The organism is Luteococcus japonicus (assembly GCF_003752415.1).
Classification (GTDB): domain Bacteria; phylum Actinomycetota; class Actinomycetes; order Propionibacteriales; family Propionibacteriaceae; genus Luteococcus; species Luteococcus japonicus.
Genome location: NZ_RKHG01000001.1, coordinates 2,718,196 through 2,939,796 on the forward strand (window position 1 = coordinate 2,718,196; position 221,601 = coordinate 2,939,796).

Genomic DNA, 221,601 nt, shown 5'->3' on the forward strand with positions numbered 1-221,601 from the left:
CCTCCTTGCCGCTGGCCAGGGTGACCTTGCCGTGCACGACGGCCAGGTTCTTGACGTGCTCGATGAGCTCTTCGCGATCGGTCATGACTTCACAGTAGTGGCGCGGTGGGTGCCCGTACGCGCTCGGCGTAGGCCAATCCGGCCGCGCGCCCCTGCCCACCCGTTAGTGTTGCCACATCAGTTCTCGAGACTCGGAGTGACCCATGTGGACCATCCTGTTCATCCTGCTGGGCCTGTTGGTGCTTGCGGGCATCCTGTTCATCGCGCCCTACAACGGCTTCGTCCGCCAGCGCAATGTGATCCAGGAGTCCTGGCGCCAGGTCGACGTGGAGCTGAACCGGCGTTATGAGTTGCTGCCCAACCTCGTCGAGACGGTGCGCGCCTATGCCGGACACGAGCGCAACACCCTGGAGGAGATCACCAAGCTCCGCAGCCAGGCGATGGCCCTGTCCCAGGGCGGCGCCGCGGAGGCCGATCCGGAGCGGGCCAATGTCGAGGCCCAGCTGTCCGGTGCGGTGCGCAACATGATGGTCAGCGTCGAGGCCTACCCAGAGCTGCGCAGCAACCAGAACTTCCTCGAGCTGCAGCGCCAGCTGGCCGAGACCGAGGACCGGATCGCCGCCGGTCGTCGCTTCTACAACGCCAACGTGCGCGCCTACAACACCAAGGTGGAGTCGGTGCCCAGCAACATCGTGGCCAACATGTTCCACTTCGAGAAGGCCACCTACTTCGAGGTGAACGACGCCGCCGTGCGCCAGGCGCCCGACGTGAACTTCGGGGAGATCAGCTACCGCGGCGACGCCCCGCAGCAGCATGCCCCGGGCGTCAACCAGGCCGCCTCGGCCACCAGCAATGAGCTGCCCAACCCACAGGCTCCCCAGGCTCAGCAGGCCTGGCAGCCCGAGCAGCAGGCCCAGCCGCGGCCGCGCGACGGTCAGTGACCCCTCGCCCCTGAAGCATCCGGCGGCCCCGTCCCTCCTCGTGAGCGGCGGGGCCGCCGTCATGCCGACCGCTGGCATCCAGTTCGTCGTGCGGGACTCCCATGGACATGGTCTGGCCAGTCTGGACTTCGCGTGGGAGGACCAGATGGTCTACGTGGATCTACGGGGAGAAGCAGCGTGACAACGACCTGGCGGACCTTGGATGGCGGCAGGTGCGCTGGATGGACCGGGACCTCCAGAAGCCCACCATCCTGACCCGGCGCATCCGAAGAGCCCTGGGGGCCTGACATGCAGCAACCGTTCCCGACGGGTGCAACCGCTACGACGGTTGCAGGTGTCAGGAACGGTTGCAGGATGCAGCCAGCCGGCGGAACCCAGGCTCAGGCGGCCTCTTCCTTCTTGGCCTTGCGCTTCTCGTTGAGGTACTCGACGATCATCGGCACGACGGAGATGAAGACGATCAGCAGCAGCACCAGGTCGATGTTGTCGCCGATGAACTTCACATTGCCGAGCAGGTAGCCCAGGAGGGTGACGCCCCAGACCCAGATGACGCCACCGACGGCGGTCCAGGTGATGAAGTGGCGGAAGTTCATGTGCGAGGCGCCGGCCACCATCGTGACGAAGGTGCGCACGAAGGGCACGAAGCGGCCGAGCACCAGCGCCTTGGAGCCATAGCGCTCGAAGAAGTCGTGTGACTGCTGGAGGTGCTTCTCGCTGAATATCTTGCCGAAGAAGTTGTCCCGCGGCTTGAACAGCCAGGGACTGACGAACTTGCCGACGTAGTAACCGGCGACATTCCCGACGATCGCGAAGACGGTCATGATCAGGCAGGCGACGACGTAGACCATCGGCTTGCTCATGCTGCCGAAGGTGATTGACGGGGGGGTCATCGCGATGAACATGCCGACGGTGAACAGCAGCGAGTCACCGGGCAGCACCGGGAAGATGGCGCACTCGAGGAAGAGGATCAGGGCCACGCCCCACAGTGCCCAGTTGCCCAGGTTGTGGATCAGGGTTGCCGGGTCCAGCCAGTCGGGCATCAGCATCGGGGTCAGCAGCATGCTGCTCATCAGGTCGGTCACGCTCGACAGGCTAACGTGGGGGACTGTGACCAACCTGAGCCATGACCCTGCTGCGGCTGTCGAACAGGCGCCCGATCCGACGGCCCCGACGGCCGGCGTCGGCCCCCATCCGCAGCCGTGGCCCGATGATCCCAGGCTGGACCCGGAGCTGCTGGCCGTCGGGGATCGCCGCAATGTTCTCGACGAGTTCCGCTACTGGCGGCTGGAGGCCATCGTGGAGGAGCTCGACACGCGGCGCCATGGCCTGCACGTCGCCATCCAGAACTGGGAGCACGACTTCAACATCGGTTCGATGGTTCGCACCGCCAATGCCTTCAACGTCGCCGGCGTGCACATCGTCGGGCGGAGACGGTGGAATCGTCGTGGCGCCATGGTCACCGACCGCTACCTGCACGTGCACCACCATCCGGATGTCGCCTCCCTCGTCACCTGGCTCGACGAGCACGGCGTGAGCCCGGTGGGCGTGGACAACCTGCCCGGCAGCGTGCCCCTGGAGCAAGAGCCGCTCCCGGAGAAGTGCTGTCTGGTCTTCGGTTCCGAGGGGCCCGGCCTGACCGAGGAGATGGTGGCCGCCTGCTCGAAGTTGGTCGCGATCACCCAGTACGGGTCAACCCGGTCCATCAACGCCGGTGCAGCCGCGGCCATCGCGGTGTACTCCTGGGCGCTCCAGCACGCCCGGTGAGCGACGCCCGCGTGCCAGGGGCATGAGCCCAGCTGGTATGGTTGGCAGACCACGCGTTCGGGTGGTCGCATCTTCCGGGAGGGTTCTTCGATGGAGGTCGTCGACGACGACAGGGTGATCACCACCAAGAGGGCGCAGGTGCGCCAGATCCTCGAGCGTCGCATCCGTGAGGAACTGCACGCTGGTGACGCCCTGGAATCGGAGCGGGAGCTGGTGGGTCAGCTCGGTGTCAGCCGGGTGACCATCCGTCAGGCCATCGCGGACCTCGTGGAGGCCGGCCTGCTGGAGAAGACCCAGGGCAAGGGCACCTTCGTCACCGGCCCCCGGATCAATTCACGCCTGCACCTGATGAGTTTCAGTCGCGAGATGCGGGCCCGTGGCCTCAAGCCGCGCACCCAGGTCCTGTCCGCGGCGGAGGAACCGGCCAGTGAGGAAGTGGCCGAACGCCTCCGGATTGCCCCGGGGGACCAGGTGGTCCGGTTGGAGCGGCTGCGGACGGCGGACGGCACTCCGATGGCCCACGAGGTGGGTTGGTACCCCTCGGCCCTCTTCCCTGGTCTCTTGCAGCACAACCTGGCGGCCGTCTACGACCTGATGGTGGAGCGCTACGGGCTCGACGCCACCCACGGCGAGCAGAGCGTGAGCGCCGAGGCCGCGGACATGGACAGTGCGCGGATCCTGGGGATCGCCCGTCGGGCGCCCCTCCTGGTCCAGGAGCGGCTCACCTTCGCCGACCAGACGCCGGTGGAGTTCTCCTTGAGCCGTTACCGTGCGGACCGCTACCGCATCCACTCCACCCTGCTGCCACGCGCCCAGGCCCGCGCCGAGGACGCGGCCGAGCACCCTACGATGGGGTCATGAGCCAAGACTCCCAGGGAGCGTCACGGTCCGAAGCTGCACGCGAAGGATTCGTGGTGGGATTCAATCCCGTGCCAATGGCCAATTCCGTGGCGACGCTGGCCTCCACGTTGAGGGGCTCGATCCTGTGGACCCTGCTCGGTGCAGCCATCTGGACGGGCGTCTGGTGGACCCAGCGCGAGCGGTGGGGCAGCCCGTGGTTGCTGGTGGCGGGCTATGGCATCAGCATCGTCTTGATCATCGTGACGGCGCTGAGACTGGTCAACGCGCGGCGCAACCTGTCCCGGATCGGTCGCGGCGCCGCCCTCGAGGCCACCCGGCAGGGCCTTCGCCTGCACACGCTGGAGGGTGCGGTGCTGGACCTCGACTGGTCACAGGTTCGTGCCCTGAAGGCTGCCGGTCTGCGGGTGGGCGCTGGTCCCGAGCTGGTGGTGGAGGCCGTGCAGGGCAAGGTCTGGTCCATGCCCCTGAGCTTCCTGGACGCGCTTCCCGGCACCATCGACGGGGGAGTGCGCGCCATGTCCGGCGGCCGCCACGGCCTCGACCTCTCGGGGCTGGACGCGATCTTCTGACCCGGTGCTGCGCTGGGCGACGTTCTTTGGAAGAATGGGGACCGAGCAACACCGTTCCCAAAAGAAAGAGGCAGACATGCCCATCGCATCTCCCGAGGTCTACGCCGAAATGTACGAGAAGGCGAAGGCAGGCAAGTTCGCCTACCCCGCCATCAACATCACCTCGTCGCAGACCATCAATGCGGCCCTCAAGGGCTTCGCGGATGCGGGTTCGGACGGCATCCTCCAGGTTTCCACCGGTGGCGCCGAGTACGGCTCCGGCCCGAGCATCAAGAACATGGTGACCGGCGCCGTCGCGCTGGCTGACTACGCCCGCGAGGTGGCCAAGAACTACCCCATCAACGTCGGCCTGCACACCGACCACTGCCCCGAGCCCAAGCTCGATGGCTACGTCCGCCCGCTGCTGAAGCTCTCGGCCGAGCGCGTCGCCCAGGGCCAGGACCCGATCTTCAACTCCCACATGTGGGACGGCTCCGCCCTCGACGACGTCGAGAAGAACCTGCAGATCGCCGAGGAGCTGCTGGCCCAGACCAAGGCCAACCACCAGATCCTCGAGATCGAGATCGGCGCCGTCGGCGGCGAGGAGGACGGTGTCGTCGGCGAGATCAACGACAAGCTGTACACCTCCGTCGAGGACGCCCTGCGCACCGCCGAGGTCCTCGGCCTGGGCGAGAAGGGTTCCTACCTGACTGCCTTCACCTTCGGCAACGTGCACGGCGTGTACAAGCCCGGCAACGTGAAGCTCCGCCCGGAGATCCTCAAGGACCTGCAGGCGGCTGTCGCGAAGAAGTACGGCACCGACGAGAAGCCCTTCTTCCTGGTCTTCCACGGCGGTTCCGGCTCCACCGAGCAGGAGATCTCCGACGCCGTCGACTTCGGCGTCGTCAAGATGAACGTCGACACCGACACCCAGTACGCCTTCACCCGCCCCGTCGTGGATCACATGATGAAGAACTACGACGGCGTGCTCAAGATCGACGGCGAGATCGGCAACAAGAAGCAGTACGACCCCCGCGCCTGGGGCAAGAGCGCCGAGGCCGGCATGTCGCAGCGCATCGTCGAGGCCTGCCAGCAGCTGCGTTCGGCCGGTACCCACACCGCCTGATCGCCCAGCGCCTGACTGACGACGGCCGGTTCCCCGTAGGGGGAACCGGCCGTCTTCCTTGTGTCGAGTTCCTTGTGTCGAGTTCCTTGTGTCGAGTTCCTTGTGTCGAGGCTGCGAGGGGCTACCAGGAGCCGATGCCGCCCCCGCCATTGCCCTCGCGCACCTGCGTCTGGGTGTCGACGGCGGTACGGGCCTGGAGCGAGGCCTTGGCTGCGGCCACCTCCAGGCTGACCTCGCCATCCGCATTGCGCGGGGTCCAGCCCAGATCGGGCGTCCACTCGCTGCCGCAGCCTTCGCACGCGAAGACCCGTCCGGCATCGACGACCTCGTCGGTGGGGTGCCAGTTGCACTTGCCAGTGCACTCGTGGGACTCAAGTTCTCGTGTCATGGCAAAGAGTCTGTCATGGCAGGTGGCTGGCGTGGTGTGAGCCTTGTCACGCAGCATCATGGCTTGTGGTCCGACCAGCTGGGAGAACTTGTCGAGGGCACCTTGTGCGGTCGTGCACAAATGCGACCCCGGGGTTCAAAGTGCCCAGCCAGCGTGGAAGTATGGAGCCATGAGTCCGCGACAAATTGGCGTTACCGAGGTCGCTCTCCGCGACGCACACCAGAGCCTGATGGCAACCCGTATGGCCATGGAGGACATGGTCGAAGCCTGTGCTGACATCGATGCAGCCGGCTACTGGTCTGTGGAGTGTTGGGGCGGTGCCACCTTCGATTCCTGCATCCGATTCCTGAACGAAGACCCGTGGGAGCGTCTGCGCACGTTCCGCAAGCTGCTGCCCAACAGCAAGCTGCAGATGCTGCTGCGTGGCCAGAACCTGCTGGGTTACCGTCACTACGAAGACATGGTCGTCGAGAAGTTCGTCGAGAAGTCGGCAGAGAACGGCATGGACGTCTTCCGCGTCTTCGACGCCCTGAACGATCCCCGCAACATGGCCCAGGCCATGCAGGCCGTGAAGAAGACGGGCAAGCACGCCCAGGGCACCATCTGCTACACCATCTCCCCGCTGCACACCACCGAGGGCTACGTGAAGCTCGCCGGCCAGCTGCTGGACATGGGTGCCGATTCCATCGCCTTCAAGGACATGGCGGCCCTGCTCAAGCCGCAGCCCGCCTACGACATCATCCGTGGCATCAAGGAGACCTACGGCGAGGACACCCAGATCAACGTCCACTGCCACTCCACCACCGGCGTGACCATGGTCACCCTGATGAAGGCCATCGAGGCCGGCGCCGACGTCGTCGACACCGCCATCAGCTCGATGTCGCTCGGCCCGGGCCACAACCCCACCGAGTCCCTCGTCGAGATGCTCGAGGGCACCGAATACAGCACCGGGCTGGACATGGACCGGCTTATCAGCATCCGCGACCACTTCGCGACGATCCGCCCGAAGTACAAGGCCTTCGAGTCCGCCACTCTGGTGGACACCGACATCTTCCGCAGCCAGATCCCCGGCGGCATGCTCTCCAACATGGAGAGCCAGCTCAAGGCCCAGGGCGCTGGCGACCGGATCAAGGAGGTCATGGAGGAGGTGCCCGTCGTCAAGAAGGACGCCGGTTTCCCGCCGCTGGTGACCCCGTCCAGCCAGATCGTCGGCACTCAGGCCGTCTTCAACGTCCTGATGGGCCGTTACAAGGTGATGACCGGCGAATTCGCCGACCTGATGCTGGGCTACTACGGCGAGTGCATCGGCGAGCGCAACCCCGAGGTTGTCGAGCTGGCCAAGGCGCAGCAGAAGAAGGACGTCATCACCGGCCGTCCGGCCGATCTGCTCGAGCCCGAGTGGGAGAAGCTGGAGACCGATGCCGCGGCTCTGCCCGGCTTCAACGGCACCGAAGAGGATGTCCTCACCAACGCGATGTTCCCGGGTGTCGCCCCGAAGTTCTTCGCCTCCCGTCAGGATGGCCCGAAGAATGTCGGCAAGACCGCCGAGCAGCTCCAGCGCGAGCAGGACGTTGCCGCGGGCAAGGCGCAGGCCCTCAGCTCGCCGATCACCTACAGCGTCAGCTTCGACGGGCGCCAGCACAGCGTCAAGGTCGAGCCGGCCTGATCGACTACCACCCACGAGCTGAATCGACTAAGGAAAACAATGGCAAAGCACACCATGGCAGAGCGCCTCGAGCATCTGGCCAGTGAGCGGGCCCGAGTCCATGCAGGTGGCGGCGAGAAGCGCATCGAGAAGCAGCACGAGAAGGGCAAGATGACTGCCCGGGAACGTGTGGATGCCCTGCTCGATCCCGGCACCATGCTGGAGGACGGCGCCTTCCGCAAGAACCGCACCACCTTCTTCGGGATGGACAAGGCGGACATGCCCGCCGATGGCGTCATCACCGGAGCTGGTGCGGTGCTCGGACGTCCCATCCACTTCGCCTCGCAGGACTTCACCGTCTCCGGTGGCTCCGCGGGCGAGACGCACAACATCAAGGTGGCCGAAGCGCTGCACGCCTCGCTCGAGACGGGCACGCCCTTCGTCTTCATCAATGACTCGGGCGGCGCCCGTGTCCAGGAGGGCATCGACTCGCTGTCCGGTTACGGCAAGGTCTTCTACGAGAATGTCCTGCTGTCCGGCGTCGTGCCGCAGATCTCGATCATCGCCGGCCCCTGCGCCGGTGGCGCGGTCTACAGCCCGGCCCTGACCGATTTCATCATCCAGACCCGCAAGGCCCACATGTTCATCACGGGCCCCGGCGTCATCAAGCAGGTCACAGGTGAGGACGTCACGCAGGACGAGCTCGGCGGCGCCGACGCCCAGATGTCCTCCGGTGTGGTCAGCTTCGTCGCCGACGACGACGAGCAGGCCCTGCTGATCGCGAAGAAGCTGCTCAGCTTCCTGCCGCAGAACAATGCGGAGGATGCGCCGATCGTCGCTCCCGACGAGAATGTGGCGTCCAACGAGAAGCTGCGCGGGATCATCCCCGAGGAGAGCAACAAGGGCTACGACGTGCGCGAGGTGATTCGCGAGATCGTGGACCGGGGCGACTTCCTCGAGGTGCGCGCGGGCTGGGCGAAGAACCTCGTGGTCGGCTTCGGCCGCGTCGTGGGCCGCACCGTCGGCTTCATCGCCAACAACCCGTCGGTGATGTCGGGCGTGCTGGACATCGACTCCTCTGACAAGGGTTCGACCTTCATCCGCTTCTGCAATGCCTTCAACATCCCGATCGTGAACCTCGTCGACGTGCCCGGCTTCCTGCCGGGTGTCGCCCAGGAACGCGGCGGCATCATCCGCCACGGCGCGAAGATGCTGTTCGCCTACTCGGCGGCCACCGTCCCGAAGATCACCATCGTGATGCGCAAGGCCTACGGCGGTTCGTACCTGGCGATGTGCTCGAAGGACCTGGGCGCTGACAAGGTCTTCGCCTGGCCGAGCGCCGAGATTGCCGTGATGGGTGCCGAGGGTGCCGCGGCCGTGGTCTTCCGTCGGGAGATCGCCGCTGCCGAGGATCCCGAGGCCCGCAAGAAGGAACTCGTCGAGGAGTACCGCGAGACCTTCTCCACGCCCTACATGGCTGCCGCTCGTGGCCAGGTCGACGACATCATCGATCCTGCCGACACTCGTCGTCAGATCGCCTTGACGCTGGAGATCCTGCAGAGCAAGCGCCAGCTTCGTCCCGCCAAGAAGCACGGCCTCGAGCCGGCCTGATCGGAGCAACAATGACTGAAGCAAGCACTGCTCAGCTGCAGGAGCTGGTGGCCGAGCTCTCCAAGCGCCTCACCGCGCTGGAGTCCCAGGTCGCAGGTCTCAAGGCCAACCAGCAGATTCCCGAGGACGTCATGGTGGCCATCTCGGCCGCCGTGTCCGCCTACCTGGGCCACAACGCCGAGGTGAAGGCTGTGCACCTGCGCAACCGGAACAACTGGGCGACGGAGTCCCGCGGGCGTGCCCACTTCCGGGCCGTCTGACCACTACTGAACCTGAGACGAGAGAAGTGACATGAAACTGAAGGTGACCGTCAACGGTCAGGAATATGTGATCGACGTCGAGGTGGAGGAGGAGCAGCAGACGCTGGCTCCCATCGTGATCGGTGGCGGCGGCCCGATGGCCGCTCCGGCGCCGGGCACTGCCTCCATGCCCGCTGGCTCCTCGAATGCCGTCGTCGCGCCGCTCGCCGGCTCGGTGGCCCGCATCCTGGTCAAGGAGGGCGACGAGGTGACCGCCGGCCAGGTGCTGGTGGTGCTCGAGGCCATGAAGATGGAGACCGAGATCACCGCCCCGGCGGCTGGCAAGGTCGGCTCCATCCTGGTTGAGGCGGGGACGCCCGTGCAGGGTGGCCAGGCCCTCATCGAGCTGGCCTGATCCACGGACAGCAAGGCGGCGGGACCCCTCGGTGTTCCGCCGCCTTGCCATGCTCCCCGGCCCCGTGTTCCCGAGGTGTGTCAGGGACGTTCCCTGAGCCCGTCTGGGGCGCCCTTCCTGAAGGAAGTCTGATCCGGGGGCGGAGCAGTTGTCCGGAACCCACATATGACGTACGTTCTACTTAACCAACACCGGTAGCGGAGGTTGGGGTTCTACATCCAAGTGGGGGATGTGCGAGAGGTCGCAAGACCTGTCGCGAGAACGCAAAGCAGTGGCGAGGCCTTCGGGCCTCGCCACTGTGACGTTTCCGGGTGGTCAGCCCTCGCGGTGGACCTTGAACTGCGAGGCCTGGGCCCGCGGGCGGATGGTCATCCGGTCGATGTTCACGTGCCGCGGGCGAGTGGCCATCCAGGTGATGGCATCGGCGACGTCGTCGGCCACCAGGGGCTCGTCCACCCCGGCATAGACCTTGTCCGCCTTGGTCTGGTCCCCGTGGAAGCGGGTCAGGCTGAACTCGTCGGTGTGCACCATGCCGGGGGCGATCTCGGTCACCCGGACGGGCCTGTCGAAGAGCTCGAGCCGGCAGGCCTCGACGATCGCGCGCTCGGCCGACTTTGCGCCGCAGTAGCCGGCCGCGCCCTCGTAGGCACCGTCGGCGGCGGTCGAGGTGACGAAGACGATGGTGCCCTCCGCCTGTTCCAGGGCCGGGAGCAGGGCCTTGGTCACCCGAGCGGTTCCGAAGACATTGACCTCGAACATGGTGCGCCAGGCCTCCAGATCGGCTTCCGAGACCGGCTCCAGGCCGACGGCGCCACCGGCATTGTTCACCAGCAGGTCCAGCCGGTCACCAACCTCGCGGGCAAGGGTGTCCACCTGCTCGGCGTCGGTCACGTCGCAGGCAAGGGCACGTCCACCGATCTCGTCGGCCACGGCCTGGATCCGGTCAATGCGCCGGGCGGCGCAGATCACGTGGTAGCCCTCACCGGCCAGATGGCGGGCGGTGGCCGCCCCGATGCCGGAGGAGGCACCCGTCACGAGGGCAATCTTTCGCTTGCTGTTGGCGTCGCTGCTCATGCCTTGATTCTTCCATTCCGACGCAGAAGGGCAAGCCCTGCGCCGGTGCGGACGTGCCGCGATCGGTAGGGTGGGGGCATGACCTACAAGCTCATCCTGCTCCGCCACGGCGAGAGTGAGTGGAACCAGAAGAACCTGTTCACCGGCTGGGTGGACGTCGACATCAATGAGAAGGGCGTCGGCGAGGCCAAGAAGGCCGCCGAGCTGCTCCAGGCCGAGGGCCTGCTGCCGGAGAAGCTGCACACCTCCCTGCTGCGCCGCGCCATCCACACCGCCTACCTGGCCCTTGACGGTTGCGACCGTCACTGGATCCCCGTCGAGCGCAGCTGGCGCCTCAACGAGCGTCACTACGGCGGTCTGCAGGGCCTGGACAAGGCCGAGACCCTGTCCAAGTACGGCGAGGAGCAGTTCATGGCGTGGCGCCGCAGCTACGACACCCCGCCGCCCGTGCTGGACAAGGACGCCGAGTACTCGCAGTTCCATGACGCCCGCTACGCCGACATCCCCGAGGCCGAGCGTCCCCAGACCGAGTGCCTGAAGGACGTCGTGGCGCGCATGCTGCCCTACTGGGAGAGCAACATCAAGCCCGATCTGGCCGCCGGCAAGACCGTCCTGGTCACCGCCCACGGCAACTCGCTGCGCGCCCTGGTCAAGCACCTGGACGGCATCAGCGACTCGGACATCGCCGGCCTGAACATCCCCACCGGCATCCCGCTGTACTACGAGCTGGACGACAACTTCAAGCCCGTCACCAAGGGTGGCAAGTACCTGGACCCGGAGGCCGCCAAGGCGTCCATCGAGGCCGTCAAGAACCAGGGCAAGAAGTGACCCTGCGGGACTGACACCTGCCCAGCAATGCACGAGGCCCGGACCATCAGGTCTGGGCCTCGTGTCGTGAGGATGGGTTGATCAGGCGTTCGGCCAGTTCTCGCCGTCGGGGGCCTCGCCGGTGATCACGTAGATGATGCGGCGGCCCATGGCGACGGCGTGGTCCGCGATGCGCTCGTAGTAGCGGCCCAGCAGGGCGGCATCGACGGCCATCTCCACGCCGTGCTCCCAGTCATCGGCCAGCAGCACCTTGAACTGCTCGGCGCGCAGCTCGTCCATCTCCTCGTCGTTCTCGGCCAGCTTGCTGGCCTCCTCGACGTCCCGGTCGTCCAGGGTGCGGCCGGCGGCGGCGATCATGGCGTCGGCCAGCTGGGCCATCCGGGTGAAGTTGGCCTCCAGGGGTGCCGGCACGGCGTGCTCGGGGTAGCGCAGGCGAGCGATCTTGGCGACGTGGGCCGCGAGGTCACCCATGCGGGCGAGCTCGAAGACCATGCGCAGGGCAGCGACGATGGTGCGCAGCTCCCCGGCGACGGGGGCCTGGCGGGCCAGGAGCTGGAAGCACTGCTTCTCGATCTGCTCGTGCATGGCGTCGAGACGGGCGTCATCGGCAATGACGCGCTCGGCGATGCGCAGGTCGGCCTCCAGCAGCGCCCGGGTGGCGTCATGCACCTGGGTGCGCACATTGCTGCTCATGCTCACCAGCTGGTTGACGACGTCGTTGAGTTCTTCGTGATAGGTCTCGCGCATGGCAGGGGTGCCTTCCTCGGTGGTGCGACTGGTCGCGTCATGACATCCTGCCACCCTTGGGCGCAGGCATCGTCAACGAGATTAGGGTCAGGCGGGGGACGAGATGCTGACTTCGGGTTTCCAGCAGGTGAACAGTCGGGAAATCGTTTCTGTGGCGCTCGGTGCGAGGGTCTGCATCGCGGCACATGGGCACTGACCGGGCCATATGCTGGGGCAGTGATGACTGCCCTCTGGATACTGCTCGGCCTCGCGCTGGGTCTGGTGCTGGGGATCGGTGTCACCTGGTGGTGGATGCGTTCACTGTCCCGTTACGAGCAGGTGGCCCAACCTGAGCCGACGAAGCCGTCCGTCGTGGAGCCCCAGGTCGTGGAGGTGGTGAACCTGCTGCGTTCCGCCGCCCTGGTGATCGGCCCGCATGACGAGGTGCTGCACAGCAATCCACAGGCCCGCACGCTCGGCATCTGCCGCGGGGACCGCGTGGTCATCGCCGAGGTGCTCGAGCAGATCCGCGCCGTGCGCCGCCAGCAGGAACCGGTCGTCTTCGACACCGAGGTGGGTCGCGGCATCGGGGCCCCGTCGCTGCACCTCAACGTGCGGGTCTCCCCGTTGGGGGACCGGCAGGTCCTGGTGCTGGCCGATGACCGCACGCCACTGCTGCGCGTCGACGAGACCCGCCGTGACTTCGTGGCCAATGTCGGCCACGAGCTCAAGACCCCGATCGGGGCGGTCCGGCTGTTGGCGGAGGCCGTGGAGACCGCCGCCGATGATCCCGAAGCCGTGCGTCACTTCGCCGCCCGGATGCAGCGCGAGTCCGCGCGCCTGGGCGAGCTGGTCACCCAGATCATTGACCTGTCGCGCCTCCAGGCGGACGACCCGATGTTGCGTGCAGAGTTCGTCCAGGTGGGCGACATCCTCGACGATGCCCTGGCCCGCAGCCGGGAGCTGGCCACCAAGCGCGCGGTGAATCTCGTCCGCACGGGCGACGAGGAGTTCACAGTGCTGGGGGACCGCACCCAGCTCACCGACGCGCTGGCCAACCTGGTGACCAATGCCATCGTCTACTCCGATGAGAAGGCACGTGTGGCCATCACCACGTCGCTCGTCGACGAGGACGGCGACAATTTCGTCGAGGTCAGCGTTGCCGACAACGGCATCGGGATCAGCGACGAGAACCAGCAGCGCATCTTCGAACGCTTCTACCGTGTGGACTACGGACGGAGCCGGGACAATGGCGGCACCGGACTGGGGCTGTCCATCGTGAAGCACATCGCCGCCGTGCACGGCGGCACGGTCAATGTCTGGAGCAAGCTCGGACAGGGCTCCACCTTCACCATCCGGCTGCCCCTGCAGCCCTCAACGTTGGAATCGGAAAGGTTGTCATGACTCGCGTTTTGATCGTCGAGGACGAGGAGTCCTACCGCGAGGCCACCGGCTACATGCTCCGCAAGGAGGGCTTCGAGGTCAGCGAGGCGCCCGACGGTGCCAAGGGCCTGGCCGAGTTCGAGAGGGTCGGTGCAGACCTGGTGCTGCTGGACCTGATGATGCCGGGCATGCCCGGTACCGAGGTATGCCGCCAGCTGAGGACGAGCAGCAATGTGCCGATCATCATGGTCACGGCTCGCGACGCGGAGATCGACAAGGTGGTCGGCCTGGAACTGGGCGCCGACGACTATGTCACCAAGCCTTTCAGCCATCGGGAGCTGGTGGCGCGGATCCGGGCAGTGCTGCGTCGTGGTCAGGACCAGGAACTCGTTCCTGAGCTGATCGAGGCCGGGGGCGTGCGGATGGACGTGGAGCGCCACGAGGTCACCGTTGACGGGGAGCCGATCCGGCTGGCCCTCAAGGAGTTCGAGCTGCTGGAACTCTTGCTGCGCAATTCCGGGCGCGTGATGACCCGCGGACAACTGATCGACCGGATCTGGGGAGCCGACTACGTGGGCGACACCAAGACCCTGGACGTGCACGTGAAGCGCCTGCGGGCCAAGATCGAGCGCGACCCGTCCAGTCCGACGCTGCTCGTCACGGTGCGCGGGCTCGGATACAAGTTCGAGGGCTGATCCCCGCTGGACCCGGCATGACGAAACCCCGACACCTCGCGGTGTCGGGGTTTCGTCTACCTGCGGCTTCCGGAGTGGCCGCGTGGTGGCCGAGCCCTTGCTCAGGCCGACGGAGTGGCGCTCGGAGTGTTGATCTGGTGGGCCTTGGCGTCGACGACCGGAACGGTCATGGTCAGCGGGCTGGCCTTGCCGAACTGCAGGGAGATCTGGGTCATGCCGCCCGGCTTGACGTCACCCTTGACGGTCATCTTGGAGTCCGCCAGCTTGACGCCCTTGTCGGCCGGGAGCTTGATACTGGTGGCCGGGCTGATGGTGAGCCCGCCGGCGGGATCACCGGATTCCGTCAGCGCGGTGCCGGAGATCTTGGTCAGCGTGTCGTCGGCATTGGCGATCACGGTTCCGGCGAGGTGCATGGAACCTCCGTCGCTGACCACCATCAGGTTGCGCACCTTGACACCGGCGGCATCGGTCTGGACGCCGGCGGCGGGCTGGTACGGGTCGAGCGTGTCGTAGTTGGCACAGCCGGTCATGCCGAGACCAATCACCGCGACGGCGACGAGGGCAACGGGGCGGAGCCGGGAGGTGGGAGCAGGCAGGGTCATCGTCAGGTTTTCCTTTTCGGTGTCCGGATGCGATCAGACTAGCCATTTTCCTCATCCCGCGCCTACCACGCGCTCGGGTTGTGCCGCTGCGCGGGCGCGAAGAATGCTCATCACCCGCACACGAGGTCGAATTTGTCAACCCTTTCGCCAGATCCCAATACCGCTTGACAAGGCAAGATGCAAGTCAGGTCAACCTTTGTCCGTGCTAGAATGGACCCCGGGAAAGGGGTTGCGAACAATATGACGTTTACGGTCGGTGAGACGGTGGTGTACCCCAATCATGGGGCTGCAGTCATCGAGGACATTGAAACCCGCAAGATCAAGGGCGAGGACCGCCTGTACCTGGTTCTGAGGATCATTGGGCAGACCGATCTGGTCGTGAGGGTGCCGGCGTGCAACCTTGACCTGGTGGGCGTGCGCGATGTCGTGGACCAGGCCGGACTGGAGAAGGTCTTCGCAGTGCTGCGTGCGCCGCACACCGAGGAGCCGACGAACTGGTCCCGTCGCTACAAGGCCAACCTGGAGAAGCTGCACAGCGGCAATGTCCTCAAGGTTGCCGAGGTGGTGCGAGACCTGTGGCGTCGCGAGAAGGAACGCGGTCTGTCCGCCGGCGAGAAGCGAATGCTCGCCAAGGCCCGTCAGATCCTGGTCTCCGAGCTCGCCCTGGCCGAGAAGGTTGAAGAGGACCGCGCCGAGGTCATGCTCGACGAGGTGCTGGCCTCTTGATCTGAGGCCATCCCGAGTTCTCCAGGAACCGCCCCCATCATTGCGATGGGGGCGGTTCTTCGCGTTGCGGGCTGGGTACTGACGGGTCCATCGTCGACGACGGACTGGCATACTGGCGAGCATGTCGGAGCCCGTCGTCGCCATCATCGTTGCTGCAGGTCTTGGTACCCGATTCGGGGGACAGACGCCGAAGCAGTTCCTCCGGCTCACCGGCCGTGCCGTGGTGACGGTGGCGGTGGAGGCCATGGCCGCGGGCGGATGCACCCACGTGGTCGTGGTGATCAACGAGAAGGCGAGCGAGCACTGGAGTGACTCCGGATCACCGATCCCCGTCTTCACCACCTTCGGCGGGTCCAGCCGGCAGGAATCCGTGAGGAAGGGGATCGAGTTCGTCCACGACCACCCGGAACTGCGCGGCGCGCGTGTGGTGCTGATCCACGACGCGGTACGCCCGATGGTCCCCGCCCACGTCGTGCACAGTGTGGTCAAGGCCGTCGACGAGGGTGCGGCGGCCGTGGCACCCTACGTTCCGGTCACCGACACCATTCGTCGCGTCCGGGAGGATGGGCACGGCTCCGAGGTCCTCGACCGGAGCCAGCTGCGCTCCATCCAGACGCCACAGGGCTTCCCCCTGGACGTGATCGTTCGGGCCCACCGTGAGATGGCGGACCGCGACGTCCCCTTCACCGATGATGTGAGCTGTGTTGAGGCACTGGGCCACGAGGTGGTGCTGGTGGAGGGCTCTCGCCTGGCCATGAAGATCACCGAGCCAACCGACCTGACGGTTGCCAAGGCCTTGTGGAAGGTACGCCGCACGATCGGACACCACTCCGGCCGCCGTGTCTTCAGGCTGGGCCGACGATGAGCATCCCCTTCCGCATCGGCATCGGCACGGACGTGCACCAGCTCGTCGAGGGCGAACAGATGCACTGCGCCGGCCTGTACTTCCCCGACGAGAGCATCGGCCTGTCGGGGCACTCCGACGGGGACGTCGCCTGCCATGCCGCCTGTGACGCGCTGCTCAGCGCCGCCGGGCTGGGAGACCTGGGCAGCAACTACGGCACCGCGGAACCGGAGTGGGCGGGGGCCAGTGGCACCGCCTTCCTCCAGGAGACCGCCCGCCGGGTCCGGGCCGCGGGCTACGAGATCGGCAATGTGGCGGTGCAGGTGATCGGGAACCGCCCCCGGATGGCGGCGCGCCGGGCCGAGGCGGAAGGCGTGATGTCCGGGGCTCTGGGCGCGCCGGTGAGCGTGTCGGCCACCACCACCGACGCCCTGGGGCTCACCGGCCGAGGTGAGGGCGTCGCGGCCATCGCCACGGCCCTGGTCGTGGCCTCCTGACTCAGCGAACCTTCTGTGCCGGGGCACTGAAGCTGTTGCACGCACCCACAGAGGTGCTCTCCAGACCAGTGCCGGTCCACGCCATCCGGCTGGCGCCGGAACCGTGGTTGCCCTCGTAGTTCTTGCGGCCGGTCAACACGTCGTCGCCGATCGAGTAGAAGAGCTTGCCCACATTGGCCAGTTCCTCGTCGCTCATCTGTGTCGACTGCTGGATGGAGCCCAGGAACTGCCCGGCGAAGCAGTCCGCCTGCACCTCCAGGCGACGGCTCAGCTGCAGACCCGTGGACTTGCTGGACTTCTCCTCCCACGCGAGTTCGGAGATGAGGATGGCACTGCGTGCCTGCACGGCGTGCCCGAACTCGTGGGCCACGACGGCCTCGGTGATGAAGCGGGAACCGCGCAGTGAGCGGGGCACGACCGTCGGGAGGTCCTCCGCGTAGTAGACCTGCTGGTCCGCCCCGCAGTAGACGGCATTGGCGGCCGGCAACTTCCCACACTTGGTGGTCACGCTGCCCGAATAGACGGTCACGCTGGGGCGGACCGGTTTGAAGCCGGCATCGGTCAGGGGCTGCTCCCAGACGCGCATCAGGCAGCCCATCATGTCGTTCAGGTGCGTGGTCAGCTCTGGCTTGGAGGCATTGTCCACGTCGATCTCCCGCATGTCGCAGCGCACCGGGCGCGGCACCGCGGTGGCATACAGCGGGTTCGCCTTCAGCAGGCTGGTGGCCTCCTCGTAGGTCTCGGGCTCCGGGAGGCCGGGCGGGCGAGTGTCGGCAGGGGGCACGGCATAGTCGTCATTCTGGTAACCGCCCGGGGGCGCGGAGGCCGCTGATGTCGGTTGCACCGACGGTTGGTTCGACGGCAGTTGGCTGGCCTCTGAGGCGGGCGGCTGTGCCATCGTCGCAACCTCGGTGGGGGCGGGCACCGGCATGGTCTCGACCACCTTGGTCAACACCCAGCCCAACAGAAGCAGGCCAAGGAAGCCCATCACGGCCAGCACCAGCAGTGCCTTGAGCAGTGTCACCAGCGGGTTGCGACGACGACGCGGAGGACGCCCGTAGGTCTGGCCCGGGTATGGCGGCCTGCCCACCGGGTACTGGTAGGGGGGACGCTGTTGGTACCCCTGCTGCCCGAAGACCTGCCCGGGATGCCCCAACTGTGCCTGCTGCCCGCCGGACGGCCGCTGGCGCGCGCCACCAGTGCCCCACGGGCTTCCCTGGGGCGGTCCCCACGGGTTGTCCTGCCGGCCGGGCCACTGCTGCTGCGTCACAGTGCGAGGATATCCGGCCCCCCTGTCAGAACCGGTCATGCCGGGCGTTCCCGCTTGTCGGAGTAGTCAAGGCCGAGCGCAAGCCCGCTCAGTCCGCGGCGTGACAGGAGGATGGACAGCACAGCCAGGGCTGCCCAGGCCAGGCCCACGAGCCGTCCGGTCCCCGTCGGCTGACCGAAGACCAGGACCGCCACCGGAACCATCGTCACGAAGGGGCGCAGCAGCCGTCGCCGGCCCGACGGTGCCCGCTTGCTGCCCCGAACGACCGGCCGCAGGAAGGTGGTGCGCTGGCCCAACGACGAACCGTCACCGGTGAAGGAGAGCACCGCGAAGACCAGCGCCAGCAGGTCGGCGGCCACCATCACGACGGTCCACAGCCGCGACGGGTCCTGTCGCGTGGCCAGTCCGGCGGCGGACATCACCAGCGCCAGACCAAAGCCCGCCGCCGCCAGCGCGATGACGAAGTAGGCGGCATCCAGGACCTGCCCCAGCCAACGTCGACCACGGTCCACCTCGCGCGCACGGTCCGCATCGGCCTCCAACTGGTCCGAGGTGGGGAAGAGCCGGGGAAAGAGCATGGCGAGGGCAATGCCCACCACAGTGCCGGTCGTGTTCGTGACCAGGTCCACCACGTCGGCCAGTCGGTAGGCGCAGGGGAAGATCCCGTAGATGCCGGTGTACTGGGTCAGCTCGATCAGCAGGCAGACGCCCACGCCCACGGCCAGCGTCGTCAAGACCTTCCACTCGAGGATCCGGCGGCCGAACCAGCCCAGTGGGACGAAGAGCACGACGTTGAAGACGAGTTCCAGCACGGTGTGGTCCAGCAGCGTCTGTCGGTGTGGCAGCCCCTGCGTCGCGCGCGCCACCCGTCGTACACCGTCCATCGGGTCGGGGTTGAAGCTGACGCGCCGGGCACACCAGGCGTCGGTCAAGGTGGACGGATCCGGCAGCGGGAACATCGTGTAGGCCACCAGCGCCGAGCAGTAGACCAGCAGTGCCCCGATCAGCCCCAGACGCACCTCGGCGATCTCGCCATAGCGTCGGTACTGCCACACCACCACGGGGATGAGGAGCACGACGGACAACAGGGCGCCCGCGGCGAGCGAGTTAAGGGCATTGGTGAGCACTGCACCACCCTGCCCGGACACGGGTCAAGGCTTCCAGCCGAGACGCCGGTGTTCGCTGCAGGCTGTGCAAAGCTGGTGTCGGTCACCGGTCCGCAAGGGGCCATGGCAGAAAGGTCAGCGCGTGTCACGTCTGTTCACCCGCCCCTCGCGACTGCTCGCAGCGGGACTGCTGGGCGCCACCCTCGGCCTGGGCGGCCTCGCGGCTCCTGCGCATGCGGAGACCGGCGGCAACACGATGCAGGTCGACGGACGGGTCCTTCCCGATGGTCGCCTCGAGGTCACCGAGACGATCACCTTCGCCGGTGACCTCCCACGCCAGTTCGAACAACGCTTCGCGCTCACCGAGGACACGCTGGACAGGGCGCACTACAGCTTCGACGTCGACTCCGTGACGGCCAAGGCCGGCGGCAAGGACCTCGGCCTCACCATCACCACCCAGGACGAGGCCAAGACGGTGGCGGTGAACACCTCCGGCGCCAAGGGGCCGGTGACGATCAGCTATGTCGTGACCGGGGCCGCGCGTGAGGCCGCACCGGTCGCGGGCGAGCCCGCCCGCACCGAGGTCACGTGGAATGTTCTGCAGGGCTTGGACGTCCCGCTGTCCCAGGTCAGCGGCGGCATCGACACTCCCGGCGCCATCAGCTTCGTCAACTGCGAGTCCGGACCCGTCCAGCGGCTCAGCCCCTGCACCACCTTCGGTGGTGGCACCCACGGATCGCCGCAACCGAGCTTCACCGACGGGCCCCGCGCCGCGGGCGAGGTGATCACCCTGGACTTCGCCGTGCCCGGGAGCGTCGTCGCACCCAACGCGCGGATCGAGCACAAGTGGTCCCTGGACCGCGCCTTCAGCGTGAACCGCAACACCCTGCTCGCCTCCCTGCTGCCGCTGTTGCTGGGTGGTGCCCTGCTCTTCTGGCTGCACCGGCGCGCCGGCCGTGACCTCGAGGAACACCAGATCACCCCTGTGGCCGAGTTCACCCCCGTAGGACCGGGGGAGAGCAGCTTCACGGTCCTGCATGACGTGCGGCCCGGCCATGTCGGCACCGTCGCCGACGAGCGCGTCGACCCGATCGACGTCACCGCCACCCTGCTGGACCTCGCCGTGCGCGGCTGGCTGCGGATCGTCGAGCTACCCCGTGATGGCGCCCACAAGGCACTGGACTGGACCTTTGAGCGCACCGCCGGGGGAGAGGGCGACCTGAGGCCCTTCGAGCTCCACCTGCTCGATGCCGTCGCGCCGGCCGAGGGTCCCGCGGCCGTGGTGTCCACCATCTCGGAGGCCGTCACCCCCGTCGTCGAACGCGTCCAGCACGAGCTCTACGCCGACGTGGTGCGGCGCGGCTGGTTCGACCGGAGCCCAGAACAGACCCGCAGCCGCTGGACGATGCTCGGCTGGGCGACGCTGGTCCTGGCGATCATCGCCACGATCGGCCTGGTGACCTTCACCACCTTCGGCCTGGTGGGCTTCGCGCTGACCGCCCTCGCCCTGGGGGCACTGCTCATCGCCCAGGAGATGCCGCGCCGCACCACCCACGGCTCGGCACTACTGGCCGGTCTGTCCGCGCTCGCCTCGCAGTTGCGCACCCAGCCCACCGCCCAGCTGCCGACCGGACGCGAACTGGCCGAGCTGTCCCGGATCCTGCCCTATGCAGTGGTGCTCGGCGGGCGGGAACGTTGGGTCGACGCCCTGGTGGCCGCCGATGACGATGACACCCCGGACGGCGACGACCTCGACTGGTACCGGGCGCCCGGTGACTGGCACCTGAGAGACCTGCCCGACTCGCTCAATGCCTTCATTGTCAGCGTCCAGGGGCAGCTATTCGGCCGCTGAACGCGAGAACGGGCCCCGTCGTCATGACGGGGCCCGTTCTGGTCTTCCTGGCTCAGAGCTCCAGGCCGGGGTACAGCGGGAACTTGCCCAGCAGCTCGGCCGAGGCGTCCTTGGTGCGCTGTGCGACACCGTCGGCCACGGCGTACTTGGCCTTGCCCGGCTTGCCGGTGCTGGCGGTGACGGGCGTGGTGTTCTTCAGCACGTCGACGATCAGCTCGGCGACGGTGTCGAACTCGTCGGCACCGAAGCCGCGCGAGGTCAGGGCCGGGGTGCCGATCCGCACGCCGGAGGTGTACCAGGCACCGTTCGGGTCGTTCGGGATCGAGTTGCGGTTGGTCACGACGCCCGAGTCGAGGAGGGCGCTCTCGGCCTGGCGACCGGTCAGCCCGAAGCTGCTGGTGACGTCGAGCAGGTTCAGGTGGTTGTCGGTGCCACCGGTGACCAGCTTCACGCCGCGCCTCATCAGGCCCTCGGCCAGACTCTGCGCGTTGTCGGCGACGTTCTGGGCGTAGGCCTGGAAGCTCTCCTGGCGCGCCTCGGCGAAGGCGACGGCCTTGGCGGCCATCACGTGGCTCAGCGGGCCACCCAGCACCATCGGGCAGCCCTTGTCGATCGACGGGGCGTATTCGGCGGTGCTCAGCACGAAACCACCGCGGGGGCCGCGCAGCGACTTGTGGGTGGTGGAGGCGACCACGTCGGCGTAGGCGATGGGGTTCTCCTCGCCGGTGAAGACCTTGCCGGCCACCAGACCCGCGAAGTGAGCCATGTCGACGAACAGGGTGGCGCCCACCTCGTCGGCGATCTCGCGCATCTTGGCGAAGTTCACGCGACGCGGGTAGGCGGAGTAGCCGGCAATCAGGATCAGCGGCTTGAACTCCTTGGCATCGGCCCGCAGCTTGTCGTAGTCGATCAGTTGGGACTCGGGGTCGGTGCCGTAGGAGCGCTGGTGGAACATCTTGCCGGAGATGTTGTGGCGGAAGCCGTGGGTCAGGTGGCCGCCGGCGTCCAGGCTCATGCCCATCACGCGCTGGGAGTTGAAGGTCTTGCGCAGCGTCTCCCAGTCCTCCTCGGACAGGTCGTTGACGGTCTTGGCGCCCAGGCGCTCCAGCTCGGGGCTCTCGATCCGCTTGTTGAGGATCGCCCAGTAGGCCACCAGGTTGGCGTCGATGCCGGAGTGGGGCTGCACATAGGCGTACTCGGCGCCGAAGAGCTCGCGGGCGTGCTCGGCGGCGACGGACTCGACGGTGTCGACGTTCTGGCAACCGGCGTAGAAGCGGTGACCGACGGTGCCCTCGGCGTACTTGTCACTGAACCACGTACCCATGGTCATCAGCGTTGGCAGGCTGGCGTAGTTCTCGCTGGCGATCAGCTTGAGGCTCTCGCGCTGGTCGGTCAGCTCCTGACGGGTGGCGTCCGCGATACGCGGCTCCACTCCGCCGATGATGTCGAGCATGGTGCGGTAGGCGCTGGCGGCAGTGCTGTTGGTGGACGCGACGTCGGTCACTAGGACTCCTGAGGCAGGAAGGCGGCTGGGGACCATCCCAATCTATCGCCTCGGGTGTCTCGGTCCACGGACCTGCCCAAAGTCCCCTGGAGTCCCTGCCCCACGGGCGGGGATCCACAACAGACGCGGGGCGGGCCTCCGACGCTGGAAGTGCGTCGGAGGCCCGCCCCGGCCCTGTCACATGGCGTCAGCGGCAGCGGCTGATCTCGTAGAGCGCGATCGAGGTGGCGACGCTCGCGTTGAGCGATTCAACCGTCGAGGTGATCGGGATGCTGACCAGGTGGTCGCACTTGTCCCGGGTCAGGCGGGCCAGGCCGTCGCCCTCGGAGCCGACCACGACCACAAGCGGGCCGTCGACACCGGGGATCCCGCCGATCTCCACATCGCCCTCACCGGCCAGACCGACGACGGTGAAGCCGGCCTTCTGGTAGCTCTCGATGGCTCGGTTCAGGTTGGTGGCCATCGCGACGGGGATGCGGGCGGCCGCACCGGCCGAGCTCTTCCACGCCACCGCGGTCATCGACGCGCTGCGACGCTCGGGGATCAACACCCCGTTGGCACCGAAGGCAGCTGCGGAACGGATGATGGCGCCCAGATTGTGCGGGTCCGTGATGCCGTCGCAGAAGACCACCAGGGGGGCAGTCTCGCCCTCAAGCGAGTCCGCCATCAGGTCGTCGGGGTGGGCGTAGTCATAGCTGGGCAGCTGCAGGGCCAGGCCCTGGTGGACGGCACCGCCGGTCATCCGGTCCAGCTCACCCCGGGTGATCTGCAGCAAGGGCAGGGAGTTCTCCGCCGCCAGCTTCAGCACGTCGGCCAGCCGGGAGTCACGCTCGGCGCCCTCGGCGACGTAGATGCCCTTGACCGGCATGCCCGCCTGCAGCGACTCATAGACGGGATTGCGGCCCACGACCCACTCGGCGCCGACCTTGCCTGCAGGCCTGGACGCGGTCCGGCTGCCGCCCTGGCGACGGGCCAGCTGCTCCTTGGTGGTGCCGGGCTTCACCTGCTTGGCCTTGTAGGCCTTGTGGTAGGTGCGTTCCTCGGCCTTGGGTGTCGGGCCGCGGCCCTCAAGGCCCTTGCGGACCCGTCCGCCCGATCCGGCGGTCTTGCCCTTGCCCTTGGTGGTGGCGCCTCGACGAGAAGAGTTTCCGGCCATGTCAGTTCTCCAGTTCCCAGCGAGCACCCTCGGGGGTGTCGGTGATCTTCAGGCCGGTGGTGGCCAGGGTGTCGCGGATCGCGTCGGCAGCGGCCCAGTCCTTGTGGGCGCGGGCCTCGGCCCGCTGGGCCAGCAGCTTCTGCACCAGCGCGTCGACGACGGGCTCCAGGTCGGAGCCCTTGTCAGAGGACAGGTGCGCCCACTCGTCCGCCTCGGGGTCCAGCCCGAAGACGTCCAGCATGTCGCGGACCGCCATCAGGTGCCGGCCCACCGCGGTCAGATCCTTGGCGGCCAGCGCCTTGTTGCCCTGGCTGATCTCCTCGAAGAGCACGGCGACGGCCTTGGGGGTGCCCAGGTCCTCATTCATCGCGTCGGCAAAGGCCTGCGGCAGAGCCCGCTCGGCAAACCACTCGTGGGTGGCACCCAATTCCTCGGCGTGTGCCTGGTTGAAGGCGACGGCCCGCTCCAGGAAGGAGTCGATCCGCTCGATCGCCTTCTCCGCCTCCACCAGGGAGCCGCGCGACTCCTCGTCGGCGGGGGAGAACTCGATCATGCTGCGGTAGTGCGGCGCCAGCAGGAAGAAGCGCACGGCGCGCGGGTTGTAGGTCTTGGTCACCTCGGTCACCAGCGCCGTGTTGCCCAGCGACTTGCTCATCTTCTCGCCCGCCATGGTGACCCAGGCGTTGTGCATCCAGTACTTCGCGAAGGGGCGTCCGGCCGCGGTCGACTGAGCCAGCTCGTTCTCGTGGTGCGGGAAGCGCAGGTCAAGGCCACCACCGTGGATGTCGAAGGCGTCGCCGAGGTACTTGCCGGCCATCGCGGAGCACTCGATGTGCCAGCCCGGACGGCCGCGTCCCCAGGGCGAGGGCCAGGAGGCGGTGGTCGGTTCGCCCTGCTTCCAGCCCTTCCACAGCGCGAAGTCGCGGGGATCCCGCTTGCCGCGCGGATCGGAGTCCGCGGCGGCCTCCATGTCGTCGGCCTTCTGGTGGCTCAGGCTGCCATAGGCGGGCCAGCTCTTCACGTCGAAGTAGACGTCACCGGACTCGTCGGGGGCAGGGTAGGCGTGGCCCTTCTCGATGAGCTCACCGATCAGCTCGACCATCTCCGGGATGTGACCGGTGGCGCGCGGCTCGTAGGTGGGCGGCAGGCATCCCAAGGACCGGTAGGCGGCGTGCAGCTCGTTCTCGAAGCGGTAGGCGTGGGCCCACCACTCGACGCCGGCCTCGGCAGACTTGGCGAGGATCTTGTCATCGATGTCGGTGACATTCGCGACGATCGTCACGTCGTAGCCGGAGAAGGCCAGCCAGCGACGCAGGACGTCGAAGACGACCTCCTTGCGGATGTGGCCCAGGTGAGGGGCGCTCTGCACGGTCAGGCCACAGTGGTAGATCGACACCTTGCCCTCTTCGAGGGGCTCGAAGTCGGTCAGCTGGCGGGTGGCGCTGTCATACAGACGGAAGTTCACCGCTCCAGTCTAGGGGACGTGACCGTCGCGCCCCGGACGCCGTCAGCGGCGGCCCCGACGGTCCTGGCGTTGGGCCGACCAGATGATCAGGGCCGCGAGCCAGCAGATGATCGCAAACAACCATGCCCCGGCGGGGATGGAGGCCTGGCAGAGCCGGTCAGGGGTGGGTGTCCCATTCTCCAGGGAGAGGCACTCGGTGCGTCGGGCTAGTGGCAGGGGCACGAGGCCGGTGACGAAGAGCATCGCGGGAACGACCCAGATCGGCATCTGGCCCTCGGGGTGACGAAGTGCCATGGCTCAGCCCTTCGCCTTCGCGCGCAGGGCCGCGATGTCGAAGCCGCCGAAGGGTGCTGGGGGCAGGTCGTCGTCGACGCCGTCCTCCCAGGGGTCATAGGGCTTCTCCGCGGTGTCGTCGGCATAGCCCTGCGAGGGGTCGAAGGGGTTGGCCAGGATCCGGTTGCCATCGGCGATCTGGTCCATGGCGCTGTCCGCGATGGCCTCGTCGGGGAGATTGCGCAGCACGTCCTGCACATAGCCGTGGGCGGCGTCGATGGTGGAGACCTCGTGGCCGCGGTGCTGGCTGGCGTACCAGCGGTAGTCCAGCACCTCGTGGAAGAACTGTGCAGATTCACGTTTGCCCGCCAGGTCTGGAGGGATCACGGCGACGGTGGGCTCGAAGACCTGGGTGAGCCACTGGTGCGCCACCTGCGCCTCGTCCACATGCTGCTGGTTGGTGCGGGCCCGGAAGGTGTCCAGGTCATTGAGCAGCCGTCTGGCCTGGTTCTCCTCGGTGTCCAGACCGGTGAGCCGCATCAGCCGACGGGAGTGGTGGCCGGCGTCGACCACCTTGGGCTGGATCCGCACCGTCTCGCCATTGGGGGAGGTGGTGATGTCCAGCTCTGCCACGTCGAAGCCCAGGGCATTGAGTCGACGCACCCGGGACTCGATGCGGTGCAGCTCATTGCCGCCGAACTCCTCGACGCCGGTCAGCTCGGCCCACAACTCGCGGTAGCGGTTCTCGATGGTCTCGACGAGGTTCAGCGGGTCCAGCGCCTCGTCCAGCAGACCGCCGGCCTCCAGGTCCAGGAATTCGCCGAACAGGTTGGTGCGAGCAATCTGCAGGTCGTGCTCACGCTGTCCGTCGGTGAGCTCGTCGTGCAGCTCGCCGGTCTCCGCATCAACAAGGTAGGCCGCGAAGGCGCCGGCATCGCGACGGAAGAGCACATTGGACAGCGAGACGTCGCCCCACAGGAAGCCGAGCAGGTGCAGGCGGGCCAGCAGCACCACCAGCGCGTCGATCAGCCGCAGCACCGTGTCCTGGCGCACGCCGGAGGTGAACAAGCTGCGGTAGGGAAGGCTGAACTGCAGGTGCTTGGTGATGAGCACCGGGTCGAGCGGCTGGCCGTCGGGTCCGATCCTGCCGGTCACCACGCCCAGCGGCTCGACTGCGGGCGTGTTGAGCCGCATCAGGTCGTGCAGCATGCGGTACTCGTGGATCGCCGCATGCTCGATGACCTCCTTGGCCGCATAGACCTGGTCCCCGACGGTGATGAAGCGCACCACGTGGCGGGAGATGCCGCGGGGCAGCGCGACGAGCTGCTCGGTGGGCCACTCGGCCAAGGGGGTTCCCCAGGGCAGGGGGATCAGCCGGGCATCGGGTTTTGCGGACAGGAATCGAGGCACACTCCCATGGTGCCACCTGACGTGGGGCGATGCCCGGCTCGGGGGCGGTTCAGGCCCGTCCAGCGGCGTCCAGACCGTGCCGCAGATCGGCCACGAGGTCGTCGACCCCCTCGATCCCGACGCTCATCCGGACCAGTGAGTTCGTGATGCCCGCGGCCTGCTGCACCTCGGGGGGCATGCTGGCATGGGTCATCGTGGCCGGATGACAGACCAGGCTCTCCACGCCGCCGAGGCTCTCGGCGAGCAGGGCCACCTGGAGATTCGCGACGAAGGCATGGACGGCAGGCATGCCACCGGCCAGTTCGAAGCTGAGCAGGGAGCCGAATCCGCCCACCTGCTGGCGGACGGCGAGCTCGTGGCCGGGGTGCTCGGGCAGCGACGGGTGGTGCACCCTGGTGACGGCGGGGTGGCCGGCCAGCAGGTCCACCACGGCTCGTGTGTTCGCCTCGTGCACGCGGATCCGTGCATCGAGTGTGCGCAGGCCGCGCAGGACCAGGTAGGAGTCGAAGGCCCCGGCCGTCAGGCCCAGGCAATTGGCCCAGCCCGCGAGCCGTTGTGCGTGGTCCGGGTCACGGGAGATGACGGCACCGCCGATCACGTCGGAGTGCCCGTTGATGAACTTGGTGGTGGAGTGCAGCACGATGTCGGCACCCAGCTCCAGGGGCCGCTGCAGGAGGGGTGAGCAGAAGGTATTGTCGGCCACCACCACGGCCCCCGCCGCGTGGGAGAGCTCGGCGACGGTCTCGATGTCTGTGAGCCGCAGCAGGGGGTTCGACGGGGTCTCCAGAAGTACCAGGTCCGCCGGGGCGGACAGTGCCGCACGCGCGGCCTCGGGGTCGGTCAGGTCGACGAAGTCGACGCTCAGCTGGCCCTTTTCGGCCAGCCAGTGGAGTTGGCGCCAGGTGCCGCCGTAGCAGTCGTGGGGTGCCACGACGCGGCCCGCGGTGGGCACGAAGCTGTTGATGCACAGGGTGACGGCGGCCATCCCGGAGGTGGTGACCACCGTGTCGGTGCCATGTTCCAGCGTCGCCAGCGCCTCTCCCAGCAGGTCCCGCGTCGGGTTGCCGCTGCGGGAGTAGTCGTACTCGCCGCGTCCGTCGAGCCCGCGGAAGGCGTAGTTGGTGGACATGTGGATGGGTGGGACCACCGACTGCTTGGCGGGGTCGCTGTCGAGACCGGTACGCAGGCCGCGCGTCTGGCGGCTGGGGGTGGGAGAGGGCTGGGATGGGGCGGTCATGACGTCGAGACTAGGCACAACGCGGCGTCGGCTGGTGAATTGTCCAGATTCTCGGACGCTCGACGCGGGCCGGAGACTCACAGCGAAGTCATAAATTATGTGAATTCCTCAGTATTCGTTGGGTCCTCAGGAAAGCCTGGTTTCGACGACACGGCTGGAGAGTCCAGCCGGGAAGATCCCCAGTCCGGAGCGATCCGGCGCCAGGAGCAACCATGTCCACCATCTCCACCCCCCCCGTCGGATCGCGGCCTCGTTGGCCACCACGGCCGTACTCGCCACCGGTGCCGCCTGCGCGGCCCAGGCCGCGACTGCCGCCGGCGACGCACGGTGCGGTGACTCTGCCGCCACCCGCAAGGCACCCGCCAGGCCAGCAGGCCCCGTCCGGAAGGCCACCGTCACGAAGCCGACGACCCAGCACAGGAAGTCAGTGGCCAGGAAGTCAGTGGCCCTCAGGTCCTCCCGGGTGACGGCCTCGCCGGCGGCCGGCACCACCCCGGCGAGGACCGTGGTCTCCACGGCCAGCACCAGCGCCGTCACCTACGCCGCATCCACCACCGTGAGCGCCTCCGGCCTGTCCGGCAATGCGGTGAAGGTGGCCAAGGCCGTCAACGCCAATTTCCCGCAGATCACCAGCATTGGCGGCCTGCGCTCCGGCGCCAGCGCGCAGGACCACGGCACCGGACACGCGGTGGACCTGATGACGGCCAACAAGGCGACCGGGGGCCAGATCGCCGCGTACATGAAGGAGCACGCCAGTGAGCTGGGCATCAAGTACGTCATCTGGCGCCAGCACATCTGGAGCGTGCAGCGGGCCGACGAGGACTGGCGCCCGATGGCCGACCGCGGCTCCGCCACCGCGAACCACTTCGACCACGTGCACGTCAGTGTGAACTGATCCGGCCGGGCTCGGCGCGAAGCTCCTTGCGCCGGGCCCATCGGACCCCGCAGACTGCGGGCATGCCCCATGAACCCGTCCTGCGCCCGTGGCGCGTGACCGATGCGCCCACCCTCTTGCGGCACCTGCGCGGCACGGCGGACCTCGCCACGCAGCTGCCCAGTTTCCAGGACACCGCCGAGGCGCGAGCCTGGATCGAGGAGCGGGCTGGCCTGTGGTACTTCGCCCTGGCCATCAACGGGGTGGCCATGGGCAATGTCAGCGTGGGGAATGTGGACCGGACCCACTCCACCGGCCGGATGGGCTACTGGCTTGCCCCGGCCGTTCGCGGCAAGGGATGGGCGAAGCGGGCCGCTTGCACCGTCGCCGACCACGTCCTGTTCACGGTGACGGAGCCGGTCTTTCGCCTCGAGCTGGGGCATCGCGTCGACAATCCCGTCTGCGGACGCATAGCCTTGGCCGCCGGCTTCGTGCACGAGGGCACGGAGCGCCAGAAACTGCAGTACGGCCGCCTGCGTGTGGACACCCACACCTACGGGCGGCTGCAGACTGATCCGCGGCCGGCTCACGAGCCCCTGGCCCTGGAGCCCTGACGGCGGCCGGGCGGAGACAGGAGGGCAGCAAAGACGAATGACCCCCGCCCGTGATGGGCGGGGGTCATTCGCTGGGTGAGGGAAAGGTCAGGCGCGCCAAGTGTTGGTGCCGCCGGAGATGCGCAGCTGCGACTCATTGCTGAAGACGTGCACATTGTCCGGGGACACGGCCAGACGCACGGTCTCGCCACGCTTGGGCTGGACGCGGCCGCTGACGCGGGCAACGATCTGAGGCGCGGTGAGCTTCTCGTCATCGGGCAGGCCGGCCAGGGTGCCGTAGATGTAGCCGTCGGCGCCCAGTTCCTCCACCACGGCCACGTCGACCGGGATGCCGTTGTTGTCGGGAGCCACGCTGAAGACCTCGGGGCGGATGCCGATGGTGAGGTTGGTCTCCTTGGCGGCCTTGGCGAGGGTCTCGCGGGGGACCGGCACGACGTAGTCACCGACCTGCACGCCACCGTCGACGACCTTGCCGACGTTCAGATTCATGGCCGGAGAGCCGATGAAGCCTGCGACGAACAGGTTGGCGGGGGTGTCGTACAGGGCCAGCGGGGTGTCGCACTGCTGCAGCACGCCATCCTTCATCACCGCGACGCGGTCACCCATCGTCATGGCCTCGACCTGGTCGTGGGTCACGTAGACGGTGGTGACGCCCAGGCGGGACTGCAGGGCGGCGATCTGGGTACGGGTCTGCACGCGCAGCTTGGCGTCCAGGTTGGACAGCGGCTCGTCCATCAGGAAGACCTGCGGGTTGCGGACGATCGCGCGGCCCATGGCGACGCGCTGGCGCTGACCGCCGGACAGTGCCTTCGGCTTGCGGGACAGGAAGTCCTCCAGGCCCAGCAGCTTGGCTGCCTCGAGGACGCGCTGCTGGCGCTCCTCCTTGGGGACGTTCTGCATCTTGAGCGCGAAGCCCATGTTGTCCGCGACGGTCATGTGCGGGTACAGGGCGTAGTTCTGGAAGACCATGGCGATGTCACGGTCCTTGGGCGGCAGGTCGGTGACGTCGCGGTCACCGATGTGGATGCTGCCCGCATTGACCTCTTCGAGGCCGGCCAGCATGCGCAGGCTGGTGGACTTGCCACAGCCCGACGGGCCGACCAGCACCATGAACTCGCCGTCGCCGATCTCGAGGTTCAGCTTGTTGACGGCGGGGCGGTCCGCCCCCGGGTAGACGCGTGAGGCGTCATTGAAACTGACGGTGGCCATTGCCACACTTCCTTTCCACGGGCAGGTACGTGCCCGACGATCCGTAGTGGAATCGTGGACCAACTCTGTCCACCCGGAAAGACTCGCACATCGGTGGTGCACAGTGAAGGGCGCCCCCCGGTGTTTGCCATCGTCATCCGCTGTGGCTAGGGACGATGCTTCGCATTGTTACGAAATCGTGAACTATTCGGCCCCGGATGGCCGGATGGCATGCTTGGAGCGGGTGGCATCGGGCCACTCGCCGGGAGGAGAAGAGATGTTGATCGTCCACTGCAATGTGCACACCACGCCGGATGGCGTCGGAGCCTTCAAGGCCGCGTCGTTGGCCAATGCCGAGGCGAGCCGGCTGGAGCCCGGGGTCGAGGTCTTCGAGCTGATCCAGTCCGATGAGGACCCGACGGTCTTCTGCTTGGTCGAGCACTACACGGATCCGGCGGACCTGGAATTCCACAAGACCCAGAAGCACTACCTTGTCTGGCGGGAGGCCGTGGCGGACCTGATGGCGGAGCCGCGTCGCACCGTCAAGTACCACCGCGTCTGACCTCTCGACAGGCTCGTGGACCGGTGCCCGAGCCCGTCGAGGCTCAGCACTCGACGATGTTGACCGCCAGGCCGCCGCGGGCCGTCTCCTTGTACTTGGTCTTCATGTCCGCGCCGGTCTGCATCATCGTCTTGATCACCTGGTCCAGGCTCACGATCTGCTGGCCGTCGCCCTGCAGCGCCAACCGGGCTGCGGTGATCGCCTGCACGCTGGCGACGGCATTGCGCTCGATGCAGGGGATCTGCACCAGCCCGCCGACGGGGTCACAGGTGAGGCCCAGATGGTGTTCCAGCCCGATCTCGGCGGCATTGGCCACCTGCTGAGGGCTGCCGCCCAGCACCTGGCACAGGCCGGCCGAGGCCATGGATCCGGCCACCCCGACCTCGCCCTGGCAGCCCACCTCGGCACCCGAGATCGACGCACTCTGCTGGTAGATCCCGCCGATGGCACCGGCCGTGAGCAAGAAGTCCACCACGGTGTGGTCACAGGCTCCCGGCATGTAGGTGACGGCGTACTTGAGCACCGACGGGATGATCCCGGCCGCCCCGTTGGTGGGGGCAGTGACGACCCGTCCCCCGGAGGCATTCTCCTCGTTGACGGCCAGTGCCCACAGGTGCAGCCAGTCCATCGCCGCCAGCGGGTCGACCGGTCCCCGGGGCTGCTGCTCGCGAGCGGTCAGGTCCAGGTGCAGGCGGTGGGCGCGTCGTCGCACCTTCAGGCCACCGGGCAGGATGCCCGAGGTGGCGCAGCCCTCGGCGATGCAGGCATCCATCACGGACCAGAGCCGCAGCAGCCCGTCGCGAACCTCCTGCTCGGACCTGCCCAGGGCCAGCTCGTTGGCCATCTGCACCTCGGGAATGCTGAGCCGGTGGTCGCGGCAGTGCGCCAGCAGCTCCGCGCCGGTGCGGAAGTCGAAGGGCACCGGGGTCGAGTCGAGGGTGATCGACGGGCGGCCCGAGCCGTCGTCCTCCAGCACGAAGCCGCCGCCGATCGAGTAGAAGGTTCGACGGGCGAGCACCTCGCCGCCGCCGAAGGCCGTGAAGACCATGCCGTTGGTGTGGAAGTCCAGCCGGCGGGTGCGGTGCAGCACCAGGTCCTCGGCGACGTCGAAGTCGATCTCGGGGCCATCCACCGAGCCGAGGTGGATGCGCCGGCACTCCTCGATCTCGGCGGTGCGCACCGGGGCCTGTTTGGTGTCGACGGTCTCCGGGCTGGCGCCCTCCAGGCCGAGCAGGACGGCCGGACGCGAGCCGTGTCCGTGCCCCGTGGCACCCAGTGATCCGAAGAGCTCCGCCTTGACCCGCGTCACGCGCGAGATGACGTCGCTGGCGGCCAGGTCCCGCGAGAATTCGGCGGCGGCGCGCATCGGCCCGACGGTGTGCGAGCTGGACGGGCCGATACCGATCTTGAACATGTCAAACGATGAGATCGCCACGAGCCCAAGTGTGCATCCCCGGGAATGTTTTGGCCAGCGGTGAGCTTGCGTTGATCCAGTCTGTCCACACGAGTATTTTCGGCTCATCGGTGTCGTGAGGAGAGAATCGTGAAGGCACTAGTCAAGAGGGCTCCAGAGCCGGGGCTCCAGTTGGTGGACCTCCCGGAGCCCGAGCCGGGTCCCAACGAGGTGCTGATCAAGGTCATGCGCACCGGTATCTGCGGTACGGACCTGCACATCGACAACTGGGATGCGTGGGCGCAGCGCGTCGTCCCCACCCCCTTGACCATCGGCCATGAGTTCTGCGGCGAGATCGTCGCACTCGGCTCCGCCGTCGAGGACCTGACGGTGGGTCAGTTCGTCAGCGGCGAGGGCCACTATGTCTGCGGACGCTGCCGCGCCTGCCTGGCGGGCAAGAGGCACCTGTGTCGCAACACCCAGGGCATCGGCTACATGGTGCCGGGTTGCTTCAGCGAGTACTTCGCCATGCCGGCAGGAAATGTCTGGGTGCACCACCGCCCGATCGACCCTGATGTCGCCGCGATCTTCGACCCCTTCGGCAATGCCGTGCACACCGCCCTGCAGTTCCCCAGCCTCGGGGAGGACGTCCTGGTCAGCGGTGCCGGACCGATCGGGATCATGGCTGCGCTGGTGGCCCAGCACGCGGGTGCTCGCCACGTCGTCGTGAGTGACCTGTCCGACGAGCGGCTCGAGCTGGCGCGCCAGCTGGGCCTGACCGACACGATCAATGTCGGCCGGGAGAGCCTGGATGCCGTCTTCGAGCGGGCACGGATGAAGGAGGGCTTCGACATCGGGCTGGAGATGTCGGGCTCGGGCGCGGCACTGTCCAGCATGATCGACCACATGACCCATGGCGGCAGGATCGCGCTGCTCGGCACGCCCAGCCGTCCCACGGAGATCGACTTCTCCAAGATCATCTTCAACATGCTGACCCTGCAGGGCGTCACGGGCCGCCAGATCTTCGAGACCTGGTATGCCATGAGCGTCCTGCTGGAATCCGGGCTCGACATCTCGGGAGTGATCACCGACCGCTTCCACCACACCGACCACGTGGAGGCCTTCGCCACCGCCGGCAACGGCAAGGGCGGCAAGGTCGTCATGGACTGGAGCAACTGACATGTACACCAAGATCAAGGACACCCTCCTCGCGGAACTGGCCGAGCTCAAGGAGCAGGGCCTGTACAAGGTGGAGGTTCCGCTCAGCTCCGCGCAGAGCGCCCACATCGACGTCGAGGGCAAGCGTGTGGTGAACCTGTGCGCCAACAACTACCTCGGGCTGGCCGACGATCCCCGCCTGGTCGAGGCCGCCAAGAAGGCACTCGACGAGTGGGGCTTCGGGATGGCCTCGGTGCGCTTCATCTGCGGCACCCAGGACCTGCACAAGACCCTGGAGAGCAAGATCACTTCGTTCCTGCATCCTGTCGTCCAGGACGAGGGGGGACGACCCCCCTTCGAACCCCCCGCGCTCGCAGGCTCGCAGGTCCAGGACGAGGGGGGCCAGTGGGACACCATCCTGTACAGCTCCTGCTTCGATGCCAACGGGGGTCTGTTCGAGGTGCTCTGCGGGCCCGACGACGCCATCATCTCCGACGAGCTGAACCACGCCTCGATCATCGACGGCGTGCGCCTGAGCAAGGCGAAGCGGCTGCGCTACCGCAACCGCGACATGGCCGACCTCGAGGCCAGGCTGATCGAGGCCAAGGACTGCCGCTACCGGCTGATCGCCACCGACGGCGTCTTCTCCATGGACGGCTACCTGGCTCCGCTCGACGAGATCTGTGACCTGGCCGAGAAGTACGACGCCCTGGTGATGGTGGACGACTCGCATGCCGTCGGCTTCGTCGGACAGAACGGTGCCGGAACCCCGGAACGCTACGGGGTCCAGGACCGGGTGGACATCATCACCGGAACGCTCGGCAAGGCGCTGGGTGGCGCCTCCGGCGGCTACACCTGCGCCCGCGCTGAGATCGTCGAGATGCTGCGGCAGAAGAGCCGCCCCTACCTGTTCAGCAATTCATTGGCCCCCTCCATCGCTGGTGCGGCCCTCGCCACGATCGAGCTGCTGGAACAGTCCGGTGACCTGCGGGAGAAGCTCCATGCCAACACGGCCTGGTTCCGTGCGGAGATGGGTCGGCAGGGCTTCGAGATCCCCGAAAGCGACCACGCCATCGTGCCCGTCATGATTGGGGATGCCGTGAAGGCCGCGAAGATGGCCGACATCATCTTGGCAGAGGGCATCTATGTCCGCGCCTTCAGCTATCCCGTCGTGCCGCAGGGCAAGGCCCGGATCCGCACCCAGATGTCCGCGACCCTGACGCAGGCCGACCTGGAGGCCGCCGTCGCCGCCTTCGCGAAGGCCCGCGAGCAGGTGGGGTGACTCGCGCGCGCAGGTAGCATCGGGGCCATGACCAACAGCCCCGGTGAGCCGCCGGCCGAGGCCAGTTCCTGGCAGGCCCACAGCACGATGCCCCCGCCCGTGGGTGCCCCCTCCGCAACGGTGGAGGAGGAGAAGCCGTGGTGGGACCAGCCGGGGATGCCGTGGCGGCACGAGCCGAGCAAGGCGGACAAGCAGTGTCTGGGCTGGATCATGTTCATGGGCGTCTTCGGGCTGGCCATGCTGCCGCTGCGCGGATGGTTGCTGGGCCGGAGCCCGGAGTTGCTGGTGGCGCTGATGGGATCCCGCTCGGGCACCGCCGCACTCGGGGCGCTGGCCTCACAGGGGCTCTCGCACTGGTGGCCGCTGTGCATGGTGGCCGGATCCCTCATGTCAATCAAGTTCGACTGGGTCTTCTGGTGGGCCGGCAAACTCTGGGGCCGCGGCATGATCGAGGTCTGGGCGGGCCAGTCCGCGCGGGCGACGAGGAACTACGCCCGGGCCGAGCGCTGGGCGCACAAGATGGGCTGGCTGGGCATGTTCGTCGCCTATGTGCCCATCCCGCTGCCGCTGATGCAGGTGATCTTCGTCCTGGCCGGTGCCACGGGCATGGGGTGGAAGAAGTTCATGGCCCTGGACTTCCTGGCCAGCACGCTGTGGCTGGGCCTCTACTTCGGCCTGGGCTGGTGGATGGGCGAGCCCGCCGTGCACGCCCTGAAGGTCTACGCCAGGTACGCGAACTACGTCGCGATTGGCCTGGTGGTCTTCATCATCGGCTCGACGGTGGTCAACTCCAACAAGAAGCAGGGCTGACCGCTCAGCCGAGGGCAGCCCGGTAGCCCTGTTCCGCGGCCTCGTTGAAGGCCACCAGCAGCACCCGCTCGGCCTGCGTCGGGGTGGCCCGCACCGTTTCGACGGCAACCCTGGTGGCGTCTGCCATCGGCCATCCGTAGATTCCCGCGGAGATCGTCGGGAAGGCCACCGACGCGGCACCCAGCTCGTCACAGACGCGGAGGCACTCCCGGTAGCAGGAGACCAGCGTCTCGGACTTGTCGATGGTCTTCGCCCAGACGGGCCCGACGGTGTGCACCACCCAGTCCGCGTCCAGCCCGCCGGCCGTCGTCGCCACCGCGCTGCCTGCCGGCAGACCGTCCGGAAGGGTGGTGCGGCGCAGCTCACGGCAGGCCGCCAGGATCTCGGGCCCACCACGTCGGTGGATCGCGCCGTCGACACCTCCACCGCCCAGCAGTCCGGAGTTGGCGGCGTTCACGATGACGTCGACGTGTTCCCCGAGGGCCGTGATGTCAGCCCGGATGACCTCGATGCTGGGACTCATGGGCTCCAGACTAGGTGTTGGTGGCAGGGACGTTCATGACAGTTTGCGGGTTGACGTGAAGGGAGGACCCCCGTTGGGTTGTGGCTTGTCGAAGGTCACAGATGAACAACGGAGGTCCTCATGGCCCACTCTAAAGCCCGTCTGAACGTCAACGGTCGGCGTCTGCTGGTCCAGCGCGTCCACGAGCAAGGCTGGAAGGTCGCCCACGCCGCCAAGGCGATGGGAATCTCACGCCAGTGCGCACACCACTGGCTCAAGCGCTACGACCAGCACGGCGAACCAGGTCTGCATGACCGCTCCAGCCGACCCCGAACCATGCCCCGGCGCACCAACCACCAGGTCGAGGTCCGGGTCCTGGCGCACCGCGCGCTGCACCGGCAGGGCCCAACCCACACCAGCGCCGCGACCGGTGTTCCCGCGCGCACCGTCTCGGCGATCTGGAAGCGTCATCACATGCCCCCGTTGGCCCACCTCGATCCGATCACCGCAGCAGTGATCCGCGGCAGCCAGGCCACCACCCGCCGCTACGAACGCGAACACCCCGGTGAGTTGATCCACCTCGATGTCAAGAAGATCGGCAAGATCCCCCACGGTGGAGGCTGGCGAAGCCGCGGACGGGCCGCGACCAGCGCCGAGAGGAACAAGCGGGCAAAGATCGGCTACGACTACGTCCACGCAGCGGTCGACGACCACACCCGGCTGGCCTACATCGAGATCCACGACGACGAGAAGGGACCCACCTGCGCTGGTTTCCTCACCCGCGCCGCGGCCTTCTTCGCAGACCACGGCATCACCCGTATCGAGCGGGTGATCACCGACAATGCCTTCGCCTACCGCAACAGCAGCGACTTCATCGCCGCGGTCGAAGCCCTCGACGCGAAACAGAAGTTCATCAAGCCCCACTGCCCCTGGCAAAACGGCAAGGTCGAGCGCCTCAACCGGACCCTGGCAACCGAATGGGCCTACCGACAGCCCTTCACCAGCAACCAAGCACGCCGCGACGCCCTTGCCGACTGGCTCACGTTCTACAACACTGAACGAGGCCACAGCGCCCTCGGCGGGAAAGCTCCCATCACCCGAGTGTCATGAACCTGTCTGCCACCAACAACTAGGCGCGGGAGAAGATGGCCACCAGGAAGTTGGAGTCCTCGCGGAAGGGCTTGAGGTCCCAGGTGGACAGGCCGAGCTCGAGCACCAGACCGCTGGCCTGGGCGTCGGTGATGAAGTCGTTGAACTCGTAGCCCCGGCCCTGGCCGAAGCCGAAGACCGCCCGTCCTTCGGGGGCCAGTGCCTTGGCCAGGTTCGTCAGGATCCGTCGGCGGCTGGAGGCTGCGGGGAAGGCGATCGCATTTCCGGCGCACAGGATGGCGTCGAATCCGGCCTCGACGCCGTGGCCGGCAAGATCAAGCAGTGTCAGGTCCTGGGCGAAGTAGACCGGTCCTGGGTGCTCGACCTTGGCGATCTCGATCAAGGTCTCGTCAAGATCAACTCCCACCACGTCGTGGCCACGAGCGGACAGGTAGCCGGCGTGCCGGCCGGGGCCGCAGCCGGCGTCAAGGATGCGTGCATTGCGCTGCACCATTGCGTCGACGAAGCGGGCCTCACCGAGCAGGTCGGCGCCCTCGGCCTCCATCCGCCGGAAGCGCTCGGCGTAGTTCTGGGCGTGCTGGGGATTGGCCTCGACGACCTTCTCCCAGGTGCCGGGCTCGACGGGTTCGTTGGGTGCAGTGGTGTCGGTCACGCCCGCCAGTCTTCCATGTCCGGAAAAGTGTGGATGGTGGCCACCGAGCTCGGTGGCCACCATCCACACTTTTCGTCGAGCCCCTGACCTTGGTCAGATGAACAGCGTGGTCTGGGAGTCACCCGCCTCGTCGAGGAAGGTGGCCACGCCGCCGAAGTCCACGCCCGGCATCAGGTCTGCCTTGTCGATGCCCAGCAGGTCCATCGTCATGGTGCAGGCGATCAGCCGGGCACCGCCGTCGATGGCCGACTGGATCAGCTCCGGCACGCTGGGCACATTGTGCTGCTTCATGACGTTCTTGATCATGGCCGTTCCGGCGCCACCCATGTTCATCTGGGACAGGGTCAGGGCGTCGGCGCCAGAGGGCATCATCGCCTTGAACATCTTGTCCATCGGCTTCATGTCCCGCTTGGGTGCCTTCGGGTCGCGCAACGCGTTGAGACCCCAGAAGGTGAAGAACATGCTGACGTCATTGCCCAGCGCCAGCGCCCCATTGGCGATGATGAAGGCCGCGATCATCTTGTCCATGTCTCCCGAGAAGACGACGAAGGAGTTCTTGGCCTTCGCGCTGGGGGCAGGGGCGGCGCTGGCTGCGGCTGCCTGGGCGACGACAGCACCCGAGTGCCGGAAGACCGCCCTCACCCCCGCGCCGGACTGCTCGAGGCTGACCAGCTCGTGGCCATTGCGCCGGGCCCAGGCCGGTCCGTCCGCGGCGAAGCCCATGTCGGAGACGGTGGCGACGATCTCGTCGCCGGGGCGCAGGCCCTTCATGGTCTCCGACAGCCGCATGATCGGGCCGGGGCAGGCCAGACCGGTGCAGTCGAGGTCGACGGTCTGGGTCTCGGTCGGGGCAGCGGTGAAGGGGGCGATGAGGGGCTCCTGGGAGATGATGGCGCTGAGGTCCACCACGTCCGGCTGGTCTCCGGTCCACGCGCGGTAGGTGGCCGAACCGCCGGACAGGAAGGCGATGTCGGTGAAGCCGCGTTGCACCAGGATCCGGTGTGCCAGGTAGCTGCGGAAGCCGACGGCGCACAGCAGCCGGACGGGCTGCTCGCGGTCCCAGTCGGTCAGCGCCTCACGCAGCGTGCCGAGCGGGACGTTCTCGGAGCCGTCGAGGTGCCAGACGTCGAACTCGGTGGGTTCGCGCACGTCGATGACGCGGCAGCCCTCCAGCGAATCGCCGGGGTACCAGAGCCGCGCGTCGCCCAGGATCGTGTTACTGGCCAGGAATCCGGCCATGTTCACCGGGTCCTTGGCGGAACCGTAGGGCGGGGCATAGGACAGTTCCAGCTTCTCCAGGTCGAAGACGCTTCCACCCATGCGCAGTGCGGTGGCGATCACGTCGATGCGCTTCTCGACGCCGTCGAAGCCGGCGCACTGGGCGCCCAGCAGCCGTCCGTCATCCGGGGAGAAGAGGACCTTGAGGTGCATCGGGGAGGTGCCGGGGTAGTAGCCGGCGTGGCCGGTGGGGTGGACGTGCACCATCGAGAAGTCGATCCCCGCCGCTTGCAGCTGGCGGCTGTTGGCGCCGGTGGCCGCCACGGTCATGGTGAAGAGCTTGACCACAGAGGTTCCCTGTGTGGAGTCATAGCTGGTCTCGCGTCCGCAGATGTTCTCGGCGGCGACGCGTCCCTGTCGGTTGGCGGGGCCGGCCAGCGGCACCAGGTGGTGTCCGGGCAGCACGGTGTGTGGGCTCTCCACCACGTCCCCGGCGGCCCAGATGTGCTCGATGGTGGTGCGCTGATGGTTGTCGACCTTCACGCCACCGCGTGCCCCGAGCTCGACGCCGGCCGCAACGGCCAGCTCGGTCAGCGGGCGTACCCCGATGGCCAGCACCACGAGGTCCGCGGTGATCCGGCTGCCGTCGTCCAGGGTGGCGGTGATGGCGGGCCCGTCGGCATCGAAGGCGGTGGCGGCTGTGCCCAGGTGGAGCTTGATGCCGTGGCTGCGCATGGTGCGCTCGGCGTCGGCGGCGATCTCGCGGTCGACGGGCGGCAGGATCTGCGGTGCCATCTCCACCACGTGCACGTCGGATCCGCGCTCGCGCAGGTTCTCCGCGGCCTCAAGTCCGATGAAGCCGGCTCCCACGACCAGGGCCCGCAACCCGTGGGGGGAGGTCAGGGCCTTGTCGGCGCGCTGCTTGATCTGGTCCATGTCGCTGAGGCTGCGCAGTACGTGAATGCCGGGCAGGTCCACCCCGGGGATCGGCGGGATGATGGCGCTGGCCCCCACGCACAGTGCCAGTTCGTCGTAGTGCTCGATGAATTCGCGGCCGGAGTCCAGGTCACGCACGGTGACATTGCGGGAGCCGGCATCCACGTCGATCACTTCGTGGCGCAGCCGCACGTCGAGGTTGAGGCTCTGCGCCAGGCTCTGGGGGGTCTGCAGCACCAGCCGGTCCCGGTCCTTGATCACCTCGCCGACGTGGTAGGGCAGGCCACAGTTGGCGAAGGAGACGTGGTGTCCACGTTCCAGGACGAGGATCTCGGCATCCTCGTCGAGCCTGCGGACTCGGGCGGCCAGGGACATTCCGGCGGCGACGCCACCGACGACGACCAGTTTCATGGGTTTTCCTTCCGGGGTGGGGACGCCACCAATATACCCCAAGGGGTATTGAGTGAGTCGAGTGGAAGGTGTGCAGAATAGGCACATGAGCGATGAGTTGCCGACGATCGGCCGCGACGAGCTGTCCGACGATGCCGTCATCCTGGACGTCCGTGCGGATGACCAGTGGTCCGCGGGTCATGCTCCGGGGGCGGTGCACATTCCCTTCGAACGGCTGCAGGCCCGACTGATCGACCTGCCGACGACACCGGGGCCGCTGCCGGTCACCTGTGGAGGGGGAACCAAGGCCGGCCGCGCGGTCGCGATCCTGCGCGAGAACGGCGTCGATGCCGTCGAGATCAAGGGCGGGATGCGCGGATGGAAGGCCGACGGGCGCCCGCTGGTCTCCTGACCCGGGCGGGAAGTCTGGAGCCTCTGACAGGATTCGAACCCGCGACATCCTCTTTACAAGAGAGGCGCTCTACCGACTGAGCTACAGAGGCACTGTCGGCGCCCGGGCAACGGGCGGGCCGACTGGTCAATTGTGCCGGGGGAGGGTGGCTTCGACAAGCTCAGCCGGCCGAGCGGTCACATCCGGTCCGGCGGAGCGGTCGAAACCGTCTCTCTCCAGTACGTCACACGCCCGGGGCAGCCAGGAAGGCAATCCCGTCGCCGGACAGGGTGACCTGCTCCCCTGCGACGAGGAAAGCGGACTGGCCCTTGGTCAGCTCCGTTCCCTCCGTGTCGCGCACGGTGCCCTCGATCACCAGCAGGATGCGGCCGCTCTGGGTGGAGGGCAGCTCGACCTCGACGCCGTCACCGGGACTCACCTGCCACAGCGCGAATTCCGGCGCCGGGGTGGGGAAGCGCAGCAGGCCGGGAGCAATTTCCACACCCCGCACCAGCTCGACGGGGGCGGCATCGAAGTCCACGACGCGCACCAGCTCGTCGACGTCGATGTGCTTGGGGGTCAGGCCGCCGCGCAGCACATTGTCCGAATTGGCCATGATCTCGATGCCAGCGCCCTTGAGGTAGGCGTGCAGGTTCCCGGCGGGCAGGAAGACGCCCTCGCCCGGCTGCATGGTGAAGCGGTTCATCATCAGGGCGGCCAGGATGGAAGGGTCGCCCGGGTAGTACTCGTCGAGCATCACGGCGGTACGGCAGAAGTCGCCGACGGGGCCCTCCGCGTCGGCATGGGGGACGCAGGTGGCGACGGTCTGGTTGACCAGGTCACGACGTTCATCACTCTGGCCCAGGGCGTCCAGGAAGACCTCCGCCAGACCGGCCGAGCCCTCGCGCAGGCGCAGTGGGGCAACCATCTGGTCCAGTGCCGGGATCTCCAAGGCCTCGAAGAGCTCGGCGGTCTGCTTCGGGTCGCGGAAGCCGCACAGGGCGTCGAAGGGAGTCAGGGCGAGCATCAGCTCGGGCTTGGGCCAGGAGTCCTTGTAGGTGCGCTTGGGATCGTCGAGGGGGATCCCGGCGGCATTCTCGCGTGCGAATCCGGCCTCGGCCTGCTCCCGTGACGGATGGGCCTGCAGTGATAGCGGCCGGTTGGCTGCCAGCACCTTCAACAGGTAGGGCAGCTGGTTGCCGAAGCGCTCGATGCTCGCTCCGCCGATGATGCCGGGTTCGCGTTCGAGGCGCACAACGAGGCTCTCGCCGTCTACGACGGAGGGGGCGCTGGCATGCGCTCCCAGCCAGTACTCGGCCTGTGGCTGGTCGGTCTGCTCGACCCCCAGGATGCGAGGGATGTCGGTGGTTGACCCCCACGCGTAGTTCTGGATGGCTCCCGACATCGGCTGCATCGTGTCGCCCTTCGTAGTTGTGTGCGTGCTCTGCCAAGTCTGGCAGGTGGGGGCTCACCCGTGCGACGCGAGGCCTGAAGTCATGCTGAGTACGGCCTAGAATCGAGGCCATGTCCGATGCCACACAACCACTGCGCCCGCTGGACCTCGACGAGCGGAGTCTTGAGATCCTCGACTTCGAGCGTGGCTGGAAGGGATCCCGCGCAGCGAGGGAGCAGGAGATTCGTGAGCGCTTCGGGATGTCCACCCCGCGGTACCACCAGGTCCTGAACCAGCTCCTGGACGATCCCGCGGCACTCGCCCACGATCCGCTGTTGGTGAAGCGTCTCCGGCGTCTGCGGGAGCGTCGCCAAGAGGCCCGATCCGCCACGCGGCTGCCGCGTTGAGCCGCGTTACGCTCCCCGCGGATTTCGTTGTGGTGATGGATCGGCGCGGCTAGCGTCATGCGCATCACTCCGGGGTCAGCCCGGTGCAGACGAATGGGAGACCACATGGGTATCGCAGACAAGTTCGAGAACGCCAAGGACCAGGTCGTCGGCAAGGTGAAGGAAGCCGCTGGCGACGCCACCAACGACGAGAAGCTCCAGACCGAGGGCGCTGCCCAGAAGTTCGACGGTCAGGTTGGCGAGAAGGTTGAGCAGGGCAAGGACAAGCTCAATGACGTCGTCGACGACCTCAAGAACTGAGTCGTCTGACAGCTCTCCGGGCCCGTTCCGCATCACTGCGGAGCGGGCCCTGGTGCATTCCGGGGCTGGCGCTCCGGGTGGTATCCGCCATCAGCGAGGTCTGCCTGGCATTCGAAGAAGTTCGCGCTGGCCGGGTTCCCGTGCCTCACTGCCGACCATGCCGCACACGCGGCGTAGAGCGGAAGGAAGGGCAGGCCGGCGCACAGGGTCCACTGCCAGGAATGGCTCTCCTCGTCCGCGCGGCCCCCGACGGATGCGCGCCCATCCTGCCGCCTCCTCGGCTCTGCGTTTGCTGTTTGCACTCGCTTGGGGAGAGTGCTAAACATGATGTTGGCACTCGGCTTGCTCGAGTGCCAGCGAGTTGGACGATGAGGGGCCGGTCCCCGTCCGTCGCGGGCATCGCACCAGCCGCACCCCTATGACACTGACAACCGTGGGGCGAGAGCCCCTGACGCGGGAGGACTCCCGAAAGACCATGGCAAAGCTGATTGAGTTCAACATCGAGGCCCGCCGCGGGCTCGAGCGGGGCATGAACACCCTCGCCGACGCGGTCAAGGTCACCCTCGGCCCGAAGGGCCGTAATGTCGTCCTGGAGAAGAAGTGGGGCGCCCCCACCATCACCAACGACGGTGTCTCCATCGCCAAGGAGATCGAGCTCGAGGATCCCTTCGAGAAGATCGGCGCGGAGCTCGTCAAGGAGGTCGCCAAGAAGACCGACGACGTCGCTGGCGACGGCACCACCACCGCCACCGTGCTGGCCCAGGCGATGGTCCGTGAGGGCCTGCGCAATGTCACTGCCGGTGCCAACCCGATGAGCCTGAAGAAGGGCATCGAGGCAGCCGTCAAGGCCATCAGCGAAGAGCTCGGCACGATGGCCATCGACATCGAGACCAAGGAGCAGATCGCCGCCACCGCATCGATCTCCGCCGCTGATCCGATCGTCGGCGAGATCATCGCCGAGGCGATGGACAAGGTCGGCAAGGAAGGTGTCATCACCGTCGAGGAGTCGAACACCTTCGGGCTCGACCTCGAGCTGACCGAGGGCATGCGCTTCGACAAGGGCTACATCAGCCCCTACTTCGTCACCGACACCGAGGCGATGGTTGCGGAGCTGGAGAATCCCTACATCCTCCTGGTCGACGGAAAGGTCTCCTCGCTGAAGGAGCTGCTGCCGGTCCTGGAGAAGGTCATGCAGTCCAGCCGTCCGCTGCTGGTCATCGCCGAGGACACCGACGGCGAGGCCCTCGCCGGCCTGATCGTCAACAAGATCCGCGGCACCTTCAAGTCCGTGGCCGTCAAGGCCCCCGGCTTCGGTGACCGCCGCAAGGCCATGCTGGCCGACATCGCCATCCTCACCGGTGGCACCGTCATCAGCCAGGAGGTCGGCCTCTCGCTGGAGACCGCCACCCTGGAGCTGCTGGGCCAGGCGCGCAGCGTCCGCATCACCAAGGACGAGACCATCATCGTCGACGGTGCCGGCGATGCCGACCAGATCGCCGGTCGCGTCTCGCAGATCCGCAAGGAGATCGAGAACTCGGACTCCGACTACGACCGCGAGAAGCTGCAGGAGCGCCTCGCCAAGCTGGCCGGCGGCGTTGCCGTCATCAAGGTCGGCGCGGCCACCGAGGTGGAGCTCAAGGAGCGCAAGCACCGCATCGAGGACGCCGTCCGCAATGCCAAGGCTGCGGTCGAGGAGGGCATCGTCCCCGGCGGTGGCGTGGCGCTGATCCAGGCCGCCAAGAATGTGGACCTCTCCGCCCTCGAGGGCGACGAGGCCACCGGCGCCCAGATCGTGCTGCAGGCAGCCCAGGCCCCGCTGCGCCAGATCGCCCTCAATGCAGGTCTGGAGGGTGGCGTCATCGCGGAGAAGGTTGCCAACCTCCCCGTCGGTGAGGGCCTGAACGCCGCCACCGGTGAGTACGTGAAGATGGTCGAGTCGGGCATCATCGACCCGGCCAAGGTGACCCGCTCTGCCCTGCAGAACGCGTCCAGCATCGCGGCCCTCTTCCTGACCACGGAGGCCGTCATCGCCGACAAGCCGGAGAAGGCTCCCGCCATGCCCGGCGGCGCCGACGGCGGCATGGGTGGCATGGACTTCTGATCCACGCACCACAACCCCTGGCTCGGCCTGATCACGATCGCTGAGCCCCTCGAAGGGACACGAGGGCGGTTCCCCACTCGGGGAGCCGCCCTCGTGGCATTCCCGCGCGACGCCGGCATGGCACGATGAATCCATGCCCGGACTGTTGGAGATCATCTGCCTGCACGACGCCGACGCGCGGCGCGCCGAGGAGGGCGGTGCCGATCGCGTCGAACTGCTCGGCACGCTCGACGACGGCGGCATGTCCCCCGAACCGGCCATGGTGGAGAAGGTCCGTACGGCCACCAGCCTGGCCGTGCGGCCCATGGTGCGGTTGCGGGCTGGCTTCGGCACCGACGGAGGAGAGTTCGTCCGGCTCCAGGGCCTGGTGAATGCCTACCGCGACGCGGGGGCTGACGGTGTCGTCTTCGGCTTCCTCAACGGATACGACGAGGTCGACGCCGAGGTGTGTGCCGCCCTGGCCGCCACCGCGGACTGCCCGTGGACCTTCCATCGCGCCATCGACCAGGTGCTGGACCTGGACAAGGCATGGCGCCTGGTGCCCCGCCTTCCCCGTGTCGACCAGGTGCTCACGGCCGGGAGCGCCCGCGGGGTCGAGTTCGGCCTGGATGACCTGGTGGCTCGCTGCCGGGCCGACGCACAGGTCGCTGCACTGGTGATGGCCGGCGGCGGGCTACACGCCGAGCACGTGCCGTGGCTGGCCCGCGCCGGCGTGCGCGCCTTCCACATCGGCCGAGCGGCGCGCCCACTGGGCCAGTACAAGGCCTATGTGGACGCGCCGCTGGTGCGCACCTGGCGCGAACTCATCGACGACGAGGTCAGCCGAGCAGCCTGAATCCCGCCAGCGAGGTCCCGGACAGCCGAGCCGCCAAGGGGCGCCCACCACGCGAGATGGGGTAGGTCACCAGCCGGGTGCCGGACTGGTAGCAGACATCCTCGATCCCGTCGCCGGTGGTGTCTCCGCAGCCGCTCATCAGAGACGGGCTCCAGTTGCCGGCAACCTGGGTGCCACGGTTCAGGGTCGCTCCCGCCGATGTGTAGGCGTACAGCCTGCCGTCCCCTCGCAGGGCGAGGACATCGGCCTTCAGGTCAGTGTTGACCCCCAGGGCGCCCATGATCCTCGACATCCCGCCCCAACCCGTGCCCAGGCTTGCGGCTTTCACCGGGTTCCCGGTGGCGGGCAGTGCATAGCGGACCAGGCTCCCGTCGGCGCGGCGTGCCAGCAGATCCGGCGTCCCATTGGCATCGAAGTCCCCGACGGCCGTCACGGAGGTCAGTCCTGCCCATCCGGTTCCCAGATGGCGCGAATAGCTCAGGGTGCCGTCGCCATTTCCCCGCCACAGGTGCAGGCTGCCATCGGTTCGACGGGCAACAAGGTCTTGACGGCCGTCCTTGGTGACATCGCCGACCACCCCGATCCAGTTGGTCTGTCCCCAGCCGCGGCCCAATGGCTGGGGGGCCGCCATCCGGCCCTCGCCCAGACCCTGCACGAGGTAGAGGGTCTCCTGCTTGATCGCGATCAGGTCGGTGCGGCCGTCACCTGTGAAGTCGCCACGGCGCGGTGACCTCACGTCGGGAGCCGGCTGGGTGGTCGCGCGCTTGTTCCAGATGATCCGGGAGGCGCCCTCGATGGTGGCAATCTGGGTGCTCATGCCCGCCGACGAGGAGTGGGTCAGGGCCGCGACGCTGTAGGGCACCGGCGTCTTGTGGCTGTACCCGATGCTGTTGACGTGCCAGCCGTCGCTGCGCGGAAGCCAACCGTTCTTGACGGCGATGTCGTCGCCGGGCCCCGAGGTCACGCCCCAGTCCTGGTCCGAGGCGACGCTGCGCATCAGGGACAGGCCATAGGCGCGATTGGTGTTGTTGATCACCGGGTTGGCACGGGAGAAGTGGTCCATCAGCACCACCTGGTCCGGGGCGCTGGTGACGGTCAGCCCCCAGTAGCCCGCGTAACCCGGCGTGGTCTGGCGCAGCCCCATCTTGCCGAGGACGGCTCCGACGGCCGGTCCGCGGCCCACATGGTTCCACAGCCTGGTCGTCGCGGCATTGTCGCTGTAGCGGATCATCGGCACCATCTGGGACTTCTCCCAGCTGCTCAGTGCCCGTCCCTCGCGCTGCGCCTTGTCCATCACGGTGGCCATCACCGCCACCTTGACGATGCTGGCCGTCACATTGGTGGCGGAGCCCTTGACGTGGCTGTAGATCGTGCTACTGCCCATTGAACGGTAGGCGAGCGCGACCGAACCGGACCGGCTCGCCGTGTAGGAGGACAGCTGGCTGGCGTAGGGGAAGGCCTCGACCTTGCCGTAGCCAGCCGGGTCATTGGCGGCAGCGGCCGCGGTGACCACATTGTCGGCGGCGGCGCGCACGACGGCATCGGTGTCGAAGGTCACGTCGACCTGCAGCGTCGCGTCGACCGACTGTGCCGCGGTCATCCCGGCGGCTGCGACCTTGGTTCCGTCGCCCAGCTGGCCGGCGGTGGTGCGCACGGTCACCGGCTCGCAGCGCAGGCCCTTGGTCTTCACGGCGCGCTTCTCCAGCGCCGCGGCGCGGCGGGCGGCGCCCGAGCGGGCCACCACGCGGATGGCGGAGGCATTGCTCACGGTGACGGGACCCTTGCCGGCCACCCGGACCCCACCGGGGCCGTCCAGGCGTCCGGTGACCTCGAGGGGAACCTCGCCGAGCTGGTCACAGACCACCGTCGTGGTCCTGGGAGTGGCCGGGTCCGGCGCGGCCTGTGTGGGTGCCGCGACGCCTCCGGCGAGGCCGAGCGCCCCGGCCGTGACGAGCACGGTGATCTGTCGAACGGGATGGGAGGGAGAGGGCATCATTGCTCCTGAGATGACGGGGTCGATGGCCGATGGACTCTTTTCGCATCCTAACCAGCGTCGTTCAGTCGAGTTCCGCAGGGAGTGAGTGCTCGTGCAGCACGACCATCGACGTGACGGCACGGGTGAGGCAGACGTAGAGCCGACGCAGGCCGGTGACCCGGTCTGCCTCCTGCGCCACCAGGGCAGCCGGTTCCAGCAGCAGGACGTGGTCGAACTCCAGACCCTTGGCCAGGCCAGCAGGCACCAGGTCCAGCCGGGTGCCGTCGGTCTGGGCACCCATCCGGTTGGCGGGGATGCCGGCGGACTCCAGGGCGAGGGCGACCTCCTCCACGTCGGCATCCGCGACGATGAGGCCCACGGTGCCCTCTCGTTCCAGCAGGCGCTTCGCCTCGTCAGCGGTGCGGGTCAGCAGGGCGTCGACGGCCGTGATGCGCAACTCGCCGCGATTGTGGCGGATCGAGGTGGGGGTGGCCAGCTGGGGTGCGATCGAGGGCAGCAGACGCGCGGCGTAGTCGATCACCTCACCCGGCACCCGGAAGCCCTCGGTCAGCTCTCGCACCTCGGCCTCGGGATGCCCGATGTGGGCCAGCGAGTCACTCCAGGAGCGTGAGGCCCACGGTGTGGTGGCCTGTGCCAGATCCCCCAGCAGGGTTACCGAACCAGTGGTGGCGCGACGCCCGGCGGCACGCAACTGCATGGCCGACAGGTCCTGTGCCTCGTCGATGATCACGTGCCCGAGGCTGGGGGTGCGGGTCAGCAGGTCAGCCACCTCGTCGGCCAGCACGATCTCGGCCGCCGTCCACCGGTGGGAACCGGGGGACTTCGTCGGCTTCGGTGCCAGCACCAGGCCCTGCTCCTCCTCGCTGAGGACTCCGTCCGCGCAGGAGGTCAGGAAGTCGGCGTCGGTGAGCAGCCGGTGCAGGAGCTTCGGCGTGGTCAGGGCGGGCCAGCACTCGTTCGTCATGGCCTTGACGTCCTTGCTGCGGGCCACCTCGTTCTGCACCCGGTCATCGGTCGTGGCGCCGGAGACCTCCATTCGCAGCAGCACCCGGTGGGCCAGCCGCTGCGGCACCATCTCGCGGCCGGCCAGGTAGCGCACGCCACGGCCACGCAGGCTGGTGACGGCGTCGCCGAGGCAGTGGGCGCTGATCCGCCACACCCGGGTGCCCATCGGCACCTCCAGCACGCGGCCCGGCACGCTGACGTGCCCCCAGACGGCGCGGGACAGGACCTCCGCCATCCGGGCATCGCCCAGCAGCACGGCCCGGGCAGGCTCGTCAACGGCCTTGGGGGTCAGCCCGGTGGCGGCGCGGGTCAGGCTCTCGATGGTCTCCTGCGTCGCGTCGATCTCGCCCAGCGCCGGCAGCACGTCACCGATGTAGCCCAGGAAGTTGTCATTCGGTCCGATCACCAGCACGCCCTGGCGGCTCAACGTCTCCCGGAAGGCGTACAGCAGATAGGCGGCGCGGTGCAGGCCCACCGCGGTCTTCCCGGTGCCCGGAGCCCCCTGGATGGCCAAGGAGGTGGCCAGGTCCGCACGGACCAGGACATCCTGGTCGGGCTGGATGGTGGCGACGATGTCCCGCATCGGGCCGGTGCGGGGGCGTTCGATCTCGGCCTCCAGCAATGCGGACACGCCCTCGGAGAGCTCCGTCGGATCGGCCAGTTGCTCGTCCTCGTAGGCCGTCATCTCCCCGTGCTGGAAACCGAAGCGACGCCGCAGGGAACACATCATCGGCTGACCGGCCCGCGCCCGGTAGAAGGGCAGGCTCATCGGGGCGCGCCAGTCGATCACCAGGGGATCGCCGCCCACCTCGCCGCTGACATGTCGACGTCCGATGTGGGCCACCTCGTCGAACTCGGCACCCAGCGACGTGGCGTAGTCGAGCCGCCCGAAGAACAGCGGGGTCTCGGGGTCCTTCTCCAGGCTCTCCATGCGGCGGTAGAGCATCTGGCGCAGGTAGGCGGTGCTGACGGAATCCCCACCGATACCCTGGGTCCAGTCGGCCGACTGTTCCCGCATGCGCTCCAGTGCTTCGTGGGCGGCGGCCAGGTGCGCGCGTTCGGCGTCGAGGACGTCACGGGTGGGTTCGGGCATTGCAAGGCTCCTGCGAAGGCGGTGCTGCCGGCCCGACGGCTTGGTCCCGGCGGGCGGTCCGCGGCATCCGGGTGGACGGCGAACGCTGGAAGGGGCAGACGGGTGAGACTACCGCACCCCTAGGCTGGACGCATGACCATCACACGACGGCGAGCGCTGGGACTAGGTGCGGCAGGCGCCGCGGTCGGCGGCGCCGGCGTGGCGACGGGGGTCTGGACGCGGAAACTGCCGGGGCGCACGCGTGTCGGCTACTGGCTCGGGTTGGGTGGTGATCCCGAGCCGATGCCCACGGATCCGGCCGGGGCGGTGCGACAGGCCACCTTCAGCAGCGACGCGCGCCCCGGCGTCTTGGAGAAGTGGGCACTGGCGCTGCCACCCGGCGTGGAGGCGGAGGGCTTGCCCGTGGTGATCGTGCTGCACGGTTGGGGCGACGACCACCGCTTCTGCTTTGACGAGCTGGGCCTGCACCACTACCAGGCCCGGCTGGTGGCCGAGGGCTGCCAGCCCTTCGCCCTGGTCAGCCTGGATGGGGATCATTCCTACTGGCACAGGCGTGCCGACGGGGTGGACTGGGCACGTCTGGTCTCCGAGGGACTGGTGCAGGAGTTGGCCAAGCTGGGTCTGGACATCTCCAGACTGGGGTTGATCGGATGGTCCATGGGCGGCTATGGGGCCCTGCGGCTGGCCGCGGAGGAACTGCACGGCAAGGTGCGGGCGGTCGCGTCCATGTCGACTGCCATCTATCCGGACTGGGAGCACTGTCCGCAGGGCGACGCCTTCGACAGCCCGGCCGACTTCGAGGCCAATGGCCTGGTCAACCGTCTCGACCGTCTCGACGGCCTGCCGATCCACCTGTCATGTGGGGTGAACGACTTCTACATCGACATGTCGAAGAGGATGGCCGAGGAGCTGTCTCCGGCTCCCCAGACCATGTGGCGGCGGGGCGACCACTCCGCCAACTTCTGGCGGCGCAGCGCGCCCGTCCAGCTCCGCTTCCTGGCCGACCACCTCTGAGCCTCCCTCCTCGTTCCCCGAGCCTGTCGAGGGGACCCGCGCGCTCCGTAGAGTGGGGCACATGGCCATGACTCGCAGGCAACTGTTCGGACTCACCGCCGGCGCCGCTGCCTTCGGGGGAGCTGGGGTGGGCGTCGGCGTCTGGGCCCGGGTGCTGCCGGGCCGACAGCGCATCGGGGAGACGATCGGGCTGGATGGTGTGCCGGTGCCGATGCCCACCGACGAGCCCAGCGCGGTCACCTACGGCAATTTCCGCTCACCGCACCGGCCGGGTGTCGACGAGGCGTGGGCGCTGAGCGTGCCGGCGGGCATCCCGGCGAAGGGCCTGCCAGTGATCATCGTGCTGCACGGCTACGGGGACAGTCACGCCGTGCCCTTCACCCGCGTCGGCTACCAGAACTTCCAGACCCGCTGCGTCGCAGAGGGTGCCCAGCCCTTCGCCCTGGCCAGCCTCGATGGCGAGCACTCCTACTGGCACAAGCGTGCCGACGGGGTGGACTGGGCCCGGCTGGTCTCCGACGGCCTGGTGGGGGAGCTGGACAAGCTGGGACTGGACACCTCCAGCCTGGGGTTGATGGGCTGGTCGATGGGTGGCTATGGCTGTCTGCGGCTGGCGGCAGACGAACTGCACGGCCGGGTGAAGGCCGTGGCCTCCGTCGCCACCGCCACCTACGAGAAGTACGAGGACTGTCCGCACCCGGATGCCTTCGACTCGAAGGCAGACCACGACGCCAACACCCTCAACACCCGGATCGGCCAGCTGCAGGGGCTGCCATTGCACCTGGCCTGCGGCGTCAATGACTTCTACTACGAACGCAACCAGTGGTTGGCCGAGCAACTGCACCCCGAGCAGACACTGTTCGTGAAGGGAGCGCACGACTTCGACTTCTGGCGGCGTGCGGCCTCGGTCCAGATGCGTTTCGTGGCCGACCGCCTCTGAGTCAGGTGGCCCGGTAGCCGATCTCCACCCGACGGTTGCGCGCCCGGCTCGCCTCGTCACGGTTCTCCACCAGCGGCTGGTCCTCGCCCCGGCCCGCCACGCGGACGTCGTGCCGGTCCAGGGCCGTGCCGAGCGCGGTGCGCACGGCTTCCGCTCGCTGGCGTGACAGGACTGTGCCGTGTTCGGCGCTGCCCAGGTCATCGGTGTGGCCGGTGATGGTGATCTTGCCCGGTGATGCGCTCGCCAGGGCGCGGGCGATCTCGGACAGCCGGGTGTGGGCCTGCGGGCGGATCTTTGCCGAGTCCTTCGCGAAAGCGACATTGGCATCGATCCGCACGTCGATCCGACTTGGGGCGACGGCGCTCCTGGCCACCCCGGCCAGGTCCTGGGTGACGGGCGTCATCGGGAAGGATCGCTCGGCCAGAGGAACGGTGCGGTACTCATCGGGCGCCGGCAGGGGCGTTGGGGCGATGGTCTCGGCGTGTGCGATGGCGGGCCAGGTCACCGCCAGACCCAGGGCAACGGCCAGAACGCGTACGAGGTCACTGCAGCGGGACATTGCCGAACCCTCCGAACTGCTGGGCCTGCACCATCAAGTGGTCGCGGTCCCCGGCTGGGACGGCGAACAGGCAACTGATCCATCGCACGTCGCCCCGCTTCCAGACGTGGTCATTGGACCGGGTGCAGGCGTCGACGCCGTCGATCCGGGCGGGGAGGTGCACCACCTGGGCGGCGGGGTCCACCAGCTTGAACCCGCTGTCGAACGCGAAGTTGGGGTCGGTGGTGTCGTTGACGGTGTTCAGCAGGTTCCACCCATCGCCGATCTGTGCGCCGCCAGCCGGAACCTCGACGGCGGTCAGGCGGGCGGTGAGCAGCACCGCCTTGCCCTCCCTGCGCAGTGGGTACATGTCCAGGGTGAAGGTGATCCCGTCGTGGGCCGCCTTGCGGGTGGCGACGGGGGCCTCGGTGGGCAGTGGCAGCGATGACGGCGTCTTCTGTGCGGCGGCAGTGGCAGCCGCCTCGGATGCCGGCGTGGGCAGGGACCCAGGTGTGGGCGGGGTGGTCCCGGAACAGGCGGCGAGCAGGAAGGTGGCGGTGGCCACGAGGATGACAGGAGGTCTCATGGCACGAGCCAAGCCGCACGACGACTCCTGGACGAGCGTCCAAGGGGCAAAGGGTGTTGTCCTGGTGTTGTCCGAGTGTTGTCCGCGCATGATTGGATCTCGTCATGGTCAAAGACCCGCTCCCCGAACCCGCCCACCGGGGCCGCAAGAACCGCCGCGGCGCCCGCGTGCTGGTGCGCTGCCACGGCCGAGTCCTGCTGATGAGCGATTCGGACCCGGGGGTCCCCGGATCCTCCTGGTGGGTGCTTCCCGGAGGCGGGATCGACGAGGGGGAGAGCCCGCGCGAGGCCGCAGCCAGGGAACTCGCGGAGGAGACCGGCCACCATGTGGTGCCGCAGGCTCTGACCGGGCCCATCGCCCACCGCGTCGTGACCCACGGCTATTCGGATCGGATCCTCGTCCAGGACGAGGACTTCTTCCTGCTCGACGTCGAGCAGGAATTCGACGTGGACACCTCCGCCTTCACCGCCACCGAGCGGACGCGGATGGGGCGCTGGGGATGGTTCTCGCAGCAGCAGATGTCCTCGATGGAGCTCTGGCCCCTCCAGGCCCGCGAACTCGCGGCCTGGAGGGGCCAGCCGTGCCGGGAACTGGGCACCATGGAGGAGTCCACGGTCCCGGTGACGGCTACTCCATGGTGACGTGGAGTTCCACGTGTCGGCCCCTGCCGGGAACATGACGATGCCTCGTTCCACTGGGCGGGAACGAGGCATCTACGGGGTGATGCGGAGGGGTCTCAGCCCTCCATGCGGCCCTCTGCGGCCTCGCTCAGGGAGACGCCCTCGTCGGTCAGGGTGTGGTGGAGCGCGCCGGCGATGACGGCGCCGATGATCGGCGCAACCCAGAACATCCAGACCTGGCTCAGGGCCCAGCCACCCTGGAAGACGGCGGCGGCCAGCGAACGGGCCGGGTTCACCGAGGTGTTGGTGACGGGGATGGAGATCAGGTGGATCAGGGTCAGGCCCAGGCCGATGGCGATCGGGGCGAAGCCCTGCGGGGCGCGGTCATCGATGGAGCCCAGGATGATGAACAGGAAGATCGCGGTCAGGACGACCTCGATCAGGAAGCAGGCCAGCAGCGAGTACCCGGCGGGGCTGTGCGTACCGAAGCCATTGGAGGCGAAGCCCGACGCCCTGGCGTCGAAGCCGTCCTTGCCGGAGGCGACGGCGAACAGGATGCCAGCGCCCACGATGCCACCGATCACCTGGGTGATGATGTAGGGCAGCACGGCCTTGGCCTCGACGCGCCTGGCGACGAACAGGCCCAGGGTGACGGCCGGGTTGAAGTGGCCACCGGACAGGTGACCGAAGGCGTAGGCCGCGGTCATCACGGTGAGGCCGAAGGCCAGCGCGACACCGACGAAACCGATGCCCATGTTGACGGGGGTGGGATCGGTGCTCAGGACTTGGCGGCCAGCACGGCCGAGCCGCAGCCACCGAGGACGAGCCACAGGGTGCCGAGGAATTCGGCGACGAGACGGGACTTCATGGAAACGTGCATTACTACTACTCCTTGATGGTCCACCAAGCGGTGGGCCGGACGGAACTGGTTGCCCGCGGAGCATCATTGACCCGAAATTCTTGATGGCAAGAAATCGAGCAGTCAACAATCGACCAGTCCTTCTCTGGTGAGCAGCAGAGAACAAGCGGCGCGTGGCCAAACACCGGGTGAATCCTCGCTCGAGGCCGCAGCCGTGGGTGCCCGTCAGCCCAGATCGTCGAGGTCCTCGGCGTCGACAATCCGGTAGGCGTAACCCTGTTCTGCCAGGAAGCGCTGGCGGTGCTGGGCGAAGTCCGCGTCGGGTGTGTCTCGCGCGACGACGGCATAGAAGCGGGCCGTCACGCCGTCCTTCGGGCGCAGCAGGCGGCCCAGGCGCTGTGCCTCCTCCTGCCGGGAACCGAAGGCGCCGGAGACCTGGATCGCCACCTGTGCGGTCGGCAGGTCGATGGAGAAGTTGGCCACCTTGCTCACGACGATCAGGTCGACCTCCCCGGACCGGAATCGGTCGCAGATCTCGCCGCGCCGCTTGTTCGTCGTGGAACCCGTGATCAGCTCCGCGTCCAGTTCCCGGGCAATCTCCTCCAGCTGGTCCACGTACTGCCCGATCACCAGCGTCGGCTGGCCCCGGTGTCGCGAGACGAGGTCCAGCACGGTCCGGGTCTTGCTCTCGCTGGTGGCGGCCAGCCGGTAGCGCACGTCGGGTTCCGCGGTGGCGACGGCCATGCGCTCGGAATCGTCCAGCGTGACCCGCACCTCCACGCAGTCGGCGGGCGCGATCCAGCCCTGCGCCTCGATGTCCTTCCATGGTGCGTCGTAACGCTTGGGCCCGATCAGGCTGAAGACGTCTCCCTCCCTCCCGTCCTCGCGGACGAGGGTGGCGGTCAGCCCGAGCCTGCGTCGGGCCTGCAGGTGGGCCGTCATCCGAAAGACCGGCGCGGGCAACAGGTGCACCTCGTCGTAGATCACCAGGCCCCAGTCGCGGGCGTCGAAGAGCTCGAGGTGGGGATGCACCCCGCCACGCTTGGTCGTGATCACCTGATAGGTGGCGATCGTCACCGGCCGGATCTCCTTGCGGCTGCCGGAGTACTCGCCGATTTCGTCGGGGGTCAGCGTGGTGCGGCGCAGCAGCTCGTCGCGCCACTGCCGCGCACTGACGGTGTTGGTCACCAAGATCAGGGTGGTGGCCTGCGCGAGGGCCATCGCATCGGCTCCGACGATGGTCTTGCCCGCACCGCAGGGGAGCACGACCACCCCGGAGCCGCCGTTCCAGAAGCTCTCGGCCGCCTGCCGCTGGTAGGGGCGCAGTTCCCACCCGTCCTCGACGAGGTCGATGGCGTGCTTCTCTCCGTCGACGTAGCCGGCCAGGTCCTCGGCCGGCCAGCCCAGCTTGAGCAGCACCTGCTTCAGGTTCCCGCGCTCCGACGGGTGCACGATGACGCTCTCGTCGTCGATCCGGGCCCCGACCAGGCCCTTGACCTTAGCCGAGCGCAGCACCTCCACCAGCACAGCATTGTCCGTGCTGATCATCACCAGGCCGTGGGTGGGGTGCTTCTCCAGTCGCAGCCGCCCGTAGCGGCCCATCGTCTCCGTGATGTCCACCAGAAGGGAGCTCGCGACGGGGTAGCGGGAGAAACGCATCAGGACGTCGACGACCTGCTCCGCGTCGTGTCCGGCGGCGCGCGCATTCCACAGGCCAAGGGGCGTGAGCCGATAGGTGTGCACATGCTCCGGGGCGCGCTCCAGCTCCGCGAAGGGGGCGATCTCGACGCGGCACGCATCCGCGTCGGGGTGGTCCACCTCCAGCAGCAGGGTGCGGTCGGACTGGACGATCAGGGGGCCGGGGTTGTTCATCGCCTGCCAGTATCCCCCACTTCCCAAACCGGGGAAGACCCTGCCGGCCGGTACTCCCATGATGTTGGAAAACCCCTTGTGGGGGCGGGGAATCTGGTGAGAATCCAGGACTGACGCGCAGCGGTGAGGATGACGCAAAGGCACTGTGCCACTGGCGAGAGCGGGGAAGGCGCCCGAGCGGAGGAGTCCGAGTCCGAAAACCTGCCAACGCGAGGTACGGCAAGGACCCGAAGGAGCTGTTGGGCAAGGATGGATGGTTCACGACGGTGGTGGCCCCCGCCACCCAGCACGGCGCAGTTGATCACCGAGGTTTCGGAGTAGGTCACGGCACAGGCCGGGCCCGCTGCTTTGTGTGCAGTGGGCCCGGTGCCCTATCCTTGGCTTGTTGCCTGGCGAGGGAACCGGAGTATTCCGGGGCCGTGATCGACGTGGTGCTGAGCGAGAGCTCGTCTCCTCCCTCGTGGGCGTTTACGTGATCTGGACGTCCCAGAGACGAAGGTTGAGGAAGACCGCAATGGCCACCAATGAGCTGAAGATTTTCGCCGAGAAGCGCACCGAGTTCGGCAAGGGCGCTGCCCGTCGCATCCGTCGCGCTGACAAGGTGCCCGCCGTGCTGTACGGCCACGGCATGGAGCCCGAGCATCTGACGCTGCCCGGCCACGACATCCTGCTGGCCCTGCGCACCGCCAACGTGCTGCTGAGCCTGGACATCGCTGGCGAGAAGGAGCAGCTGTGCCTGCCCAAGCAGGTCCAGCGCGACCCGATCAAGGGCTTCATCGAGCACGTCGACCTGCTGCTGGTCAAGCGCGGCGAGAAGATCACCGTCGAGGTGCCCATCGTCCTGACCGGCGAGGCCGCCTCCGAGACCACCGTCAACCAGGACCTCACCGCACTGGCCCTCGAGGTTTCCGCCATGAACATCCCCACCGAGATCGAGGTCTCCATCGAGGGCCTGGAGGCCGGTGCGCAGATCAGCGTGGCCGACATCACCCTGCCCGAGGGCGCCACCTTCCACGGTGAGGCCGCCGAGACCCTGATCGTCGGCATCAATGCCGCCGAAGAGCTCGACGAGGGCGCCACCGAGGGCGACGAGACCGCGGGTGCCGAGGTTGCCGCCGCTGAGGGCGAGTCCGAGGGCGAGTGACCAGCTGGCTCGTGGTGGGGCTGGGAAATCCCGGCCCCACCTACTCCAACACCCGGCACAATGTCGGGTTCATGGTCGTCGACGAACTGGCCCGCCGTGCGCGGGCCAGTTGGTCGGCTCCTCGGCTGATGCGCGCCGAGGTCGTCGAGACACGGATCAGCTCCGCCGGGGTGGGCGCTCCGGGGCTGGATGCCCACAAGGTCGTGCTGGTCAAGCCGCGCACCTTCATGAACGAGTCCGGACAGGCCGTCGGCAAGCTCGCGGGATTCCACAAGGTGGCTCCCTCGAATGTCATCGCCATCCACGACGAACTTGATCTTGACTTCGGCCAGCTCCGGCTCAAGATCGGTGGTGGCGACAACGGTCACAACGGGCTGAAGAGCCTGCGCAAGCACCTGTCCACCGGGGACTTCCACCGGGTGCGTTTCGGCATCGGGCGTCCCCCGGGACGGCAGGCGGCCGCCGACTATGTGCTGGCCCCCATCCCCTCCAGCCTCAAGCTTGATCTTGAGATCGAGGTCGGCCGGGCCGCTGATGCCGTGGAGAAGCTGGTCCTGGACGGCCTCGAGGCCGCTCAGAACCGTTACAACTCCTGAGCCCGGACCGTCGGTCAGGCGGCGACGAGGCGGGCAATGACCCGCGGCGGGGGAGTGCGCAGACTGCCCAGCGTGGGCAGCACGGTGCAGGCCGTCGTCGCGACCCAGATCACCACGCCCACCCAGACCATGGTCTGCGCAGGGGCCGCTCCCAGGCTCTCGTCGAGTGCCAGTTCCGCGACCGCTGCCGGGCCATCATCAGCAGGGCGGACAGACCACCCGCCACCGAGATCGCCAGAGGGGCACCGAGCAGGAGCAGCAGGCCGGGCAGGTCATTGCCGGCGAGCTCCCGCCCTCCTCCATGGCCTCCAGCGTCGCCTGGAAGGACTGGCCCAGACACATCATCGAGAACAGCAGAGACATCGTGACCATCACGGGGGCCACCGTGCGTTCGAGACGGTCCATCTTGCCCAGCACCGTGTTGCGCGCCAGGTGCCATGTTCCGCTGCGGCCGGGCACCAGCTTGGTCCAGCCGCGCGTCAGTAGCCCCGTCGTGACCGGAGAGTCCTTGGCCATGAAGGTTGCCAACAGGGGATCAGGAAGAAGGTGGCCTGCATGACGCTCTGCAGGGCGAACTTCTCAGCGTCCATCGTGCGCACCGTGGGGGGTGGCCCAGAAGATCAGTCCCACCAGGGCAGCGATGACCAGGCACCAGATGACGCGTCCCACCATTCCCTTGCGCCTGCCCCTCTCTGCGGTGGACTGGCGCCGGCCAGACGCATGAACGCGACGCGGTCGCACCGGCGGGCCACCACCGGGTCGTGGGTGACCATCAGCACGCAATGGCCCGGGTCGCGGGCGACGCGCTGCTGTTCACCACCGGACAGGGTGATGGGCAGCTTGCTGGCTAGATCAGCGATGCCCATGGACTCCATCCGGTCCATGATCAGCTCTCGGTCCGGGCGCTTTCGGTCCAGCCGCCACGGCAGGGCGATGGTCTCGTAGGCGGACAGGGTGGCACCAGGTTGTACTGCTGGAAGACGAAGCCACTGACAAGCGGCGGTGCGATGTTGGGCGTGACGGCCATGGTCTTCTCCTCGTGCAGGGGTTGACCACGGCGCTACGCAGGCGGCTGGCGGGTCACATCCCGCCTGCGTCACCCATTGCGTCGGCCCTACCCGTGACCGCAGTCATGGGTGGGGCCGGAGGGGGAGCTGAGCGGGCAGGCTCACATCCAGTTCGCGGGGCCGGAGGAGCCGGCCCGGTACTCGTCCATCGGGACCTTGTTGTCCTGCCAGGCCTGCAGCACGGGGCTGATGATCCGCCAGCACTGCTCGGCAATGTCGCCTCGCACGCTGAGCAGCGGGTCACCGTCAAGGATGCCCTCCAGAATTTCGCCATAGGGCCGCACCGCGCTGCTGCCGAGTTCGGTGAACAGCACCGAGTCCTCAAGATCAAGGACGTCACCCTCGGCATTGGTGGTGATGCCCACGGCAATGTTCTCCGGCTTCATGCCGATGCTGATCACATTCGGGGCGGGCGTGTTCTTGAAGCCCTCCGGCAGGTGACCGACGGGCTTGAGGATCACGGTGATGCCATTGCGGGCATCACCCAGCGCCTTGCCGGAACGCAGGGTGATCGGGACATCGGCCCAACGGGAGGTCTTGACCCGCACCTTCAGTTCGGCGAGCGTCTCGGTCTTGTTCTCGGGGGTGACGCCCTCCTCATCGACGTAGTTGGGCACGTCACGCTGCCCGATCCGGCCAGCCGTGTAGCGGGCGCGCCGGGAATCGGCCACCGGATCGCCGCTCCACAGCTCGGTGGCGCGCAGCACATGCGCCATCAGGTCACGCAATTCCAGCTCGTCGACGCGGGCGGGCTCCTCCATCGCGAACATCGCCAGCACCAGCAGCAGGTGGCTCTGGATCATGTCCTTCATGGCGCCGGCCTTGTCGTAGTAGCCGGCCCGGCCCTCCAGGGCGAGGGTCTCGTCGGTCACGATCACCACGTGGTCGATGTTCTGCGCATTCCAGATGGGTTCGAACAGGCGGTTCGCGAAGCGCAGGCCCAGCAGGTTCAGGACGGTCGACTTGCCCAGGAAGTGGTCGACGCGGAAGATCTGCCGCTCCGGGACGATCCGGGTCAGCAGCTGGTTGAGCTCGTGGGCGGTCTCGGCGTCGGCGCCGAAGGGCTTCTCCAGGCCAAGGCGCAGCGTGGGCGGCACCTCCATCGTCGCCAGTGCCTCGCAGGCTCTCATGGTGATGGCTGGCGGCAGCGCGAAGTAGAGCACCGGATCACTGGGGCAGGAGTCCAGCAGGGCCCTCAGCTCGTCCGGATTGGTGACGTCGATCTTGATGTAGCGGGTGGTGGCCAGGATCTGGTCGATCCTGCCCTGGGGGCAGCCGCTCTCGGACAGCGCGGACTGCACCACCTCCTTCCACTTCTCGTCGCCCATCTCATCGAAGGCGGCGCCGACCAGGGTCAGGTCTGGCCGGGAATGCTGCTTCAGCAGGGTCCCGAGGCCGGGAAGCAGGAGGCGGTGGGTCAGGTCGCCCGAGGCGCCGAGAATGACAAGGCTTGCTGGATTGCTCACCCTCGAAACTGTAGGTCAGCCCGTCGGGCCCTGTCAGCGCACGCCCGATTCTCGCGCTGAGGGCCGAATCGGGCAGCGGCTTGGGTGGGCGGCTAGATTTGTCCGGTGACTCTGACCGGCCTGACCGACCTGCTTGCCTCCGATCCCGTCGTGGCACGGGCCATCGAACAGTCGACGGCCACGACCACTCTGGACCTGACCGCGCCTACTGCTGCGCGGGCTGCGCTGACCGCCACCCTCTCGCGTGGGCTCGGCCGGCCCGTCCTGCTGGTCACCTCCACCTACCGCGAGGCGGAGCAGCTGGTCGCGGAGCTGGGCAGCTGGACGGGCGCCGACGAGGTGGCCTACTACCCGGCCTGGGAGACCCTGCCGCACGAACGGCTCAGCCCCCGTTCCGACACCGTCGGCCGGCGTCTGGCGGTGCTGCGTCGGCTGGCCGGCAATGATCCGGCCGGTGTGCCGCGGATCGTGGTCGCTCCCGTGCGCTCTGTGCTCCAGCCGCAGGTCAAGGGCCTGGCCGAGCTCACCCCGGTGCGGATCGCAGTGGGGGAGGAGGTTGACATTGCGGAGCTGTCCGCCGCCTTGGTGGGCGCCGCATACCACCGAGTTGATCTTGTGGAGCGCCGCGGCGAGTTCGCGGTGCGTGGTGGCATCGTGGACATCTTCCCGCCGACCGAGGAACACCCGGTGCGGGTGGACTTCTTCGGTGACCAGGTGGAGGAGATCCGCCACTTCACCGTCGCGGACCAGCGCTCCATGCCCAGCACCCGCGATGAGGTGATCGCCTCCCCTTGCCGGGAACTGCTGCTCGACGAGACCGTGCGTTCCCGGGCGCGTGCCCTGGTTCCGGACCACCCGGAGCTGGTGGAGATGCTGGACAAGATTGCCGAGGGACATGCCGTCGAGGGCATGGAGGCGCTGACCCCGGCCCTGGTGGACGGACTGGAGCTGCTGTTGGACGTCCTGCCGACGGACACGGTGGTGCTGGTGAGTGATCCGGAGCTGGTGCGCACCCGCGCGCATGACCTGGTGCAGACCAGCCAGGAATTCCTGCACGCCTCCTGGGCGGCCGCGGCGGCGGGCGGCAAGGCGCCGATTGATCTTGGTGCGACGGCCTACTGGAGTCTGGCGGACGTGCGTGCCCATGCCTTGGAACGTGGCCAGTCCTGGTGGAGCCTGTCGAGCTTCAGCGCCGCCCCTGTCGACCAGGGGCCGGTCTTCGCCGACGACGGCCAGCGGGTTGATCTTGCCGGGCTGACGGTGACGGGTGTGGACAGTCGCAACCTGTCCTGGAAGGCCGCCGAGAATTGGAAGGGCGACACGGAGGGGGCAGTTGCCGAGATCGGGCAGGCCGTGGCATCGGGTGAGGCCGTCGTGCTCAGCGTCGAGGGCAAGGGGCTGGCCAGCCGGATGGCGGAGGTCCTGACGGACCACGAGATCGGCTCACACGTCGCCGATGCCCTCGTCGAGGCGCCCGAGAAGGGCACCGTGACGATCATCCCCACCAGCCAGCGGCACGGATTCCGGGTGCCCGGACTGGGCCTGAGCCTGTTCACGACGGGGGATCTGGCCGGCAACAAGCCCGCCGACAAGTCCGAACGCCGGATGCCGAGCCGTCGCAAGAACCAGATCAGTCCCTTGGAGCTCAAGGCGGGTGATCCCGTGGTGCACGAACAGCACGGCGTGGGGCGGTATGTGGAGATGATGCAGCGCACCGTTGCCGGCTCCACTCGCGAGTACCTCGTGATCGAGTATGCGGCCAGCAAGAAGGGTCAACCGGGTGACCGGCTCTTCGTCCCGATGGACCAGCTCGACCAGGTCACCCGATACGTCGGTGGTGAGTCTCCGACCCTGGACAAGATGGGTGGCGCGGACTGGAACAAGCGCAAGTCCCGTGCCCGCAAGGCCGTCAAGCAGATTGCCGCGGAGCTGATCAAGCTCTACGCGGCGCGTCAGGCAACCCGTGGACACGCCTTCGGCCCAGACACCGCCTGGCAGCGCGAGCTGGAGGACGCCTTCAACTACGTCGAGACCCCGGACCAGCTGGTCTGCATCCAGGAGGTCAAGCACGACATGGAGCAGGTGGTCCCGATGGACCGGCTGATCTGTGGCGACGTGGGCTACGGCAAGACCGAGATCGCCGTGCGGGCCGCATTCAAGGCGGTGCAGGACGGCAAGCAGGTTGCGGTGCTGGTGCCCACCACGCTGTTGGTCACCCAGCACCACGCCACCTTCAGTGAGCGCTATGCAGGATTCCCGGTCAACGTCGCGCAATTGTCGCGTTTCCAGACCGACACCGAGGCAAAGGCGGTCATCGAGGGCGTCGCCTCCGGCAAGGTCGACGTCGTGGTGGGCACGCACCGGCTCTTCGGCGGGGAGGTGCAGTTCAAGGACCTCGGTCTGGTGATCATCGACGAGGAACAGCGTTTCGGCGTCGAGCACAAGGAGTCGTTGAAGAAGCTGCGGCTCAATGTCGACGTGCTGGCAATGTCCGCCACCCCCATCCCGCGCACCCTGGAGATGGCCATAACCGGAATCCGGGAGATGAGCGTCATCGCCACGCCGCCAGAGGAACGTCACCCGGTGCTCACCTTCGCAGGCCCTTATGACGAGGCGCAGGTGGTTGCCGCCGTCCGCCGTGAGCTGGCGCGTGAGGGCCAGGTCTTCTACGTCCACAACCGGGTGCAGTCCATTGAGAAGACCGCTGCCCGGCTGCGGGAACTGGTGCCCGAGGCGCGCGTGGTCACGGCGCACGGCCAGATGAACGAGCACCAGCTCGAAGACGTGATGCAGCAGTTCCTGGACCGGCAGGCCGACGTGCTGGTCTCCACCACCATCGTCGAGGCCGGCATCGACATCTCCACGGCCAATACCTTGCTGATCGAGCGGGCAGACCTGATGGGCCTGTCCCAGCTGCACCAGCTGCGCGGGCGCGTGGGCCGTGGCCGGGAGCGAGGCTATGCCTACTTCCTGTACCCGCCGGACAAGCCGCTGACCGAGACGGCCCATGACCGGCTGGCGACGATGGCCGCCCACACGGACCTGGGGGCCGGCATGCAGATCGCCATGAAGGACCTGGAGATCCGCGGCGCCGGAAACCTGCTGGGCGGCGAGCAGTCCGGCCACATCGCCGACGTCGGTTTCGACCTCTACATCCGGCTGGTGGGGGAGGCGGTCGCGGACTTCCGGGGTGGCCCCGAGGCCGAGCCCGAGCCGGAGATGCGGATCGAACTGCCGGTGGACGCCAATCTGCCGAATGACTACGTGGAGTCCGAGCGGCTGCGGTTGGAGATGTACAAGCGGCTGGCGGAGGTGCGCAGCGAGGAGGACATTGCCGAGGTGCGCGCGGAGCTGGAGGACCGTTACGGCCCGCTGCCGGGGCCCACCCGGGTTCTGCTGGAGGTGGCGCGCTTCCGTCTGCTGTGCCGCAGCGTGGGCGTCACGGAGGTGGTGGGGCAGGGCAACAACATCCGGTTCAGCCCCGCGAATCTTCCCGATTCCCGCCAGCTGCGGCTTGGGCGCCTGCACCCGGGCAGTGTGATCAAGCACCAGGCCGGGTTCGTGCTGATTCCGCGGCCCACGACCGCGCCCGTCCTGGGCCAGCCCCTGACCGGGCATGACCTGCTGGAGTGGGCGACGCGGGTGCTCGTGGACATCTTCGATGCGAAGCCGCCGGCAGCGGGCGAGCCGGTCACGGCCGCCCGCTAGACTCCCCCTGACAGCCCATGGCCTGCGGCAGGGCCTCCCGGAAGGAAATCAGATGAAGTCGTCTCGCGTGGCAGTTTCGGTGGCAGCGCTCGCCCTGGTCGCCGGGTGCAGCACCCCGTCGGGTGGCACCGCCTTCGAGGTCAACGGCAGCGATGTCTTGATGCAGCAGGTCGACGATTCCGCGGCGGCCTGCGCCACGCTCATCGAGCAGCAGCCCGCCGTCATCCGTGGCGAGATCGGCCGCATGCTGCTGGCCGGTGAGCTCTCGGACGAGCTGGCCAGGACCACCGGTGTCGAGGTGACGCCCGCCATGCAGGGCGCCTCCCTGGACAAGCTGCAGGGACGTCCGCTGCTGGCCGACGCGGAGTGCGGCAAGGCCATCACCGGCTTCGCCAATTACGCCGCCATCTCGGAGAAGCTCGGTGCCAAGAAGCTGGCCGACGGCCTTGGCAGGCTGGACGTGCAGGTCAACCCCGCCTTCGGCGCATGGGACGCCTCCCGCGGCACCTTCACCGGCGGTTCGGGTTCGCTGTCCATGCAGGACCTGAGTCAGGGCAAGGTGCTGGGTACCGGGGCCTGAGCATGATCCCCGTCCCCACCCCGGACCCCGAGCAGCACCCCACGGTGGCCGAGCCTGTCGAAGGGCCCGTCGAGGCCCTCGTACGCCTGCTCGACGTGATGCGCCAGCTGCGGGTCGGGTGTCCGTGGGATGCAGAGCAGACCCACCGGAGTCTTGCCACCTATCTGGTGGAGGAGACCGGAGAGGTGCTGGATGCCATCGAGACGGGGGATGACACGGACCTCGTGGAAGAGCTGGGGGATCTGCTCCTCCAAGTGGTCTTCCACGCGGAGATTGCTCGCCAGGAGGGCCGCTTCGGCATCGCCGAGGTTGCCGGTGGCATCACCGAGAAGTTGGTGCGTCGCCATCCCTATGTCTTCACCGATGCCGACATCCCGCAGGACCTGATGACCTCGTGGGAGGCGCGCAAACGGGCCGAGAAGGGCCGCACCTCATCCCTGCAGGGGATCCCGGAGCACCTGTCCGCTCTCGCGCGTGCCACCAAGGTCACTTCCCGGGTGCGCAGCCATGGTGTCGAGGTGCCGATGGCTGACGAGCCGATCACGGCCGACGAGCTGGGGCGTCAGGTCCTCGCGCTGGTCCAGCGGGCGCAGGCCAGCGGCGTCGACGCAGACCAGGCCACCCGCGATGCCGTGCGGGCCTTCGAGGAAGCGGTCCGTGCCGCGGAGTGAATGGGTGTCCAACGGGTGACCAACATCCGAACTGGGTGGGGCAATTCGGGGCCGCGGCCTTTGTGGGCTGGGCGGCCCGCTAGGCTGACAGTGGAACATTTCCATCTTGCGAAAGGCACATCAGATGGCAACCATCGAATTCATTGACGCCCGGGAAATCCTGGACTCCCGCGGTAACCCCACGGTCGAGGTGCAGGTCATCCTGGACGACGGCGCTGAGGGTCGCGCCGCCGTGCCCTCGGGTGCCTCCACCGGCGCCTTCGAGGCCGTCGAGCTGCGTGACGGCGACAAGGGCCGCTACGACGGCAAGGGCGTGCTGAAGGCCGTCGAGAACGTCGTCGAGAGCATCGGCGAAGAGGTCCTGGGCTTCGAGGCCTCGGAGCAGCGCCTGCTGGACCAGGCCATGCTCGAGCTGGACGGCACGGACAACAAGGCCAAGCTGGGCGCCAACGCGATCCTGGGTGTCTCCCTGGCCGTCGCGCACGCCGCTGCCGAGTCGGCCGGCCTGCCCCTGTACCGCTACCTGGGCGGCCCCACCGCCAACATCCTGCCCGTCCCGATGATGAACATCCTCAACGGTGGCTCGCACGCCGACAGCAATGTCGACATCCAGGAGTTCATGATCGCCCCCATCGGCGCCACGAGCTTCAAGGAGGCCCTGCAGCAGGGTGCGCAGGTCTACCACGCCCTGAAGGGCGTCCTGAAGGAGAAGGGCCTGGCCACCGGCCTGGGTGACGAGGGCGGTTTCGCCCCCAACCTGGAGAGCAACCGCGCCGCGCTGGAGCTGATCGTCGAGGCCATCAAGAAGGCAGGCTTCGAGCCCGGCAAGGAGATCGCCCTGGCCCTGGACGTCGCCGCCAGTGAGTTCTACAACGAGGACGGCACCTACAACTTCGAGGGCGGCAAGAAGTCGGCCGACGAGATGGTTGCCTACTACGCCGAGCTGGTCGAGGCCTTCCCGCTGGTGTCCATCGAGGACCCGCTGAACGAGGAGGACTGGGAAGGCTGGAAGAAGATGACCGAGCAGATGGGCGACAAGGTGCAGCTGGTCGGCGACGACCTGTTCGTCACCAATGTCGAGCGCCTGCAGCGTGGCATCGACGAGAACGCCGCCAACGCCCTGCTGGTCAAGGTGAACCAGATCGGCTCGCTGACCGAGACGATCGACGCCGTCACCATGGCACACCGCGCCGGCTTCCGTTCGATGATGTCGCACCGTTCCGGCGAGACCGAGGACGTCACGATCGCGGACCTGGCCGTTGCCCTGGGCTGTGGCCAGATCAAGTCGGGCGCCCCGGCTCGCTCCGAGCGCGTGGCCAAGTACAACCAGCTGCTGCGCATCGAGGAGGACCTGGACGACGCCGCGGTGTACGCCGGCGCCTCCGCCTTCCCGCGTTTCAAGGCCTGAGCACTGGTTCGGACCTGTAACACTGGGTAGATGGTCAACAAGCCCACACACAACGGTCCGGGTCGCGGTACGCCGCGTACCCGGGCCGTTGCGTCTGCCCGGAACCGTTCCGCCGACTCGCCCAGGGCCAGGACCGCGGCCCGGGCGGCCGAACGAGGCGGGCGCAGTACGCAGCGTCTGGTGCGCCCGGAGAATGTCGAGGCCGCCACGGCGGCCGTGGCCTCGGTACCCCGTCTGATCCGTGGGGTGGGTTTCACCCGTCGGGCCATCGTGCTGCTGGTGGTGTGCGCAATCCTGCTGCTGAGTTTCGCCTCCAGCCTGCGGGTCTACCTGCGCCAGGAACGTGATCTGGCCCTGGCCCAGCAGCAGATCGCGGAGCGCACCGTGGCCAATGCGGAGCTGGCCGACGAGATCGACCGGTGGCGGAACCCGGAATTCATCAAGGCGCAGGCGCGCGAGCGTCTCGGCTGGGTGGTGCCGGGAGAGGTCGGCTACCGCGTCGTCGACGCGAACGGCAAGCCCCTGGGCGGGGGAGTGAGCATCACCTCCACCAGTACCGTTCCCGAGGGAGAGCACGCGACGGCCTGGTGGGATCGCCTGAACGGATCCGTCGCCACCGCCGACGAGCCACTGGTGGCCGACGAGAAGACCGATCCCGTGATCACGGTGGAGGGCTCCGAGAGTCCGTCTCCCACACCCACCCCCAAGCCCACCCCGACGAAGAAGCGATAGAAGAAGCGAACTGATGGCAATCCTTGAACCGATGAGCACCTCCGACGAGCAGGCCATCCATGAACAGCTCGGCCGGATGCCTCGCGGCGTCGCCGGGGTCGCCTGGCGCTGTCCTTGTGGCAAGCCCGGTGTCGTGGCCACCGAGCCTCGGCTGCCCGACGGCACTCCCTTCCCCACCACCTATTACCTGACCTGCCCTCGCGCGACCTCGGCCTGCTCGACGCTGGAGGCCTCGGGTCTGATGGCGGAGATGAGCCAGCGCCTGCTGGACGACGAGGAGCTGGCCGCCGCCTACCGGGGTGCCCACGAGGCCTACCTGGCCGATCGGGCCCGGTTGGGCGAGGTGCCCGAGATCGACGGGATCAGCGCCGGCGGCATGCCCACCCGCGTCAAGTGCCTGCACGTGCTGGTGGGGCATTCGCTGGCGGCCGGTCCGGGAGTCAACCCGCTGGGCGACGAGGCCGTGGCCAAGCTGGGCGATTTCTGGACCCGCCCCTGCCTGCAGGACTCCCCGTCGCCCGACGCGTCCTCCACGTCGCCCGAGCTCTCCACGTCGCCCGAGCCTGTCGAGGGCCACTGATGCGCGTCGCCGCCATCGACTGCGGCACCAATTCCATCCGTCTGCTGGTGGCTGAGTCCGGTCCGGACGGCCGGATGGTGGAGCTGGACCGTCGCTTGGAGCTGGTCCGGCTGGGGCAGGGCGTGGACGCGACGGGGGAGTTCCACCCGGAGGCCCTACAGCGCACCTTCACCGCCGTGGACTCCTTCGCCGAGGTCATCCGCGGCTTTGGCTGCGAGCGGATTCGATTCGTGGCCACCTCCGCCGCACGTGACGCCCACAACCGGGAACTCTTCTTCGCCGGCATCCGCGAGAGGCTGGGCATCGACCCTGAGGTGATTCCCGGCGATGAGGAGGCCCGGCTGAGCTTCAGCGGCGCCCTGTCGGGAGTCGCCCCGGATGCGGAGCCCGTGCTGGTGATCGACATCGGCGGCGGTTCCACGGAACTCATCGTCGGTGGTCGCGGGGGAGAGATCGCCGATGCCATCAGCCTGGACGTCGGCTCGGTGCGCCTGCGGGAACGCTTCCTGCACTCCGACCCGCCCTCGGCCGAAGAGGTGGCTGGCGCGACGTCCTTCATCGACGGACTGCTGGAGTCCAGTGAGGTCGAATTCGGCTCGGTGCGCCGCTTCATCGGTGTTGCCGGAACCGCGACGAGCCTGTCCGCCATCCACCAGGGGCTGGCCGAGTACCAGCGAGAGAGGGTGCACGGCTCGACCCTGCAGCCCGACGAGATGAGGCAGCTGGCACAGGACCTGCTGGCCACGCCGGTGGCGCGGATCGAGGCCACGACCTGCCTGCCGGTCAAGCGCGCCGAGGTGATCTGCGGTGGCGCGCTGGTGCTGGCCCGGATCGCCGAACGCGTGGGCGAGCCGATGGTGGTCAGTGAGTCCGACATCCTCGACGCCCTCGCGCAAGTGCTCCTGTCCTAGACTCGGAGATCGGGCCCCCGTAGCCCAACCGGCAGAGGCAGGCGGCTTAAACCCGCCACAGTGTGGGTTCGAATCCCATCGGGGGTGCTCTCGCCATCCGGCAAGGGGGACGACCCCCTTGAACCCCCGCGGCACTCGTGCGCACCGCTGCTCGCTGGCTCGCAGCTGCGCTCGTGTCAGGAGAGGGGGACGACCCCCTTGAACCCCCGCGGCACTCGCGCGCACCGCTGCTCGCTGGCTCGCAACTGCGCTCGTGTCAGGAAGCAGGTGACAACCCCTTGGACGTGTGACCCAGGGTTGGGTCAGGGGCAACCGTGGAATGCGGGGGAGTGGTGGCGTCGTTGCATACACTGAAGGCACGCCCCTGACCAGGAGGAACCAGCCACCATGGCAAACCCGATCCTTTCCCGCCCCGACGCGTTCACCCCGCGCGCCCAGCAGGGCCACGCGCAGCTCCAGTACGGCCAGCAGCAGTGGGGCCAGCAGGGCTACGCCCCCTACGGACAGGCTCCGCAGCAGTTCCAGGCTCCGCAGGGCACCATCGAGCCCCCGATGACGCTGGATGACGTGATCGGCAAGACCGGGGTCACCATGCTGACCCTGGTGGCCGCCGCGGCCGCCACCTTCTTGTACCTGGGCACGCTGGCCTGGCCACAGGTGCAGACCACCACCTACGGCGCACTGGTGCTCAGCGGCCTGGTGGGCTTCGTGACGGTGCTGCTGGTCAGCTTTCGCAAGAAGGTCAGCCCGGCGATGGTCTTGGCCTACTCCGTGATCGAGGGCATCTTCATCGGCGCCTTCAGCTTCATGTTCGAGGCCTCCTATCCCGGCATCGTCACGCAGGCCGTGATGGGTACCTTCGCCGCCGCCGGCTGTGTGCTGGCCGCCTACAAGTTCTTCAACATCCGGGTCAGCAACAAGATGCGCCGGATGGTCTTCATCACCACCGCGGCCTTCGCCGGCGTGATGCTGGTGAACTTCCTGCTCTCCCTGGCCGGCATCAACATGGGCTTCCGCTCTGGTGCCATCGGTCTGGTTGCCGCCCTCCTGGGCGCCGGTCTGGCGGTCTTCAACCTGCTGATCGACTTCGACGACATCGAGCGCGGCATCGCGATGAATGCCCCGAAGTCCGAGGCCTGGCGCGCCGCCTTCGGCATCACGGTCACCATGGTGTGGCTATACACCGAGATCCTGCGTCTGCTCAGCTACTTCCGTCGCTGACCTGACGAAGCGATGGCCCGCGCCCCCACCGGGGTGCGGGCCATCATCGTTCCCGTCGGGAGCCTGCTCCGGCTCGGATCCCACGTAGCTTGGTATTGCAGTACCCAGCGTGTCGGACATCCCAAGCTGGGTACTCCAAGGTCAAGCTACGTGGGGATCGGGCCCCCGGGAACCGCCGGACGGCGTGACGAACGCAGCGCCGATGTGGAAGCGTCGGCCTCTCACCATGTGGGGACGGAGTCCAGGTGCTTGTCCAGCAGGGACCTCGCGCCCGAGGTCCAGGGCAGCGAGCGCCAGCTGCGAAGCGGAACCCAGGCGGCACGCGAGGTGGTGCCGTCGATGTCGATCACGCTGGGGGTGGTGGGCTCCAGACAGGTGGCGGTGTAGATGATCCGCAGCGCGTGGAAGTCCTCCAGCACGCCATTGGGGGCGCGTCCCACCCAGTGGTCGCTCTGCAGGTCGATCAGGCGGTTGATCCGGACCTCCTGGCCAGTCTCTTCGGCGACCTCGCGGATCAGGGCCTCCGACGGGGACTCACCGGGGTTGAGTCCGCCGCCAGGCAGCTGCCACAGGCCGGGCACGGCGGTCTTGTCACTGCACTCTGTGCCCAGGACGCCACGGCTGGAGCGGACGACAGCATAGGCGGCCAGCCGCTGGTTGGGGACGGGCTGCTCGCCGGGGGCGATCACCAGGTCGGGGTCAACGCCGCGGTGCTTGATCCGTGGCGGACGCGAGGACGGGGTGCGCGGCTGGACACGGGCCGTCAGCACCACCTCGCACTCCTCCAGGCGAGCGCTGAGCAGGTCCGTGATCACCAGACCTCGGCGCCACAACTGCTGGTGGGGATGCTGTCCGTGGTCGACATGGAGGCGCACCAGCTCCCCGGTTCCCGGTGAACCGATCCCAATGATGCGCATTGATCCATTGTGGCATCTGCCACGCGTGGACCCCAGTTGCCACCCCGCCCCGACTGCTCCCGAGGACGGCTGGCCAAGCCGTGAGCGATGCCCCGGGCGTCCGCGCACCCGGGCAGTGCCGGTTCGGTACTCTGGTGGGGTCGTGACGGACGGGTGCCGTCGTGCCGGCAGAGCCTAGGGAAGGGCAACGATGCAGTTCAATGAGAATGCGACGCTGGACAGCTCGCAGATGTCCCCGTCGGGCAGCGGTGGCGGCGGTGGCGTGGCCATCGGTGGTGGCCTGGGCCTGATCATCATGATCCTGGGCCTGATCTTCGGCTTCAATCCCAGCGACGTTCTGGGAGGAGCAACCACCGACAGCACGAACCAGTCGGCCTCGGGTAGCAACCAGTACGCCGAGTGCAAGACCGGCGCGGACGTCCAGACCAATCGCGAGTGCCGCTGGGTGGCCTATGTGAACTCCATCAACAGTTACTGGGCCACGCAGTTCCAGCAGGGCCAGTACAAGATGGCCCAGACGGTTCCTTTCAGTGGTCGCGTGAACACCGCCTGCGGTGCGGCCTCCTCGCAGGTGGGGCCCTTCTACTGCCCGGCGGACCAGCAGGTCTACATCGACACGGCCTTCGCGGACCAGCTGTTGCAGCAGCTCGGCGCCCAGGGCGGCGACGCGGCGGAAGCCTACATCCTGGCCCACGAGTACGGCCACCACATCTCCAACATCACCGGCCAGCTGCAGAAGGCCCAGTCGGCGGGCAACCAGACCGGCCCCACGTCGATGGCCGTTCGCTCTGAGCTCCAGGCCGACTGCTACGCCGGTGTGTGGTTCAAGAATGCCGCCTCCGGGCAGGACGCCATCGTCTCCGGCGTCACCCAGGATGACCTGAACCGGATCGTCGACGCCGCCGCCGCGGTGGGCGATGACCGCATCCAGGAAAGCACCTCCGGCCAGGTGAACCCGGAGAGCTGGACCCACGGTTCGGCCACGATGCGCCAGAACTGGGTGGGCAAGGGCTTCACCTCGGGCAACCCGCAGATCTGTTCCACCGCCTTCACCGCGCAGGACCTGGAGGCCTGAGAACCCAGGACAGGTCACGACGGCCGGGTCACCCGCCGACGGAGTCGGTGATCTGGGTCCCGGAGAGCGTGGTCACCACCTTCTGGCCGCCTACGTCGAAGGTGATGACCGGCAGCGCCATCTGGTGCTTGCGCGCGATCTCGAAGCTGACGTCCGCACCGGGACGACCGGTGCTTTCGGGCAGGGTGCGGACCAGTTGGGCCAGCACATCGGCGTCGACCATCGCCGGGGGGAAGGTGGGGCCGTGGGAGTTGGCCTTGCGGTCGGACTGCCAGGCCGGGACCCGTGCCTGGCGCGTGCGGCGGGTGATGACACCGTCCTCCTTGCCCGGGGTGTCCGCCCAGAAGCCGCTCTCGGTCTCCCAGCCCATCGCCAGCACGCGTTGGCTGCCGGAGGTCGCATCGGCGATCGCCTCGGTGAAGCCACGAGCGGTGCCGAAGTCGAGCCTGTTGATGGGGGTGCCGTCGGCGCGGAAGAAGGCGGGCATGGACTCGGGCCGGGTGGTGACCGTCATCACGACCTCGCCGTGGTCGTACTCGACGATCTGCAATTGCTGGTTGTGCGCCGAGCCGGAGATCCGTGCCGCCTCCTCGAAGGTCTCGCCCAGGTCGTCCAAGTCGTAGTCGACCGGCTTGAAGGTGGCCTGTTCGATGTAGGCGATGTCGCTCTCGACGGGCGTCACGACACCGTCCTGCCAGTGCCAGGCCAGCACCTTGTCGTCCTTCAGGGCGCTGAGGGTGGCCTGGGTGGCACTGAGGTCCACCTTGATCACGGGGAGGCCGTCAGCGGCCTTGACGAGCTGGTTGACGGCCTTGCGGGCAGCACCGGGGCGGGTCAGGTCTGCATTGGGGGAGGCGCTTGTGCTGGTGCTCGGCGACGGGCTGGGGGAGGGGCTCGGAGTGGCCGGGGAACAGGCCACGACGGTGCCCGTCAGCGCCGCAGCCACCATGCCGGCCGCGCCTCGGAGAAGCCTGTCCTGACGAGTCACCGGGCAAGACTACCCGGAGCCCGTACCACCAGTCAGGCGCACACCATTTGACCTTGTGAATCCAATTTCAAGGAGGTCCGGTGACATTGTTCACGGCCTCTCGCATTTCCCTTCCTTCCCTGCATGGACGGGGCTAGGCTCTCGATACACCGGCTCCCAAGACCGGGGGCGGTGGATTCTCGACGTTGCTGCGACAGCAAGAAAGAGGTCCCGACATGTCTGACCAGATCCCCAGCGAGGCGCCCGAGGCGACAATGGACACCGCCGTCCGTGTGAGCCGGCAGGTGTCCCATCCGATCGATGACGTGTGGAAGGTACTGCTCACAGACGAGGGCACCGAAGCCCTCCTCGGCCCTGGTGGCAAGCTCGGCACCAAGGGTCAGGGGTGGCAGGCCGATGACGGAACGCACGGGGTGACCCGTAGCTTCCATGCCAAGGAACAGATCCGCTTCAGCTGGCACCGTGACCAGGACGCCCCCGCCACCATCGTGGATCTCGAACTCGCTCCCGTGGATGACAACACGACCAAGCTGGAGATCGTCCACGACAAGCTGCCCGTAGATGCGGATCGCGAGTGGCTCTCTGACCGCTGGACCAAGGCTCTGGACCGCATCGCCGACGACGCGCTCTGAACCAATCACTCTCGGCCGGGAGTCACCCTCGTGGCGGCTCCCGGCCTTTGTCGGTTCATGGACCGCCGACAGCGGCCGCACAGGCCACGGACAGGATCGGCTCCTAGTTTTCCCCGGTGTACAACCTCAACAGCTGCTGCGGCAGCACACAGGATCGGGAACTTCCATGAGCAACTCACGCTATTCGCAGGTTTCGCGCCGCGCCTTCCTCGGAGGGGTCTCCCTGGCGGCGCTGACGGGCCTGGCGGCCTGTGCCAATGACTCCACCGCCGCGACGCCGACCGCCTCGGCCAGTGCCGGCAACACCACCTCCGGCAGCCTGCCCAGCACCGCGACGGCCACCGTGAGCTTCACCTACGCCTCAAGCGGCGGTGGGATGGTCAAGAACCCGTACTAAGCGATCTGGGTGGAGGACTCCGACGGAAACCTGGTCAAGACGCTGATGCTGTGTCACCTGGCCGGAGGCCAGGACCGGTGGCTGAACTCGTTGACCGCCTGGTACGCGGCCGGCGGTGGCAGCGACACCACGACGGAGGGCACCAAGCCGGCCGGCAGCTATGACTGCACCTGGGACTGCACGGACACCTCCGGCAAGCGCGTCGAGGCGGGCACCTACAACTCCTGCGTCGAGGCGGCAGTCGAACACGGCAACGAGGTGGTGGTGGCCGGCAAGCAGACGCTGGGCAGCGCCGCCATCGACGCCGACCTGGGAATTTCCGGGGAGCTCAGCACGGTGCACGTGAAGTACACCGCCTGAGCGGGCCTCACCACCCCCGCGTGTCGCCCTCACCTGCCCCGCGTGACGCCCCTACGTTCCCGAGCTCGTCGAGGGTCAGGGTGGCCCATCCCGACGAGGGATGCTGGCCGCCCGTGGCGTCGACCAGCAGGCACTCGCACCCTTCCCTTCCCTCGATGAGGGCCAGCGACTCCTCGATGGCGAGCACCCCACAGATGGTGGCCAGAGCATCTGCGCTCCCGGCGTCCGGGGTCACGATGCTCACCTGCGCCAGGTGCTGCACCGGCCAGCCCGTGCGCGGGTCGATCACATGTCCGAACCACCGCTCACCCACCCGGAAGCCCCGACGGGCGAAGCCGCTGGTGGCCATGGCGGCATTGGACAGGCCGACCATGCAGAGCCGGTTCGCGCGGTTGTCCGACGGGTGCAGGGGGTCCTCGACCCCCACCCGCCATGTGCCGCTCCCGTGGTGGCGCAGGTCTCCGCCGGCATTCACCCCCACTCGCTCCGCCTCGTGCGGGGGATTGATGGCCACCTCCACCGCGCGGTCGACGATCCAGCCCTTCACGAAGGCATTGAGGTCGGCACTGCTGCAGTCACCCACCTGTTCCTCGCTCCCAGTGAGGGGGTCCTTTCGCCACGGCAGTTCCTGCAGCCGGTCGGCCATCCCCTGCATCTCGGCACGGTCCGGCAGGACGCCTTCCGAGGCGGCGCGCCGCCACCGCTCCTGCAGGGGCCTGGAAGCAGGATGGAAGGTGCCGTCGCCCTCCACGAACCATTGACGGGCCTCGCGCAGCGCCGCCAGCAGGTCCTCGCTGGCGTGCTGGATCTCGCCACGTCGCCACCGGCTGAGTTCCGAGGTGGGCTCGAAGATGGAGAAGATGTCCTGCAGCCGGACCATCTCGGCCAGCGCCGCCTGCTCTGCGGCTTGGGCGGTTGCCTGGTCGTCGGCCCAGACCTGGATCCTCACGTCGGTACCCAGCAGGGGGTGGTAGCGCCCCTCCGCGAAGGGAGGCAGCTCAGGCAGGTCGAGGTCGTCCATGGCAGACAGTGTTCCTGACGCTGTGGGCGAACCCGTGCCCGGACTGTGCCTGGTGGGCAGCGGACCCATCCCGCTGCCGATACGCTCGTGCCATGAAGTTTCTGAAATGGCTGTTCATCCTGCTGGGCCTCGCTGCCCTCATTGCTGGCGGTGCCATGCTCGTCAATGTCGTGTGGGACATGGGCAAGCTGATGGCTGCGGTCCGTGGTTACAACACGGGCGTCAAGGATCCGACGATGCGGATCTACTACACCGCAGGTTTTGCGGCCCTGGGCGGCCTTCTGCTGGGCTGGGGGCCTCGGCCTGCCGAGCCGTACCGGACGCGCCGTGCGCAACCAGTACCGCACTGATCTGGAGTCCAAGGGCCTGATCGTCGACCGCGACGGCGACGGCAAGGCCGATCGCGCCTGATCCACCCTCGATCTTCCGAGACCACAAGGAGCAGCATGGGAATCTTCGACATTCTGCGCGGCCAGAAGGCCGACGTCAGCACGACCCGTAGCGCGCTGGACCAGGCCCAGGACCCTGCGGCCGACGACAGTGCCATCACCAAGCTGATCGAGAACATCCTGCACATCGGGATCGACGGGCGCAAGCCCTTTGACTCCGCTGCGTCGGTGGCCGACGACGCGCTGTCCTCCGCTGGTGGCGACGTGGAGAAGGCCGTCAACAAGGTGGTCCGCAGCCACGTCACCTCCGGTGCTGCGGGCGGCCTGCTGACCAGCTTGGGCGGCTTCATCACCATGCCTGTGGCCATCCCGGCGAACCTGCTGGAGTTCTACGTGCAGGCCACGCGGATGACCGCCGCCGTCGCCAAGCTGCGCGGCTATGACATCCACCAGCCCCACATCCGCACCGCCGTGCTGCTCACCTTGGTGGGCTCCAATGCGGAGGACGTGATGGCCAAGGCTGGCGTCGTCACGGGAACGGGCCGGCTGACCACGATGGCGCTGCGCAACCTGCCTCGCCCGGCGATGATGATGGTCAACAAGGCCGTCGGATTCCGGCTGCTGAAGAGCGTCGGCCAGGGAACCTTGGCCAAGCTGGGCAAGGGAGTTCCGATCGTGGGCGGCGCCGTCGGTGGCGTCCTCGATGGTTACATGATGAACAAGATCGCCGAGCAGGCGCTCAAGGAGTTCCCCACCTACGCGGCGCCCGCCGCGAACGAGGGACCCATTTCCAGCCTCTGAGGCACCAACGTACGAGAGCGGCCCCGCAGAAGTTTGATCCTGCGGGGCCGCTCTCACATTCTGGGGCCTGTTGGCCCTGCGCTCCCCGAGCCTGTCGAGGGGGCCTCAGAGCCTGTTCGCGCCCTTGGCCCAGTCCATCTGGGGGACCTGTGCCGCGAAGTCGCGCAGGAAGTCGGCGGTGGCCTCCATGGCGCTGGTGCGGCCATGGCGCACGTCGTCCTCGAGCCGTGTGTTGAGCTCGCGCAGGTATTCGCTGGAGCGCATGGAGTCCAGCAGGGTCGCCTCGATCTGCGAGTGCATCCACACCACCTGCTGCTCCGCTCGGTGATGGGCCAGCCCTACATTGGCCTCCAGCCAGGCGCGGTGGTCCAGCACCGCCTGCCAGACCTCGTCGAGACTGATCCGCTGCAGTGCCGAGCAGGTCAGCACCGGGACCCGGCGGTCGCCGCCCTGCTGCACCAGCTTCATGGCGATCGACAGCTCGCGGGCGGTGACTCGCGCCTCCCCGGCATTGTCCCCGTCCGCCTTGTTGACGGCGATCACGTCGGTGATCTCCAGGATGCCGCGCTTGATGCCCTGCAGCTGGTCGCCCGAACGCGCCAGGGCGAGCATCAGGAAGGTGTCCACCATTCCGGCCACGGCCACCTCGGACTGGCCGACGCCGACGGTCTCGACGATCACGACGTCATAGCCGGCGGCCTCGACCACGAGCATGGCCTCGCGGGTGGCCCTGGCGACGCCGCCCAGGTGGTTGCCACTGGGGGAGGGGCGCACGAAGGCATCGGTGCTCTGGGTGAGTTCCCCCATCCGGGTGCGGTCGCCCAGTACGGAGCCGCCGGTGCGGGTGCTGGAGGGGTCGACGGCGAGCACCGCGACCTTGTGCCCCTGCTCGATCAGCCGCTGCCCCATGGAATTGATGAATGTGGACTTGCCGGCGCCCGGCACGCCCGAGATGCCGACGCGGACCGCGTCGGTGGGGACGCTGGTCAGTTCGGTGAGCAGCTGACGGGCCATGGGGCGGTGGGCGGGCAGCCGGGACTCGACGAGCGTGATCGCCTGGGCGACCGCGGCTCGCTGTCCCTTGCGGACGCCTTCCACGAGGACCGGAACGTCGAACTTGCGGGGCATCGTGCGACCTTTCTCAGGAGCATTCTTGGTAAGGGGAGCGGATATGGCGCCGGGCGGCCCGAGCTTGCTCGGACCGCCCGGCGGGGATGCAGCGTGGGTGGATCAGGCGTCCATCGCAGCGCGCATCTTGTCGATCAGGCTGACAGCACACTCCGGGATGTTGGTGCCCGGGGGGTAGATGTCAACGGCACCGGCCTGGCGCAGCTCCTCGAAGTCCTGCTCGGGGATCACGCCGCCGACGACGATCAGGATGTCCTGACGGCCGAGCTTGTCGAGCTCGGCGCGCAGCGCGGGCACCAGCGTCAGGTGCCCGGCTGCCAGCGAGGAGACACCGACCACGTGCACATCGGCCTCGACGGCCTGGGCAGCAGCCTCCTCGGGGGTCTGGAAGAGCGGGCCCACGTCGACGTCGAAACCGAGGTCGGCGAAGGCCGTGGCAATCACCTTCTGGCCACGGTCGTGACCGTCCTGGCCCATCTTTGCGATCATGATGCGCGGACGACGGCCCTCGGCCTCTTCGAAGGCCTCGACGGCCTTGCGGGCCTCGGCCAGCGACTCGGATCCCTGAGCTTCCTTGGAGTACACACCACTGATGGTACGGATCTGTGCCGTGTAGCGCCCGAAAACCTTCTCCAGCGCGTCGGACAGTTCTCCGAGGCTGGCCTGCGCACGCATGGCGTCGATGGACACCTTCAGCAGGTTGCGCTCCGGATCGGTCGGGTCGGGGTTGGCGGCGGCCCAGGTGACCTTCTCGAGCGCTGCCTGGCAGGCAGCCTCGTCACGCTCGGCGCGCAGCTTCTCCAACTTCGCGATCTGCTCGGCGCGCACCTTGGCGTTGTCAACCTTGAGGACCTCGAGGGGCTCGGGGTTGTCCAGCAGGTACTTGTTCACGCCGATCACCGGCTGGCGGCCGGAGTCGATGCGAGCCTGGGTACGTGCCGCGGCCTCCTCGATGCGCATCTTCGGGATGCCCTGCTCGATGGCCTTGGCCATGCCACCGGCCTCCTCGACCTCCTGGATGAGGTCCCATGCCTTCTCCGCGAGGTCCTGGGTCAGCTTCTCGACGTAGGTCGAGCCAGCCCAGGGATCGATGACCCGGCAGTTGCCCGACTCCTGCTGGATGAACAGCTGGGTGTTGCGCGCGATGCGGGCGCTGAAGTCCGTCGGCAGGGCGATGGCCTCGTCGAGCGCATTGGTGTGCAGGGACTGGGTCTGGCCCTGGGTGGCGCCCATGGCCTCGATGCAGGTACGCACCACGTTGTTGTAGACGTCCTGGGCGGTCAGCGACCAGCCAGAGGTCTGCGAGTGGGTGCGCAGGCTCATCGACTTCGGGTTCTTGGGACCGAACTGGTTCACGAGGCGTGCCCACAGCATGCGCGCGGCGCGCATCTTGGCAACCTCCATGAAGAAGTTGGTGCCAATGGCCCAGAAGAAGCTCAGGCGCGGTGCGAACTGGTCGACGTCCAGGCCCACGGACTCGCCGGCGCGGATGTACTCCACGCCGTCGGCCAGGGTGTAGGCCATCTCGATGTCGGCCGTCGCTCCGGCCTCCTGCATGTGGTAGCCGGAGATGGAGATCGAGTTGAACTTCGGCATGTTCGCGCTGGTGAACGCGAAGATGTCGGCAATGATCTGCATCGACGGCAGCGGCGGGTAGATGTAGGTGTTACGAACCATGAACTCCTTGAGGATGTCGTTCTGGATCGTTCCGGCCAGCTGCTCCGGCTTCACACCCTGTTCCTCGGCCGCCACCACGTAGAGAGCGAGCACGGGCAGCACGGCCCCGTTCATGGTCATCGAGACGCTCATCCGGTCCAGCGGGATGCCGTCGAAGAGCTGACGCATGTCCAGGATCGAGTCCACGGCCACGCCGGCCATGCCGACGTCACCGGACACCCGCGGGTGGTCCGAGTCGTAGCCACGGTGGGTCGCCAGGTCGAAGGCGATCGACAGGCCCTTCTGGCCGGCCGCGAGGTTGCGACGATAGAAGGCATTGGACTCGGCAGCCGTCGAGAATCCCGCGTACTGGCGGATGGTCCACGGCTGGTTCGTGTACATGGTGGCGTAGGGGCCACGCAGGAAGGGCGGAATGCCCGGCATGGTCTCCAGGAAGTCCATGCCCTCGTACACGTCCTTGCCGTAGATGTGCTCCACGGGGATCTGCTCGGGAGTCACCCACTGCTCGACGGCGGGTGCCTGGGAGAGCAGCTGCTCGAACTGCGCCTGGGCATCGGCCGGAACGGCCTGCTCACCCAGGGGGACGGAATCAAAACGGATCTCGGTCACTTGGACACTCCCAACGTGTCGAGGGTCTGGTCGAGCAGCGCGACGATGTCCATGCCCATGGCAACGGTTCCATCGATGACGCCTTCGGCCTCGGATGCGCTCTCGCCCAGTTCCTTCAGGTTTCCGGCCAGCAGCACGGTCTTGGCGCCGGCCTCCTTCAGGGCCTTGGCGACGGGCAGTGCCTGGTCTGCGTAGACCTTGGCGCTTGAGCACAGGCAGGCGACGGGGGTACCGGCAGCCTTGAAGGCCGCGACGATCTCCTCGACGCTTCCGCCCTCCACCTCGGGGGTCGCGAGACCGGCGACGTGGAAGGCATTGGACGCGAAGCTCTCGCGGCCACCGAAGTCACGACGTGCGCCCAGGCAGGCCAGGAAGACCTTGGCCTCACCCGATGCCTTGACGGCATCGCGCAGGCCCTCGAAGACCTCGGAGTCACGGTGCCACTGAAGGCCCTTGTACTCGGGGGCTGCGGGGCGCGGCTTGGCGGTGGTCACGTCGGCTTCGCCGGCATTCGGGAACTCGGAGACGCCGGTGATCGGCTTCTTGCGGGTTGCCAGACGCTTGGCGCGCTCTGCGATGACGGGCTCCAGCTCGCGCACCGGCAGACCGTCGACGACGGCCTTGGCCATGCCACCGGCGGCGTCGATCTTGCCCAGCACGGCCCATGCGGCCTCGGCCAGCTTGCTGGTCAGGCTCTCGACATACCAGGAGCCACCGGCCGGGTCGTTGACGCGCACGATGTTCGACTCCTCGGCCAGGACCACCTGCGTGTTGCGGGCGATCCGTCGGCTGAAGTCGCCCGGGAGGCCCCAGACGGTGTCGAAGGGCAGCGTGGTGATTGCCTCGGCGCCACCGATACCGGCGGCGAAGGTGCTGATCGTTCCGCGCAGCATGTTGACGTAGGCGTCATCACGCGTGATCTCGCGCCACGAGGTGACCGCATGCTGGCGGGCACCGCGCTTGGTGGCGCTGACGCCGAAGGTCTCGCCGACCTTGTTCCAGGCGGTGCGTAGGGCGCGCAGCTTGGCGATGGTGGCGAACTGGTCGACGGTGGCGGTGACACGGAAGTCAATGGCATCGAAGGCTTGGTCGGCGGTGAGCCCCTGGGCCATCAGCGCACGCACGTACTCGACGCCCGTGGCCAGGGCGAAGCCCAGCTCATGCACGTCGCCCGCACCGGCGTTGTGCCAGATGGTGGCGTCGACCACGATCGCGCGGGAGTTGCGCATCCCGTCGAGGCGCTTGACCCACTGACCGAGCTTGCCCAGTTCGGGGGCGGTGCCGTTCAGGGCGGCGCAGCCGATCGGGTCAAGGCCGAGCACGACGCTCTTGTGGTTGGCCGGCTTGGGATCGGCCTCGACGACCTTCAGCAGCGCCTCTGCGGCTGCCTCCTGGTCGGTGCGGCTGGAGACCTCGACGGTGATCAGTTCCAGGAGGGCATCGGCCAGGACCTCGCCCAGCTGCTCGCCCTGCACGGCATCGGGATCGATGCGGAACCAGAGGCTGGTGGCACCACGCTCGAGGTCGGTCAGCACGGCCTGCTTGGTGAACGCTGCGTCGGGATCCTCGTGCAGTGCACGCACGTCCCAGGCGTCCGCTTCACCGTTGTGCACCGTGGTGCCACGGGTGAAGGGTGCGACGCCCGGCACGCCGAGTTCGGCGGGGGCATCCTCCAGCGTGTAGATCGGCGCAATCTCGATGCCGTCCACGGTGGTGGTGACCAGGCGGGAGACCGCCTGCTCCCCTGTGAGTTGCTTGTCTTCTGGGCGCCCGCGGTTGAGGACCTTGGCGGCAGCTGCACGCCACTGGTCCATCCCCGGCTTCGCGAAGTCGCTGGCGAGCTTCAGCTCAACAGCACCCTCGCGGGCGACCGGCTCGGTCGTTGTCATGGGACTCCTGCTCCGATGAGGTTGTCGTCGACGTTCGTCGTCGACCTGACGTAGTTGCTCCTCGACGCCATCCTGGTGTGGGCCGCATCCGGGAACACCCTGCAGGTCTGTTCCCGTCGCTCGACGCCACGCGCGAGTGCACCTGGCTGGTGCAACGCTGCTGGCAGGTCTTCGGACTCATGGGCACTTCGCCTCTCGGCGCCTTCCTCGACCACCGCTTCCCAGGCCCAGGCCCAGTGCTTCTCGTCCGGTGGGGCAGTAATGCTCCACGTGTGGCGTGCGATCCCTCGCATGCCGGACGGGTGATGTCGTTCCCATATACCGCTGCGGGACAGTTCCGGATTCACACCGGATTCCCTCTTGCGACGGCCCACTTCCGCGGGTCGAACCAGCGCTCACCAGCCTACCGGGCGCCTTCTCCGGGCGGGCAAGAGGGGTGCAACTTCCTGAGCTGTGGTCATACCGACGGGAGTGTGACAAATCTCCTAGTCACAGCCATGGAGTCCTGTCTCGAGGCGACCGGCTCGCGGTCCGCCCAACGGGATGGTCCGCTGGCGCGGGCCGACCGCGCCAGCTCGATTGGACGTACGGCCGCGCACTGTGTAATGTCCTCTCTCGCGCCTCGTTGGAGGAACCGGTGGTTCCCCCGCATGGCGCCGATCCAGAACCTCGGATCGGATTTGCAACAGAAGGTTCGATGAACTAATGTTGAACAAGTTGCCGCAAGGCAGCAAACAGTGAGGGAAGCCTCGAACAATGAGGTGTAGCTCACGGCTCGCAGGAAGTCGGATTTGAAAGTCCGAATGAAAGCGAGTAAGGTTGATCGAGTTGCCCCAAGCGGATGGTTGTTAGGCCTGAAGCGCGGATCGTGCCCGAATCTTGAGAACTCAACAGCGTGTCTAAAGTCAATGCCAAGTTTTACCCGTGGCCATTGCTTTCGGATCTCTTCTTTGTGGGGGGTTTGTGGTGGTGGTTATGGTTTCTTTGAGTATGATTATTGATTGGAATGCCAGTTTTGGTGTTTCTTTGTCAGTGGTTGGATTCATTGTTGATTGACGACGTTGCCATCCTTGTGGTGGTTGTCGATATTTTTCAACGGAGAGTTTGATCCTGGCTCAGGACGAACGCTGGCGGCGTGCTTAACACATGCAAGTCGAACGGTAAGGCCCTTCGGGGTACACGAGTGGCGAACGGGTGAGTAACACGTGAGTAACCTGCCCCAGTCTCTGGGATAACCGCCGGAAACGGCGGCTAATACTGGATATTCAGCGTCTGCCGCATGGTGGGTGTTGGAAAGCTCCGGCGGATTGGGATGGGCTCGCGGCCTATCAGCTTGTTGGTGAGGTAGTGGCTCACCAAGGCTTCGACGGGTAGCCGGCCTGAGAGGGCGACCGGCCACATTGGGACTGAGATACGGCCCAAACTCCTACGGGAGGCAGCAGTGGGGAATATTGCACAATGGGCGGAAGCCTGATGCAGCAACGCCGCGTGCGGGATGACGGCCTTCGGGTTGTAAACCGCTTTCAACGCAGACGAAGCGAAAGTGACGGTATGCGTAGAAGAAGCACCGGCCAACTACGTGCCAGCAGCCGCGGTGATACGTAGGGTGCGAGCGTTGTCCGGAATTATTGGGCGTAAAGAGCTTGTAGGCGGTTTGTTGCGTCAGAAGTGAAATCTCAGTGCTTAACACTGAGCGTGCTTCTGATACGGGCAGACTAGAGGAAGTTAGGGGAGAACGGAATTCCTGGTGGAGCGGTGGAATGCGCAGATATCAGGAGGAACACCGGTGGCGAAGGCGGTTCTCTGGGACTTTCCTGACGCTGAGAAGCGAAAGCGTGGGGAGCAAACAGGCTTAGATACCCTGGTAGTCCACGCCGTAAACGGTGGGTACTAGGTGTGGGTCACATTCCACGTGATCCGTGCCGCAGCTAACGCATTAAGTACCCCGCCTGGGGAGTACGGCCGCAAGGCTAAAACTCAAAGGAATTGACGGGGCCCCGCACAAGCGGCGGAGCATGCGGATTAATTCGATGCAACGCGAAGAACCTTACCTGGGTTTGACATATGCCGGAAACATTCAGAGATGGATGCCCCTTTTTGGTCGGTATACAGGTGGTGCATGGCTGTCGTCAGCTCGTGTCGTGAGATGTTGGGTTAAGTCCCGCAACGAGCGCAACCCTCGTCCAATGTTGCCAGCACGTAATGGTGGGGACTCATTGGAGACCGCCGGGGTCAACTCGGAGGAAGGTGGGGATGACGTCAAGTCATCATGCCCCTTATGTCCAGGGCTTCACGCATGCTACAATGGCCGGTACAAAGGGCTGCGAACCTGCAAGGGTGAGCGAATCCCAAAAAGCCGGTCTCAGTTCGGATTGGGGTCTGCAACTCGACCCCATGAAGTCGGAGTCGCTAGTAATCGCAGATCAGCAACGCTGCGGTGAATACGTTCCCGGGGCTTGTACACACCGCCCGTCAAGTCATGAAAGTCGGTAACACCCGAAGCCAGTGGCCCAACCGTGAGGAGGGAGCTGTCGAAGGTGGGACTGGTGATTAGGACTAAGTCGTAACAAGGTAGCCGTACCGGAAGGTGCGGCTGGATCACCTCCTTTCTAAGGAGCTTTGAACAGCTGCTTTTGTGGTTGTCATTCACCTGGTTCCGTGGCGTTCGTTCACGGCCAGTGTGGCTCTGGATTGTGGAACATTGACTGAGGCATCATCGGATGCTGGTTTTCGTGAGTACAGCCCCTGTTGTGGGGGAGTGGAAAGTGGGGATTGGTGGATGGTGGTGTGACACGCTGTTGGGTCCTGAAGGGTCGGTCATGTTGGTGACGCCTTCTTGTCGAGCCATGGATTGAGATCGGGTTTTGCCTGGTTGATGTTGTGGTGTCGCCCGTATTTTGAGAACTACACAGTGGACGCGAGCATCTTTGTAGAATTTTACAAGCTACTAAGTGCGATCGGTGGATGCCTAGGCACCAAGAGCCGATGAAGGACGTTGTAACCTGCGATAAGCCATGGGGAGCTGGTAAACGAGCTGTGATCCGTGGATTTCCGAATAGGGAAACCTTGAAATTACCGGAGTCATGTCCGGCAACCTCTACCTGAATGTATAGGGTAGTTGGAGGGAACGTGGGGAAGTGAAACATCTCAGTACCCACAGGAAGAGAAAACAACCGTGATTCCGTGAGTAGTGGCGAGCGAAAGCGGAAGAGGCCAAACCGTGTGTGTGTGATAGCTGACAGGCGTTGCACATGCGGTGTTGTGGGGCCACTCTGACAGTACTGTCATTCTGTCGACAAGTAAAAAATGATCAATGAAGGCGAACCAGTTGGGAAGCTGGACCAGAGCGGGTGATAGTCCCGTAGTCGTAAGTTGTTCACTTGTGAGTGTCACCCCAAGTAGTGCGGAACCCCTGAAATTCCGCATGAATCTGGCGGGACCACCCGCTAAGCCTAAATACTCCTTGGTGACCGATAGCGGACAAGTACCGTGAGGGAAAGGTGAAAAGTACCCCGGGAGGGGAGTGAAATAGTACCTGAAACCGATCGCATACAATCCGTCGGAGCCCTTTGGGGTGACGGCGTGCCTTTTGAAGAATGAGCCTGCGAGTTAGTGGTGTGTGGCGAGGTTAACCCGTGTGGGGAAGCCGTAGCGAAAGCGAGTCCGAACAGGGCGTTTGAGTCGCACGCTCTAGACCCGAAGCGTAGTGATCTATCCATGGCCAGGTTGAAGCGACGGTAAGACGTCGTGGAGGACCGAACCCACTTGGGTTGAAAACCGAGGGGATGAGCTGTGGATAGGGGTGAAAGGCCAATCAAACTACGTGATAGCTGGTTCTCCCCGAAATGCATTTAGGTGCAGCGTCGCGTGTTTCTTTCCGGAGGTAGAGCACTGGATGGTCTAGGGGGCCCACAAGCTTACCGAAATCAGCCAAACTCCGAATGCCGGAAAGTGAGAGCGCGGCAGTGAGACTGCGGGCGATAAGGTTCGTAGTCGAGAGGGAAACAGCCCAGATCATCAGCTAAGGTCCCTAAGCGATAACTAAGTGGAAAAGGATGTGGAGTTGCGCAGACAACCAGGAGGTTGGCTTGGAAGCAGCCATCCTTGAAAGAGTGCGTAATAGCTCACTGGTCAAGTGATTCCGCGCCGACAATTTAGCGGGGCTCAAGTTATCCACCGAAGCTATGGCATTCACATATTAACCTCCTTACGGCAGGTGTGTGGATGGGTAGGGGAGCGTCGTGTGCACGGTGAAGCGGCGGGGTGACCCAGCCGTGGAGAGCACACGAGTGAGAATGCAGGCATGAGTAGCGAATGACGGGTGAGAAACCCGTCCGCCGAATATCCAAGGGTTCCAGGGTCAAGCTAATCTGCCCTGGGTAAGTCGGGACCTAAGGCGAGGCCGACAGGCGTAGTCGATGGACAACCAGTTGATATTCTGGTACCGGCGAAACAACGTCCATGCTGAATCATTTGATGCTAAGCACGCGAGTGTGTCTGGATCCTTCGGGTGATGGTCACATGAGTCTGTGAACCAATGATGTAGTAGGCAAGCTGCGGAGGGACGCAAGAAGGTAGCTCATCCCGGGCGATGGTTGTCCCGGGTCAAGTGTGTAGGGCGAGACGTAGGCAAATCCGCGTTTCATCAAGCCTGAGACATGATGGGGAGACCAACTTTGGTTGGTTGAGTGAGTGATCCTATGTTGCCTAGAAAAGCTTCGTGAGCGAGTTGTGAGCCGCCCGTACCCTAAACCGACACAGGTGGATAGGTAGAGAATACCAAGGCGATCGAGAGAATCATGGTGAAGGAACTCGGCAAAATACCCCCGTAACTTCGGGATAAGGGGGACCTGACACGTCCAGGCACTTGCTGCTGACGGCGTTGAGGGTCGCAGAGACCAGGCCCAAGCGACTGTTTACTAAAAACACAGGTCCGTGCCAACTTGAAAGAGGACGTATACGGACTGACTCCTGCCCGGTGCTGGAAGGTTAAGGGGAACTGTTAGACGTAAGTCGAAGCGGTGAACTTAAGCCCCAGTAAACGGCGGTGGTAACTATAACCATCCTAAGGTAGCGAAATTCCTTGTCGGGTAAGTTCCGACCTGCACGAATGGAGTAACGACTTGGGCGCTGTCTCCACCATGAACTCGGCGAAATTGCATTACGAGTAAAGATGCTCGTTACGCGCAGTAGGACGGAAAGACCCCGGGACCTTTACTATAGTTTGGTATTGGTGTTCGGTACAGCTTGTGTAGGATAGGTGGGAGACTTTGAAGCGGCCACGCCAGTGGTTGTGGAGTCAACGTTGAAATACCACTCTGGCTGTTCTGGATATCTAACCTAGGACCATGATCTGGTTCAGGGACAGTGCCTGATGGGTAGTTTGACTGGGGCGGTCGCCTCCCAAAAGGTAACGGAGGCGCCCAAAGGTTCCCTCAGCCTGGTTGGCAATCAGGTTTTGAGTGTAAGTGCACAAGGGAGCTTGACTGTGAGACCGACAGGTCGAGCAGGGACGAAAGTCGGGACTAGTGATCTGACGGTGGCATGTGGACGCGCCGTCACTCAACGGATAAAAGGTACCCCGGGGATAACAGGCTGATCTTGCCCGAGCGCTCACAGCGACGGCATGGTTTGGCACCTCGATGTCGGCTCGTCGCATCCTGGGGCTGGAGTCGGTCCCAAGGGTTGGGCTGTTCGCCCATTAAAGCGGCACGCGAGCTGGGTTTAGAACGTCGTGAGACAGTTCGGTCCCTATCCACTGCGCGCGTAGGAATCTTGAGAAGAGCTGTCCTTAGTACGAGAGGACCGGGACGGACTAACCTCTGGTGTGCCAGTTGTTCTGCCAAGAGCACGGCTGGTTGGCTACGTTGGGAAGTGATAACCGCTGAAAGCATCTAAGCGGGAAGCACGCTTCAAGATGAGGGTTCCCACAGAATAATCTGGTAAGGCCCCCTGTAGACCACGGGGTGATAGGTCGGATGTGGAAGCACAGCAATGTGTGGAGCTGACCGATACTAATAGGCCGAGGGCTTGTATTTCTACAAAGGTGTTACGCGTCCACTGTGTGGTTCCCGAAATATGGTCGGGAATCGACTGATATTTCCATAGTGTTTCGGTGGTCATGTCAAAAGGGAAACACCCGGTCCCATTCCGAACCCGGAAGTTAAGCCTTTTAGAGCCGATGGTACTGCAGGGGGGACTCTGTGGGAGACTAGGACACCGCCGGACTTACAAACACCCCCTGGGTGATCAGCAATGATCAACCCAGGGGGTGTTTTCACATGCCCGGGCACGGGTAGGTGATGCAGAACACAAAAGCGGCTCTTCGGACTTGAGGGTGGATCAGGTGGTGTAGTCGGGTGACCCGGTCCGGGTAGGGGTCGAGGTCCCGGGCATGATCAGAGGACTCTTACCTCTCCTGATCGCCAAGGACCTCGACGTTGTCCCAGACTACCCAGCCCTGCCCCTGTTGTGATGCCTGGCTCGACCTGCCCGGGCTCCACGTGATCGCGGTGGACCACGACGACCATGCTGTGGTGGTGACTGTGGCCAGCGACCACGCTGAGCGGGGGTGCCCGTCCTGCGGGGTCCTCGCCAGGGTTCATGACCGCAGAACCGTGACGCTGATCGACGCGTCCGCGATGGGCCGGCCGGTGCGGCTGCACTGGGTCAAGCACCGCTACGTGTGCAGGGAACATCTGTGTGACCAGCACACCTTCACCGAGACCGACGAGCGCATCGCCCCCGCCGGACACCGGTTGACCACGCGCGCCACCAGGTGGGCGATCGAGCAACTGCGCCGCGAGCACGCTGCAGTCAGTGGACTGGCCCGCCAACTCGGCATCTCATGGAAGACGTTGTGGCGCGCCATCAAGCCAGTTCTGCAAGCCGCTGACGCTGACCCGACGCGTTTCGAGGGCGTGAAGCGCTTGGGGGATGATGAGCACGTGTGGCACCACTGCAACCCGAGGACTCGTGGGCCGAAGATGCTCACCGGCATGGTCGACTTCACCCCCAGCAACGACGGCACTGCCCGGACTCGCTTGCTCGACCTAGTGCCGGGACGTTCCGGGAGGGTGTACGCCGACTGGCTCCAAGACCGCGACACAAACTGGCTCGCCCACATCGAGGTCGCGGCGCTGGATCCGTTTCGTGGTTACAAGAACGCGATCGACGACCACCTCGACGACGCCACCGCCGTGTTGGACGCCTTCCACGTCGTCAAGCTCGCGACCCAAGCAGTCGATGAGGTCCGCCGTCGGGTCCAGCAGGCCACCCTCGCTCACCGGGGCCGCAAGGGCGAGCCCCTGTTCGGGATCCAGACGATCCTGCGCTGCTCGGCCGCGAACCTGTCCGACAAGCAGAAACACCGCCTCCAGACAGCGATCGAGGCCCACGAAGCCCATGAGGAAGTGTTCATCGCCTGGCAAGCCGCTCAACGCGTCCGGGCCATCTACCACGCCGACACCCCAGCCGCGGGCCGGGCCGCAGCCCAGCAGTTGCTGGACACGTTGCCGACCTGCCCGATCCCGCAGATCGCACGACTGGGTCGCACCCTCAAACAATGGCGCGAGGCGTTCCTGGCCTACTTCGACACCGACGGCGCATCCAACGGCCCCACCGAGGCGATCAACGGACTGATCGAACTCCACCGCCGCATCGCCAGAGGCTTCCGCAACCGCGACAACTACCGACTACGCTGCCTACTCATCGCCGGCGGCCTGGACACCTGATCCACCCTCAAGTCCGAAGAGCCACGAAAGCGCTCGGCCCCTGTTGGGGCCGAGCGCTTTCGTCGTTTCGGATCAGATCAGGACACGAAGGGGGTGATGGCACCCGCCAGACGGGGCAGCGCCTCCTCGACATAGCCCTTGGCCTTGCCACGGATCGGCTTGTACAACTTCGCGATGGCCGCATTGTCCGGCGACTCCGCCTTCGCATCGGCCACGGCCAGCAGCGCGTCGGCCACCTCAGCGGAGCGGCTCGAGAGGAAGGCGCCGAAGTCCTGGTCACCCTTGGCATTCCAGAAGGGCTCCAGGGCGCTGGCGATGTCCGGCAGCATGGCGTCGGTTCCCTTGGGGACGATGCCGTCCTTCATCTTCTTCGCGCTGGCATAGGCCCCCTTGATGGCCATTCCGCCCAGACCGCCCTTGGAGTTGACCTCCTCGTCGATGACGGTGGCGATCGCGGTGACGACCTGCGGACGCTTGGCGGGGTCCAGCAGGGATTCGCTGAAGCTCATGATTGTGCCTTTCGGTGTGGTTGGTACGGGCACGTGCCCGGCTGGGGGAGCCTTGTCCATTGTGGCGCGCCGCGGCCGGAGCTGCCAGCCGTTGGTCACACTGGGCGCGAGGTCTCCACGAAACGCACGTCGGCCGTCAACAGGTCCACAATGGCCAGTCGATCGATCAAGGGGCTGCCCACCCCGGTCAACAGCTTCACGACCTCGGCGGCCTGCCATGCTCCCGCCATCGAGGGTGCAGCTCCGAGGATGTCTGGCGGGCTGGGGGCCTCCGTCGGATGCGGGACGACGTCCTCCCACGCGGTGTGACCCGGTACAAAGACGCTGATCACCGCAGACCAGGCGTCAATTGCTGCCCATACCCAGGGAATCTGGGCGGCGCGGCAGGCCGCGGAGATGGCGGCCCGTGAGGCGGCTCGGTCCGTGCAGTCCACGACGACGTCGAACTGGGAGACCAGATCCACATCGTCTGGAGTCAGGCGGTGCTCACGGCCGGTGATGATGGCCGTGGGGGAGAGGGCCTGCATGCGTCGCGTGGCCAGTTCCACCTTGGAGCGGCCGATGTCCTGCGCCTTGAACAGGGTCTGACGGTTCAGATTGGACGGGGCGACCACGTCGTCGTCCAGCAGGGTGATCGTGCCGATCCCGGCGGCGACCAGCGGTGGAATGGCGCCGGCGCCAAGCCCTCCACAACCCACCACCAGCACCCGGGCGTCGGCGAGGCGACGCTGGCCGTCCTCTCCCAGGATGGTGCGTTGACGCAGCCAGGTCTCGTCGTGCGGGTCAGCAGTCACCAAGACCCACCCACTCAGTGGAACCGTCATCGAAGACCTGGTTCTTCCAGACCGGGACACGAACCTTGATCCGGTCGACGAGTTCACCGCAGGCACGGAAGGCCTCTGCCCGATGGGCGCTGGCACACGCTGCCAGCAGAGCGACGTCGCCGACGCGTAGGTCCCCGACACGGTGCTCGGCGAAGGCGGTGACGCCGAACTCACGCTCCACCTCCTCCACCACGGAGGTAAGAATGCCCACGGCATCGGGATGGGCACTGTAGGACAGGGCCGTCACCCCCCGTCCGTGGTCATGGTTGCGGACCACCCCCTCGAAGAGCACACACGCGCCATCGGCATCGCCCAGAACGGCATTGCGGGCACGGACGGGATCCAGGGGAACATCGCTCACGTCGGCATGGGGCATGCCGGCAAGCCTACGCTCACTTCGTGCTTTGCACGGTGCCGGCCGTACAATGTCGCTCATGACTCATCGGCAGCTTGTGGACCGTTTCGGGCGCACGGCGACGGACCTGCGGCTGTCCGTCACCGACGTCTGCAACCTGCGGTGCAGCTACTGCCTGCCGGCCACGCCAGACCATCCTGACCGGCGCGGAGCTTGTGCGTCTGGCAAGCATCGGGATCCGCCAGCTGGGCGTCAGCAAGATCAGACTCACCGGCGGTGAGCCGCTCACCCGTCCCGATCTTGAACAGATCATCAACGGCATCGCCAGAGCGCACCCCGGCATCGAGATTGCCCTGACGACCAATGGGATCGGCCTGGCCGAACGAGCAGATGATCTTGCTCGTGCTGGGTTGACAAGGGTGAACATCTCCCTGGACACGGTTCACGAGGAGACCTTCGTCACCCTGACCCGGCGTTCAGGACTCGACCGGGTCCTGGCGGGAGTGCGCGCGAGCGTGGCCGCGGGACTCGGTCCGGTCAAGATCAACTCGGTCCTTCTCAAGGGACTCAACGACCACGAGATGGTCGACCTGCTGGACTACTGTCTGGCCGAGGGGACCGAGCTGCGCTTCATTGAGCAGATGCCGATCGGCGCCACGCGCGACTGGGCGCGGGAGAACCTGATCAGCGCCGCAGACATCCGGGCCATGATCGAGGAGCGCTACGAGCTGAAGGGGCTTCCGGGACGGGGCCCCGCGCCGGCCGAACGCTGGGAGGTTCTTGACGGGGGCCGGGTGCTGGGCACCGTAGGGATCGTCGCGTCCGTCACCGAACCCTTCTGCGGAGCCTGCGACCGCACCCGGATCAGCGCCGACGGGCAACTGCGCTCGTGCCTGTTCTCCCAGACCGAGACGGACCTGCGCACGCCACTGCGCGAGGGTGTCAGCGATGAGCAACTGGCCGACCTGTGGGCGGAGGCGATGTATGCCAAACCACGTGCCCACGGCAGCGACGCCGGAGGCTTCGGCACGCACTTCATCCAACCCGATCGACCCATGAATGCCATTGGAGGCTGAGATGCAGATTCGCTGGTTCGCCGGCGCCGCCCATGCGGCGGGTGTCACGCAGGAGGACGTCGAGCAGCAGCAGGAGGGCACCGTGCGGGAGGTGCTGGGCCGCTTGCGCCCCGGTGCCGTGACTGTGCTCGAGCGCTGCTCCTTCCTGGCGGACGGCCGGGGAGTGGACGCGGATGCCGCGTGGCCGTCACAGGCCGCCGTCGTGGACGTGCTTCCGCCCTTCACCGGGGGCTGAGGAGCAGGATGTCAGGCATGAGCACCGCACAGATCATCGTCGTCTCCGACCGCGCCCTCGACGACCCGTCGGAGAACCGGGCCGGCCCCATCCTCGAGACCTGTCTGCGGGACCTCGGGCTGGACGTGGCGACGAGCGTCGTGGCGGCGAGCGCGGAGTCGGTCGACGAGGCGCTGGCCGCGGCAGTGGCGGTTGCCGACGTGGTGGTCACCGCCGGAGGCACCGGGATCCGCCCGGGCGACGTCGTCGTGGACCGCACCGTGGCGCTGGGGCTGGTGGAGCTGCCCGGCATCGCGGAGGAGATCCGTCGCAGGGGAGCAGAGAAGACCAGCGTCTCCCTGCTCTCGCGCGCCACCGCAGGAGTGGTGGACCGCGACGGGCGACGGGTCGTCGTGGTCAATGCGCCCAGTTCGCGGGGCGGCGCCAAGGACGTGGTCGCGGTGCTGAACGACGTTCTCCCGCATCTGCTGCGGGACCTGGCGGGCGAATCGAGGGACTGAGCGGGCCACAGGTTGGCTCAGCGGGTCAACAACACCTGGATCTGGTCTCCCCGGGCGACGGGCGCGGTGATGATGGCCAGCCCATCGCACTGGTGCAGGGTGCCGATCCGGTGGGAGCCATGGCCACCGGGTGCCGGGAGCGCCGAGGTGCCGTCCAGGACCACATCCACCAGTCGAGTGGTGCCCGGGCGGGCCGAGAAGTCCGCGGCGGCAACACAGGACAGGAGGCGGCGGGAGTCCGGAAGCCCGGACAGCTCGTCGAGCGCTGCGCGGACGAACAGGTGGACGCCGACATGCACCGCCACGGGATTTCCGGGCAGACAGATGATCGGGACCCGCATCCCCGCAATGTCGACATGTCCCCAGCCCTGGGGGCTGCCGGGTTGCATCGCGACGTGCCCCAGCTCCACATGGGCCGAGGGGCTGGTGGCAGCCCAGGCCTGCACCACGTCGTGGGAACCCACCGACACGCCACCGGTGGTGACCACCAGGTCCGGGGTGGGGGACAGCGCCGCCAACTGGGCCTCGAGGATGGCTGCCTCGTCGCCAGCATGGTGGACACCACTCACCTCGGCGCCCAGTTCCTGGAGCAGACCGGCCACGAGCACGGAGTTGGAGTCCGGGATCTGCGCACTTCCCAGCTGCACCCCCGGAGCAGAGAGTTCATCACCCGTGGTGACCAGGGCCACCAGAGGCCGTCGCCGAACCGGCAACCGGACCAGCCCGGTGGCCGCCGCGGCCGCCAGGTGCGTGGCGGACAGCCGGGTGCCGGCCTTCAGGACCGTGTCGCCGATACGGACGTCCTCCCCGGCAGTCCGGATGTGGCTACGCCCGTCGAAGCCGGTGATCGTGACCTGTTGGGGCACCGGCCCGGCTCCGGGCCGGGCGTCGGTCTGCTCTACGGGGACCACCACGTCGCACCCGTCGGGGACCCGGGCCCCGGTCATGATCCGCACCGCATGACCCGGTGCGGGGGAGACGGGCGCGGCCCCGGCAGGAACCTCGCCGTCGACGGGGAGCGTGCACGGCACCTCGGCAAGATCAGCCCGTCGGACCGCGAAGCCGTCCATGGCCGAACAGTCGAAGGCTGGCACCGGGACCCGTGCCACGACGTCCCGCTCCAGGAGCAGGCCCAGGCAGTCCATCAGGGGTAGCTCCACGGGGGCCGGAGGATGCGCCAGCCTCCGGATCCGGCGACAGTGGTCTTCGACACCGGTCGGTTGGGTGTGCTGGGTGTTCATTGAATGCCTCCTGGACATGAGGATTTCATGCGCGGCCCGAGCGAAGAGGAACGCCCCGCCACTCACGACGGAGCAGCGGGGCGCCCTGTGGGCCCGAATGGCAAAGGTCAGCTGGGCTTGGGGGCACCGGGGCGTGCGTACCGCATCCAGGTGATCACCACGCACAGCACGGCGAAGGCCAGGCCGATCCCGTAGAAGGTGGAGGCCGGCATGATGGTCAGGGCGATGCCGAACAGGAAGGGACCGAAGGCCGCGATCGCAGCGGTCCAGCCGATCACGCCGCCTGCCTGACGGGGCTCGAAGATCATCGGCATCTGCTTGAAGGTGGAGGCATTGCCGATGCCCGAGAACAGGAAGATGGCGAGCATGCCCCACAGGAAGGTCTTGAAGTCCGCCTGCATGGTGGCCGCCGAGGTGTGGTCCGGGTTCAGCGCCGTCATGGTCCAGGCGATGGAGGCGATCAGGCCGATGCCGGAGACCAGCGTCCAGATGGCACCGCCCATCTTGTCGGTCAGCGGCGAGAAGAGCACCCGGGCGCCGGCACCGACCAGCGGGCCGAGGAAGACGTACTTCACGGCGTCGACGGGGACATAGCCCGCCACCTCGGCCGCACTCCCGGTTGCGCCGTAGAGCTGGTTCATCAACAGGCCGAACTGGGCCGACAGGCCGGCGAAGGTGCCGAAGGTCATGATGTAGAGCAGCGTCATCCACCAGGTGTCCTGGTTGGAGAATATGTCGAACTGCTGCTTGATGTTGGCCTTGATCGGCACCGACTTCAGCAGGAACCAGGCAGCCACAGCCCCGACGATGATGAAGGGGATCCAGGTGAAGGCCGCATTCTGGTACCAGACCTCGGTGGGAACCCCCGTCTTGGTCTTGAGCTGCTGTGACTCACCGACCACGGCGAGCGCGCCCATGCCCACCAGGGCCGGGGTGAGCAGCTGCACCAGCGAGACGCCGAAGTTGCCGATACCGGCCTGCAGGCCCAGTGCGGTGCCCGCCATCCGCTTCGGGAAGAAGTACGACGTGGAGGGCATGAAGCCGCTGAAGGCGCCACCGCCGATGCCAGCCAGGAAGGCCAGCAGCAGGAGCACCGGGTAGGAGGTGTTTGCATTCTGCACCGCGAAGCCCCAGCCCAGGACCGGCACGGCCAGCAGGGCAGTGGTCAGGGCAACCATGCGACGGGTGCCCAGGATCGGCGGGAGGATCATCCACATCAGGCGGGTGATGCCCGCCGACAGGCCGGGCATGGCCGCCAGCCAGTAGAGCTGGCTCTTGGAAAAGGCGAAGCCAATGGAGTTCAGCTTGGGGATCAGGGCGCTGGGCAGGAACCATGCGACGAAGCACAGCGTCAGGGCGAAGGTGGTGATCCACAGGGTGCGCCATGCCAAGGGCTTGTCCCAGCTGGCCTCGTCCTCGGGATTCCAGTTCTGCAGCCATTCCCCGCCGGAGCGGGGATCAGTGGTGGAACTCATCGGTTCTCCTCGATCTCGGAGGCCGGAGCCTCGAAGTGGTCGGACAGGTGCAATGCCTGCTTTTGCAGCATCGCGTGGATGGTCAGGTGCATCCAGACCAGACAGACCAGCGTGAGCACCAGGAGCACCATGAAGGTGCTGGTCGGTGCCCCGCTCCACTGCTTGGCGTAGGCGAACAGCGGAGGCAGGAAGAACCCGCCCAGACCGCCGAGCATTCCCACCAGACCGCCGACGGACCCGACATTGGTGGGGAAGTAGTCAGGGATGTGCTTGTAGACGGCGGCCTTGCCGATGCCCATCGAACATCCCAGCAGGAAGATGACCACCACGAAGGCCCACAGCCCCAGGAGCCTGGGGACACTCAGCAGGGCGGAGGTGACCACCATCAGGCCGAAGGTGAAGTACATGGCGCGGCGCGGGCCGAACTTGTCGCTGAACCATCCGCCGAAGGGGCGCAGCAGGGAGGCCGGGAAGATGAACAGGGCGGTCAACAGCCCGGCCTTGGTCAGCGAGACGTCGTAGACGTCCATGTAGTACTTCGGCAGCCAGGCCGACAGCGCCACGTAGGCCCCGAAGACCGCCACGTAGTAAAGGCTGAAGCGCCACACGCGCATCTCCTTGAGCGGCTCCAGCATCTCCGACAAGGGCTTGGATGCCCCGGGCATCCGGTCCTCACGCGGCGTGCCCACCAGGATGAGGACGAGCAGGACGAGCAGCAGCACCGTGTAGATCACCGGCAGCAGGCGCCAGCCGCCCTTGACGAATCCCAGGTAGGTGCTGCCCGCGGTGGCCAGGATCAGGGGCGGTCCGATGAACTTGGTGACCGAGGCACCGACATTGCCGGCGCCGAACAGACCGAGGGCGAAACCCTGCCGGTGTTTGGTGAACCAGGCGGAGTTCCAGGCGATGCCGACGCTGAACGAGTTTCCGGCGAAGCCGACCAGGAAGGCCAGGAGCAGCAGCATGTGGTAACTGTTCGCGAAGGCGACCGCGAAGGAGGCAACTGCCGAGAAGGCCAGGATGAAGCTCATCACCTTGCGGCCGCCAATGCGGTCGGTGATCATGCCGGCGGGCAGCCGCCACATGGATCCATTGAGGATGGCCACGGCGCTGATCCAGGAGAGCTGGACGTCGGTCAGTCCGAACTCCTTCTGGATCGGCTTGCCGAGGATGCCGAACATGAGCCACACGGCAAACATGACCGTGAACGCGATGGTGGACAGGGTGAGGACCGCGGTCGAGCCGTGGGCTTCCTTCTCCTGGACGGCTGGGACTTGTTGATTCATCAGGTGGACAGCTTTCGACAAATGGGTGCGGCCCCCGATGCTGGGGGCCGCATGGTGTCTGGGAGTGCCGGAGTCAACGAGGACGCTGGTTCCGGTCGAGGGTGCCAATGGGGTCCCAGCCTCGGCGCGAACCAGAACCCTGGCTCGACGGCGTCGGGACGCCGTCGCGGGTGCGGTAGACGATGTAGGGACGGAAGAGGTACTTCAGGGGTGCGCTGAAGGCGTGCACCAGCCGGGTGAAGGGCCAGATGGCGAAGAGCAGCAGCGCGATGATGACGTGGGCCTTGAAGACCGGGGTCGCGGCCGCCATCGCCTGCACGTCGGGCTGGAAGGTGAACAGCGAACGGAACCAGATGGAGACCGTCTCGCGGTAGTTGTGTTCGGTGCCACCCGCGCCGCGGGTGCCGAAGAGCGTGGCGGCAGTGCCCAGCAGCACGGCCCCGGTGAGGAAGATGTACATCACCTTGTCGTTGACGGTGGTGGCATTGAAGACCTCCCCGGTGGTGCGGCGACGAAGGATCAGCATGAACAGGCCGACGATGATCATCGCCGCGGCCACCAGGCCGCCACCCAGCGCGAGCAGGTGGTACTGGTGCTGGTGGAAGCCGATCGCATCGGTCCAGCGTTTGGGAATGACCAGGCCCATGAAGTGGCCCGCGATGGCCATGATCAGACCGAAGTGGAACAGGGGAGAGGCGATCTTGAGCAGCTTGCTCTCGTACAGCTGGGAACTGCGGGTGGTCCAGCCGAACTGGTCGTACTTGTAGCGCCAGATGGTGCCGCCGACGAGCAGCGTCACGCAGGCATAGGGCAGCATGCCCCACAGGAAGGTGTTCATCGGTGGTCTCCCCTGGTTGGCTGGAAGTCTGTCGGCTGGGGGTGGGACGGCTGGATTCCGAGGGCCGCGCCCCGGCTCTGGATCTCGACGTACTGGGCCTGCTCCGAGCCATAGCTCGGCAGGCCGACGGTCTCCTGCGGCATCGCGGCATCCACCATGGCCTGCACCTCGGCGCGGGTGCTGGGGGCCTTGCCGGGGAGCGTCGCGCACACGGCACGAACGATGCCCGCCTGCGGCAGGTCATCCTTCTCCAACTGCATCCGCAGGAGCTCCAGGCTGGGCCGGTAGCGGGTCAGCAGCTCGAAACCGCGCTGCGGATCGCCCAGGGCCGCGAACTCCAGCACGAGCGGCAGATGGTCCGGCAGCTCACCACCAAGATCAACGAGCAGGCCGGAGTCGCGGTAGACCTGCTTGATTCCCGCCAGCACCTCACCGCGGCGACGGGTGTCCCCGTCGGTCCAGTACGACAGGTGCAGCGCGTGGCGACGCGAGGTGTCGAACTCCGCCACGTGGAAGGCCTGCGACTCCACCAGCGGCTGCTGGGACAGGTGGGACAGCGTCGGCTCGAAGGCCTGCAGCACCCCGGCCTCGGCCAGCGCGCCGCGCAGCACCTCCAGACGCTCCAGCAGCTGCTCGTCGGGGTAGCTGAGCAGCAGCGAGGCGGCCTGGTAGACCACCTGCTGCGTCGTCAGCGTCACGTCGGTACTCACACCCGACCCTCGTCGTCCAGGGCATCGCGGTCCAGCGAGGAGGTGTCGACGCCCCGCAGACCGTCAGCGGCGGGCATCAGCGGCGGGGGAGCGACATCGGCCTCGGCGGCCGCCTGACGGGCCTTGATCGACTGGTAGGTCTCGATGGCCACCGGTACCGGGCCGCTGCCCGAACCGGAGCCCCACGGGCCCTCCTCCATGCCCGGCCCACCCTCGAAGTCCAGGCTGCAGCCCATCTCCTCGAGATTGTGGGCCTGCTCGATATGGGCCTTCGGAATGACGTAACGGTCGTCGTACTTGGCGATGGCCAGCAGGCGGTACATCTGCTCCATGGCCTGCGGCGTCATCCCGACCGCCTCGGTCAGGTCGGCGTCGCGCTCATTGTGCAGGGTCACGCCACGCATGTAGGAGCGCATCGCGGCCAGCTTCTGCAGTACGTCCGTGACCACCTGGGTGTCACCCGCGGTGAACAGCTCCGCCAGGTACTCCACCGGGATGCGCAGCGCGTCGATGGCGCCGAACAGGTTCCCGGCGGCCTCCGCGTCGTGGCCCTGCTCGCGCAGCGTGTCGACGACGGGGGACAGCGGCGGGATGTACCAGACCATCGGCATGGTGCGGTACTCCGGGTGCAGTGGCAGCGCGACCTTGAAGTGCTTGATCAGCGCGTAGACCGGGGACTTCTGTGCGGCGTCGATCCAGTCCGACGGGATGCCGGACTTGCGGGCCTCGGCCAGCACCTTCGGGTCGTGCGGGTCCAGCATGACGTCGAGCTGGGCCTGGTAGAGGTCCTGGTCATTCTTGACTGACGCGGCCTTGGTGACGGCATCCGCGTCGTACAGGATGATGCCGATGTAGCGCAGCCGACCCACGCAGGTCTCCGAGCAGACCGTCGGGATGCCCGCCTCCAGCCTCGGGTAGCAGAAGGTGCACTTCTCCGCCTTGCCGGAACGGTGGTTGAAGTAGATCTTCTTGTACGGGCAGCCGGTGATGCACTGGCGCCAGCCACGGCACTGGTTCTGGTCCACCAGCACGATGCCGTCCTCGGCGCGCTTGTAGATCGCGCCCGAGGGGCACGAGGCCATGCACGAGGGGTTCAGGCAGTGCTCACAGATCCGCGGCAGGAAGAACATGAAGCTCTTCTCGTACTCGAACTTGATCTTGTCCGAGACCTCCTGGCGCAGCTTCTCCACGATCGGGTCCTGCTCCTGCGCGGTACCGCCCAGCGAGTCGTCCCAGTTCGCGGAGTACTCGATCTTGGTGTCCTTGCCCGTGATCAGGCTCTTCGGCCGGGCCACCGGGAAGTCATCGCCCAGCGGCGCATTGGTCAGCGTCTCGTAGTCATAGGTCCACGGCTCGTAGTAGTCCTCGAGCCCCGGCTGCACCGGGGAGGCGAAGATGCTGAGCAGCTTCTTGAACCGGCCACCGGACTTGAGCTTGATGCCGCCGGTGGCGGTGCGGACCCAGCCGCCCTGCCACTTGTCCTGGTCCTCGTAGCGACGCGGGTAGCCCTGACCGGGGCGCGTCTCCACATTGTTGAACCAGACGTACTCGGTGCCGGCCCGGTTGGTCCATGCCTGCTTGCAGGTGACCGAACAGGTGTGGCAGCCGATGCACTTGTCGAGGTTCATCACCATCGCAACCTGTGCCATGACTCGCATCAGTACTGGACCTCCTGGGAGCGCTTGCGGATGGTGGAGATGATGTCTCGGTTGACCCCGGTGGGGCCGATGTAGTTGAAGGCGTAGGCCTGGTGGGCGTAGCCACCGATCAGGTGGGTCGGCTTCAGCAGGATGCGGGTGACGGAGTTGTGGATGCCGCCGCGGCGTCCGGTGGCCTCAGACTTGGGCACGTCGATGGTGCGTTCCTGGGCGTGCTGCACGTAGGCGATGCCCACCGGCAGCTTGTGGGTGACCACCGCGCGGGCGACGAAGACGCCGTTCGCATTGGTGCACTCCACCCACTCGTTGTCCTTGACGTCGATCGCCTTGGCGTCCTCGACGCTCAGCCAGGCCTGGGGGCCGCCGCGTCCCAGCGACAGCATGAACAGGTTGTCCTGGTATTCGGAGTGGATGGACCACTTGTTGTGGACGGTCAGGTAGCGCAGCGTGATGGAACGTTCGCCGCGTGCGCCGACGTCGGGTTCGCCGTACATCCGGCCCATGTCCAGCGGGGGACGGTAGATGGGCAGTTGCTCACCGGCGTCGATCATCCAGTCGTGGTCCAGGAAGAAGTGCATCCGGCCACTCAGCGTGTGCCACGGCTTCATTCGCTCGGTGTTGATGGTGAAGGCCGCATAGCGCCGGCCGCCGGTCTCCGAACCCGACCACTCCGGGGAGGTGATCACCGGCTGCGGGGCCTGCTGGGTCTGGGCGAAGGTGACGATCTTCTCCTCCGAACCCTCCGACAGGTCCGCCAGCTTCACGCCGGTGCGCTTCTCCAGGGTGCGGAAGCCCTGCGTGGCGAGCTCACCATTGGTGGTGCCGGAGAAGGTGAGGATGGCCTCGGCCATCCGCGCGTCGGTGTCGATTGCGGGGCGTCCCTCGGCCGGGCCGGAGTCGAAGACTCCGTGCAGCTGGGCCAGCCGGTCCACCGCGTGGGAGACGTCGAAGGTGACGTTCTTGGTGGTGAAGCCCAGCCGGTCCGCGAGCGGGCCGACGCTGGTCAGCTTGTCGACGATGGCCGTGTAGTCGCGCTCGACGATCATCAGGTTCGGCAGGTTCTTGCCCGGGACGGCCGGCAGGTCCGTGCCCTTCCAGTCCGGCACGTGGCCGCCCGGCTGCGCGAGTTCGCCGGGGGTGTCGTGCTGCATCGGGACGGCGACGAGGTCCTTGCGGGTGTCCAGGCGGCCCTTGGCCATCCGGCCGATCACGGCCGAGAGGGCCTTGAAGGTCTCGAAGTCGCTCCGGGCCTCCCACGGGGGGTCGATCGCCGGGGTGAAGGCGTGCACATAGGGGTGCATGTCCGTGGAGGAGATGTCGTACTTCTCGTACCAGGTGGCGGCCGGGAAGACAATGTCACTGAGCAGCGTGGAGCTGGTCATCCGGAAGTCACTGGTGATCAGCAGGTCCAGCTTCCCCTTGGGCGCCTCGTCGTGCCAGACGATGTCCTTGGGGCGGTGCTCGGCGCCGTGGCCGTTCTCCATCACATTGTTGTGGGTGCCCAGCAGGTGCTTGAGGAAGTACTCCTCGCCCTTGGCGGAGCTGCCGAACAGGTTGGAGCGCCACAGGATCAGGTTGCGTGGCCAGTTCTCCGGGGCATCGACGTCCTCGATGGCGCTCTTGAGGCGGCCCTCCTTGAGCTCACGGGCCACCCATTCCTGCACCGTGGCGGCCTCGCCGCGGTCCACGGCGGCCTGCGCCTCATCGGCCAGGTCCAGCGGGTTGCGGTTGAACTGCGGGTAGAAGGGCATCCAGCCCAGCCGGTTGGCGGTGGCCATCGCATCGGCGGCGTGCAGGCCGTCGAGGTGACCGGTGCTCAGCGGGGAGGTGATGGCGTCGGCACTGAATCCGTCGGTGCGCCACTGGTCCGTGTGCATGTACCAGTAACCGGTGCCGATCATGGTGCGCGGCGGGCGGCTCCAGTCCAGGGCATTGGCCATGTTGAACCAGCCCGTCATCGGGCGGCACTTCTCCTGGCCGACGTAGTGCGCCCAGCCACCGCCATTGCGGCCGATGCAGCCGGTGAGCATCAGCAGGCTCATGATGGCGCGGTAGGTGGCATCGGCGTGGTACCAGTGGCAGATGCCGGCGCCGATGATGATCATGGTGCGGCCCTCGGACTCCTCGGAGTTCTTGGCGAACTCGCGGGCGATCCGGATGCACTGGTCTGCGGGGACGCTGGTGATCTCCGCCTGCCAAGCCGGGGTGTAGGGGGTGCTGACGTCGTCATAGCCGGTGGCCCACTGGCCGGGCAGGCCTTCGCGGCCGACGCCGTACTGCGCCAGCATCAGGTCCAGCACGGTGCAGTAGCGCTGGCCCTCGATCTCGATGGCGGGCACACCCCGACGAATGATCGAGCCGGCACCCCGCGGGTCCTCGAAGCAGGGCAGGGCGATCTCGACGCCCTGCGCGCCCTCGACATCCTTGACCGACAGGGCCGGGTCGATGCCGTCGAGGTTGAGGTTCCACTTGCCTTCGTCCTCGGCATTGTGGCGAAAGCCCATGGAACCCTTCGGGACCACGGGGCGGCCGCTGGCGGCATCCCACATGACGGTCTTGAAGGCGGCGTCGGACTGGCTCGCGTGCTCGGGGAGGTCCGAGGCCACGAGGAACTTGGAGGCGGTCAGGCCGTGGCCCTCCGGGTGTTCCTCGAGGCGGACCAGCATCGACAGGTCCGTGTACTTCTTCACGTAGTCGGTGAAGAAGGGCACCTGACGGTCGACGAAGTTCTCCTTGAGGATGACGTGGCCCATGGACATGGCCAGGGCGGCATCGGTGCCGGCCTGGGCAGGCATCCACTCGTCGGCGAACTTCACGTTGTCCGCGTAGTCCGGGGCGACGGTGATCACCTTCGTGCCGCGGTAGCGGACCTCGGCCATCCAGTGGGCGTCGGGGGTGCGGGTCAGCGGGACATTCGAACCCCACATCATCAGGTAGGTGGAGTCCCACCAGTCGCCGGACTCGGGCACGTCGGTCTGGTCCCCGAAGACCTGCGGGCTCGCGACGGGAAGATCGGCATACCAGTCGTAGAAGGAGGTCATGGCGCCACCCAGCAGGTGGGTGAAGCGGGTGCCGATGGCGTGGCTGACCTGGCTCATCGCCGGGATCGGGCTGAAGGAGACCAGGCGGTCCGGGCCGTAGTTCTTGATGGTGTTGACATAGCTGGCGGCCGAGATCTCCAGGGCCTCTTCCCAACCGACACGCACCAAGCCGCCCTTGCCGCGACCGCTCTGGTAGCGGGCGCGCTTGGCGGGGTCGGTGGACACGTCACGGAAGGCCTCGACGGGGTCACCGAGCCGGGCCTTGGACTCGCGGTACATCTCCAGCAGCGAGGCGCGGATGTAGGGATAGCGCACACGGGTGGGGGAGTAGGTGTACCAACTGAAGGCCGCGCCGCGGGGACAGCCGCGAGGCTCGTACTCCGGGCGGTCGGCGCCAGTGGTCGGGTAGTCCGTCTGCTGGGACTCCCAGGTGATGATCCCGTCCTTGACGTAGACCTTCCACGAGCAGGAGCCGGTGCAGTTCACGCCATGGGTGGAGCGAACCACTTTGTCGTGGCTCCAGCGGTCTCGGTAGAAGACATCGCCCTGGCGGCCACCCTCGTGGAAGACCGCGCGGCCGTCGTCGGTCTCGTCCCACTTGGTGAAGAAGCGGCCGAACTTCAGCAGGGCATTCGAGGCTGCTCCGTCGGTGCGCGCAGTGTCTGTCATGGGGGCATCAAATCATGACTTCAGCGACGTTGTGTAGTTGAACCGGAGGATTTCGGATAAATCGATATCTGCGAGATCTCCATTGCGTAATTCCTAGTGAGGGACACATTGCTCAAGACTTCAATCAATCCGGTGGGGTAGGTTTGCCGCATGACAGGACACGCGGCACTCGTGATCGCGGGAGGCCTGTCCCGGCGGATGGGTGCTGACAAGGCCACCCTCCTGCTGGACGGCCGTCCGTTGCTGTGGCACGCCGTGCGCGCCTGCGCCGGAAGTCACGCGGTCGTCGTCGTGGGCCCCGCTCGCTTCGCTGCCTTGGTGGAGGGCTTCGACGCCCATTTCGCCCGGGAGGACCCTCCCGGTGGTGGACCGGCCGCCGGGATCGCGGCCGGCGTCGCCGCACTGGGGGAGGACACCGAGACCGTGCAGCTCCTGCCCTGCGACCTGGTGGATCCCGCGGGACTGGTGCGCCGGCTCGACGAGACGGCCTGGAGCGAGGCGCAGGCGCTGGTTCCCGTCGACGAGCAGGGCTGGCCGCAGTTCCTGTACGGCCGCTACCGGCTGGCCGCGCTGCGCGACGCGGTTGCCGGCCCGGTGCGTGATGTCTCCGTGCGACGCCTGCTGCGCGACCTCCCTCGACGTGAGGTAGAGGTGCCCACCGGCCTGCTGCGCGACGTCGACGACCCTGGTCAGGCGGCCGAGGCCGGGATCACTCTGCCTTGACCGCGGTGGACAACCCATCCAAGGGGGTGGGGACTGCCCTACGCTCTGCGCCCATGAGTGCCCCCCAACGCCGGAAACTCGGCCTCCTGCCCAAGATCCTCGTCGCCATCGTGCTCGGCATCGTCTTCGGCCAGTTCACCCCGAACTCGATCGTGCGTGCCTTCGTCACCTTCAACGGCCTGTTCGGCAACTACCTGGGCTTCGTGATCCCGCTGATCATCCTGGGCCTGATTGCCCCGGCCATCAGCGAGTTGGGGGCGGGTGCCGGCAAGTGGCTGGCGGTCACGGCCTCCATCGCCTACGGCTCCACGCTGTTCGCGGGCTTCCTGGGCTTCGGGGTCTCCATGGCGCTCCTGCCACGCATCCTGCGGGGCAAGAAGGTCATCAACCTGACCAATCCCGAGGACTCGCTGCTGGCTCCCTACTTCAAGGTGGAGATGCCGCCCGTGATGGGCGTGATGAGCGCCCTGGTTCTCGCCTTCGTGGTGGGCGTCGCGCTCACGGCCATCAAGGGTGACGTGATTCGTCACGGCCTGGTGGAGTTCCGCGAGATCGTCGAGATGGTCATCGTGAAGACGATCATCCCGCTGCTGCCCCTGTACATCTTCGGTATCTTCCTCAACATGACCGCCGCCGGCGAGGTGTGGCGCGTCATCACCACATTCATCGGCGTCATCGCCATGGTCTTTGCGCTGACCGTGATCCTGCTGCTGATCCAGTACGCGGTGGCCGGTGTCATCGCACACCGCAACCCGCTGGTGATGCTCAAGACGATGCTGCCCGCCTATGCCACCGCGCTGGGCACCTCGTCGTCGGCCGCGACCATCCCCGTCACGCTGCGCCAGGCCATCAAGTCCGGTGTCTCCGAGCCCGTTGCCTCCTTCGTCATCCCGCTGTGCGCCACCATCCACCTGGCCGGCTCCACGATCAAGATCACCTGCTTCAGCCTCGCCGTGATGATCCTCTACGGGATGCCGATCAAGACCAGCGTGATCGTCGGCTTCATCATGCTGCTGGGCATCATGATGGTGGCCGCGCCCGGCGTTCCCGGCGGTGCCATCATGACCGCCACCGCGCTGCTCACCAGCCAGCTGGGCTTCAACGAGGCACAGGTGGGTCTGATGATCGCCACCTACATCGCCATCGACTCCTTCGGCACCGCGACGAATGTCACCGGCGACGCCGCGATCGCCCACGTCGTCGACACTCTGTCGGGCAACCGCAGGCGCGGCAACGAGGGCGACACCACCCTGTTGGCCGAGGTCAACTGACCACTCGTCGTGACGAGCCGCGTGAGCGCGTCGTGCACCGCCGATGGTGCCCGACGCGCTCACCTGTTCTGGGGAGTGGCATGGTGGGGAACACGATGAACACCGATGCAGCCAGCGCCCACGAGGTCCTGGACTTCCTGCGCGCCCGGCAGGTGCGACGCCGATGGGATGCCACCGACTGGTACATGGCGCTCTTCGGGCCGCTGATGCTGGGAGCGGCGCTGTGGACCTCGCTCGCCGGGGTGCGCCTGCCGATCCTGTCAGTGTCGTGGGGGGCCGTCTGGGTCCTTGGCCTCGGACTGCTGGCGCTGGGCGTCGCGCGTTGGAACGGCCCGCTGGCGGCAAGCGCAGCCACGACGTTCTGGCTGTTGCAGGCCCCGCTGGACCGTGACGAAATCTTCACCGGTTCGCGACGTCGGGCGCTGGGTTGGGGCGCTGGGTCCGCTGTGCTGGGCGGAGTCATGCTGGGCCTGGCGACGATGTCCTGGCCGGTGGGAGTACTCGCCGGGTTCGTGATGGTGGCGGCGGTGATCGTGGCGCTGCGCCGCCAGGAACTGCTGGTTCGCCCGCTGCGACGTGCGCAGTCCCGCCGAGACCTGGTTCGTGGCACCCTCACCAGCGGCGACAGCGGGCTGGCCGTCGACCTGTTGGTGCGCCACCGTCTCGACGGGACCACACCCACTCGTCGCCTGCGCCCGAGCGGCGCCGGGCTCACGAGCCTGCTGACCTTGGAGTCCCGACGGATGCGCTCCCGGCTGCGGCTGTGGCCGGCGTGGGCTGCGGTGCTGCTGGCCGGGCTGGCGACGCTCGCTGTCTCCGGGGTGCATGTGGCGGTGCTGGGGGTGGCCTGTTTCGCACTCTGGCTGTCCAGTCTGGGAAGTGTGAGGATGCTCGCCTCGGCGCCCGGGTTGGCGCGGCTGTTCCCGCAGCGCGGCTGGCGGCTCCGGCTGGCGCTGGTGACGCCACACCTCCTGATGGCACTTCTCCTTGGAGGGCTGCTGGCGGTGGGTGTGCTCGTCGTGTCGGGCGCGCGGGTGTCTGCGCTGGCGCCCCTGGCCGTGGTCCTGGTGGCGCTGGCCGCGGCGATCCGATGGACCTCGATCCAGACGCCGGACCACTCCACCGGGATCGTGATGACCGAGTCCGGCCCGGTCCCGCTGGGCGCCATGCTGACGGCCGCGCGCGGGGCAGACCTGCTGGTGATCGGACTGGCCGTCGTCGCCTCGTTGCCGCCCGTCGTCGGGCTGTGCGCGGCCATGGGCGGCTTGGCATGGAGCGCCGCCTAGGGCTGAGCCAAAAAGTGTGGATGGTAGCCAACAAGCTCGGTGGCTACCATCCACGGTTTTCCCTCGAGAGGCTCGGGGATTGGGAGCGTCAGCGCTTCTTGATCACGCCCTTCCAGTTCAGGCCGTAGCCGAAGGTATAGACGTGACCCTGTGAATCCCGGTAGGGGGTCATGTCCTCACCGACGTCCTCCAGCTGCGCCTCCACGGCGTCCATGTTCTTCGGGCTGGCGATCGGCAGACGGCCGGACGGGTTGTGCTGGCCCAGTGCCGTCTCGATCAGCGCCCGGTCGTTGACCGAGTAGCCCACCAGGATGGCGTCGGCCTTCTTCTCGAATTCCGCCGGGATGAAGCTGGTCTTGGCCTTGACTGCCACCACCAGCGGAATCTGGCGGCCCGTGCGCTTCTCGACCTTCTTGATCGCCTTGGCCGCATTGGTGACGGCCATCAGGTCGTACTCATTGCCGATCTTGCTGGTGGCGCCGTAGTAGGAGCGGTTCTCGCGGCTCCCGTCGGGGCGGATGTCACCGGCGATGGAGGTCTTGCGGACGTGCTTGCCGGTGGCCAGGTAGGGCTTCCACTGCAGAGACAGCGGGTAGAAGGTGCCGTCGGCATTCATGCCGGCACCGGTGAAGTTGTCACCATTGTCCGGGGAACGCATTCCGGCCAACACGATGTCCGCCTTGGAGATGTCGGGCTGGCGGTAGTCCACCACCTTGCCCTTGTCGTCGTAGAGCGGGGTGTCGGTCAGCACCGTCTTGAAGTACTTCTTCGCCACCTCGACGTCCAGCGTGGGGCCGACGCGATCGGGGATGTTCTGGTTGAAGACACTGGGGAAGCCGTGCCCGATGGAGCTGGGGATGTAGACGGTCTTGTTCTTCCACTTCGCTAGCGGCGACTTCTTGATGGTCCTGTCCTGGTTCTTCAACATCACGATGCTGTCCAGCTGTGCCGCGATGCCGCGCTCCACCTTGTCCTGGCTGGCCACGACGGACCTGGAGCGCGAGAGGTCCAGGTAGGGGTTCTCGAACAGGCCGGGCGCGAAGAGCATCCGCAGGATCCGTTCGCCCGACTGGCGGAAGCGGGCGTCGGCGCTGATCGGGTTCTTGCCGGCCTCGAAGTCCTTCTGCCACATGGCGTGGGCGGCCAGCACCGGCACCTTGTTGTTGTTTCCGCCGAACATGTCCAGACCGGCCTTCAGCACCGCGTAGTGGCGCTCCTCGACGGTGGCATCCTCCATGCCCCAGGCCATGCCGAAGCGGGAGTTCGGGTCGGTGTAACCCGTGGTCACACCCCAGTCGGTGCAGATCACGCCGTCGTATCCGGCATCACGGGCCAGGTCGATCCTGGTCTTGTCGTAGGCGGAGCCGACACGGTTTCCGGTGAGCGGCGAGCCGTCCTTGGCGATGGCGATGGAGTACGACGACATCATCGACATCGAATTGCTGGCGGCCTTGAAGGGAATCAGGTGCTCGGCCAGGTTGTCGCCGGGGTAGACGGCGTACTTGCCGGAATTGCGGTGCGCCTCGCGCCCGCCCTCGCCGGCACCGTCCCCGGGGAAGTGCTTGATCATCGTGTTGATCGAGTCCTTGCCCCAGCCGGTGGGATGGCCGTAGGAGTCGTAGGTGTTCTGTGAGCCGTCCACATAGGCCTTGGCCATCACCGAGGCCAGCTGGGCATTCTCACCGAAGGTGCCGTCCACGCGCAGCCACCGCGGTTCGGTGGCCAGGTCGATCTGCGGGCCCAGGGCGGTGGTGATGCCCATCGCCCGGTACTCGGCCGAGGAGGTCCTGGCGAAGTCCAGCATGGTCTTGCGGCTGAAGGTGGCGGCCAGACCGATGTTGCTGGGCCAACGCGAGATGTCGTCGCCCGCCGCGTTGTAGGCGGAGTCATTGGCGGCCGTCGAGCGCGGGTCGGAGGAGAAGTTCACCGGGATGTAGGGCGTGCCGGGCCTGGCCTGGCTCTCGGCGTAGGCCTGAACCTGGTTCACCCAGGTGACATTGGCGGTGACGTCATTGGGTGCGGCGTTGAGCACATTGCGCAGGTGGTCCTCGCCGAGGTACTTGCGTTGGGCATCGGTCAGGCCGGCCGCGGCATCTCGCTCATGGGAGCTGAACAGCATCAAGCCGGCGATCTGCTCCATGGACAGCTCCGGGGCCAGGGCCTTGGCGCGCTCGTCGGGGGACTTGCGCCAGTCCTCCCAGGCGTCGAGCTTGTTGTTGGCATTCATGTCCTTGAAGGCGAGGGTGGCGCCGGGGGTCTTGACCTCCAGCAGGTGCACCGCGCCGCCCGGGACATAGCTGAGGACGGCGCCGCCGTCGGGATTGGTGACCTCGGTGTAGGTCGTCTTCCCGTCGGTGACGGTGCGGGTGGTGAAACTGGCATCGGCCGCACTCGACGGCGCGATGGTTCCACTGCCCATCACGAGACAGGTCGCCGTGGCAAGACCCAGGGCGACGCGGGTTGGGGATACTCGGGGCATGGCTGCTCCTCGGGGACTGGCCGGGGGACGCTCCGTTGCATCCACAGGGGCCGGCCGGTCAGTGGGGTGACACCAGCGTTCCATCAACAAATCCTGTGATGCAAGGGATCCGACGAAATTACCTACCAATTGGTAATGGATGGTGGTGTGGATGTCGTGGTCCAGCTGAGGGCCAGCTGGGTCCGGTGCGGGATCCTGACTACCGATCGGTAAAGTTGGTCGGCCGACACACAGACCCTCGGAAGGCGGCAATGGCCAAGAACCTCACCACCGGATCACCCCTCAAGCTGATCGTCCTCTTCACCCTGCCACTGCTGGTGGGAAACGTCTTCCAGCAGGCCTATGCGGTGGCGGACACCATCGTGGTGGGGCGGATGATCGGCGTGCAGGCACTGGCCGCGGTCGGCGCCTCCGCAAGCTTGCAGTTCCTGCTCTTCGGCTTCGCGATGGGCTGCTCCGCGGGCCTGGCGATCCCCGTCTCCCGTTTCTACGGCGCCGGTGACCTGGCCGGGATGCGTCGCGCGGTCGCCATGGGGGCACTGGTCAGTGCCAGCGTCGCCGTCTTCATCACCGTCGTGGGCGTGCTCGGAGCGCCGCTGCTGCTGCACCTGCTGGGGACCCCGGCGGAACTGGTGCCCTCTGCCACCGTCTTCCTGCGCGTCTTCTTCGCCGGCTCCATTGCCACCACCGCCTTCAACTACCTCAGCTCCGTGATCCGTGCGCTGGGCGACAGCACCACGCCGCTGCTCTTCCTGGTGCTGGCCAGCGTGCTCAATGTCGCCTTGGTGGTGCTCTTCGTCGGCCCGATGGACACGGGCGTCGGTGGCGCCGCCCTCGCGACGGTCCTTGCCCAGCTGATGTCCGCACTGCTCTGCCTGGTGCTGGTCTGGCGGCGGATGCCCGAACTGCACGTGCGCCGCTCGGACTTCGTCCTGGACGTGCGGCAGCTGCGCGAGTCCGCCCGACTGGGCTTCACCCTGGGCTTCCAGATGTCGATCATCGCGATGGGTGCCGCGCTGCTGCAGTTCGGCATCAACGGGCTGGGTTCCACGGCCGTGGCCGCCTTCACCACCGCCATGCGGGTGGACCAGATGGCCGTCATCCCGCTGGCCAGCGTCGGCGTCGCCATGGCCACCTTCGTCGCCCAGAATGCCGGGGCGGGGCAGTGGGACCGCATCCTGGTCGGGGTGCGCAAGGCCATGATGATGGCGATCGGCATGTCCATACTGCTGGGGCTGCTGATCTTCCTGTTCGGCACCCAGCTGGTGGAGGTCTTCGTCGGCCCCGGCGAGCCCGAAGTGGTCTCCATGGCCCACCAGTACCTGGTGGTGAACTCCGCCCTGTACGCCGTGCTCGCGGTGCTGTTCATCTGCCGCCACACCATCCAGGGGCTGGGCTCCACGCTGGCCCCGACCTTGGCGGGCGTGCTGGAGCTCGTGGCCCGCGGCATCGTCGGCATCTTCCTGGTCAAGCACCTGGGCTTCCTCGGCGTCATCATCGCCGCCCCTGCCGCCTGGGTGCTGGCGCTGGTGCCGCTGGTGATCGCCTGGCGGGGACACCGCCGGGTGCTCCAGGGGCGGGTGTTGCAGAGCAGTAAGCCCACCCCCGTCGTCCCCGACGTGGTGCCCGTCGCCTGAGCGAGGCCGGGACGTCAGGACCGCTCAGCCGCAGGTGACACCCGTCGCGTGCACCGGGCAGTAGCCGTGGGGGACCCTGAATAGTCATGGAACTGCTGGTGGTTGAGCGCTTCCCATGGGCCAGACTTAGACCATGGAATGGTTCGACGTAAACGACAAGGGTTCTGAGCTAGGACTTCCGCCCATCCAGGAGTTCAAGGTGCATCAGGCGGAGGCCCTTCGGCACGAACCATTGCTTGACGTTGCGGACGAAGAAGCCGCCGGAACACTTCTTCGGGTGGTTCACAGCGACTTGATTGGGCTGGGCACGAACGGGCCCGTCAAGCTCTGGCGCGGCGGTGAACTTGCGACAGCGCAGAAGGCTCTCGTGGCCGTTCTTTGGCGTTTGGGGTTTGAACTCAACATCCCATGGCGGGATGCGGATGGGTTCCGTGACTACTGGGCGGCGCAGGGCTGTTCGGGCTCTTGGCAGGCAAGGCGGCTGCTGGTGCGCCAAGTGCTCGACCCCGCATTCGACTTCCTGGATGGTCTGGAGGAGTCGCGCATTCGAGACGAGTTGACCACAGGAGTCACGTCTCGCCAGTCCTTGGGCTGGCCCGCTGTGGATGCCGAGATTGCGGGTTTGCGCCAACGATTCCAGACCGCGCGCAGTGCCCAGGACTACCGAGATGTTGGCAACCGGTGCGTGGCGGTAGTGGAGGCATTGAGCGCAGCCGTCTATGACCCAAGCAAGCACCTCCGTGACGGCGAGACTGAGCCTCCCGTAGCCAAGAGCAAGCAGCGCTTGGAGCGTTACGTCGAGGGCTCGCTGGCAGGCAAGGAGAACCTCGAAGTGCGGGGACTGGCCACAAAAGTCATCAACCTCGCTCAGGCTGTGAAGCACGCGAGTACGCCCAGCCGTCGTGATGCAGGCATCGCCGCCGACTCAGTCATCCTGCTGGTCAACATCTTGCGCCGCGTGGACCAGGACCAGTGATGGATGGCTTCGACCTGTTGTTGGTAGCTGATGCGCTGCGGGAGTCCCTGACCGAGCGTGGCTTCACCCATGCGCGCGTGGCCGGTCTGGTGGCCTCGGGTGGCACCCTGCCAGTCGGCTTGACGCTCTTCCAGTGGCTTGGCTGGCGCGCTCGTACGTCGCAGCTTTGCCTCGTACCACCAGGCGATAGCAACTGCGCCGGCGACACCCCAGCCCCAGAGCGGTTCGGACCGGGCAAAGTGCAGCGCGAACCGAAGCACAGGAGCAGCTCCGGCGACGTTTGCCACCGTGCCAACCACCAGTATAACGAAGGTGGCGAGGGCCGTAGTCGGGGCCCATAGATTCTTCCACGTGCGGTGGTGCGTCTCGGCGGTTTGCATGTCCAGTATCTTGACCGTTCGGGAGGTTCGGTCTCGGTATCCTCATCGCATGGATGCAGTCATTGCTGGTCTCGTCGGCACAGCTGTTGGTGGCGTTATCTCGCTGGTGAACACCATGTGGAACTCCAAGGTCCAAGCCAGCACGGCTGAACGCCAGTTGGAGGCCCAGGGGCGGCATGCGGCCCAAGCGGCGACTCGGGAGCACCTGTTCCAACGGCATAGCGAGTTCTTGGAGGCTGTCGAGCGGAAGATGCGGGCAGCCAACGATGAGGAAGGCCCGGACTATGTCGAGCTGGCCTCGTGGGAGACCGAGAACTACCTCTTCAATGAAGTGGCGAAGTTGCGTCTGCTGGCGAGTCCCACGACCGTTGATGCTGCGAGCGGCTACGTCGCTGCTGTGATGCAGCAGTTCAACGTTGAAGGGGCCATCTACCAGTTGCAACGCGAGCGAGGTTTCTTCATCCCGAATTGGGCTCGCGCAAGTCAGCAGGAACAGACAGACGTGGACAAGCGACGGGGCCTCTATGTTGAGTGCGCTCAAGCCGACCTTGGTCTGGCTGCCCTCAGCGACGCGCTGAGGACCCAGGTGCGAAACCTCCCCGCACTACACCCTGACTGGTGCGACTGGCGCGACCGCGATGCTTACTACACCAAGCTGGCCGAGACGAGATTGGCAAAGCTATTGCCTGCCTCCGGTGAACAAGATGACAAGGAATGACCTTGCCTAGGAGCTATCGTTTCAAGACTGCTTCGGGAAGGGTGAACTGCGCTCGATGAACAACTCCATCGCACGTCGTTGCATGCCCACGGAGGCGTACATCGCCCCCATCAGGCTGTCGTCGTTGGGGCTGAGAAGAACATGCTGCCCGCCGGGAATCTCGAACGACTGCTGCCTGTCGGACAGGCCCACAATCGCGCCCTGGTCCCCGTGCGTGGCCGCTGACAGTTCCCGCCAGACGAGCGTCATCCACTTCGGAACCCAGGGGTCGGTGATGTCCCCGAATGACATTTTCGGCAGCTCATCGACGATGTTCACCTTGGCGCCCGCTTTCTGGTAGGTCAGGCCCAGAGCATTGGCCTCGGCGGTGTACAAGGCCTCGTGTTCCCGGTTGATTTCCGCGACCCGTACGAGGTCTGGATGGTCGGCAGGTACGTCGCCCCACGCCAGTGCAATCTCCTTCTGCAACTTGCGCCGTTGTGCATGCGACTTGTGCTCGTTGATGGCGATGCAGAGGCCGCGCTTCATGCGTGAGTGGCCGAGGTCAGGTTCGAGCATCCAGGCGGCGTAGAAGGCACACTCGAAGGCCGGGCGGATGGCCGACCAAGTGGCGAAGGGTCTGATGCCATCCATCTGGAGCATCTTGACGAGCGCGCGGTTGGAGTCGCGGGCTGCGGCCATGAAGCTGCGGGCCGTGATGTACGTCCGGCGGCCGGTCGCCGTGGCCTCATCGAATCGCCGCTCGGATAGGAGGTTCCCCCGTCGGTGGGCGCTGTTCGCTTCATCAACCTGGCGGTACAGCAGGTCCAGCGACTTCCAAACCATTGGGAGGTTTCCGAGGTTGGTTTCTCCGACGCGAACCTCTTCAGACGACATGACCCCCGCCTCCTTGCTGCCTCGTCCGTCGAGCGTCGGCGGAGCTGGAAACAGGCTACTGATTCCAGCACCGACTGAACGCGCCAGCCAGTCAGTGGGTTCCCTCCGTCAGCGATAGCTGAGCCCTGGATAGTGCCGGTGCTGGGCAGCAAAGGCTCAACTAAGAGAGGCTCCTTCGTCGCCTCTGGCGTTTCAGTCCGGCACGGTCGGGACGTGCCGTCCTGCACCCTCGGAACGCTCTCTGCACGACCACCTCTGGGAGGACTTTGCACTCCCCATCTTCTCGTCTTCTGCGTTCTCGCTCTGCCTTGCTTGGCACGTCCCGCGTCTTCGTCCATCCGTTCTTGGGTATCTCGTTTTCGCACCCGCCCGGCTGCTCGGTGGCACCCCACGTCATCGCGTTCGACCTCAAACTGCGTTGCGCGCCCTGGCGTGCTTCATCACCTGACTGCCTACACCTCCGGACACCGCCAATTGGCCCTGTCCCTATCGCGTCCGCGTGGTCCCTCCAGCCATCGCACGGCGACTGCACCCACGCCCTCGGCCATACGGTCCCGGAGCTGTACTCGGCCATCGGCGGCCACGAGCGACATCCAGCGCCAGCGGACCATCACGCCGTGCCTCTGCGGCACCGGAGCAGCTCAACCCTGTCCTGCCCTTCTTGCTCCTTGTCGTCCTGTTCCCGTTGTGCTCCATGGAGGGGTTGAGCTGCACAGCCCTGAGGTCGCCCACTGCTTGGGCATTTTCGGAGATTCGCCAGCACTCTGGATGGCTGGCGATAACCAGTTCCTGATGCTCGGATGCGCGCATCAGACCACGACACTGTAGGGGCATGACGAACGCGCGCTCGCTGACCGATGCCACCGACCTCATGCTGCTAGGAGTCGGTCGCCAGGCGGTCGAAGATTTCATCGAGTTGGAGCGTCGGGAACCGGCCACCGCGCGCGCCTCCTGGCGCAGCCTGCTGGGTGAAGACGCAGACTTGTCGGTGCCAGACCGCGTCGGTCTGGTGATGCGGGATGGTGACTTGCTGCGCCGCGCCATGGAGCTGACTGACCACCTGCCTGACGGTTTCGACGCTGCCATTGAGTCCTGGTACTACGGCGACCTCGATGCCGCGCGTCCGGCCCTGCTGGCGTTCCAGAAGGCTTCCCCCGAGCGCGCCTCGCACACCTTCGCTGTTGTCGTCCAGCAGGTCTCGCTGGCCACCGTGGGTGACATCGTGGAGGAGCGCGGATGGACCTTCGATGATGCTGTCGCGGAGTGCGCCAGGCTCTGCGGTCTGCTCGGCGCTGGCACCATTGCGGACGCCGTCGGCTTCCCCGCCATCGAGCGTGCTGCACACCGTCTGGACACGGAGCTGGTCGCCGGTCAAGGCATCACCGAGCGGACACGGGAACTGCTCGCGTGGGCGGAGAAGGCAGACCCCCAAAGGCTCGCCGTGGTCTGGGGTTCGCTGCTCACCGTGACCTACCTCGCGCGCGCTGACCTCGATGTTGAGGTGCCCGTCCTGGAGCACCCGCGACGCCTTCCTGAGGTTGTCGATTGGGTGCAGGAACAGACGCTCGATGAGCGTCTGGCGAAGCTTGCATCGTGGTTCGATGCACGGCGTCTGGATGACCTTGTCTGTACACGCACCGTCGAGCTGGTGCGCCTGTGATGGCCTGGTCCGGCGCACCCCGACCGAGTGCGCGCGATGCCATGGTGACGGTGGCCCAGTCGCTCTGTGAACCGCTGCTGTCGCGACATCAACTGGGGTGCGCGATGTCGCGTCTGGGCGGTCTTCCCGACCCCGTGTTCGCGCGGGTGCTGGGCACTTTCTCCTGGGGACTGGTGGCAGCCGGCATCACCGAACCTGGCGTCGCCGTTGCGCTACCCAGTGGCGCGGTTATGAGCACCTACGGTCTGTCTGACCCCCAGCTTGGAGTCGGCGCGTGGATAGCCAAGACCGATGGTGGAGGGGGCGACTGGCAGTGGTATCGCTACGGCCTGGAACGCACCGATTTTGGCGGCGAGGATGCTGATGACGCTGACCTGGACATCCAACTATGCGCACTGCCGGTGGGCCTGAGCACGCGCGATGCCATCCTGGCTGCCGCGCCCTTCTGCGGCCTCGAACAGGCGATGTTCGCCGTCGAGGAATGCCGTCACATGCGCGACTACTGGACCAAGACCAGCGGGGTGAACGCGTGGTACTGGAGCGTTCAGTTGCTGGCCTGGCAGTTGCGCCAACAGCGTGGCTTGGACTGGCCCACGTTGTACCGAGCTGCTTTGGTGGCGACGGAGTTGGAGCTTGGGATGGACGAGGCCAAGGCGATGCTGTTGGCGGACATCGACGCCATTGAGACGAGCTAGACCAGCACCACGAACGGCCGATGAACCGCACGATGAACGAGCGAAGCGAGCTGAGGGAGTGTGGGTGAGTCAGGGGAGTGAGTATGAATTCCGAATAGACCCCCGGCTTGCTCGACTCGCCCCGTGAACCGCTCTCCTGACCGACGCCGCATGGGATGCCCACCACTCATGCCCTCTGGCCTGTCACCACTGATGCACATGGCCAGCCACCCTCTGTGGTCTTCGCTGCACTCGACGCAGGTGTTCGCCCAGCATCGGCGTTGCTCGCTCGGGGTGCACCAGGCGTCACGAATGCACCGCAATCCATGAAACAACGCCCTATACACCATAGATTAGAATACGTCACTCTATGGTGTATAGTAGGTGTTATGGAAACGTTGGCATCGTACGCGCAGGGCACCCCGGTTGAGGCTGCCTATGCTGTGGCGACCGCTGCCTGCGTGCAGGGAAAGACCTCTCGGATGGCATGGAACATCCTCTGCGCTGCTCGTCCCGAGTGCTCGTCGCTGGAACCCCAGTGGCCCCGTATCTGGAGCCGTTCTCGGGGTTCTCTCGCCACCGGTCCCGCCCCTGAGCGCCGTCTGCAAACCGCACGCCGCGCGGTGGCCCACGCGCTCGATGACCGTCCCCAAGGTCGGGGTGTTGCGCAGGCCCGACGGCTCCAGGCCGTCGTGTGTGCTCGCATGCTCGACCGCCCCGACGGCGCTGACTGGCGCAGTCTGATGGCGTCCGAACCCACGCTGGCGCTGCTCACCGGCGTCAGGTCCGCACGCCCCTCCATGGCGCGCGCCGAGGAGCTGGGCTGGCTCACCATCGACCGTCGCGGCAAGGCCCGTCCGCCGGCCATCAAGCCCGGTAGGTGCCACGGTTCCATGCGCTGGACACCCTGGGCCATCGACGCCGTGGACGCACTGGTGGAGCGCCGTCCAGACAACATCGTGGCCCAGCTCATCATGCTGGCCGAACACCCCGTCTGGGATAGCTGGAGTCCCACTGTCTGGGTCTGCGCGCTCGAAGTGGCCACCCACACAACGCTCCAATCCCGCGCGGCCTACAGCAAGGCGAAGGCGGTCCTGGAGGAGTGGGATTGGCCCATGCTTCACCCCGAGACCATGCGCGACTGGGCCGACCGCGTGGCCCAGGAGACTGGTGCCGCTGCGGCCCGGGCTGATGCCGAGAAGGCCCGAGAAGAACGCAAGCGGGCACGCCTTGCGGAGGCTGACGAGGTCGGCCGTCTGCGCGCCCTGGTGCCTGCCGCGCCGAAGCGCAAGCGCGCCTTGGATGCATGGTTCTCCGGCGTCCTCGCGGCAATGCGGGCGGAGCCGGATGGCGCTGCTGAAGTCCGACGCTCGATGCTCCGCAAGCTTGCGAAGGTCGAGACTGCACCCGAGCGTGCGTGGGTCCAATGGCTCGCCACTGCATGGGCCGAGAAGTCGCCTGTGACCGGCGTCGAGGATGCCGAGAAGGAGCGCGCTCGGCGCTTGGCTGTTGTCCCCTTGGTCGTCGTCACCGTGCTCGGTGATGCACCCCAGGTGGACCCCCGGATGGTCGCCCATGTGGAGGCTGGCGTCGCATGGATTGCTCGGAAGGATGCCCACTGATGTGCGGGTCCCATGAAGCGTGCCAGCACTCCTGCTGCACCAGCGCAGGGCGCTCTGCACGACGACGTGCAGCCCGGTTGGCGGCTGCTGGTGTGAGCACCGAGCGCGTCCCAGCGACCTATCTCCTGGGCGGCGTCGAGCACCGTCTTCGGCTCGTGGAGGACGGCGAGGTTGAGCCCGAGGTCGCCACCGAGGATGCCAGTCCTGCCGTGCGCGCTGCCGCCCAACTCCGCGCGGCCATGCTGAGCGCCGAGTGGCCGCATGGCACTCCGCGCGAGGTCCTGCTGCATGCGCAGCACAACGGGAACCCCGAGGTGCTCCGCGATGCTTTCGATGAACTGATGCGCCGTGGGGATGAACTGGCCGCTGCCCGCATGCTGACTGAGGATGCCCCCGTGGATGTGCTCCAGCGTGCCTCCGTATCGGGCCTGTCGGGCGTGAGTGCTGGTGCGCGCATCCAACTCTGGGAACGCGGCCATCTGACCGGGGAGGAACTGATGACCAAGGGCACGGTGAACGAGCGCGTGGCCACCGTGCGACGCATCCAGAAGGCAGCGCCGGAGCTGCTGACCATCGCTGCACAGGACCCCTCGCCAAGGGTCCGACGCATTGCTGCGAGTGCACCCCAGCTCCCCGCGAGTGCGGCACTGGTGCTGGCCCGCGACGCCGACCGCGAGGTCAGGTTGCGGCTGGTGCAGCGACCCCAGTCCGCTACCCGCGAGGTCATCGAGACCGTCGCAGGTCAGGCCAGTATTGAGCGAGATGCTGAGATGCTTTGGGCCTGCCGCGTGTGTGACCCCAGCCTGTTCGAGGGGTTGTTCGGGTCCCTGTTCGATGACCTGCTGGACTCGCTGCTGGGGGATGGCGCGGCATGACCGAGCTGCTCCAGGATGCGGCCCAGCTGCCCGAGGTCGCCCGCTGGCATGAAGTCGGCCACGTCCTGGCAGGTGCATCGCGGGGAGCCACCTTCCATGGATTCCGTGGCCGGGTGCCCGGCGTGCAAAGCGCCAGCACGGTGATGGCGCTGCCGGATGGTTGGACGCTGGAGGACCAGGTCACACTCCTCTTGGGCGGGTACTGGGGCGAGGTTAGAAGCAAGGGCCAGATGGATGCTGATGCGGTCGGGGATGCCCTCGCTCGGGAGTGGGCCATCACCACGGACCCCCACGCGGATGCCCGGCAACTTGCAGCCCTGATGGCCCGAGGCGTTCGGGTCCGGCCCCTCATCGACCGACTCGATAGGGAGTGCCTGGCTGGCCTCAGTTCGATGGTTCTGGATGGAGTGGGGCTCGAAGGCGCACTCATGGCCGCTGCGTGAGGGCGGACATTTCTGCTGATTTGGAAGGGTGGTCCTGCGGGGCCCCTATGTGCGCTGCCGGTCTTGGGCAGCTGCGGCCGACTCGATGGCCTTGGGCTGGTCTGACGCGAGGACGCCGTCGGGCGAACTCAACATGTGGTTCGCTGCCACAAGGAAGCGGTCCCGCTCGTGCTCCCACTCGTCGGGGTTCTTCTTGCCGACGAACAGCGCCTGCGTTGCTGAGGTCAACGCACGGGCGGCCTGGGCCACATCGGCGGTTGCCAACAGTTCGACTCTGCCCATGGCTCGCACGAGGTCGGTGAAGCGGTAGTCCTCATGGATGTCCCCGGGGTCAAGTGCATCGTCGTGGTCGTACCAGAACTTGTAGACGGCATCCACTTCCTTGTCTGCGGCATCCAAGAATTGGCTGACTGCGTCTCGTCGGTCTTCGTATCTATGTTCTGCTGCCGCGATGCGTGCCCGTGCCTGCTCCGACTCCAATGCGCTCTGGGCAGCCTGCTGTGCCATGTGGAGTGAGTGGCGATTGCTGAACAGCAGCGTGAGCAGCGAGAAGACGCAGCCAACTATCCCGGCTTGCAGCAGGAGCCTGCCTGCTTCGGCTAGACCATGACCCATGGTGCCTATCCAAGCACCTGTGGTTGCACAGTAGTGAAGAGTGGTTGCGCCTCTCGGATGAATCGCTCGCGCGCGCCGTCCCATGCGTCTGGCACCGTGCCAGTTGCCAGTGCATCCACGAGTGACGAGGTGAATGTTCGCGCGGCTGTCCCGACCGAGGGTGGGCATATGAGTTCTACAGCACTGGACGCGGCGAACAGGTCTCCCATGGCACCCCAGGGGTCCTTTGTCGCCGAGAGCTTGGACAGCGTGCGGTCTGCCTCCTGGATGAACGCCAGCGCTACCTGCTGCTGTGCTGCCTGATGCTGCTGGCGGACCTGACAGCGCTGGTTGATGAGGGACAGCAGATACACCAGCACACGCTTTGCGGTGTTGAGTAGGAGAGTTTTCATAGCCTCCATGGTCAGGCTCGCGGTGTGCTGGAGTCAGCACTAACCAACCGAGAAAATGTGATAAATCTCACACCTGAATTTGAGGGATTGAGGTCTATTCAGGACTCCGCCTGTACGTTCTAATGGTACAAGGCGAGAACCTGAGACCACCGCCAGCGGTCAGGGCAATCACCAAGCAGTAGCGGGCCCGCCGAATCACGAGGGCCTGGGAGCTCCGGCTAATCCCAGAGGCACCGGAGAACGCGATGAGCAGGGCGGCCAGACGGCAGGCGAGAGCCCGACAGCGAAATTGAGCCCCCGAGGCATTGATGCCAGGGGGAGCAGGCACCAGGCGAACCAGCCGCGAGGAGCCAGGACACACGTAGGCCGGGGTGGAACCCGGCGGCGCGATTGCCGAGCGGAAAAGACCTCTCCCGCAAGCCCCCGTGATGGGGGCGTCGGCATACCAGCGGAGTCATCGCCCGCCTGGTGTCCACGGTGCTCCTCGCACACGACAACTCTCAGAACGACAGCAGCGCCCTGTGGGGCGCACTCATCCTGGACCGAGCCCGCAAGGCTGTGGCCAAGCGCTATGGCTGGTCCGAAGACTTCGATGACCTAGTGGCCGAGTGCGCTGCACAGGTCTGGTCAGACCTCCAGTCCAAGATGGCCCGTGGGCTCATCCAGTGCGGGCCTGATGATGATGACGCTGGCGCGCTCATCTGGGGCATGTGCAAGACCTCCTCAGGCGCTGGCGCTGGCCAGTTCGAGGGCCGCGTGAACTCGCACGAGATGGCCCAGCTCAACCGCACCCGGGGGATGCTCGATGACCTCCTGGCTACGGGGCTCTCGGAGGCGAGCGCATGGCTGGCCATCGACGCCCATCGCGTGGAGCACTGGAAGCAGAATGACAAGCAGTCTGTGCTGGACCGCGCGCGGTTCACCGAGCTGAGCGCGTCGCAGGTCAGCTATGACCCACAGATGGATACCCGGGCGGTGGAGTCCGAGGCCGACGGCTGGGTCGAGCGGATGGGGCAGCGTGCCATCATCCACGAAGTTTTGGACGGTCTGGACCCTCAGGGGGTGAGCCTCTACTGCATGGTGGCTCAGGGTTGGAAGCTCGTGGATGCTGCCCAGGAGCTGGGGTTGGGCATCAAGACCGCCGAGCGCCGCATTGCCGTCGTTCGGCGTGCCGTGGCCGCTCGGGTGGCGGCCTGACCCAGTGCCATGCGCGAGGGACTCCTGCGCGAGATGCAGCGAGTCCTGGCATGACCAAGATGAAGATGTTCACAGATGCCGAGTATCTCGCTCAGGGCATCGAGTTCTGCCAGACCTTCTACTCCGACTGGGCAGTGCTGGTGCCCAGCTCGGCTGTCGTGAACATTGCCACCGCCGACATCTCTGGAGGTGGCCGGTTCCGTTCTGCTGGCTTTGCACCAGTCTCGGATGCCCGCGCCATCGCGCGGGCTGCCATTGAGGCCACATCCCCAACCGTCACCGGATGGGTCAGCTCCCAAATCCTGGGCGACCGGCCAGCTATTGGCCGTGGCAAGGCCAGTGACTTCACCGGCTGGACAGCGCTGGTGGTCGATATCGACCACCTCCCCAAGGATGGCGGGGCTGCTGCCGGCCACAAGTCGGCTGGGCTTCCGACTGTTGCCCAGGTGGCCATCATGGTCTCCAAGGCCGAGGAATTCCTGGGCAAGCCGACCGCGATGGTCCGCACCAGCAGCGAAGGCATCCAGATGTGGTGGAAGCTCGACCGCGTCCTCCCCATTGACAACCCCATCCCCCAGCGGTTCAAGGCGATGTGGGCAACCATCGCCACCGAGGTCGGTTGCGCATTCGACTTGGGTGTCATGGGCGATGCAGCGCGCATGCTGCGCTGCCCAGGCCAGTACCGGGTCAAGAAGTCCGTGGATGGTTCTGGACTCACCAAGCCCGAGCGTGCCTACCTCGTCGGTGGGCACGTGAATGCTGGCTCCATCCTGACCGTGGAGCAGCTGGACGGCGTCCTGCCAGCTCTGCCCGATGGAGGCAAGCCTCGCACCCGCAAGACCACTACCAACACACCCAGCGGAGACGCGGTGGCATGTGACCGCGAGGTGCCAGCCACTGAGGCCGAACTGCACCTCGCACGCCAGCTGCCAGCTCTGGCAGTACTGGATGCGGTGGTTGACGGCCACTTCCTGAGCGTGGACGCGGATGGATGGGAGAAGGACGGTGAGCCCGAGTGGCACATGGCCGGAGCAGGCAGCGATAAGTCCGCCCATGGCACATGGGACGAAGCCAACGGCTACCGCGTGAGCATCTTCTCCCAGACGGCCCAGGCCGCACTCGGTCTCATTCAGCAGCCCAATGCCCGGCGCACCAGCGCTGACCTCCTGCGCGAGGTGGTCATGGCCACCTCCTACGCCAAGGCACAGCCGGTATGGGAATGGCTTGCTGCCATGGAACCCATGGCAGCTCTGGAGACCATCCAGCGAGCAGTGGTGCCGCTGATGGATGATGATGACCTCCCAACTTGGCAGCAGGAGAACTGGCAGTGCCTCTCCGCACTGGCAGCAACAGCCCACGCTGTCGAGCATGACGTGGTTCCTGCGGCATCCGAGGCCGAGGCCCAGCTGGTCACCAGCGAGAACAAGAAGCCATCGCTGCTGGAGGACATCCAGCCGCATGCCGTCACTCGCCACCACGTTCTGGACCGGCAGTATCGCGTGGTCACTGGCGGAGATGCCCATGGCATCTACATCCGCAAGGTGGTGCGCTCCGAGGAGGACTCGGAGCCGAAGGTCACCTGGCGCAAGCTCACCAACGCCGTGCTGGTCCGTACCCGCGAGATGGTCGTGCGCCGGCCCACTGGTGGCACCCCGGTCGATGCCGCTTACAGCGTCTTCATCAGCGTCCCCGCTGGTTCGGGGTTCCGCACCAAGACTCTTACGGGAATGAGCCCGGCTGACAGTCTGAATGTCCGCAAGCTGTTGACGCTGGCAAACATCGGAGGCATCCTGCCTGCTGGTGTTCCCGACCAGCAGGCGCTGGAGTCGTTCATGCTGAACGCCGGGCTGGACGAGCAGTCCCAGCGTGTCCGCTACGGCGTGGTGGGATGGGACTGGGACCCGGAGCGCGGGCAGCTTCGGTATGTCACGCCCAATGGCTCCATTACCACCGACGGCATCGACTTCGAGTGCCGTGCTGCTGATGAGCATGGCATTCCAGCCCATCGTAGCGGGCTGAAGCGGTTGGCCAACGAGCAGGACTTTGCCCGCGTGGACCAGATGCTGCGCGAGGCATTCGAGGTCCATCCCAGCCGTCCAGAAATCATTGGCGGCTTCCTGTCCATGGTTTGGGCTGCTCCGCTGAGGCCCGAGACTGGGACCGTCGCCTACCTGCGCGGTCGCAAGGACAGCGGGAAGTCTCGGCTGATGGCCTTGGCCCAGCCGTGGACCACGGGCACCACCCGCCCGGACCACGACCTGAAGGACGCCAGCCCAACGGCCATCGCCAACCACGCCAAGAACTATCAAGACACCTGCTGGTCGATGGACGACTTCAAGCGCTCGGATGGCATCTCAGCGAGGAAGTTGGAGGAGCGCACCCAGGCTCTGTATACGGCCATCGGCGCTCTTCATGGTGGCACTGAGGCATCACGAGCTAATGCCCACGGCGGCCTGCGTGCCCGCGTTGGTGAAATTCATGGCTGTGCCGTGGCCACTGGTGAGCTTGCCATTGTGGATGGCTCCATGGCGTCCAAGTGCTTCCAGCTGGGAACATTGGAGCGCGGTGAGGTGGACTGGACACCCGTGCCAGTGGTTGGGCTGGACGAGCAGCCACTGAGCGTTGACGGTAAGTCACAAGCAACCCGCGCGGACGCATGGCCCGCGCGATGGAGCGAGACTGCCGCTGCTGTCCAGGCCTCATACATTCAGTGGCTTGCCCAGCGAATCATGAGCGAGTGCGGCGGTGACTTGGCGCGCTGGACGGCAAGCACCAAGGCACGGGTGGATGGTGTCATTACTGGGCCAGTCTCCCGAGCCAGCGGCCCAGTGGCACTGGCCATCCTCGGCATCCGGACATTCAAGCAATTCCTGAGCGAGCACGGCGTCTACACTGCCGCTCTGGACATCGAGGACGCCATGCTGGGGTTGGTGCAGCAGGCCGAGGCTGACCAGGAAGGTAGCAGCCTGGAAAGCCAGTTCCGCGAGATGGTGATGGCTGCGCTGGTGAAGAACGCCCACTTCATCTGCTCGCCGGACCTCGGCACCCAGATGATGGAGCAGGCCGGATGGAAGTGGCGAACCAGCCGCGATAGCCAGGAGTGGACGGCCAGCGGCAGTGCCATCGGAAGCCTCTCGGAGGATGGTCGGTGGGTCCGCATGACCATGGCGCAAGCGCGGGTTGCCTGTGAGAAGTTCCTGACCCAGGAGCAGCTGCGCGAGGTGCTGCGCAACCTGACGCCGGAAGACATCCGCGCCCGGTACGGTGGCACTGGAAGCCAGTGGTGCCCCAAGCCGTACCTCCCGGAAATCTGGGGCGGACGCATGGCGGGCTACACGCTGCCTGCCAGCGTGTTCGGCATCGAGCTGCCGGAGGTGGCGGCATGAGGAACCAGCCGGGCGAGTTCGCTGCATGGCATGCCCGTGTGGCCCAGCTCCAGCTGCTGACTCCAGATGAGAACGCCCAGAAGAACCGCCAGTTCCAACGCGCATGACCAGCGTGGACTCACAGACAGTCCGGTAGTCACATCGACTACCGGACTGTTGCTGCTGTAGTCACCATGGCCATACTTGGTCTCCCGGAGAGTTTGTCCCACTTCCTTGTCCCACTTTTGACCCAGTTTGTCCCACTTTTTGTCCTAGTTGAAATCGCGCTGACTAGGACTTTTGCCCGTTTTGTCCCATTTGTCCCACTTTGGGGAACCATGCATACACACACCATGGGAACGTGCGCGCTGGCTAGTGCATGACAGCCAGCTCCATGCGCGCGTATGGAGGTGTGCATGGTTCCCCAAAGTGGGACGAATGGGACAAAACATACATATTTACTACTTGTAACTGTATGTATGTATGTATGTATATGGCTCTGACTGCGTGTTTTACCGTAGTGGGTTGACAGTTCAACTTTGTCCCACTTTGCTCTCCAAACTGGGACAAAACTGGGACAAGCTGGGACAAAGCTCATCTGAGCCTTGTCGTTCAGCTGACCTCCGCCAGAAGCACGCTGTCGCTGCTCGGCGACCCCGAAGCTGCGGCGGGAGATGTGGAACGGGCAGGTCAGTGGTTACACCACCCAGCGCCACCGCGCATCCGAGGTATATGCCGGGATGAGGGTCTCTCCCCCAGGATGCAGCGACCCGTTGCATGAGCGAATACCTTCTGACCCAGGCGCTGGCCGAGGCCTTCCGCCACCAGCCTCGTAGCACCTACGGCACCAGTGCCGAGGGTTTCCGCCGCTGGCTGCGGGAGCGCGGCCTGACCGTGCCCGCCGAGTCAGCCGAAGCCATGCTGGAGCGCCGCCCCAAGCCACAAGGCTTGGGGCCCCGAACCTTGGAGCGCGTGCTGGTGGCCGCCTATGTCCGCGACGCCATGATGCTCAATGGCGGGAGCCAGAACGCACGGCAGAACCGCAATCGGCACCATGCAAGGACTTTCCAGGGGTGGCTCGAATTCCGGGGATACCAGACCACTCTCGACCAAGCGGAGCAGATGCTCCAGGGGGCGTTCTGGGAGTTCCCCGGTGGCCTGCGGCAGGCTCCCCTGTTCGAGGACTCCGAACCCCCAGCGGGGACGGTCCAGCTGCGGTGAGGGACTCTCGGGAGGGATGCAGCGACCCGCTGCATGACCAAGACGCAAACCCGCAAGACCCTCGATTCATACCGCCTGACCCAGGGCGTCGGTCCTGTGACCGACCCCCACGTGTTCGAGCTGTTCCAGCCATGGCTCCAGCTCCACGTTCCCCGACTGGCCGGGCGTCCGCTCCACGTCGTCTGGAAGCCCGGCGACGCCGCACGCGGTCGTCGTGGCAGCCTCTGCTACGCCGCCGAGCTGCCCGACGGCAGGCTCCAGCCGTTCTCCACGTCCGCGATTCTCAGGCCGCCCACCGAGGTCGAGGTGCGGACCAAGAGGATGCGCGAGGCCATCGCCGGCCAGATGGCCGGGTTCAAGGCCTCGGCCTTCCGCGATGCCGAGCCCGAGCTGCCCCTGAGTGCCCTGAGCGGTCAACCCCTGACCTGGGACGACGCTGAGGTGGACCACCTGGTGCCGTTCCACCGCCTGCGCGATACCTGGCTGACCAGCGCCGAGGACCCCGACGACATGGATTCTTGGGCCATCTGGCACCTCACCCACGCCCGCGTGCGTCTGCTGAGCCGTGCCGAGAACTCTGCCCGTGGTGGTGCCGAGGGTGATGAGGGGTTTCCGCCGGGGATGCAGCGACTCTTTGCATGAACACCAACAGCATCCGCATCGCCGCCGCCCTCGCCATCCTGGGGACCGCCGCCTGCACAGCCCCCAGTCCACCCTCTAAGCCCAGTCCGAGTGTCTCCGTGGCTCTGCCAGCCCGCATTGACCTCGGGCATAAGGGCGCTCGCGCCTACTGCGAACCCGGTGGCCGTAGCGTCACCGTCTTCCCAGGGGCCGTTGCCATCACCAACGGCCGCGTCCTCGATGAGCACCGCAATGCTGCAACACCAGTGGTCTTCGCCCCCGAGGCCGTCGTGGTCTTCGAGGACGGCACCCGTGTCACCCTGCCCGAGTGCCAGGAGGTGGCCCGATGACTGACGCGGGCACGACCATGATTCTCGTCTCTCTCGCCGGCGCTGGTCTCGCCTCCCGTGCATGGCTCTCGCTGGACCGCGCGAGCGACGGCATGCGCTCGCCGCTGACCGGGCTCGGCCTCCTCGCCGGGCTGGGCATCAACGCCGCCGCCTGGCTGGCCTTTGCTGACAGCCAGAGCCCGCTGGCCGGGATGCTGGCGCTGACCATTGGCTACATGCTGGCGTCCCAAGTGGGTCGCTGGCTGGTCGATGCCCCTGTGGTCAGGCTGGCGGGGATGCCCATGTGGGCATGGGCCGTCGTGGTGCTGGGCATGCTCGCGGGTGTCTTGCTCGATGTGCCGGTGGCTGTCGGCTATGCCCTTGGCCTCGGTGTCACTGCCGTCGTGGCCGTCCAGAACATGGGCGCACTGCGGGCCATGGAGCGCGACATCGCCTCCCTCGCCAACCCGTTGGCGGCCATCTTGGGCATCTCGGCCCAGACCGTCTGGGAGCTGGGTCCCCGTCGCACTGCCGACGGCGGTCTCGTGGTGCGGATGCCTGCCCCTGCCATCGCCCGTATCCCCCAGATGGACGCGCTGGTTGCCCAGGCCCTGCCCGCCATGGAGGTCGCACACGTGGACTCCACGGTCCTCCAGCTGGCTCCCGTCTCGCCCGAGACCCTGCACGCCCGTCAGACCATGACCGACTCCGGCGGCCTGGTCGTCGGAATCGAGGACTGACCCATGTTTCGACGCAAGCCCACGTTCACCCCCGACGCCGCCATCCAGCATGCCTTCGGGCTGCTGGAGCAGGGAGGCCACCCAGCCACCGTGCTCCGCTGGCTGGAGCGGCAGAAGGTGCCGACCGAGATGCTGGCCGCTGCTTGCCATGAGCGAGGGACCACCGCCGCCCAGGTGTTTGGGCTGGACGTGCCCGAACCTCAAGCTCCGCAGACTGGTGATGTGGCCCCCTCACCGGAGCAGGGCTTCTTCCTGGTGGACGAGCCCGGCGAGGAGTGGACTCCCGCCGAGATTGGCACCCACTGGACGACGTTGGTCAGGAATGCTCAGGCTGAGGGCATCACTCCCGGCGTCGTGGAATGGTCCACGGTCCACGGCTGCTGGGTTATCCGCCCGCAGCGCACCAAGGTGCTCCAGCTCGCGGCCAACGTCCGCCCAACCGATGGCGAACGCGTCGCGGCGTTGTATCCCGACCACGAGCTGGTGGAGTTCCGCCCCTACGAGCGGCGGGCGGTCATCGGGGAGCTGGCGCCCGCCGAACGACAGGCCCGCCAGGTCGTCGCTGGATTGCTGGGATGCCGTCCATGGGAGCTCCAGGTGCAGGTATGCATGGCCAAGCCCGGCGTCGGCCACCCCGTCGAATGGGTGATGCTGGAGGGCCAGCCTCTACTGACGCTGGCCCGAGACAAGATGGCCAAGATTCTCGAAACCGCCATGCTGCACCTGCCCGGCGGGTCCGAAGGATGGCGCACCGCATGGCAGGAACACCTGGGGCGCGCCGTCCTCATCTATGGCGAGCCAGAACGTCTGCCTGCGCTGGCCGAGCTGCTGCCCACCCTGGAAATGGGCGGTTCGTGGAGTCAGCTCCCCATGGGCCTCGACCCCCGTCAGCGGACGGTTGCCCTGGACCTGAAGCTCGGGCCCCATGCCGGCATCTGGGCACCCACGGGCGCAGGAAAGACCGTGCTGCTGTTGGGGCTTGTGGCGCAGGCGCTCACGCGCGGTCACCAAGTGGTCATCATCGACCCCTCGAAAATGGGTGCGGACTTTGTGCCGGTCAAGGCATGGGCCGCCGCATGGGGAGACACCATCCCGCGCGCTGCTGCCATCCTCCGGGCGGTCTATGGCGAGGTGGAACGACGCCGCCAGCTCTGCGCCTCCTATGGCGTCGGATTCTGGGAGGACTTGCCAGCCGACCTGCGCGCTGAGAAGGGCATCCAACCCATGCTCGTGGTGGTGGACGAATTCGTTTCGCTGGCACTGCCTCGCACGGTCAACAAGGCTCTGGACAAGGACCATCCGCTTCGCCTGGAGGCCGAGGAGGTCAACGGCTACAAGGCAGAAATCAGCGAGTACGTCGGCCGGATTGCCCGTGAGGCGAGGTTTGTCGGCGTCCACCTGGCGCTCGCTGCCCAGCGGCCAGATGCTGCCATCATCTCGGGCGAGATGCGCTCCAACCTGACCTCAGTGGTGCAGCTCACGCGTCCGGGAGCCGTCCCCAGCCGTGAGGCCTTGGGGATGGCGTTCACTGCGGATGCGGTGCCTGCTGCTGCCGAGACCCTCGCAACTCTGGACGACGGCAAGAGCCGAGGCTTGGCCGTCATCGCTGCCGACGGTGGTGGGGTCAGCGGATTCCGGGTGGCCTACGCCCCCAGCCAGGCGATTGCGGAGCGGCTGGAGGAACTCGGGGTGCCTTCCCCACGTAAGCTGGAGGTCGCCATGCAGCAGGATGAGCCGCAAGTGAGGCACATCCCCAGCCAGGAGGACCTGTTCGCGGAGGCCGTGACCGTCGACGCGTTCGACCCCGTGGGCGATGCCCCCGGTGGCGATGTGGACCTCTCAGCCTTGGTCACAGGTGCCAGCGAGGGCCTCTGGGACTGACGGAACAACACCCCCGCCACGGCGAACCGTGGCGGGGGTGTTGTGTGTTCTCCGGAGGTCAGGGCCAGCTCTTGTGGATGCGCTCGACCTCAGTCATCAACTGGGTCATCGCCTGCCCCTTGTCGTCCATGAAGGCGTCGCCCGTTCCCGAGATGGAGACGTGCTTGCCACCCTCCGCCCATTCGACGGCAACCAGCTTGTCAGTGGTGTTCTTGGCCAACCACGCATTCGGCCCAAGCTGCGGCAGCGGGGTCACGGTGCCGTGTTCGCGGTCGTAGGCCTGCATCTTCTGCATGGCCGAAGGTGACCCGTCGGCCAACAGCCGCACGTTGACACAGTTGCCTCCCGCGCACCACGCCTTTCCCTCCTGGATGGCCTTGGATTGAACGCTGGTGCCGAGGATGCGCTGGGCTGCGGTGCCGAGCAGAACTCCGCTGGCTCCCTTGCCCGGTTCGACCGGTTCAGGTGTTGCCGGAGTTGCCGACCCAGGCGCGGGTGCGCTGGCAGGTGTTCCCTTGACGGCCTTGGCGATGCGGTCGGCCCAAGACTGGAGTGCATAGCCATCCATCGTGAGCGGGTTCAACATGGTCTCGACATAGAGGTCAGGGTTGCCGCCGGTCGATGCGGGCTTCTCGGCAGTTGCCCGTCCAATGGTGAACTCCAGACGAGCGCGGTCATCCCCACTGCCCTCGCCTTGGTAGGTGCAGCTCAGAGCACCGTTCTCCTTCAGAGAAGAACTCAGCTCGGGAACACCGGGCCACGAGAGCAGGCCAGCCACCGACGAGGGCTCGCCCACCAGAGAAAGGCACGTCTTGGTGAGTTCGTCGTCGGAGGCATCCTTGTCGGGGAATGCCGTCTCACCCTTGGGCGACAGCTCGGCATCGCCCAGTGCCGGGGCAGGCGGCACGTCGGTTGCGCCAGAAGCCTTCGCGTGGGAGGCCACTTGTTCCTTCCACGAGAGCGCTTCGGACGTGTTCGGCGGGGTGGAGTCATCGGCATCAATGGTGAACGTGACGCACAGGTCACCATCCGCCTTGACCATCTCGGTGCCGGAGTTCTTCGCGGCTTGGCACTCGGCGTTCTTCGTGATGCTGAAATTCACACCGTGGAATCGGTCGTCCCCCTCGGTGAACTCGCAGGTCAGACCAGCCTTCGAGTCGACCTTGCTGGCGGCCACCGTAAAGGGGAGTCCGAACAAGCGTGTCACCTCGGCCTTGCCTCCCGAGAGTTTGGCGCACGCGTTTGTCAGCTTCCAGCTGTTGGACTCTGCCGGGCCTAGGCTCAGCAGCTCGGCCACGTTCACGTCTGCAAAGGACGCCCCCGGTTGCGCCTGCGAGGTGTCCTTTTCGCTGGGTGCCCCGGACTGTGCGGGGGTCTCTGCTGGCACCTCGGCTGCACCTGCGCTGCATCCGGCGGCTAGGGCGAGCATGACCAGCCCCGTCGCGATTCGGCCTCGGTTCTTCATTCCTGCTCCTTCACGTTGGGGTCTTTGATGAGCACGTACCAGCGCCGACCAACCTGTTGAAAGCCCAAACTCCCGGCCTTCCCTGCCTTGGCCGCCCGCTGGCATCTGGCGCGCAGAGCCTCGGGGGATGGGGCACCCACGAGCCGGTAGGCCTCCGACAGCGGGACCAACGTCTCACCCGGCCCCAGTTCGACGGGGGTGGTGTCCCTGGTCATGCTCGATTTCCTCCCAATGGACTGCTGACCCTGTCTAGCGAGGAATGGAGGCCACGTCACCACACGACGAAACAGGGTGTTGCGCGGTGATACGAGATGGAACGCGACGCTTCACGACGGATATGCACCCTTGGGAGTTGCAGATTCGCTGGCCAATCCTCAGGAATGTGAGTGTCGGGCAGTCCGAGAAACGAAGGTTTCCGGGACCGACACTGACTCGTCATGACCACGCGTCCAGATATCGTCCGAGAACCCGAGAATGTCCCAGAACTCCCTGACACCGATTCCGGGACGCCGGTGGTGGCCTATCTCCGAGTGAGCACATCCGGGCAGTCGGTCGATAGCCAGCGGCTGGCCATCGAGCGGTCGGGCTTCACCATCCAGCGCGAGTTCGTGGATTCGGCCTCGGGCGCTCGTGCTGACCGCCAAGGACTGGGGGACCTCCTTGTCTGGGTCCGGGAGGGTGATGTGGTCGTCACCTACTCGCTCAGCCGTCTCTCCAGGTCCACCCGTGACCTCCTGGGCATCATTGAGCAACTGGAGGCCAAGGGGGCCCAGCTCGTCTCCGTCACCGAGGCCATCGACACGGCGACTCCTGCTGGCCGACTGCTCATCACGGTGCTGTCTAGCATCGCCGCGTTCGAGCGGGAGACGCTGGTAGACAGGACCAAGGCCGGTCTTGACGTGGCCCGTGCCAAGGGCCGAAGGCTGGGCCGTCCCCCGACTGATGCCGCGCTGGTCCGGGAGGTCGAGCGGTTGCGCGCCCAGGGCATGAGCGCTGCGGCTGCCTGCCGCGAGGTGGGCATCGGTCGTGCGACCTACTACGCCCACGCCGCCGCCGAGAAATCTCATATGTGAGATGAACGGGGTGAGAGCTTAGGCCTCGCCGCTGCCGATATCCGCAACCTGCGCCATATCGAGGTCGCCATCCGATGTTCGTGGCAAGGGCTCCACACCGATTGCATATGGGGCGACCGCCCGCCAGACGGCTTGGCGCACTGAGGGGGAGAGCGCAGGAGCATCATTGAGCTGGTCGAGCAGCCAGTCGGGTGCATCGGGCAGCGGCCAGGTCAGCCCTGACCAGTCGGGGCGGTGGTGGGAAGAATGCCAACTGTCGAAGGAGGGCTCGTCCAGCCACTCCACCGTGATGGAGCCCTCCCGCAGGCCCACACGTTGCCCCTTCTTGCGCACGCCCGTGGGCGGCGGCAGTGGCGGCAGGGTCACCACCATCGTGGCCGCGAGGACCTGACGCAGTGCATGCAAGGGGAGCGCAAGGATGGTCTGGCTCACGTTGTAGGCGCGGGGCTTGGGTCCTTCCCAGCCCATGGTGGCCAGCTCGCGCCCCATGGCCTCAATTTCGCTCCTGAGGCGTTCGATGGCGGGCAACGCGGTGCTTCGGGGCAGGAGGTCGGCCACGTAATCTTCCGTCACCTCAGCCAGCTTCCTTTCAGCCTCCGTGAGCCGTTCGGACAGCCGTGCGGCGGGGTCGGGGGCATCATTGCGAGGCAGGAGTGCCGCCTTCGCGCTGGCTATTTCCAGCCGCCAGAGCAGCAGAGCCATGACGGCCCTGTCGATGTCCTCCCGGTCGCGGTTGAGGTGGGCGTTGGTCCGGCACCGGTAGGCCTGTCGCTTGCCCCCGGCGGTGTTCATCACGCCGCCGGCAATCATGGACTCACCGCACTTGCCGCAGATGAACAGGCCCGTTCCGAGCCCTTGGACGACGCCGCGCTCATGGCCGGTGTAGCGGCGGTTGGGAGAGTTGAGGATGACCTCGGCGCGGCGGAAGACCTCGCGGGGGATGAGCGGCTCCCATTGAGGCTCGACATCGAAGACTTCGCCTCGAAAGGTCGAAATCCCCGCGTACACGGGTTGAGTCAGTCGGCTGCGAATGACCGTTCGGCTTGATGGTGCATCTGGCGCTATCTGGATGAAGGCGTCGCGGGCTGCCTCCAGGTTGTGGGTGCGGATGAAGGTCTCGAACAGGGTCGGGATGGCCAGGCAGGCTTCCTCCGTGGCTGTCCCATCTGCGTTGTATCCCCAGATACGCCCCGAGGTGAGTAGGCCTTTCTGAGCCTTCGCCCTGGCAGCCGCGATGACGCGCTCGGACTTGTGCTGGGACTCGAACCGGCTGACCACCGTCAGGATGCTGCCGCTCATCACCGCCGAGGCATCACTGGTGTCAACGATGGTGCCGGTGACGGGATGGATTAGCAGACCATTGATGCGCAGCAGTCGTTGCAGGTCGTCCAGCGAGCGGGTTACCCGGTCGAGATGCCAGCACAGGAGCACGTCTGCCCGACCGGATGTGAGTAGCTCCACCGTCCGCTCGAAGGCCGGACGACGAACACCGCTGTACGCACTGACGGAGTTGTCCACGCACACCTCGATGACCTCGTACCCCTCGCGTCGGGCCAGCGCCCGGCACTCCAGCTCCTGGCGCTCCACGCCAGCTCCGTCTCGCTGGTCCAGCGAGATGCGGCAGTAGATGACGGCGGCACGAGGCATACGCGTCAGCCTAGAACAGGGGTCTGACAATCATCGACAGACACCAGTGCCATGACTGGGGCAATAACCTCCGGGGTTCCTACATGGTCATTGAAGCAGTCATAGACAGACGCCCGTGCCATGACTGGGACAATAACCACCGGGCACACGGTCCAGGTACTGCTGGTGGAATTCCTCGGCCAGCCAGAACTGCCCGGCCGCCTCGATCGTCGTGGTGATGGAGCCGTAGCCCGCGGCGGACAGGCTGGTCTGGAAGGTGGCCCGCATCCGCGCAGCCGTTTCGGCCTGCTCGTCGTCGACCGTGAACAGCGCCGAGCGGTACTGGCTGCCGACGTCATTGCCCTGCCGGTCACCCTGCGTTGGGTCGTGGTTCTCGAAGAAGACCCGCAGCAGCTCCTCGTAGCCCACCACCGACGGGTCGAAGACCACGCGCACCGTCTCCGCGTGCCCGGTTCGTCCGGTGCAGGTCTGCTCATAGCTGGGGTTGGCCAGCTGCCCGCCCATGTAGCCCACGGCCGTCGACAACACCCCGTCGTGCTGCCAGAAGAGCTTCTCCGCGCCCCAGAAACAGCCCATGGCGAAGTAGGCCGTCCGGCTGCCGGGGAAGTCACGGTCCAGGGGATCACCAAAGATGCGATGGAAGAGCATGCCTGCACACTAGCTCGCGCCTACGCTGGGGTCATGACGAGCAATCCCGTGGAAGCCCTGCAGCCCCTGATCGGCACCTGGCGGGGTGAGGGTCACGGCAACTATCCGACCATCGAGGCCTTCGACTACACCGAGGAGATCACCTTCGCCGACGTGGGCAAGCCCTTCCTCGTCTACCACCAGCGCACCTGGGCACCCGACGGGCGCCCCCTGCACGTGGAGATGGGCTACCTGCGCACGCCCAGCCCCGGCGTGGTGGAGATCACGATGGCCCTGCCCACAGGCCAGGCCGAGACCGGCGTCGGCACCGTGGCTGCGGATCCCTTCCAGATCACCCTGGACTGTGTGGTGGCAAGCACTCCGTCTGCCAAGCCGGTCACGGGCAGCCGCCGTGCCCTGGGCCTGGACGGTGACGTGCTGCAGACCAGCTACGCCATGGCTGCGATGGGGCTGGAGTTGCAACCGCACCTGACCAGCCGCCTGGTGCGTCAGGCCGCTGGGTAGAGCGTGCCGGCCTTCGTCGCGCCCAACAGCTGGGTGACGGTGACCAGCGTGTAACCCTGCTTCTGCAGGGCGTCGATGGTGGGGGCCGCCGCATCCACCGTCCAGGGGTGGATGTCGTGCATCAGCAGGATGGAATTGCGGCTGGCGCGCTGGAGGGTGAGTTTCGTGATGATGGCGGCCGTGTCGTGGCCGGCGACCCAGTCCTCCGGGGAGTTGTTCCAGACCACGACGGCCAGCCCGTGGGCCCCGGCGATCTGGTCCGTGCGGCTGGTACGGGCCGCGTAGGGAGGGCGCACCAGCGTCGGCTTGCTGCCCGTCAGCTTCTGCAGGACCGCATTGGTGCGGCTCAGCTCCCAAGCCACCTTCGCGTCGGGCAGGTCGCTGATGGCCTTGTGGTCATAGGTGTGGCTGGCGATCTCGAAGCCCTGGGTCTGCGCCTGCTTGACGATCTGCGGGTAGGTCTCGGCCGCATTGCCCAGCATGAACAGGGTGGCGGTGGCCTTGCGATCGGTGAAGGCCTTCAGCAGCTTCGGGGTGAGCGGGCTGGGGCCGTCGTCGTAGGTGAGCGCAATGCACTTCTCCTTCGCGCAGTCCACCTCCGGCCGGGGAGCGTCGGCCGCGGGCCGGGGCATCGACGACGGGACGGGCGGTGTGGATGAGGCGGCGGGGCCGGCGCCCGTCACGGGAGGGGCGCTGTGGTGCCCTTCAGCCGCGCAGCCGACCGAACCGAGGGCAAGCAGCAGGACCAGTGGGACAGGCAGATGCCACCGAGGATTCTTCACGCACTGACTCTACGGGTGGGCAGGGTCTGGCAGACGCCAGTCGATGGGGCCGGCACCCTGCTCGGCCAGCAACTGGTTGGCGCGGCTGAAGGGCCGTGAGCCGAAGAAGCCCGAACGGGCCGACAGGGGCGACGGATGCGGGCTGGCGATCATGGGGACCTGACCCAACATCGGCCGCAGGGACTGGGCGTCGCGGCCCCACAGGATGGCCACCAGCGGGCCCTCCCGCTCCACCAGGGCCTCGATGGCGCGCTGTGTGACGGCCTCCCACCCCTTGCCCCGATGGGACCCGGCGGCACCCGGCCGGACGGTGAGCACCCGGTTGAGCAGCAGGACACCCTGGTCGAACCAGGCCGACAGGTCACCGTGGGCGGCGGGTTCGATCCCCAGGTCCTCACGCAGCTCGGTGTAGATGTTCTGCAGGCTTCGCGGGACGGGCCGGACGTCGGGCTCGACGGAGAAGCTGAGTCCCACCGGATGCCCGGGGGTGGGGTAGGGGTCCTGCCCGACGACCAGAACCCGCACGTCGGCCAGCGGCCGGGTGAAGGCCCGCAGTACCCGGTCACCGGCAGGCAGATAGCCCCGACCCTCCGCGATCTCGGTGCGCAGGAAGTCACCCATCCGGTGCACCTGCTCCTCGACGGGTGCCAGGGCGGCCGCCCAGTCTGGCGCGATGATCTGGTCCAGAGGGCGAGGGGCGTTCATGCGGTCTCCAAGGTGTTGGGCCGGGGTGCGGAATACCGCGGCATGGTCCAGGACAGGGCGGCGCCGGCCAGCAGGAGCAGGCCGCCGGTGGCGAAGGCAATGCCCATCCCGAAGGCGTCGGCCAGGGCGCCTGCGGCCAGCGGGCCGATGATCGCGCCCAGGTCACTCATCATCGAGAAGGTGGCGACGGGTGCACCCCCACGTCCACCGGTGACGTCGCCCAGCACCGCCGTCGGGGCAGTGGAGTGGGCGGCCGACCCGATGCCGTAGACGCACAGCACCGCGGTCAGCACCCAGATGGTGGGCGACCACGGCATCGCCAGGGCGGCCAGTCCGGTGGCCAGCCCGGCCAGGATCATCAGGGGCCGACGGCCGATGGTGTCCACGGCGCGGCCCACCGGGCCCAGCGCGATGGTCTGTGCGACGGCGGCGATGGCGAAGGCGATGCCCGTCCACGACGTCGACTTGTGCAGGACCTCGGTGACCAGCACCGGCACCAGCGAGCTGCGCACCCCGAAGGACTGCCAGCCCTGGGCGAAATTGCTGAGGCAGGCCGCCCGGTAACGCACATCCCGCACCGCCTCGGACAAGGCCATCTCCGGCTTCTCGGACTTCTCGACCTGACCCTGCGGGCGGCTCAGCAGACACAGGCCCACGATGCCGGCCACGCTCAACGTCGCCGCGTAGACGAAGAAGGGGGCGGTCAGCGAGATGGCCGCGAACAGGCCACCGACGGCCGGGCCCGCCATGCCCCCGATCAGGAAACCGCCCGAGTACAGGGCCGACGCCCGCCCACGCAGCTGCGGCTCGACGGTACGCAGCAGCAGCGTCATCGCGGCGACCGTGAACATCGCGGAGCCGATGCCGCCCAGTGCCCGCATCCCCAGCAGCGCCCAGAAGCTCGTCGCCAAACCGGCCGCCGCAGAGGATGCTGCGACGATGAACATGCCCACGCCCAGCACCGAGCGTTCGCCCAGCCGGGAGATGAGCGGGGTGCAGGCCGGGCTGGTCAACAGCCGCATGGCGGCGAAGGCGCTGATCACCATCCCCACCATCAGGTTGCTGACCTCGAAGCTGCGCGCGAAGACGGGCAGGACGGGGACCATGACGCCGAAGCCCACGGACACACAGAAGGCGATGATGGACAGCACCCACACGTCGCGGGGCAGGCCTCGGCTGTCGCGGGAGATCACGGCAAGGGGGTTGAGCACGGTGCACAGGTTAGCCTTGGTGACGAACACCGATTCGAAAGGTCCCGACGCATGGCACTTCGCCCCCTGTCCCGCGAGGCCCACCAAGACTCCGGCCCGAAGGCCGTCGCAGTGGAAGACCAGTCCGGCCAGGTGATCACCCGCGAGATGCTCGCCGAGGAGGCCGCCACGCCCGGCGTCGTCCCGCACGGCATCCAGCTGGCTGCCGGCTGGTTCTGGCGTCTGCTGGTGATCGGGGCCGGCCTGTACGGCATCTGGTTCGTGCTCTCCGGCCTGTCCGAGGTGGTCATCCCCCTCTTCGTCGCGCTGCTCTTCACGGCCGCACTGTGGCCCATGAAGACCTGGCTGCAGGGCAGGGGTCTCCCGCGGGGAGCGGCCGCCGGGCTCAGCCTGCTGGCGCTCGTCGCCCTCGTGGCCGCCATCTTCTCGCTGGTGGGTGCGCAGATCGCGTCCCAGAGTTCCAGCCTGGCCGACGCCTCGGTGAAGAGCTACGAGCAGTTCATGAACTGGCTGGCCAGCGGGCCGCTGCAATTGCACGAGACGCAGATCGACGGATGGACCCAGAAGGGCATTGTCTGGGCCAAGAGCCAGCAGTCGGTCTTCACCGGTTACGCCGCCGCGGCCGGTGCCCAGCTGGGGCACTTCTTCGCCGGCATCGCCCTTGCGTTGTTCGCGCTGTTCTACTTTCTCTATGAGGGGCGGACCTTCGCCCGCGCCGGCTTCTCGCTGGTGCCGAAGGGATCTCGCAGCCGGATCGCCGATGCATGCGGCAAGGGTTGGACCTCGTTGGTCTCCTATGTGCGGGCCGCCGTGATCGTCGCCGCCGTCGACGGCCTGGGTGCCGGCATCGGCGCCGCACTGGTTGGCTCCGACCTCTTCCTGGCCATTGGCGCGCTGACCTTCATCACGGCCTTCGTGCCGCTGCTCGGGGCCTTCGTCGCGGGCCTGGTCTCCACCAGTGTCGTGCTGCTCACCCTGGGATGGGTCAAGGCCCTGATCATGTTGGGCATCTTCGTCGCGGTGATGGAGCTGGAGGCCCATGTGCTGCAGCCCTTCCTGCTGGGCAAGGCGGTCTCCATCCATCCGCTGGCCGTGCTCTACGGTCTGGCAGTGGGCACCATCCTGGCGGGAGTGGTCGGTGCGCTGTTCGCCGTCCCGATGCTGGCCTTCGCCAATGCCTTCATCCGGGCGATGCGTTCCCACGGCAGCCACGACGAGCTCCCCGCCGACGAGGAGAGCGGTCACGAACCGGCCGCGGTGGCCCTGAGCGAAGATCCGTCAACCCAGCCGTGACACCCTGAAGGAACCCTCACAATGCAAGCCGCCCCTTCTGGAATGGAAGGAGCGGTTTTACATTTGTTGCATGACCAATGACTTGACCGCGATCCTCGAGGACCTTGCCTCGGGGCGGATCGACGCCGCCGAGGCCGGGCGTCGGATCGATGCCACGAAGGAACCGCAGGAACCGAAGGAACCGCAGGAAACACGAGCGCAGGCGGGCGAGGAAGCGCAGGCGAGCGTGGAACCCACGTGGGGGGCCATCGCCCGCGACCTCTTCGGTGCGGCCAGCGGCTTCGCCCAGGAGGCGGCGCGGGGCGCCGCGCATAGCGTCGACGGGGTGTGGCAGCACAGCAGCACTGTGCGGCAGCAGCCCGGCAAGCCCGAGCAGGACGGCGCCCCCTCCGGCCAGGGGCCCGTGGGCAGCCACGGGGTGGGTCGGGTACAGGTGCGCGCCACCGGGCGTCGCGTCCGGATCATCGGGGACGCCAGCATCGCGACCCTGGCTGCCGACGGGCCGCATGTGCTGCGCCGCAGTGGTGACGTGCTGGAGGTCACCTCCGACGGGGAACTGGGCGACGGGCTCGGCGGTTTCAGCTTGCTGCGCAGCCCGCTGACGGGCAGCGTGCTCAACCAAGGGCTCGGCGGCCTGCGCAATCTGGGCCTGGACGACCTGCGCGGCATCGGCCTGGGCAAGGAACTGCTGCTGCGGGTCAACCCGGCCATCGCCGTTGACGTGGAACTGACCGCCGGCAGCCTCGCCACCATCAACCTCCCGCTGCTCGGCCGGGTGCGGGTCACGGCCGGGGGTGCCCAGCTGGGTGACGTGCGGCAGGTCACCGATGCCCTGGTGCAGGCGGGCAGCCTGACCGCCCGAGGCCGCTTCGACCGAGGGCGCTCCCGGGTGCGCGTGGAGTCCGGCAACCTCGTCGTCGGCCTCGCCGGGGATGCCGATGTCGCCGTCCACGCGGATGCCCAGCTGGGGCGTGTCGTCTGGCCCGGTGGAGGAGTGGCCCTGCACGAGTACACGGCAGGGGACGGTGCGGGCCGGCTGGACCTGGCGGTCGTGATGGGTGCCGCCAGCGTCCGGCACGACGGACACGACGAGACCCCAAACGAGGATTCCGCAGACGAACAGTCTTCGGAGCAGGAGGAACGGGCATGACCACGGACCAGGCAACCCACGACCACAGCCCCTATCGGGCCCCAGCGGACTGTCCGGTCTGCGCCGGGGAACTGCTCACCACCCGACTGGGCTGCCCAGGGTGCGGCTCGGAGGTGGGTGGCCGCTTCCAGCGCTGCCGCTTCTGTGCGCTGGACACCACACAGCTGGAGCTGCTGACCGTCTTCCTGGCCAGCCGTGGCAATCTGCGCGAGGTGGCCAAGCAACAGCAGGTCAGCTATCCGACCGCCCGCGCCCGGATCAGCGGGCTGCTGGCTGCGCTGGGGATCGAGGAGATCGGCGGTTCTGAGAGCGAGCCGGAGCCCGAGCCCGTGGGGGAACCCAGGGCGCTGACCCGCGACGAGCTGCTGGCCGCGGTCGCCGAGGGCAGGTTGGAGCCCTCCGAAGCGGCTCGGCTGATCGCCGGTCTCTGAACGGACACATGACGAGCGGCTCCGCACCCCAGAGGGGGTGCGGAGCCGCTCGTCGCGTCGTCTGGCGTCGTGTCAGGCCTGGAAGTTCTCCACCTTCACGACGGTGATCTCGATGGTCTTGCCATTGGGGGCCTCGTAGCTGGAGCTCTCGCCCACCTTCTTGCCCAGCACCGCGGCGCCCAGCGGGGACTGCGGGCTGAAGACCTGGATGTCGACGGACTCGTCGAGACCCATCACCTCGCGGGAGCCCAGCAGGAAGGTGTCGGTGTCGTCCTCATCGCCGAAGTAGGCGACGGTGACCTGGGTACCCGGGGCGGCCTCGCCCGTCTTGGGGGCCTCGCCGACCTTGGCGCGACGCAGGATGTCCTCCAGCTGGAGGATGCGGGCCTCCATCTGGCCCTGCTCCTCGCGCGCGGCGTGGTAGCCGCCGTTCTCGGACAGGTCGCCCTCATCGCGGGCCTGGGCGATCTTGGTGGTGACCTCGGTACGGCCGTCGCCCTTGAGGTACTCCAGCTCGCCGGTCAGCTTGTCGTAGGCATCCTGGGTGAGCCAGACGACGTCGGTTGCGTTTTCAGACATCCCGAAAACCTACCATCGGAGGGAGCGGGGGCCAAGGACCCTGTGCCCTTCTTCAGGCTCGGCCTCAGGCCGGCCGGCAGTTCTGGACGGTGACGGAGACCGCGCGGTTGACGGTCTTGACCGGCACGGAGATCCGCGTGATCCGGCCGGTGCCGGGCGGGATGGTGGCCTCCAGTTCCCCGACGCGCACGAAATTCTCCGCGGTCGCCTCGAGCGTGCACACCGCGGGCCGTGCCGGATCCTTGCGCTGCACCCTGAGGTCCGCCGTGATCTGGTGCTCGCCGCCGTCGTGGAAGCTGTGCACATCGGCCACCACATCGGGCGTCGCCCCGCGGCCACCGGCCCAGGCCAGCCACCCGGCGAGCAGCACCGCCAGAACCGTCGCCAGCACCAGGTAGAGACGATGTCGTGCCGGGGTCGCGGGGTAGCGGGCGGCGATGCGGGCGCGGTCGGCCTCGGTCAATGAACTCACGCGGACCATTGTGCCAAGTGCGGGCACAATGGTCGCCATGTCCTCGACAGTCTCTGCCCAGACCCCTCCCGCTCTGCGCCTGATGCACGTGCACGCGCACCCCGACGACGAGTCGAGCAAGGGTGCCGCCACCACCGCGAAATACGTCGCCGAAGGCGTCCAGGTGATGGTGGCCACCTGCACCGGTGGTGAGCGCGGCAGCGTGCTGAACCCCAAGATGGATCGTCCCGAGGTGTGGAAGGACATCGCCGCCATCCGGCATCTGGAGATGGACAAGGCCCGGGAGATCCTGGGCGTCGAGCAGCGCTGGCTGGGCTACATCGACTCGGGATTCCCGGAGGGGGATCCGCTGCCGCCGCTGCCGGAGGGTTGCTTCGGTCTGGTGGATCCCGACGTGGCGGCCCAGCCGCTGGTGCGCCTGATCCGTGAGTTCAAGCCGCAGGTGGTGACCACCTACGATGAGAAGGGCGGTTACCCGCATGCCGACCACATCATGTGCCACCGCATCACCTTGGCCGCCGTCCAGCAGGCCGCGGATCCCAACATGCATTCGGACCTGGGCCCGGCCTGGCAGGTCAGCAAGCTCTATTACCAGATGGGTTTTCACCGGCTCCGGCTGGCGGCCCTGGATGCCGCGATGCACGAGAAGGGCCTGGAGTCCCCCTATGTGGAGCGCCTCGCCAAGTGGGAGGACTTCGAGTACGAGAAGCGGATCACGACGCGCATCCCGTGCGCGGACTGGTTCCCGGTGCGGGACGCGGCGCTGCTGGCGCACGCCACCCAGATCGACCCGGACGGGCCCTGGTTCGCGGTGCCCACAGAGGTGCAACAGAAGGTCTGGCCCACCGAGGACTTCGAGCTGGTCTTCAGCACGGTCCCGACGACCCTGCCGGAGGACGACCTGTTCGCCGGGCTGCGCCAGCAGGTGGCCGAGGACCCCAGCGAGGACTGGACGATCTAGTTCTCGTCGGTGTTGTTGCGCTCGAACTAGTTCTCGTCGGTGTTGTTGCGCTCGAAGGCCTGGGCGGCGCGACCCTCTTCGGTCATCTCCGACTCCCAGGGGATGTTGGAGGCGATGTGCTTGGTGTGACGGCGCAGGCTCAGCGAGCCGAGGATGATGAAGGCGGCGATGACGCAGAAGGTCACGAAGGTGAGCATGCCGCTGCTCATCAGGGGGGTCAGCTGGTTCATGGGGCCCACGATAGACCCGCCCGGCTAGGCTGTGCGCGTGCCGAACCGTCTTGCCGAGTCCACCAGCCCCTACCTGCAGCAGCACGCCCACCAGGAGGTCGACTGGTACCCGTGGGGTGCCGAGGCCTTCGAGGCGGCCCGTGAACGTGACCTGCCCCTGCTGGTCAGCACCGGATATGCCGCCTGCCACTGGTGCCACGTGATGGCCCACGAGAGCTTCGACGACCACGAGACGGCCGTCTACATGAACGAGCACTTCGTCAGTGTGAAGGTGGACCGCGAGGAGAACCCGGACGTCGACTCCGTGCTGATGAATGCCACTCAGGCACTCACCGGGCAGGGGGGATGGCCGATGACGGTCTTCCTGACTCCGGACGGCGAGCCCTTCTTCGCCGGCACCTACTTCCCGCCGCAGCCCGCCAACGGCCAGCCCAGCTTCCGCCAGGTGCTCGAAGCGCTGGCCGGGGCCTGGGACGAGCGTCGAGACGAGGTGCTGGGCTCCGCGTCGAGCATCGCATCGCAGCTTCGTGAGCTGAACCCGGTCGCCAGTTCCACGACCGTGCCCGGGGCCCGGGAGACCTTGGAGCTGCTGGGCAAGGACTACGACATGATCCACGGCGGTTTCGGCACGGCGCCGAAGTTCCCGCCGGCGATGGTGCTCGACGCCCTCTTGGTCAAGGGCGACCCGACCAGCCTCGACATGGCGCAACTGACCTGCGAGATGATGGCCCGCGGCGGCCTCTTCGACCGTGTCGGAGGCGGTTTCCACCGCTATGCCGTCGACCCCGGCTGGGTGGTGCCGCACTTCGAGAAGATGCTCTATGACAACGCCCTGCTGCTGGGAACCTACCTGCGCTGCTGGCGGCGCACCGCCGACCACGACGGCTACAAGCGTGAGGTCTACGAGAACGTCATCTACTCGACCGTCGAATGGTTGGAGCGCGAGATGCGCACCGAGCCCGTCGAGGGCCTTGGGGGCGGCGCCTTCGCCGCCAGCCTCGACGCCGACAGCGTCGACATCCGCGGCATGGTGGCCGAGGGTATCTACTACCTGTGGAATCCGGACCTGCTGGTCGACGCGTTGGGGGAGGCCGACGGCGGCTGGGCACGCCAGGTCTTCCACGTGCACGAGGGCGGCACCTTCGAGATGGGGTTGTCCACCCTGCAGCTGCACGGTTCCCCGGACCAGGCGCGGCTGACCGCGGTGCTGGACAAGCTGCGGGCCGAGCGGGCGAACCGTTTCCCGCCGAGCCGTGACGACAAGGTGGTGGCCGCCTGGAATGGCCTGGTCATCGAGAGCCTGGTCAATGCCGCGATGACCTTCGGGGAGGCCGGCTGGTTGGAGCTGGCCCGCGATGCCGCCCAGGCCGTCTGGGATGTGCACATCGACCAAGCTGCGGACCGCTTCGTGCGGACCTCCCGCGACGGTGTGGCCGGCACCACCGCGGCCGTCGCCGAGGATCACGGCGCCCTGGCGCTGGGACTGGCCCGGTTGGCCGGCGCCACCGGTGATGCCACGTGGCTGGAGCGCGCGGTGTGGCTGCTCGAACGCGCCGACCGGCTCTTCACGGCCGAGGACGGCGGCTTCTTCGACGCCGAGGCCAGCGACGAGCTGTTCACCCGTCCCCGTGACCTGACCGACAACTCCACCCCGTCGGGCACCAGCTCCATGGTGGCCGCCCTGCGCCTGGCCGGTCTGCTGGCCTGCCGCGAGGACCTGCTGGCGCGAGCCGACCGGGCTGCCGAGACCACCTGGCCGCTGGTGGCCAGCCAGCCGCGCTTCGCCGGCTGGTCGCTCGCCGATGCGCTCGTGCTGGACGAGGCTCGTCGTGGCCTCAGCCCTGCGCAGGCCGTCATCGTGCTGCCTGATTCCGCGCCCGAGGCGGAGATTGACCGGCTCGCGACGGCTGCCTGGCGGATGGCTCCTGCCGGCACCGGCATCGTCGTCGGCAGGGGCGGGACCGAGGGCTTCGGTCACCTCTTCGACGACCGCACCGCCCGGGATGGTCAGAGCACAGCCCATGTCTGCCGCGGCGAGGTCTGCTTCGAGCCCACCACCGACTATGCGGACCTCAAGACCCCGCTGTGGAGCCGCTGCTGACCGGCCAACCGGCCAACAGCGCGCCCAGTCCGTTGGAGAACTCGTCGTCGGGCTGCCAGCCGTAGCCCGTCGCGAGAGCTCGGGCCAGGTGCGGGGCGGTCTCGGTCATTGCGGCCAGGGCCTGTTCGGGGGCGACGCCGTCACCACCGACGGGTTGGCGCACCTCCGCCTGGACCTTGCCGACGGTGAAGGCCACCACGCAGTCCAGCAGCCGCATCGCCTGTGCGGGCGGCAGTCCCTGGCCGTCCAGCCGAGCCACGAGCTCGTCGGCCAGTCCAAGTAGCCGGGGGGGCGACCATCGGGCGGGCTCCCACCAGCTGGACCAGCCGCGGGTGTTCCAGCAGTACCCGTCGCAGCTCGTGGGCCAGGCTCGCAACCTGCTGCTGCCAGCCACCGTCGACGGCCGGGGCGAGGCCGCTCCAGAGCTCGTCGACGACCAGGTCGAAGAGCGCCGCCTTGTTCGGGACGTGGTGGTAGACGGTCATCGGGTCGACTCCCATCGCGGCACCCAGCTTGCGCATGCTGAAGGCGTCCGGACCCTCGGCGTCGAGCAGGGCGACGGCCTGCCGCACGACCTCGGCGGTGCTGGTGCTGGCGGGGCGGGGGGTCATCGCATCTCCTGTCGGGTGCTGCGAGCGGGTGAAGAAGAGGACACGATCGTGCCACATGACCCAGCCGCAGACGGGCAGCAGGATGGCCGTCTGGATCACCTTGGTGTTCGGATCCGTGTGCAGGATCCCGTTGCCGACATTGGCGCACGGGTGGAAGACGATAGGGATCCAGATGTTGCGCCGGCAGCAGTAGCGCGGAGCCCAGCGCGTCGGCGGGGGTGACGCCATGCAGCGTGAACAGGCGTTCCCGTGCGTCCGCGAGCAGTCGTGGATCCCGCCGAATCAGCACGAGTGCTACCAGTACGGGGGCGAAGAGCCCGGCCAGGGCGAGCGTGGTGGTGAGCAGCTGGAGGCCGGTGTCCTGCGGCTGGATCCGCGAGGTCGCGGCGGCGAGGCCCACAGGGTCCAGGGGATGGCGATGGACAACACGAAGAAGGTCCAGGGGTGGCGGTAGTGGCGGACCTCGGCGGCGGCGACAAGGGGCGGCAGCGTGGTGGAGAGCATGACCCAAAGCATTTCTACGATGTAGAAAAATTCATCGGGCGTGCCCCTGATTCCTTCCGGATGCGGTCCATCGTGGTGGCGGGGCTTCCCTTCGCCCCGGATTGCAGTCAGGTTGGCCTTGCCTATAGACGAGGGTGAATGCAGTCGGAGAGGCCGTGTGCGCGCTGGGGGAGGGCGAGCTGTGGGAGTGGGCCGGAATGGTCGCGACGGGTGACTGGCCGGGGCGAGGCATGAGGAGGCCATAGATTCTCGCCCGGGTCACTCAAGGCCCAAGAGATGGCGCCTTTGCTGTGCAATTCATAACGTGAATTTGCTGACATTCAGGGTCGCAAAATCGGAACTTTGAGGAATTGATTCAGCGGCCGTATCGACGTTCTCGCTGGCTGAAGGAGCGCAGTGCGCGCAGGAAGTCCACCTTGCGGAAGTCCGGCCACAGGGCCTCGCAGAAGTAGAACTCGCTGTGGGCGCTCTGCCACATCAGGAAGCCGGACAGGCGCTGTTCGCCCGAGGTGCGGATGATCAGGTCCGGGTCCGGCTGGCCCTTGGTGTAGAGGTGCTCGCCGATCTGGTCGATGTCCAGGGTCTCCGCCACCTCGGCCAGGCTGCGCCCCTTGGCGGCCTCCTCGCGCAGCAGTGAGCGCATGGCGTCCCGCAGTTCGTGCCGGCCGCCGTAGGCGATCGCGACGTTGACCAGCATTCCGGTGTTGCCCACGCTCTCCCTGCGGGCGCGCTCCAAGGCCTCGGCCATCTCCGTCGGCAGCAGCGACATGTCACCCACGGCCTGCACTGGCCAGCGCCCGTCGGCCGCGAGATCCGTGACCAGTTCCTCGATCACGCCGAGCAGGGGGGCGACCTCCCCGGCCGCGGCGCGCTTGAGGTTGTCCGGGCTGAGCACCCACAGGGTTACCACTTCGATGCCGGCCTCGTCGCACCAGGTCACGAAGTCCTTGAGCTTGTCGGCTCCGGCGCGGTATCCCGTCACCAGCGGTTGGTCCGGGGCATTCATCCGGGCCCAGCGACGGTTTCCGTCGGCCAGTACAGCGACGTGGCGGGGGAGGCTGTCCTTGTCCAGCTCGGCTGCCAACCGGCTCTCGTAGGTGCTGTAGAGCAGGCCCGACGGGTGCATCCGGTCGAGGGTCTCGGTGATTCGGTCCAGCCTGTTCATGGGGCCAGCCTAGTGTGTGCCGGGGTGCTCTGCGCGGCGCGGAATGTGGACCGCTGGGTCCGACGATGTTGAAACCTACGGTACCGTAGGTTTCATGCAGACCAGGTCCCCCCAAGCCGCCGCCGAGCGGGTGCACGATGCCCTCGACGATCTCGCCGCCGCCGTCAAGCCGCGCCTGCGCGGCTGGCTGCACCAGTTCTTCGCGCCGGTGATGCTGGTGGCGGGAATCCTGGTGGTGGCACTCGCGCCCACCCGCGCCGAGCGGCTGGCCTGCGTCGTCTACACACTCAGCGCAGTCCTGCTCTTCGGCAACTCCGCCTTCTACCACCGGGGCAACTGGACCGACAAGGTGCACGCCGTCTTCCGCCGGGTGGACCACGCGAACATCTTCGTCTTCATCGCCGGCAGCTACACCCCGCTGGCCGTCGCGCTGCTCGAGGGCCGCAGCCGCTGGGTGCTGCTGGGGCTGATCTGGTCCTGCGCCCTGGTGGGGGTGCTCTTCCGAGTCTTCTGGATCCATGCCCCGCGCTGGCTCTACGTCGCGCTCTACGTGGCGATGGGCTGGGCGGCCGTGGGATGGCTGGGCTCCTTCTGGAGCGCCGGTGGTCCGGCCGTCGTGCTGCTGATCGCGCTCGGCGGGGTCATCTACACGCTGGGCGCCGTGGCCTATGGCAGCAAGCGGCCCAATCCTTGGCCACAGACCTTCGGCTTCCACGAGGTCTTCCACCTGTGCACCGTGCTTGCCGCCGTAGCCCACTTCGTCGCCATCTGCCTGGCCCTGTTCGCCCACCACGGCGGCTAGTCTCGGGGCCATGAGTCTTGACCTCGCCCAGCCACTGCCCGACCTGCTGCAGGCCATCGTCGACGTGGAGTCGGTGAGCGGCAACGAAGCCCGGCTCGCGGACCTCGTGCAGGAGGCCCTGGCCACCTGCCCGCACCTGGACGTCGAGCGGCTGGGCAACAATGTGGTGGCCCGTACCCGGTTGGGGCGCTCCCAGCGGGTCGTCGTCGCCGGACATCTGGACACCGTGCCGGTGGCCGGAAACCTGCCCAGTACCCGGGATGACGTGGATGGCGTGGACGCGATCATCGGCCGAGGCACCTGCGACATGAAGGGCGGGGTGGCCGTCGCCCTGCAGCTGGCCGCGGAACTCGCCACCCCTCGGCATGACGTCACCTGGGTCCTCTACGAGAACGAGGAGGTCACGGCGGATCTGAACGGACTGGGGATCATCACCGCGCAGCGTCCGGAGCTGTTGGCCGGGGACTTCGCCATCCTGATGGAACCCACCAGTGCCCTGATCGAGGGCGGCTGCCAGGGCACCATGCGCTTCTGGATCACCACCACCGGAACGGCCGCCCACAGCGCCCGGGGATGGCTGGGACACAACGCCATCCACGACGTGCGCGAGGTGCTGGACCGATTGGCCGGCTTCGAGCAGCGCGAGGTCACGGTGGACGGCCTGACCTACCGCGAGGGGCTCAATGCCGTGCAGATCCGCGGGGGAGTGGCCGGCAATGTCATCCCCGACGAGTGCAGCGTGCACATCAACTACCGTTTTGCCCCGGACAAGACGGCCGAGCAGGCCGAGGCCATGATGCGGGAGCTCTTCGACGGCTTCGACCTCGAGATCGTCGACCTCTCGCCCTCGGCCAGGCCCGGGCTCGACCTGCCCGCCGCCAAGGACTTCGTCGCGGCCGTCGGCGGCGTCCCCGGCCCCAAGTACGGCTGGACCGACGTCGCCCGCTTCAGCGCCCTGGGTGTTCCGGCCGTCAACTTCGGGCCCGCCAATCCCAACAAGGCCCACACCGACGACGAGTTCTGCCCGGTGCAGGACCTGTACACCTGCGCCGATGCCCTGCGTCGCTGGCTCGGCGCCACCGAGCGAGAGGAGGCCTGAGATGGGCAGTCAGGAGCATGAGGCCGTGGACAATGCCCCCGGCCGGGGACGCCACGTCGTCCAGGGTTCCGTGATCCGTCGCAACAACCAGGTGCAGGAGACCACCACCGACCAACGGCTGCTTGCCAGCGCGGGCGACGTGGCGTGGACGCGCACCGACCCCTGGCGCACCATGCGGATCCAGGCCGAGTTCGTGGAGGGTTTCGGCACGCTGGCGGACCTGGGGCCCGCGATCAGCCTGTTCGGATCCGCGCGGACCAGGCCGGACAGCCCGATGTACGCCGCGGCGGAAAGGATGGCCGCACGCCTGGTGGAGGAGGGCTATGCCGTGATCACCGGGGGTGGACCCGGCGTGATGGAGGCGGCCAACAAGGGCGCCGACGAGGCCGGTGGCACGTCGGTGGGGCTGGGCATCGAGCTGCCCTTCGAGGCCTCCATGAACCCCCACGTGAACCTGGGCATCAACTTCCGTTACTTCTTCGTGCGCAAGGTGATGTTCCTCAAGTACGCCCGCGGATTCATCGTGATGCCCGGAGGGCTGGGGACCTTCGACGAACTCTTCGAGGCCCTGACCCTGGCCCAGACCGGCAAGGTGCAGCACTTCCCGGTGGTGCTCTTCGGCGTGGACTACTGGTCCGGCCTGGTGGGCTGGCTGCGGGAACGCTGCCTCGCCGAGGGCTACATCAAGGAGAAGGACCTGGACATGTTCCTGGTCACCGACGACGAGCAGGAGGCCATCGCCCACGCCACCGGGAAGGGGGAGCGGACGTGACCTGGTTGCTTGCCTCGCTGGTCCTCGTCGTGCTGGCCGCCGCTGCGGTGGTCGGCAGTGGACGTTGGGGTGCCATGCCGGACCTCGTCGACGACAGGACTTCCGGCCGGCTGCCGGAGGGGCCCATCGGTGCCCGCGAGCTGTTGGCGACACGGTTCACCGTGGTGCCGCGCGGCTATTCCATGGCGGAGGTCGACGAGTTGCTGCAGCGGCTCGCCGCCCAGCTGCCGCAGGACACGCGACAGGCCGATGACAAGGGGGGCGAGGATTTCACAAGGGCGTCGGATGATGAGGCCTCCACGCCGCGCAGGACCACGGGCCGGGGGCTCTTCGAGGCCTGATCTGGGCCGCCCTCGGGAGGTCGGATCTCCTTTTTCTGTGTTGATGCGGAATAATGGGGTGAAAACGTCGAAGAGATGAGGATGCGCAATGGCTGCAATGAAGCCCCGCACGGGTGACGGCCCCATGGAGGTCACCAAGGAAGGCCGTGGCATCGTGATGCGTGTTCCCGTGGACGGCGGAGGCCGTCTCGTGGTCGAACTCAACGCCACCGAGGCCACCGACCTGCTGAAGTGCCTGCAGGAGGTCGTGGGCTGATCCCGCCGGGATCGTGCACCCCAGAACACCAGCGGCGGACGCCCCCTCGGGGGCGTCCGCCGCTGTCACGTCTGGCGGGGTTCAGGCCTTCGTGGCTCGCTGTGCGTGCCGCGCCGCGGCGGCCTGGTAGACCTCGACGGTCTGCCGGGCGATGGTCTCCCAGCTGAACTTGTCGATGCAGCGCTGGCGGCCGGCAGTGCCGAAGCGGTCGGTCAGCTCCGGATTGCGGGTCAGTTCGTTGATCCGCTCGCCGAAGGTCTTCTCGAAGTTGGCGATGTAGTCGGCGTCGCCGGCCTTGGCCGGGTCGTAGTCCACGAGGTAGCCGGTCTCCCCGTCGACGACGACCTCCGGGATGCCGCCGACCGCACTCGCGACCACGGCGGTCTCCGTGGCCATGGCCTCCAGGTTCACGATGCCCAGCGGCTCGTAGATGCTGGGGCAGGCGAAGACGGTGGCATTGCTCATCACCTGGCGCACGCTGGCGCGGGGCAGCATCTCCTGCACCCAGACGACACCGCCACCACGGGCCGCCTTGAGGTCGGCGAAGGCCTGGTTGAACTCCTCGGCGATCTCCGGGGTGTCCGGAGCGCCGGCCAGCAGGATCAGCTGGGTCTCGGGGTCCAGGTGCTGCGCGGCGCGTACCAGGTGGACCAGGCCCTTCTGGCGCGTGATGCGGCCGACGAAGACCACCGAGGGCTTCGTGGTGTCCATCCCGATCTGCTCGCAGATGTCCGTGCCGTGGTCGGGCTTGAACTCCTCGGGGTCGATGCCGTTGAGCACGACGTGGATCTTGTCCGCCTCCAGCTCCGGGTAGGCGGCCAGGATGCCCTTCTTCATGCCCTCGCTCACCGCGATCACCGCATCGGCGCCGTTGTAGGCGGTGCGCTCCGCCCACGAGCTCATGGCATAGCCGCCGCCCAGCTGTTCGGCCTTCCACGGACGGTCGGGCTCCAGGGAGTGCGCGCTGACGACATGCGGGATGTCCCGGAAGAGGCCGGCCAGGTGCCCGGCGAGGTTGGCGTACCAGGTGTGGGAGTGCACGACGTCGATGTCCTCGGGCAGCGCGGCCACCATGGACAGGTCCGCGCCGAAGACGCGCAGCGCGGCATTGGCTCCGGCGGGGTAGTTCTCCTCGTGTGCCGTGGCTCCCTCGCGCGGCTCGCCCATGCACTGCACGTCGATGTCGATGAACTTGCGCAGCTGCGGCACGAGCTGGGCCACATGGACGCCGGCTCCGCCATAGATGGTCGGGGGGTACTCACGGGTGAGGATCGATACGCGCATGAGGCGACTCTTGCACAGCCGGACCCGGCTCACAATGGACTCTCCCAAATCGGTGGGATGCCTTGTGGAAGACACCGTCTGCGCAATAGGTTCGTGGCATGTCCACAAGACCAAAGGTGCTCTCCATCGTCCTGGCGGGTGGCGAGGGAATACGCCTCATGCCCCTCACCGCTGACCGGGCCAAGCCTGCCGTTCCCTTCGGGGGAACCTACCGTCTCATCGACTTCGTCCTGTCGAACCTTGCGAACTCCGAGATGCGACAGATCGCCGTGCTGACGCAGTACAAGTCGCACTCCCTTGACAAGCACATCTCGCTGACCTGGCGCATGTCGACGATGCTCGGCAACTACGTCACTCCGGTGCCGGCCCAGCAGCGCCTCGGGCCCCAGTGGTACCAGGGCAGCGCCGATGCCATCTACCAGTCGATGAACCTGATCCGGGACGAGAAGCCCGACTACATCGTCGTCTTCGGGGCGGACAACATCTACCGGATGGATGTCAGCCAGATGCTCGACTCCCACATCGACTCCGGCCTGGCCTGCACTGTCGCCGGGATCCGCGTGCCGCGTTCCGAGGCCCACGCCTTCGGCATCATCGATTCGGCAGAGGGCGGCAAGATCAAGCAGTTCCTCGAGAAGCCCGCGGATCCGCCCGGCCTGCCCGACTCCCCGGAGGAGTCCTTCGCGTCGATGGGCAACTACATCTTCACCACCCAGGCTCTGATCGACGCCCTGGAAGCGGATGCGGCCGATCCCAATGCCGGTCACGACATGGGCGGCGACATCATCCCGTCCTTCGTGGCCAAGGGGGAGGCCCAGGTCTACGACTTCCGGGACAATGTCGTTCCCGGCGCCACCGACGAGGACCGCAACTACTGGCGCGACGTGGGCACCATCGACGCCTACCACGAGGCCCACATGGACCTGGTGAGTGTCGTGCCGCAGTTCAACCTCTACAACGACAAGTGGCCCATCTGGACCACCCAGGTCCAGGCCCCGGGCGCCAAGTTCACCATGCGCGGCAATGCGGAGGACTCCATCGTCTCGCCCGGTTGCATCATCTCCGGCGGCGACGTGGACCGCACCGTGATGAGCCCCGACGTGTACATCGAGAAGTGGGCACGGGTGGACCGCTCGATCCTGATGGGTGGCGTGCGGATCGGCCGCAATGCCGTGGTGCACAATGCGATCCTGGACAAGAATGTGATCGTGCCCGACGGCGTCGAGGTCGGTGTCAACCATGACCTGGACCGTGCCCGTGGCTTCACAGTCAGCGACGGTGGCATCACCGTCGTCGGCAAGGGGATCGTGATCCCCCCGGCGCGCTGACCGGAGCAAGCACCAAGGACACCGACGCGGCCCGTCTCCCCTCGGGGAGACGGGCCGCGTCGGTGTCCTCAGGCCTTGATGGCTGCCAGCAGGCCGTCGCCGACCGGCAGCAGCAGGGGAGTGAACTCCTCGGTCTCGGCGACCGCGGCCAGTGCCTCGCGGATGATGACCGTCTCGTCGTCCTCGTTGTCCGGGTCCGCGACGAGGTTCTTCCACAGCGCATTGTTCAGCACGACGACGCCGCCGTGGCGCAGCAGGCGCAGGGCCTGGGCGACGTACTCGACGTACTCGAGCTTGTCGCCGTTGATGAAGACCATGTCGTAGGCGCCGTCGCGCAGCTTGGGCAGCACGTCGAGCGGATTGCCGGCGATCAGGCGGAAGCGGTTGGAGCGGACGCCAGCCTTGGTGAACTCGGCGCGGGCCGCGCTCTGGCGCTCGGGCTCCGGGTCAATGCTGGTGATGATGCCGTCGGTGCCCATGCCCTCGAACAGGGCCAGGCCGGAGACGCCGGTGCCCGTGCCGACCTCGACGATCGCGCGGGCCTGCACCAGGTGTGCCAGAAAGCGCAGGGCGGTGGCGGAGCCATTGCTGATGGGCTCCAGACCGAGCGTGATGGCCTGCTCCCGCGCTTCGCGCAGGAGCTCGTCGGGCTGGACGAAGTCCTCGGCATAGCCCCACGAACGGGTGTCGAGGGCCAGGGGAGTGCTGGAGGTGTGGATGCTGGGCTGAGTCACGCCGCCAAGACTACCGAAAGTCATCATCTCGAGGCGGGTGGGCCTCATGTGCAGGTGCAGGTGCGGCCCCCTAGAATCGCACCATGAGCGATGCAGCCGCGGACATGCCCCAGGACGCCAATGAGGTCATCGAGCCCATCTTCGGACGGGTGACCACCGCGATGGTGACACCATTCGCCGCGGACGGCTCCGTGGACCTGGACAAGGCGCGGAAGCTAGCGGTGCGGCTGGTGGACGAGCAGGCCAATGATGCGCTGATCGTCAACGGCACCACGGGGGAGTCGCCCACCACCACCGATGAGGAGAAGGCTGCCCTGGTCGCCGCCGTCGTGGAGGCCGTCGGGGACCGCGCCCAGGTGGTTGCCGGCGTCGGCACCTTCGACACCCACCACACCATCGCCCTCGCGAAGCAGGCCAAGGACGCGGGCGCCCACGGCGTGCTCGTCGTCACGCCCTACTACTCGAAGCCTCCCCAGCGTGGCGTGCTGAAGCACTTCCTGGACGTCGCCGACGCCACGGACCTGCCGCTGCTGGCCTACGACATCCCGCACCGTGCCGGCGTGCAGATCGAGACCAAGACCCTGATCGCGATGGGCAACCATCCCAACATCGTGGGTGTCAAGGATGCCAAGGGTGATCTGGCGGCCTCTTCGCGCGTGATCCTGGAGAGCAACCTGGCCTACTACTCGGGCGACGACGCCATGACCCTGCCGCTGCTCAGCGTGGGCGGTGTGGGCGTGGTGGGCACATCCACACACTTCACCGGGCGCCGCACCAAGCAGATGGTCGAGGCCTTCCTGGCCGGCCGGGTGGAGGAGGCCCTGGCCCTGCACCAGGCCCTGCTCCCGGTCTACACCGGTGTCTTCGCCACCCAGGGCGTGATGCTGGTCAAGGCCGGCCTGGCCCACCAGGGCTTCGACGTCGGCGGTCTGCGCGCCCCGCTGCCGTCGGCCACGGCCGAGGAGACCGCCGCCTTCGCCGCGATCCTGGACGTTGCCGATCTGTGACCCGGGCGCGGGAACCTTTTGCGGGGGTCCGACGTTGACCGGGTGAGCACTGGTTGCCCACAGCCCCAGCACGGCCTCGGCAGCCACCATGGGAGTCGTCGGACCCGCACCACGGTCACGAAGGGGAGTCATGTTCAGGAGCAGTCGCCAGCAGACGGCCCAGCCGTCGTCGGGCGCTGCCGAGTGGACCCCGCCCACCTGGGAGGAACTCGTCCGTGACCACTCCGAGCAGGTCTACCGGCTGGCCTACCGCCTGACGGGCAATCGTCCCGATGCCGAGGACCTGACGCAGGACGTCTTCGTGCGGGTCTTCAAGTCCATCCACAACTTCACCCCCGGCACGCTCGAGGGGTGGATGCACCGCATCACCACCAACCTCTTCCTGGACTCCGCCCGGCGCAAGCAGCGAATCCGGATGGACCCGATGGCCGAGGCCAGCGAGCGGGTGGCCTCCGGGGAGCTCTCCCCGGGTGAGCTCTACGACGAGGCGAGCATGGATGCCGACGTCGCGGCGGCCCTGGCGGCCCTGGCGCCCGAGTACCGGGTGTGCGTCGTGCTGTGTGACATCGAGGGGCTCAGCTATGACGAGATCGCGCAGGTGCTCGACGTCAAGATCGGCACCGTGCGCAGCCGGATCCACCGCGGCCGTTCCCAGCTCCGGGGGGCCCTGTCGCACCGTCGGCCCACCCCGGACCGGGAACGCTACCTGGGGCTGAGCGCCATCCGCGACGAGGTCGTCGAGCTGCAGTCCGTGGGGCGGTGAGCCGATGGCCCGTCTGACCTGCGCCTCTTGCCGTGCGGACCTGACCGCCTATGTGGACCAGACGCTGCCTTTCGACCGTCGGGAGGCCGTGGCCACCCACCTGCTGGGGTGCCCGCCCTGCCGGGAGGAACTTGCCGGCCTCAATGACCTGCGGCGACTGCTCGGAGGCAGCGCGGCGCAGGCTCCCGCGTCGGTGCCCGGCTCCCTGTCCGATCGGCTGGTCGCCATCGCCGGCGACGATGCGCGCTGTGAGCTGTGGCTGTGCCCGGAACGCGACGGCAACCTGCCGAGCCTCCGCCGGCGTCGACGTGTGCAGGCCCTGGCCCTGTCCACCATGACCGCCTGCGGCCTCCTGGGGGCCGTGGGCAGCGCCTGGCTGATGGCGCCCCAGCTGCCCACGCTGGCACCGTCGGACGTGGAAACACTGGCCACCGGCCTGCCAGTGCGCGCCAGCAGCGCGTCCTCCTCGCACGTGACGGACTGTCCGGGTGGCTTCACCTGCCCGGAGGCGATGGCGGGGATGTCCCTGCTGGCCCGAGAGGTGGACTCCGTGGCCGCTCCGACCCGAGTGACCAGCACCTATGGCGCCGACGGGAACCGTCTGGTCGTGACGCAGCGGATCGGCCGGTTGGAAGGCCAGCAACGCGAGGAGGCGCGGCTGCGCGTCTGGCAGTCCGGCCCCACCGTCTTCTGCGTCAAGGGCAGTACCGCCTTCCACACCGCCCTGGCCACGCAGAACCTGCCCCACGAACAGGAATCATCCGGCGGGGGCCTGCAACGGATCCGCCGGGGCTTCGAGACCCTGACCGGGAGCCGTGGCCGGTGACTCGTTTCGCGCGCTCCCGCGCACCCCACTAGGCTGACCGTCGTGCCCGGCATTCAGGAATGGATCATGCTCGCGGTGCTGGCGACCATCATGTTCGGTCCGGAGAAGATCCCGGAGCTGAGCCGCAAGGCCGCCCGCATCGTCTACTTCCTGCGCAGTGTCGCCAACAACGCCCAGAACCAGCTGCGCGAGGAGTTGGGGCCGGAGTACGCGGACCTGGACATCCGGGACCTGCACCCCAAGACCTTCATCCAGAAGCACATCCTCGACGACGTCCAGCACGACCTGGACGGCATCAAATCGGACCTGTCCGACGTGCGCAGTGACCTGGACGGGAACCTCAAGGACGCCCAGATGATGGGCGAGGACCTCAAGCACGAGCTGGAGTCCGCCCAGGGACATGACGGTGGGGCGTCCAGAGCGGGCGCCGACGTCCCCTTCGACGTCGACGCCACCTGACATCCGGACCCGTCGTCAGACCGGGCTGACGCCCAACTGCTTTCCTGCCAAGCCACGCGTGCGGCCGGCGATGTGCTCGGCCAGTGCCAGCAGAGCCTTGGCCGACGGCTTCTCCGGATCGCTGACGACGATGGGGGCACCGTTGTCGCCACCCTCGCGCAGGTCCTGCTCCAGCGGGATCTGGGCCAGGAGCGGCACTTCATAGCCCAGCCGGTCGCTGAGGGCGTCGGCGGCCTTCTGACCGCCGCCGCTGCCGAAGAGGTCGACGCGGAAGGTGTGTCCGTCACTTGGGCTGGTGACCTCCAGGTGGCTCATGTTCTCCACCACACCGATCACGCGCTGCTGCATGATCGCGGCCATCGTCCCGGCGCGCTCGGCCACCTCGCTGGCTGCCTGCTGCGGGGTGGTGACCACGATCACCTCGGAATTGGGGATCTTCTGGCCCAAGCTCATCGCCACGTCGCCGGTGCCGGGCGGCAGGTCGAGGATCAGGAAGTCCAGGTCACCCCAGTAGACGTCGGCCAGCAGCTGCGTCAGCGCACGGTCCAGGATCGGGCCACGCCAGGCGATCACCTGGTCACGTTCGGGCTTGAGCATGCCGACGCTGATCACCTTCATGCCCATGCTCGGGACGGGCATGATCATGTCGTCGACGGCGGTGGGCTTCGCATCGCCCAGGCCCAGCATGTCGGGCACGGAGTGGCCGTAGATGTCGGCGTCGAGGATGCCGACGCTCTTGCCCATGCTGGCCAGGGCGGTGGCCAGGTTCACCGTCACGGAGGACTTGCCGACGCCACCCTTGCCGGAGGCCACGGCGATCACCTGGGTGAGGTTTCCGGGCTGGGCGAACTGGATCTGGCGCTCGGGTTCTCCACCACGCAGCAGCTGCTTGAGAGCGGCCCGCTGCTCGTCGTCCATCACGCCCATCTGCACCTCGACGGAGCTGACCCCCTCGACGCCCATCACCGCCTTGGTGACCTCGGTGTTGAGGGTGTTGCGCATCGGGCAGCCGGAGACCGTCAACAGGATCCGGACCATCGCGTGGCCCGCGTCGTCGAGGGTGACCTCGTCGACCATTCCCAGTTCGGTGATCGGACGGTGGATCTCGGGGTCGTCCACGGTGTGCAGGGCTGCTCGGATCTTGCCCAGCAGCGGGTTCTCGGCGTCACTCATGTCTCGAGTCTTTTCCTCAGGTTGTCGTATTGCAAATCAGGTCTCGACGGGCTCGGCGATCGGGAGGGGGTCAGCGGCGGGAGTCCTTGCCACGCTGGTCGCGCAGCCAGGAGTCGCGGCGCTGGTCCTTCTGCTCCGAGCCCTCGACGTCGTCCTCGCGTTCCAGCTCCGCGAGGAGTTCGCGCAGGCTGCTGCGCAGCTCTCCCCGGATGTAGTCGCGGGTGGCCATCTCGCCCATGTTCATCCGGATGCTGGCGATCTCGCGGGCCAGGAAGTCCATGTCCGCCCGGCTCTGCGCCGCCACCCGCCGGTCCTCCTCAATGGTCAGGCGGTCACGAGCCTCCTGCCGGTTCTGGGCCAGCAGGATCAGGGGCGCGGAATAGGAGGCCTGGGTGGAGAAGAACAGGTTGAGCAGGATGAAGGGGTAGGGGTCCCACTTGTAGTGCCAGATGCTGACCACGTTGAGCACCACCCAGGTGATCACCACCAGGGTCATCCAGACCAAGAACTTGGCGGTGCCCATGAAGCGGGCCACCCACTCGGCAAAACGGCCGAAGGAGTCACTGTCCAGTTCCACCTTGGGCAGCAACTGTCGTTTGCGGCTGCCGGGGACATTCAGGCGTTCGCGCGGTTCAGCCACGGCTCACCTCACTGGAGTGCGGCTCGTCGTCCTCGCCGTCCATCTGGTTGCCGCGCCAGTCCTCCGGGAGCATGTGGTCAACCAGGTCGTCCACTGCGACGGCGCCGACCAGCTGGTTCTCGGAATTGACCACGGGCGCAACCACCAGGTTGTAGGTGGCGAAGTAGCGGCTGACCTCGGCCAGCGCACTGTGCGGGTGGAGCGGTTCAAGATCATCGTCGAGCATCCCCGAGACCATCACCGACGGGGGTTCGCGCAGCAGGCGTTGGGTGTGCACGATGCCCAGGAAACGTCCTGTGGGGGTGTCCAGCGGCGGGCGGCAGATGAAGACCATCGACGCCAGTGCTGGTGTGAGCTCCTCGTCGCGCACCCGGGCCAAGGCCTCGGCGACGGTGGCGTCGGGGGAGAGGACCACGGGCTCGGGGGTCATCATGCCGCCGGCGGTGAGGTCCGCGTAGATCAACAGGCCACGCACGTCCGCGGCGTCGTCGGGCTCCATCCGCTGCAGCAGGTCCTCGGCCATCTCCGCCGGGAGTTCCTTGATCAGGTCGGCCGCGTCGTCCGGATTCATCTCCTCGAGCACGTCCGCGGCGCGCTCATTGTCCAGCGCGGTGAGCAGCGCCACCTGTTCGTCCTCGGGCAACTCCTCCAGGGCATCGGCCAGCTGTTCGTCGTCCAGCTGTTCCACGACCTCTGCGCGGCGCTCCGGGGCCATGTCGTGCAGCTCACGGGCCATGTCGGCCGGCTTCATGTCGGCCATCTGGGCCACCAGATGGTCGGTGACCTGCTGTGTGGTCAGCACCAGGTTGGGGATCTCGGACCAGCGGACGATGGCGGTGCGGCCCCGTTGCCCGAGCCGGAAACGCCCATTCGCGGGCAATTCCCGCAGGGCGACGTCGGCCACCTCCCACTCGCGGGCGCGGGTGGGTCTCATGGAGACGTCGTAGATGGCGGCCCGGCGGTTCTCCGGGCGGCTGATGGTGCGGTCGAAGAGCTCGTCGATGACGAGTGTCTCGGCATCTCGCTTGCTGAAGCGCCGGGTGTCCACCTGTCCCTCGATGGCCACCTGACTGGCATCCACGGCGTGCACCCGGGGCATCGGCACGAAGATGCGACGCCGGGCGAAGAGCTCCACGACGAGGCCCTTCACGCGCGGCGCCCGGCCCTGCGTGCGCAGCTGGATCACGACATCGCGTACTCGCCCCACCTGGTCGCCGGAGGCGTCGAGCACCGGCAGACCACGGATGCGCGAGATGAAGACGGCGGTAGAGGAGACGCTCACCCGGCCAATCTAACGCGTCGATGGCTAGGGTGGCGGTGTGGACAAAGACGTGACCAGGGCTCGCCGGACCATCCTTGCCGTTCCCGGCTCGAGCGACCGCTTCATTGCCAAGAGTCGTACCCAGCCGGTGGATGCCATATTCCTTGATCTTGAGGACGCCGTGGCGCCCCCGGTGAAGGAGGCATCACGGCAGCGGATCGTCGAGGCACTCAACGACCCGCAGGGCTGGCAGGCGCCCACGGTCACCTACCGGGTGAACGACTGGTCGACGCCGTGGACGACGATGGACATCGTCGAGGTGGTTGGTGGGGCCGGTGCGGAGGTGGACTGCATCGTGCTGCCCAAGGTGACCGACGCGGATCAGGTGAAGGCTCTTGATCTTGTCCTCACCCAGGCGGAGCAGGCCGCGGGCCTGCCGGTGGGCGGGATCGGTCTCGAGCTCCAGATCGAGGAGGCCCGTGGCCTGCTGCACGTTGCCGAGATCGCCGCCGCGAGCGCCCGCACCGAGACGCTGGTCTACGGCCCCGGGGACTGGATGGCCAGCATGGGGATGAAGACGCTGAACGTGGGTTCGCAGCCGCCTGGTTACGTGGGTGATGCCTTCCACCACGTGCAGATGTCGATCCTGGTGGCCGCCCGGGCACACGGCCTGCAGGCCATCGACGGTCCCTTCGTCGGCATTCGTGATCTTGAGGGCTTCAAGACTTCCGCGTCGAGTTCCGCCGCCCTGGGCTACGACGGCAAGTGGGTGCTGCACCCCTCGCAGGTGGAGGCCGGCAATGACATCTTCACCCCGCCGGCCGAGAACGTGGAGCGGGCCCGGCGCATCGTCGGGGCCTATCGCGACGCCACGGCGGAGGCCGGGGGAGCGGTGGGCGCCATCGTCGTCGACGACGAGATGGTCGACGGCGCCGGCCTGGCAGTGGCGAGGGCCACCCTGGCCAAGATCGGCGAGCGGGCCTGAGGAGGCACGGGAAGCCAACCGGTCATGTCGGAGGCTCCCGGTAGTCTGGATCCATGTCTTCCTCCATGCAGGCCGCGTCCAGCGTGATGCCCCTTAAGTACCCGATGTCGGTGGCGGTCTACCCCACCTACGCGGACGCCCAGCGGGCCGTCGACCACCTTGCCGACAACGACTTCCCGGTGCAGGACCTGTGCATCGTCGGCACCGACCTCAAGCAGGTCGAGCGGGTCCTGGGCCGGCGTAGCTGGGGGAGGGTGCTGGCGGAGGGAGCGATGAGCGGCTTCGGCACCGGCCTCTTCTTCGGCCTGATGATGATGGTCTTCATGCCCGCGCTTGGGGCCACGAGCGCCTTCTCCCTGGGCCTGCTGATGGGCATCGGCATGGGCGTGATCACCGCTGGAATGGCCTATGCAGCCAGTGGCGGCCGACGGGACTTCTCGTCGGTCCAGGCGATCGTCGCCACCCGCTATGAGGTGCTGGGTGAGCACACCGTGGTGAATCGGGCACGCCAGATGCTCGGGCAGAACCCCGTCGCGCAGCCGGCCCCGACCCAGTGGCCGCCGACCCCCAGCGATCCCCAGGAGCACGCGTGAACGAAGAGCTGCACAAGTTCTGGAATGACCGCTACTCCCATCCCAACTACCTGTTCGGCTACCGCCCCAATGACTTCCTGGTGAGTGCCGAGGTGATGCTGCGCCGCGGCTCCCGCGTGCTCGTGCTGGGCGACGGGGAGGGGCGCAATGGCGTCTGGCTCGCCAAGCAGGGTCATCGGGTGACCACCGTGGACCTCTCGGAGGTGGGCGCTGCCAAGGCCCACGCCCTGGCAGCGGAACGCGACGCCAGACTCGACATCCAGGTGGCGGACCTGGCGGACTGGATCCACACCCCGGCAGCCCAGGGTCCATGGGACGGCATCGTGTCGATCTTCTGCCACCTGCAGCCCGAGCTGCGGCGCAGCATCTCGGAGGCCTTGACCCCGCAGCTGGCACCGCTGGGGAAGTTGATCATGGAGGCCTACACACCGGCCCAGCCCTCGATGGGGTCTGGCGGACCGGTGGACGAGGCCGTCCTGATGACCCGCCAGAAGGTGCTCGACGAATGGCCCGGGCTGGAGCTCGACGTCCGGATGACCGAGCGTCGCATCTTCGAGGGCATGGGGCACCAGGGGCTCAGCTCCGTCCTGCAGGTGCTGGGGATGGCCCCTCGACCAGCTCGGGGAGCGTGAAGGGGCAGGATCGGGGAGCGTAGCGGCTAGATCCAACGGCGTTGGCGAAAGACGAACCAGCACCCCAGCATGCCGAGAACCATGATCGACAACACCACGAAGTAGCCGTACTGCGTGTGCAGCTCCGGCATGTTGTCGAAGTTCATGCCGTACACGGCGCCGAGCGTGGTGGGGAAGGCCAGGATTCCCAGGATGGCGGACAGGCGTCGCATGTCCTGGTTGTCCTCCAGGCTGATCCGCGCCATCCCCGCCTGCAGGATGGTGGACAGCACCTCGTCGAAGGACAGGATCGCTTCACGCGAATCCGTGTGGTGGTCGGCGACCTCGCGGAAATAGGCGCGGGTGTCCTCCGGGATGACGGGATAGCTTCGCGTCGACAGCGCCAGCAGGGGAGCGGCCAGTGGCACCACGGAACGCTTGAACTCGATCAGCTCACGCTTGAGGTTGTAGACACGGTCCACCTCCTTGGTGCCCTGCCGGGAGAAGATGTCCTCCTCCACCTCGTCGATGTCGATCTCGAACTCGCCGACGACGGCCATGTACTCGTCGACGACGCGGTCGAGGATCTTGTAGAAGACATAGGCCGGACCCACCTCGAGCTCGTCGGGGTGACGCTCCAGTTGCCGGCGCAGGCTGCGCAAGGGTGTGTTGTCCCCGCGGCGGACGGTGAGCAGGAAGTTCTCGCCGACGAAGACCATGATCTGACCGGTGGAGACGATCTCCGAGGTCTCCGTCACGGCCTCGTGGTCCACATATGCCACGGTCGAGATCACGCAGAACAGGGTGTCGTCGAACTGCTCGAGCTTGCTGCGGGTATGGCCCTCGACGGCGTCCTCGATGGCCAGCGGGTGCAGGTCGAACTGGCGGGCAAAGCTCGCCATGTCCTCGTCGGTGGGGTCCTTCAGGCCCAACCAGACGAAGCCCTCGCTCTCCTTGGCGCGCTCGGTGGCCACCTCCAGGCTGTCGACGTCGGCCTTCACCCCGTCGACATACAGGGCCCATGCCTGGACCGAGTCCGGCGTGGTGGCCCACTGCCGGGCCTGGCGCCGGGCAGCGGGACGGGGGCGGGTGGTGACCCGCACCGTGGGGCGCAGGACGGGGATGTGGCGACGCTGGTCCGGCATGGCTCTCAGCCCGCCCGGGTCTCGCCGAGCAGACCCGCCATCCACTCCTCCACGTCGGCCGCGCTGCGCGGCAGCATGGCCGAGAGGTTCTCGTTGCCGTCCTCGGTGATCAGGATGTCGTCCTCGATCCGCACGCCGATGCCGCGCATCTCCTCGGGGACCAGCAGGTCCGTGGCCTTCAGGTAGATCCCGGGCTCGACGGTGACCACCATTCCCGGCTTCAGGACTCCGTCGCGGTAGTCCTCGCGCAACGCCTGGGCACAGTCGTGCACGTCGATGCCCAGGTGGTGGCTGGTGCCGTGCACCATCCAGCGGCGGTGCTGGCCACCGTCCTCGCCCATCGACTCCTCGGGGGTGACGGGCAGCAGGCCCCACTGGTGCAGGTGCTTGCACACCACGGCGATGGAGGCGGCGTGGATGTCGGAGAACTTCGCGCCGGGCTTCGCGGCGGCGATCCCGGCCTCCTGGGCCTCCAGGACCGCGTCGTAGACCTTGCGCTGGGCCTCGGAGAAGCGGCCGTTGACCGGCAGGGTGCGGGTCACGTCGGCGGTGTACAGGGTGTCGAGTTCGACGCCGGCATCCAGCAGCAGCAGGTCCCCGTCGCGCAGGTCCCCGTCATTGCGGATCCAGTGCAGCGTGTTGGCGTGGTCACCGCCAGCGGCGATGGAGTCGTAGCCGACGCCATTGCCGTGGTGACGGGCGTGCAGGCCGAAGACGCCCTCCACCCAGCGCTCGCCGCGGCCACGCTCCACGGCCTCCGGCAGGTCTCGCACGACGGCCTCGAAGCCGACGGCGGTGGCCCGGCAGGCCTCCCGCATCTGGTCGGCCTCGAAGGGATCCTTCACCAGGCGCATGGTGGACAGCTTCACCTCGAGGGCCTGGTCCATCTCCTGGGCCTCGGCGCAGCCCTGGCGGACCTGGTCCACCCGTGCGGTGATGGCTTCGTCGGCCGCCCGCAGCACCCGGATCTGGGTGGATCCCGCATTCTTCTCCAGCGCGGCCTGAAATTCGCTGACCGGCGCGCAGTCCAGGCCGGTCATGGCCCGCATCTCCGCCAGGCTCTCACGCTGTCCCACCCACATCTCGCCATAGCGGGCATCGGCATAGAACTCGGGGTCGGTGCGCGGGACACGCGGCTTGAAGTACAGGGTGGCCTGGTGTCCGGCGTCGGTGGGTTCCAGCACCAGCACGGCGTCTGGTTCGCGGTCCGCGCCCAGCCCGGTCAACCACGCGAAGGCAGAATGCGGGCGGAAGACGTAGTCGCAGTCGTTGCTGCGGACCTTGGGGCCGCCGGCGGGAACGACCAGCCGTTCACCGGGGAAGGCCTCGGCGAGGAGGCGCCGCCGCTCGACGGCGGGAATGCTGGCCGGCAATCGCTCGGGCATCTGGTCGGAATAGGGAGCCCAGTGCGTCGGAATGAACTCGCGGAAGGCCTCCGAGAAGGGGGTCTGCCGGTTAGGAAGCTTCGGCTGCTCTTCGCTCATCATCATCTCCGCATCGTCGAACTGGGCACCAGAGGCATTCTAGGCTTCTGTCCATGATCCTGCGCGACAGCCTCCTGGACCCACGCCTCGCCGACGAGCTGAATCTGCTCGCGCTGCGCGAGGAGGACCGTGACACCGTCGTGCACTGGGTACGCGAGGTTGCCGCCCACGGCGATGATCTTGCTCGGGTGGAGGTGCTGCTCGATCGGCTGCGGGCGCGGGTGGGTGACCCCGCATCGCGGGAGGTCGTCTTCGAGCTGTGCGACACCGAACACCGGTTGGGCCGGGGAGTGCTACCGCTGCTGGCGCTGGTGCTGACGGCACCGGCCGTGCGAGAGGAGCACGCCCGGCGGGACATCCCGTCGCAGGTCAGCGACGCCAGCCTTGCCGATCTTGGCCAGCAGGTGTGGAAGGACCGGCAGGTGAACGGTTCCACTGGACTGCACAACCAGGTCTGGCTCACCCGCGTGTGGTCCGGACAGCTGTTGAAGCTGGGGCGTCTGCAGTTCGAGCTGACCCGCTCCCATGTCGGGATGCTGGAGAGCCCGGTCCCGGTGCTCGACATCCACATCGACGAGTCCGGCCCGCTGTACCCGCAGGAGGTCGACGACTCGCTGCGCCAGGCCGCCACCTTCTTCGAAGATCATTTCCCCGAGGTGGGGCCCATCGACTGGTTCACCTGCCGGTCATGGCTGCTGGACCCCGGTCTGGCCTGGCGGATGCCGGACAGCAACCTGGCCGACTTCGCCCGTCGCTTCACGCTCTGGGAGGTGGAGGAGAAGGACCGCGACGCCCTCTACTTCGGTTTCGGGATGGAGCCCGCGGTGGGCGCCGGGCGCCCGGATGATCTTGCTGCGCTGCCGGCCGACACCAGCCTGCGGCGTGCCGTGATCGAGCTGTGGCGCGACGGGGAGCACGCGATGTTGTGCAGTGGGCGCATTCCGGTGATCAGTGGCCTGATCTAGGGTGGGGGCCATGACCGAGCTCTATCTTGTGCGCCACGGCGAGACGGCCTGGAGCAAGTCCGGCCAACACACCTCCGTCACGGACCTGGACCTGACCGACCATGGCGTCGAGGAGGCGATGGGTCTGCGGAGCAAGCTGGATCCGGCGGACTTCGGCCTGGTCCTGTCCAGCCCCCGCCTGCGTGCCCGACGCACGGCCGAGCTGGCCGGCTTCACCAATTCCGAGATCGACGAGAATCTGGCCGAGTGGTCCTATGGCGACTACGAGGGGATGACCAGCCGTCAGATCCGGGAGCAGGTGCCCGGCTGGCGGATCTGGACCCACCCCATGCCCGGCGGCGAGACCCGCACCCAGGTGATCGACCGGCTCAGCAAGGTGGTCGAGCGGGTACAGGCCTCCGGCGTGGAGCGGGCGATCTGCTTCAGCCACGGCCACGCGTCACGGGTGCTGGCGCTGTGCTGGCTGGGGATCGACATCGCGCGCGGCCAGTCCTTCCCGCTCGACACGGGCGCCGTGTGCGTCCTGGGTCACGAGAAGGAGTCGCCCGCCATCGTGCGCTGGAATGCCTGAATGATATCATTCGATATCATTGGACTGGGAGGCAATGTGACCGACATTCTCATCCGTGCAGTTCCCGCCGAGCAGGTGGCGGCCATCGACGAGCTGGCTAAGGGGCTGGGACTCTCGCGCAATGATTTCCTGCGCCGTGAGGTGCAGCAGGTGGCCGGTCGTCGCGCCGTGCGTGTCACCATGAAGGACCTCGAGGACTTCTGCGCGATGTCATCCGGCCTTGGCGATGAGGACATCATGCGCCAGGCCTGGTCATGACTCGGGACGTGGATCGAGGCTATTTGCTCGACAAGTCCGCACTGTGGCGGCTCGCCACGCACCCAGACGTCGAGCAGTGGTTCTCGCTCATCCAGCGCCGCCTCATGAGTGTTTCGACGCTGACCTTGCTCGAAGTGGGCTTCTCGGCGCGCAACGGGGCTGATCACCGACAGCTGCTTGGCTCGCCGATTGTCTCGTCCATGCCGGTTGAGAACATCTTGCCGGCCATGGAGGATCGCGCCCTCGAGGTGCAGCGGATGTTGGCCGACCGAGGTCAACATCGTGCACCCTCCGTGCCTGACCTGCTCATTGCGGCAACTGCCGAATTGCTCGGGCTCCAGGTGCTCCACCTCGACAAGAACTTCGATCTGATTGCCGAGGTCACCGGACAGCCCATGCGGAGGCTGGACCAGGCTGGCGCCGACTGATCAGATTTCGCGACGGCCCAGCACGCGGACGGCCAACGCCAGCAACAGCGCGGTGACCACGACGGCGGAGGCCACCGGCCACAGCACCTGGACGGGGTCGCCCGCGCCGGCACGGACGGCCAAGCCGGGCAGGCCGACGACGCTGTTGCGGGCCAGCGGCCCCCACAGGCCCAGCAGCGAGATGACTATGAGGCTGGCGAGCCCCGCGCCGGCGGCTCCCAGCGTCGACGGGAGCGCCGAACTGGCCAGCAGGGCCACCGCCAGACAGCAGGCGGCCGCCGCCAGCCAGAGCGCCGTGGCCCGCCAGAGCGGAACGGCTTGGACGCCGTCGAAGAGAACCTCGGTCAGGCCCCAGGTCACCATGGTGCCCAGCGCCGTGGCCGCCGCGACGAAGACCATTGCCGCGGTGAACTTGGCCAGCACGAAGGCCGTGCGGGAGACGGGCTTGGTGAGCACCAGCACCGCGGTGCCCTGCGCCACCTCGCCGCAGACCAGGCCGGCCATGCTGACCAGGATGACCAGCAGGATGGTGGGGGAGAGGTTCTTGGTCCACTGGGACCACGAGTCCCAGAAGGTGGGGGCTGGCATGCCCTTGGCGGCGTCGGGCCCCAGCACGCTGGACATCAGCTCGCGGCTGAGTTTGGCCGACGCCGGGCCGGAGAGCGCATTGAAGATCAGGAAGCCCGGCAGTACCCAGATCCGCCAGGTGCGCAGGATCTCGCGGAATTCCTTGCCCAGCAAGGCGGTGAAGCCGTTCATCGGTGTTCTCCGTTCACCAGGGTGAGGAAGACGTCCTCCAGGTTGGCCTCGGCGGCCACGACGGGTCCAAGATCAACGCCGGCCTGCGCGGCGATGCCGGGCAGCAGCTCCTGGAAGCGCGCGCGGGCCTGTTCACTGCCGCTGGCCTCGACGGTGATCCGGTCCTGGGCCCCGGAGCGGGCGAGCAGTTCGTGCAGGGGCGCCTGGGTGAGCACATGCCCGTCGCACAGGATGGCCACCTCGTCGCAGACCCGTTGCACGTCGGCCAGGATGTGGGTGCTGAACAAGACCGTCGTTCGGCCGCGCAGGGAGTTGATCATGTCCAGCACCTCCTTGCGCCCTGCCGGGTCCAGGGCGGAGGTGGGTTCGTCGAGGATCAACAGTCGCGGCGCATTCATCAGTGCCTGCGCAATGCCCAGGCGCTGCTTCATCCCCCGGGAGTAGCCGCCCACCTTGTGCTGGACGCCTTCCAGACCGGCCATGGCGAGCAGGGCGGCGCTGCGTTCGGCGATCACGTCGTCGGACAGGCCGAAGAGCTTGCCGGTGAAGCGCAGGAACTCGGGGGCGGTCATCCACGGGTAGAAGCCGGGCACGTCGGGCAGGTAGCCCACCTGGTGTCGAAGATCATTTCCCGCCGCTGTCACGTCCTGGCCGAAGATCTCCGCGCGGCCCGAGGTGGCCCGCGCCAGGCCCAGCAGGATACGGATGGTGGTGGTCTTGCCCGCACCATTCGGCCCCAGGAAGCCGAAGATGCTGCCCTCGGGCACGTCGAGGTCGACGTCGTCGAGGGCGGTCTTGTCCTTGAAGCGCTTGCCAAGTGCTTGAACTCGCACGGCGGGGGTGGCGGTGGTCACCTCTTGTCCGTGCCGTAGAGGGTGTCGACGGCGCGCTGCTGCTGGCTGGCCCACTCCTGGACGGGTGCGCTCTGGGTCACGGGGCCTGGGCGACGGCCGGCGACGAACCAGGCGATCGGGCCGATTCCGTTGGCCAGCAGGATGATCAACAACCACGCCACGCGGGGCAGGCTCAGCCGTTCCGCGGGGGTGCGCGCCCAGGAGATGAGAGCGACGATCCACAGCAGTACCTGGACGGCCCCGACGACCAGTACCACGGTCTGCATGGTGGGGGAGAGCTGGTTCCAGTCGGTCATGATCAACTCCGGTTCGGTGAGGCGTGGCGGGTACGGGAGGCGGCGCGGGCGCCATGGCGCAGCAGTAGGACGCCCTGTGCCAGTGCGGCGACGCAGGACAACAGCATGAGGGGGAGAATCAGCCAGCCGATCGGCCGATAGCCACCGAAGACCTGCATGGTGACCACGCCGCAGCAGGTGACCGACAACATGCTGGCGATCACCAGCAGCAACAGGCGCCACAATTGGCTGGCTCCGAAGGCGCGGGGCAGGAAACTCATGGCGATGCAGGCCAGGGCCATGGTGATCGGCATCCACTGTCCGGCGATCGGGGTGACCCAGCCGTCCGGGGGGCCGAACAGGGGCCAGTGATTGGGCAGGCGCTCCTGCCCGAGGCCGAAGGGCAACAGGGCCAGACCTGCCACGGCCGGAAGGGCCGCGGCCACCCCGGACGTCGTCAGGGCCCGTTCGTCCAGTGCGCCCAGCACGTCCTCGTCCAGCTGGTCGGGGTCCACCAGGTGCAGCCGGGCGGCGACGGCACCGAGGTTCACCTGCCAGCCGAGGCCCAGGGTGTGGGGCACCAGGATGCGAGCGTCGGCGGGGTCGAAGGCCGAGGCCAACCGGGAATGGATGGTCAGCGGGTTGAGGCCCACGGGTGAACCGATCATCCGGGTGGCGCCGGCTGGTTCGGCTGGGGAGTGCTCGTTGAGCTGTCGGGCGATCTGGGCGGGGTCCCCGAAGGCCTCGCACGCTGCCGCCTCGCCCATCTCGTCGGTGGCCTCGTGCAGGGCTCCGGTGAGCTCGTCGAGCTCTCGTCGGCTGGCGCGGGGGTCCAGCAGTTCTGCGTTGAGGCGGGCGAGCCACTCCTCGACGGTCATCTCCGGCTCGCCTCCAAGGGGGTGAGCAGTTCCTCGATGGTTCCGCTCAGGCTGCGCCAGGCGCTGGCGAGAGCTCGGAGTTCCTCCTGGCCGGCGTCGGTGAGTGTGTAGAACTTGCGTGGCGGGCCGGCGGGCGACTCCTCCCAGTGGGTCTGGACCAGTTCGGCCTTCTTGAGCCGAGTGAGCACGGGGTAGATGGTGCCGGTGCTCACGTCCAGACCGCCGGCCGTCAAGTCCTCGACGACCTTGCCGCCATAGCGCGGCGCCTGGTGCAGCAGTGCGAGCACGGCGAGTTCGAGCGCTCCCTTGCGCAATTGGGTGATCCGCTCGTCCATGGGTCCTCCGTCATGGTGATGCCAGCTACTGTGTACAACATAGTAGCTGGCGAGGCTACGAGGGAAGTCTTGGGGGCGGTTCTACTGGATCGTCGGGGATGTGACGCAATTCTGGTCACATGACCCATCTTCCCGATCGAGCGCTGGGAGATCTTTGACACGTTCAAACTGCACTGGGGTGCGCAATTCGCTCGATCGGGAAGGAGCACCCCCGGGGGTTCAGTCGTAGCTCTCGGCGCGAAGCTGCTTCTGGCTGGCGAGCATCACGACGAGCGCGACGAGCGCCGCCGACAGGATCACCAGCGGGATGGGGCGGGAGGTGCCGTCATCGAGGGCTCCGACGACGGGAGTGACGATGCCTCCCATCGCGAACTGGGCGGCGCCCAGCAGTGCCGCGGCCGTGCCCGCATTGGCGCCGTGCCGGTGGAGGGCGACGGCCGGGGCATTGGGCAGGGCGAGACCGAGACCCATCATGACCACGAGCATCGGCACCAGGAAGCCGGCCAGGCCTCCCACCCGGAACTGCGCCAGCAGTAGCATCGCCAGTGCCCCGATGGTGATCACCAGCAGACCGGTCAACAGGCCGCGCACCGGGCCGATCCGGCGTACCAGACGCGGGTTGAACTGGCTGGACAGGCTGAGCCCCAGTGACATGGAGGCGAAGACGACGCCGAAGACCTGCGGGCTGAGCCTGAAGACCCCCTGCATCACGAAGGAGGAGCCGGAGACGTAGGCGAACAGGGCCGTGAAGACCATGGCCGCCACCAGCACGACGGCCAGGAAGAGCCGGTCCGAGAGCACCCGCCGGTAGGCCGCCGCGGTGCCGCCGACGGTGGCCGGAATCCGCCGAGGGGGCGGGAGCGTCTCGGCCAGGTGCCCGCGGACCAGGAAGCCGATCAGCACCGCGGCCGTGGCCAGCACCGCGAAGACTCCACGCCAGCTGGTGAAGGTCAACAGCCCTGAACCCACCAGCGGCGCCAGGATTGGTGCCATGCCGGTGATCAGGGCCAGCCGGCTGAGCAGTTCGGCGGCGCGCATCCCGCGGAAGAGGTCGCGGATCATCGCCTGGGAGGCGACGGCGATGGAGGCGGAGGCCAACCCCTGGAGCAGCCGCCCTGCCAGCAGTACGGTGATGGTGGGCGCCAGGCCGCAGATGACGCTGGCGACGGCGTGCCCGATCAGGCCCCACAGCAGCGGGCGGCGGCGGCCCACCGCGTCGGACAGCGGTCCGAAGACCAACTGCCCCAGGCCGAGGCCCATCATCATGGCGCTCAGCGTGAGCTGCGCCTGGGAGGCCGTCGCGTCCAGGTTCTGCGCCAGCCGCGGCAGGGCCGGGAGGTAGGTGTCGATGGTCATGGGGCCCAGGGCGCCGAGGATTCCGAGCACCACCACCAGACGGCGGTACTGGGTGGCGTCGAGGGCATCACCGGGCATGGCGTTGGAGGGGGCGGCGGTACTCATCGAGCAGTCAATCTACCGGCTGGTCAGCGGCGCGGAGTATTCGCGAGTGGGTAGGCTGCCCCTCAGGCCCACCGACGTCCGGACCGGGCCGATGAACGAGGAGAACAGATGCTTGCCGAACCTGCTGACCAGCTGCGGTTGCTCGACCTGGCCGCTCTCGACCTGCAGGTGGCCCAGCTGGAACACCGTCGCAAGAGCCTGCCGGAACTGGCGACGATCCAGCAGCTGATGGCCGAGCGCGCCTCCCTCCTGGAGTCCCAGGTGGCGGCGCAGACCCGGCTCAGCGATGCCCAGGCCGATGCCCAGCGGGTGGAGGAGGACCTGGCGCCTGCCCGCGAACGCCTTGTGCGCAACCAGAAGCGCGTCGACGACGGCAGCATCGGCGATCCACGCTCGCTGCGTGGGCTGACGGAGGAGATCGAGCACCTCACGGGCCGGATCGCCAAGCTGGAGGACGACGAGCTGGACGCCATGCAGGTGGTCGAGGACCTGACCGCAGAGGTGGAGCAGCTCACCACCCAGCGCAAGGAGCTCGAGGACCGGATCCGCGGCCTGATGGCCAAGCGGGACTCGCAGTTCGCAGACCTGGACAAGGAGCTCGCCGAGCGTCGCACCGAGCGCGAGGCGCACGTGCGCCTGCTGCCCGCACCACTGGTGGCCACCTACGAGCGGCTCTCTGCCCGGACGGGCATCGGGGCCGCCGAGCTCAAGGACCGCCGCTGCACCGGCTGCCAGCTGGAGGCCAACCTGGCGGACCTGCGTCGCTACGCCGCCGCCGCGCCCAATGAGGTGCTGCGCTGCGAGGAGTGCGACCGCATCCTCGTCCGTACCAAGGAATCCGGTCTTCCCGAATAGGAGTCACGATGCCCGCACGCCACATCACGATGCAGCAACAGGTGCCCGATGCCATCAGGGCCGGGATCGACCGGCTGCGTGCCGAGCTGGAGGTCCCCACAGCCTTCCCCGCGGGAGTGGTGCAGGCTGCGGCGGACATCGCCGCCTCGGGGCCGCTGGATGAACAGGCGTGGGGGCTGGGGGAGCGCGTCGACCACACCGACAAGCCCTTCGTGACCATCGACCCCGAGGGCTCGATGGACCTGGACCAGGCCATGTTCCTGGAGCGTGCGGGCGACGGATTCTTGGTCTGGTACGCCATCGCCGACGTCGCCGCCTGGGTGGAGCCCGGTGGCCCCATCGACGTGGAGGCGCACCGTCGCGGACAGACCTTCTACGCACCGCTTGAGCGGGCACCCCTGCACCCGTCGCAGTTGTCCGAGGCCGCGGCAAGCCTGTTGGCCGACGGCAGGCCCCGCCCCGCGCTGGTCTGGCGGATCGAGCTCGACGCGCAGGGCGCCCAGCGCAGCGCCCACGTCGAACGCGGTCTGGTCGCCTCCCGGGAGCGGCTGGACTATGTCGGTGTGCAGAAGATGCTCGACGAGGGTAAGGCTTCCGAGTGGCTGGAACTGCTGCGCGAGATCGGCCAGCTGCGCGAGCAGCAGGAGATCACCCGGGGCGGCGTCAGCCTGAACCTGCCCGAGCAGGAGATCGTCGCCGAGGGCGATGACTGGCACGTGGTCTTCCGCTCGCCGTTGCCCGTCGAGGGCTGGAATGCGCAGATCTCGCTGCTCACCGGCATGGCCGCCGCGCAGCTGATGCTCGATGCGAAGCAGGGCATCGTGCGCACGCTGCCCCCGGCCGACGAACGCGACGTGCGCAAGCTGCGCGCCATCGCCCAGAGCCTGCGGATCGAGTGGCCCGCGGACCGCGGCTACCCGGACTTCGTGCGTTCACTGGACGTGAGTCAGCCAAGTCACCTGGCGATGATGACCTCCTGCACCCGCCTCTTCCGCGGGGCCGCCTACATCGTCGTCGACGAGACCACGGCGGGTGGCAATCTCAAGCACAACGCGCTGGCCGCCAACTACGCCCACTGCACCGCGCCGCTGCGCCGGCTGGTGGACCGCTATGTCGGGGAGGTCTGCGTGCACCTGTGCAGCAAGACCCCCATTCCGGCGTGGGTGACCGATGCCCTGGCCACGTTGCCCGACGAGATGCGCGCGAGTGACCAGCGGGCCAAGAAGTTCGAGCGCGGCATCGTGGACCTCACCGAGGCGCTGGTGCTGTCCAGCCACGTCGGTCAGGTCTTCACCGGCACCGTCGTCGAGCACGACGAGAAGCGCGACGAGGGCACCATCTCCATCCCGGAACCCGCGACCGAGGGCCGGATCAAGGGCAAGGACCTGGAGCTGGGCCAGGAGGTCAGTGCCCGCCTGGAGACGGTGGACCTGACCAAGGGGACCGTCGTCTTCGTGGCCACCAGCTAGACTGTCCGACGGACGAGTTCGTCGGGTGACCGCGGCGGGAGCAATCCCGTCGAGGAAAGTCCGGACTCCACAGGGCAGGGTGGTCGGTAACACCGACCCGGAGTGATCCGCGGGAAAGTGCCACAGAGAACAGACCGCCAGCGCCGCATTTCCTCGTGAAGTGTTGCTGGTAAGGGTGAAACGGCGGTGCAAGAGACCACCGGCGCCCCAGGCGACTGGGGCGGCCAGGCAAACCCCACCCGGAGCAAGACCAAGAAGGCCCACCCCGGTGGGTCGCGGACGTGATCGAGGGCTGCCCGCCCGAGCGTCCGGGTAGGTCGCACGACGCGTGAGCGTCGAAGGCGTCTGGCAACAGGCGTCGCAGATGGATGGTCACCCATCGCGGGAAACCGCGGGGACAAAATCCGGCTTACAGACGAACTCGTCCCCGCACCCCCCTCTCAGCCGTGGTGCATCGGCATGTCCGCCGGCTGCCCGTCCTGCCACGGTCCGACGCGGAAGGGCCGCATCATCTCGTTGTCCTCGTATCACACCCATGTCCCAGTCGTAGTCCGCCATTCGGCGTTCCAGGATCTCGAAGGTGGTCTCGTGGATGTGGATCGGGTGCGGCACCGGGGCGTCCTGCACCAGGTTGTAGATCTCCCAGTCCTCCACGTCGCCCCAGTCCTCCACGTCGCCCCAGTCCTCCACGTCATCCCAGTCCTCCACGTCACCCCAGTTCTCCACGTCACCCATGTCGGGATTCTCGGTGACCGGGTCACCCCACATGGTGCCCTTGATCCTCATCACCCCACCCGGGGTGCCCTCCAGCATGGTGTGCGAGGCGTAGGGGGCCGGGTCTACGCCCACCTTGTGGAAGGGTCCGCCGCCAACACGGTGCGATCTGCGCCACGACGAGCCGGTTGCGGAACTGCGGGATCTGGGTTGCCGGCAGCGTGCCGCCCGGGATCCCCTCCGCGACGGCCTTCGGGAGGCCGAGGGCATTGGTGACGTACAGCGTCAGTGCGCCGGCGCCGGTGGCCTGCAGGAAGCCGCGACGAGAGACATTCATGGTGCTTCCCCCGAGTCTTGCGGGGCGGCCACCCCGGCCGCCCCGAGCTGAAATATTGCGGCTCCGTCAGCTCGGCGCGGACCTGTCCGGGGTGATCCCCGCCGCCAGTGCGGGGTGAAAACCGTGCTCAGTCCAGGGTGGTGATGATCTCCGCGCCGTCGGGGGTGATGGCGATGGTCTGCTCGAACTGGGCCACCCGGGAGCCGTCATTGGTGACCACGGTCCAGCCGTCGTCCCACTGGTGGCTGCGGTAGTCGCCCAGGCAGAGCATCGGCTCGATGGTGAAGGTCATGCCGACCTCCATCGGCGTGTCCAGACGCGGCTCGTCGTAGTGCAGGATGACCAGGCCGGAGTGGAAGGCGGTGTGCACCCCGTGGCCGGTGTAGTCACGCACCACGCCATAGCCGAAACGCTTGGCATAGCTCTCGATGACGCGGCCGATCACGCTGATCGGGCGGCCGGGCTTGCACATCTTGATGGCGCGGTTCATCGCCTCCTGGGTGCGTTCGGTGAGCAGGCGCGACTCCTCGTCGACGTCGCCGCACAGGAAGGTGTAGCAGTTGTCGCCGTGCACGCCGTCCTTGAAGGCGGTCACGTCGATCTTGACGATGTCGCCGTCCTCCAGCGGGCGGGCGTCGGGGATGCCGTGGCAGATCACCTCGTTGACGCTGGTGCAACAGCTCTTGGGGAAGCTGCGGTAGCCCAGCGTCGACGGGTAGGCACCGTGGTCCAGCATGTACTCGTGCGCGATGCGGTCGAGCTCGTCGGTGGTGACGCCGGGGGCGACGGCCTTGCCGGCCTCGTGCATGGCGCCGCAGGCGATCCGGCCGGCCTCGCGCATCTTCTCGATCGTCTCCACGGACTGCACATTGCTGCCCATGTACGGTGTAGGAGCAGGCCTGTCAACGTACTCGGGACGAGTGATCGAGGGCGGAACGGCCCGACGAGGGCTGATGGCAAAGGGCTTGATGGCAGTCACCCGAGCATTCTAGTCAGGAGGCAATGATGGCCGAACTGGAGAAGTGGTACTGGTCCCTGAAGCAGCACCGCGTGGTGGGCGAGGGCGAGGAGAAGGCCGAGGACCGTCTGGGCCCCTACGCCACCCAGGCCGAGGCCGCGCAGGCCCTGGACCACGTGAAGGAGCGCAACGAGGCGTGGACCACCGACCCCCGCTTCAACGATCCCGACGAGGAAGAGGACAAGGAAGAGGCCGACGAGCCCCGCGTCCGCTTCGACGGCAGCCCCGTCGAGGGCTGAGCGGCTCCTGCGCTCAGCCCAGCCGCATCGCCTCACGCGAACCGTCGACGGCGTCCTGCACCGGGGCGTCGCCGATGGTCGCCGAGCTGACGAAGACACCCAGCGACTCCGGGCTGCCGGTGGCCACGACGACGACGTCGATCACGTCACCCGCCACCTGCGGCAGCTGCTCCATCTGGACGTAGACCTCGCTGCGCAGGTGCCAGCCCTTCTTGCCGTCGATGATGACGGCTTCGGTCACCAGGTCCTTGCGGCCGCTGTATCCGGAGTAGTAGCCCGACGTGGCGAAGCAGCTCATCATCATCCGGGCACTGTTGCGCGGCTCGTCGAAGCCCTCGGACACTGGCAGGGCCCCGACGGCCTGCACGGAGAACCAGCTGGTCCCCCCGGCGCGGTGGATCACCCGGGTCTGGCCCTGCATCCCCTGGGTCCACGGCAGGCTGAAGAACTGGTTGGCGGCATCGTCCCAGCCCTCCAGCGCGGGGATCACCAGACCGCCGCCGCGGACTTCATTTCCCTGCATCGGTGTCGTGACACCGCCGCCGCTGGGGCACTCCACCATGGCACCGCCGGTGGGCGCGGGTTCACTGACTCCCGTCGACGGGGTGGCCGGGGAGGTCTCGTTCCACACCGGGCCGGTGGGTGAGGCACTGTTGGTGTCCTCCGGAACGGCCTTGAACTCGTCGCCTCCACGGAAGAACATCGCCCACACGAGCAGGGCCAGGACCAGCAGGCCCGCGAGCAGGGCGATCAGCGGTCCCTTGCCGCCGCTGCGCCCGTCCTGCGGGGAAGTGCCCTGGGATACGAAGCCCATCGGCCGGGCGCTGGCCGGGTTGTCCGTGGTCTCCGAAGACCACGAGCTGCCGTCCCAGTAGCGGAAACGGCCGGGTGCTCCTGCGGGGTCCGGGTACCAGCCAGGCATCGACATGCCCCCGATTGTAGGTGGGCCCGTGCCGGACCCCAGCCTGTAACCCCACTGAAACACGATCGTTGGCAGACTGGGGGCCATGGACAGGCAGACAGAGTACGTACTGCGCACGATGGAAGAACGCGACGTCCGCTTCGTGCGGCTGTGGTTCACCGACGTGCTCGGCTTCCTGAAGTCCGTGGCCATCGCGCCCGCCGAGCTGGAGGGTGCCTTCAGCGAGGGTGTCGGCTTCGACGGCTCCGCGATCGAGGGCTATGCCCGCGTGTACGAGTCCGACATGGTGGCCCACCCCGATCCGTCGAGCTTCCAGATGCTGCCCTGGCGCACCCAGAGCAATACCGCGCGAATGTTCTGCGACATCACGCTGCCCGACGGCTCCCCGAGCTTCGCCGACCCGCGCCACGTCCTCAAGCGGGCGCTGGACAAGGCCTCGGACATGGGCTTCACCTTCTACATCCACCCCGAGATCGAGTTCTTCCTGTTCAAGCCGCCGGTGGTCCCCGGCATCGAGCCCACCCCGCTGGACATGGGCGGCTACTTCGACCACACCACGCTGGGTGACGGCACGGACTTCCGCCGCGACGCCATCCAGATGCTGGAGCGGATGGGGATCAGCGTCGAGTTCAGCCACCACGAGGGCGCGCCCGGTCAGCACGAGATCGACCTGCGCTATGCCGACGCCCTGACCATGGCGGACAACATCATGACCTTCCGCGTCGTGATGAAGGAGGTGGCGGTCAGCCAGGGCATCGAGGCCAGCTTCATGCCCAAGCCCTTCACCAACCACGCCGGCAGCGGCATGCACACCCACATGAGCCTGTTCGAGGGCGACAACAACGCCTTCTATGACGCCGCCGACCAGTACCGGCTGTCCAAGACCGGCAAGCAGTTCGTCGCCGGCCTGCTGCACCACGCCGCGGAGATCACCGCCGTCACCAACCAGTGGGTCAACTCCTACAAGCGCCTGGTGGGTGGGGGAGAGGCTCCCAGCTTCATCTGCTGGGGCCGCAACAACCGCTCCGCCCTGGTCCGCATCCCCATGTTCAAGCCGGACAAGGCCTCCAGCGCCCGGATCGAGCTGCGCAGCATCGACTCGGCCGCCAACCCCTATCTGTCCTATGCCGTGATCCTCGCCGCGGGCCTGTCCGGCATCGAGCACGAGATGGAGTTGCCGGAGGAGGCCGCCGACGACGCCTGGTCCATGACCGACCGGGAACGTCGCGCGATGGGCATCCGCAACCTGCCGCACAACCTCGACGAGGCGATCCGGGAGATGGAGAACTCCGAACTGGTGGCCGAGACGCTGGGCGAGCACGTCTTCGACTACTTCCTGCGCAACAAGCGGGCAGAGTTCGAGGAATACCGTCGCCACGTCACGCCCCACGAGCTGACCGCCCTGCTCCCGCGGCTGTGAACGACCCCGGCCAGCCCTAGGCTGGTTGCATGAGTGAGGCAAGCCCCGTGCCCCGCGGAGTACGCGTGGGTGACCAGGACCGTCAGCAGGCTGTCGATCGGCTGGCCGACGGCTACCAGCAGGGGATGCTGACGCTCGACGAGTTCACCGACCGCACCGAGCGGGCCTGGTCCGCGACCTGGACCAAGGACCTGCAGGGGCTGTTGGAAGACCTGCCGTTGGCGCAGCCGCCCCACTCGTCGCAGGGCCTGGCGCCCATCACGCATCGGCCACCGGCTGTGCGCAGCGACGGCGCCACCGGCCTGCCGATGACCTTCGCCCTGATGTCCGGGGCGGATCGAAGCGGGGACTGGACGGCCGCCGGCACACACACTGCGGTGGCGATCATGGGCGGCGTGAGCCTTGACCTGCGCGAGGCGAGCTTCACCCAGCCGGAGACGACGATCATGGCCGTCGCCATCATGGGTGGCATCGAGGTGATCGTGCCGCCGCACGTCCGGGTTCGGGTGCACGGGCTGCCGGTGATGGGCGGTTTCGGCTCGGAGGGGGCCGTGGACCCCGCAAGCCTGCCCACCGACGCACCGCTGGTGGTGGTGAAGGGCGTCGCCGTGATGGGCGGCGTCGGGATCAAGCGGCTGGGATACGACGAGGAGGCCTGAGCCGGGCGGTCAGCCCCGGGACAGGTCCAACAGCGGCAGCATCCGTTCCAGCGCCCGGTAGTGACTTCCCGAGGCGGTGGCCCGGGCATCGTCCAGGGCCCGGTCCAGCGTGAGGAGGCCCGTGCCCAGCTGCAGCCAGGTGAGCTCGTCGGTCTCCACCACATTGGGCGGGGTGCCGCGGGTGTGCGTCGGACCCTCGCCGAAGGCGCCCACCTGCACGGCGCTTGCCGGTGGGACCCGCACCTCGATGGTCTGCCCCGGGAAGCGCTCGCCGAGCGCCTGGGAGAGGTTGCGTACCGCCAGCCTGAGGGCGGTGGGCTGCAGGGCGTCCGCGCCGACCGGGATGGCCAGCACGCACAGCTCCAGCACCGTGGCGCGGACGTAGTCCACCAGGTGGGAGTTTCCGAACTGGTTGGTGACCGACATCGGAAGCGCTCCGCGCAGGACAGCCCCGACGGTGGCGGTGCGAGCGGCGCACAGCCGGGCCAGGATGTCTTCGGGGGTGTTGGCGGTCAGCTCCGCCGTGAGCTCGTCGAGGTGGTGGTGCCCCGCGCTGCGGTGGCTGAACAGGCTCGCCAGGCTCTGGTTGCGAGCATTCGTCGGGCTCTCGATGGCATCCAGCAGGTCATCCAGCAGGACCACCATCCGGGCACGCGAGATGGGCTCAAGCCGGGGGGCCGACATGTTCAGGGCGCGGCACTGACCCAGCAACACCTCGCACGCCGTGTGCAGGGCCCGGTCGCTTCGTGCCGCCATGATGCTCATGCTCCTGATCTTGCGTGACAAGGGTTTCTGGCACGTTACCCCGACATGTCGTGGAGGCAAATGGCTCCAGCCTTCCGCCGGTGTCATAGTCTCGCACCATGGCCAGACTTGCGACCACGACGGGGGAACTCGCCCGGCGTGGCTTCCTCGACGTCGACGAGGCACTGCGGGACCTCGAGGAGCTGGTTGCCCGGCGCGACCTGCCCGGTGGTGCGGGGCGGGCGCTGGAGGGCGACGTCGGCTGGTTGCGCCTGCTGGAGGCCACCGCAGATCCGGACCTGGCGCTCCGTGGCCTGAACCGGCTCGACGAGAAGGCTCCCGAGGTGCTGGCTCCCTTCGCCGTCGATGCCGAGGCCAGTGGTCGGCTGGCGGTGGTCATGGGAGGATCCCAGGCGCTGAACCACCACCTGGTGGCCCATCCGGCCGATGCAGGCCTGCTGCTCGAGGCGCCCGGACGGGTGCCCGGCGAGCAGATCCGGACGCAGGTGCTGCAGGCCATCGGCGCCGAGGGCGACATCCCCGTGGCCGCCGATGCCGGGGCAGCGGACGCCCTGCGCCTGGCCAATCGAGCCCACCTGGTGCGGATCGCGGCTCGGGACCTGACCAGCGAGGACCCCTGTGCCATCGTCGACGACATCGCCGCCGAGCTGGCTGACCTGGCCGACGCGCTGGTCGAAGGTGCCCTTGCCATTGCGCGGGCGCAGGTTCCCGGCCAGGAACACGTCCGCCTCGGCATCGTCGCGATGGGAAAGTGCGGCGCCCAGGAACTGAACTACATCAGCGACGTGGACGTGGTCTTCGTCGCCGAACCCGCCGACGAGGACACCTCGTCGGCGCGCGCGGTGGAGATTGCCAGCAGGATCGCCGCCAAGCTGAGCCAGATCTGCTCCGCGCATTCGGCCGCCGGGTCCATCTGGCAGGTCGACGCCAACCTGCGGCCCGACGGGAAGTCCGGGCCCCTGGTGCGCAGCCTGTCCAGCATGGAGACCTACTACGACAAGTGGGCCAAGAACTGGGAATTCCAGGCCATGTTGAAGGCCCGGGCCATGGCCGGGGACCTGGACGTGGCGCAGGGCTTCGTCGAGATCGTCCAGCCGCACGTCTGGCAGGCCGCCGAACGCGAGCACTTCCTGGCCGAGACCCAGGCGATGCGCCAGCGCGTGATCAGCCTGCTGCCAGCCAACCAGGCCTCGCGGGAGATCAAGCTCGGCGCCGGCGGACTGCGCGACGTCGAGTTCTCCGTGCAGTTGCTGCAGCTGGTCCATGGCCGCGCCGATGACAGGGTGCGGGGCCGGGCCACGCTGGCCTCGCTGCGAGACCTCGTCGACGCCTGCTACATCGGGCGTGCCGAGGGTACGGAGATGGATGCCGCCTACCGTTTCCAGCGCACCCTGGAACACCGCATCCAGCTCTACAAGCTGCGCCGCACCCACCTGCTGCCCGATGACGAGCGTGAGCTGCGGGTGTTGGCCCGCGGCCTGCGGATGCCGGGCGGCGCCGAGGAGCTGCTGGACACCTGGAAGGCCACCAGTCGACGGGTGCGGGGCCTGCACCAGCGGCTCTTCTACTCCCCGCTGCTGGCGGCCGTCACCCGCCTGCACACCGACGAGCTCAAGCTCACCGCGGACCAGGCCCGCGACCGGCTGCGGGTGCTGGGCTTCCAGGATCCTGCCGCGGCGCTTCGCCACATCGAGGCGTTGACGGCGGGGGTGAACCGCAAGGTGGAGATCCAGCGCCAACTGCTGCCGGCGATGCTCGGCTGGTTCGCGGAGGGTCCCAATCCGGACCATGGGCTGTTGAGTTTCCGGCAGGTCTCCGAGGCGCTGGGGGAGAGCCCCTGGTACCTGCGGGCGCTGCGCGACGAGGGCGAGATGGCCGAACGGCTGGCGCGGATCCTGTCGTCGAGCCGGCTGACCGTGGACCTGCTCAAGCGCGCACCGGAGACCGTCCGGATGCTGTCCAGCGACCAGAGCCTGCGCCCCCGCGCCCGCGAGGACGTGCTCAAGTCCATGCTGAGCGCCGCCAAGCGGCATGACGCGACGGCCGACGCCATTGCCGCGGTGCGGGCAATCCGACGCGCCGAACTCTTCCGGCTGGCGGCCGGCGACATCCTGGAGGTCACCGGACTCGACGAGCTGGGCCGCGGCCTGAGCGATCTGGCCGGCGCCACCATCGACGCGGCGCTGGTGGTGGCCCGGCGCGAGGTGCCGGACGCCCCGGAGCTGGGCGTGGTGGCGCTGGGCCGCTGGGGCGGACGCGAGATGGGCTTGGGCAGCGATTGCGACGCCATGTTCGTGATGGCCGACTCCACGGACCAGGACGCCACCCGTCGCGCCACGCAGCTGGTGCAGAAGGTGCGTTCCATGCTCGCCGCCCAGGGGCCGGACCCGGCGCTGGACATCGACGCCGACCTGCGGCCCGAGGGCAAGAACGGACCGATGGTGCGCAGCCTGTCCGGGATGCGCAGCTACTACCAGCGGTGGTCGGTCACCTGGGAGGCACAGGCCCTGGTCCGCGCCTCGCACGGCGCCGGCGACCCGGCCCTGACCGCGGCCCTGCTGGAGATGGTGGATCCGCTGCGCTGGCCTGAGGGTGGCCTGGAGCGCTCCCGGTTGACGGAGATTCGCAAGCTCAAGTCCCGGATGGAGGCCGAGCGGATCCCCCGCGGCACGGACCCCAAGCGCAACACCAAGCTGGGCCCGGGCGGGTTGAGCGACATCGAGTGGACGGTGCAGGTGCTCCAGTTGCAGCACGCGCACGAGGTCCCCGCACTGCGCACCCCGTCGACGCTGCTCGCGATGCGGGCCGCCGTCGAGGCTGGTTTGCTGGATGCCCATGACGCCACCGAACTGGAGCAGGCCTGGCGGCTGGCGAGCCAGCTGCGCAACAAGATCCTGCTGGTGCGGGGCCGGGCCAGCGACGTGATCCCGATCGATGCCCGTGAGGTGGACGCGATCGCCACCATGCTGGGCTACGACCGGGGGGAGGCCTCCCACCTCATCGACGACTACTGGCGCACCACGCGCCGGTGCGCGGCTGTGGTGGACCGGCTCTTCTGGGGTGATCAGGCATGAGTGCGATCCTGTTGCTGGGTGGGCGTTCCGGGATCGGGCTGGCGATCGTCGAGGCACTGCTGAGCGAAACCTCGGGGGCGACGGTCCTGTTGGCCCAACGGCCGCGGCCGGAGGCTCCGGGGAGCGATGCCGAGGAGCGGCTTCGGGCCGCCGGCGCTGCCGAAGTCGAGGTGGTGGACTTCGATGCGACGGCGCTCGAGACCCACGCGACGCTCGTCGAGGGGGTCTTCGCGGAGCACCAGGTGAGTCACGCGGTGGTGGCCTTCGGCGTTCTGGGGAACCAGGAAGAGGCCTGGACCGAGGTGGCTGCGGCGCAACGGCTGCTGACGGTCAACTCCACAGCGGCGGTGGGGATCGGCGTCGCGCTGGCCAATGCCATGCGACGACAGGCCAGTGGCAAGATCATCGCCCTCAGCTCGGTGGCCGGGGTGCGGGTGCGACGCTCGAACTTCGTCTACGGCGCCAGCAAGGCGGCGATGGACGCCTTCTACCTGAACCTCGGGGTGGCTCTGGAGGGCACTGGGGTGCGGGTGCTGGTGGTGCGCCCGGGGGCCGTCGCGACGGGGATGATCGCCGGGAACAAGCCCGTCGCCTTCACCGTCGAGGCCCCGCAGGTGGCCGAGACGACGATGCGGGGGCTGGCGGCCGGCAAGGACGTGGTGCACGTCCCGTCGCTCTTCGGGCCCGGGATGGCGCTGGCCGCTCTGCTGCCCCGCGCCCTGTGGCGGCGCCTCCCGGTCTAGCTGTTGGTGGCAGACAGGTTCATGACACTCGGGTGATGGGAGCTTTCCCGCCGAGGGCGCTGTGGCCTCGTTCAGTGTTGTAGAACGTGAGCCAGTCGGCAAGGGCGTCGCGGCGTGCTTGGTTGCTGGTGAAGGGCTGTCGGTAGGCCCATTCGGTTGCCAGGGTCCGGTTGAGGCGCTCGACCTTGCCGTTTTGCCAGGGGCAGTGGGGCTTGATGAACTTCTGTTTCGCGTCGAGGGCTTCGACCGCGGCGATGAAGTCGCTGCTGTTGCGGTAGGCGAAGGCATTGTCGGTGATCACCCGCTCGATACGGGTGATGCCGTGGTCTGCGAAGAAGGCCGCGGCGCGGGTGAGGAAACCAGCGCAGGTGGGTCCCTTCTCGTCGTCGTGGATCTCGATGTAGGCCAGCCGGGTGTGGTCGTCGACCGCTGCGTGGACGTAGTCGTAGCCGATCTTTGCCCGCTTGTTCCTCTCGGCGCTGGTCGCGGCCCGTCCGCGGCTTCGCCAGCCTCCACCGTCGGGGATCTTGCCGATCTTCTTGACATCGAGGTGGATCAACTCACCGGGGTGTTCGCGTTCGTAGCGGCGGGTGGTGGCCTGGCTGCCGCGGATCACTGCTCCGGTGATCGGATCGAGGTGGGCCAACGGGGGCATGTGATGACGCTTCCAGATCGCCGAGACGGTGCGCGCGGGAACACCGGTCGCGGCGCTGGTGTGGGTTGGGCCCTGCCGGTGCAGCGCGCGGTGCGCCAGGACCCGGACCTCGACCTGGTGGTTGGTGCGCCGGGGCATGGTTCGGGGTCGGCTGGAGCGGTCATGCAGACCTGGTTCGCCGTGCTGGTCGTAGCGCTTGAGCCAGTGGTGTGCGCACTGGCGTGAGATTCCCATCGCCTTGGCGGCGTGGGCGACCTTCCAGCCTTGCTCGCGGACGCGCTGGACCAGCAGACGCCGACCGTTGACGTTCAGACGGGCTTTAGAGTGGGCCATGAGGACCTCCGTTGTTCATCTGTGACCTTCGACAAGCCACAACCCAACGGGGGTCCTCCCTTCACGTCAACCCGCAAACTGTCATGAACGTCCCTGCCACCAACATCTAGCGGCCCGATCGACGGTGCACGTCGGAACCCAACGGTGCAACCCCTTCCCGGTGTGCGCGGTGGTGCTTCGACGTGCATCGTGCACGACGAGAATCCCGGGACCGGTCTTCCTCGTCGACTCCATCGGTTGCGCAAGGGCGAACGTCGCAGGGCAGTGGAAAAGACTCGCTGGCTGTTGAACGTCATCATCATCCATCCGTTCGACGAACAAGTGGCACGAGCCGCCGCCGATCTGGTGGGTGGCTCGGGCGTCGGTGGACACGATGCCGAGCCCGACGCAGGCCCCGGCGCGGGCCAGGATCAGAGCGTCGCGCTCGTCGGCCTGGCCCTTGGCGCCGCGGACGAAGGCGTTGTCCCGGCCTCCCCTGACGTGGCGGGCGACGAGGAAGGCCACCAGCACCAGGCCGCCGCCACACAGGGCGCCCCGGGCCGTCGACGGATCGCTCGGGTACAGAGCGGCGAACAGGCTCAGGATGATGGCACCGGCCAGCGGCAGCACGAGCCGCATCCGCCGGGTGGGGTCACTGCTCGTCGGCATGGAAGATCTCCTCGACGGGACGGCCGAACAGCCGTGCCAGGTTGATGGCCAGGGGGAGCGACGGGTCGTACTTGCCCGTCTCGATGGAGTTGATGGTCTGCCGGGAGACACCCAGTCGCTCGCCGAGCGCCCCCTGGAGAGCCCCAGCGCCTCGCGCAACTGGCGCACGTCGTTGAGTATCAGGAGCGCTGTTGGGCCCGGGCCAGCAAGTAGACGCCAACCACGCACAGCAGCGCGGCGACGACCAGGCTCCCGGGGCATGGCGCGGGTCCCCGGCGACGGCAAAGGCCATGCCACCGATCGGCCCCAGCACGCCCAGCGCCATGCACCCGATCTCCAGCCAGCGGGCTGGCTGCGAGGCATTGAGCCCAGCCTGGGTGGGGGTCAGGCGAGCTGCGGCCATCACGCACAGCCCGACGAGGAAGAAGGCGAGGAGGGCGGTGAGCGCCGGGGCGGCGAAGACTCGTCGCTCCCACAAGGCCAGCCCGCCGGCGCCCATCACGCCATTGGCTGCCCAGATGCCGCAGAAGGCGAGTGCCGCCCAGGCCATGTCTCGTCGATCTCCCATGGCCCGATCATTCCAACGCGACGGGACATGGGCGGCGGCACCAACCCCCATTCGTCCCGGACATGACGAACGGCCGGTGGCACTCTTTCGTAGTGCCACCGGCCGTCGCGGTGGTGCGTTGCCCGGGTCAGGCGGTGGGCTCCACCTTGGCGGGCTTGGCTGTGGTGCTGATCAGTTCGTCGCCAACCTGCACGTCACCCTGCGCCACCTGGCTGACCTCGCCGAACTTCTTGGCATTGGTCACCAGCACCGGGGTGACCAGCGAGTAGCCGGCCTCCTCGATGATGGCGCGGTCGAAGGTGACCAGCGGGGTGCCGGCCTCCACCCGATCGCCACGGGCAACCTTGACGTCGAAGCCGCGTCCCTCGAGGTTCACGGTGTCGATGCCGACGTGGACCAGCAGCTCCACGCCGCTGTCCAGCTGGATGCCGAAGGCGTGACCGGTCTTCTGGGCGACGACGATCTTGCCGGGGGCCGGCGCGTAGACCGTGTCACCCGAGGGGTCGATGCCCACGCCCAGGCCGACGGTGCCGGCGCTGAAGACGGGATCCGGGACCTCGGCCAGCGGCACGACGCGGCCGGTCAGCGGAGCGCCGATGGTGGTGACGGTGCCGGGGACCATGGCGGGCTTGACCACCTTGGCGGGCTTCTCGGCGACGGCTGTGGCGGTACCGGCGGCAGCCACTCCGGTGGCGGCAGCGGCCGGGGCGAGGGCGTGGTCGTTGGTGTCGGTCGCGGCGGCCAGCGGGTCGACGGCGGCCTCGTCGCGCTGGGCCAGGGCCTCGGCGCGCTCCTCCTTGGTCATGTAGCCGCGGGCGATGACCAGGGCCATCGCGGTGAGGAAGGCGGCGGCCACGGCGATCACGTAGAGCAGGATCGGGTTGAAGACCGGGATGGTCAGCAGGCTGGTGAAGACGAAGGCCTTGGTCTTGATGCCACCGTCGGCCATGCCCACCAGGCCGCCGACGGCGATGACCAGACCACCGACGAAGCAGCCGACCAGCATCGAGGGGTAGATGCGCTTGAAGCGCAGGTGGATGCCGTAGAGGCTCGGCTCGGAGATACCACCGAGCAGACCCGCGGCGAGTGCACCGGAGGCCGTCTGGCGCATCACGACGTCCTTGTCCCGCATGGCGAGCACCAGCACACCGGCGGTGGCGCCGAAGCAGGCGAAGTTCCAGGCACCCATCGGGCCCTGGATGAAGTCGTAGCCCAGGGCCTGGATGTTGATCAGCATCAGGGCGTTCAACGGCCAGTGCAGGCCCAGCGGCACCAGGAAGGGGTAGATCATCGGGATGGCCAGGGCGAAGACGAAGGGTGCGTGGGTGTTCATCCAGGCCAGGCCGGCGCCGATGGCGCTACCCAGCCAGACACCGATCGGGCCGATCAGGAAGGCGGTCAGCGGGATCATGATGGCCAGGCAGAAGAAGGGCACGAAGACCATCTGCAGGTTCGGCGGGAAGACCTTCTGCAGGAACTTGTAGAGCACGGCCAGCACGGCCACCATCAGCAGCGGCACGAAGACCTGGCCGCCGTACTCGTTGAGCTGCAGCGGCAGGCCGAAGATCCGGGCGACACAGCTCTCGGTGCCCAGGGTGGCATTGGTGGTGCACACCGTGTTGGCGGAGTCCTTGAGCGCGTTGAACTCGGGGGTCATCAGCGCCAGCATGATGGCGCCGCCGATCCACGGGTCCACCTTGAGCTTCTTGGCGCCGTTGTAGGCCACCATGATCGGCAGGAAGAAGAAGACGCTGCGCCACATGGCGTCGACGAAGAGCCAGGAAGCGGGCTTCGGGTCGGCGCGGAAGTCGACGATCTTCAGGGCGTCGAGGACGGCCGTGAAGGCGATGATCAGCGAGGCGCCGAGCAGCACGCCCAGGATGGGGCGGAAGGAGTCGCTCAGGAACTCGAAGAAGGCATCGACCCAGGCATGCTTGCCGCGCACGCCACCGGCGCGGGCCTCGGCCTTGATGTCGTCGGCGGACTTGCTGGCGCTCGAGGCGCCGGCCTTCGCCATCTCCGGCAGCTGCATGATGTCGCTGTAGGCGCCGGCGACGGCACCACCCATCACAACCTGGTAGCGGTCTCCGGACTGGGGCACCGCACCCATCACGCCCTCGACCTTCTCCATCTTGTCCTTGTCAACGATGGAGGCGTCGTTGAGCTCGAAGCGCAGGCGAGTTGCGCAGTGCGTCAAACTCTTGATGTTTCCAGGCCCACCGATTGTCTCGATGATCTGCCTGGCCTGTTCTGTGGCCATGGGGCTACTTTCTCTAGGGCGGCACCAATGGGCCGCGTCCCGTGGGGAAGCCGTCAAGTATGCACTTCCGAGGCGCTTTGCATGGTGCAGGCTGGCGCGCCTCAGGCGCCACAAAAGTACCTCATGGCGCTGCGCCCGAAGGAGCAGCCCCTTGAATTTTCACGAATTTTTGGATGTGTGGCCTTTCATGCCCGGTTGGGCGGATCGGACGATCAGCCCCAGACCAGCCCGGCGACCTCACCGATCACGGTCACGGCTGGCGGCGTGACCTGCTGGGCCAGCTCAGCGATGTCCGCGAGGCTGCCGCGCACCTGGCGCATGTCCGGGTGCCCGGCCTTCGCGACGACGGCCACCGGAGTCGCCGGGTCCATGCCGTGGGTCTGCAGCTCGGCGACGATCTGTGGCAGGTACTTGACGCCCATCAGCACCACCAGTGTGGTGCGGGTGCTGGCCAGCGCCGCCCAGTCCAGTTGGCTGCGCGGATCGCCCGGCGGCACGTGGCCGCTGACCACGGTGAAGCCCTGCACCATGCTGCGATGGGTGACCGGGATGCCGGCCAGGGCGGGGGCCGCGACGCTGGAGGTGACGCCGGGGATGATCCGCACCGCGATGCCGGCCTCGGCGCAGGCCTGCCACTCCTCGCCGCCGCGGCCGAAGACGAAGTTGTCGCCGCCCTTGAAACGCACCACCCGGCGGCCGGCCTGGGCGTGCTCCACCAGCAGCTCGTTGATCCTCTCCTGGGGCACGAACTCGCCGCGCGGCAGCTTGCCCACCCAGACCTGTTCGCAGTTGGGGCGGCAGCTGGCCAGGGAGTCCTGCGGTGCCAGGTGGTCCACCAGCACGACGTCGGCCTGTTCCAGGGCGCGCAGACCCGCGACGGTCAGCAGCCCGGGGTCGCCGGGGCCACCGCCCACCAGGGTGACGGTGCCCGGTTCCAGCGGGGCCAGGGTCCCGGTGGTGGCGGTGGAGTGAGGTAGCTGGTGGTTCATCTGTTCTTCCTTGTGGGCAGGTTCTCGGTCATGCTGTCACAGGCTCGGCGGGGCGGTGCGCCACCCACTGCACGATGGGACGGGCGGGCTTCCAGCCGGTGAAGCGGCCGATCGGTTCGGCGGCCTCCAGCTGGATCCGGGACAGCTCCCCGCCCAGTTCGCGGTGCAGTTCGACGAGAAGCGCGGCGGTCTCCAGGGTCACGCCGTGCACCACCAGCCGTCCGCCGGGCCGCAGCGCCGCCCAGCAACACCGGACCGTCTCCCGGTCCACGCCGCCACCGAAGAAGACGGCGTCCGGCGCCGAGCCCTCGTCCTTGGCCAGGGCGGTCACCAGTTCCCCGGCCGCGCCGAGCCGCACGTCGATGCGCTTGTCCAGTTGGAAGCGGGTGACATTGCGGCGGGCGCGCGCCGCTCGTTCCTCGCGACGCTCCAGCCCGATCGCCCGCGCGCCGGGGGCCGCGAGTGCCCACTCGATGGCGACGGCCCCCGAGCCGAGGCCCACATCCCACAGCAACTCGCCGGGGGCGGGCCGCAACCGGATCAGTGCCAGGGCACGTACCGCCCGCTTGGTGATCAGGCCGTCGTGCTCGAAGCAGTCGTCGCTGCGTCCGGGCAGGGGGGAGAGGTCCATCAGGAGTCCTTCGCAGGGTGTGGGGTGCATCAGTGTGGGGTGGTCAGTGCGGTGACGATGTCGTCGAGGTGCCGGGGTGCGACGCCCAGGCCGAGCCGGGCGGCCAGTTCCAGTGGCCAGGGGCGGTGCAGGCGGGCCGCTGCCAGCAATGTCTGGTCGGCGAGGATGTCAGTGACCGGGCCCTGCCGCACCGTCCCGTCCAGCACCACGGCGGCCTGCTCGCCCCAGGCCAGCGCCAGGTCCACGTCGTGGGTGGCCAGCACGACGGTGGTGCCCTGGGCAATCAGTCTCTCCAGGGCCGCCAGCATCTCGTGCACCCCGGCCGGGTCCAGGCCCGCCGTCGGCTCGTCCAGCAGCAGTACCTCGGGGCGCATCGCGACCGCACCTGCGGTGGCCACCCGCTTGCGCTCCCCATAGGAGAGCTGATGGGTGGGCCGTTCGGCCAGGTGGCTCACGCCCAACAGGGCCAGCGATTCCCTCACCCGGGCGCGCACCTCGTCGGGTGGCAGCCCCAGGTTCATCGGGCCGAAGGAGACGTCCTGGCTGACGTCGGCACTGAAGAGTTGGTCGTCGGGGTCCTGCAGCACCAGCTGCACCCGACGGCGGTGCTCCCGCAGGGCGCCCCGGCCACTGCCCAGCCGGTTTCCTGCCACCTCGACGGTTCCCGACGAGGGACGGTGAGCACCGGACAGGCAGCGCAGCAGGGTGGTCTTGCCGGAGCCGTTGGCACCCAGCAGGGCCAGCCGGCAGCCTGTCGGAAGCTCCAGTCCGGCCCCGCGAAGCACCTCCTGCCCGAGGTAACCGGCGTGCAGTCCGGTGGCACGCAGCACCAGGGCCTCAGCCATGACGCACCGTCAGCCAGACCAGGGCCCAGATGCCGGCCAGGGCGGTGGCACTCGCGGCGAGGAAGCGGGTGGAGGCGGGCCGGTCGAGCGGCAGGGTGGTCAGCGATGACTCGTAGCCCCTGCCGGCCAGCCCTTCCTCGAGGCGTCGCGCCTGGTCCCAGGAGCGCACCAGTACCGCACCGACGGCATCGCCCGTGGCCTCGATCCGGCGTCGTAAGGGTGCGGCATCGCACAATCGGGCGGCCTGGGCCTGCCGGATGCCGATGGCGGTCGTCAGGAGAACCCAGAGCAACCGATAGGTGAGCGATGCGACCTCCAGCAGTGGGTCGGGGATGCGCAGGCGGCGGCAGGAGGTGATCAGGTCCACCATCGGGGTGGTGGTGGCCAGCACCATCAGGGCCAGCGCGCCGGCGATCCCGTGGCCGGTCAGTGCGGCGCACCGGGCAAGGCCTTCGTGGCTGAGGCTCAAGGGGCCCCACTGCCACAGCAGCCGGGAGTCTGCGGCGGGGGCACCGAGCCCGACCGCCACCGACGCCGCGCCGATCAGGATGAACACCAGCGGTGGGGTCATCACCCTGGTGAGGACCGTCGGCCGGATCCGGGCCGGGCCCAGGATGGCGGCCAGCGCGACCAGGGAGACCAGCACGGTTCCCGGCCATGGGGGAGCGACGAGGGCGGTGAGCACCAGACCGAGGCTCAGCGCAGCCTTCTCACCGACGCGACGACGCCGCCAGGGGCTGGCCCAGGCGGCGTCGTCGACCGAGGAGAGGCGCATCAGTCTTGCTTGCTGCGTTCGGCGCGGCGGCCGCGCAGGTTGCCCAGCACAAAGCCGAAGGCGCCGGCGCCAAGGGCTGCCTGCAGGGCGAACAGGCCAGACTCGATCTCTCCGGAATCGGGGGAGAACAGGGGCTCGAACCACGGCTCGACGCCCTTGTCGGCGAGCACTTCGGTGACCGCTGCATCGGTCCCGCCGAAGGCCTCGGCATCGGCTCCGGAGGGGCGTGGCGCCAGGGCCATGCACAGGGCGAAGATCGCGACGATGGCCGCGATGAGCACGGGCGTCACCCAGCGCTGGACGGGCCGGGTGGTGACGTGGGCCTCAGACATGAGCGGCCTCCTTCACAGGGCGGGAGCCACCGAATCCGAAGACACCGAGCCGTTGCAGGTCGGGCAGCGCGACGCGGGACAGGAAGCGGAAGACCAGCACGCCCAGCAGCCCTTCCATCGCGGCCAGCGGGATCTGGGTCACGGCGAAGATGCCGAGGAACTTGGCCAGTGAGCCGAGCAGGCCGCTACCGGCGTCGGGGTAGGCGATGGCCAGCTGGAGGGAGGTCACGCAGTATGTGACCAGGTCCGCGAAGAACATGGCTCCGAAGACCCCGGCATACCAGGGCAGGCGCGCCCTGCGGCACAGCATGTACACGCCGTAGCCGGCCCAGGGTCCGGCGATGGCCATCGAGAAGACATTGGCACCCAGGGTGGTGATGCCGCCGTGCGCCAGCAGCAGGGCCTGGAAGAGCAGGACGACGCTGCCCAGGAAGGCCATCACCGGTGGTCGGAAGAGGATGGCCCCCATGCCGGTTCCGGTCGGGTGCGACGAGGAGCCGGTCACCGACGGGAGCTTGATGGCGGACAGGACGAAGGTGAAGGCGCCGGCAGCGGCCAGCAGCAGCTTGTTCTCCGGGCTCTTGCGGGATTCCGCAATCACGGCTCTGGCGCCGTGGACCACGAAGGGGGCGCTGGCGGCGTACCAAATGGCACATTGTGCGGGGGACAGGAAACCTTCTGCGATGTGCATCGCGGTGACTCCTTCTCGAGATGACGCGTCTCGTGTGGTGGGTCTGTCATCGCGGGCGAGTTCCTGACTCCCGACGCTCGTGGCGTCGGACACAGTGGCGCGACCGTGCCGGCTCTTCCGGCTTCCTCGATCCTGCGGTGATCATGTGGTGATCATGTGGAGTTGTCTGTGTTCCCTCGCTGGGGGATCACCTTCGCCAGATTATGTCACACGGGTGGTGCCCGTCCCGGAGATGGCTCCGGGTGACGTGACGGGGTGATCTTTGCGCACCAGCGTGCCAAAAGAGATTGGACGGTTGAAACATGTACTGACCGGAGGCAATGGTGGCGGGGTGAGGCGGACGACCATCAAGGACATCGCCGGGTGAAGGCCGTCGCGGCGGAGCTGGGATGGACTGCAGCGCCGCCGCGGCCGCCCTGTCCGGCAGGCGTGCCGGCGCCCTGGGCCTGGTGATGAGGCACGGTGAGGGTGATGACCAGGCCGAGGTCGGCTGGGCCACATCGCCGGCCCCCACGAATGGCACTACGTCCGGTGGCGGACCGAGGCGCTGCGCGCCCGGGCGCGCCAACTGGGCCTGGCGGCCACCGTGACGCACGTGAACACGCGCGACGAGATGGCAGGGATGCAGGCCAGCACGCGCATGCTGCGCGGCTCCGAGGCCCCCACCGCCGTCATCTACTACAGCGAGCTGCTGACCATCGGGGGAGTGGCGGCCTGCCATGACGCCGGTCTCGGGGTGGGTCGTCAGGTGGGCATGGCCAGCTTCGAGGACTCCCCGGCCCTGCGGATGCAGCGTCCGGGCATCATTGCTCTGCGCCGCCGCTCCGAGGAATTGGGGGCGATGGCCGCCCGGGCTCTGCTGGCCCTGGCCGACGGTGAGGATCCGACGATGGAGGTCGGTCCGCTCCCGGAGCTGGCGGTGCGTGGTTCCTCCGGCCGGTGGCCGACTCAGTAGACCTCGACCTGGCAGAGGGTGACGTCGTCCAGCAGGCAAAGACGCAGCGCGGACACCTCTCCCACCGGCGGCAGCTCGAAGGGCATGGTCTGGTCCGGCCAGCGCACCTCGCGGGAGACGAGCACCTCATCCAGCGGCGCGTCGTCGGGGCCCAGCAGTGTCACCGTCATCCGGACGGGGCCCATGTCGGCAGTGGTGAGCGTGATCAGCCGGGGTTGCCAGGGCTCGGGCCAGTGGGCCTCCAGCCGTGTCTGCGCCGCCAGCCGTACCCGCTGCCGCCCCCGGTCGTCCATCAGCGCTCTCGCCTGGTGGTCGGGCAGGCCACTCAATCGGGCCAGTGCCGAACGGTCGCGGCGGTGCGGACCCCATGCCGTGCCCAGTGGACCGGTGGACAGGCTGGCCGGGCGGCTGTCGGCACCCCACGCCGTGGGTTGGTCGCTCAGTTCGATGCACAGTTCGACGGCGCCCCGCAGGTCCTCGACGCCGATGCTGCAGGCCGACCACGGCTCGCCATTGCGGGTCACGGAGGCGACGAAATGGCCTGTGCCGCGAGTGGTGATGCTCAGCGTCCCTTCCGGGCGCTGCCAGGTCATCGGGGTCAATGGTGCGCCCAGCACGTACCCACCGCTGCCCGGCGCCAGGGGGTAGAGGCCCATGGCGGCGAAGAGCCACCACGCGCTCATCTCGCCGTTGTCCTCGTCGCCCGGATAGCCCTGCCCGATCTCGGAGCCGACGAAGGCACGGTCCAGCGCGTCGCGCACCAGCTGCTGGCTGCGCCACGGCTGGCCGGCTGCCAGGGGCATGAAGGAGATGTGGTGGGCGGGCTGGTTGGACAGGGCGAACTGGCCCAGTCGCAGGGCGCGCGCCTCGCGCATCTCGTGGATGATGCCGCGGTAGCCGCCGCGATGGTCTGCGCGCTCCGGGGTGGCCAGCAGCCGGTCCAGATGCCTGGCCAGGGCCTCTTCTCCGCCGTGCAGCGACGCCAGCAGGGCACCGTCCTGCGGCAGGCTCACGCTCATTCCCCAGGCCGTCGTCTCGGTGTAGTCGCCACCCCAGCGTTCAGGGGCCAGCGAGGAGGTGCTCCAGGACCCGTCGCCGCGACGGCCACGCAGGAATCCCGTCGTGGCGTCGAAGACCTCACTGATGCCCAGGGCACGGTTGGTGCACCACGACGCGGTGGCCTGCAATTCCTCGACGCGCTCGCCGATGCCCAGCTCCTCCGCGCGGCGGGCCAGGCCGGTGGCCCACGCGGCGATGGCCGCATCGCAGATGGCGTTCTCCACGGTCCAGCTCAGGGCCTCGTGCACCTCGTCACTGGCCACCCACCCCCGGAACCGGGCCGCGCCGAGGCCCTTGCGTCCCACCGTCGCATCCGGTGGCGGGCAGCTGGCATTGCGCAGTGCGGAGTCGAAGGCCGCCACCTCGTCGAAGTCGATGCCATGGGCGCTGGCGCTGGCGAAGATGACATCGCTGGAGGTGCCCACCATGGAGTCGATGTGCCCCGGGGCGCTCCACCGGCCCATCCAGCCGCTCTCCCGCCAGGCAGGCAACAGTCCGTCGACGAGGTGCGCGGTGCGCCGCGGATCGGTGAGGCCCAGCAACGGCCAGCAGGTGCGGTAGGTGTCCCAGTAGCCATTGTTGACGTACAACCGCCCCTCGACGACGGGGCTGGCGGTGCGCTCCCAGCGCTGCCGCAGCCGGGCCCGCGCACCCATTGGCTGGAAGGGGGAGGCGTGCACCCAGTGCGGGTGCTCGGCGGTGCCGGTGTTCTCGTGCATGGCGCTGGGCCACAGGTGCAGCCGGGCCAGGTTGGACCAGGCGACGATCCGTTGCTCGGTGCTGGCCTCGGGCAGCACCAGCCGCCCCAACAGTTCCTTCCACGCGGCCTCTGCCCGGCCGCGGACCTCGTCGAAACTCGCCTCGCCGATCTCCAGGTCCAGGTTGTGCCTGGCCTGCTCGACGGAGATGAAACTGGTGGCCAGCGCCACCTCCAGCACGCGGCCCTCGCCGGCTTCGGCCTGCAGCACCGCGGCCCGGCGTCGGCCCCGGGTGGTGACCAGGTGGGCGCGTTGCCGGGTGATGCCGTAGCAGAAGCCCACCGGGTCCCGTTGGCGTCGGCCATGGCCGGGTGCCGGTTCAATCCGGCCTCTGAGCGCCAGCCGACCGTCGGGCAGCGGGGTGATCTGCCAGCGGCCGGGCTGCGGCATGTCCAGCACCACGCCACAGGCTTCGTCGGTGGGCATGGTGAAGCGGAAGATGCCGCCGTGGTCGGTGGGGGTGACTTCCGCCACCATGCCGTCGGCCAGCGCGACGCGGTAGTGGTGTGGGCGGTCCAGTTCGGCGTCGTGGCTGAAGGCCACGCTGCGTCGGGCCGGATCGACGTGCGGGGTGCCGTGCCAGCCCATCAGCTGCACGCCGGCGCGGTCGTTGATCCAGGGCGAGGGCTGGTGGCTGACGGCCAGCGCCTCCAAACGGGGCCCGCCTTCGGGGGCCCACTGGTAGAGCCAGGTGCGGCTGCGGGCGTCGGTGACCGGGGTGAGCAGGTTGAAGCCGTGCGGCATGGCGACGGCGGGCAGGGTGTTGCCCCGGCTGAAGGTGGGGGCGGAGTTGGTGCCGCGCCTGGTCCGGACGTGGTCTACGGGGGAGTTGGCTTCCGGTTCCGGTGGTACGACGCCCAGCCACTGCACCCACAGAGTGCCGCGACCGGCGGGAAGCTCCAGCGCCATCTGGACGTGCTGCCCGGCGAACTCGTCGAGGTCCAGTTCCAGCAGGTTCCACTGCTCGGCCACCAGACAGGTCAGGCGCTCCCGATCTGCCGGGTGATCGTGACGGTGCCCGTGCTGGTCGGTCAGTGGGTACACCTCGTCACCCAAGAGCACGACGGGCCACGCGGTCGTCGCGTCGAAGCCGTCATTGCCGCACAGCTCCGGGAGGATCGCGACGCGCGCCCGGTGCCCCGCCTCCACGGTGAAGTCCTCGTGCAGGGGCACGACGTCGGCGCGGCCCAACTCGCACCGTGACAGGGGGACGTCGGGGACCAGGGGCTGATTCACCGCACCATTCGAGCACAACGCGGCACGGGCCGCCATCACACTGTGATGGCGGCCCGTGCCGTTCTGTCGTCGCGGGTCAGATCGCGAAGTACAGGTCGAACTCGTAGGGGTGGACCCGCTGGCGGATCTCGTCGATGTCGGCGCGCTTGATCTGGATCCAGGTCTCGATCAGGTCCGGGGTGAACACGTCGCCCTGCAGCAGGTACTCGTGGTCATCCTCCAGGTTCTTCAGGGCCTCCTCCAACGAGGCGGGCACCTGGGCGACCTGGGCGTGCTCCTCGGGCGGCAGCTCGTAGAGGTCCTTGTCGATCGGCTCCGGCGGCTCGATCCGGTTCTGGATGCCGTCCAGGCCGGCCATCAGCATGGCGGAGAAGGCCAGGTAGGGGTTGGCCGACGGGTCTGGGCAGCGGAACTCCACGCGCTTGGCCTTGGCATTGCTGCCGGTCAACGGAATGCGCATGCAGGCCGAGCGGTTGCGGGCCGAGTAGACCAGGTTCACCGGCGCCTCGAAGCCCGGCACCAGCCGGTGGTAGGAGTTCGTCGACGGGTTGGTGAAGGCCAGCAGCGACGGGGCGTGCTTCAGGATGCCGCCGATGTACCAGCGGGCCAGATCGGAGAGCTGGCCGTAGCCGTTCTCGTCGTAGAACAGGTTGGTGCCGTCATTCCACAGCGAGCTGTGCACGTGCATGCCGGAACCGTTGTCACCGAAGATCGGCTTGGGCATGAAGGTGGCGGTCTTGCCATTCACCCAGGCGGTGTTCTTCACCAGGTACTTGAACAGCATCACCTTGTCCGCGCTGGCGGTCAGGGTGTCGAAGCGCCAGTTGATCTCGGCCTGGCCACCGGTGCCGACCTCGGAGTGGGCGCGCTCGGTCTGCATGCCCAGCTTCTCCATGTGGGCAACGATCTCGTCGCGCAGCTCGCAGAAGTGGTCGACGGGGGAGACCGGGAAGTATCCGCCCTTCAGCTTGACCTTGTAGCCGCGGTTGCCACCCTCCTCGACCCGCCCGGTGTTCCAGGCGCCGGCCTCGGAGTCGATCTCGTAGAAGGAGCCATTGGTCTTGGTCTGGAAGCGGACGTCGTCGAAGACGTAGAACTCGGCCTCGGGAGCGAAGAAGACCGCGTCACCCAGGCCGGTGGAGGCGAAGTAGGACTCGGCCTTCTTGGCGATGTTGCGGGGGTCCCGGGAGAAGGGCTCCTTGGTGATCGGGTCGTGCACGAAGAAGTTCACCACCAGGGTCTTCGACACCCGGAAAGGGTCGATGAAGGCGGTGGTCGGATCGGGCATCAGCGCCATGTCCGACTCGTGGATCCGCGTGAATCCCTTGATCGAGGAGCCGTCGAAGGACAGGCCCTCCTCGAAGACGGCCTCGTCGAAGGCCGCTGCGGGAACCGTGAAGTGCTGCATGACGCCGGGCAGGTCGCAGAAGCGGACATCGACGCTCTCGATGCCCTCGTCCTTGATGTACGCCAGCAGGTCTTCGGCGCCTTGGAACATGTTTCCTCCAGGTGGGAACTTCTTGGGTGTTGCCAAGAACCTATCGAGCCCTGATTGCCCGACGGTTCCGGCCATGTAACAGCGACGTTACAGCGCCCGGTAGGCTCGCGAGCATGACCAGCCCCAGCATGTCCGAAGACCAGTACCCGGGTCAGAGCCTGCAGCTGCCGCGGGCCGGACGAGGCTCGCTGGCCAGCTGGAATGCCCGTCTGGCGGCGCTGGTGATCGACTGGGCGGCCTGCATGATCCTGTCCCGTCTGCTCTTCGGCGACGGCGTGTTGCGCGGCTTCGGCTGGGAACGGTGGGCACCGATGGCCCTCTACTTCCTGCAGAAGGCGGTGCTGACCGCTCTGGCCTCCGGCTCCTTCGGGCAGCTGGTGAGCCGGATCGCGGTGGTGCGCCTGGACCGCGAGCCCCTCGGATGGCTGCGCTCCGCGCTGCGGGCGGGCATGAAGGTGCTCGTGGTCCCGGCCGTGGTGATCGGTGCGGAGCGTCGCGGGCTGGACGACCTCGCACTGGGTACCGTCGTGGTGAACCGTCGATGAGGGAGAACTCATGTTCGTCGTGATCGTCGCCCGGGGAGTGCCGAGTACCCGCACCCCGCTGTGGGGAATCTTCGAACTGGACCAGGCCCGCGCCTTGCGTGCGGCCGGCCACCGGGTGGCCATCGCCGCCCTTGACGTGCGCTCCCTGCGCCGCTGGCGGCGCTTCGGGGTGCGGCATGAGGTAGTGGCCGGCATCGACGTCCACACCGTGAGCGTTCCTCTCGGGCGGGTCCCCTCCAGCCTGGACCAAGCCGTGCTGGACCGCGCCTTCGACGCCGCCTTTGCCCGGATCATCGCCCTGCACGGCATGCCCGATGTGGTGCACGCGCACTTCACCAAGTACGCATTGGCGGTGGCCCGCAGCACCTACCGTCGCAAGTTCGCGCTTGTTAACACCGAGCACAACTCCAAGTTCACCCGGCAGGCCATTCCCTACGACCTGCGCCTCAAGGCGAGCGAGGCCTACCGTCGCTCCGACGCGGTGGTGGCCGTCAGCCAGGCGCTGGCCGACGTGATCACCGACAACTTCGACCTGCCCGTGCGGGTGGTGCCCAACATCGTCGACGTCGCGACCTTCGCCCGCCTTCCCCGCCGGCAGCACGACGGGATCCGCTTGGTAAGCGCCGGCAACCTGCTGCCCCGCAAGCGGATGGCCCTGCTGGTGGACGGCTTTGCCCGGGCCTTCGGCGACCGGGAGGACATCTCCCTGACAATCATCGGCGAGGGGCCCGAGCGCGAGGCGATCGAGGCACACGCTGTGGAGGCAGGCGTCCAGGGCCGGGTGCGCCTGCTGGGCCAGCGCTCGCGCGCGCAGATCGCTGCCGAGTTCGCCACCTGCGACGGCTTCGTGATGCTCAGCGAGTGGGAGACCTTCGGCGTGGTCTTCATCGAGGCGATGGCCTCCGGCCTGCCCGTTCTGGCCAGCCGCTGCGGTGGTCCGGAGGGCTTCTTGCACGAGGGCGTCGGGATGTTCGCGGAGACGGACTCCGCCGAGGAACTGGCCGGCTCCCTGGCCCGCTTCGTCGAGCACTTCCGGGACTGGGATGCCGACGGCATCCGCGCCGACGTCGTCTCCCGTTTCGCCCCCGAGAGGATCGCGGCGCAACTGAGCGAGGTCTACGCCGAGGTCACCGCCCGCTGACGCACGACGCCCGCGGCCACCAGGGCCGCGGGCGCCGGACAAGCGCGGTCAGCGCGTCACTCGGTCACCTCGATGGTGATCTTCTCCGACGATGTGCGGCCGTGGGCGTCGGTGGCGCGCACGGTGGCGGTGTGCTTGCCCACCTCGAGGTCGGTCGGCAGGCCCTGCCGCCACAGGTGCATCGAGCGGTCCGCGACGGAACCGCCGTGCACCAGCTGCTCCTGCGCGGCGGCCGGGTCCGAGTACTCGGCACCCACGTACTGGCCCTCACCGGTCATCGGCTGGGTGCGGGTGGCCTTCTGGGCGCGACGTCCGTCGATGCTGACCGTCACCTTGGAGCCGGTGGAGCCCATGAAGAAGTTGGTGGTCAGCCAGGTGCCGGGCTTCGGCTTGCCGGTGGCGGGCTTGTTCTTGCGGTACCAGTCCCGGTAGGCGGGGGTGTTGAGCCCCAGCTGCATCTGGTCGGCGCCCTTGTCTCCACGTACCGTGAAGCGCTCGGTGTAGCGGTTGCCCTTGACGTCCAGGGTCACCACGCCCGGCAGGCCGCCGTCGCGCTGCACGGCCATCGGGAAGCCACCCTCGAGCATCCGGCCGGTGTACCAGTCGCCGGAGATGGCGCCGGAGGTGATGTGGGCGAAGGGCAGGCCGGCGACGCCGAAGATGTCTTGCCAGCCGGCCATCGAGTCACCCTTGCGCATGTTCTCGATGCTGTGGGTGTGGCCCGAGACCGCCACGGCCTTGCGGCCCTTGAGCAGCTTGTAGACCTGCTTGACCTCGTCGATCTGGTGCTGCTCGCTGCCCTGGTCGGCGAAGGTCAGCAGCGGGATGTGCCCGGCGACGACGACCAGCTTGTTCTTGGGCACACGTGACAGGTCCTGCTTCAGCCACTCGATCTGCTTGCTGCCCAGCGCACCGTTGTAGCTCTTGCCCGGCACCGGGTAGTCGACGGTGTCGAGGGAGACCACATGCACGCGGCCCACGTCGTAGGAGTGGTACGTGGGCCCGAAGTTGGCTCGGTAGGTGTCGTAGACGTGGGCGCGGCTCTTCGCGTCGTAGTCCATGTCGTGGTTGCCGGGCAGGAAGCGGGCCGGGCCGTTCAGCCTCTTGGTGAGCTCGCGGATGCCGGGGTACAGGCTCAGGTCGTCGCCGACGATGTCACCGATGAACAGGGCACCGCAGCCGTCGTAGCCGGTGCGGGCGTTGAGGTCCTTGAAGGCGCCCTTGGCGGCGTAGTCGGCCTCGACCTTCTTGTAGGTCTGGATGTCACCGCCGATGATGCATTCCTGCTCGGTGGTGGCCGTGGCCTGGCTCGTGACCATGCCGAAGTTGACGGCCTTGGGCAGCAGCCCGGTGGGCTTCATGCCGCCGTACTTCAGCTTGGGGGAGCCGGCGGGCATGTGGTTGTAGTGGAACTGGGCCACATTGGCCTCGTCGACGGGGACCTGGTAGCCGGCGGGCTGGGTGACGAAGACGGTGGTGTTGTCATCGACCGGGAGCTTGTAGTTGCCCTGGCGGTCGGTGGTGACGACCTTGCGGCCGTTGGAGACGGCCACGCCGGCGATGCCCTTCTCGCCGGGGTCCTTGACCGAGTCACGGTCGGCGTCGACGAAGACGCTGCCCCGCAGGACGCGGGCCTTGGCATCCTTGCCGGGAACGACCTGGACCTGGCCGCGGTAGGTGTCGTCGGCCGGCTTCTCGGGGGCGGCGGTGGCGGCGGGGGAGGTGGTCAGCAGGGTGGCGCCGAGGGCCAGGCTGGTGAGGCTGCCGACGAGGGCGGCAGCCCGGCGACGGGAGGGGGTGAGGGCAGGCATGGAGATTCCTTCCGAGGGGGTGTGGTACCCGGGGGTGTGGGTGCCACACCAACCTAGGAAGCGTCGGTGACATCGACGTGACCAGCAGACCAAGCCCTCGCGACCAGAAGCCAACCAGGTAAGGGATTCAAGGAATCAGCCCTCGGCGATCTCCGCGGCCTCCAGCCAAGCCAGCTCCAACTCGTCCGCCTCGTCACTGGCCCCCTGGAGTTCGGCCTGCAGTTCGGCCAGCTTTGCGTAGTCGCTGGCGGCCTCCGCCATCCGCGCGTGGGTCTTCTCCATCCGTGCCCGCAGCTTGGTGAGCTGTCCGTCGATCCGGCTCATGTCCTTGCGGGCCTGGCGCACCTCGGCTTGCGAAGCCTTGGGCTGTGCACCGGTCTCGCTCGTCGCCGGTGCATCTGCGTCCGCCGAGCCGGTCGCGCCCACGTTCCCCGAGCCTGGCGAGGGGCGCTTGCGCCGGTGCTCCAGGTACTCGTCGACACCTCCGGGCAGCAGCACACAGCGCCCGTCGCCCATCAGGGCATAGGTGTAGTCCGTGACGCGCTCCAGGAAGTAGCGGTCGTGGCTGACGATGATCATGGTCCCCGGCCAGGTGTCGAGGTAGTCCTCGATCACGGTCAGGGTGTCGATGTCCAGGTCATTGGTGGGCTCGTCCAACAGCAGCACATTGGGCTCGTCCATCAGGATCATCAGGAAGCTCAGCCGGCGACGCTCGCCACCGGAGAGCTCACCGATCCGGGTGACCAGCTTCTCCCCGGTGAAGCCGAATTCCTGCAGCAGGTTGGAGGCCGACGCATCCTTGCCGGTGGCAAGCTTGGTCTCCTGCTTGAGCCGGTTGACGCTCTCCAGCACCGTCTCGCGCTCGTCCAGTTCGCCGATGTGCTGGGAAAGGTGCCCCAGCCGCAGGGTCTTGCCCTGCTTGACCCGTCCTGACGTGGGGGAGAGCTCGTGCGCCAGCAGGTTCAGCAGCGTGGTCTTGCCGGCGCCGTTGACGCCGAGCAGACCAATCCGGTCGCCCGGCCCGATGGACCAGGTGAGCTGGTTCAGCAGGGTGCGCTCGCCGAAGCGCAGCGTCACCTTCTCCAGGTCGAAGACGTCCTTGCCCAGCCGGCTCACGCTGAACTGCTCCAGGGCCAGCCGGTCGCGTGGCGGCGGCACGTCCTCGATCAGGGTGTTGGCGGCTTCGATGCGGAATTTCGGCTTCGACGTGCGTGCCGGCGCACCGCGGCGCAGCCACGCGAGTTCCTTGCGCACCAGGTTCTGGCGGCGTGCCTCATTGGCGGCGGCCTGCCGGGAGCGCTCGGCGCGGGCCAGCACGTAGGCGGCATAGCCACCGTCGTAGGGGTCGACGACGCCGTCGTGCACCTCCCAGACGCGGTTGCAGATGGCGTCCAGGAACCAGCGGTCGTGGCTGACCACCAGCATGGCGATGTTGCGCTGCTGCAGGGCATTCAGGTGGTCTGCGAGCCAGGCCACGGCCTCGACGTCGAGGTGGTTGGTCGGCTCGTCGAGGACCAGCAGGTCATGGTGGCCCAGCATCAGGCTGACCAACCCGGCGCGGCGCCGCTCCCCGCCGGACAGGCGGGACAGCTCGGCATCCAGGTCGATGTCGGCCAGCAGGTGTTCGACGACGGCCCTACGGTAGGCATCGCGGGCCCAGACATGGTCCGGCTCACCGTCGACGATCAGGTCACGGACGGTCTGGCCCTCACACACCTGTTCCGCCTGGGTGAGGACCCCGATCGAGACGCTTCCGGTGCGGGTGACCCGGCCGTCGTCGGGCTCGATGGCGCCGGTGAGCACCTTGAGCAGGGTGGACTTGCCGTCACCATTGCGGCCGACGACGCCGATCACGTCGCCCTTGCCGAGGCCGAGGGAGACCTCGTCGAGGATGGTGCGCGTGCCGTAGGTCTTGGTGACCCGTTCGGCATTGAGAATGTTGGTGGCTGCCACGGTGGATCAGCGGCCGCGCATCGCGCGACGCGAGCCCTGCTGGGGCAGCGGGCCCTTGGGGACCGGGATGCGAGAGCGCACGGCGTCCATGGCGCGCAGGCGCTTGGTGACCTCATCGATCTTGGCGGCATCCAGCTGCTTGGGCAGCTTCTTGATGTGGTCGGCCAGCTTGGGCAGGGGCACCTGACCGGCGGCATCGCCCATCTGGACGGTCTGCACGGTGACGCCGTAGGCGGTCTGCTCGTGGCGCTTCACCTCGGTGGCCAGCAGCTGCTTCAGGCGGCCGGGGTCGCCCTCGCCGACGAGGATCAGGCCGCCGGGGCCCACGACGCGGTGCACGACATCCATCTGACGCGTGGCATTGATGGCCGGGGTGGACTGCCAGCCCTTGGGCAGCATGTTGAGCGCGATCTCGGCGGAGCCGGGCTGGCCCTCGTAGCGCTTGTAGACGGAGTTCTTGACGCGGCGGGTGAACAGCAGCATCGCCACCGTCATGCCCACCATGATGCCGAGCAGGATCCAGAACCAGACGGGCTTGACCAGCACGCCGAGCAGGATGCCCAGCAGCACCGGGCCGAAGAAGCCCGCGGCCAGCACCAGCGGGAGCTTCGGATCGGCTTCCTTGGTGAGGCGGTAGCTTTCCTTGATCTGGCGCATCTGGCTCCAGTCGCGCGGGTCGGAGGAGTTCTTCTTGCGCTCCTTCTCCGCCTTGACCTGGGCCTTCTGCTTGGCCGCCAGTTCCTTGGCCTTCTCGCTCGCCATCGTCGCTCCGGATCGTCTCGTCGGTCGTGCGGCGGCCATCGGGCCACCGCCGCCCAATCCTAGCCGTCAACGCCGCACGGGCCCGCATCCGGTGTGGGTGCGGGCCCGTGCGGGTGGTTCAGGATGACTCTCAGGCGCCGAGCTCCCCGGCGAAGTCACCCTCCTCCAGGCGCGCCTTGACGGCGGCCAGGAAGAGGGCGGCCTTCGCACCGTCGATCAGACGGTGGTCGTAGGTCAGCGAGAGGTACATCATGTCGCGCACCGCGATCACGTCCGCACCGTCGACGTCCATCACCATCGGGCGCTTGACCAGCGCACCGGTGCCGAGGATCGCCACCTGGGGCAGGTTGATGATCGGGGTGTCGAACAGGGTGCCGGCCGAGCCGTAGTTGGTGATGGTGAAGGTGCCACCACCCAGCTCGTCCGGGGTGACCTTGTTGTCGCGGGTGCGGGAGGCCAGGTCGGCGATCTTCTTGGCGAGGCCGGCGATGTTCAGGTCGCCCGCATCCTTGATCACCGGGACCAGCAGGCCCTTCTCGGTGTCCACCGCGATGCCGATGTGCTCGACGTCATGGTAGGTGACCTGGTTGTCCTCGATCGTCGCATTGACGAAGGGGAACTGCTTGAGGGCCTCGATGGATGCCTTCGTGATGAAGGGGAGGTAGCTCAGCGACGCACCCTCACGCTTCTTGAAGTCGTCCTTGTGGGCCTTGCGCAGCTGCGAGATCTTCGTGAGGTCCACCTCTACGGTCGCCGTCAGCTGTGCCGAGGTCTGCAGGGACTCGGTCATCCGCTTGGCGATCGTCTGGCGCAGACGGCTCATCTTCTCGGTGGTGCCACGCTTGCTGGAGTCCGCACCCTTCGGGGCAGGACGCTCGCCGGCGTGAGCCGCAGCGGCCGGAGACGAGGCGGCCGGAGCAGCGGGAGCGGCAGCCGGGGCCTTCTTGGCCTCGGCAGCGTCCAGCACATCCTGCTTGCGGATGCGGCCACCGACGCCGGTGCCGGTCAGCGAGTTCAGGTCGACGCCATTCTCCGCGGCCAGCTTGCGCACCAGCGGGGTGACGTACGGGCCGGGCTCGTCGCTAGACGCAGCCGGGGCAGCGGGAGCCGGGGCAGCAGCCGGGGCAGCCGGAGCCGGGGCAGCAGCCGGGGCAGCCGGAGCGGCCGGAGTCGGGGCAGGTGCTGCGGCCGGAGCGGGAGCCGCGGGGGCTGCAGCGGGAGCGGGGGCGGCGGAGGCGTCACCGACGATGGCCAGCACGGCGCCGACCTCGGCCACCTCGTCCTCCTTGACCCGGATCTCCAGCACAGTGCCGGCGACGGGCGAGGGGATCTCGGTGTCGACCTTGTCGGTGGAGACCTCGACCAGCGGCTCGTCGGCCTCGACGGTCTCGCCGACCTCCTTCAGCCAGCGGCTGATGGTGCCCTCGGTGACGGACTCGCCCAGGGCGGGGAGGGTGACCTCGGTGCCCTGCGCTCCACCAGCGGGGGTCTCGGCGGCGGACGGATCGGCCGGAGCGGCCTCGGTCTGGTTGGCCTCGGCCTGCTGCTGCACGCTGGCGTCGGCGGGCTGCTCGTTCTCGGCGGGCTTCTCCGTCGAGGGAGCGGCGGGGGCGGGCGCCGCGGCGGCACCGGCCTCGGACTCCTCACCGATGACGGCGAGGACGGCGCCAACCTCGGCGACGTCATCCTCGGCGACGCGGATCTCGAGCACGATGCCGGCGGCGGGCGAGGGGATCTCGGTGTCGACCTTGTCGGTCGAGACCTCGACGAGGGCCTCGTCGACCTCGACACGGTCTCCGACCGCCTTCAGCCAGCGAGAGACGGTGCCTTCGGTGACGCTTTCACCAAGGGCCGGAAGAGTGACTTCGGTCGCCATGAGGTTGGGGCTCCTTTGCAAGTCCATGGAATGTCAGTGCCAGACTAGCCTCCCATCCGGCCCTTGGCACAGTGGGTGGGCGTTCAGGCCTGCAGGCTGCGGGCCAGCTCGACGAGGGTGCGCACCGCGTGACCGGTACCCCCGGCGGGCACGTAGTCGTGCGGCTCGTCGTCGTTGAAGGCGGGCCCGGCAATGTCCAGGTGGGCCCACGCGACGTCCTCCTCGACGAAATGTTGCAGGAAGGCGGCGGCGGTCAGTGCACCGCCCAGCCGGGGGCCGCCGGACTTGAGGTCGGCAACCTTTGACTCCAGCGATTCGCGAAGGTACTCCGGGATGGGCAGCTGCCAGAACTCCTCGCCGGCCGTCTCCGCGGCGTCCAGCACCAGGTCGGCCGTCGGGTCGTCGGAGGTCATCAGGCCGGCCATCCGATTGCCCAGGGCCACCATGCAGGCGCCCGTCAGGGTGGCGACGTCCACCACCAGGTCAGGCTTGTCGGCCTGCGAGCGGGCCAGGGCGTCGGCCATCACCAGACGGCCCTCCGCGTCGGAGTTCACGTTCTCCACCGTCGTGCCGCCATACATGCTGATCACGTCGCTGGGCCGGTAGGAGGCGCCCGAGGGCATGTTCTCCGCCATCGACGCGTAGCAGGTGACCCACACGTCCAGGCCCAGCTCGGCGATGGCGTGGGTGGCGGCGAGCACGGCGGCGGCACCACCCATGTCGCACTTCATCGTGTACATGCCGTCGGCCGGCTTGAGGTTCAGGCCGCCGGTGTCGAAGGTGATTCCCTTGCCCACCAGGACGAGGTGGTTCTTCGCTCCGCGTGGCTTGTGCTCCACCCGGACCAGGCGCGGCGGGCGCTGCGAGCCCCCACCGACGGCCAGGATGCCGCCGAAGCCCTCCTTGGCCAGCTGCTTCTCGTCGAGCACCTCGACGGCCAGCTTCGTGCCCTTGGTCAGTTCGCGGACCTCCTCGGCGAAGGACTCGGGGTAGAGCAGGTTGGCGGGGGCGTTCACCCAGTCGCGTGCCACCAGCACGGCCTGCGCGACGGCCTGGGCATCGGCCACGACCTGCTTGGCCTCAGCACCGCCCAGTGAGGTCACGACGCTGAGCCGGCTGATCTTCGCGGCCGCCTCGGTGCCCACCTTGGCGAACTCGTAACCACCCAGCACGATGCCCTCGATGACCGCGCGGACCAGCTCGGACTCGGCAGTCTCCAGGCTGACGGCCACGTGCAGTGTCGTCTCCTTCGCCAGCGCGGCGGCGGAGCGCGCCGCGGCACCGCAGCTGCGGCGTACCTGCTCCGGCGAGAGCTCGTCGCTGCCCAGACCCACGGCCAGCAGCCGGGAACCGACTCGTGGCAGCTGGGTGACGGTACCCGCCTTGGGGCTGGCGCCGAGGTCCGTGGCCAGCTCCAGCAGGTCGCCCGGCGCGGCCTTCGCGATGCTGGCCGGAACCCCGACGAGGGCGGGGCTGTCGGCCTGGCCGGTCACGCCGAGGACCAGCACGTCGGCATCCCCGGGGGCCTGGCCGACGAGTTCGATCGTGGGAAGGAGGGCGCCCCGGGTGAGGGGGCTGGGGGTGCGCGGAGTGGGCACTGGCCTGACCTTTCTGCAGTCAAGGGTTTCTGCTCTGACCTGCTCAGGCTAGCCCAGCGAGGATCGCCCCTACGGCTGGGCCTTGCGGCTGGGGTAGTTTGGCTCGCAAGAAGTTCTCGCAGCAGCGGCGACGGGGCCGAGGATCTGCTGCCCGCCGAAGGAGGAGAACCCCATGACGCAAGACCTGCTGACTTCGCCCCTGAATGCCCGACATGACCAGGCGGGGGCCAAGTTCGCCGAATTCGGCGGCTGGTCGATGCCGCTGGAGTACGCGGGCGGGGGAGTGCTGGCCGAGCACCATGCCGTCCGGGACGGCATCGGCATCTTCGACGTCTCCCACCTCGGCAAGGCCCTGGTCAGTGGTGCTGGCGCCGTCGATTTCCTGAACGGCGTGCTCGCCAATGACCTGCGCAAGATCGGGCCCGGCAAGGCCCAGTACACGATGCTCTGCAATGAGTCCGGCGGCGTGGTCGACGACCTGATCGCCTACCTGAAGTCCGACGACGAGGTCTTCCTGATCCCCAATGCGGCGAACACCACCACGGTGGTCCAGGTCCTGCAGGCCGCAGCCGAGGGCACTGGCATCACGGTCACCAACCAGCATGCGGACTTCGCCGTGCTGGCGGTCCAGGGGCCCAAGGCTCTGGAGCTCGTCAGTGGTCTGGGTCTTCCGGTGGACATGGACTACATGGGCTTCGCCGTCGTCGAGCGTGACGGGTGGAGCATGACCGTCTGCCGCACTGGCTACACCGGTGAACTGGGCGTCGAGCTGGTGACGCCGTCGGAGCACGCCGTCGAGGTCTGGGACGAGGTGGTGGCGGCCGGTGAGCAGTACGGCATCCGTCCCTGTGGACTGGCAGCCCGCGACACGCTGCGCACGGAGATGGGCTACTCGCTGCACGGCAACGACATCACGCCCGAGATCAATCCGGTCGAGGCCGGTCTGTCCTGGGCCGTCGGCTGGAAGAAGGAGGAGCCCTTCCACGGTTCCGAGGCGCTGCGTCGCATCAAGGCCGAAGGCCCCGCTCGTCGGATGCGCGGGCTGCTGGCAGAGGGGCGGGGGATCGCCCGTCACGGCATGGCCGTCGTCGACGACGAGGGCAACCAGATCGGCGAGGTGACCAGCGGGACCTTCTCGCCCACCCTGAAGCAGGGCGTGGCGCTGGCGCTGGTCGACGCCGTCCATGGCCTCGATGAGGTTGTCGGCGTGCAGGTGCGCAACCGGGTCGAGAAGTTCCGGATCGTCAAGCCGCCCTTCGTCACCCCCGAGGTGCGCGAGGGCTGAACCGGCTCAGGCGCCGGCCGCCGCCGTCCGGCGGCGGTCGGCCACCGCCAGCGCCGTGCCGAAGCCGGCGACGACCAGGCCGGCGACGATCAGCACCGGCTGGGACAGCCGCGCCGCATGCATGCGCTGCTCATAGGTCTGCACCTCGTCGGTCCCCATGGCGCCGAAGTCATTCTTGTGGCAGACGTCCCCGGGATGCATCTGCACGCCACGGCAGGTGACGTCGGGATGGGTCGCGGACCACGCCCCGAACAGGGCAAGCGCCAGCCCCGCCAGGGCAAGCAGCACGTGCGCCCAGGCGCGACGGCTCACTGTTCGTCCAGGGACATGGGGCCGTAGACCAGCCGGTCCTCCTCGAAGAGGCTCACCTGGGCCACCCCCAGGTCGGAGAGGTCGTCGTAGTACTCGGCCAGCCAGGCCTCGGCCTGTGCCTGGTCGTCGAAGCGCTTGCCGATACCGGCGCCCGCGAGGTCATCGTCCGAGGTCTCGGCTCCAGGGGTCAGTTCCGCGGTCCACAGGTAGCTCATCATTGCTCCTCAGTAGCTCTCGCCACGCTTGACGCGGGGCTCGGGACGGCGCAGGGCGCGCATGGTCATCATCCGGTTGATCATGTACATCATCAGGCCGCGCTGCTTGGGCTTGAGCCCCCGTTCCAGGGCGATCCGCTTGAAGGAGCGCCAGCGCAGGGTGATGTTGACCAGCCAGAGGGCGAAGATGGCGAACATCAGCCCACTGGTGACCTGCTGGACGGTGTAGTTGCGGCCGAAGCCCAGACTGACGGCCATGATCACCAGCATCAGCGGGATGGTGAACTCGGTGATGGTCAGCTGCGAGTCGACGTGGTCACGGGCCAGGGCGCGCTCCGGGATCCGCTCGGCGACATCGAGATTACGCATCCGCTGCTCGCGATCCGCCTGTCGTTGGGCCTTCTTGGCCTCCTTCGGCGACAGCGTCGGGTGCAGGCGGGCCATCCTGGCCGCCTCCGCCTCAGCACGGGTGGGGGTGCGGGTGCCCTTCTTCTGCGGCGTGCGCGCGCCGGTGCTCGTGCCGCCCTGCTCGGCGGCCTGCGCCAGCGACGCCGCCGTGGAGCCAGTGCTCCTGTCGGCCTCGGTCTTGCCCTGCTCATAGGGTCGGAACAGTCCCACGTCTCGTCCTCGTCGTCTCGGGGGGACCGGTCACCCGGTCGCCATGCCTTCCACATCCTACGGGGCGCGGCCGACAGCCGAATGTCACTGCCCCGTCACCGGTGGGAAATCCGCTGTTCCCACCCCGGAGTGTCCAAAGTGATGGTGGGTGAGCAACAATTCGGGGGTGACTGTAGAACTGCTGCTGCTGGGACTGGTCGTGATCACGGCCATCGCCTTCGACTTCACCAATGGCTTCCACGACACCGGCAATGCGATGGCCACGTCCATCGCCACGGGGGCGCTTGCGCCCAAGGTTGCAGTGACGCTGTCCGCCGTCCTCAACCTCGTCGGGGCCTTCCTGTCGGTCGAGGTGGCGCTGACCGTCACCAATGCCGTGATCAAGATCCAGGACACGTCTGGTGCACCGAAGACGGAGTACCTGGCAAACCACGGGCACCTGCTGCTGATGATCGTCTTCTGCGGTCTGGTCGGTGGCATCACCTGGAACCTGCTGACCTGGCTGCTGGGCCTGCCGTCGAGCTCCTCTCACGCGCTCTTCGGTGGCCTGGTCGGTTCCACGCTGGCGGCGCTCGGTGCCAGCGGCGTGAACTGGGCGGGCAATGGGAGCAAGATCGACGGTGTGCTGGGCAAGGTCATCCTGCCCGCGCTGGCCTCGCCGGTGATCGCCGCGGTGGTGGCCACCTGCGGCACCTGGCTCGTCTACCGGATCACCGAGGGCGTGGCGGAGCGGTACAAGGAGTCCGGCTTCCGCTGGGGACAGATCGGCACGGCCTCATTGGTCAGCCTGGCCCACGGCACCAATGACGCCCAGAAGACGATGGGCGTCATCACGCTGGCTCTGATTGCCTCGGGCCACTGGACCAGCACCGATTCCATCCCCGGCTGGGTGAAGGTCGTCTGCGCGCTCGCCATCGCCCTGGGTACCTACCTGGGCGGTTGGCGCATCATCCGCACCCTCGGCAAGGGCCTGGTGGAGATCAGTTCCCCCCAGGGCATGGCGGCGGAGGCTTCTTCGGCAGCCGTCATCCTGACGTCCAGCCACCTGGGCTTCGCACTGTCCACCACCCACGTCGCCACCGGGTCGATCCTCGGCACAGGCCTGGGTCGCAAGGGTGCCGAGGTGCGCTGGGGCGTTGCATTGCGCATGGTCAGCGCCTGGCTGATCACCCTGCCCGCTGCCGGTCTGGTCGGAGGCCTGTGCTACCTCATCGGCAGCAGCCTGCCCGGCTACCTCGGGGTGCTGACGGTCTTCGCGATCCTCGTCGGGCTCTCGGGCTACTTCTTCATCCACTCGCGCCGCAAGCCGGTCAGCGCCCACAACGTCAACGACGAATGGGACCCTGCCACCGCCCCGGCCGCCACCCACGTCACTCACTGACAAGGACCGCGACATGTTCGAACTCTTCCTGAACGCCGTCCTGCAGATCCTGCTGGTCGGCCTCCTGGTGGGCGCAGGCCTGCCCGCCCTGTTCTCACTCGGCATCAAGGCCATGGCCTACGGTGCCGGGGGAGATGCCGAGATCAGCCACGAGGCGGGCCACCCGGTCGGCACGGTGGTCGGCTACCTGTGCTTCGTGCTGGTGCTGGTCGCCATCGCCATGGGCATCTCCATCGTCGTCTCCTCCGGCCTGGGGTACAAGGTCTCCTTCCAACACGTCTTCCCCAACTTCACCAAGAAGTGAGCAGAGGTCCCGCCATGGCCAATCCCATGACCAAGATCCTTGCCTGGCTGCGCGCCGGTTATCCCGAGGGTGTTCCCCAGGGGGACTACATCGCGCTGCTCGGACTGCTGCACCGTTCCCTGACCGACGAGGAGGTGGAGAGGCTGGCCATCGAGTTCTACCGGGGTGAGCAGGGCGTCGATGACTCCCTCACGGAGGACCAGATCCGAGCGACGATCCGCGAGCAAATCCACCTGAACCCGAGCAAGGACGACGTCCTGAGGGTCCTCGAACGGATCGAGGCGGGTGGCTGGCCCCACGTCCACCCGTCCGCAGAGCCATCGGGCCACTGATGTTCTCCTACCTCGACAGGGTGATCGACTGGTTGAAGGCCGGCTATCCACAGGGGATCCCGGACCGGGACTACATCCCACTGGTGGCGGTGCTCAAACGCCGGCTGACCAGCGAGGAGATCCAGGAACTCGGCCATCAGCTGACCGACTCCGGCCTGGTGCCGGCGGACCGGATCGACGTCGGTACCGGCTATCTCGCCATCACCGACGAGCTGCCCAGCGTCGAGGAGCTGGACCGGGTCACCCTGAAGCTGCGCGAGGCGGGTTGGCCCGTCGACAACTCCCGGTGGAGGGAATGGCCCGGCCCATCCACGGACGCACGGCAACCCTGACTCGTCCCGGGTGTCCAGCTGAAGGCGAACGCACTCTTGCTCGTTTGCGGCCACACGCCCCCTAAGCTGGACGATGACTGCTGCGCCGAGGACTCGGCGCACCCAGAGCGGAAGGACCGACAAGCACATGGCTGGCATTTTTCAGAGGATCTCCACGATCTTCCGAGCAAAGGCGGACAAGGCGCTGGACCGCGCGGAGGACCCGCGCGAAACGCTCGACTACTCCTACCAGCGTCAGCTCGACCTGCTGCAGAAGGTGCGTCGCGGTGTTGCGGACGTCGCCACCAGCCGCAAGCGCGTCGAACTGCAGGCCTCGCAGCTCAACGCCGAGGTGGACAAGCTCACCACCCAGGCCCAGCGTGCATTGGAGCAGGGCCGAGAGGACCTGGCCCGCGAGGCACTCACCCGCAAGTCCGGACTGCAGCAGCAGCTGGGCGACCTCCAGGCCCAGCATGCCCAGCTCCAGGGCGAGGAGGAGAAGCTGGTGCGCGCCTCCACCCGGCTGCAGGCGAAGGTCGACGCCTTCCGCACCCGCAAGGAGACCATCAAGGCCACCTACTCGGCCGCCGAGGCGCAGACCCGGATAAACGAGGCCTTCAGTGGCATCAGCGAGGAGATGGGCGACGTCGGTCTTGCCGTCCAGCGTGCCGAGGACAAGACGCAGGAGATGCAGGCCCGCGCCGGTGCCATCGACGAGCTGCTGGCCTCCGGCACCCTCGACGACCCTTCGGGCACCTACAAGGACGACATCACGCGTGAGCTGGATCAGCTGGCCTCCACCAGCCAGGTCGAGGACGAGTTGGCTGCCCTGAGGGCCAAGGTCTCCGGTGAGATCGCCCCGGCCACCAAGCCGGTGGCCCCGGCCATCGAGGGCGGCGCCGCTGCACCGAAGGCCCAGCCGGCCCAGCAGCCCGTCGCCGACGAGGAGGGCCAGTCATGATCGTCCGCATCCTGGGCGAAGGCCAGTGGCGCGTCGCGCCGGAGGCCATGCAATCCCTCAACGAGCTCGACGACCGCGTTGCCGATGCCCTGCGGAAGGACGACCAGGAGGCCCTGCAGTCCTCACTCGCCCTCCTGCTGGAGCAGGTCCGAGCCGGTGAGCCGCTGGCCGATGACGACCTGGTGGAGTCCGACCTGATCATTCCCGATTCCTCGGCCAGTCTCGACGAGGTGCGCGCCTTCCTGGAGGAACAGGGCAATGGCGAGGGATTGATCCCGGGCTGATGCGAGTCCTGGTCGCCACGGGCGCCTTCCAAGACCTGACCTCCGCCCAGACCGGGGCCGCCATGGCCCGGGCCTGGGCGGAGCTCGGTGCGCAGTGCGCCGTCGTGCCCATCGCCGAGACGGGCCAGGGCTTCGGCCGCGCCTGGGCGGACTTGGTCCAGGCCGGACCCACGGACTGGTCTGACGTGGAGGTCTTCGCCGCAGACGGCGGCATGGCGCTGCGCTTCGTCGACGAGAACCCCGCGGAAGCGGATGAGCCCAGCAGTTCGGAACGGCTGGGCGTGTCCGTGGCCGCCCTGCTGGCCTGGGCCGAGCACGACGGCCTGCCGCTGCCGGAGCTGTGGCTGGAGGTTCCCGCATGGACCTGGGGCGATGGGGGAGCGGGCTTCTGGCATGCCACCCGGCAGTGCCACGCCCGGCTGCGGGGGCTGCGCCTGCACCTGGTGACCACCTCGGCGCAGGCCGGATTGCAGCTGACGGGACTGCGCGGCATCACGGCGGCCACCATGCACACCACCGGCGCCCACCCGGGAGAGCTGCTCGCGGCAGACCAACGGCTGGTGGACTGGTGCACGTCCATGGGTGATCCCGCTCTCGGGACCACGCAGGGAGCCGGCGCGGTCGGCGGGCTTGGCGCCGCGGTCCTGGCGCTGGGTGGTGACATCGTCACCGGACCTCGTGAGGTCGCGCGCCACGCGCGGCTCGCCGACTCCGTGCAGCAGGCAGACCTCGTCGTGACCGGCTACGACGAGTTGGACTTCGGCAGCAAGGGCGGGGACCTGGTGCCCGTCGTGACCGAGCTCGCCGAGTCGGCCGGACGGCCCGTGGTGGCGCTGGCCCGGCACAACTGGATCTCGGCGCGGGAGCTGCGCACCATGGGCGTCGAGCAGGGCTATGCGCTGCAGTCCGAGGACCAGGGGGAAGCCGAGGTACTGACCGCGGACGGCATCACCGCCGCCTGCCGCACCATTGCCGGTACGTGGCACTGGTGAGCCCGGGTAGGGTGGGCCGCGTTCGTCGGGAATACGGCACGGCCGGCCGGCGTTGAGCATCGTTGACAAGGCTTCCAGGAGGAACACCATGACCGACATCACCATCCAGACGAGCACCGACGGCATCGTCCTGACCGACGTGGCTGCCGCCAAGGTCAAGTCCCTGCTCGAGACCGAGGGTCGAGACGACCTGGCCCTGCGTGTGGCGGTGCAGCCCGGCGGCTGCTCCGGCCTGCGCTACCAGCTCTTCTTCGACGAGCGCCAGCTCGACGGTGACGTCGTCAAGACCTATGGCGACGTGAATGTCGTCACGGACAAGATGAGCGCCCCCTACCTCGCGGGTGCCAAGATCGACTTCGTCGACACCATTGAGAAGCAGGGATTCACCATTGACAACCCCAATGCGCAGGGTTCCTGCGCCTGTGGGGACTCCTTCCACTGAGTCCCTGTCACACGGCAAATCCCGTCGTCCCGTCGCACAGAACAGATGCGACGGGACGATTGTTTTTGGGTTAGTCTTTGGGCGGAACCCGCCGTGGGGACCCGTCTGCGCCATCGTGCACCGAGTCCCGGCCGGCAAGGGTGCCAGGAATTCGGGGTCACGGACCCCACTCCTCCATTCTTCTGAGACGTGGGGGAGCACATCACGGTGGAAGGGCATTGACGTGGGTCTTGAACTCAACGCATGGCGCCGCGGGTCCGGCAGGACCTTGGCGCTCGGTCTGGGCGGTGCACTGCTGCTCGGTCTGACCGGGTGCAGCACGGGCGAGGGTCGGGGTACCTGGTCCCGCATGGGCATGGTCGAGCCGGCTTCCGATCGCGCGCCCTTCATGTCTGACCTGTGGATCGGTGCCTGGATCGCCTGTGCGGTGATCAGTGTCATGGTCTGGGGTCTGATCTTCTACGCGATGTACAAGTTCCGCCGTCGTGAGGGCAACCAGGTGCCGCGCCAGACGCGCTACCACGTGCCGCTCGAGGTGTTGTACACCGTGGTGCCCTTCCTGATCATCATCGTGCTGTTCTTCTACACCGTGCGCGCGGAGAACCGGGTGCTGGCCAAGACGGAGCCGGCGCACACGGTCAATGTCGTGGGCCAGAAGTGGTCCTGGAGCTTCAACTACATGGAGCAGGACAACGCCAAGATCGGCGCGGTCGCCCATGAGGTCGGCACCATCGAGAAGATCCCGGACCTGTACGTGCCGGTCAACAAGCCGATCCGTTTCAATCTCGAGTCCGCCGACGTCATCCACTCGTTCTGGGTCCCGGCCTGGTACTTCAAGCTGGACGTCATCCCCGGCCACAAGAACAGCTTCGACGTGACCCCCACCAAGCTGGGCACGTTCGACGGCAAGTGCGCCGAACTCTGCGGCACCTACCACGCCGCCATGCTCTTCACCGTCCACGTCGTGACGGAAGAGGAGTACAACGCCTACGTGAAGGGGCTGGTTGCCAAGGGCCAGACCGGTGAGCGCAAGCCGCCGTCGGCCGCCTCCGCCCTGCCGTCCGCCCCCGCCAAGGAGGAGAAGAAGTGACCACCCTGACCCGCACGACGGGCGCCCCCGCCACGACGGTTCGTCGTCGTGAGCATTCCATGGGCGCCCTGTTCATGGACTACTTCACGACCACCGACCACAAGAAGATCGGCCGTCTGTACTTCATCACCAGCTTCATCTTCTTCGGCATCGGTGGCCTGATGGCCCTCGCCATTCGCGCCGAGCTGGCCAGCCCGGGCATGCAGTACATGACCCATGAGACCTTCAACCAGATGTTCACGATGCACGGCACGATCATGTTGCTGATGTTCGCGACGCCCCTGTTCGCTGGTTTCGCCAACTACCTGGTCCCGTTGCAGATCGGCGCCCCGGACGTGGCCTTCCCGCGTCTGAACATGTTCGCCTACTGGCTCTACCTGTTCGGCTCGCTGATGGCGTGCTCCGGCTTCCTCACGCCGGACGGCGCCGCCTCCTTCGGCTGGTTCGCCTACGCGCCGCTGTCGAATGCGCTGAACTCGCCCGGCGTCGGTGGTGACCTGTGGATCATGGGTCTTTACCTGCTGGGCCTGAGCTCGATCCTCGGTTCGGTGAACTTCATCACCACCATCATCAGCATGCGCGTCCCCGGTATGACCATGTTCCGGATGCCCATCTTCACCTGGAACATCCTGGTCACCTCGATCATGGTCATCATGGTCTTCCCGGTGCTGGCCGCCGGTCTGTTGGTCCTCGAGAGCGACCGTGTCCTGGGCTCCCACATCCTCGACGCCTCCAGCGGTGGCCCGATCCTGTGGCAGCACCTGTTCTGGTTCTTCGGCCACCCCGAGGTGTACGTCATCGCCCTGCCCTTCTTCGGCATCATCACCGAGGTCCTGCCGGTCTTCAGCCGCAAGCCCGTCTTCGGCTACGTGGGCCTGGTCTTCGCGACCATCTCCATCGGTGCCCTGTCGGTCTCCGTCTGGGCCCACCACATGTTCGTGACCGGTGCGGTCTCGCTGCCCTTCTTCAGTTTCATGACCTTCACCATCGCCGTCCCGACGGGCGTGAAGTTCTTCAACTGGATCGGCACCATGTGGGGCGGCTCGCTGAGCTTCGACATGCCCATGACCTGGGCCATTGGCTTCCTTACCACCTTCCTGTTCGGCGGCCTGACCGGCGTCATCCTGGCCAGCCCGCCGATGGACTTCAACGTCTCCGACACCTACTTCGTCGTTGCCCACTTCCACTACGTGCTCTTCGGTACCGTCGTCTTCGCGATGTTCGCCGGCTACTACTTCTGGTGGCCGAAGATCACCGGCCACATGCTGGGCGAAACCCTGGGCAAGGCGCACTTCTGGCTGCTGTTCATCGGCTTCCACCTGACCTTCCTGGTCCAGCACTGGCTGGGCGTCGAGGGCATGCAGCGTCGCATCGCCGACTACCTGCCGGGCACCGGGTTCACCTTCCTGAACCAGGTCTCGACCTTCGGGTCCTTCTTGCTGGGCGTGTCCTTCATCCCCTTCCTGATCAACGTCTACCAGTCCTTCAAGACCCCGAAGGTGACCGTCGACGATCCGTGGGGATGGGGCCGCTCCATGGAGTGGGCCACCAGTTGCCCGCCGCCGCGGCACAACTTCAGCTCGCTGCCCCGCGTCCGTTCGCCGTACCCGGCTTTCGACGCCAACCACCCCGAGCTGGCCGATCACCACGACACCGGACTGCAGGCCGCCATGGTGGCCGCCGAGTCCTCCGCCAACAAGAATGCAGGTGAGATCCGATGAAGGTCGAGCGCAACATCTTCGGCTTCCTGGGCCTGTTCTACCTGACCTGCGCCCTGGTCTACTTCTTCATCTTCGCGAAGAAGGAGTGGGTGGGCTTCTTCGTGCTGGCCCTGGCTGCCGCCATGTCGCTGATGATCACCGGCTACCTCGCCGTCGTCGGCGCCAAGAACGACAACCCGCTGTCTGACTCCGAGGATGCCAACATCGCGGATGGTGCCGGTGCGCTGGGATTCTTCCCCCCGCACAGCATCTGGCCCTTCTGGGTGGCCCTGGTGGCCTCGATGATGCTCCTCGGGCCGGTCTTCGGCTGGTGGATCTCCATCCTGGCCTTCGGCGCCGGCATCTGGGCCGTCTCCGGCTGGGTCTTCGAGTTCTACCGCGGCGACTACGCCCACTGAGCCCGCTGCACTGCACGCGCAAGCGCCCCACACCTGATGGTGTGGGGCGCTTTTCCGTCCTGGCTCGGGGTCACTGCCAGCTCTGCGCCAGGGGACGGCCCTCGTCGTAGCCGGACGGGCTCTGGACCCCCACGACGGCCTTGTCCGCGAATTCGGTCAGGGTGCGAGCCCCGGCGTAGGTGCATGCGGAACGGACGCCCGAGGTGATCCAGTCCAGCAGGTCCTCGACTCCGGGGCGTCGCGGGTCCAGGTACATCTTGGAGCTGGAGATGCCCTCCTCGAAGAGGGCGGCCCGGGCGCGGTCGAAGGCCGACTGTTGCCGGGTGCGGGACTTCACGGCCCGGGCGCTGGCCATGCCAAAGGACTCCTTGTACTGGCGTCCCGTGGCATCGGTCAGCAGGTCCCCGGTGGACTCGTGGGTCCCGGCGAACCAGGAGCCCACCATCACGCTGCCGGCGCCGGCGGCCAGGGCGAGCGCCACATCGCGCGGATGACGCACGCCGCCGTCGGCCCACACGGCCCGTCCGATGGAGCGGGCCGCCTCGGCGCAGTCCAGCACCGCCGAGAACTGCGGCCGGCCGACGCCGGTCTGCATCCGCGTGGTGCACATGGCGCCGGGCCCCACGCCCACCTTGAGCACATCAGCCCCGGCATCGGCCAGGTCCAGGACGGCCTGGGGAGTGACCACATTGCCGGCCACCATGGGGATGCGACGCCCGGTCCTTGCCGCGAACTCGTCGCGCACCCGGGCCACGGTGGCCAGTGCCTCCAGCATCTTGTCCTGGTGGCCGTGGGCGGTGTCCAGCACCAGCACGTCGCTGCGGGCCTCCAGCAGGGCCCGGGCACGTCCCTCGACATCGCCATTGATGCCGACGGCGGTCCCTACCATCAGGCAGCCCTGGGGGTCGACGGCGGGCCGGTACAGGGCCGCACGCAGCGCCGCCTTGCTGGTCATGATCCCCAACAGCTGGTCGCCGTCGACAGCCAGGGCCACCTTCTGGTGGTGGGCGCTGAGCGTGTCGAAGACGTCCTTCGGACTGGTCTGGGCGTCGACGAGCGTCAGGTCCGTGGTCATCACCTCGTGCACCTGCGCGAAGCGGTCGACCCCGGTGGCCTCGCTGGGGGAGACGATGCCGACCGCGGTGCCATCCTGCACGACGATCACGACGCCGTGGGCGCGCTTGCCGAGCAGCGCCATCGCCTCCCCGACCGTGGTCGTCGGCGTGACGCGGACGGGCGTGTCGAAGACGGTGTGGGCGGACTTCACCCGTTCCACGGACTTCTGGACGAAGTCCGTGGGGATGTCCTGCGGGAGGATCGCGATGCCGCCACGACGGGCGATGGTCTCGGCCATTCGGCGCCCACTGATCGCCGTCATGTTGGCCACCACGAGGGGCAGGGGAGTGCCGATGCCGTCGGTGGACGTCAGGTCGACGTCCATCCGGCTGGCCACCGAGGATCGGTTGGGCGCCATGAAGACGTCGTTGTAGGTCAGGTCGTGTCCGGGCTTCTCGGTCAGGAATCTCACCCGACCATCTTGCTAGGCCCGGTTCGTCGCGTCCACCAGCCGGGCGAGCGTCTCACTGGCCCGGCCATCGTCCAGCACGGCCCCGGCATCGGCGAGGCACTCGTTCATCTGCTCGGCCAGGTCACGGTCCAGGTCGAGCCCGCGGAAGGCCAGCAGGGCGGCGGAGGCATTGGCCAGCACGATGTCACGCACGGGGCCGGTCTGTCCCGCAAAGACGTCCCGGGCCACCTGGGCATTGTGCGCCGGGGGCCCCCCGACGAGGTCCTGGGGGCTGGCGGGCTGCAGCCCGAGGTCCGCGGGGTCCAGTTCCGTCCGACGAACCCTTCCGTCACCAATCATCCAGACCTGGCTCCGGGTGGTCGTGGTCAGCTCGTCGAGGCCGTCCTCACCATGGAAGACCAGCCCTCGGGAACCGCGGGCCGCCAGGACACCGGCCATCAGTTCCGCCATTCGCGGGTCGGCGACGCCGATCGCCTGCGCGACGGGCCGGG

217 protein-coding genes, 2 tRNA genes, 3 rRNA genes, 1 other RNA gene, 2 pseudogenes and 2 riboswitches (2 of these 227 cut by a window edge) are annotated in these 221,601 nt (G+C 67.5%); of the genes and pseudogenes, 122 read left to right on the top strand and 103 right to left on the bottom strand.

The genetic code is table 11. The features are described 5' to 3' along the window. Positions 1 to 85, bottom strand: partial view of an orotate phosphoribosyltransferase gene (gene pyrE, locus EDD41_RS12840; protein WP_123576182.1) — the 5' end (the start) only. 455 nt of this gene lie to the left of the window's left edge; 85 of the gene's 540 nt are visible here — the first part of the coding sequence; its start codon is at positions 83 to 85; the stop codon falls past the left edge of the window. Positions 86 to 203: 118 nt separating this feature from the next. Between pyrE and EDD41_RS12845 the strand changes: the two genes are divergently transcribed. After that, a complete protein-coding gene (locus tag EDD41_RS12845; protein WP_123576183.1) occupies positions 204 to 941 on the top strand; it encodes a LemA family protein in 738 nt (245 codons plus the stop codon). Positions 942 to 1,321: 380 nt separating this feature from the next. Here the strand turns inward: EDD41_RS12845 and EDD41_RS12855 are convergent, their stop codons facing one another. Then, positions 1,322 to 2,011, bottom strand: a complete 690-nt coding sequence (locus tag EDD41_RS12855; protein WP_094763279.1) for a DedA family protein — start codon at positions 2,009 to 2,011, stop codon at positions 1,322 to 1,324. Positions 2,012 to 2,159: 148 nt separating this feature from the next. On the opposite strand from EDD41_RS12855, the gene EDD41_RS12860 reads away from it, so the two are divergent. The 4 genes from EDD41_RS12860 to fbaA all read left to right on the top strand — a co-directional run bounded on the left by EDD41_RS12860 (position 2,160) and on the right by fbaA (position 5,240). After that, positions 2,160 to 2,705: a TrmH family RNA methyltransferase gene (locus tag EDD41_RS12860; RefSeq protein ID WP_245995756.1), complete on the top strand. Its 546-nt coding sequence runs from the start codon at positions 2,160 to 2,162 to the stop codon at positions 2,703 to 2,705. Positions 2,706 to 2,795: 90 nt separating this feature from the next. After that, positions 2,796 to 3,566: a GntR family transcriptional regulator gene (locus EDD41_RS17890; RefSeq protein ID WP_170165378.1), complete on the top strand. Its 771-nt coding sequence runs from the start codon at positions 2,796 to 2,798 to the stop codon at positions 3,564 to 3,566. A gap of 53 nt (positions 3,567 to 3,619) precedes the next feature. Next, complete coding sequence (locus tag EDD41_RS12870; RefSeq protein WP_143813797.1) at positions 3,620 to 4,135, top strand: hypothetical protein; 516 nt, start codon at positions 3,620 to 3,622, stop codon at positions 4,133 to 4,135. A gap of 76 nt (positions 4,136 to 4,211) precedes the next feature. Next, positions 4,212 to 5,240 carry a class II fructose-bisphosphate aldolase gene (fbaA, locus tag EDD41_RS12875; RefSeq protein WP_123576185.1) on the top strand — a complete coding sequence of 343 codons (1,029 nt, stop codon included), beginning with the start codon at positions 4,212 to 4,214 and terminating at the stop codon, positions 5,238 to 5,240. A 121-nt stretch (positions 5,241 to 5,361) separates the two neighbouring features. Here the strand turns inward: fbaA and EDD41_RS12880 are convergent, their stop codons facing one another. Continuing rightward, entirely contained in the window at positions 5,362 to 5,628 is a 267-nt protein-coding gene (locus tag EDD41_RS12880; protein WP_148060564.1) for a hypothetical protein, read from the bottom strand. Between the two features lie 169 nt (positions 5,629 to 5,797). On the opposite strand from EDD41_RS12880, the gene EDD41_RS12885 reads away from it, so the two are divergent. Genes EDD41_RS12885 through EDD41_RS12900 form a run of 4 tightly spaced genes read left to right on the top strand, consistent with a single transcriptional unit; the run spans position 5,798 to position 9,538 of the window. Then, the gene (locus tag EDD41_RS12885; RefSeq protein WP_094763212.1) at positions 5,798 to 7,294 is read left to right on the top strand and encodes a methylmalonyl-CoA carboxytransferase subunit 5S; all 1,497 of its coding nucleotides are present in this window, start codon (positions 5,798 to 5,800) and stop codon (positions 7,292 to 7,294) included. Between the two features lie 39 nt (positions 7,295 to 7,333). Beyond that, positions 7,334 to 8,884: an acyl-CoA carboxylase subunit beta gene (locus tag EDD41_RS12890; protein ID WP_094763211.1), complete on the top strand. Its 1,551-nt coding sequence runs from the start codon at positions 7,334 to 7,336 to the stop codon at positions 8,882 to 8,884. An 11-nt stretch (positions 8,885 to 8,895) separates the two neighbouring features. After that, positions 8,896 to 9,144, top strand: coding sequence for a hypothetical protein (locus tag EDD41_RS12895; RefSeq protein ID WP_094763210.1), 249 nt, complete (start codon positions 8,896 to 8,898; stop codon positions 9,142 to 9,144). Between the two features lie 31 nt (positions 9,145 to 9,175). Continuing rightward, positions 9,176 to 9,538 (top strand): biotin/lipoyl-containing protein, encoded by a 363-nt coding sequence (locus EDD41_RS12900; RefSeq protein ID WP_094763209.1) that lies wholly within the window; start codon positions 9,176 to 9,178, stop codon positions 9,536 to 9,538. Positions 9,539 to 9,853: 315 nt separating this feature from the next. Here the strand turns inward: EDD41_RS12900 and EDD41_RS12905 are convergent, their stop codons facing one another. Next, a complete protein-coding gene (locus EDD41_RS12905) occupies positions 9,854 to 10,612 on the bottom strand; it encodes an SDR family NAD(P)-dependent oxidoreductase (RefSeq protein WP_094763208.1) in 759 nt (252 codons plus the stop codon). Between the two features lie 78 nt (positions 10,613 to 10,690). On the opposite strand from EDD41_RS12905, the gene EDD41_RS12910 reads away from it, so the two are divergent. Continuing rightward, entirely contained in the window at positions 10,691 to 11,440 is a 750-nt protein-coding gene (locus EDD41_RS12910) for a phosphoglyceromutase (RefSeq protein WP_123576187.1), read from the top strand. 81 nt (positions 11,441 to 11,521) lie between these two features. Here EDD41_RS12910 and phoU read toward each other — a convergent pair whose 3' ends face one another. Continuing rightward, positions 11,522 to 12,187, bottom strand: coding sequence for a phosphate signaling complex protein PhoU (phoU, locus tag EDD41_RS12915; protein ID WP_123576188.1), 666 nt, complete (start codon positions 12,185 to 12,187; stop codon positions 11,522 to 11,524). Between the two features lie 219 nt (positions 12,188 to 12,406). Here phoU and EDD41_RS12920 point away from each other — a divergent pair, with 219 nt between their 5' ends. Both EDD41_RS12920 and EDD41_RS12925 read left to right on the top strand, forming a co-directional pair. After that, positions 12,407 to 13,570, top strand: a complete 1,164-nt coding sequence (locus EDD41_RS12920; protein ID WP_123576189.1) for a sensor histidine kinase — start codon at positions 12,407 to 12,409, stop codon at positions 13,568 to 13,570. After that, a complete protein-coding gene (locus EDD41_RS12925) occupies positions 13,567 to 14,244 on the top strand; it encodes a response regulator transcription factor (protein WP_123576190.1) in 678 nt (225 codons plus the stop codon). Before EDD41_RS12920 ends, EDD41_RS12925 begins: the two co-directional genes overlap by 4 nt. A gap of 101 nt (positions 14,245 to 14,345) precedes the next feature. Here EDD41_RS12925 and EDD41_RS12930 read toward each other — a convergent pair whose 3' ends face one another. Further along, complete coding sequence (locus EDD41_RS12930; RefSeq protein WP_094763203.1) at positions 14,346 to 14,846, bottom strand: hypothetical protein; 501 nt, start codon at positions 14,844 to 14,846, stop codon at positions 14,346 to 14,348. 240 nt (positions 14,847 to 15,086) lie between these two features. On the opposite strand from EDD41_RS12930, the gene EDD41_RS12935 reads away from it, so the two are divergent. The 3 genes from EDD41_RS12935 to ispF all read left to right on the top strand — a co-directional run bounded on the left by EDD41_RS12935 (position 15,087) and on the right by ispF (position 16,913). Continuing rightward, on the top strand, positions 15,087 to 15,572 hold the full coding sequence (locus EDD41_RS12935; RefSeq protein WP_094763202.1) for a CarD family transcriptional regulator: 486 nt from the start codon (positions 15,087 to 15,089) through the stop codon (positions 15,570 to 15,572). A gap of 109 nt (positions 15,573 to 15,681) precedes the next feature. Beyond that, positions 15,682 to 16,437, top strand: a complete 756-nt coding sequence (ispD, locus tag EDD41_RS12940) for a 2-C-methyl-D-erythritol 4-phosphate cytidylyltransferase (protein ID WP_094763201.1) — start codon at positions 15,682 to 15,684, stop codon at positions 16,435 to 16,437. Further along, positions 16,434 to 16,913 carry a 2-C-methyl-D-erythritol 2,4-cyclodiphosphate synthase gene (gene ispF, locus EDD41_RS12945; RefSeq protein ID WP_123576191.1) on the top strand — a complete coding sequence of 160 codons (480 nt, stop codon included), beginning with the start codon at positions 16,434 to 16,436 and terminating at the stop codon, positions 16,911 to 16,913. The genes ispD and ispF overlap by 4 nt, the downstream gene beginning before the upstream one ends. Position 16,914: 1 nt before the next feature. On the opposite strand, the gene EDD41_RS16945 is transcribed toward ispF, so the two are convergent. Together EDD41_RS16945 and EDD41_RS12960 are read right to left on the bottom strand one after the other, a co-directional pair. Then, positions 16,915 to 18,183 (bottom strand): neutral zinc metallopeptidase, encoded by a 1,269-nt coding sequence (locus tag EDD41_RS16945; protein WP_170165379.1) that lies wholly within the window; start codon positions 18,181 to 18,183, stop codon positions 16,915 to 16,917. A 35-nt stretch (positions 18,184 to 18,218) separates the two neighbouring features. Then, on the bottom strand, positions 18,219 to 19,331 hold the full coding sequence (locus EDD41_RS12960; RefSeq protein ID WP_170165380.1) for a VanZ family protein: 1,113 nt from the start codon (positions 19,329 to 19,331) through the stop codon (positions 18,219 to 18,221). 100 nt (positions 19,332 to 19,431) lie between these two features. Here EDD41_RS12960 and EDD41_RS12965 point away from each other — a divergent pair, with 100 nt between their 5' ends. Then, positions 19,432 to 21,141: a DUF2207 family protein gene (locus EDD41_RS12965; protein ID WP_170165381.1), complete on the top strand. Its 1,710-nt coding sequence runs from the start codon at positions 19,432 to 19,434 to the stop codon at positions 21,139 to 21,141. A 52-nt stretch (positions 21,142 to 21,193) separates the two neighbouring features. Here EDD41_RS12965 and EDD41_RS12970 read toward each other — a convergent pair whose 3' ends face one another. The 7 genes from EDD41_RS12970 to EDD41_RS13000 form a co-directional block, all read right to left on the bottom strand. Beyond that, positions 21,194 to 22,681, bottom strand: coding sequence for a glycine hydroxymethyltransferase (locus EDD41_RS12970; RefSeq protein ID WP_123576196.1), 1,488 nt, complete (start codon positions 22,679 to 22,681; stop codon positions 21,194 to 21,196). Positions 22,682 to 22,832: 151 nt separating this feature from the next. Then, positions 22,833 to 23,801: a 23S rRNA (guanosine(2251)-2'-O)-methyltransferase RlmB gene (gene rlmB, locus EDD41_RS12975; RefSeq protein ID WP_123576197.1), complete on the bottom strand. Its 969-nt coding sequence runs from the start codon at positions 23,799 to 23,801 to the stop codon at positions 22,833 to 22,835. Between the two features lies 1 nt (position 23,802). Further along, positions 23,803 to 25,266 (bottom strand): cysteine--tRNA ligase, encoded by a 1,464-nt coding sequence (gene cysS, locus EDD41_RS12980; protein WP_123576198.1) that lies wholly within the window; start codon positions 25,264 to 25,266, stop codon positions 23,803 to 23,805. Positions 25,267 to 25,308: 42 nt separating this feature from the next. Further along, entirely contained in the window at positions 25,309 to 25,560 is a 252-nt protein-coding gene (locus tag EDD41_RS12985; RefSeq protein ID WP_123576199.1) for a hypothetical protein, read from the bottom strand. Between the two features lie 3 nt (positions 25,561 to 25,563). Further along, on the bottom strand, positions 25,564 to 26,949 hold the full coding sequence (locus EDD41_RS12990; RefSeq protein ID WP_123576200.1) for a DUF4032 domain-containing protein: 1,386 nt from the start codon (positions 26,947 to 26,949) through the stop codon (positions 25,564 to 25,566). A 49-nt stretch (positions 26,950 to 26,998) separates the two neighbouring features. Next, positions 26,999 to 28,186, bottom strand: coding sequence for a cystathionine gamma-synthase (gene metB, locus EDD41_RS12995; protein ID WP_123576201.1), 1,188 nt, complete (start codon positions 28,184 to 28,186; stop codon positions 26,999 to 27,001). 126 nt (positions 28,187 to 28,312) lie between these two features. Next, positions 28,313 to 28,702: a hypothetical protein gene (locus EDD41_RS13000; RefSeq protein ID WP_143813794.1), complete on the bottom strand. Its 390-nt coding sequence runs from the start codon at positions 28,700 to 28,702 to the stop codon at positions 28,313 to 28,315. Between EDD41_RS13000 and EDD41_RS13005 the strand changes: the two genes are divergently transcribed. Beyond that, positions 28,692 to 29,081, top strand: coding sequence for a VldE C-terminal domain-containing protein (locus EDD41_RS13005; RefSeq protein ID WP_148060567.1), 390 nt, complete (start codon positions 28,692 to 28,694; stop codon positions 29,079 to 29,081). The two genes, EDD41_RS13000 and EDD41_RS13005, sit on opposite strands and share 11 nt — an antisense overlap. 62 nt (positions 29,082 to 29,143) lie before the next feature. After that, entirely contained in the window at positions 29,144 to 29,674 is a 531-nt protein-coding gene (locus EDD41_RS13010) for a GNAT family N-acetyltransferase (protein ID WP_123576204.1), read from the top strand. A gap of 87 nt (positions 29,675 to 29,761) precedes the next feature. On the opposite strand, the gene EDD41_RS13015 is transcribed toward EDD41_RS13010, so the two are convergent. After that, positions 29,762 to 30,883, bottom strand: coding sequence for an ABC transporter ATP-binding protein (locus tag EDD41_RS13015; protein WP_094763188.1), 1,122 nt, complete (start codon positions 30,881 to 30,883; stop codon positions 29,762 to 29,764). Between the two features lie 256 nt (positions 30,884 to 31,139). Here EDD41_RS13015 and EDD41_RS13020 point away from each other — a divergent pair, with 256 nt between their 5' ends. Continuing rightward, complete coding sequence (locus EDD41_RS13020) at positions 31,140 to 31,424, top strand: putative quinol monooxygenase (protein ID WP_094763187.1); 285 nt, start codon at positions 31,140 to 31,142, stop codon at positions 31,422 to 31,424. Positions 31,425 to 31,467: 43 nt separating this feature from the next. Here the strand turns inward: EDD41_RS13020 and EDD41_RS13025 are convergent, their stop codons facing one another. Beyond that, positions 31,468 to 32,859 carry an L-serine ammonia-lyase gene (locus EDD41_RS13025; protein ID WP_256761969.1) on the bottom strand — a complete coding sequence of 464 codons (1,392 nt, stop codon included), beginning with the start codon at positions 32,857 to 32,859 and terminating at the stop codon, positions 31,468 to 31,470. 108 nt (positions 32,860 to 32,967) lie between these two features. Between EDD41_RS13025 and tdh the strand changes: the two genes are divergently transcribed. From tdh to EDD41_RS13040, 3 genes are read left to right on the top strand one after another with little or no spacing between them, the layout of a single operon-like run. Then, positions 32,968 to 33,996, top strand: a complete 1,029-nt coding sequence (tdh, locus tag EDD41_RS13030) for an L-threonine 3-dehydrogenase (protein WP_094763185.1) — start codon at positions 32,968 to 32,970, stop codon at positions 33,994 to 33,996. Positions 33,997 to 34,009: 13 nt separating this feature from the next. Then, positions 34,010 to 35,257, top strand: a complete 1,248-nt coding sequence (locus EDD41_RS13035; protein WP_211336746.1) for a glycine C-acetyltransferase — start codon at positions 34,010 to 34,012, stop codon at positions 35,255 to 35,257. A 27-nt stretch (positions 35,258 to 35,284) separates the two neighbouring features. Next, positions 35,285 to 36,067 carry a DedA family protein gene (locus EDD41_RS13040; protein ID WP_094763183.1) on the top strand — a complete coding sequence of 261 codons (783 nt, stop codon included), beginning with the start codon at positions 35,285 to 35,287 and terminating at the stop codon, positions 36,065 to 36,067. A 4-nt stretch (positions 36,068 to 36,071) separates the two neighbouring features. On the opposite strand, the gene EDD41_RS13045 is transcribed toward EDD41_RS13040, so the two are convergent. Beyond that, positions 36,072 to 36,590 (bottom strand): O-acetyl-ADP-ribose deacetylase, encoded by a 519-nt coding sequence (locus EDD41_RS13045; RefSeq protein ID WP_123576206.1) that lies wholly within the window; start codon positions 36,588 to 36,590, stop codon positions 36,072 to 36,074. Positions 36,591 to 36,710: 120 nt separating this feature from the next. Here EDD41_RS13045 and EDD41_RS13050 point away from each other — a divergent pair, with 120 nt between their 5' ends. Continuing rightward, on the top strand, positions 36,711 to 37,679 hold the full coding sequence (locus EDD41_RS13050; RefSeq protein ID WP_123576207.1) for an IS481 family transposase: 969 nt from the start codon (positions 36,711 to 36,713) through the stop codon (positions 37,677 to 37,679). 19 nt (positions 37,680 to 37,698) lie between these two features. Here EDD41_RS13050 and EDD41_RS13055 read toward each other — a convergent pair whose 3' ends face one another. Together EDD41_RS13055 and EDD41_RS13060 are read right to left on the bottom strand one after the other, a co-directional pair. Beyond that, positions 37,699 to 38,331: a class I SAM-dependent methyltransferase gene (locus EDD41_RS13055; RefSeq protein ID WP_245995652.1), complete on the bottom strand. Its 633-nt coding sequence runs from the start codon at positions 38,329 to 38,331 to the stop codon at positions 37,699 to 37,701. Between the two features lie 93 nt (positions 38,332 to 38,424). Continuing rightward, entirely contained in the window at positions 38,425 to 40,896 is a 2,472-nt protein-coding gene (locus EDD41_RS13060; protein WP_123576209.1) for an FAD-dependent oxidoreductase, read from the bottom strand. Positions 40,897 to 40,981: 85 nt separating this feature from the next. Between EDD41_RS13060 and EDD41_RS13065 the strand changes: the two genes are divergently transcribed. Beyond that, positions 40,982 to 41,287: a rhodanese-like domain-containing protein gene (locus EDD41_RS13065; protein ID WP_094763179.1), complete on the top strand. Its 306-nt coding sequence runs from the start codon at positions 40,982 to 40,984 to the stop codon at positions 41,285 to 41,287. Between the two features lie 15 nt (positions 41,288 to 41,302). Here the strand turns inward: EDD41_RS13065 and EDD41_RS13070 are convergent. Both EDD41_RS13070 and manA read right to left on the bottom strand, forming a co-directional pair. Further along, positions 41,303 to 41,378, bottom strand: a tRNA-Thr gene (locus EDD41_RS13070). Between the two features lie 132 nt (positions 41,379 to 41,510). Next, positions 41,511 to 42,671 carry a mannose-6-phosphate isomerase, class I gene (manA, locus tag EDD41_RS13075; RefSeq protein WP_170165382.1) on the bottom strand — a complete coding sequence of 387 codons (1,161 nt, stop codon included), beginning with the start codon at positions 42,669 to 42,671 and terminating at the stop codon, positions 41,511 to 41,513. Between the two features lie 119 nt (positions 42,672 to 42,790). Here manA and EDD41_RS13080 point away from each other — a divergent pair, with 119 nt between their 5' ends. The 4 genes from EDD41_RS13080 to EDD41_RS13095 all read left to right on the top strand — a co-directional run bounded on the left by EDD41_RS13080 (position 42,791) and on the right by EDD41_RS13095 (position 46,302). Further along, entirely contained in the window at positions 42,791 to 43,066 is a 276-nt protein-coding gene (locus EDD41_RS13080; RefSeq protein WP_094763177.1) for a DUF3263 domain-containing protein, read from the top strand. 105 nt (positions 43,067 to 43,171) lie between these two features. After that, entirely contained in the window at positions 43,172 to 43,366 is a 195-nt protein-coding gene (locus EDD41_RS13085; RefSeq protein ID WP_094763176.1) for a CsbD family protein, read from the top strand. Between the two features lie 475 nt (positions 43,367 to 43,841). Next, positions 43,842 to 45,467 carry a chaperonin GroEL gene (gene groL, locus EDD41_RS13090; protein ID WP_123576210.1) on the top strand — a complete coding sequence of 542 codons (1,626 nt, stop codon included), beginning with the start codon at positions 43,842 to 43,844 and terminating at the stop codon, positions 45,465 to 45,467. A gap of 133 nt (positions 45,468 to 45,600) precedes the next feature. Next, positions 45,601 to 46,302, top strand: a complete 702-nt coding sequence (locus EDD41_RS13095) for a copper homeostasis protein CutC (protein ID WP_123576211.1) — start codon at positions 45,601 to 45,603, stop codon at positions 46,300 to 46,302. Here EDD41_RS13095 and EDD41_RS13100 read toward each other — a convergent pair. Further along, positions 46,286 to 48,295, bottom strand: coding sequence for an FG-GAP-like repeat-containing protein (locus tag EDD41_RS13100; RefSeq protein WP_170165383.1), 2,010 nt, complete (start codon positions 48,293 to 48,295; stop codon positions 46,286 to 46,288). The two genes, EDD41_RS13095 and EDD41_RS13100, sit on opposite strands and share 17 nt — an antisense overlap. A 64-nt stretch (positions 48,296 to 48,359) precedes the next feature. Next, the gene (locus tag EDD41_RS13105) at positions 48,360 to 50,396 is read right to left on the bottom strand and encodes a HelD family protein (protein ID WP_123576213.1); all 2,037 of its coding nucleotides are present in this window, start codon (positions 50,394 to 50,396) and stop codon (positions 48,360 to 48,362) included. Between the two features lie 132 nt (positions 50,397 to 50,528). Between EDD41_RS13105 and EDD41_RS13110 the strand changes: the two genes are divergently transcribed. Together EDD41_RS13110 and EDD41_RS13115 are read left to right on the top strand one after the other, a co-directional pair. Then, complete coding sequence (locus tag EDD41_RS13110) at positions 50,529 to 51,410, top strand: alpha/beta hydrolase (RefSeq protein WP_094763171.1); 882 nt, start codon at positions 50,529 to 50,531, stop codon at positions 51,408 to 51,410. Between the two features lie 61 nt (positions 51,411 to 51,471). Next, positions 51,472 to 52,350, top strand: coding sequence for an alpha/beta hydrolase (locus tag EDD41_RS13115; protein WP_094763170.1), 879 nt, complete (start codon positions 51,472 to 51,474; stop codon positions 52,348 to 52,350). Between the two features lies 1 nt (position 52,351). Here EDD41_RS13115 and EDD41_RS13120 read toward each other — a convergent pair whose 3' ends face one another. Both EDD41_RS13120 and EDD41_RS13125 read right to left on the bottom strand, forming a co-directional pair. Then, entirely contained in the window at positions 52,352 to 52,909 is a 558-nt protein-coding gene (locus tag EDD41_RS13120; protein WP_094763169.1) for an OmpA family protein, read from the bottom strand. Then, positions 52,893 to 53,474, bottom strand: a complete 582-nt coding sequence (locus EDD41_RS13125) for a hypothetical protein (protein ID WP_123576214.1) — start codon at positions 53,472 to 53,474, stop codon at positions 52,893 to 52,895. Before EDD41_RS13125 ends, EDD41_RS13120 begins: the two co-directional genes overlap by 17 nt. A 104-nt stretch (positions 53,475 to 53,578) precedes the next feature. On the opposite strand from EDD41_RS13125, the gene EDD41_RS13130 reads away from it, so the two are divergent. Further along, a complete protein-coding gene (locus tag EDD41_RS13130) occupies positions 53,579 to 54,115 on the top strand; it encodes an NUDIX domain-containing protein (RefSeq protein ID WP_094763167.1) in 537 nt (178 codons plus the stop codon). Between the two features lie 95 nt (positions 54,116 to 54,210). Here the strand turns inward: EDD41_RS13130 and aqpZ are convergent, their stop codons facing one another. Together aqpZ and EDD41_RS13140 are read right to left on the bottom strand one after the other, a co-directional pair. Further along, complete coding sequence (gene aqpZ, locus EDD41_RS13135; protein ID WP_245995653.1) at positions 54,211 to 54,849, bottom strand: aquaporin Z; 639 nt, start codon at positions 54,847 to 54,849, stop codon at positions 54,211 to 54,213. Positions 54,850 to 55,178: 329 nt separating this feature from the next. After that, entirely contained in the window at positions 55,179 to 56,825 is a 1,647-nt protein-coding gene (locus EDD41_RS13140; protein ID WP_123577118.1) for a DNA repair helicase XPB, read from the bottom strand. Between the two features lie 48 nt (positions 56,826 to 56,873). Next, a riboswitch (cobalamin riboswitch) is annotated at positions 56,874 to 57,048 on the top strand. A gap of 291 nt (positions 57,049 to 57,339) precedes the next feature. Between EDD41_RS13140 and EDD41_RS13145 the strand changes: the two genes are divergently transcribed. Next, complete coding sequence (locus EDD41_RS13145) at positions 57,340 to 57,969, top strand: 50S ribosomal protein L25/general stress protein Ctc (protein WP_123576215.1); 630 nt, start codon at positions 57,340 to 57,342, stop codon at positions 57,967 to 57,969. Further along, positions 57,966 to 58,565, top strand: coding sequence for an aminoacyl-tRNA hydrolase (pth, locus tag EDD41_RS13150; RefSeq protein ID WP_123576216.1), 600 nt, complete (start codon positions 57,966 to 57,968; stop codon positions 58,563 to 58,565). Before EDD41_RS13145 ends, pth begins: the two co-directional genes overlap by 4 nt. A gap of 198 nt (positions 58,566 to 58,763) precedes the next feature. On the opposite strand, the gene EDD41_RS13155 is transcribed toward pth, so the two are convergent. From EDD41_RS13155 to EDD41_RS13160, 3 genes are all read right to left on the bottom strand, one after another. Beyond that, the gene (locus EDD41_RS13155; RefSeq protein ID WP_123576217.1) at positions 58,764 to 59,081 is read right to left on the bottom strand and encodes a hypothetical protein; all 318 of its coding nucleotides are present in this window, start codon (positions 59,079 to 59,081) and stop codon (positions 58,764 to 58,766) included. 104 nt (positions 59,082 to 59,185) lie between these two features. Further along, complete coding sequence (locus EDD41_RS16625; RefSeq protein ID WP_148060568.1) at positions 59,186 to 59,440, bottom strand: P-loop NTPase family protein; 255 nt, start codon at positions 59,438 to 59,440, stop codon at positions 59,186 to 59,188. 293 nt (positions 59,441 to 59,733) lie between these two features. Then, a complete protein-coding gene (locus EDD41_RS13160; protein WP_123576218.1) occupies positions 59,734 to 61,098 on the bottom strand; it encodes a glucose-6-phosphate dehydrogenase in 1,365 nt (454 codons plus the stop codon). A gap of 105 nt (positions 61,099 to 61,203) precedes the next feature. On the opposite strand from EDD41_RS13160, the gene mfd reads away from it, so the two are divergent. From mfd to EDD41_RS13205, 9 genes are all read left to right on the top strand, one after another. Then, positions 61,204 to 64,806, top strand: coding sequence for a transcription-repair coupling factor (mfd, locus tag EDD41_RS13165; protein WP_123576219.1), 3,603 nt, complete (start codon positions 61,204 to 61,206; stop codon positions 64,804 to 64,806). Between the two features lie 52 nt (positions 64,807 to 64,858). Next, positions 64,859 to 65,386 (top strand): hypothetical protein, encoded by a 528-nt coding sequence (locus tag EDD41_RS13170; protein WP_094765025.1) that lies wholly within the window; start codon positions 64,859 to 64,861, stop codon positions 65,384 to 65,386. Positions 65,387 to 65,430: 44 nt separating this feature from the next. Continuing rightward, a complete protein-coding gene (locus EDD41_RS13175) occupies positions 65,431 to 66,057 on the top strand; it encodes a nucleoside triphosphate pyrophosphohydrolase (RefSeq protein ID WP_370597005.1) in 627 nt (208 codons plus the stop codon). Positions 66,058 to 66,181: 124 nt separating this feature from the next. Further along, positions 66,182 to 67,465 carry a phosphopyruvate hydratase gene (gene eno, locus EDD41_RS13180; RefSeq protein ID WP_123576220.1) on the top strand — a complete coding sequence of 428 codons (1,284 nt, stop codon included), beginning with the start codon at positions 66,182 to 66,184 and terminating at the stop codon, positions 67,463 to 67,465. A gap of 30 nt (positions 67,466 to 67,495) precedes the next feature. Then, complete coding sequence (locus tag EDD41_RS13185; RefSeq protein WP_123576221.1) at positions 67,496 to 68,197, top strand: FtsB family cell division protein; 702 nt, start codon at positions 67,496 to 67,498, stop codon at positions 68,195 to 68,197. A gap of 13 nt (positions 68,198 to 68,210) precedes the next feature. Further along, a complete protein-coding gene (locus tag EDD41_RS13190; protein WP_425454336.1) occupies positions 68,211 to 68,777 on the top strand; it encodes a DUF501 domain-containing protein in 567 nt (188 codons plus the stop codon). After that, positions 68,777 to 69,688 (top strand): Ppx/GppA phosphatase family protein, encoded by a 912-nt coding sequence (locus EDD41_RS13195; protein ID WP_094765029.1) that lies wholly within the window; start codon positions 68,777 to 68,779, stop codon positions 69,686 to 69,688. Before EDD41_RS13190 ends, EDD41_RS13195 begins: the two co-directional genes overlap by 1 nt. Positions 69,689 to 69,701: 13 nt before the next feature. Continuing rightward, a tRNA-Leu gene (locus EDD41_RS13200) sits at positions 69,702 to 69,775 on the top strand. Positions 69,776 to 70,075: 300 nt separating this feature from the next. After that, positions 70,076 to 70,909, top strand: coding sequence for a Bax inhibitor-1/YccA family protein (locus EDD41_RS13205; RefSeq protein ID WP_123576222.1), 834 nt, complete (start codon positions 70,076 to 70,078; stop codon positions 70,907 to 70,909). A 221-nt stretch (positions 70,910 to 71,130) separates the two neighbouring features. Here EDD41_RS13205 and EDD41_RS13210 read toward each other — a convergent pair whose 3' ends face one another. Then, entirely contained in the window at positions 71,131 to 71,826 is a 696-nt protein-coding gene (locus tag EDD41_RS13210) for an NUDIX hydrolase (protein ID WP_094765031.1), read from the bottom strand. 190 nt (positions 71,827 to 72,016) lie between these two features. Between EDD41_RS13210 and ypfJ the strand changes: the two genes are divergently transcribed. Further along, positions 72,017 to 72,901, top strand: a complete 885-nt coding sequence (ypfJ, locus tag EDD41_RS13215; protein ID WP_123576223.1) for a KPN_02809 family neutral zinc metallopeptidase — start codon at positions 72,017 to 72,019, stop codon at positions 72,899 to 72,901. 28 nt (positions 72,902 to 72,929) lie between these two features. Here the strand turns inward: ypfJ and EDD41_RS13220 are convergent, their stop codons facing one another. Beyond that, positions 72,930 to 73,889, bottom strand: a complete 960-nt coding sequence (locus EDD41_RS13220) for a hypothetical protein (RefSeq protein ID WP_148060569.1) — start codon at positions 73,887 to 73,889, stop codon at positions 72,930 to 72,932. Positions 73,890 to 74,104: 215 nt separating this feature from the next. Between EDD41_RS13220 and EDD41_RS13225 the strand changes: the two genes are divergently transcribed. The 3 genes from EDD41_RS13225 to EDD41_RS13235 all read left to right on the top strand — a co-directional run bounded on the left by EDD41_RS13225 (position 74,105) and on the right by EDD41_RS13235 (position 75,278). Then, positions 74,105 to 74,521, top strand: a complete 417-nt coding sequence (locus EDD41_RS13225; protein ID WP_094765034.1) for an SRPBCC family protein — start codon at positions 74,105 to 74,107, stop codon at positions 74,519 to 74,521. 166 nt (positions 74,522 to 74,687) lie between these two features. Then, entirely contained in the window at positions 74,688 to 74,918 is a 231-nt protein-coding gene (locus EDD41_RS13230) for a hypothetical protein (protein ID WP_123576225.1), read from the top strand. Between the two features lie 9 nt (positions 74,919 to 74,927). Next, positions 74,928 to 75,278 carry a DUF2271 domain-containing protein gene (locus tag EDD41_RS13235; RefSeq protein ID WP_123576226.1) on the top strand — a complete coding sequence of 117 codons (351 nt, stop codon included), beginning with the start codon at positions 74,928 to 74,930 and terminating at the stop codon, positions 75,276 to 75,278. A gap of 7 nt (positions 75,279 to 75,285) precedes the next feature. Here the strand turns inward: EDD41_RS13235 and EDD41_RS13240 are convergent, their stop codons facing one another. After that, the gene (locus tag EDD41_RS13240; protein WP_170165384.1) at positions 75,286 to 76,299 is read right to left on the bottom strand and encodes an FAD:protein FMN transferase; all 1,014 of its coding nucleotides are present in this window, start codon (positions 76,297 to 76,299) and stop codon (positions 75,286 to 75,288) included. Positions 76,300 to 76,391: 92 nt separating this feature from the next. Here EDD41_RS13240 and EDD41_RS13245 point away from each other — a divergent pair, with 92 nt between their 5' ends. Both EDD41_RS13245 and EDD41_RS13250 read left to right on the top strand, forming a co-directional pair. Beyond that, on the top strand, positions 76,392 to 76,649 hold the full coding sequence (locus EDD41_RS13245) for a hypothetical protein (RefSeq protein WP_123576228.1): 258 nt from the start codon (positions 76,392 to 76,394) through the stop codon (positions 76,647 to 76,649). A 96-nt stretch (positions 76,650 to 76,745) separates the two neighbouring features. Further along, positions 76,746 to 77,489, top strand: coding sequence for an EcsC family protein (locus EDD41_RS13250; protein WP_094765039.1), 744 nt, complete (start codon positions 76,746 to 76,748; stop codon positions 77,487 to 77,489). 105 nt (positions 77,490 to 77,594) lie between these two features. On the opposite strand, the gene meaB is transcribed toward EDD41_RS13250, so the two are convergent. From meaB to mutA, 3 genes are all read right to left on the bottom strand, one after another. Further along, positions 77,595 to 78,617, bottom strand: a complete 1,023-nt coding sequence (meaB, locus tag EDD41_RS13255; protein WP_094765040.1) for a methylmalonyl Co-A mutase-associated GTPase MeaB — start codon at positions 78,615 to 78,617, stop codon at positions 77,595 to 77,597. 102 nt (positions 78,618 to 78,719) lie between these two features. Next, positions 78,720 to 80,903, bottom strand: coding sequence for a methylmalonyl-CoA mutase (gene scpA, locus EDD41_RS13260; RefSeq protein ID WP_123576229.1), 2,184 nt, complete (start codon positions 80,901 to 80,903; stop codon positions 78,720 to 78,722). Beyond that, positions 80,900 to 82,792 (bottom strand): methylmalonyl-CoA mutase small subunit, encoded by a 1,893-nt coding sequence (gene mutA / locus EDD41_RS13265; protein ID WP_123576230.1) that lies wholly within the window; start codon positions 82,790 to 82,792, stop codon positions 80,900 to 80,902. The genes scpA and mutA overlap by 4 nt, the downstream gene beginning before the upstream one ends. Positions 82,793 to 82,937: 145 nt before the next feature. Then, positions 82,938 to 83,198, bottom strand: a riboswitch (cobalamin riboswitch). 518 nt (positions 83,199 to 83,716) lie between these two features. On the opposite strand from mutA, the gene EDD41_RS17895 reads away from it, so the two are divergent. From EDD41_RS17895 to EDD41_RS13285, 5 genes are all read left to right on the top strand, one after another. Further along, entirely contained in the window at positions 83,717 to 83,848 is a 132-nt protein-coding gene (locus EDD41_RS17895) for a hypothetical protein (RefSeq protein ID WP_281273158.1), read from the top strand. A 36-nt stretch (positions 83,849 to 83,884) separates the two neighbouring features. Beyond that, positions 83,885 to 85,401: ribosomal RNA gene (locus EDD41_RS13270) — 16S ribosomal RNA — on the top strand. A gap of 328 nt (positions 85,402 to 85,729) precedes the next feature. Next, positions 85,730 to 88,830 (top strand): 23S ribosomal RNA (locus tag EDD41_RS13275). Positions 88,831 to 88,903: 73 nt separating this feature from the next. Next, positions 88,904 to 89,020: ribosomal RNA gene (gene rrf / locus EDD41_RS13280) — 5S ribosomal RNA — on the top strand. The 16S, 23S and 5S rRNA genes sit together here, the layout of an rRNA operon. Before the next feature lie 317 nt (positions 89,021 to 89,337). Beyond that, positions 89,338 to 90,525, top strand: a complete 1,188-nt coding sequence (locus EDD41_RS13285) for an ISL3 family transposase (protein ID WP_245995762.1) — start codon at positions 89,338 to 89,340, stop codon at positions 90,523 to 90,525. A gap of 77 nt (positions 90,526 to 90,602) precedes the next feature. On the opposite strand, the gene EDD41_RS13290 is transcribed toward EDD41_RS13285, so the two are convergent. From EDD41_RS13290 to EDD41_RS13300, 3 genes are all read right to left on the bottom strand, one after another. Continuing rightward, positions 90,603 to 91,034 carry a DUF6918 family protein gene (locus EDD41_RS13290; RefSeq protein WP_123576232.1) on the bottom strand — a complete coding sequence of 144 codons (432 nt, stop codon included), beginning with the start codon at positions 91,032 to 91,034 and terminating at the stop codon, positions 90,603 to 90,605. Between the two features lie 95 nt (positions 91,035 to 91,129). Next, the gene (locus EDD41_RS13295; RefSeq protein WP_170165385.1) at positions 91,130 to 91,828 is read right to left on the bottom strand and encodes a HesA/MoeB/ThiF family protein; all 699 of its coding nucleotides are present in this window, start codon (positions 91,826 to 91,828) and stop codon (positions 91,130 to 91,132) included. Next, entirely contained in the window at positions 91,818 to 92,234 is a 417-nt protein-coding gene (locus tag EDD41_RS13300) for a molybdenum cofactor biosynthesis protein MoaE (protein WP_123576233.1), read from the bottom strand. The genes EDD41_RS13295 and EDD41_RS13300 overlap by 11 nt, the downstream gene beginning before the upstream one ends. Positions 92,235 to 92,283: 49 nt before the next feature. Here EDD41_RS13300 and moaA point away from each other — a divergent pair. From moaA to EDD41_RS13315, 3 genes and pseudogenes are all read left to right on the top strand, one after another. Beyond that, a pseudogene (gene moaA / locus EDD41_RS13305) lies at positions 92,284 to 93,289 on the top strand (GTP 3',8-cyclase MoaA). 1 nt (position 93,290) lies between these two features. Next, the gene (locus EDD41_RS13310; RefSeq protein ID WP_123576234.1) at positions 93,291 to 93,524 is read left to right on the top strand and encodes a MoaD/ThiS family protein; all 234 of its coding nucleotides are present in this window, start codon (positions 93,291 to 93,293) and stop codon (positions 93,522 to 93,524) included. A 17-nt stretch (positions 93,525 to 93,541) separates the two neighbouring features. Further along, positions 93,542 to 94,024: a molybdopterin-binding protein gene (locus EDD41_RS13315; protein ID WP_170165386.1), complete on the top strand. Its 483-nt coding sequence runs from the start codon at positions 93,542 to 93,544 to the stop codon at positions 94,022 to 94,024. 17 nt (positions 94,025 to 94,041) lie between these two features. Here the strand turns inward: EDD41_RS13315 and EDD41_RS13320 are convergent, their stop codons facing one another. The 7 genes from EDD41_RS13320 to EDD41_RS13350 form a co-directional block, all read right to left on the bottom strand. Beyond that, entirely contained in the window at positions 94,042 to 95,265 is a 1,224-nt protein-coding gene (locus EDD41_RS13320; protein ID WP_170165387.1) for a molybdopterin molybdotransferase MoeA, read from the bottom strand. Positions 95,266 to 95,372: 107 nt separating this feature from the next. Then, a complete protein-coding gene (locus tag EDD41_RS13325) occupies positions 95,373 to 96,740 on the bottom strand; it encodes an MFS transporter (RefSeq protein ID WP_123576236.1) in 1,368 nt (455 codons plus the stop codon). Then, positions 96,737 to 98,026, bottom strand: a complete 1,290-nt coding sequence (locus EDD41_RS13330; RefSeq protein WP_123576237.1) for an MFS transporter — start codon at positions 98,024 to 98,026, stop codon at positions 96,737 to 96,739. The genes EDD41_RS13325 and EDD41_RS13330 overlap by 4 nt, the downstream gene beginning before the upstream one ends. Positions 98,027 to 98,099: 73 nt before the next feature. Continuing rightward, complete coding sequence (gene narI, locus EDD41_RS13335; RefSeq protein WP_123576238.1) at positions 98,100 to 98,864, bottom strand: respiratory nitrate reductase subunit gamma; 765 nt, start codon at positions 98,862 to 98,864, stop codon at positions 98,100 to 98,102. Further along, complete coding sequence (narJ, locus tag EDD41_RS13340; protein ID WP_211336663.1) at positions 98,861 to 99,574, bottom strand: nitrate reductase molybdenum cofactor assembly chaperone; 714 nt, start codon at positions 99,572 to 99,574, stop codon at positions 98,861 to 98,863. Before narJ ends, narI begins: the two co-directional genes overlap by 4 nt. Beyond that, positions 99,571 to 101,232, bottom strand: a complete 1,662-nt coding sequence (gene narH / locus EDD41_RS13345; RefSeq protein WP_123576239.1) for a nitrate reductase subunit beta — start codon at positions 101,230 to 101,232, stop codon at positions 99,571 to 99,573. The genes narJ and narH overlap by 4 nt, the downstream gene beginning before the upstream one ends. Further along, positions 101,232 to 104,942, bottom strand: a complete 3,711-nt coding sequence (locus tag EDD41_RS13350; RefSeq protein ID WP_123576240.1) for a nitrate reductase subunit alpha — start codon at positions 104,940 to 104,942, stop codon at positions 101,232 to 101,234. Before EDD41_RS13350 ends, narH begins: the two co-directional genes overlap by 1 nt. 150 nt (positions 104,943 to 105,092) lie before the next feature. Here EDD41_RS13350 and mobA point away from each other — a divergent pair, with 150 nt between their 5' ends. The 3 genes from mobA to EDD41_RS13365 all read left to right on the top strand — a co-directional run bounded on the left by mobA (position 105,093) and on the right by EDD41_RS13365 (position 108,222). After that, complete coding sequence (gene mobA / locus EDD41_RS13355; protein ID WP_123576241.1) at positions 105,093 to 105,665, top strand: molybdenum cofactor guanylyltransferase; 573 nt, start codon at positions 105,093 to 105,095, stop codon at positions 105,663 to 105,665. Positions 105,666 to 105,718: 53 nt separating this feature from the next. Next, positions 105,719 to 106,936: a dicarboxylate/amino acid:cation symporter gene (locus EDD41_RS13360; RefSeq protein ID WP_123576242.1), complete on the top strand. Its 1,218-nt coding sequence runs from the start codon at positions 105,719 to 105,721 to the stop codon at positions 106,934 to 106,936. Between the two features lie 95 nt (positions 106,937 to 107,031). After that, a complete protein-coding gene (locus EDD41_RS13365; protein ID WP_148060570.1) occupies positions 107,032 to 108,222 on the top strand; it encodes a DUF6297 family protein in 1,191 nt (396 codons plus the stop codon). A gap of 88 nt (positions 108,223 to 108,310) precedes the next feature. On the opposite strand, the gene EDD41_RS13370 is transcribed toward EDD41_RS13365, so the two are convergent. Next, the gene (locus EDD41_RS13370; RefSeq protein ID WP_123576244.1) at positions 108,311 to 110,701 is read right to left on the bottom strand and encodes a glycoside hydrolase family 3 N-terminal domain-containing protein; all 2,391 of its coding nucleotides are present in this window, start codon (positions 110,699 to 110,701) and stop codon (positions 108,311 to 108,313) included. A gap of 251 nt (positions 110,702 to 110,952) precedes the next feature. On the opposite strand from EDD41_RS13370, the gene EDD41_RS13375 reads away from it, so the two are divergent. From EDD41_RS13375 to EDD41_RS13385, 3 genes are all read left to right on the top strand, one after another. After that, the gene (locus EDD41_RS13375) at positions 110,953 to 112,338 is read left to right on the top strand and encodes an MATE family efflux transporter (protein WP_123576245.1); all 1,386 of its coding nucleotides are present in this window, start codon (positions 110,953 to 110,955) and stop codon (positions 112,336 to 112,338) included. 133 nt (positions 112,339 to 112,471) lie between these two features. Continuing rightward, the gene (locus tag EDD41_RS13380; RefSeq protein ID WP_148060571.1) at positions 112,472 to 113,314 is read left to right on the top strand and encodes a hypothetical protein; all 843 of its coding nucleotides are present in this window, start codon (positions 112,472 to 112,474) and stop codon (positions 113,312 to 113,314) included. A gap of 429 nt (positions 113,315 to 113,743) precedes the next feature. Continuing rightward, positions 113,744 to 114,412: a hypothetical protein gene (locus EDD41_RS13385; protein ID WP_123576247.1), complete on the top strand. Its 669-nt coding sequence runs from the start codon at positions 113,744 to 113,746 to the stop codon at positions 114,410 to 114,412. Positions 114,413 to 114,433: 21 nt separating this feature from the next. On the opposite strand, the gene EDD41_RS13390 is transcribed toward EDD41_RS13385, so the two are convergent. Next, positions 114,434 to 115,288, bottom strand: a complete 855-nt coding sequence (locus EDD41_RS13390; RefSeq protein WP_148060572.1) for a hypothetical protein — start codon at positions 115,286 to 115,288, stop codon at positions 114,434 to 114,436. Between the two features lie 832 nt (positions 115,289 to 116,120). Between EDD41_RS13390 and EDD41_RS13395 the strand changes: the two genes are divergently transcribed. The 5 genes from EDD41_RS13395 (at position 116,121) to EDD41_RS13415 (ending at position 120,562) form a co-directional block, all read left to right on the top strand. Then, positions 116,121 to 116,948 (top strand): hypothetical protein, encoded by an 828-nt coding sequence (locus EDD41_RS13395; protein ID WP_123576249.1) that lies wholly within the window; start codon positions 116,121 to 116,123, stop codon positions 116,946 to 116,948. Positions 116,949 to 116,998: 50 nt separating this feature from the next. Continuing rightward, a complete protein-coding gene (locus EDD41_RS13400) occupies positions 116,999 to 117,643 on the top strand; it encodes a hypothetical protein (RefSeq protein ID WP_148060573.1) in 645 nt (214 codons plus the stop codon). A gap of 683 nt (positions 117,644 to 118,326) precedes the next feature. Further along, the gene (locus tag EDD41_RS13405) at positions 118,327 to 119,244 is read left to right on the top strand and encodes a hypothetical protein (protein ID WP_123576251.1); all 918 of its coding nucleotides are present in this window, start codon (positions 118,327 to 118,329) and stop codon (positions 119,242 to 119,244) included. A 92-nt stretch (positions 119,245 to 119,336) separates the two neighbouring features. Then, entirely contained in the window at positions 119,337 to 120,119 is a 783-nt protein-coding gene (locus EDD41_RS13410; protein WP_123576252.1) for a hypothetical protein, read from the top strand. Further along, entirely contained in the window at positions 120,116 to 120,562 is a 447-nt protein-coding gene (locus EDD41_RS13415; protein WP_123576253.1) for a hypothetical protein, read from the top strand. Before EDD41_RS13410 ends, EDD41_RS13415 begins: the two co-directional genes overlap by 4 nt. Before the next feature lie 45 nt (positions 120,563 to 120,607). On the opposite strand, the gene EDD41_RS16630 is transcribed toward EDD41_RS13415, so the two are convergent. Beyond that, entirely contained in the window at positions 120,608 to 120,961 is a 354-nt protein-coding gene (locus tag EDD41_RS16630) for a hypothetical protein (protein WP_148060574.1), read from the bottom strand. Between the two features lie 221 nt (positions 120,962 to 121,182). Beyond that, positions 121,183 to 121,530: a hypothetical protein gene (locus EDD41_RS13425; protein WP_148060575.1), complete on the bottom strand. Its 348-nt coding sequence runs from the start codon at positions 121,528 to 121,530 to the stop codon at positions 121,183 to 121,185. Positions 121,531 to 122,046: 516 nt separating this feature from the next. On the opposite strand from EDD41_RS13425, the gene EDD41_RS13430 reads away from it, so the two are divergent. The 7 genes from EDD41_RS13430 (at position 122,047) to EDD41_RS13460 (ending at position 130,923) form a co-directional block, all read left to right on the top strand. Continuing rightward, a complete protein-coding gene (locus tag EDD41_RS13430; protein ID WP_123576256.1) occupies positions 122,047 to 122,766 on the top strand; it encodes a hypothetical protein in 720 nt (239 codons plus the stop codon). 50 nt (positions 122,767 to 122,816) lie between these two features. Continuing rightward, positions 122,817 to 126,152, top strand: coding sequence for a hypothetical protein (locus tag EDD41_RS13435; RefSeq protein WP_123576257.1), 3,336 nt, complete (start codon positions 122,817 to 122,819; stop codon positions 126,150 to 126,152). Positions 126,153 to 126,908: 756 nt separating this feature from the next. Continuing rightward, positions 126,909 to 127,352 carry a hypothetical protein gene (locus EDD41_RS13440; protein WP_123576258.1) on the top strand — a complete coding sequence of 148 codons (444 nt, stop codon included), beginning with the start codon at positions 126,909 to 126,911 and terminating at the stop codon, positions 127,350 to 127,352. A 33-nt stretch (positions 127,353 to 127,385) separates the two neighbouring features. Continuing rightward, entirely contained in the window at positions 127,386 to 127,994 is a 609-nt protein-coding gene (locus tag EDD41_RS13445; protein WP_123576259.1) for a hypothetical protein, read from the top strand. After that, positions 127,991 to 128,323 carry a hypothetical protein gene (locus EDD41_RS13450; protein ID WP_123576260.1) on the top strand — a complete coding sequence of 111 codons (333 nt, stop codon included), beginning with the start codon at positions 127,991 to 127,993 and terminating at the stop codon, positions 128,321 to 128,323. The genes EDD41_RS13445 and EDD41_RS13450 overlap by 4 nt, the downstream gene beginning before the upstream one ends. Beyond that, a complete protein-coding gene (locus tag EDD41_RS13455) occupies positions 128,320 to 129,042 on the top strand; it encodes a hypothetical protein (RefSeq protein ID WP_123576261.1) in 723 nt (240 codons plus the stop codon). The genes EDD41_RS13450 and EDD41_RS13455 overlap by 4 nt, the downstream gene beginning before the upstream one ends. A gap of 3 nt (positions 129,043 to 129,045) precedes the next feature. Further along, positions 129,046 to 130,923 carry an FtsK/SpoIIIE domain-containing protein gene (locus tag EDD41_RS13460; protein WP_123576262.1) on the top strand — a complete coding sequence of 626 codons (1,878 nt, stop codon included), beginning with the start codon at positions 129,046 to 129,048 and terminating at the stop codon, positions 130,921 to 130,923. Positions 130,924 to 130,981: 58 nt separating this feature from the next. Here the strand turns inward: EDD41_RS13460 and EDD41_RS13465 are convergent, their stop codons facing one another. Then, positions 130,982 to 132,493 carry a hypothetical protein gene (locus EDD41_RS13465; RefSeq protein ID WP_148060576.1) on the bottom strand — a complete coding sequence of 504 codons (1,512 nt, stop codon included), beginning with the start codon at positions 132,491 to 132,493 and terminating at the stop codon, positions 130,982 to 130,984. Between the two features lie 332 nt (positions 132,494 to 132,825). Between EDD41_RS13465 and EDD41_RS13475 the strand changes: the two genes are divergently transcribed. After that, positions 132,826 to 133,461 carry a recombinase family protein gene (locus EDD41_RS13475; protein ID WP_123576265.1) on the top strand — a complete coding sequence of 212 codons (636 nt, stop codon included), beginning with the start codon at positions 132,826 to 132,828 and terminating at the stop codon, positions 133,459 to 133,461. 18 nt (positions 133,462 to 133,479) lie between these two features. Here EDD41_RS13475 and EDD41_RS13480 read toward each other — a convergent pair whose 3' ends face one another. After that, positions 133,480 to 135,108 (bottom strand): recombinase family protein, encoded by a 1,629-nt coding sequence (locus EDD41_RS13480; RefSeq protein ID WP_123576266.1) that lies wholly within the window; start codon positions 135,106 to 135,108, stop codon positions 133,480 to 133,482. Between the two features lie 99 nt (positions 135,109 to 135,207). Then, a complete protein-coding gene (gene msrA, locus EDD41_RS13485) occupies positions 135,208 to 135,756 on the bottom strand; it encodes a peptide-methionine (S)-S-oxide reductase MsrA (protein WP_123576267.1) in 549 nt (182 codons plus the stop codon). Positions 135,757 to 135,789: 33 nt separating this feature from the next. Here msrA and EDD41_RS13490 point away from each other — a divergent pair, with 33 nt between their 5' ends. Further along, positions 135,790 to 136,260, top strand: a complete 471-nt coding sequence (locus EDD41_RS13490) for a heme-binding beta-barrel domain-containing protein (RefSeq protein ID WP_094765835.1) — start codon at positions 135,790 to 135,792, stop codon at positions 136,258 to 136,260. On the opposite strand, the gene EDD41_RS13495 is transcribed toward EDD41_RS13490, so the two are convergent. From EDD41_RS13495 to EDD41_RS13505, 3 genes are read right to left on the bottom strand one after another with little or no spacing between them, the layout of a single operon-like run. Beyond that, a complete protein-coding gene (locus tag EDD41_RS13495; protein WP_148060577.1) occupies positions 136,245 to 137,042 on the bottom strand; it encodes a polysaccharide deacetylase family protein in 798 nt (265 codons plus the stop codon). The two genes, EDD41_RS13490 and EDD41_RS13495, sit on opposite strands and share 16 nt — an antisense overlap. Positions 137,043 to 137,051: 9 nt before the next feature. Continuing rightward, complete coding sequence (locus tag EDD41_RS13500; RefSeq protein WP_123576269.1) at positions 137,052 to 137,747, bottom strand: uracil-DNA glycosylase; 696 nt, start codon at positions 137,745 to 137,747, stop codon at positions 137,052 to 137,054. Continuing rightward, on the bottom strand, positions 137,744 to 138,958 hold the full coding sequence (locus EDD41_RS13505) for an MFS transporter (RefSeq protein ID WP_245995654.1): 1,215 nt from the start codon (positions 138,956 to 138,958) through the stop codon (positions 137,744 to 137,746). The genes EDD41_RS13500 and EDD41_RS13505 overlap by 4 nt, the downstream gene beginning before the upstream one ends. Positions 138,959 to 139,069: 111 nt before the next feature. Between EDD41_RS13505 and EDD41_RS13510 the strand changes: the two genes are divergently transcribed. From EDD41_RS13510 to EDD41_RS13520, 3 genes are all read left to right on the top strand, one after another. Continuing rightward, the gene (locus EDD41_RS13510) at positions 139,070 to 140,251 is read left to right on the top strand and encodes an AI-2E family transporter (protein WP_425454358.1); all 1,182 of its coding nucleotides are present in this window, start codon (positions 139,070 to 139,072) and stop codon (positions 140,249 to 140,251) included. Positions 140,252 to 140,321: 70 nt separating this feature from the next. Then, positions 140,322 to 141,401, top strand: coding sequence for a hypothetical protein (locus EDD41_RS13515; protein ID WP_211336664.1), 1,080 nt, complete (start codon positions 140,322 to 140,324; stop codon positions 141,399 to 141,401). After that, positions 141,398 to 141,832 (top strand): DUF2089 domain-containing protein, encoded by a 435-nt coding sequence (locus EDD41_RS13520; protein ID WP_123576271.1) that lies wholly within the window; start codon positions 141,398 to 141,400, stop codon positions 141,830 to 141,832. The genes EDD41_RS13515 and EDD41_RS13520 overlap by 4 nt, the downstream gene beginning before the upstream one ends. A gap of 72 nt (positions 141,833 to 141,904) precedes the next feature. Here EDD41_RS13520 and greA read toward each other — a convergent pair whose 3' ends face one another. Both greA and EDD41_RS13530 read right to left on the bottom strand, forming a co-directional pair. Continuing rightward, the gene (gene greA, locus EDD41_RS13525; protein ID WP_094765830.1) at positions 141,905 to 142,411 is read right to left on the bottom strand and encodes a transcription elongation factor GreA; all 507 of its coding nucleotides are present in this window, start codon (positions 142,409 to 142,411) and stop codon (positions 141,905 to 141,907) included. Between the two features lie 64 nt (positions 142,412 to 142,475). Next, positions 142,476 to 142,883 (bottom strand): DUF4307 domain-containing protein, encoded by a 408-nt coding sequence (locus tag EDD41_RS13530; protein ID WP_170165388.1) that lies wholly within the window; start codon positions 142,881 to 142,883, stop codon positions 142,476 to 142,478. Between the two features lie 37 nt (positions 142,884 to 142,920). Between EDD41_RS13530 and mca the strand changes: the two genes are divergently transcribed. Then, positions 142,921 to 143,844 (top strand): mycothiol conjugate amidase Mca, encoded by a 924-nt coding sequence (gene mca / locus EDD41_RS13535; RefSeq protein ID WP_094765862.1) that lies wholly within the window; start codon positions 142,921 to 142,923, stop codon positions 143,842 to 143,844. Between the two features lie 26 nt (positions 143,845 to 143,870). On the opposite strand, the gene EDD41_RS13540 is transcribed toward mca, so the two are convergent. After that, entirely contained in the window at positions 143,871 to 144,074 is a 204-nt protein-coding gene (locus tag EDD41_RS13540) for a hypothetical protein (protein ID WP_123576272.1), read from the bottom strand. Between the two features lie 37 nt (positions 144,075 to 144,111). Between EDD41_RS13540 and EDD41_RS13545 the strand changes: the two genes are divergently transcribed. Continuing rightward, positions 144,112 to 146,175: a thioredoxin domain-containing protein gene (locus tag EDD41_RS13545; protein WP_123576273.1), complete on the top strand. Its 2,064-nt coding sequence runs from the start codon at positions 144,112 to 144,114 to the stop codon at positions 146,173 to 146,175. On the opposite strand, the gene EDD41_RS13550 is transcribed toward EDD41_RS13545, so the two are convergent. Together EDD41_RS13550 and EDD41_RS13555 are read right to left on the bottom strand one after the other, a co-directional pair. After that, positions 146,147 to 146,434 (bottom strand): TetR/AcrR family transcriptional regulator C-terminal domain-containing protein, encoded by a 288-nt coding sequence (locus tag EDD41_RS13550; RefSeq protein WP_170165389.1) that lies wholly within the window; start codon positions 146,432 to 146,434, stop codon positions 146,147 to 146,149. The genes EDD41_RS13545 and EDD41_RS13550 overlap by 29 nt on opposite strands. Further along, positions 146,316 to 147,014, bottom strand: a complete 699-nt coding sequence (locus EDD41_RS13555; RefSeq protein WP_123576275.1) for a TetR/AcrR family transcriptional regulator — start codon at positions 147,012 to 147,014, stop codon at positions 146,316 to 146,318. The genes EDD41_RS13550 and EDD41_RS13555 overlap by 119 nt, the downstream gene beginning before the upstream one ends. On the opposite strand from EDD41_RS13555, the gene EDD41_RS13560 reads away from it, so the two are divergent. Beyond that, positions 147,013 to 147,240: a hypothetical protein gene (locus tag EDD41_RS13560; RefSeq protein WP_123576276.1), complete on the top strand. Its 228-nt coding sequence runs from the start codon at positions 147,013 to 147,015 to the stop codon at positions 147,238 to 147,240. The two genes, EDD41_RS13555 and EDD41_RS13560, sit on opposite strands and share 2 nt — an antisense overlap. Positions 147,241 to 147,645: 405 nt before the next feature. Here EDD41_RS13560 and EDD41_RS13565 read toward each other — a convergent pair whose 3' ends face one another. Further along, positions 147,646 to 148,455, bottom strand: coding sequence for an isoprenyl transferase (locus EDD41_RS13565; RefSeq protein ID WP_123576277.1), 810 nt, complete (start codon positions 148,453 to 148,455; stop codon positions 147,646 to 147,648). A 94-nt stretch (positions 148,456 to 148,549) separates the two neighbouring features. On the opposite strand from EDD41_RS13565, the gene trhA reads away from it, so the two are divergent. The 5 genes from trhA (at position 148,550) to EDD41_RS13590 (ending at position 151,725) form a co-directional block, all read left to right on the top strand. After that, complete coding sequence (gene trhA / locus EDD41_RS13570) at positions 148,550 to 149,257, top strand: PAQR family membrane homeostasis protein TrhA (RefSeq protein ID WP_094765824.1); 708 nt, start codon at positions 148,550 to 148,552, stop codon at positions 149,255 to 149,257. 10 nt (positions 149,258 to 149,267) lie between these two features. After that, complete coding sequence (dapE, locus tag EDD41_RS13575) at positions 149,268 to 150,356, top strand: succinyl-diaminopimelate desuccinylase (RefSeq protein ID WP_123576278.1); 1,089 nt, start codon at positions 149,268 to 149,270, stop codon at positions 150,354 to 150,356. A gap of 1 nt (position 150,357) precedes the next feature. Continuing rightward, the gene (locus tag EDD41_RS13580) at positions 150,358 to 151,128 is read left to right on the top strand and encodes an LOG family protein (protein ID WP_123576279.1); all 771 of its coding nucleotides are present in this window, start codon (positions 150,358 to 150,360) and stop codon (positions 151,126 to 151,128) included. Then, complete coding sequence (locus EDD41_RS13585; protein WP_094765821.1) at positions 151,125 to 151,469, top strand: DivIVA domain-containing protein; 345 nt, start codon at positions 151,125 to 151,127, stop codon at positions 151,467 to 151,469. The genes EDD41_RS13580 and EDD41_RS13585 overlap by 4 nt, the downstream gene beginning before the upstream one ends. Positions 151,470 to 151,557: 88 nt before the next feature. After that, positions 151,558 to 151,725 (top strand): DUF3117 domain-containing protein, encoded by a 168-nt coding sequence (locus tag EDD41_RS13590; protein ID WP_094765820.1) that lies wholly within the window; start codon positions 151,558 to 151,560, stop codon positions 151,723 to 151,725. Between the two features lie 81 nt (positions 151,726 to 151,806). On the opposite strand, the gene glgA is transcribed toward EDD41_RS13590, so the two are convergent. Continuing rightward, the gene (gene glgA, locus EDD41_RS13595) at positions 151,807 to 153,009 is read right to left on the bottom strand and encodes a glycogen synthase (RefSeq protein ID WP_094765819.1); all 1,203 of its coding nucleotides are present in this window, start codon (positions 153,007 to 153,009) and stop codon (positions 151,807 to 151,809) included. A gap of 98 nt (positions 153,010 to 153,107) precedes the next feature. Between glgA and glgC the strand changes: the two genes are divergently transcribed. After that, the gene (glgC, locus tag EDD41_RS13600) at positions 153,108 to 154,337 is read left to right on the top strand and encodes a glucose-1-phosphate adenylyltransferase (protein ID WP_123576280.1); all 1,230 of its coding nucleotides are present in this window, start codon (positions 153,108 to 153,110) and stop codon (positions 154,335 to 154,337) included. A gap of 68 nt (positions 154,338 to 154,405) precedes the next feature. On the opposite strand, the gene EDD41_RS13605 is transcribed toward glgC, so the two are convergent. Continuing rightward, positions 154,406 to 155,056: an O-methyltransferase gene (locus EDD41_RS13605; RefSeq protein ID WP_245995763.1), complete on the bottom strand. Its 651-nt coding sequence runs from the start codon at positions 155,054 to 155,056 to the stop codon at positions 154,406 to 154,408. Between the two features lie 98 nt (positions 155,057 to 155,154). On the opposite strand from EDD41_RS13605, the gene dapA reads away from it, so the two are divergent. The 4 genes from dapA to EDD41_RS13625 all read left to right on the top strand — a co-directional run bounded on the left by dapA (position 155,155) and on the right by EDD41_RS13625 (position 158,126). Next, positions 155,155 to 156,078: a 4-hydroxy-tetrahydrodipicolinate synthase gene (dapA, locus tag EDD41_RS13610; RefSeq protein WP_370597016.1), complete on the top strand. Its 924-nt coding sequence runs from the start codon at positions 155,155 to 155,157 to the stop codon at positions 156,076 to 156,078. A gap of 130 nt (positions 156,079 to 156,208) precedes the next feature. Beyond that, a complete protein-coding gene (gene sigE, locus EDD41_RS13615; RefSeq protein ID WP_094765817.1) occupies positions 156,209 to 156,841 on the top strand; it encodes an RNA polymerase sigma factor SigE in 633 nt (210 codons plus the stop codon). A gap of 4 nt (positions 156,842 to 156,845) precedes the next feature. After that, positions 156,846 to 157,667: an anti-sigma factor family protein gene (locus tag EDD41_RS13620; protein ID WP_123576281.1), complete on the top strand. Its 822-nt coding sequence runs from the start codon at positions 156,846 to 156,848 to the stop codon at positions 157,665 to 157,667. A 42-nt stretch (positions 157,668 to 157,709) separates the two neighbouring features. After that, complete coding sequence (locus tag EDD41_RS13625) at positions 157,710 to 158,126, top strand: sec-independent translocase (RefSeq protein WP_123576282.1); 417 nt, start codon at positions 157,710 to 157,712, stop codon at positions 158,124 to 158,126. A 15-nt stretch (positions 158,127 to 158,141) separates the two neighbouring features. On the opposite strand, the gene EDD41_RS13630 is transcribed toward EDD41_RS13625, so the two are convergent. The 3 genes from EDD41_RS13630 to EDD41_RS13640 form a co-directional block, all read right to left on the bottom strand. Continuing rightward, complete coding sequence (locus EDD41_RS13630) at positions 158,142 to 159,299, bottom strand: Mrp/NBP35 family ATP-binding protein (protein ID WP_094765814.1); 1,158 nt, start codon at positions 159,297 to 159,299, stop codon at positions 158,142 to 158,144. Between the two features lie 70 nt (positions 159,300 to 159,369). After that, the gene (locus EDD41_RS13635) at positions 159,370 to 159,939 is read right to left on the bottom strand and encodes a DUF1003 domain-containing protein (protein WP_094765813.1); all 570 of its coding nucleotides are present in this window, start codon (positions 159,937 to 159,939) and stop codon (positions 159,370 to 159,372) included. Beyond that, the gene (locus tag EDD41_RS13640; protein ID WP_094765812.1) at positions 159,932 to 161,221 is read right to left on the bottom strand and encodes a magnesium transporter MgtE N-terminal domain-containing protein; all 1,290 of its coding nucleotides are present in this window, start codon (positions 161,219 to 161,221) and stop codon (positions 159,932 to 159,934) included. Before EDD41_RS13640 ends, EDD41_RS13635 begins: the two co-directional genes overlap by 8 nt. 37 nt (positions 161,222 to 161,258) lie before the next feature. On the opposite strand from EDD41_RS13640, the gene EDD41_RS13645 reads away from it, so the two are divergent. The 3 genes from EDD41_RS13645 to EDD41_RS13655 are packed head-to-tail and all read left to right on the top strand — an operon-like array spanning position 161,259 to position 163,410. Then, the gene (locus EDD41_RS13645; protein WP_123576283.1) at positions 161,259 to 162,185 is read left to right on the top strand and encodes an HpcH/HpaI aldolase/citrate lyase family protein; all 927 of its coding nucleotides are present in this window, start codon (positions 161,259 to 161,261) and stop codon (positions 162,183 to 162,185) included. A 53-nt stretch (positions 162,186 to 162,238) separates the two neighbouring features. Beyond that, the gene (locus EDD41_RS13650) at positions 162,239 to 162,778 is read left to right on the top strand and encodes a YflT domain-containing protein (protein ID WP_245995655.1); all 540 of its coding nucleotides are present in this window, start codon (positions 162,239 to 162,241) and stop codon (positions 162,776 to 162,778) included. Beyond that, positions 162,775 to 163,410, top strand: a complete 636-nt coding sequence (locus EDD41_RS13655; protein WP_170165390.1) for an SAM-dependent methyltransferase — start codon at positions 162,775 to 162,777, stop codon at positions 163,408 to 163,410. The genes EDD41_RS13650 and EDD41_RS13655 overlap by 4 nt, the downstream gene beginning before the upstream one ends. 26 nt (positions 163,411 to 163,436) lie before the next feature. Here EDD41_RS13655 and EDD41_RS13660 read toward each other — a convergent pair whose 3' ends face one another. After that, positions 163,437 to 164,534 (bottom strand): magnesium and cobalt transport protein CorA, encoded by a 1,098-nt coding sequence (locus EDD41_RS13660; RefSeq protein ID WP_123576285.1) that lies wholly within the window; start codon positions 164,532 to 164,534, stop codon positions 163,437 to 163,439. Positions 164,535 to 164,539: 5 nt separating this feature from the next. Further along, positions 164,540 to 166,018 (bottom strand): aminopeptidase P family protein, encoded by a 1,479-nt coding sequence (locus EDD41_RS13665; RefSeq protein ID WP_094765858.1) that lies wholly within the window; start codon positions 166,016 to 166,018, stop codon positions 164,540 to 164,542. Between the two features lie 53 nt (positions 166,019 to 166,071). Between EDD41_RS13665 and EDD41_RS16950 the strand changes: the two genes are divergently transcribed. The 4 genes from EDD41_RS16950 to EDD41_RS13690 are packed head-to-tail and all read left to right on the top strand — an operon-like array spanning position 166,072 to position 168,240. Continuing rightward, entirely contained in the window at positions 166,072 to 166,983 is a 912-nt protein-coding gene (locus EDD41_RS16950; protein WP_170165391.1) for an acyltransferase domain-containing protein, read from the top strand. Positions 166,984 to 166,993: 10 nt separating this feature from the next. Then, positions 166,994 to 167,554, top strand: coding sequence for a histidine phosphatase family protein (locus EDD41_RS13680; RefSeq protein ID WP_123576286.1), 561 nt, complete (start codon positions 166,994 to 166,996; stop codon positions 167,552 to 167,554). Positions 167,555 to 167,590: 36 nt separating this feature from the next. Beyond that, positions 167,591 to 167,812 (top strand): type II toxin-antitoxin system VapB family antitoxin, encoded by a 222-nt coding sequence (vapB, locus tag EDD41_RS13685; RefSeq protein ID WP_170165392.1) that lies wholly within the window; start codon positions 167,591 to 167,593, stop codon positions 167,810 to 167,812. Next, positions 167,809 to 168,240 carry a PIN domain nuclease gene (locus EDD41_RS13690; protein WP_094765804.1) on the top strand — a complete coding sequence of 144 codons (432 nt, stop codon included), beginning with the start codon at positions 167,809 to 167,811 and terminating at the stop codon, positions 168,238 to 168,240. The genes vapB and EDD41_RS13690 overlap by 4 nt, the downstream gene beginning before the upstream one ends. Here EDD41_RS13690 and EDD41_RS13695 read toward each other — a convergent pair whose 3' ends face one another. The 6 genes from EDD41_RS13695 to EDD41_RS13720 form a co-directional block, all read right to left on the bottom strand. Then, positions 168,241 to 168,999: an ABC transporter permease gene (locus EDD41_RS13695; protein WP_094765803.1), complete on the bottom strand. Its 759-nt coding sequence runs from the start codon at positions 168,997 to 168,999 to the stop codon at positions 168,241 to 168,243. Continuing rightward, positions 168,996 to 169,853: an ABC transporter ATP-binding protein gene (locus EDD41_RS13700; protein WP_094765802.1), complete on the bottom strand. Its 858-nt coding sequence runs from the start codon at positions 169,851 to 169,853 to the stop codon at positions 168,996 to 168,998. Before EDD41_RS13700 ends, EDD41_RS13695 begins: the two co-directional genes overlap by 4 nt. Further along, positions 169,850 to 170,149, bottom strand: coding sequence for a PLD nuclease N-terminal domain-containing protein (locus EDD41_RS13705; protein WP_123576288.1), 300 nt, complete (start codon positions 170,147 to 170,149; stop codon positions 169,850 to 169,852). Before EDD41_RS13705 ends, EDD41_RS13700 begins: the two co-directional genes overlap by 4 nt. Positions 170,150 to 170,151: 2 nt before the next feature. Beyond that, on the bottom strand, positions 170,152 to 171,006 hold the full coding sequence (locus EDD41_RS13710; RefSeq protein ID WP_094765800.1) for a hypothetical protein: 855 nt from the start codon (positions 171,004 to 171,006) through the stop codon (positions 170,152 to 170,154). Then, positions 171,003 to 171,341 (bottom strand): PadR family transcriptional regulator, encoded by a 339-nt coding sequence (locus EDD41_RS13715; RefSeq protein WP_094765799.1) that lies wholly within the window; start codon positions 171,339 to 171,341, stop codon positions 171,003 to 171,005. Before EDD41_RS13715 ends, EDD41_RS13710 begins: the two co-directional genes overlap by 4 nt. Positions 171,342 to 171,560: 219 nt before the next feature. Further along, complete coding sequence (locus tag EDD41_RS13720) at positions 171,561 to 172,802, bottom strand: multidrug effflux MFS transporter (RefSeq protein ID WP_123576289.1); 1,242 nt, start codon at positions 172,800 to 172,802, stop codon at positions 171,561 to 171,563. A gap of 108 nt (positions 172,803 to 172,910) precedes the next feature. Here EDD41_RS13720 and EDD41_RS13725 point away from each other — a divergent pair, with 108 nt between their 5' ends. The 3 genes from EDD41_RS13725 (at position 172,911) to rnpB (ending at position 175,554) form a co-directional block, all read left to right on the top strand. Then, complete coding sequence (locus EDD41_RS13725) at positions 172,911 to 173,657, top strand: zinc ribbon domain-containing protein (RefSeq protein ID WP_123576290.1); 747 nt, start codon at positions 172,911 to 172,913, stop codon at positions 173,655 to 173,657. Positions 173,658 to 173,665: 8 nt separating this feature from the next. Next, entirely contained in the window at positions 173,666 to 175,126 is a 1,461-nt protein-coding gene (locus EDD41_RS13730) for an RNB domain-containing ribonuclease (protein ID WP_123576291.1), read from the top strand. A gap of 13 nt (positions 175,127 to 175,139) precedes the next feature. Then, positions 175,140 to 175,554: RNase P RNA component class A (gene rnpB, locus EDD41_RS13735), an RNA gene on the top strand. A gap of 133 nt (positions 175,555 to 175,687) precedes the next feature. Here the strand turns inward: rnpB and EDD41_RS18220 are convergent. The 3 genes and pseudogenes from EDD41_RS18220 to map all read right to left on the bottom strand — a co-directional run. Beyond that, positions 175,688 to 175,939, bottom strand: a pseudogene (locus EDD41_RS18220) (multicopper oxidase domain-containing protein); the annotation flags it as partial. Further along, positions 175,884 to 176,177, bottom strand: coding sequence for a twin-arginine translocation signal domain-containing protein (locus EDD41_RS17620; RefSeq protein ID WP_179110726.1), 294 nt, complete (start codon positions 176,175 to 176,177; stop codon positions 175,884 to 175,886). The gene EDD41_RS17620 and the pseudogene EDD41_RS18220, both read right to left, overlap by 56 nt. 127 nt (positions 176,178 to 176,304) lie before the next feature. After that, the gene (gene map / locus EDD41_RS13745; protein ID WP_211336748.1) at positions 176,305 to 177,057 is read right to left on the bottom strand and encodes a type I methionyl aminopeptidase; all 753 of its coding nucleotides are present in this window, start codon (positions 177,055 to 177,057) and stop codon (positions 176,305 to 176,307) included. A 125-nt stretch (positions 177,058 to 177,182) separates the two neighbouring features. On the opposite strand from map, the gene EDD41_RS13750 reads away from it, so the two are divergent. After that, positions 177,183 to 177,434: a hypothetical protein gene (locus EDD41_RS13750; protein WP_123577122.1), complete on the top strand. Its 252-nt coding sequence runs from the start codon at positions 177,183 to 177,185 to the stop codon at positions 177,432 to 177,434. A gap of 13 nt (positions 177,435 to 177,447) precedes the next feature. Here the strand turns inward: EDD41_RS13750 and EDD41_RS13755 are convergent, their stop codons facing one another. Then, a complete protein-coding gene (locus tag EDD41_RS13755) occupies positions 177,448 to 178,362 on the bottom strand; it encodes a DUF2510 domain-containing protein (RefSeq protein WP_170165393.1) in 915 nt (304 codons plus the stop codon). A gap of 112 nt (positions 178,363 to 178,474) precedes the next feature. On the opposite strand from EDD41_RS13755, the gene EDD41_RS13760 reads away from it, so the two are divergent. Together EDD41_RS13760 and EDD41_RS13765 are read left to right on the top strand one after the other, a co-directional pair. Beyond that, positions 178,475 to 179,776: a glutamine synthetase family protein gene (locus EDD41_RS13760; RefSeq protein ID WP_211336749.1), complete on the top strand. Its 1,302-nt coding sequence runs from the start codon at positions 178,475 to 178,477 to the stop codon at positions 179,774 to 179,776. A 29-nt stretch (positions 179,777 to 179,805) separates the two neighbouring features. Next, the gene (locus EDD41_RS13765) at positions 179,806 to 180,435 is read left to right on the top strand and encodes a DUF1707 SHOCT-like domain-containing protein (RefSeq protein WP_123576294.1); all 630 of its coding nucleotides are present in this window, start codon (positions 179,806 to 179,808) and stop codon (positions 180,433 to 180,435) included. A gap of 9 nt (positions 180,436 to 180,444) precedes the next feature. On the opposite strand, the gene EDD41_RS17625 is transcribed toward EDD41_RS13765, so the two are convergent. Next, positions 180,445 to 181,191 (bottom strand): sterol carrier family protein, encoded by a 747-nt coding sequence (locus tag EDD41_RS17625; protein WP_148060578.1) that lies wholly within the window; start codon positions 181,189 to 181,191, stop codon positions 180,445 to 180,447. 107 nt (positions 181,192 to 181,298) lie between these two features. Here EDD41_RS17625 and EDD41_RS13775 point away from each other — a divergent pair, with 107 nt between their 5' ends. Both EDD41_RS13775 and dprE2 read left to right on the top strand, forming a co-directional pair. Further along, positions 181,299 to 184,274 (top strand): bifunctional [glutamine synthetase] adenylyltransferase/[glutamine synthetase]-adenylyl-L-tyrosine phosphorylase, encoded by a 2,976-nt coding sequence (locus tag EDD41_RS13775; protein ID WP_123576296.1) that lies wholly within the window; start codon positions 181,299 to 181,301, stop codon positions 184,272 to 184,274. After that, positions 184,271 to 185,017: a decaprenylphospho-beta-D-erythro-pentofuranosid-2-ulose 2-reductase gene (gene dprE2 / locus EDD41_RS13780; protein WP_123576297.1), complete on the top strand. Its 747-nt coding sequence runs from the start codon at positions 184,271 to 184,273 to the stop codon at positions 185,015 to 185,017. The genes EDD41_RS13775 and dprE2 overlap by 4 nt, the downstream gene beginning before the upstream one ends. A 19-nt stretch (positions 185,018 to 185,036) precedes the next feature. Here the strand turns inward: dprE2 and EDD41_RS13785 are convergent, their stop codons facing one another. The 10 genes from EDD41_RS13785 to EDD41_RS13830 all read right to left on the bottom strand — a co-directional run bounded on the left by EDD41_RS13785 (position 185,037) and on the right by EDD41_RS13830 (position 193,744). Then, the gene (locus EDD41_RS13785; RefSeq protein ID WP_123576298.1) at positions 185,037 to 186,005 is read right to left on the bottom strand and encodes an IS481 family transposase; all 969 of its coding nucleotides are present in this window, start codon (positions 186,003 to 186,005) and stop codon (positions 185,037 to 185,039) included. A gap of 81 nt (positions 186,006 to 186,086) precedes the next feature. Then, positions 186,087 to 186,653 (bottom strand): hypothetical protein, encoded by a 567-nt coding sequence (locus EDD41_RS13790; RefSeq protein ID WP_123576299.1) that lies wholly within the window; start codon positions 186,651 to 186,653, stop codon positions 186,087 to 186,089. Further along, positions 186,637 to 187,221, bottom strand: a complete 585-nt coding sequence (locus EDD41_RS18225) for a helix-turn-helix transcriptional regulator (RefSeq protein ID WP_245995656.1) — start codon at positions 187,219 to 187,221, stop codon at positions 186,637 to 186,639. Before EDD41_RS18225 ends, EDD41_RS13790 begins: the two co-directional genes overlap by 17 nt. A 127-nt stretch (positions 187,222 to 187,348) precedes the next feature. Further along, positions 187,349 to 189,481 carry a glucose PTS transporter subunit IIA gene (locus EDD41_RS13800; protein ID WP_123576300.1) on the bottom strand — a complete coding sequence of 711 codons (2,133 nt, stop codon included), beginning with the start codon at positions 189,479 to 189,481 and terminating at the stop codon, positions 187,349 to 187,351. A 212-nt stretch (positions 189,482 to 189,693) separates the two neighbouring features. Next, entirely contained in the window at positions 189,694 to 190,470 is a 777-nt protein-coding gene (gene cobA, locus EDD41_RS13805) for a uroporphyrinogen-III C-methyltransferase (protein ID WP_123576301.1), read from the bottom strand. Positions 190,471 to 190,498: 28 nt separating this feature from the next. Further along, entirely contained in the window at positions 190,499 to 191,101 is a 603-nt protein-coding gene (cbiT, locus tag EDD41_RS13810; protein ID WP_094765769.1) for a precorrin-6Y C5,15-methyltransferase (decarboxylating) subunit CbiT, read from the bottom strand. Between the two features lie 29 nt (positions 191,102 to 191,130). Continuing rightward, on the bottom strand, positions 191,131 to 191,946 hold the full coding sequence (locus EDD41_RS13815; RefSeq protein WP_094765768.1) for an energy-coupling factor ABC transporter ATP-binding protein: 816 nt from the start codon (positions 191,944 to 191,946) through the stop codon (positions 191,131 to 191,133). After that, complete coding sequence (gene cbiQ, locus EDD41_RS13820) at positions 191,939 to 192,721, bottom strand: cobalt ECF transporter T component CbiQ (protein WP_094765767.1); 783 nt, start codon at positions 192,719 to 192,721, stop codon at positions 191,939 to 191,941. The genes EDD41_RS13815 and cbiQ overlap by 8 nt, the downstream gene beginning before the upstream one ends. Then, on the bottom strand, positions 192,721 to 193,053 hold the full coding sequence (locus tag EDD41_RS13825) for an energy-coupling factor ABC transporter substrate-binding protein (RefSeq protein ID WP_123576303.1): 333 nt from the start codon (positions 193,051 to 193,053) through the stop codon (positions 192,721 to 192,723). The genes cbiQ and EDD41_RS13825 overlap by 1 nt, the downstream gene beginning before the upstream one ends. After that, positions 193,046 to 193,744: an energy-coupling factor ABC transporter permease gene (locus EDD41_RS13830; RefSeq protein WP_123576304.1), complete on the bottom strand. Its 699-nt coding sequence runs from the start codon at positions 193,742 to 193,744 to the stop codon at positions 193,046 to 193,048. The genes EDD41_RS13825 and EDD41_RS13830 overlap by 8 nt, the downstream gene beginning before the upstream one ends. A gap of 499 nt (positions 193,745 to 194,243) precedes the next feature. On the opposite strand from EDD41_RS13830, the gene EDD41_RS13840 reads away from it, so the two are divergent. Then, positions 194,244 to 194,699 (top strand): substrate-binding domain-containing protein, encoded by a 456-nt coding sequence (locus EDD41_RS13840; RefSeq protein WP_281273184.1) that lies wholly within the window; start codon positions 194,244 to 194,246, stop codon positions 194,697 to 194,699. Here the strand turns inward: EDD41_RS13840 and EDD41_RS13845 are convergent. Both EDD41_RS13845 and glnA read right to left on the bottom strand, forming a co-directional pair. After that, entirely contained in the window at positions 194,693 to 197,752 is a 3,060-nt protein-coding gene (locus EDD41_RS13845) for a GH92 family glycosyl hydrolase (protein WP_170165395.1), read from the bottom strand. The two genes, EDD41_RS13840 and EDD41_RS13845, sit on opposite strands and share 7 nt — an antisense overlap. Positions 197,753 to 197,828: 76 nt before the next feature. After that, positions 197,829 to 199,250: a type I glutamate--ammonia ligase gene (glnA, locus tag EDD41_RS13850; protein ID WP_123576308.1), complete on the bottom strand. Its 1,422-nt coding sequence runs from the start codon at positions 199,248 to 199,250 to the stop codon at positions 197,829 to 197,831. A 113-nt stretch (positions 199,251 to 199,363) separates the two neighbouring features. On the opposite strand from glnA, the gene EDD41_RS13855 reads away from it, so the two are divergent. Both EDD41_RS13855 and EDD41_RS13860 read left to right on the top strand, forming a co-directional pair. Next, positions 199,364 to 199,795, top strand: a complete 432-nt coding sequence (locus tag EDD41_RS13855; RefSeq protein WP_245995657.1) for an RDD family protein — start codon at positions 199,364 to 199,366, stop codon at positions 199,793 to 199,795. A gap of 10 nt (positions 199,796 to 199,805) precedes the next feature. Continuing rightward, complete coding sequence (locus EDD41_RS13860) at positions 199,806 to 200,936, top strand: glycosyltransferase (protein ID WP_094765761.1); 1,131 nt, start codon at positions 199,806 to 199,808, stop codon at positions 200,934 to 200,936. A gap of 56 nt (positions 200,937 to 200,992) precedes the next feature. Here EDD41_RS13860 and EDD41_RS13865 read toward each other — a convergent pair whose 3' ends face one another. From EDD41_RS13865 to EDD41_RS13885, 5 genes are all read right to left on the bottom strand, one after another. Then, positions 200,993 to 202,747, bottom strand: coding sequence for a calcineurin-like phosphoesterase C-terminal domain-containing protein (locus EDD41_RS13865; protein ID WP_123576309.1), 1,755 nt, complete (start codon positions 202,745 to 202,747; stop codon positions 200,993 to 200,995). A gap of 135 nt (positions 202,748 to 202,882) precedes the next feature. Next, positions 202,883 to 204,700 (bottom strand): ABC-F family ATP-binding cassette domain-containing protein, encoded by a 1,818-nt coding sequence (locus EDD41_RS13870; RefSeq protein ID WP_123576310.1) that lies wholly within the window; start codon positions 204,698 to 204,700, stop codon positions 202,883 to 202,885. Positions 204,701 to 204,706: 6 nt separating this feature from the next. Beyond that, positions 204,707 to 205,462: a DUF4191 domain-containing protein gene (locus tag EDD41_RS13875; protein ID WP_094766175.1), complete on the bottom strand. Its 756-nt coding sequence runs from the start codon at positions 205,460 to 205,462 to the stop codon at positions 204,707 to 204,709. Between the two features lie 130 nt (positions 205,463 to 205,592). Further along, positions 205,593 to 207,338 carry a 2-oxoglutarate dehydrogenase, E2 component, dihydrolipoamide succinyltransferase gene (gene sucB, locus EDD41_RS13880; RefSeq protein ID WP_123576311.1) on the bottom strand — a complete coding sequence of 582 codons (1,746 nt, stop codon included), beginning with the start codon at positions 207,336 to 207,338 and terminating at the stop codon, positions 205,593 to 205,595. Between the two features lie 83 nt (positions 207,339 to 207,421). Continuing rightward, positions 207,422 to 208,936, bottom strand: a complete 1,515-nt coding sequence (locus tag EDD41_RS13885) for a leucyl aminopeptidase (protein ID WP_123576312.1) — start codon at positions 208,934 to 208,936, stop codon at positions 207,422 to 207,424. Between the two features lie 172 nt (positions 208,937 to 209,108). Here EDD41_RS13885 and gcvT point away from each other — a divergent pair, with 172 nt between their 5' ends. Then, on the top strand, positions 209,109 to 210,221 hold the full coding sequence (gene gcvT, locus EDD41_RS13890; protein WP_123576313.1) for a glycine cleavage system aminomethyltransferase GcvT: 1,113 nt from the start codon (positions 209,109 to 209,111) through the stop codon (positions 210,219 to 210,221). A gap of 6 nt (positions 210,222 to 210,227) precedes the next feature. Here gcvT and EDD41_RS13895 read toward each other — a convergent pair whose 3' ends face one another. Genes EDD41_RS13895 through EDD41_RS13905 form a run of 3 tightly spaced genes read right to left on the bottom strand, consistent with a single transcriptional unit; the run spans position 210,228 to position 211,366 of the window. Next, positions 210,228 to 210,533: a hypothetical protein gene (locus EDD41_RS13895; protein WP_094766171.1), complete on the bottom strand. Its 306-nt coding sequence runs from the start codon at positions 210,531 to 210,533 to the stop codon at positions 210,228 to 210,230. Then, entirely contained in the window at positions 210,530 to 210,748 is a 219-nt protein-coding gene (locus tag EDD41_RS13900) for a hypothetical protein (RefSeq protein WP_123576314.1), read from the bottom strand. Before EDD41_RS13900 ends, EDD41_RS13895 begins: the two co-directional genes overlap by 4 nt. Positions 210,749 to 210,757: 9 nt before the next feature. Beyond that, on the bottom strand, positions 210,758 to 211,366 hold the full coding sequence (locus EDD41_RS13905) for a DUF3043 domain-containing protein (RefSeq protein ID WP_094766169.1): 609 nt from the start codon (positions 211,364 to 211,366) through the stop codon (positions 210,758 to 210,760). A 166-nt stretch (positions 211,367 to 211,532) separates the two neighbouring features. On the opposite strand from EDD41_RS13905, the gene EDD41_RS13910 reads away from it, so the two are divergent. The 11 genes from EDD41_RS13910 to EDD41_RS13960 all read left to right on the top strand — a co-directional run bounded on the left by EDD41_RS13910 (position 211,533) and on the right by EDD41_RS13960 (position 219,582). Continuing rightward, positions 211,533 to 212,747: an inorganic phosphate transporter gene (locus tag EDD41_RS13910; protein ID WP_123576315.1), complete on the top strand. Its 1,215-nt coding sequence runs from the start codon at positions 211,533 to 211,535 to the stop codon at positions 212,745 to 212,747. A 13-nt stretch (positions 212,748 to 212,760) separates the two neighbouring features. Next, the gene (locus EDD41_RS13915) at positions 212,761 to 213,051 is read left to right on the top strand and encodes a hypothetical protein (RefSeq protein WP_094766168.1); all 291 of its coding nucleotides are present in this window, start codon (positions 212,761 to 212,763) and stop codon (positions 213,049 to 213,051) included. A gap of 14 nt (positions 213,052 to 213,065) precedes the next feature. Continuing rightward, entirely contained in the window at positions 213,066 to 213,383 is a 318-nt protein-coding gene (locus EDD41_RS13920; RefSeq protein ID WP_123576316.1) for a DUF3349 domain-containing protein, read from the top strand. Then, positions 213,383 to 213,715 (top strand): DUF3349 domain-containing protein, encoded by a 333-nt coding sequence (locus EDD41_RS13925; protein ID WP_094766166.1) that lies wholly within the window; start codon positions 213,383 to 213,385, stop codon positions 213,713 to 213,715. Before EDD41_RS13920 ends, EDD41_RS13925 begins: the two co-directional genes overlap by 1 nt. A 127-nt stretch (positions 213,716 to 213,842) precedes the next feature. Beyond that, a complete protein-coding gene (locus EDD41_RS13930) occupies positions 213,843 to 214,655 on the top strand; it encodes a PspA/IM30 family protein (protein ID WP_123576317.1) in 813 nt (270 codons plus the stop codon). Continuing rightward, positions 214,652 to 214,939, top strand: coding sequence for a PspA-associated protein PspAA (gene pspAA / locus EDD41_RS13935; protein ID WP_123576318.1), 288 nt, complete (start codon positions 214,652 to 214,654; stop codon positions 214,937 to 214,939). Before EDD41_RS13930 ends, pspAA begins: the two co-directional genes overlap by 4 nt. Beyond that, on the top strand, positions 214,939 to 215,931 hold the full coding sequence (locus EDD41_RS13940; RefSeq protein WP_123576319.1) for a glycerate kinase: 993 nt from the start codon (positions 214,939 to 214,941) through the stop codon (positions 215,929 to 215,931). Before pspAA ends, EDD41_RS13940 begins: the two co-directional genes overlap by 1 nt. An 88-nt stretch (positions 215,932 to 216,019) precedes the next feature. Further along, positions 216,020 to 216,373 carry a HesB/IscA family protein gene (locus tag EDD41_RS13945; protein WP_094766162.1) on the top strand — a complete coding sequence of 118 codons (354 nt, stop codon included), beginning with the start codon at positions 216,020 to 216,022 and terminating at the stop codon, positions 216,371 to 216,373. 223 nt (positions 216,374 to 216,596) lie between these two features. Beyond that, positions 216,597 to 217,463: a cytochrome c oxidase subunit II gene (gene ctaC, locus EDD41_RS13950; RefSeq protein WP_484177315.1), complete on the top strand. Its 867-nt coding sequence runs from the start codon at positions 216,597 to 216,599 to the stop codon at positions 217,461 to 217,463. Positions 217,464 to 217,522: 59 nt separating this feature from the next. Then, positions 217,523 to 219,184 (top strand): aa3-type cytochrome oxidase subunit I, encoded by a 1,662-nt coding sequence (ctaD, locus tag EDD41_RS13955; RefSeq protein WP_123577125.1) that lies wholly within the window; start codon positions 217,523 to 217,525, stop codon positions 219,182 to 219,184. Then, the gene (locus EDD41_RS13960; RefSeq protein ID WP_094766161.1) at positions 219,181 to 219,582 is read left to right on the top strand and encodes a cytochrome c oxidase subunit 4; all 402 of its coding nucleotides are present in this window, start codon (positions 219,181 to 219,183) and stop codon (positions 219,580 to 219,582) included. The genes ctaD and EDD41_RS13960 overlap by 4 nt, the downstream gene beginning before the upstream one ends. 70 nt (positions 219,583 to 219,652) lie before the next feature. Here EDD41_RS13960 and EDD41_RS13965 read toward each other — a convergent pair whose 3' ends face one another. Together EDD41_RS13965 and trpD are read right to left on the bottom strand one after the other, a co-directional pair. Next, positions 219,653 to 221,110: a GuaB1 family IMP dehydrogenase-related protein gene (locus EDD41_RS13965; RefSeq protein WP_123576320.1), complete on the bottom strand. Its 1,458-nt coding sequence runs from the start codon at positions 221,108 to 221,110 to the stop codon at positions 219,653 to 219,655. Between the two features lie 12 nt (positions 221,111 to 221,122). Next, on the bottom strand, positions 221,123 to 221,601 hold the 3' portion of the coding sequence (gene trpD / locus EDD41_RS13970) for an anthranilate phosphoribosyltransferase (protein ID WP_094766159.1). 562 nt of this gene lie beyond the right edge of the window; the window shows 479 of its 1,041 coding nt (coding positions 563-1,041); its start codon lies off the right edge, out of view; it ends in the stop codon at positions 221,123 to 221,125.

Excerpts from the sequence above, each read along its gene's own strand:
- EDD41_RS12845 (WP_123576183.1), top strand. The coding sequence starts at position 204 with ATGTGGACCATCCTGTTCATCCTGCTGGGCCTGTTGGTGCTTGCGGGC.
- EDD41_RS12855 (WP_094763279.1), bottom strand. The coding sequence starts at position 2,011 with ATGAGCAGCATGCTGCTGACCCCGATGCTGATGCCCGACTGGCTGGAC.
- EDD41_RS17890 (WP_170165378.1), top strand. The coding sequence starts at position 2,796 with ATGGAGGTCGTCGACGACGACAGGGTGATCACCACCAAGAGGGCGCAG.
- fbaA (WP_123576185.1), top strand. The coding sequence starts at position 4,212 with ATGCCCATCGCATCTCCCGAGGTCTACGCCGAAATGTACGAGAAGGCG.
- EDD41_RS12880 (WP_148060564.1), bottom strand. The coding sequence starts at position 5,628 with ATGACACGAGAACTTGAGTCCCACGAGTGCACTGGCAAGTGCAACTGG.
- EDD41_RS12885 (WP_094763212.1), top strand. The coding sequence starts at position 5,798 with ATGAGTCCGCGACAAATTGGCGTTACCGAGGTCGCTCTCCGCGACGCA.
- EDD41_RS12890 (WP_094763211.1), top strand. The coding sequence starts at position 7,334 with ATGGCAAAGCACACCATGGCAGAGCGCCTCGAGCATCTGGCCAGTGAG.
- EDD41_RS12895 (WP_094763210.1), top strand. The coding sequence starts at position 8,896 with ATGACTGAAGCAAGCACTGCTCAGCTGCAGGAGCTGGTGGCCGAGCTC.
- EDD41_RS12900 (WP_094763209.1), top strand. The coding sequence starts at position 9,176 with ATGAAACTGAAGGTGACCGTCAACGGTCAGGAATATGTGATCGACGTC.
- EDD41_RS12905 (WP_094763208.1), bottom strand. The coding sequence starts at position 10,612 with ATGAGCAGCGACGCCAACAGCAAGCGAAAGATTGCCCTCGTGACGGGT.
- EDD41_RS12910 (WP_123576187.1), top strand. The coding sequence starts at position 10,691 with ATGACCTACAAGCTCATCCTGCTCCGCCACGGCGAGAGTGAGTGGAAC.
- phoU (WP_123576188.1), bottom strand. The coding sequence starts at position 12,187 with ATGCGCGAGACCTATCACGAAGAACTCAACGACGTCGTCAACCAGCTG.
- EDD41_RS12920 (WP_123576189.1), top strand. The coding sequence starts at position 12,407 with ATGACTGCCCTCTGGATACTGCTCGGCCTCGCGCTGGGTCTGGTGCTG.
- EDD41_RS12925 (WP_123576190.1), top strand. The coding sequence starts at position 13,567 with ATGACTCGCGTTTTGATCGTCGAGGACGAGGAGTCCTACCGCGAGGCC.
- EDD41_RS12930 (WP_094763203.1), bottom strand. The coding sequence starts at position 14,846 with ATGACCCTGCCTGCTCCCACCTCCCGGCTCCGCCCCGTTGCCCTCGTC.
- EDD41_RS12935 (WP_094763202.1), top strand. The coding sequence starts at position 15,087 with ATGACGTTTACGGTCGGTGAGACGGTGGTGTACCCCAATCATGGGGCT.
- ispF (WP_123576191.1), top strand. The coding sequence starts at position 16,434 with ATGAGCATCCCCTTCCGCATCGGCATCGGCACGGACGTGCACCAGCTC.
- EDD41_RS12970 (WP_123576196.1), bottom strand. The coding sequence starts at position 22,681 with ATGGTCCCCAGCCGCCTTCCTGCCTCAGGAGTCCTAGTGACCGACGTC.
- rlmB (WP_123576197.1), bottom strand. The coding sequence starts at position 23,801 with ATGGCCGGAAACTCTTCTCGTCGAGGCGCCACCACCAAGGGCAAGGGC.
- EDD41_RS12985 (WP_123576199.1), bottom strand. The coding sequence starts at position 25,560 with ATGGCACTTCGTCACCCCGAGGGCCAGATGCCGATCTGGGTCGTTCCC.
- metB (WP_123576201.1), bottom strand. The coding sequence starts at position 28,186 with ATGACCGCCCCATCCCAGCCCTCTCCCACCCCCAGCCGCCAGACGCGC.
- EDD41_RS13010 (WP_123576204.1), top strand. The coding sequence starts at position 29,144 with ATGCCCCATGAACCCGTCCTGCGCCCGTGGCGCGTGACCGATGCGCCC.
- EDD41_RS13015 (WP_094763188.1), bottom strand. The coding sequence starts at position 30,883 with ATGGCCACCGTCAGTTTCAATGACGCCTCACGCGTCTACCCGGGGGCG.
- EDD41_RS13020 (WP_094763187.1), top strand. The coding sequence starts at position 31,140 with ATGTTGATCGTCCACTGCAATGTGCACACCACGCCGGATGGCGTCGGA.
- EDD41_RS13040 (WP_094763183.1), top strand. The coding sequence starts at position 35,285 with ATGACCAACAGCCCCGGTGAGCCGCCGGCCGAGGCCAGTTCCTGGCAG.
- EDD41_RS13045 (WP_123576206.1), bottom strand. The coding sequence starts at position 36,590 with ATGAGTCCCAGCATCGAGGTCATCCGGGCTGACATCACGGCCCTCGGG.
- EDD41_RS13050 (WP_123576207.1), top strand. The coding sequence starts at position 36,711 with ATGGCCCACTCTAAAGCCCGTCTGAACGTCAACGGTCGGCGTCTGCTG.
- EDD41_RS13060 (WP_123576209.1), bottom strand. The coding sequence starts at position 40,896 with ATGAAACTGGTCGTCGTCGGTGGCGTCGCCGCCGGAATGTCCCTGGCC.
- EDD41_RS13065 (WP_094763179.1), top strand. The coding sequence starts at position 40,982 with ATGAGCGATGAGTTGCCGACGATCGGCCGCGACGAGCTGTCCGACGAT.
- manA (WP_170165382.1), bottom strand. The coding sequence starts at position 42,671 with ATGTCGGGAGCCATCCAGAACTACGCGTGGGGGTCAACCACCGACATC.
- EDD41_RS13080 (WP_094763177.1), top strand. The coding sequence starts at position 42,791 with ATGTCCGATGCCACACAACCACTGCGCCCGCTGGACCTCGACGAGCGG.
- EDD41_RS13085 (WP_094763176.1), top strand. The coding sequence starts at position 43,172 with ATGGGTATCGCAGACAAGTTCGAGAACGCCAAGGACCAGGTCGTCGGC.
- groL (WP_123576210.1), top strand. The coding sequence starts at position 43,842 with ATGGCAAAGCTGATTGAGTTCAACATCGAGGCCCGCCGCGGGCTCGAG.
- EDD41_RS13095 (WP_123576211.1), top strand. The coding sequence starts at position 45,601 with ATGCCCGGACTGTTGGAGATCATCTGCCTGCACGACGCCGACGCGCGG.
- EDD41_RS13100 (WP_170165383.1), bottom strand. The coding sequence starts at position 48,295 with ATGCCCTCTCCCTCCCATCCCGTTCGACAGATCACCGTGCTCGTCACG.
- EDD41_RS13105 (WP_123576213.1), bottom strand. The coding sequence starts at position 50,396 with ATGCCCGAACCCACCCGTGACGTCCTCGACGCCGAACGCGCGCACCTG.
- EDD41_RS13110 (WP_094763171.1), top strand. The coding sequence starts at position 50,529 with ATGACCATCACACGACGGCGAGCGCTGGGACTAGGTGCGGCAGGCGCC.
- EDD41_RS13115 (WP_094763170.1), top strand. The coding sequence starts at position 51,472 with ATGGCCATGACTCGCAGGCAACTGTTCGGACTCACCGCCGGCGCCGCT.
- EDD41_RS13120 (WP_094763169.1), bottom strand. The coding sequence starts at position 52,909 with ATGTCCCGCTGCAGTGACCTCGTACGCGTTCTGGCCGTTGCCCTGGGT.
- EDD41_RS13125 (WP_123576214.1), bottom strand. The coding sequence starts at position 53,474 with ATGAGACCTCCTGTCATCCTCGTGGCCACCGCCACCTTCCTGCTCGCC.
- EDD41_RS13130 (WP_094763167.1), top strand. The coding sequence starts at position 53,579 with ATGGTCAAAGACCCGCTCCCCGAACCCGCCCACCGGGGCCGCAAGAAC.
- aqpZ (WP_245995653.1), bottom strand. The coding sequence starts at position 54,849 with ATGGGCATCGGTTTCGTCGGTGTCGCGCTGGCCTTCGGCCTCACCGTG.
- EDD41_RS13140 (WP_123577118.1), bottom strand. The coding sequence starts at position 56,825 with ATGAACAACCCCGGCCCCCTGATCGTCCAGTCCGACCGCACCCTGCTG.
- EDD41_RS13145 (WP_123576215.1), top strand. The coding sequence starts at position 57,340 with ATGGCCACCAATGAGCTGAAGATTTTCGCCGAGAAGCGCACCGAGTTC.
- EDD41_RS13155 (WP_123576217.1), bottom strand. The coding sequence starts at position 59,081 with ATGGCCAAGGACTCTCCGGTCACGACGGGGCTACTGACGCGCGGCTGG.
- EDD41_RS16625 (WP_148060568.1), bottom strand. The coding sequence starts at position 59,440 with ATGGAGTCCATGGGCATCGCTGATCTAGCCAGCAAGCTGCCCATCACC.
- EDD41_RS13170 (WP_094765025.1), top strand. The coding sequence starts at position 64,859 with ATGAAGTCGTCTCGCGTGGCAGTTTCGGTGGCAGCGCTCGCCCTGGTC.
- eno (WP_123576220.1), top strand. The coding sequence starts at position 66,182 with ATGGCAACCATCGAATTCATTGACGCCCGGGAAATCCTGGACTCCCGC.
- EDD41_RS13185 (WP_123576221.1), top strand. The coding sequence starts at position 67,496 with ATGGTCAACAAGCCCACACACAACGGTCCGGGTCGCGGTACGCCGCGT.
- EDD41_RS13190 (WP_425454336.1), top strand. The coding sequence starts at position 68,211 with ATGGCAATCCTTGAACCGATGAGCACCTCCGACGAGCAGGCCATCCAT.
- EDD41_RS13195 (WP_094765029.1), top strand. The coding sequence starts at position 68,777 with ATGCGCGTCGCCGCCATCGACTGCGGCACCAATTCCATCCGTCTGCTG.
- EDD41_RS13205 (WP_123576222.1), top strand. The coding sequence starts at position 70,076 with ATGGCAAACCCGATCCTTTCCCGCCCCGACGCGTTCACCCCGCGCGCC.
- EDD41_RS13210 (WP_094765031.1), bottom strand. The coding sequence starts at position 71,826 with ATGCGCATCATTGGGATCGGTTCACCGGGAACCGGGGAGCTGGTGCGC.
- ypfJ (WP_123576223.1), top strand. The coding sequence starts at position 72,017 with ATGCAGTTCAATGAGAATGCGACGCTGGACAGCTCGCAGATGTCCCCG.
- EDD41_RS13225 (WP_094765034.1), top strand. The coding sequence starts at position 74,105 with ATGTCTGACCAGATCCCCAGCGAGGCGCCCGAGGCGACAATGGACACC.
- EDD41_RS13230 (WP_123576225.1), top strand. The coding sequence starts at position 74,688 with ATGAGCAACTCACGCTATTCGCAGGTTTCGCGCCGCGCCTTCCTCGGA.
- EDD41_RS13240 (WP_170165384.1), bottom strand. The coding sequence starts at position 76,299 with ATGGACGACCTCGACCTGCCTGAGCTGCCTCCCTTCGCGGAGGGGCGC.
- EDD41_RS13245 (WP_123576228.1), top strand. The coding sequence starts at position 76,392 with ATGAAGTTTCTGAAATGGCTGTTCATCCTGCTGGGCCTCGCTGCCCTC.
- EDD41_RS13250 (WP_094765039.1), top strand. The coding sequence starts at position 76,746 with ATGGGAATCTTCGACATTCTGCGCGGCCAGAAGGCCGACGTCAGCACG.
- meaB (WP_094765040.1), bottom strand. The coding sequence starts at position 78,617 with ATGCCCCGCAAGTTCGACGTTCCGGTCCTCGTGGAAGGCGTCCGCAAG.
- mutA (WP_123576230.1), bottom strand. The coding sequence starts at position 82,792 with ATGACAACGACCGAGCCGGTCGCCCGCGAGGGTGCTGTTGAGCTGAAG.
- EDD41_RS13290 (WP_123576232.1), bottom strand. The coding sequence starts at position 91,034 with ATGAGCTTCAGCGAATCCCTGCTGGACCCCGCCAAGCGTCCGCAGGTC.
- EDD41_RS13300 (WP_123576233.1), bottom strand. The coding sequence starts at position 92,234 with ATGCCCCATGCCGACGTGAGCGATGTTCCCCTGGATCCCGTCCGTGCC.
- EDD41_RS13310 (WP_123576234.1), top strand. The coding sequence starts at position 93,291 with ATGCAGATTCGCTGGTTCGCCGGCGCCGCCCATGCGGCGGGTGTCACG.
- EDD41_RS13315 (WP_170165386.1), top strand. The coding sequence starts at position 93,542 with ATGAGCACCGCACAGATCATCGTCGTCTCCGACCGCGCCCTCGACGAC.
- EDD41_RS13320 (WP_170165387.1), bottom strand. The coding sequence starts at position 95,265 with ATGAACACCCAGCACACCCAACCGACCGGTGTCGAAGACCACTGTCGC.
- EDD41_RS13325 (WP_123576236.1), bottom strand. The coding sequence starts at position 96,740 with ATGAGTTCCACCACTGATCCCCGCTCCGGCGGGGAATGGCTGCAGAAC.
- EDD41_RS13330 (WP_123576237.1), bottom strand. The coding sequence starts at position 98,026 with ATGAATCAACAAGTCCCAGCCGTCCAGGAGAAGGAAGCCCACGGCTCG.
- narI (WP_123576238.1), bottom strand. The coding sequence starts at position 98,864 with ATGAACACCTTCCTGTGGGGCATGCTGCCCTATGCCTGCGTGACGCTG.
- narH (WP_123576239.1), bottom strand. The coding sequence starts at position 101,232 with ATGCGAGTCATGGCACAGGTTGCGATGGTGATGAACCTCGACAAGTGC.
- EDD41_RS13350 (WP_123576240.1), bottom strand. The coding sequence starts at position 104,942 with ATGACAGACACTGCGCGCACCGACGGAGCAGCCTCGAATGCCCTGCTG.
- mobA (WP_123576241.1), top strand. The coding sequence starts at position 105,093 with ATGACAGGACACGCGGCACTCGTGATCGCGGGAGGCCTGTCCCGGCGG.
- EDD41_RS13360 (WP_123576242.1), top strand. The coding sequence starts at position 105,719 with ATGAGTGCCCCCCAACGCCGGAAACTCGGCCTCCTGCCCAAGATCCTC.
- EDD41_RS13365 (WP_148060570.1), top strand. The coding sequence starts at position 107,032 with ATGAACACCGATGCAGCCAGCGCCCACGAGGTCCTGGACTTCCTGCGC.
- EDD41_RS13370 (WP_123576244.1), bottom strand. The coding sequence starts at position 110,701 with ATGCCCCGAGTATCCCCAACCCGCGTCGCCCTGGGTCTTGCCACGGCG.
- EDD41_RS13375 (WP_123576245.1), top strand. The coding sequence starts at position 110,953 with ATGGCCAAGAACCTCACCACCGGATCACCCCTCAAGCTGATCGTCCTC.
- EDD41_RS13380 (WP_148060571.1), top strand. The coding sequence starts at position 112,472 with ATGGAATGGTTCGACGTAAACGACAAGGGTTCTGAGCTAGGACTTCCG.
- EDD41_RS13385 (WP_123576247.1), top strand. The coding sequence starts at position 113,744 with ATGGATGCAGTCATTGCTGGTCTCGTCGGCACAGCTGTTGGTGGCGTT.
- EDD41_RS13390 (WP_148060572.1), bottom strand. The coding sequence starts at position 115,288 with ATGTCGTCTGAAGAGGTTCGCGTCGGAGAAACCAACCTCGGAAACCTC.
- EDD41_RS13395 (WP_123576249.1), top strand. The coding sequence starts at position 116,121 with ATGACGAACGCGCGCTCGCTGACCGATGCCACCGACCTCATGCTGCTA.
- EDD41_RS13405 (WP_123576251.1), top strand. The coding sequence starts at position 118,327 with ATGCTCGACCGCCCCGACGGCGCTGACTGGCGCAGTCTGATGGCGTCC.
- EDD41_RS13415 (WP_123576253.1), top strand. The coding sequence starts at position 120,116 with ATGACCGAGCTGCTCCAGGATGCGGCCCAGCTGCCCGAGGTCGCCCGC.
- EDD41_RS13435 (WP_123576257.1), top strand. The coding sequence starts at position 122,817 with ATGACCAAGATGAAGATGTTCACAGATGCCGAGTATCTCGCTCAGGGC.
- EDD41_RS13440 (WP_123576258.1), top strand. The coding sequence starts at position 126,909 with ATGAGCGAATACCTTCTGACCCAGGCGCTGGCCGAGGCCTTCCGCCAC.
- EDD41_RS13445 (WP_123576259.1), top strand. The coding sequence starts at position 127,386 with ATGACCAAGACGCAAACCCGCAAGACCCTCGATTCATACCGCCTGACC.
- EDD41_RS13450 (WP_123576260.1), top strand. The coding sequence starts at position 127,991 with ATGAACACCAACAGCATCCGCATCGCCGCCGCCCTCGCCATCCTGGGG.
- EDD41_RS13455 (WP_123576261.1), top strand. The coding sequence starts at position 128,320 with ATGACTGACGCGGGCACGACCATGATTCTCGTCTCTCTCGCCGGCGCT.
- EDD41_RS13460 (WP_123576262.1), top strand. The coding sequence starts at position 129,046 with ATGTTTCGACGCAAGCCCACGTTCACCCCCGACGCCGCCATCCAGCAT.
- EDD41_RS13465 (WP_148060576.1), bottom strand. The coding sequence starts at position 132,493 with ATGCCAGCGGGCGGCCAAGGCAGGGAAGGCCGGGAGTTTGGGCTTTCA.
- EDD41_RS13475 (WP_123576265.1), top strand. The coding sequence starts at position 132,826 with ATGACCACGCGTCCAGATATCGTCCGAGAACCCGAGAATGTCCCAGAA.
- EDD41_RS13480 (WP_123576266.1), bottom strand. The coding sequence starts at position 135,108 with ATGCCTCGTGCCGCCGTCATCTACTGCCGCATCTCGCTGGACCAGCGA.
- msrA (WP_123576267.1), bottom strand. The coding sequence starts at position 135,756 with ATGCTCTTCCATCGCATCTTTGGTGATCCCCTGGACCGTGACTTCCCC.
- EDD41_RS13490 (WP_094765835.1), top strand. The coding sequence starts at position 135,790 with ATGACGAGCAATCCCGTGGAAGCCCTGCAGCCCCTGATCGGCACCTGG.
- EDD41_RS13500 (WP_123576269.1), bottom strand. The coding sequence starts at position 137,747 with ATGAACGCCCCTCGCCCTCTGGACCAGATCATCGCGCCAGACTGGGCG.
- EDD41_RS13515 (WP_211336664.1), top strand. The coding sequence starts at position 140,322 with ATGACCAATGACTTGACCGCGATCCTCGAGGACCTTGCCTCGGGGCGG.
- EDD41_RS13520 (WP_123576271.1), top strand. The coding sequence starts at position 141,398 with ATGACCACGGACCAGGCAACCCACGACCACAGCCCCTATCGGGCCCCA.
- greA (WP_094765830.1), bottom strand. The coding sequence starts at position 142,411 with ATGTCTGAAAACGCAACCGACGTCGTCTGGCTCACCCAGGATGCCTAC.
- mca (WP_094765862.1), top strand. The coding sequence starts at position 142,921 with ATGTCCTCGACAGTCTCTGCCCAGACCCCTCCCGCTCTGCGCCTGATG.
- EDD41_RS13540 (WP_123576272.1), bottom strand. The coding sequence starts at position 144,074 with ATGAACCAGCTGACCCCCCTGATGAGCAGCGGCATGCTCACCTTCGTG.
- EDD41_RS13560 (WP_123576276.1), top strand. The coding sequence starts at position 147,013 with ATGCAGCGTGAACAGGCGTTCCCGTGCGTCCGCGAGCAGTCGTGGATC.
- EDD41_RS13555 (WP_123576275.1), bottom strand. The coding sequence starts at position 147,014 with ATGGCGTCACCCCCGCCGACGCGCTGGGCTCCGCGCTACTGCTGCCGG.
- EDD41_RS13565 (WP_123576277.1), bottom strand. The coding sequence starts at position 148,455 with ATGAACAGGCTGGACCGAATCACCGAGACCCTCGACCGGATGCACCCG.
- trhA (WP_094765824.1), top strand. The coding sequence starts at position 148,550 with ATGCAGACCAGGTCCCCCCAAGCCGCCGCCGAGCGGGTGCACGATGCC.
- dapE (WP_123576278.1), top strand. The coding sequence starts at position 149,268 with ATGAGTCTTGACCTCGCCCAGCCACTGCCCGACCTGCTGCAGGCCATC.
- EDD41_RS13580 (WP_123576279.1), top strand. The coding sequence starts at position 150,358 with ATGGGCAGTCAGGAGCATGAGGCCGTGGACAATGCCCCCGGCCGGGGA.
- EDD41_RS13590 (WP_094765820.1), top strand. The coding sequence starts at position 151,558 with ATGGCTGCAATGAAGCCCCGCACGGGTGACGGCCCCATGGAGGTCACC.
- glgA (WP_094765819.1), bottom strand. The coding sequence starts at position 153,009 with ATGCGCGTATCGATCCTCACCCGTGAGTACCCCCCGACCATCTATGGC.
- glgC (WP_123576280.1), top strand. The coding sequence starts at position 153,108 with ATGTCCACAAGACCAAAGGTGCTCTCCATCGTCCTGGCGGGTGGCGAG.
- dapA (WP_370597016.1), top strand. The coding sequence starts at position 155,155 with ATGAGCGATGCAGCCGCGGACATGCCCCAGGACGCCAATGAGGTCATC.
- sigE (WP_094765817.1), top strand. The coding sequence starts at position 156,209 with ATGTTCAGGAGCAGTCGCCAGCAGACGGCCCAGCCGTCGTCGGGCGCT.
- EDD41_RS13620 (WP_123576281.1), top strand. The coding sequence starts at position 156,846 with ATGGCCCGTCTGACCTGCGCCTCTTGCCGTGCGGACCTGACCGCCTAT.
- EDD41_RS13630 (WP_094765814.1), bottom strand. The coding sequence starts at position 159,299 with ATGAGTGACGCCGAGAACCCGCTGCTGGGCAAGATCCGAGCAGCCCTG.
- EDD41_RS13650 (WP_245995655.1), top strand. The coding sequence starts at position 162,239 with ATGTCTTCCTCCATGCAGGCCGCGTCCAGCGTGATGCCCCTTAAGTAC.
- EDD41_RS13660 (WP_123576285.1), bottom strand. The coding sequence starts at position 164,534 with ATGCCGGACCAGCGTCGCCACATCCCCGTCCTGCGCCCCACGGTGCGG.
- EDD41_RS13665 (WP_094765858.1), bottom strand. The coding sequence starts at position 166,018 with ATGAGCGAAGAGCAGCCGAAGCTTCCTAACCGGCAGACCCCCTTCTCG.
- EDD41_RS16950 (WP_170165391.1), top strand. The coding sequence starts at position 166,072 with ATGATCCTGCGCGACAGCCTCCTGGACCCACGCCTCGCCGACGAGCTG.
- EDD41_RS13680 (WP_123576286.1), top strand. The coding sequence starts at position 166,994 with ATGACCGAGCTCTATCTTGTGCGCCACGGCGAGACGGCCTGGAGCAAG.
- EDD41_RS13690 (WP_094765804.1), top strand. The coding sequence starts at position 167,809 with ATGACTCGGGACGTGGATCGAGGCTATTTGCTCGACAAGTCCGCACTG.
- EDD41_RS13695 (WP_094765803.1), bottom strand. The coding sequence starts at position 168,999 with ATGAACGGCTTCACCGCCTTGCTGGGCAAGGAATTCCGCGAGATCCTG.
- EDD41_RS13705 (WP_123576288.1), bottom strand. The coding sequence starts at position 170,149 with ATGACCGACTGGAACCAGCTCTCCCCCACCATGCAGACCGTGGTACTG.
- EDD41_RS13710 (WP_094765800.1), bottom strand. The coding sequence starts at position 171,006 with ATGACCGTCGAGGAGTGGCTCGCCCGCCTCAACGCAGAACTGCTGGAC.
- EDD41_RS13715 (WP_094765799.1), bottom strand. The coding sequence starts at position 171,341 with ATGGACGAGCGGATCACCCAATTGCGCAAGGGAGCGCTCGAACTCGCC.
- EDD41_RS13720 (WP_123576289.1), bottom strand. The coding sequence starts at position 172,802 with ATGAGTACCGCCGCCCCCTCCAACGCCATGCCCGGTGATGCCCTCGAC.
- EDD41_RS13725 (WP_123576290.1), top strand. The coding sequence starts at position 172,911 with ATGCTTGCCGAACCTGCTGACCAGCTGCGGTTGCTCGACCTGGCCGCT.
- EDD41_RS13730 (WP_123576291.1), top strand. The coding sequence starts at position 173,666 with ATGCCCGCACGCCACATCACGATGCAGCAACAGGTGCCCGATGCCATC.
- EDD41_RS17620 (WP_179110726.1), bottom strand. The coding sequence starts at position 176,177 with ATGAATGTCTCTCGTCGCGGCTTCCTGCAGGCCACCGGCGCCGGCGCA.
- map (WP_211336748.1), bottom strand. The coding sequence starts at position 177,057 with ATGGGCAGCAATGTGCAGTCCGTGGAGACGATCGAGAAGATGCGCGAG.
- EDD41_RS13750 (WP_123577122.1), top strand. The coding sequence starts at position 177,183 with ATGGCCGAACTGGAGAAGTGGTACTGGTCCCTGAAGCAGCACCGCGTG.
- EDD41_RS13755 (WP_170165393.1), bottom strand. The coding sequence starts at position 178,362 with ATGTCGATGCCTGGCTGGTACCCGGACCCCGCAGGAGCACCCGGCCGT.
- EDD41_RS13760 (WP_211336749.1), top strand. The coding sequence starts at position 178,475 with ATGGAAGAACGCGACGTCCGCTTCGTGCGGCTGTGGTTCACCGACGTG.
- EDD41_RS13765 (WP_123576294.1), top strand. The coding sequence starts at position 179,806 with ATGAGTGAGGCAAGCCCCGTGCCCCGCGGAGTACGCGTGGGTGACCAG.
- EDD41_RS17625 (WP_148060578.1), bottom strand. The coding sequence starts at position 181,191 with ATGGCGGCACGAAGCGACCGGGCCCTGCACACGGCGTGCGAGGTGTTG.
- EDD41_RS13775 (WP_123576296.1), top strand. The coding sequence starts at position 181,299 with ATGGCCAGACTTGCGACCACGACGGGGGAACTCGCCCGGCGTGGCTTC.
- dprE2 (WP_123576297.1), top strand. The coding sequence starts at position 184,271 with ATGAGTGCGATCCTGTTGCTGGGTGGGCGTTCCGGGATCGGGCTGGCG.
- EDD41_RS13785 (WP_123576298.1), bottom strand. The coding sequence starts at position 186,005 with ATGGCCCACTCTAAAGCCCGTCTGAACGTCAACGGTCGGCGTCTGCTG.
- EDD41_RS13790 (WP_123576299.1), bottom strand. The coding sequence starts at position 186,653 with ATGCCGACGAGCAGTGACCCCACCCGGCGGATGCGGCTCGTGCTGCCG.
- EDD41_RS18225 (WP_245995656.1), bottom strand. The coding sequence starts at position 187,221 with ATGGGAGATCGACGAGACATGGCCTGGGCGGCACTCGCCTTCTGCGGC.
- EDD41_RS13800 (WP_123576300.1), bottom strand. The coding sequence starts at position 189,481 with ATGGCCACAGAACAGGCCAGGCAGATCATCGAGACAATCGGTGGGCCT.
- cobA (WP_123576301.1), bottom strand. The coding sequence starts at position 190,470 with ATGAACCACCAGCTACCTCACTCCACCGCCACCACCGGGACCCTGGCC.
- cbiT (WP_094765769.1), bottom strand. The coding sequence starts at position 191,101 with ATGGACCTCTCCCCCCTGCCCGGACGCAGCGACGACTGCTTCGAGCAC.
- EDD41_RS13815 (WP_094765768.1), bottom strand. The coding sequence starts at position 191,946 with ATGGCTGAGGCCCTGGTGCTGCGTGCCACCGGACTGCACGCCGGTTAC.
- cbiQ (WP_094765767.1), bottom strand. The coding sequence starts at position 192,721 with ATGCGCCTCTCCTCGGTCGACGACGCCGCCTGGGCCAGCCCCTGGCGG.
- EDD41_RS13825 (WP_123576303.1), bottom strand. The coding sequence starts at position 193,053 with ATGTCTGAGGCCCACGTCACCACCCGGCCCGTCCAGCGCTGGGTGACG.
- EDD41_RS13830 (WP_123576304.1), bottom strand. The coding sequence starts at position 193,744 with ATGCACATCGCAGAAGGTTTCCTGTCCCCCGCACAATGTGCCATTTGG.
- glnA (WP_123576308.1), bottom strand. The coding sequence starts at position 199,250 with ATGTTCCAAGGCGCCGAAGACCTGCTGGCGTACATCAAGGACGAGGGC.
- EDD41_RS13855 (WP_245995657.1), top strand. The coding sequence starts at position 199,364 with ATGACCAGCCCCAGCATGTCCGAAGACCAGTACCCGGGTCAGAGCCTG.
- EDD41_RS13860 (WP_094765761.1), top strand. The coding sequence starts at position 199,806 with ATGTTCGTCGTGATCGTCGCCCGGGGAGTGCCGAGTACCCGCACCCCG.
- EDD41_RS13865 (WP_123576309.1), bottom strand. The coding sequence starts at position 202,747 with ATGCCTGCCCTCACCCCCTCCCGTCGCCGGGCTGCCGCCCTCGTCGGC.
- EDD41_RS13875 (WP_094766175.1), bottom strand. The coding sequence starts at position 205,462 with ATGGCGAGCGAGAAGGCCAAGGAACTGGCGGCCAAGCAGAAGGCCCAG.
- sucB (WP_123576311.1), bottom strand. The coding sequence starts at position 207,338 with ATGGCGACCGAAGTCACTCTTCCGGCCCTTGGTGAAAGCGTCACCGAA.
- gcvT (WP_123576313.1), top strand. The coding sequence starts at position 209,109 with ATGACGCAAGACCTGCTGACTTCGCCCCTGAATGCCCGACATGACCAG.
- EDD41_RS13900 (WP_123576314.1), bottom strand. The coding sequence starts at position 210,748 with ATGAGCTACCTGTGGACCGCGGAACTGACCCCTGGAGCCGAGACCTCG.
- EDD41_RS13915 (WP_094766168.1), top strand. The coding sequence starts at position 212,761 with ATGTTCGAACTCTTCCTGAACGCCGTCCTGCAGATCCTGCTGGTCGGC.
- EDD41_RS13920 (WP_123576316.1), top strand. The coding sequence starts at position 213,066 with ATGGCCAATCCCATGACCAAGATCCTTGCCTGGCTGCGCGCCGGTTAT.
- EDD41_RS13925 (WP_094766166.1), top strand. The coding sequence starts at position 213,383 with ATGTTCTCCTACCTCGACAGGGTGATCGACTGGTTGAAGGCCGGCTAT.
- EDD41_RS13930 (WP_123576317.1), top strand. The coding sequence starts at position 213,843 with ATGGCTGGCATTTTTCAGAGGATCTCCACGATCTTCCGAGCAAAGGCG.
- pspAA (WP_123576318.1), top strand. The coding sequence starts at position 214,652 with ATGATCGTCCGCATCCTGGGCGAAGGCCAGTGGCGCGTCGCGCCGGAG.
- EDD41_RS13940 (WP_123576319.1), top strand. The coding sequence starts at position 214,939 with ATGCGAGTCCTGGTCGCCACGGGCGCCTTCCAAGACCTGACCTCCGCC.
- EDD41_RS13945 (WP_094766162.1), top strand. The coding sequence starts at position 216,020 with ATGACCGACATCACCATCCAGACGAGCACCGACGGCATCGTCCTGACC.
- ctaD (WP_123577125.1), top strand. The coding sequence starts at position 217,523 with ATGGGCGCCCTGTTCATGGACTACTTCACGACCACCGACCACAAGAAG.
- EDD41_RS13960 (WP_094766161.1), top strand. The coding sequence starts at position 219,181 with ATGAAGGTCGAGCGCAACATCTTCGGCTTCCTGGGCCTGTTCTACCTG.